The sequence below is a fragment of the Geodermatophilus saharensis genome (assembly GCF_900188205.1).
Lineage (GTDB): Bacteria > Actinomycetota > Actinomycetes > Mycobacteriales > Geodermatophilaceae > Geodermatophilus > Geodermatophilus saharensis.
In genome coordinates this window covers 337,986-563,173 of record NZ_FZOH01000002.1, presented here as the reverse complement: position 1 = coordinate 563,173, position 225,188 = coordinate 337,986, and the positions used below count along the sequence as shown (strand labels likewise).

General features: G+C 75.7%; 221 protein-coding genes, 2 tRNA genes, 1 other RNA gene, 1 pseudogene and 3 riboswitches (2 of these 228 cut by a window edge). Of the genes and pseudogenes, 127 read left to right on the top strand and 98 right to left on the bottom strand.

The features are described from left to right. A protein-coding gene (locus tag CHC04_RS06985; RefSeq protein ID WP_217897209.1) for a CBS domain-containing protein crosses the window boundary here: on the bottom strand, positions 1-486 show its 5' portion. The gene continues 186 nt to the left of window position 1, outside the view; 486 of the gene's 672 nt are visible here — the first part of the coding sequence; it begins with the start codon at positions 484-486; its stop codon lies beyond the left edge, outside the window. 212 nt (positions 487-698) lie between these two features. Here CHC04_RS06985 and CHC04_RS06980 point away from each other — a divergent pair, with 212 nt between their 5' ends. From CHC04_RS06980 to CHC04_RS06970, 3 genes are read left to right on the top strand one after another with little or no spacing between them, the layout of a single operon-like run. Further along, positions 699-1,682, top strand: a complete 984-nt coding sequence (locus CHC04_RS06980) for a universal stress protein (RefSeq protein ID WP_089403124.1) — start codon at positions 699-701, stop codon at positions 1,680-1,682. Positions 1,683-1,692: 10 nt separating this feature from the next. Continuing rightward, positions 1,693-2,799, top strand: a complete 1,107-nt coding sequence (locus CHC04_RS06975; RefSeq protein WP_089403123.1) for a zinc-dependent alcohol dehydrogenase family protein — start codon at positions 1,693-1,695, stop codon at positions 2,797-2,799. After that, positions 2,796-3,092: a hypothetical protein gene (locus CHC04_RS06970; protein WP_089403122.1), complete on the top strand. Its 297-nt coding sequence runs from the start codon at positions 2,796-2,798 to the stop codon at positions 3,090-3,092. Before CHC04_RS06975 ends, CHC04_RS06970 begins: the two co-directional genes overlap by 4 nt. A gap of 54 nt (positions 3,093-3,146) precedes the next feature. On the opposite strand, the gene CHC04_RS06965 is transcribed toward CHC04_RS06970, so the two are convergent. Then, positions 3,147-3,725: an Rv1733c family protein gene (locus CHC04_RS06965; protein WP_089403121.1), complete on the bottom strand. Its 579-nt coding sequence runs from the start codon at positions 3,723-3,725 to the stop codon at positions 3,147-3,149. Continuing rightward, complete coding sequence (locus tag CHC04_RS06960; RefSeq protein WP_089403120.1) at positions 3,722-4,816, bottom strand: Acg family FMN-binding oxidoreductase; 1,095 nt, start codon at positions 4,814-4,816, stop codon at positions 3,722-3,724. Before CHC04_RS06960 ends, CHC04_RS06965 begins: the two co-directional genes overlap by 4 nt. A gap of 211 nt (positions 4,817-5,027) precedes the next feature. Here CHC04_RS06960 and CHC04_RS06955 point away from each other — a divergent pair, with 211 nt between their 5' ends. The 3 genes from CHC04_RS06955 to CHC04_RS06945 all read left to right on the top strand — a co-directional run bounded on the left by CHC04_RS06955 (position 5,028) and on the right by CHC04_RS06945 (position 8,660). Continuing rightward, positions 5,028-6,638 carry a DUF4389 domain-containing protein gene (locus tag CHC04_RS06955; RefSeq protein WP_176449849.1) on the top strand — a complete coding sequence of 537 codons (1,611 nt, stop codon included), beginning with the start codon at positions 5,028-5,030 and terminating at the stop codon, positions 6,636-6,638. Positions 6,639-6,750: 112 nt separating this feature from the next. Then, the gene (locus tag CHC04_RS06950) at positions 6,751-7,767 is read left to right on the top strand and encodes a proline racemase family protein (protein WP_089403119.1); all 1,017 of its coding nucleotides are present in this window, start codon (positions 6,751-6,753) and stop codon (positions 7,765-7,767) included. Continuing rightward, positions 7,764-8,660 (top strand): ornithine cyclodeaminase family protein, encoded by an 897-nt coding sequence (locus tag CHC04_RS06945; RefSeq protein WP_089403118.1) that lies wholly within the window; start codon positions 7,764-7,766, stop codon positions 8,658-8,660. Before CHC04_RS06950 ends, CHC04_RS06945 begins: the two co-directional genes overlap by 4 nt. Positions 8,661-8,676: 16 nt before the next feature. Here the strand turns inward: CHC04_RS06945 and CHC04_RS06940 are convergent, their stop codons facing one another. Next, positions 8,677-10,251 carry an LCP family protein gene (locus CHC04_RS06940; protein WP_089403117.1) on the bottom strand — a complete coding sequence of 525 codons (1,575 nt, stop codon included), beginning with the start codon at positions 10,249-10,251 and terminating at the stop codon, positions 8,677-8,679. 64 nt (positions 10,252-10,315) lie between these two features. On the opposite strand from CHC04_RS06940, the gene CHC04_RS06935 reads away from it, so the two are divergent. Continuing rightward, positions 10,316-10,792: an SAM-dependent methyltransferase gene (locus CHC04_RS06935; RefSeq protein WP_217897208.1), complete on the top strand. Its 477-nt coding sequence runs from the start codon at positions 10,316-10,318 to the stop codon at positions 10,790-10,792. A gap of 30 nt (positions 10,793-10,822) precedes the next feature. Here CHC04_RS06935 and CHC04_RS06930 read toward each other — a convergent pair whose 3' ends face one another. From CHC04_RS06930 to msrA, 4 genes are all read right to left on the bottom strand, one after another. After that, positions 10,823-11,458 carry a response regulator gene (locus tag CHC04_RS06930; RefSeq protein ID WP_217897207.1) on the bottom strand — a complete coding sequence of 212 codons (636 nt, stop codon included), beginning with the start codon at positions 11,456-11,458 and terminating at the stop codon, positions 10,823-10,825. Further along, complete coding sequence (locus CHC04_RS06925) at positions 11,455-13,284, bottom strand: sensor histidine kinase (RefSeq protein WP_089403115.1); 1,830 nt, start codon at positions 13,282-13,284, stop codon at positions 11,455-11,457. Before CHC04_RS06925 ends, CHC04_RS06930 begins: the two co-directional genes overlap by 4 nt. A gap of 9 nt (positions 13,285-13,293) precedes the next feature. Beyond that, positions 13,294-13,674, bottom strand: coding sequence for a hypothetical protein (locus tag CHC04_RS06920; protein WP_089403114.1), 381 nt, complete (start codon positions 13,672-13,674; stop codon positions 13,294-13,296). Between the two features lie 179 nt (positions 13,675-13,853). Further along, complete coding sequence (msrA, locus tag CHC04_RS06915) at positions 13,854-14,369, bottom strand: peptide-methionine (S)-S-oxide reductase MsrA (RefSeq protein ID WP_089403113.1); 516 nt, start codon at positions 14,367-14,369, stop codon at positions 13,854-13,856. A 292-nt stretch (positions 14,370-14,661) separates the two neighbouring features. Between msrA and CHC04_RS06910 the strand changes: the two genes are divergently transcribed. Continuing rightward, positions 14,662-15,435, top strand: a complete 774-nt coding sequence (locus CHC04_RS06910; RefSeq protein ID WP_089403112.1) for a hypothetical protein — start codon at positions 14,662-14,664, stop codon at positions 15,433-15,435. A gap of 640 nt (positions 15,436-16,075) precedes the next feature. Here CHC04_RS06910 and CHC04_RS06905 read toward each other — a convergent pair. Further along, complete coding sequence (locus CHC04_RS06905) at positions 16,076-17,611, bottom strand: M4 family metallopeptidase (protein ID WP_089403111.1); 1,536 nt, start codon at positions 17,609-17,611, stop codon at positions 16,076-16,078. 700 nt (positions 17,612-18,311) lie between these two features. Further along, positions 18,312-18,385 (bottom strand) — tRNA-Ile (locus CHC04_RS06900). 132 nt (positions 18,386-18,517) lie between these two features. On the opposite strand from CHC04_RS06900, the gene CHC04_RS06895 reads away from it, so the two are divergent. From CHC04_RS06895 to CHC04_RS06880, 4 genes are read left to right on the top strand one after another with little or no spacing between them, the layout of a single operon-like run. Continuing rightward, positions 18,518-19,030 (top strand): hypothetical protein, encoded by a 513-nt coding sequence (locus CHC04_RS06895; RefSeq protein ID WP_089403110.1) that lies wholly within the window; start codon positions 18,518-18,520, stop codon positions 19,028-19,030. After that, a complete protein-coding gene (locus CHC04_RS06890; protein WP_089403109.1) occupies positions 19,027-20,436 on the top strand; it encodes a ferredoxin reductase family protein in 1,410 nt (469 codons plus the stop codon). The genes CHC04_RS06895 and CHC04_RS06890 overlap by 4 nt, the downstream gene beginning before the upstream one ends. Next, on the top strand, positions 20,433-20,864 hold the full coding sequence (locus CHC04_RS06885; RefSeq protein ID WP_217897206.1) for an FMN-binding protein: 432 nt from the start codon (positions 20,433-20,435) through the stop codon (positions 20,862-20,864). Before CHC04_RS06890 ends, CHC04_RS06885 begins: the two co-directional genes overlap by 4 nt. Continuing rightward, positions 20,861-21,625, top strand: coding sequence for an FAD:protein FMN transferase (locus tag CHC04_RS06880; RefSeq protein ID WP_217897205.1), 765 nt, complete (start codon positions 20,861-20,863; stop codon positions 21,623-21,625). Before CHC04_RS06885 ends, CHC04_RS06880 begins: the two co-directional genes overlap by 4 nt. 2 nt (positions 21,626-21,627) lie before the next feature. Here CHC04_RS06880 and CHC04_RS06875 read toward each other — a convergent pair whose 3' ends face one another. Beyond that, positions 21,628-22,089: a DUF1707 SHOCT-like domain-containing protein gene (locus CHC04_RS06875; RefSeq protein ID WP_217897204.1), complete on the bottom strand. Its 462-nt coding sequence runs from the start codon at positions 22,087-22,089 to the stop codon at positions 21,628-21,630. Positions 22,090-22,587: 498 nt separating this feature from the next. Between CHC04_RS06875 and CHC04_RS06870 the strand changes: the two genes are divergently transcribed. After that, a complete protein-coding gene (locus tag CHC04_RS06870) occupies positions 22,588-23,751 on the top strand; it encodes a M23 family metallopeptidase (protein WP_245817036.1) in 1,164 nt (387 codons plus the stop codon). Between the two features lie 7 nt (positions 23,752-23,758). Here the strand turns inward: CHC04_RS06870 and CHC04_RS06865 are convergent, their stop codons facing one another. Beyond that, positions 23,759-24,676: a maleylpyruvate isomerase N-terminal domain-containing protein gene (locus CHC04_RS06865; protein ID WP_089403108.1), complete on the bottom strand. Its 918-nt coding sequence runs from the start codon at positions 24,674-24,676 to the stop codon at positions 23,759-23,761. 114 nt (positions 24,677-24,790) lie between these two features. Between CHC04_RS06865 and CHC04_RS06860 the strand changes: the two genes are divergently transcribed. Together CHC04_RS06860 and CHC04_RS06855 are read left to right on the top strand one after the other, a co-directional pair. Further along, a complete protein-coding gene (locus CHC04_RS06860) occupies positions 24,791-25,915 on the top strand; it encodes a GGDEF domain-containing protein (RefSeq protein ID WP_176449848.1) in 1,125 nt (374 codons plus the stop codon). Positions 25,916-26,268: 353 nt separating this feature from the next. Next, complete coding sequence (locus CHC04_RS06855) at positions 26,269-26,769, top strand: DUF3145 domain-containing protein (RefSeq protein ID WP_089403106.1); 501 nt, start codon at positions 26,269-26,271, stop codon at positions 26,767-26,769. Positions 26,770-26,974: 205 nt separating this feature from the next. On the opposite strand, the gene CHC04_RS06850 is transcribed toward CHC04_RS06855, so the two are convergent. The 6 genes from CHC04_RS06850 to CHC04_RS06825 all read right to left on the bottom strand — a co-directional run bounded on the left by CHC04_RS06850 (position 26,975) and on the right by CHC04_RS06825 (position 33,692). Continuing rightward, a complete protein-coding gene (locus CHC04_RS06850; protein WP_089403105.1) occupies positions 26,975-28,387 on the bottom strand; it encodes an acyl-CoA carboxylase subunit beta in 1,413 nt (470 codons plus the stop codon). Between the two features lie 116 nt (positions 28,388-28,503). Further along, positions 28,504-29,742, bottom strand: a complete 1,239-nt coding sequence (locus CHC04_RS06845; RefSeq protein WP_089403104.1) for a beta-ketoacyl-[acyl-carrier-protein] synthase family protein — start codon at positions 29,740-29,742, stop codon at positions 28,504-28,506. A gap of 50 nt (positions 29,743-29,792) precedes the next feature. After that, complete coding sequence (locus CHC04_RS06840) at positions 29,793-30,032, bottom strand: acyl carrier protein (protein WP_089403103.1); 240 nt, start codon at positions 30,030-30,032, stop codon at positions 29,793-29,795. Positions 30,033-30,108: 76 nt separating this feature from the next. Further along, on the bottom strand, positions 30,109-31,074 hold the full coding sequence (locus CHC04_RS06835) for a beta-ketoacyl-ACP synthase III (protein ID WP_217897203.1): 966 nt from the start codon (positions 31,072-31,074) through the stop codon (positions 30,109-30,111). Beyond that, on the bottom strand, positions 31,071-32,273 hold the full coding sequence (locus CHC04_RS06830; RefSeq protein WP_089403102.1) for an acyltransferase domain-containing protein: 1,203 nt from the start codon (positions 32,271-32,273) through the stop codon (positions 31,071-31,073). Before CHC04_RS06830 ends, CHC04_RS06835 begins: the two co-directional genes overlap by 4 nt. A gap of 240 nt (positions 32,274-32,513) precedes the next feature. Beyond that, a complete protein-coding gene (locus tag CHC04_RS06825; protein WP_176449847.1) occupies positions 32,514-33,692 on the bottom strand; it encodes a PucR family transcriptional regulator in 1,179 nt (392 codons plus the stop codon). A gap of 45 nt (positions 33,693-33,737) precedes the next feature. On the opposite strand from CHC04_RS06825, the gene CHC04_RS25200 reads away from it, so the two are divergent. Then, positions 33,738-34,430, top strand: coding sequence for a phosphatase PAP2 family protein (locus CHC04_RS25200; protein WP_281252198.1), 693 nt, complete (start codon positions 33,738-33,740; stop codon positions 34,428-34,430). Then, entirely contained in the window at positions 34,427-34,918 is a 492-nt protein-coding gene (locus tag CHC04_RS06815; protein ID WP_089403101.1) for a pirin family protein, read from the top strand. The genes CHC04_RS25200 and CHC04_RS06815 overlap by 4 nt, the downstream gene beginning before the upstream one ends. Positions 34,919-34,954: 36 nt before the next feature. On the opposite strand, the gene CHC04_RS06810 is transcribed toward CHC04_RS06815, so the two are convergent. After that, positions 34,955-36,256, bottom strand: coding sequence for a right-handed parallel beta-helix repeat-containing protein (locus CHC04_RS06810; protein ID WP_089403100.1), 1,302 nt, complete (start codon positions 36,254-36,256; stop codon positions 34,955-34,957). 246 nt (positions 36,257-36,502) lie between these two features. Between CHC04_RS06810 and CHC04_RS06805 the strand changes: the two genes are divergently transcribed. Further along, a complete protein-coding gene (locus tag CHC04_RS06805; RefSeq protein WP_089403099.1) occupies positions 36,503-37,903 on the top strand; it encodes a GH1 family beta-glucosidase in 1,401 nt (466 codons plus the stop codon). A gap of 7 nt (positions 37,904-37,910) precedes the next feature. Here the strand turns inward: CHC04_RS06805 and CHC04_RS06800 are convergent, their stop codons facing one another. Both CHC04_RS06800 and aceE read right to left on the bottom strand, forming a co-directional pair. Beyond that, complete coding sequence (locus CHC04_RS06800; RefSeq protein WP_245817035.1) at positions 37,911-38,867, bottom strand: FAD-dependent oxidoreductase; 957 nt, start codon at positions 38,865-38,867, stop codon at positions 37,911-37,913. 7 nt (positions 38,868-38,874) lie between these two features. Continuing rightward, positions 38,875-41,673, bottom strand: coding sequence for a pyruvate dehydrogenase (acetyl-transferring), homodimeric type (gene aceE, locus CHC04_RS06795; RefSeq protein ID WP_089403098.1), 2,799 nt, complete (start codon positions 41,671-41,673; stop codon positions 38,875-38,877). Positions 41,674-41,995: 322 nt separating this feature from the next. Between aceE and CHC04_RS06790 the strand changes: the two genes are divergently transcribed. The 4 genes from CHC04_RS06790 (at position 41,996) to CHC04_RS06775 (ending at position 43,652) form a co-directional block, all read left to right on the top strand. Continuing rightward, positions 41,996-42,421, top strand: a complete 426-nt coding sequence (locus tag CHC04_RS06790) for a DUF3052 domain-containing protein (RefSeq protein ID WP_089403097.1) — start codon at positions 41,996-41,998, stop codon at positions 42,419-42,421. Between the two features lie 43 nt (positions 42,422-42,464). Beyond that, positions 42,465-42,926 (top strand): peroxiredoxin, encoded by a 462-nt coding sequence (locus tag CHC04_RS06785; protein WP_089403096.1) that lies wholly within the window; start codon positions 42,465-42,467, stop codon positions 42,924-42,926. Positions 42,927-42,938: 12 nt separating this feature from the next. Further along, positions 42,939-43,010, top strand: a tRNA-Val gene (locus tag CHC04_RS06780). Positions 43,011-43,085: 75 nt separating this feature from the next. After that, positions 43,086-43,652, top strand: a complete 567-nt coding sequence (locus CHC04_RS06775; RefSeq protein WP_089403095.1) for a hypothetical protein — start codon at positions 43,086-43,088, stop codon at positions 43,650-43,652. Between the two features lie 79 nt (positions 43,653-43,731). Here the strand turns inward: CHC04_RS06775 and CHC04_RS06770 are convergent, their stop codons facing one another. Continuing rightward, the gene (locus CHC04_RS06770; RefSeq protein WP_089403094.1) at positions 43,732-44,532 is read right to left on the bottom strand and encodes an esterase/lipase family protein; all 801 of its coding nucleotides are present in this window, start codon (positions 44,530-44,532) and stop codon (positions 43,732-43,734) included. A 226-nt stretch (positions 44,533-44,758) separates the two neighbouring features. On the opposite strand from CHC04_RS06770, the gene CHC04_RS06765 reads away from it, so the two are divergent. Further along, positions 44,759-45,655 carry an alpha/beta fold hydrolase gene (locus CHC04_RS06765; protein ID WP_245817034.1) on the top strand — a complete coding sequence of 299 codons (897 nt, stop codon included), beginning with the start codon at positions 44,759-44,761 and terminating at the stop codon, positions 45,653-45,655. A 58-nt stretch (positions 45,656-45,713) separates the two neighbouring features. Here CHC04_RS06765 and CHC04_RS06760 read toward each other — a convergent pair whose 3' ends face one another. The 8 genes from CHC04_RS06760 to CHC04_RS06720 form a co-directional block, all read right to left on the bottom strand. Beyond that, positions 45,714-47,249 (bottom strand): long-chain-fatty-acid--CoA ligase, encoded by a 1,536-nt coding sequence (locus CHC04_RS06760; protein ID WP_089403093.1) that lies wholly within the window; start codon positions 47,247-47,249, stop codon positions 45,714-45,716. A 58-nt stretch (positions 47,250-47,307) separates the two neighbouring features. Beyond that, a complete protein-coding gene (locus CHC04_RS24500) occupies positions 47,308-50,259 on the bottom strand; it encodes a wax ester/triacylglycerol synthase family O-acyltransferase (protein WP_217897202.1) in 2,952 nt (983 codons plus the stop codon). Continuing rightward, a complete protein-coding gene (locus CHC04_RS06745; protein WP_089403092.1) occupies positions 50,256-52,505 on the bottom strand; it encodes a glycerol-3-phosphate 1-O-acyltransferase in 2,250 nt (749 codons plus the stop codon). Before CHC04_RS06745 ends, CHC04_RS24500 begins: the two co-directional genes overlap by 4 nt. Positions 52,506-52,621: 116 nt before the next feature. Then, positions 52,622-53,629, bottom strand: coding sequence for an NAD-dependent epimerase/dehydratase family protein (locus tag CHC04_RS06740; protein WP_089403091.1), 1,008 nt, complete (start codon positions 53,627-53,629; stop codon positions 52,622-52,624). 39 nt (positions 53,630-53,668) lie between these two features. After that, on the bottom strand, positions 53,669-55,078 hold the full coding sequence (locus CHC04_RS06735; RefSeq protein WP_089403090.1) for a WS/DGAT/MGAT family O-acyltransferase: 1,410 nt from the start codon (positions 55,076-55,078) through the stop codon (positions 53,669-53,671). A gap of 106 nt (positions 55,079-55,184) precedes the next feature. Beyond that, positions 55,185-56,186 carry an alpha/beta fold hydrolase gene (locus CHC04_RS06730; protein WP_089403089.1) on the bottom strand — a complete coding sequence of 334 codons (1,002 nt, stop codon included), beginning with the start codon at positions 56,184-56,186 and terminating at the stop codon, positions 55,185-55,187. Positions 56,187-56,222: 36 nt separating this feature from the next. Continuing rightward, positions 56,223-58,178, bottom strand: a complete 1,956-nt coding sequence (locus tag CHC04_RS06725) for an FUSC family protein (RefSeq protein ID WP_089403088.1) — start codon at positions 58,176-58,178, stop codon at positions 56,223-56,225. Positions 58,179-58,297: 119 nt separating this feature from the next. After that, positions 58,298-58,864: a TetR/AcrR family transcriptional regulator gene (locus CHC04_RS06720; RefSeq protein ID WP_089403087.1), complete on the bottom strand. Its 567-nt coding sequence runs from the start codon at positions 58,862-58,864 to the stop codon at positions 58,298-58,300. A 51-nt stretch (positions 58,865-58,915) separates the two neighbouring features. On the opposite strand from CHC04_RS06720, the gene CHC04_RS06715 reads away from it, so the two are divergent. From CHC04_RS06715 to CHC04_RS06685, 7 genes are read left to right on the top strand one after another with little or no spacing between them, the layout of a single operon-like run. After that, entirely contained in the window at positions 58,916-59,422 is a 507-nt protein-coding gene (locus tag CHC04_RS06715) for a DUF2867 domain-containing protein (RefSeq protein WP_176449846.1), read from the top strand. Positions 59,423-59,427: 5 nt separating this feature from the next. Beyond that, positions 59,428-59,913 (top strand): GNAT family N-acetyltransferase, encoded by a 486-nt coding sequence (locus CHC04_RS06710; RefSeq protein ID WP_089403086.1) that lies wholly within the window; start codon positions 59,428-59,430, stop codon positions 59,911-59,913. Between the two features lie 15 nt (positions 59,914-59,928). Continuing rightward, the gene (locus CHC04_RS06705) at positions 59,929-60,777 is read left to right on the top strand and encodes a Nif3-like dinuclear metal center hexameric protein (protein ID WP_089403085.1); all 849 of its coding nucleotides are present in this window, start codon (positions 59,929-59,931) and stop codon (positions 60,775-60,777) included. A 15-nt stretch (positions 60,778-60,792) separates the two neighbouring features. Further along, a complete protein-coding gene (locus CHC04_RS06700; protein WP_089403084.1) occupies positions 60,793-61,116 on the top strand; it encodes a DUF3311 domain-containing protein in 324 nt (107 codons plus the stop codon). A gap of 3 nt (positions 61,117-61,119) precedes the next feature. Beyond that, positions 61,120-62,757 carry a monocarboxylate uptake permease MctP gene (gene mctP, locus CHC04_RS06695; RefSeq protein ID WP_089403083.1) on the top strand — a complete coding sequence of 546 codons (1,638 nt, stop codon included), beginning with the start codon at positions 61,120-61,122 and terminating at the stop codon, positions 62,755-62,757. 9 nt (positions 62,758-62,766) lie between these two features. Further along, positions 62,767-63,507 carry a zinc ribbon domain-containing protein gene (locus CHC04_RS06690; RefSeq protein ID WP_089403082.1) on the top strand — a complete coding sequence of 247 codons (741 nt, stop codon included), beginning with the start codon at positions 62,767-62,769 and terminating at the stop codon, positions 63,505-63,507. Further along, positions 63,504-64,601 (top strand): bifunctional RNase H/acid phosphatase, encoded by a 1,098-nt coding sequence (locus CHC04_RS06685; RefSeq protein ID WP_089403081.1) that lies wholly within the window; start codon positions 63,504-63,506, stop codon positions 64,599-64,601. The genes CHC04_RS06690 and CHC04_RS06685 overlap by 4 nt, the downstream gene beginning before the upstream one ends. Before the next feature lie 86 nt (positions 64,602-64,687). On the opposite strand, the gene CHC04_RS06680 is transcribed toward CHC04_RS06685, so the two are convergent. The 3 genes from CHC04_RS06680 to CHC04_RS06670 are packed head-to-tail and all read right to left on the bottom strand — an operon-like array spanning position 64,688 to position 67,181. Next, positions 64,688-65,431: an amino acid ABC transporter ATP-binding protein gene (locus CHC04_RS06680; RefSeq protein ID WP_425432450.1), complete on the bottom strand. Its 744-nt coding sequence runs from the start codon at positions 65,429-65,431 to the stop codon at positions 64,688-64,690. Further along, entirely contained in the window at positions 65,428-66,345 is a 918-nt protein-coding gene (locus CHC04_RS06675; protein WP_217897201.1) for an amino acid ABC transporter permease, read from the bottom strand. Before CHC04_RS06675 ends, CHC04_RS06680 begins: the two co-directional genes overlap by 4 nt. Continuing rightward, positions 66,306-67,181: an ABC transporter substrate-binding protein gene (locus tag CHC04_RS06670; protein ID WP_089403080.1), complete on the bottom strand. Its 876-nt coding sequence runs from the start codon at positions 67,179-67,181 to the stop codon at positions 66,306-66,308. Before CHC04_RS06670 ends, CHC04_RS06675 begins: the two co-directional genes overlap by 40 nt. Before the next feature lie 142 nt (positions 67,182-67,323). Here CHC04_RS06670 and CHC04_RS06665 point away from each other — a divergent pair, with 142 nt between their 5' ends. Together CHC04_RS06665 and nadA are read left to right on the top strand one after the other, a co-directional pair. After that, on the top strand, positions 67,324-67,914 hold the full coding sequence (locus CHC04_RS06665) for a dihydrofolate reductase family protein (RefSeq protein ID WP_089403079.1): 591 nt from the start codon (positions 67,324-67,326) through the stop codon (positions 67,912-67,914). Between the two features lie 103 nt (positions 67,915-68,017). After that, complete coding sequence (gene nadA, locus CHC04_RS06660; RefSeq protein ID WP_245817033.1) at positions 68,018-69,049, top strand: quinolinate synthase NadA; 1,032 nt, start codon at positions 68,018-68,020, stop codon at positions 69,047-69,049. A gap of 3 nt (positions 69,050-69,052) precedes the next feature. On the opposite strand, the gene CHC04_RS06655 is transcribed toward nadA, so the two are convergent. After that, complete coding sequence (locus CHC04_RS06655; protein WP_089403078.1) at positions 69,053-69,808, bottom strand: sulfite exporter TauE/SafE family protein; 756 nt, start codon at positions 69,806-69,808, stop codon at positions 69,053-69,055. A 24-nt stretch (positions 69,809-69,832) separates the two neighbouring features. Here CHC04_RS06655 and CHC04_RS23985 point away from each other — a divergent pair, with 24 nt between their 5' ends. The 3 genes from CHC04_RS23985 to CHC04_RS06640 all read left to right on the top strand — a co-directional run bounded on the left by CHC04_RS23985 (position 69,833) and on the right by CHC04_RS06640 (position 71,327). Next, a complete protein-coding gene (locus CHC04_RS23985; RefSeq protein ID WP_089403077.1) occupies positions 69,833-70,192 on the top strand; it encodes a DoxX family protein in 360 nt (119 codons plus the stop codon). Between the two features lie 71 nt (positions 70,193-70,263). Further along, positions 70,264-70,554, top strand: coding sequence for a DUF1203 domain-containing protein (locus CHC04_RS23980; protein ID WP_089403076.1), 291 nt, complete (start codon positions 70,264-70,266; stop codon positions 70,552-70,554). A 50-nt stretch (positions 70,555-70,604) separates the two neighbouring features. Next, entirely contained in the window at positions 70,605-71,327 is a 723-nt protein-coding gene (locus CHC04_RS06640; RefSeq protein WP_089403075.1) for a PIG-L deacetylase family protein, read from the top strand. Between the two features lie 136 nt (positions 71,328-71,463). Here CHC04_RS06640 and CHC04_RS23975 read toward each other — a convergent pair whose 3' ends face one another. Beyond that, the gene (locus CHC04_RS23975; RefSeq protein ID WP_176449845.1) at positions 71,464-72,102 is read right to left on the bottom strand and encodes a VldE C-terminal domain-containing protein; all 639 of its coding nucleotides are present in this window, start codon (positions 72,100-72,102) and stop codon (positions 71,464-71,466) included. Between the two features lie 272 nt (positions 72,103-72,374). Further along, positions 72,375-72,535, bottom strand: a riboswitch (cyclic di-AMP (ydaO/yuaA leader). A 202-nt stretch (positions 72,536-72,737) separates the two neighbouring features. Here CHC04_RS23975 and rnpB point away from each other — a divergent pair. The 3 genes from rnpB to CHC04_RS06615 all read left to right on the top strand — a co-directional run bounded on the left by rnpB (position 72,738) and on the right by CHC04_RS06615 (position 74,720). Next, positions 72,738-73,150, top strand: an RNA gene (gene rnpB, locus CHC04_RS06625) — RNase P RNA component class A. A gap of 255 nt (positions 73,151-73,405) precedes the next feature. Then, entirely contained in the window at positions 73,406-73,840 is a 435-nt protein-coding gene (locus CHC04_RS06620) for an excalibur calcium-binding domain-containing protein (protein ID WP_089403072.1), read from the top strand. A 256-nt stretch (positions 73,841-74,096) separates the two neighbouring features. Beyond that, a complete protein-coding gene (locus tag CHC04_RS06615) occupies positions 74,097-74,720 on the top strand; it encodes a class F sortase (RefSeq protein ID WP_245817032.1) in 624 nt (207 codons plus the stop codon). A 30-nt stretch (positions 74,721-74,750) separates the two neighbouring features. On the opposite strand, the gene CHC04_RS06610 is transcribed toward CHC04_RS06615, so the two are convergent. Beyond that, on the bottom strand, positions 74,751-75,896 hold the full coding sequence (locus CHC04_RS06610) for a PIG-L family deacetylase (protein WP_089403071.1): 1,146 nt from the start codon (positions 75,894-75,896) through the stop codon (positions 74,751-74,753). Between the two features lie 229 nt (positions 75,897-76,125). Here CHC04_RS06610 and CHC04_RS06605 point away from each other — a divergent pair, with 229 nt between their 5' ends. Then, complete coding sequence (locus CHC04_RS06605) at positions 76,126-76,710, top strand: dihydrofolate reductase family protein (RefSeq protein ID WP_089403070.1); 585 nt, start codon at positions 76,126-76,128, stop codon at positions 76,708-76,710. Here the strand turns inward: CHC04_RS06605 and CHC04_RS06600 are convergent. Then, positions 76,686-77,192 (bottom strand): GNAT family N-acetyltransferase, encoded by a 507-nt coding sequence (locus tag CHC04_RS06600; protein ID WP_176449844.1) that lies wholly within the window; start codon positions 77,190-77,192, stop codon positions 76,686-76,688. The genes CHC04_RS06605 and CHC04_RS06600 overlap by 25 nt on opposite strands. Positions 77,193-77,267: 75 nt before the next feature. On the opposite strand from CHC04_RS06600, the gene CHC04_RS06595 reads away from it, so the two are divergent. From CHC04_RS06595 to CHC04_RS06575, 5 genes are all read left to right on the top strand, one after another. Then, positions 77,268-77,912: a CGNR zinc finger domain-containing protein gene (locus CHC04_RS06595; RefSeq protein WP_089403068.1), complete on the top strand. Its 645-nt coding sequence runs from the start codon at positions 77,268-77,270 to the stop codon at positions 77,910-77,912. 124 nt (positions 77,913-78,036) lie between these two features. Then, positions 78,037-80,259, top strand: coding sequence for an RNA polymerase recycling motor ATPase HelR (gene helR, locus CHC04_RS06590; RefSeq protein ID WP_089403067.1), 2,223 nt, complete (start codon positions 78,037-78,039; stop codon positions 80,257-80,259). A gap of 101 nt (positions 80,260-80,360) precedes the next feature. Next, a complete protein-coding gene (locus CHC04_RS06585) occupies positions 80,361-81,821 on the top strand; it encodes a family 14 glycosylhydrolase (protein WP_245817031.1) in 1,461 nt (486 codons plus the stop codon). A gap of 72 nt (positions 81,822-81,893) precedes the next feature. Next, positions 81,894-82,772: an alpha/beta fold hydrolase gene (locus CHC04_RS06580; protein ID WP_089403066.1), complete on the top strand. Its 879-nt coding sequence runs from the start codon at positions 81,894-81,896 to the stop codon at positions 82,770-82,772. 9 nt (positions 82,773-82,781) lie between these two features. Beyond that, positions 82,782-83,414: a hypothetical protein gene (locus tag CHC04_RS06575; RefSeq protein ID WP_089403065.1), complete on the top strand. Its 633-nt coding sequence runs from the start codon at positions 82,782-82,784 to the stop codon at positions 83,412-83,414. Positions 83,415-83,424: 10 nt separating this feature from the next. Here the strand turns inward: CHC04_RS06575 and CHC04_RS06570 are convergent, their stop codons facing one another. Further along, the gene (locus CHC04_RS06570) at positions 83,425-84,822 is read right to left on the bottom strand and encodes an amino acid permease (RefSeq protein ID WP_245817030.1); all 1,398 of its coding nucleotides are present in this window, start codon (positions 84,820-84,822) and stop codon (positions 83,425-83,427) included. Positions 84,823-85,063: 241 nt separating this feature from the next. On the opposite strand from CHC04_RS06570, the gene CHC04_RS06565 reads away from it, so the two are divergent. Then, positions 85,064-86,464, top strand: coding sequence for a nicotinate-nucleotide adenylyltransferase (locus CHC04_RS06565; RefSeq protein ID WP_089403063.1), 1,401 nt, complete (start codon positions 85,064-85,066; stop codon positions 86,462-86,464). 58 nt (positions 86,465-86,522) lie between these two features. Beyond that, positions 86,523-87,743, top strand: a complete 1,221-nt coding sequence (acmB, locus tag CHC04_RS06560; protein ID WP_089403062.1) for a methyl acetate hydrolase AcmB — start codon at positions 86,523-86,525, stop codon at positions 87,741-87,743. A 9-nt stretch (positions 87,744-87,752) separates the two neighbouring features. Here acmB and CHC04_RS06555 read toward each other — a convergent pair whose 3' ends face one another. After that, complete coding sequence (locus CHC04_RS06555) at positions 87,753-88,502, bottom strand: helix-turn-helix domain-containing protein (RefSeq protein ID WP_089403061.1); 750 nt, start codon at positions 88,500-88,502, stop codon at positions 87,753-87,755. Positions 88,503-88,689: 187 nt separating this feature from the next. Here CHC04_RS06555 and CHC04_RS06550 point away from each other — a divergent pair, with 187 nt between their 5' ends. The 4 genes from CHC04_RS06550 (at position 88,690) to CHC04_RS06535 (ending at position 91,800) form a co-directional block, all read left to right on the top strand. After that, on the top strand, positions 88,690-89,526 hold the full coding sequence (locus tag CHC04_RS06550; protein WP_089403060.1) for an alpha/beta hydrolase: 837 nt from the start codon (positions 88,690-88,692) through the stop codon (positions 89,524-89,526). 63 nt (positions 89,527-89,589) lie between these two features. After that, complete coding sequence (locus CHC04_RS06545) at positions 89,590-89,964, top strand: hypothetical protein (protein WP_089403059.1); 375 nt, start codon at positions 89,590-89,592, stop codon at positions 89,962-89,964. Between the two features lie 35 nt (positions 89,965-89,999). Continuing rightward, the gene (locus CHC04_RS06540; RefSeq protein ID WP_089403058.1) at positions 90,000-91,457 is read left to right on the top strand and encodes a protein adenylyltransferase SelO; all 1,458 of its coding nucleotides are present in this window, start codon (positions 90,000-90,002) and stop codon (positions 91,455-91,457) included. A gap of 25 nt (positions 91,458-91,482) precedes the next feature. Next, positions 91,483-91,800 (top strand): TfoX/Sxy family protein, encoded by a 318-nt coding sequence (locus tag CHC04_RS06535; RefSeq protein ID WP_217897200.1) that lies wholly within the window; start codon positions 91,483-91,485, stop codon positions 91,798-91,800. A 16-nt stretch (positions 91,801-91,816) separates the two neighbouring features. Here CHC04_RS06535 and CHC04_RS06530 read toward each other — a convergent pair whose 3' ends face one another. Then, a complete protein-coding gene (locus CHC04_RS06530) occupies positions 91,817-92,167 on the bottom strand; it encodes a hypothetical protein (RefSeq protein WP_141233702.1) in 351 nt (116 codons plus the stop codon). Between CHC04_RS06530 and CHC04_RS23970 the strand changes: the two genes are divergently transcribed. Together CHC04_RS23970 and CHC04_RS23965 are read left to right on the top strand one after the other, a co-directional pair. Next, the gene (locus CHC04_RS23970) at positions 92,166-92,657 is read left to right on the top strand and encodes a hypothetical protein (RefSeq protein WP_176449843.1); all 492 of its coding nucleotides are present in this window, start codon (positions 92,166-92,168) and stop codon (positions 92,655-92,657) included. The genes CHC04_RS06530 and CHC04_RS23970 overlap by 2 nt on opposite strands. Further along, entirely contained in the window at positions 92,654-93,301 is a 648-nt protein-coding gene (locus tag CHC04_RS23965; RefSeq protein ID WP_176449842.1) for an SIMPL domain-containing protein, read from the top strand. The genes CHC04_RS23970 and CHC04_RS23965 overlap by 4 nt, the downstream gene beginning before the upstream one ends. Before the next feature lie 777 nt (positions 93,302-94,078). Here CHC04_RS23965 and CHC04_RS06510 read toward each other — a convergent pair. From CHC04_RS06510 to CHC04_RS06500, 6 genes and pseudogenes are all read right to left on the bottom strand, one after another. Further along, a complete protein-coding gene (locus CHC04_RS06510) occupies positions 94,079-95,293 on the bottom strand; it encodes an HNH endonuclease signature motif containing protein (RefSeq protein WP_245817029.1) in 1,215 nt (404 codons plus the stop codon). Beyond that, the gene (locus tag CHC04_RS24800) at positions 95,221-95,736 is read right to left on the bottom strand and encodes a hypothetical protein (RefSeq protein ID WP_245817028.1); all 516 of its coding nucleotides are present in this window, start codon (positions 95,734-95,736) and stop codon (positions 95,221-95,223) included. Before CHC04_RS24800 ends, CHC04_RS06510 begins: the two co-directional genes overlap by 73 nt. A gap of 63 nt (positions 95,737-95,799) precedes the next feature. Beyond that, positions 95,800-96,066 (bottom strand): DUF1905 domain-containing protein, encoded by a 267-nt coding sequence (locus CHC04_RS24795; RefSeq protein ID WP_245817059.1) that lies wholly within the window; start codon positions 96,064-96,066, stop codon positions 95,800-95,802. 53 nt (positions 96,067-96,119) lie between these two features. Further along, the gene (locus CHC04_RS24790; protein WP_245817063.1) at positions 96,120-96,452 is read right to left on the bottom strand and encodes a hypothetical protein; all 333 of its coding nucleotides are present in this window, start codon (positions 96,450-96,452) and stop codon (positions 96,120-96,122) included. Positions 96,453-96,558: 106 nt separating this feature from the next. Beyond that, positions 96,559-97,092, bottom strand: a pseudogene (locus tag CHC04_RS24785) (EAL domain-containing protein); the annotation flags it as partial. A gap of 197 nt (positions 97,093-97,289) precedes the next feature. Further along, the gene (locus tag CHC04_RS06500; protein ID WP_217897199.1) at positions 97,290-98,147 is read right to left on the bottom strand and encodes an alpha/beta fold hydrolase; all 858 of its coding nucleotides are present in this window, start codon (positions 98,145-98,147) and stop codon (positions 97,290-97,292) included. Between the two features lie 145 nt (positions 98,148-98,292). Here CHC04_RS06500 and CHC04_RS06495 point away from each other — a divergent pair, with 145 nt between their 5' ends. The 9 genes from CHC04_RS06495 (at position 98,293) to CHC04_RS06455 (ending at position 106,161) form a co-directional block, all read left to right on the top strand. Next, positions 98,293-98,958: a prepilin peptidase gene (locus tag CHC04_RS06495; protein ID WP_089403054.1), complete on the top strand. Its 666-nt coding sequence runs from the start codon at positions 98,293-98,295 to the stop codon at positions 98,956-98,958. A gap of 184 nt (positions 98,959-99,142) precedes the next feature. Further along, entirely contained in the window at positions 99,143-99,370 is a 228-nt protein-coding gene (locus CHC04_RS06490; protein WP_089403053.1) for a Flp family type IVb pilin, read from the top strand. 82 nt (positions 99,371-99,452) lie between these two features. Continuing rightward, positions 99,453-99,848: a TadE/TadG family type IV pilus assembly protein gene (locus CHC04_RS06485; protein WP_089403052.1), complete on the top strand. Its 396-nt coding sequence runs from the start codon at positions 99,453-99,455 to the stop codon at positions 99,846-99,848. A 119-nt stretch (positions 99,849-99,967) separates the two neighbouring features. Further along, positions 99,968-100,879 carry a pilus assembly protein TadG-related protein gene (locus CHC04_RS06480; protein ID WP_089403051.1) on the top strand — a complete coding sequence of 304 codons (912 nt, stop codon included), beginning with the start codon at positions 99,968-99,970 and terminating at the stop codon, positions 100,877-100,879. A 12-nt stretch (positions 100,880-100,891) separates the two neighbouring features. Continuing rightward, positions 100,892-101,701, top strand: coding sequence for a Flp pilus assembly protein CpaB (gene cpaB, locus CHC04_RS06475; protein ID WP_089403050.1), 810 nt, complete (start codon positions 100,892-100,894; stop codon positions 101,699-101,701). Further along, on the top strand, positions 101,698-102,888 hold the full coding sequence (locus tag CHC04_RS06470) for a CpaE/TadZ family protein (RefSeq protein ID WP_089403049.1): 1,191 nt from the start codon (positions 101,698-101,700) through the stop codon (positions 102,886-102,888). Before cpaB ends, CHC04_RS06470 begins: the two co-directional genes overlap by 4 nt. Then, positions 102,885-104,321, top strand: a complete 1,437-nt coding sequence (locus CHC04_RS06465) for a TadA family conjugal transfer-associated ATPase (protein ID WP_089403048.1) — start codon at positions 102,885-102,887, stop codon at positions 104,319-104,321. Before CHC04_RS06470 ends, CHC04_RS06465 begins: the two co-directional genes overlap by 4 nt. Next, a complete protein-coding gene (locus CHC04_RS06460) occupies positions 104,321-105,262 on the top strand; it encodes a type II secretion system F family protein (protein WP_089403378.1) in 942 nt (313 codons plus the stop codon). The genes CHC04_RS06465 and CHC04_RS06460 overlap by 1 nt, the downstream gene beginning before the upstream one ends. Beyond that, positions 105,262-106,161 carry a type II secretion system F family protein gene (locus CHC04_RS06455; protein ID WP_089403047.1) on the top strand — a complete coding sequence of 300 codons (900 nt, stop codon included), beginning with the start codon at positions 105,262-105,264 and terminating at the stop codon, positions 106,159-106,161. The genes CHC04_RS06460 and CHC04_RS06455 overlap by 1 nt, the downstream gene beginning before the upstream one ends. A 68-nt stretch (positions 106,162-106,229) precedes the next feature. Here CHC04_RS06455 and CHC04_RS06450 read toward each other — a convergent pair whose 3' ends face one another. Beyond that, positions 106,230-106,592 carry a DUF8129 domain-containing protein gene (locus CHC04_RS06450; protein ID WP_089403046.1) on the bottom strand — a complete coding sequence of 121 codons (363 nt, stop codon included), beginning with the start codon at positions 106,590-106,592 and terminating at the stop codon, positions 106,230-106,232. Between the two features lie 138 nt (positions 106,593-106,730). Here CHC04_RS06450 and CHC04_RS06445 point away from each other — a divergent pair, with 138 nt between their 5' ends. Genes CHC04_RS06445 through CHC04_RS06430 form a run of 4 tightly spaced genes read left to right on the top strand, consistent with a single transcriptional unit; the run spans position 106,731 to position 108,763 of the window. After that, positions 106,731-107,864 carry a baeRF2 domain-containing protein gene (locus CHC04_RS06445; RefSeq protein WP_089403045.1) on the top strand — a complete coding sequence of 378 codons (1,134 nt, stop codon included), beginning with the start codon at positions 106,731-106,733 and terminating at the stop codon, positions 107,862-107,864. Between the two features lie 14 nt (positions 107,865-107,878). After that, complete coding sequence (locus CHC04_RS06440; protein ID WP_089403044.1) at positions 107,879-108,136, top strand: DUF2795 domain-containing protein; 258 nt, start codon at positions 107,879-107,881, stop codon at positions 108,134-108,136. A gap of 10 nt (positions 108,137-108,146) precedes the next feature. Continuing rightward, a complete protein-coding gene (locus CHC04_RS06435) occupies positions 108,147-108,377 on the top strand; it encodes a hypothetical protein (protein WP_089403043.1) in 231 nt (76 codons plus the stop codon). Then, positions 108,374-108,763, top strand: a complete 390-nt coding sequence (locus CHC04_RS06430) for an acyl-CoA thioesterase (protein ID WP_089403042.1) — start codon at positions 108,374-108,376, stop codon at positions 108,761-108,763. Before CHC04_RS06435 ends, CHC04_RS06430 begins: the two co-directional genes overlap by 4 nt. A 15-nt stretch (positions 108,764-108,778) precedes the next feature. Here the strand turns inward: CHC04_RS06430 and CHC04_RS06425 are convergent, their stop codons facing one another. Continuing rightward, complete coding sequence (locus tag CHC04_RS06425; protein WP_089403041.1) at positions 108,779-109,798, bottom strand: LacI family DNA-binding transcriptional regulator; 1,020 nt, start codon at positions 109,796-109,798, stop codon at positions 108,779-108,781. 167 nt (positions 109,799-109,965) lie between these two features. Between CHC04_RS06425 and CHC04_RS06420 the strand changes: the two genes are divergently transcribed. The 4 genes from CHC04_RS06420 to CHC04_RS06405 all read left to right on the top strand — a co-directional run bounded on the left by CHC04_RS06420 (position 109,966) and on the right by CHC04_RS06405 (position 113,536). Then, positions 109,966-111,159 carry an endo-1,4-beta-xylanase gene (locus CHC04_RS06420; RefSeq protein ID WP_089403040.1) on the top strand — a complete coding sequence of 398 codons (1,194 nt, stop codon included), beginning with the start codon at positions 109,966-109,968 and terminating at the stop codon, positions 111,157-111,159. A 125-nt stretch (positions 111,160-111,284) separates the two neighbouring features. Next, positions 111,285-112,022: a polysaccharide deacetylase family protein gene (locus CHC04_RS06415; protein ID WP_089403039.1), complete on the top strand. Its 738-nt coding sequence runs from the start codon at positions 111,285-111,287 to the stop codon at positions 112,020-112,022. Between the two features lie 74 nt (positions 112,023-112,096). Then, positions 112,097-112,522, top strand: a complete 426-nt coding sequence (locus CHC04_RS06410) for a ChaB family protein (protein ID WP_089403038.1) — start codon at positions 112,097-112,099, stop codon at positions 112,520-112,522. Between the two features lie 24 nt (positions 112,523-112,546). Then, complete coding sequence (locus CHC04_RS06405; RefSeq protein ID WP_089403037.1) at positions 112,547-113,536, top strand: SDR family oxidoreductase; 990 nt, start codon at positions 112,547-112,549, stop codon at positions 113,534-113,536. A 1-nt stretch (position 113,537) separates the two neighbouring features. On the opposite strand, the gene CHC04_RS06400 is transcribed toward CHC04_RS06405, so the two are convergent. Together CHC04_RS06400 and CHC04_RS06395 are read right to left on the bottom strand one after the other, a co-directional pair. Further along, positions 113,538-114,827 carry a M24 family metallopeptidase gene (locus CHC04_RS06400; protein ID WP_089403036.1) on the bottom strand — a complete coding sequence of 430 codons (1,290 nt, stop codon included), beginning with the start codon at positions 114,825-114,827 and terminating at the stop codon, positions 113,538-113,540. Positions 114,828-114,886: 59 nt separating this feature from the next. Beyond that, positions 114,887-116,029 (bottom strand): GGDEF domain-containing protein, encoded by a 1,143-nt coding sequence (locus CHC04_RS06395; protein WP_245817026.1) that lies wholly within the window; start codon positions 116,027-116,029, stop codon positions 114,887-114,889. 146 nt (positions 116,030-116,175) lie between these two features. Here CHC04_RS06395 and CHC04_RS06390 point away from each other — a divergent pair, with 146 nt between their 5' ends. Next, the gene (locus CHC04_RS06390) at positions 116,176-116,361 is read left to right on the top strand and encodes a hypothetical protein (RefSeq protein WP_089403035.1); all 186 of its coding nucleotides are present in this window, start codon (positions 116,176-116,178) and stop codon (positions 116,359-116,361) included. Between the two features lie 18 nt (positions 116,362-116,379). Here CHC04_RS06390 and CHC04_RS06385 read toward each other — a convergent pair whose 3' ends face one another. Further along, entirely contained in the window at positions 116,380-117,489 is a 1,110-nt protein-coding gene (locus tag CHC04_RS06385) for a glycosyltransferase (protein WP_089403034.1), read from the bottom strand. Positions 117,490-117,560: 71 nt separating this feature from the next. Here CHC04_RS06385 and CHC04_RS06380 point away from each other — a divergent pair, with 71 nt between their 5' ends. Beyond that, positions 117,561-117,938, top strand: a complete 378-nt coding sequence (locus CHC04_RS06380; RefSeq protein WP_089403033.1) for a DUF2784 domain-containing protein — start codon at positions 117,561-117,563, stop codon at positions 117,936-117,938. Between the two features lie 79 nt (positions 117,939-118,017). On the opposite strand, the gene panB is transcribed toward CHC04_RS06380, so the two are convergent. Both panB and CHC04_RS06370 read right to left on the bottom strand, forming a co-directional pair. Beyond that, positions 118,018-118,848, bottom strand: a complete 831-nt coding sequence (gene panB / locus CHC04_RS06375) for a 3-methyl-2-oxobutanoate hydroxymethyltransferase (RefSeq protein WP_089403032.1) — start codon at positions 118,846-118,848, stop codon at positions 118,018-118,020. Continuing rightward, positions 118,845-120,686: an NAD+ synthase gene (locus tag CHC04_RS06370; protein WP_217897198.1), complete on the bottom strand. Its 1,842-nt coding sequence runs from the start codon at positions 120,684-120,686 to the stop codon at positions 118,845-118,847. The genes panB and CHC04_RS06370 overlap by 4 nt, the downstream gene beginning before the upstream one ends. 105 nt (positions 120,687-120,791) lie before the next feature. On the opposite strand from CHC04_RS06370, the gene CHC04_RS06365 reads away from it, so the two are divergent. Next, positions 120,792-121,220 (top strand): hypothetical protein, encoded by a 429-nt coding sequence (locus CHC04_RS06365; protein WP_089403030.1) that lies wholly within the window; start codon positions 120,792-120,794, stop codon positions 121,218-121,220. Between the two features lie 3 nt (positions 121,221-121,223). Here CHC04_RS06365 and CHC04_RS06360 read toward each other — a convergent pair whose 3' ends face one another. Next, positions 121,224-122,054, bottom strand: a complete 831-nt coding sequence (locus CHC04_RS06360) for a slipin family protein (RefSeq protein ID WP_089403029.1) — start codon at positions 122,052-122,054, stop codon at positions 121,224-121,226. 121 nt (positions 122,055-122,175) lie between these two features. On the opposite strand from CHC04_RS06360, the gene CHC04_RS06355 reads away from it, so the two are divergent. The 3 genes from CHC04_RS06355 to CHC04_RS06345 all read left to right on the top strand — a co-directional run bounded on the left by CHC04_RS06355 (position 122,176) and on the right by CHC04_RS06345 (position 124,829). Then, complete coding sequence (locus CHC04_RS06355) at positions 122,176-122,880, top strand: helix-turn-helix transcriptional regulator (RefSeq protein WP_089403028.1); 705 nt, start codon at positions 122,176-122,178, stop codon at positions 122,878-122,880. A 150-nt stretch (positions 122,881-123,030) separates the two neighbouring features. Next, complete coding sequence (gene folE / locus CHC04_RS06350) at positions 123,031-123,582, top strand: GTP cyclohydrolase I FolE (RefSeq protein WP_089403027.1); 552 nt, start codon at positions 123,031-123,033, stop codon at positions 123,580-123,582. A 14-nt stretch (positions 123,583-123,596) separates the two neighbouring features. Further along, on the top strand, positions 123,597-124,829 hold the full coding sequence (locus CHC04_RS06345; RefSeq protein ID WP_089403026.1) for an NAD(P)/FAD-dependent oxidoreductase: 1,233 nt from the start codon (positions 123,597-123,599) through the stop codon (positions 124,827-124,829). A 25-nt stretch (positions 124,830-124,854) separates the two neighbouring features. Here CHC04_RS06345 and CHC04_RS06340 read toward each other — a convergent pair whose 3' ends face one another. After that, positions 124,855-125,391: a DinB family protein gene (locus tag CHC04_RS06340; protein WP_176449839.1), complete on the bottom strand. Its 537-nt coding sequence runs from the start codon at positions 125,389-125,391 to the stop codon at positions 124,855-124,857. Positions 125,392-125,595: 204 nt separating this feature from the next. Here CHC04_RS06340 and glnA (CHC04_RS06335) point away from each other — a divergent pair, with 204 nt between their 5' ends. From glnA (CHC04_RS06335) to CHC04_RS06320, 4 genes are all read left to right on the top strand, one after another. Then, complete coding sequence (glnA, locus tag CHC04_RS06335; RefSeq protein WP_089403376.1) at positions 125,596-126,936, top strand: type I glutamate--ammonia ligase; 1,341 nt, start codon at positions 125,596-125,598, stop codon at positions 126,934-126,936. 126 nt (positions 126,937-127,062) lie between these two features. Then, entirely contained in the window at positions 127,063-127,797 is a 735-nt protein-coding gene (locus tag CHC04_RS06330) for a type 1 glutamine amidotransferase (RefSeq protein ID WP_089403024.1), read from the top strand. A 4-nt stretch (positions 127,798-127,801) separates the two neighbouring features. Beyond that, entirely contained in the window at positions 127,802-130,894 is a 3,093-nt protein-coding gene (locus tag CHC04_RS06325) for a bifunctional [glutamine synthetase] adenylyltransferase/[glutamine synthetase]-adenylyl-L-tyrosine phosphorylase (protein WP_089403023.1), read from the top strand. Positions 130,895-130,934: 40 nt separating this feature from the next. Next, on the top strand, positions 130,935-131,258 hold the full coding sequence (locus tag CHC04_RS06320) for a CDGSH iron-sulfur domain-containing protein (protein ID WP_176449838.1): 324 nt from the start codon (positions 130,935-130,937) through the stop codon (positions 131,256-131,258). Positions 131,259-131,302: 44 nt separating this feature from the next. Here the strand turns inward: CHC04_RS06320 and CHC04_RS25195 are convergent, their stop codons facing one another. Both CHC04_RS25195 and CHC04_RS06310 read right to left on the bottom strand, forming a co-directional pair. Beyond that, complete coding sequence (locus tag CHC04_RS25195) at positions 131,303-132,862, bottom strand: methyl-accepting chemotaxis protein (protein ID WP_089403022.1); 1,560 nt, start codon at positions 132,860-132,862, stop codon at positions 131,303-131,305. Positions 132,863-132,960: 98 nt separating this feature from the next. After that, positions 132,961-133,971 carry an iron-containing redox enzyme family protein gene (locus CHC04_RS06310; protein WP_089403021.1) on the bottom strand — a complete coding sequence of 337 codons (1,011 nt, stop codon included), beginning with the start codon at positions 133,969-133,971 and terminating at the stop codon, positions 132,961-132,963. A 75-nt stretch (positions 133,972-134,046) separates the two neighbouring features. On the opposite strand from CHC04_RS06310, the gene CHC04_RS06305 reads away from it, so the two are divergent. The 3 genes from CHC04_RS06305 to CHC04_RS06295 all read left to right on the top strand — a co-directional run bounded on the left by CHC04_RS06305 (position 134,047) and on the right by CHC04_RS06295 (position 137,074). Next, positions 134,047-134,892: an SDR family oxidoreductase gene (locus tag CHC04_RS06305; RefSeq protein ID WP_089403020.1), complete on the top strand. Its 846-nt coding sequence runs from the start codon at positions 134,047-134,049 to the stop codon at positions 134,890-134,892. 89 nt (positions 134,893-134,981) lie between these two features. Continuing rightward, entirely contained in the window at positions 134,982-136,487 is a 1,506-nt protein-coding gene (locus tag CHC04_RS06300; protein ID WP_089403019.1) for an MFS transporter, read from the top strand. Between the two features lie 38 nt (positions 136,488-136,525). Continuing rightward, the gene (locus CHC04_RS06295; RefSeq protein ID WP_245817025.1) at positions 136,526-137,074 is read left to right on the top strand and encodes a DUF1353 domain-containing protein; all 549 of its coding nucleotides are present in this window, start codon (positions 136,526-136,528) and stop codon (positions 137,072-137,074) included. Between the two features lie 2 nt (positions 137,075-137,076). Here the strand turns inward: CHC04_RS06295 and yidD are convergent, their stop codons facing one another. Then, positions 137,077-137,472 (bottom strand): membrane protein insertion efficiency factor YidD, encoded by a 396-nt coding sequence (yidD, locus tag CHC04_RS24770; protein ID WP_245817024.1) that lies wholly within the window; start codon positions 137,470-137,472, stop codon positions 137,077-137,079. A gap of 186 nt (positions 137,473-137,658) precedes the next feature. Between yidD and CHC04_RS06285 the strand changes: the two genes are divergently transcribed. The 12 genes from CHC04_RS06285 to CHC04_RS06235 all read left to right on the top strand — a co-directional run bounded on the left by CHC04_RS06285 (position 137,659) and on the right by CHC04_RS06235 (position 147,959). After that, positions 137,659-138,057, top strand: coding sequence for a hypothetical protein (locus CHC04_RS06285; protein ID WP_245817023.1), 399 nt, complete (start codon positions 137,659-137,661; stop codon positions 138,055-138,057). 225 nt (positions 138,058-138,282) lie between these two features. After that, on the top strand, positions 138,283-139,635 hold the full coding sequence (locus CHC04_RS06280) for a dicarboxylate/amino acid:cation symporter (RefSeq protein ID WP_089403018.1): 1,353 nt from the start codon (positions 138,283-138,285) through the stop codon (positions 139,633-139,635). Positions 139,636-139,932: 297 nt separating this feature from the next. Next, a complete protein-coding gene (locus CHC04_RS06275; protein WP_089403017.1) occupies positions 139,933-140,466 on the top strand; it encodes a flavodoxin family protein in 534 nt (177 codons plus the stop codon). A gap of 14 nt (positions 140,467-140,480) precedes the next feature. Next, positions 140,481-141,530, top strand: coding sequence for a hypothetical protein (locus CHC04_RS24495; protein ID WP_217897197.1), 1,050 nt, complete (start codon positions 140,481-140,483; stop codon positions 141,528-141,530). 58 nt (positions 141,531-141,588) lie between these two features. After that, positions 141,589-142,227 (top strand): CPBP family intramembrane glutamic endopeptidase, encoded by a 639-nt coding sequence (locus CHC04_RS06260; RefSeq protein ID WP_141233700.1) that lies wholly within the window; start codon positions 141,589-141,591, stop codon positions 142,225-142,227. Between the two features lie 210 nt (positions 142,228-142,437). Beyond that, a complete protein-coding gene (locus CHC04_RS23455; RefSeq protein WP_141233699.1) occupies positions 142,438-142,848 on the top strand; it encodes a hypothetical protein in 411 nt (136 codons plus the stop codon). A 112-nt stretch (positions 142,849-142,960) separates the two neighbouring features. Next, positions 142,961-143,809, top strand: a complete 849-nt coding sequence (locus CHC04_RS06255) for a hypothetical protein (protein WP_141233698.1) — start codon at positions 142,961-142,963, stop codon at positions 143,807-143,809. 20 nt (positions 143,810-143,829) lie between these two features. Beyond that, positions 143,830-145,266 carry a nitroreductase/quinone reductase family protein gene (locus CHC04_RS06250; protein WP_089403370.1) on the top strand — a complete coding sequence of 479 codons (1,437 nt, stop codon included), beginning with the start codon at positions 143,830-143,832 and terminating at the stop codon, positions 145,264-145,266. A 133-nt stretch (positions 145,267-145,399) separates the two neighbouring features. Beyond that, positions 145,400-146,512: a hypothetical protein gene (locus CHC04_RS06245; RefSeq protein ID WP_089403014.1), complete on the top strand. Its 1,113-nt coding sequence runs from the start codon at positions 145,400-145,402 to the stop codon at positions 146,510-146,512. Further along, complete coding sequence (locus CHC04_RS24490; RefSeq protein WP_217897196.1) at positions 146,509-146,724, top strand: hypothetical protein; 216 nt, start codon at positions 146,509-146,511, stop codon at positions 146,722-146,724. The genes CHC04_RS06245 and CHC04_RS24490 overlap by 4 nt, the downstream gene beginning before the upstream one ends. Positions 146,725-146,760: 36 nt before the next feature. After that, positions 146,761-147,294, top strand: a complete 534-nt coding sequence (locus CHC04_RS24485; protein ID WP_217897195.1) for a hypothetical protein — start codon at positions 146,761-146,763, stop codon at positions 147,292-147,294. Then, a complete protein-coding gene (locus tag CHC04_RS06235) occupies positions 147,291-147,959 on the top strand; it encodes a hypothetical protein (protein ID WP_141233697.1) in 669 nt (222 codons plus the stop codon). The genes CHC04_RS24485 and CHC04_RS06235 overlap by 4 nt, the downstream gene beginning before the upstream one ends. Positions 147,960-148,105: 146 nt before the next feature. Here CHC04_RS06235 and CHC04_RS06230 read toward each other — a convergent pair whose 3' ends face one another. Then, positions 148,106-148,519 carry a nitroreductase family deazaflavin-dependent oxidoreductase gene (locus CHC04_RS06230; protein WP_089403012.1) on the bottom strand — a complete coding sequence of 138 codons (414 nt, stop codon included), beginning with the start codon at positions 148,517-148,519 and terminating at the stop codon, positions 148,106-148,108. Continuing rightward, a complete protein-coding gene (locus CHC04_RS06225) occupies positions 148,516-149,382 on the bottom strand; it encodes a CPBP family intramembrane glutamic endopeptidase (protein WP_089403011.1) in 867 nt (288 codons plus the stop codon). The genes CHC04_RS06230 and CHC04_RS06225 overlap by 4 nt, the downstream gene beginning before the upstream one ends. 207 nt (positions 149,383-149,589) lie before the next feature. Between CHC04_RS06225 and CHC04_RS23955 the strand changes: the two genes are divergently transcribed. From CHC04_RS23955 to CHC04_RS06205, 3 genes are all read left to right on the top strand, one after another. Then, positions 149,590-150,093, top strand: a complete 504-nt coding sequence (locus tag CHC04_RS23955; protein ID WP_176449837.1) for a pyridoxamine 5'-phosphate oxidase family protein — start codon at positions 149,590-149,592, stop codon at positions 150,091-150,093. A gap of 154 nt (positions 150,094-150,247) precedes the next feature. Further along, positions 150,248-151,987 (top strand): GAF domain-containing sensor histidine kinase, encoded by a 1,740-nt coding sequence (locus tag CHC04_RS06215; RefSeq protein ID WP_089403010.1) that lies wholly within the window; start codon positions 150,248-150,250, stop codon positions 151,985-151,987. A 695-nt stretch (positions 151,988-152,682) separates the two neighbouring features. Further along, on the top strand, positions 152,683-153,297 hold the full coding sequence (locus CHC04_RS06205; protein ID WP_089403008.1) for an SDR family NAD(P)-dependent oxidoreductase: 615 nt from the start codon (positions 152,683-152,685) through the stop codon (positions 153,295-153,297). On the opposite strand, the gene glnA (CHC04_RS06200) is transcribed toward CHC04_RS06205, so the two are convergent. Next, complete coding sequence (glnA, locus tag CHC04_RS06200; protein WP_089403007.1) at positions 153,285-154,721, bottom strand: type I glutamate--ammonia ligase; 1,437 nt, start codon at positions 154,719-154,721, stop codon at positions 153,285-153,287. The genes CHC04_RS06205 and glnA (CHC04_RS06200) overlap by 13 nt on opposite strands. A gap of 220 nt (positions 154,722-154,941) precedes the next feature. On the opposite strand from glnA (CHC04_RS06200), the gene CHC04_RS06195 reads away from it, so the two are divergent. Together CHC04_RS06195 and CHC04_RS06190 are read left to right on the top strand one after the other, a co-directional pair. Next, a complete protein-coding gene (locus tag CHC04_RS06195; RefSeq protein ID WP_089403006.1) occupies positions 154,942-155,364 on the top strand; it encodes an RDD family protein in 423 nt (140 codons plus the stop codon). Between the two features lie 10 nt (positions 155,365-155,374). Next, on the top strand, positions 155,375-155,872 hold the full coding sequence (locus CHC04_RS06190) for a GNAT family N-acetyltransferase (RefSeq protein WP_089403005.1): 498 nt from the start codon (positions 155,375-155,377) through the stop codon (positions 155,870-155,872). A gap of 22 nt (positions 155,873-155,894) precedes the next feature. On the opposite strand, the gene CHC04_RS06185 is transcribed toward CHC04_RS06190, so the two are convergent. The 4 genes from CHC04_RS06185 to CHC04_RS06170 all read right to left on the bottom strand — a co-directional run bounded on the left by CHC04_RS06185 (position 155,895) and on the right by CHC04_RS06170 (position 161,330). Continuing rightward, positions 155,895-156,764, bottom strand: coding sequence for a DUF4191 domain-containing protein (locus CHC04_RS06185; protein ID WP_089403004.1), 870 nt, complete (start codon positions 156,762-156,764; stop codon positions 155,895-155,897). A 52-nt stretch (positions 156,765-156,816) separates the two neighbouring features. Continuing rightward, entirely contained in the window at positions 156,817-157,788 is a 972-nt protein-coding gene (lipA, locus tag CHC04_RS06180; protein WP_089403368.1) for a lipoyl synthase, read from the bottom strand. 83 nt (positions 157,789-157,871) lie between these two features. Beyond that, the gene (locus CHC04_RS23950; protein WP_089403003.1) at positions 157,872-159,014 is read right to left on the bottom strand and encodes a hypothetical protein; all 1,143 of its coding nucleotides are present in this window, start codon (positions 159,012-159,014) and stop codon (positions 157,872-157,874) included. A 99-nt stretch (positions 159,015-159,113) separates the two neighbouring features. Beyond that, on the bottom strand, positions 159,114-161,330 hold the full coding sequence (locus tag CHC04_RS06170; RefSeq protein ID WP_245817022.1) for a putative bifunctional diguanylate cyclase/phosphodiesterase: 2,217 nt from the start codon (positions 161,328-161,330) through the stop codon (positions 159,114-159,116). Positions 161,331-161,604: 274 nt separating this feature from the next. On the opposite strand from CHC04_RS06170, the gene leuS reads away from it, so the two are divergent. After that, positions 161,605-164,505, top strand: coding sequence for a leucine--tRNA ligase (leuS, locus tag CHC04_RS06165; protein ID WP_089403002.1), 2,901 nt, complete (start codon positions 161,605-161,607; stop codon positions 164,503-164,505). 66 nt (positions 164,506-164,571) lie between these two features. On the opposite strand, the gene lipB is transcribed toward leuS, so the two are convergent. Genes lipB through CHC04_RS06150 form a run of 3 tightly spaced genes read right to left on the bottom strand, consistent with a single transcriptional unit; the run spans position 164,572 to position 167,217 of the window. Next, on the bottom strand, positions 164,572-165,213 hold the full coding sequence (gene lipB, locus CHC04_RS06160) for a lipoyl(octanoyl) transferase LipB (RefSeq protein WP_089403001.1): 642 nt from the start codon (positions 165,211-165,213) through the stop codon (positions 164,572-164,574). A gap of 22 nt (positions 165,214-165,235) precedes the next feature. After that, the gene (locus CHC04_RS06155; RefSeq protein ID WP_089403000.1) at positions 165,236-165,970 is read right to left on the bottom strand and encodes a Type 1 glutamine amidotransferase-like domain-containing protein; all 735 of its coding nucleotides are present in this window, start codon (positions 165,968-165,970) and stop codon (positions 165,236-165,238) included. Then, on the bottom strand, positions 165,970-167,217 hold the full coding sequence (locus tag CHC04_RS06150) for an NAD(P)/FAD-dependent oxidoreductase (RefSeq protein WP_089402999.1): 1,248 nt from the start codon (positions 167,215-167,217) through the stop codon (positions 165,970-165,972). The genes CHC04_RS06155 and CHC04_RS06150 overlap by 1 nt, the downstream gene beginning before the upstream one ends. A gap of 118 nt (positions 167,218-167,335) precedes the next feature. On the opposite strand from CHC04_RS06150, the gene CHC04_RS06145 reads away from it, so the two are divergent. Beyond that, positions 167,336-169,036: a serine/threonine-protein kinase gene (locus tag CHC04_RS06145; protein WP_245817021.1), complete on the top strand. Its 1,701-nt coding sequence runs from the start codon at positions 167,336-167,338 to the stop codon at positions 169,034-169,036. A 3-nt stretch (positions 169,037-169,039) separates the two neighbouring features. On the opposite strand, the gene CHC04_RS06140 is transcribed toward CHC04_RS06145, so the two are convergent. From CHC04_RS06140 to CHC04_RS06125, 4 genes are all read right to left on the bottom strand, one after another. Further along, positions 169,040-169,951 (bottom strand): TIGR01777 family oxidoreductase, encoded by a 912-nt coding sequence (locus tag CHC04_RS06140; RefSeq protein WP_089402997.1) that lies wholly within the window; start codon positions 169,949-169,951, stop codon positions 169,040-169,042. A 72-nt stretch (positions 169,952-170,023) separates the two neighbouring features. Then, positions 170,024-171,937: a 2-oxoglutarate dehydrogenase, E2 component, dihydrolipoamide succinyltransferase gene (gene sucB / locus CHC04_RS06135; RefSeq protein ID WP_089402996.1), complete on the bottom strand. Its 1,914-nt coding sequence runs from the start codon at positions 171,935-171,937 to the stop codon at positions 170,024-170,026. A 66-nt stretch (positions 171,938-172,003) separates the two neighbouring features. Beyond that, on the bottom strand, positions 172,004-173,383 hold the full coding sequence (gene lpdA, locus CHC04_RS06130) for a dihydrolipoyl dehydrogenase (RefSeq protein ID WP_089402995.1): 1,380 nt from the start codon (positions 173,381-173,383) through the stop codon (positions 172,004-172,006). Between the two features lie 156 nt (positions 173,384-173,539). Next, positions 173,540-175,051, bottom strand: a complete 1,512-nt coding sequence (locus CHC04_RS06125; protein WP_089402994.1) for a leucyl aminopeptidase — start codon at positions 175,049-175,051, stop codon at positions 173,540-173,542. A gap of 81 nt (positions 175,052-175,132) precedes the next feature. Here CHC04_RS06125 and gcvT point away from each other — a divergent pair, with 81 nt between their 5' ends. After that, positions 175,133-176,242: a glycine cleavage system aminomethyltransferase GcvT gene (gene gcvT / locus CHC04_RS06120; protein ID WP_089402993.1), complete on the top strand. Its 1,110-nt coding sequence runs from the start codon at positions 175,133-175,135 to the stop codon at positions 176,240-176,242. A 9-nt stretch (positions 176,243-176,251) separates the two neighbouring features. On the opposite strand, the gene CHC04_RS06115 is transcribed toward gcvT, so the two are convergent. The 4 genes from CHC04_RS06115 to CHC04_RS06100 are packed head-to-tail and all read right to left on the bottom strand — an operon-like array spanning position 176,252 to position 178,699. After that, positions 176,252-177,388: a YihY/virulence factor BrkB family protein gene (locus CHC04_RS06115; protein WP_089402992.1), complete on the bottom strand. Its 1,137-nt coding sequence runs from the start codon at positions 177,386-177,388 to the stop codon at positions 176,252-176,254. A 41-nt stretch (positions 177,389-177,429) separates the two neighbouring features. Beyond that, positions 177,430-177,705 carry a DUF4235 domain-containing protein gene (locus tag CHC04_RS06110; RefSeq protein WP_089402991.1) on the bottom strand — a complete coding sequence of 92 codons (276 nt, stop codon included), beginning with the start codon at positions 177,703-177,705 and terminating at the stop codon, positions 177,430-177,432. Continuing rightward, on the bottom strand, positions 177,702-178,262 hold the full coding sequence (locus CHC04_RS06105) for a DUF3618 domain-containing protein (protein WP_089402990.1): 561 nt from the start codon (positions 178,260-178,262) through the stop codon (positions 177,702-177,704). The genes CHC04_RS06110 and CHC04_RS06105 overlap by 4 nt, the downstream gene beginning before the upstream one ends. Continuing rightward, positions 178,259-178,699: a phage holin family protein gene (locus tag CHC04_RS06100; RefSeq protein WP_089402989.1), complete on the bottom strand. Its 441-nt coding sequence runs from the start codon at positions 178,697-178,699 to the stop codon at positions 178,259-178,261. Before CHC04_RS06100 ends, CHC04_RS06105 begins: the two co-directional genes overlap by 4 nt. A gap of 111 nt (positions 178,700-178,810) precedes the next feature. Here CHC04_RS06100 and CHC04_RS06095 point away from each other — a divergent pair, with 111 nt between their 5' ends. Further along, on the top strand, positions 178,811-179,023 hold the full coding sequence (locus tag CHC04_RS06095; RefSeq protein ID WP_089402988.1) for a hypothetical protein: 213 nt from the start codon (positions 178,811-178,813) through the stop codon (positions 179,021-179,023). 41 nt (positions 179,024-179,064) lie between these two features. Here CHC04_RS06095 and CHC04_RS06090 read toward each other — a convergent pair whose 3' ends face one another. Beyond that, positions 179,065-180,048, bottom strand: a complete 984-nt coding sequence (locus CHC04_RS06090) for an aldo/keto reductase family protein (RefSeq protein WP_089402987.1) — start codon at positions 180,046-180,048, stop codon at positions 179,065-179,067. Positions 180,049-180,091: 43 nt separating this feature from the next. On the opposite strand from CHC04_RS06090, the gene CHC04_RS06085 reads away from it, so the two are divergent. Further along, a complete protein-coding gene (locus CHC04_RS06085) occupies positions 180,092-180,277 on the top strand; it encodes an alpha/beta fold hydrolase (protein WP_089402986.1) in 186 nt (61 codons plus the stop codon). A gap of 3 nt (positions 180,278-180,280) precedes the next feature. Here the strand turns inward: CHC04_RS06085 and CHC04_RS06080 are convergent, their stop codons facing one another. Beyond that, complete coding sequence (locus CHC04_RS06080) at positions 180,281-180,895, bottom strand: DUF3043 domain-containing protein (protein ID WP_089402985.1); 615 nt, start codon at positions 180,893-180,895, stop codon at positions 180,281-180,283. A 141-nt stretch (positions 180,896-181,036) separates the two neighbouring features. Between CHC04_RS06080 and CHC04_RS06075 the strand changes: the two genes are divergently transcribed. After that, a complete protein-coding gene (locus CHC04_RS06075) occupies positions 181,037-181,393 on the top strand; it encodes a HesB/IscA family protein (protein WP_089402984.1) in 357 nt (118 codons plus the stop codon). A 127-nt stretch (positions 181,394-181,520) separates the two neighbouring features. Here the strand turns inward: CHC04_RS06075 and asnB are convergent, their stop codons facing one another. Genes asnB through CHC04_RS06060 form a run of 3 tightly spaced genes read right to left on the bottom strand, consistent with a single transcriptional unit; the run spans position 181,521 to position 184,232 of the window. Next, positions 181,521-183,455 (bottom strand): asparagine synthase (glutamine-hydrolyzing), encoded by a 1,935-nt coding sequence (gene asnB, locus CHC04_RS06070; RefSeq protein ID WP_089402983.1) that lies wholly within the window; start codon positions 183,453-183,455, stop codon positions 181,521-181,523. Positions 183,456-183,502: 47 nt separating this feature from the next. Beyond that, entirely contained in the window at positions 183,503-183,877 is a 375-nt protein-coding gene (locus CHC04_RS06065) for a DUF3817 domain-containing protein (RefSeq protein WP_089402982.1), read from the bottom strand. Then, positions 183,867-184,232 (bottom strand): metalloprotease, encoded by a 366-nt coding sequence (locus tag CHC04_RS06060; protein ID WP_089402981.1) that lies wholly within the window; start codon positions 184,230-184,232, stop codon positions 183,867-183,869. Before CHC04_RS06060 ends, CHC04_RS06065 begins: the two co-directional genes overlap by 11 nt. 277 nt (positions 184,233-184,509) lie before the next feature. Between CHC04_RS06060 and ctaC the strand changes: the two genes are divergently transcribed. After that, positions 184,510-185,382 carry an aa3-type cytochrome oxidase subunit II gene (ctaC, locus tag CHC04_RS06055; protein ID WP_089402980.1) on the top strand — a complete coding sequence of 291 codons (873 nt, stop codon included), beginning with the start codon at positions 184,510-184,512 and terminating at the stop codon, positions 185,380-185,382. 51 nt (positions 185,383-185,433) lie between these two features. After that, the gene (locus CHC04_RS06050; RefSeq protein WP_089402979.1) at positions 185,434-185,838 is read left to right on the top strand and encodes a cytochrome c oxidase subunit 4; all 405 of its coding nucleotides are present in this window, start codon (positions 185,434-185,436) and stop codon (positions 185,836-185,838) included. A gap of 656 nt (positions 185,839-186,494) precedes the next feature. Here the strand turns inward: CHC04_RS06050 and qcrB are convergent. Genes qcrB through ctaE form a run of 4 tightly spaced genes read right to left on the bottom strand, consistent with a single transcriptional unit; the run spans position 186,495 to position 190,831 of the window. Continuing rightward, entirely contained in the window at positions 186,495-188,213 is a 1,719-nt protein-coding gene (qcrB, locus tag CHC04_RS06045; RefSeq protein WP_089402978.1) for a cytochrome bc1 complex cytochrome b subunit, read from the bottom strand. Further along, the gene (qcrA, locus tag CHC04_RS06040) at positions 188,213-189,325 is read right to left on the bottom strand and encodes a cytochrome bc1 complex Rieske iron-sulfur subunit (protein WP_089402977.1); all 1,113 of its coding nucleotides are present in this window, start codon (positions 189,323-189,325) and stop codon (positions 188,213-188,215) included. The genes qcrB and qcrA overlap by 1 nt, the downstream gene beginning before the upstream one ends. Next, on the bottom strand, positions 189,322-190,200 hold the full coding sequence (gene qcrC / locus CHC04_RS25190) for a cytochrome bc1 complex diheme cytochrome c subunit (protein ID WP_089402976.1): 879 nt from the start codon (positions 190,198-190,200) through the stop codon (positions 189,322-189,324). Before qcrC ends, qcrA begins: the two co-directional genes overlap by 4 nt. A 7-nt stretch (positions 190,201-190,207) precedes the next feature. Beyond that, complete coding sequence (ctaE, locus tag CHC04_RS06030) at positions 190,208-190,831, bottom strand: aa3-type cytochrome oxidase subunit III (protein ID WP_342743474.1); 624 nt, start codon at positions 190,829-190,831, stop codon at positions 190,208-190,210. A gap of 133 nt (positions 190,832-190,964) precedes the next feature. Between ctaE and CHC04_RS06025 the strand changes: the two genes are divergently transcribed. Together CHC04_RS06025 and trpD are read left to right on the top strand one after the other, a co-directional pair. Next, positions 190,965-191,390, top strand: a complete 426-nt coding sequence (locus CHC04_RS06025) for a hypothetical protein (RefSeq protein ID WP_089402974.1) — start codon at positions 190,965-190,967, stop codon at positions 191,388-191,390. Continuing rightward, positions 191,387-192,445 (top strand): anthranilate phosphoribosyltransferase, encoded by a 1,059-nt coding sequence (gene trpD, locus CHC04_RS06020; RefSeq protein WP_089402973.1) that lies wholly within the window; start codon positions 191,387-191,389, stop codon positions 192,443-192,445. Before CHC04_RS06025 ends, trpD begins: the two co-directional genes overlap by 4 nt. Before the next feature lie 83 nt (positions 192,446-192,528). On the opposite strand, the gene CHC04_RS06015 is transcribed toward trpD, so the two are convergent. Together CHC04_RS06015 and CHC04_RS06010 are read right to left on the bottom strand one after the other, a co-directional pair. Then, a complete protein-coding gene (locus CHC04_RS06015; RefSeq protein WP_089402972.1) occupies positions 192,529-192,816 on the bottom strand; it encodes an Lrp/AsnC family transcriptional regulator in 288 nt (95 codons plus the stop codon). A 174-nt stretch (positions 192,817-192,990) separates the two neighbouring features. Continuing rightward, positions 192,991-194,880, bottom strand: a complete 1,890-nt coding sequence (locus CHC04_RS06010; protein ID WP_245817020.1) for a DEDD exonuclease domain-containing protein — start codon at positions 194,878-194,880, stop codon at positions 192,991-192,993. 200 nt (positions 194,881-195,080) lie between these two features. On the opposite strand from CHC04_RS06010, the gene CHC04_RS06005 reads away from it, so the two are divergent. From CHC04_RS06005 to CHC04_RS05985, 5 genes are all read left to right on the top strand, one after another. Next, on the top strand, positions 195,081-196,820 hold the full coding sequence (locus CHC04_RS06005) for a D-alanyl-D-alanine carboxypeptidase family protein (protein ID WP_089402971.1): 1,740 nt from the start codon (positions 195,081-195,083) through the stop codon (positions 196,818-196,820). A 106-nt stretch (positions 196,821-196,926) separates the two neighbouring features. Continuing rightward, positions 196,927-197,220 (top strand): hypothetical protein, encoded by a 294-nt coding sequence (locus CHC04_RS06000; protein ID WP_089402970.1) that lies wholly within the window; start codon positions 196,927-196,929, stop codon positions 197,218-197,220. A gap of 159 nt (positions 197,221-197,379) precedes the next feature. Further along, a riboswitch (cyclic di-AMP (ydaO/yuaA leader) is annotated at positions 197,380-197,558 on the top strand. A 16-nt stretch (positions 197,559-197,574) separates the two neighbouring features. Continuing rightward, positions 197,575-198,813, top strand: coding sequence for a C40 family peptidase (locus CHC04_RS25185; RefSeq protein WP_281252193.1), 1,239 nt, complete (start codon positions 197,575-197,577; stop codon positions 198,811-198,813). Positions 198,814-198,981: 168 nt separating this feature from the next. Further along, positions 198,982-200,265, top strand: a complete 1,284-nt coding sequence (locus tag CHC04_RS05990) for a M48 family metalloprotease (protein ID WP_089402969.1) — start codon at positions 198,982-198,984, stop codon at positions 200,263-200,265. Then, complete coding sequence (locus CHC04_RS05985; protein WP_089402968.1) at positions 200,262-201,386, top strand: glycosyltransferase family 4 protein; 1,125 nt, start codon at positions 200,262-200,264, stop codon at positions 201,384-201,386. Before CHC04_RS05990 ends, CHC04_RS05985 begins: the two co-directional genes overlap by 4 nt. Positions 201,387-201,455: 69 nt before the next feature. On the opposite strand, the gene CHC04_RS05980 is transcribed toward CHC04_RS05985, so the two are convergent. Further along, a complete protein-coding gene (locus CHC04_RS05980; RefSeq protein WP_217897194.1) occupies positions 201,456-203,249 on the bottom strand; it encodes an AMP-dependent synthetase/ligase in 1,794 nt (597 codons plus the stop codon). 153 nt (positions 203,250-203,402) lie between these two features. Between CHC04_RS05980 and CHC04_RS05975 the strand changes: the two genes are divergently transcribed. From CHC04_RS05975 to CHC04_RS05960, 4 genes are read left to right on the top strand one after another with little or no spacing between them, the layout of a single operon-like run. Beyond that, positions 203,403-203,834: an SRPBCC family protein gene (locus CHC04_RS05975; protein WP_089402967.1), complete on the top strand. Its 432-nt coding sequence runs from the start codon at positions 203,403-203,405 to the stop codon at positions 203,832-203,834. A 4-nt stretch (positions 203,835-203,838) separates the two neighbouring features. Continuing rightward, on the top strand, positions 203,839-205,050 hold the full coding sequence (locus CHC04_RS05970) for an ArsA family ATPase (protein WP_089402966.1): 1,212 nt from the start codon (positions 203,839-203,841) through the stop codon (positions 205,048-205,050). Beyond that, entirely contained in the window at positions 205,047-205,403 is a 357-nt protein-coding gene (locus tag CHC04_RS05965; RefSeq protein WP_089402965.1) for a hypothetical protein, read from the top strand. Before CHC04_RS05970 ends, CHC04_RS05965 begins: the two co-directional genes overlap by 4 nt. 27 nt (positions 205,404-205,430) lie before the next feature. Next, the gene (locus tag CHC04_RS05960; protein WP_089402964.1) at positions 205,431-206,384 is read left to right on the top strand and encodes an ROK family glucokinase; all 954 of its coding nucleotides are present in this window, start codon (positions 205,431-205,433) and stop codon (positions 206,382-206,384) included. 88 nt (positions 206,385-206,472) lie between these two features. Here CHC04_RS05960 and CHC04_RS05955 read toward each other — a convergent pair whose 3' ends face one another. Then, positions 206,473-207,168: a hypothetical protein gene (locus CHC04_RS05955; protein ID WP_089402963.1), complete on the bottom strand. Its 696-nt coding sequence runs from the start codon at positions 207,166-207,168 to the stop codon at positions 206,473-206,475. A gap of 167 nt (positions 207,169-207,335) precedes the next feature. Here CHC04_RS05955 and CHC04_RS05950 point away from each other — a divergent pair, with 167 nt between their 5' ends. Then, a complete protein-coding gene (locus tag CHC04_RS05950) occupies positions 207,336-208,097 on the top strand; it encodes a lysophospholipid acyltransferase family protein (RefSeq protein WP_245817018.1) in 762 nt (253 codons plus the stop codon). 58 nt (positions 208,098-208,155) lie between these two features. Beyond that, positions 208,156-208,683, top strand: a complete 528-nt coding sequence (locus CHC04_RS05945; protein WP_089402962.1) for a polyadenylate-specific 3'-exoribonuclease AS — start codon at positions 208,156-208,158, stop codon at positions 208,681-208,683. Here CHC04_RS05945 and CHC04_RS05940 read toward each other — a convergent pair. Continuing rightward, positions 208,640-209,044, bottom strand: a complete 405-nt coding sequence (locus CHC04_RS05940; RefSeq protein ID WP_089402961.1) for a PaaI family thioesterase — start codon at positions 209,042-209,044, stop codon at positions 208,640-208,642. The two genes, CHC04_RS05945 and CHC04_RS05940, sit on opposite strands and share 44 nt — an antisense overlap. Before the next feature lie 88 nt (positions 209,045-209,132). Here CHC04_RS05940 and CHC04_RS05935 point away from each other — a divergent pair, with 88 nt between their 5' ends. The 3 genes from CHC04_RS05935 (at position 209,133) to CHC04_RS05925 (ending at position 212,618) form a co-directional block, all read left to right on the top strand. Further along, positions 209,133-210,155: an ATP-dependent 6-phosphofructokinase gene (locus CHC04_RS05935; protein ID WP_089402960.1), complete on the top strand. Its 1,023-nt coding sequence runs from the start codon at positions 209,133-209,135 to the stop codon at positions 210,153-210,155. A 42-nt stretch (positions 210,156-210,197) separates the two neighbouring features. Further along, positions 210,198-211,535 (top strand): class II 3-deoxy-7-phosphoheptulonate synthase, encoded by a 1,338-nt coding sequence (locus CHC04_RS05930; protein ID WP_089402959.1) that lies wholly within the window; start codon positions 210,198-210,200, stop codon positions 211,533-211,535. A 72-nt stretch (positions 211,536-211,607) separates the two neighbouring features. Next, positions 211,608-212,618, top strand: a complete 1,011-nt coding sequence (locus tag CHC04_RS05925; protein WP_089402958.1) for a threonine aldolase family protein — start codon at positions 211,608-211,610, stop codon at positions 212,616-212,618. Positions 212,619-212,742: 124 nt separating this feature from the next. Here the strand turns inward: CHC04_RS05925 and CHC04_RS05920 are convergent, their stop codons facing one another. The 4 genes from CHC04_RS05920 to CHC04_RS05905 all read right to left on the bottom strand — a co-directional run bounded on the left by CHC04_RS05920 (position 212,743) and on the right by CHC04_RS05905 (position 218,587). Beyond that, the gene (locus CHC04_RS05920) at positions 212,743-213,924 is read right to left on the bottom strand and encodes a S8 family peptidase (protein ID WP_089402957.1); all 1,182 of its coding nucleotides are present in this window, start codon (positions 213,922-213,924) and stop codon (positions 212,743-212,745) included. A 239-nt stretch (positions 213,925-214,163) separates the two neighbouring features. Then, entirely contained in the window at positions 214,164-215,039 is an 876-nt protein-coding gene (locus CHC04_RS05915) for a deoxyribonuclease IV (RefSeq protein ID WP_089402956.1), read from the bottom strand. Beyond that, a complete protein-coding gene (gene pknB / locus CHC04_RS05910) occupies positions 215,036-217,021 on the bottom strand; it encodes a Stk1 family PASTA domain-containing Ser/Thr kinase (RefSeq protein WP_089402955.1) in 1,986 nt (661 codons plus the stop codon). The genes CHC04_RS05915 and pknB overlap by 4 nt, the downstream gene beginning before the upstream one ends. Before the next feature lie 108 nt (positions 217,022-217,129). After that, the gene (locus tag CHC04_RS05905; RefSeq protein ID WP_176449836.1) at positions 217,130-218,587 is read right to left on the bottom strand and encodes a glycine hydroxymethyltransferase; all 1,458 of its coding nucleotides are present in this window, start codon (positions 218,585-218,587) and stop codon (positions 217,130-217,132) included. Between the two features lie 26 nt (positions 218,588-218,613). Next, positions 218,614-218,697: riboswitch (ZMP/ZTP riboswitch) on the bottom strand. A gap of 38 nt (positions 218,698-218,735) precedes the next feature. Between CHC04_RS05905 and CHC04_RS05900 the strand changes: the two genes are divergently transcribed. After that, on the top strand, positions 218,736-219,074 hold the full coding sequence (locus CHC04_RS05900; protein ID WP_245817017.1) for an Rv2175c family DNA-binding protein: 339 nt from the start codon (positions 218,736-218,738) through the stop codon (positions 219,072-219,074). Between the two features lie 59 nt (positions 219,075-219,133). Here the strand turns inward: CHC04_RS05900 and CHC04_RS05895 are convergent, their stop codons facing one another. From CHC04_RS05895 to CHC04_RS05885, 3 genes are read right to left on the bottom strand one after another with little or no spacing between them, the layout of a single operon-like run. Further along, positions 219,134-220,057 (bottom strand): phytoene/squalene synthase family protein, encoded by a 924-nt coding sequence (locus CHC04_RS05895; RefSeq protein ID WP_089402954.1) that lies wholly within the window; start codon positions 220,055-220,057, stop codon positions 219,134-219,136. Continuing rightward, a complete protein-coding gene (gene crtI, locus CHC04_RS05890) occupies positions 220,054-221,613 on the bottom strand; it encodes a phytoene desaturase family protein (RefSeq protein ID WP_089402953.1) in 1,560 nt (519 codons plus the stop codon). The genes CHC04_RS05895 and crtI overlap by 4 nt, the downstream gene beginning before the upstream one ends. A 2-nt stretch (positions 221,614-221,615) precedes the next feature. After that, the gene (locus CHC04_RS05885) at positions 221,616-222,752 is read right to left on the bottom strand and encodes a polyprenyl synthetase family protein (RefSeq protein WP_245817016.1); all 1,137 of its coding nucleotides are present in this window, start codon (positions 222,750-222,752) and stop codon (positions 221,616-221,618) included. A gap of 154 nt (positions 222,753-222,906) precedes the next feature. Between CHC04_RS05885 and metF the strand changes: the two genes are divergently transcribed. Continuing rightward, entirely contained in the window at positions 222,907-223,839 is a 933-nt protein-coding gene (gene metF / locus CHC04_RS05880; protein WP_217897193.1) for a methylenetetrahydrofolate reductase [NAD(P)H], read from the top strand. Between the two features lie 10 nt (positions 223,840-223,849). Here metF and CHC04_RS05875 read toward each other — a convergent pair whose 3' ends face one another. Further along, positions 223,850-224,491: a hypothetical protein gene (locus CHC04_RS05875; protein WP_089403360.1), complete on the bottom strand. Its 642-nt coding sequence runs from the start codon at positions 224,489-224,491 to the stop codon at positions 223,850-223,852. An 89-nt stretch (positions 224,492-224,580) separates the two neighbouring features. On the opposite strand from CHC04_RS05875, the gene CHC04_RS05870 reads away from it, so the two are divergent. Together CHC04_RS05870 and CHC04_RS05865 are read left to right on the top strand one after the other, a co-directional pair. After that, positions 224,581-224,841 (top strand): FitA-like ribbon-helix-helix domain-containing protein, encoded by a 261-nt coding sequence (locus CHC04_RS05870; protein ID WP_089402950.1) that lies wholly within the window; start codon positions 224,581-224,583, stop codon positions 224,839-224,841. Next, positions 224,838-225,188, top strand: partial view of a type II toxin-antitoxin system VapC family toxin gene (locus tag CHC04_RS05865; protein ID WP_089402949.1) — the 5' portion only. It continues 39 nt past the right edge of the window; 351 of the gene's 390 nt are visible here — the first part of the coding sequence; the start codon lies at positions 224,838-224,840; its stop codon lies beyond the right edge, outside the window. The genes CHC04_RS05870 and CHC04_RS05865 overlap by 4 nt, the downstream gene beginning before the upstream one ends.

Genomic DNA, 225,188 nt, shown 5'->3' with positions numbered 1-225,188 from the left:
CGCCGCGCCGTCGCGCACGGCGACGTCCCAGACGTCGAGCTCACCGGTGTAGCCCTCCACCAGGCGCAGCAGCTCGCGCCGCACGTCGTCGTCGCTCCGCACCAGCAGCGACAGGAGGTCGCGGCGGCTGACGATGCCGACCAGGCGGCCGCCGTCGGTCACCGGGACGCTGCGCAGACCCTGGTCGACGAAGAGGCGGGCGACGTCGGCGACGTCGGCGGTGACGTCGACCGCGCGCACGTCCCGGGTCATCACCTCGTGCACCAGTGCCGGCGGGGGCTCGACGCCCGGGTCGCCGCCGCGACGCAGGTGCAGCCGGGGGTCCTCCGGGATCCGCGAGCGGAGCAGGTCGGCCTCGGCGACGATGCCCACGAGCCGGTCGTCCGCGTCGACGACCGGGAGGGCGGCGAACCCCCGCGCGGCCATCACCTCGGCGGCGTAGCGCACCGCGGTGTGCGGGCCCACGGTCACCACCTCGCGTGTCATGACGTCCCTCGTCTGCACGGCTCCTCCTCCGGTCGGTACCCCGGACGCTAGGGAGACCGGGGCACGCGTCCCCAGGGTCGGCAGGCGTGGCCGCGGGGGACGGAGGTCCCGCGAGGGGAGGCCCCTGGTCCCCGGTCCGCCGGGTCGGGCGGGGCGCATGGTCGGAGGAGATGCCCGGCACCGGGCGCCCCGACCCGACGTGAGGACTCCCGATGGACACCTCCCCGCAGCAGCAGGCCGGCGACGGCCCGCCCGTCGTCGTCGGCGTCGACGGCTCGCCCGCCGCCCGCGCCGCCCTCGCGGTGGCCCTGGGCGCCGCCGCGGACCGCGCGGCCCGGCTCGTGGTGCTCAGCAGCTACGCCGGTGACCTGTACTGGCTCGGTGGCGCGGGCGGTGTGGCCCCCGTCGTCGAGGACGTCGCCGCGGCCACCCGGCGGCTGGCCGAGGACCTGCTCGCGGCCGTCCGCGCGGAGGGAGCGGGGGCGGCCGGCGTCCCCGTCACCGTCGAGGTCGTGCCGGACCCGCCGGCCGTGGGGCTGGTCGCCCGCTCGGAGGAGGCCCAGCTGGTGGTCGTGGGCAGCCGCGGCCGCGGCGCGGTGCGCAGCGCCCTGCTCGGCTCGGTCGCCCTGCACACGGTCACCCACGCCCGCTGTCCGGTCCTGGTCGTGCACCCGCGCGCGGCCGCGCCGGCCGGCCCACCACGGGTGGTGGTCGGGTTCGACGGCTCACCCGCGTCCCGGGCGGCCCTGTCCGCCGCGGTGGAGGAGGCCGCCCGCACCGGCGCGCAGGTCGACGTCGTGGCCAGCTTCGTGCTCGCCGACACGTGGGTGGACCTGTCCAGCGTCGTGCCGCCGTCCCGCGACGAGGTCCGCGACGACCTGCGCGCGAAGGCGGAGGAGGCCGTGGACGCCGTCCTCGCCGACCGGCCCCCGGACGCCGCCGTGCCCCGGGTCGACGTCGAGGTCGTCGAGGGCGGCGCGTCCGACGTGCTCGTCGCCCGCGCCCGGGACGCCGCGCTGCTCGTGGTCGCCAGCCGCGGGCACGGGGCGGTGCGCGGCCTGCTCGTCGGGTCGGTGGCCCTGCACTGCGTCATGCACGCGGCCTGCCCGGTCCTGGTGGTCCCCGTGGCGCGCCGGGCCGAGCCCGCCCCGGCCGCCGCCTCCGCCGGCGTCGACACCGCACCCGCGCCGGCCTGAGCGGCGGCCCGTGCGCGCGTGGGTGGTGGGCACGCCGGCGCCGGCCGACGCGGAGCCGCTGCGCCGGGTCGAGCGGGCGCTGCCGGAGCCGGGCGCGGGGCAGGTCCGGGTGGCGATCACCTGCTGCGGGGTGTGCCGCACCGACCTGCACCTCGCCGAGGGGGACCTCCCGCCGCGGCGGCCGGGCGTCGTCCCCGGGCACGAGGTGGTCGGCCGGGTCGACGCCGTCGGCCCGGGAACGACCCGCTTCGCCATCGGCGAGCGGGTCGGCGTGCCGTGGCTGGGCCGCACCGACGGCACCTGCCGGTTCTGCCGCCGCGGGGACGAGAACCTCTGCACCGACCCGCGGTTCACCGGCTGGGACCTCGACGGCGGTTACGCCGACGCCTGCCTCGTCGACGAGCGCTTCGCCCACCGGCTGCCCGAGGGTCTCGACGACGAGCAGGCCGCGCCGCTGCTGTGCGCCGGGATCATCGGCTACCGGGCGCTGCGCTGCGCCGAGGTGCCGCCGGGCGGCCGGCTGGGCGTCTACGGCTTCGGCGGCAGCGCGCACCTCACCGCGCAGCTCGCCCTGGCGCAGGGGCTGCGGGTGCACGTGCTCACCCGCGGCGCCGCCAACCGCCGCCTGGCGCAGGAGCTCGGCGCGGACTCGGTCGGCGGGGCCGGCGACGCCCCGCCCGAGCCGCTCGACGGCGCGGTCCTGTTCGCCCCGGCCGGGGAGCTCGTGCCCGGCGCCCTGCGGGCGCTGGACCGGGGCGGCACCCTCGCCGTCGCCGGCATCTGGCTGTCGGACGTACCGCGGCTGTCCTACGCCGACGAGCTGTTCCAGGAGCGGCGGCTGCGCAGCGTCACGGCCAACACCCGCCGCGACGCCGAGGAGTTCCTCGCCCTCGCCGGGCGGCTGGGCGTGCGGGCGACGACCACCGCCTACCCCCTCGACGACGCCCCGCGGGCCCTGGCCGACCTCGCCCACGGCCGCTTCGCCGGTGCCGCCGTCCTGCACGCCCGAGCAGGCCCAAGGTCCCGGCCGCCGGGACCCTCGCCCCCTGCCGCGGGAACGCCCGGGCAGAGAGCGTGGGACCGGACAGCCGCACTCCCCAGGAGGACCCCGACATGACCGTGTCCGACGCCCCCACGCCCGGCGAGCACCCGCGCCGGGAGATGTCCGAGGACGAGAAGCTCATCGCGCAGTGGGAGGCCCGCCACGACGTCGCCGCCCGCGGTCACCGGCTCGACCCGCAGGCCGTCCAGGACTACCTCAGCCACGCCCGCGCCACCGAGCACGGGCGCTCCGCCGGGTCCGGGCACGGCGCCACCCGGGCGGCGGGCGGGTCGGCGGGGCCGGTTCCGCCGGCCGAGCCGGCGCCGGCGCCGCGGAGCTGGTGGCGGAGGCTGCTCGGCCGGTCCTGACCGCCGGCGGAGGGGCCGGGACGCACCGCGTCCCGGCCCCTCCGCCGTGCCGGCTCAGCGCAGCCGGAACCGGGCCGCCCACACCGGCTCGACCTCGGCCCACTCCCGCGCCCAGCGGCGGGACCGCGCGCGGTCGAGCAGCGCACGGACGGCGGCGTGCAGCGTGACGGCGGACGCGGCGAGCAGCAGGGCGGTCACCGTGCCCGCGACGGCGGCCGTCACCCGCACCCCGGTCTCCGAGAGCGGGGCGCCGGTTCGGCGGCCGTCGGCGTCGAGCCAGATCCGCACCGTGTCCCCGGCGCGGGTCCCCGCCGGCACGCGCACCTCGTCCTCGCCCGAGCTGCCGTCGGGGGCGGTCCACGACGCGAGGGCGACCGCCTCCGTCCCGGTCAGCGCCCGCCCGTCCTCCAGCAGCACCGCCGGGACCTCGGAACGCAGCTCCCGCTGGCTGCGCGCCTCGGCCGAGGCGTCGGTGCCCACCGCCGTCCCCACGGCCAGCCCCACCGGCACCGCGAGCACGGCCAGCAGGGTGCACAGCACGAGGCAGAGCAGCTCCACCCGGTCGTCGGGGCGGGCGGCCGGCCCCGTGCCGCGCCGCAGCCGGGCCCGCACCGCGCCGCGGCGACCGGTCACACCCACGTCGTCCCCCCGCGGCCGTCGGGGACGGGCCGGGCGGCGGCGACGGTCCGGTCGCGGGCCGGGCGCCCGGCGGGGGCGGGGCTGTTCTCGACCACCGTCCCGCGGGGACGGCGCGGCGTGGGTGAGGTGGCCGGGGCGTGGCCGATGCGCAGCACCGACTGCGGGTGGGCGTCCCAGGTGAGCGCCGAGCGCAGCTGGGTGCGGGTGACCGGGACCTCGATGGCCTGGGTGAGGGGGCCGGCGACCCAGCCGCGGGTGGTGAGTTCCAGCAGCACCCGCTCGAGGGCCTCTCCGCAGCGCAGCCAGGCCAGTGGGTCGTCGGTGTGGGTGGCCAGCAGCACCAGGGTCTGGGTGGTGTCCGAGGTGGTGTCGGCCGGGAGCTGTCCGGCGCCGGCGGTGTCGAAGTCGCGCACGGGCAGCTGGTCGTGGTGGCGGCCGTCGACGTGCGGAACGGCGCTGGTCGGCACGCCGTCGCCGGTGCCCGGTTCGCGGTTGGTCCAGCGGCGCAGCTCGGCGCGGTAGGCGGGGTCGGCGTTCTGGATGCGGTCGGCCTGCTGGGTGAGGCGGGCGAGCAGGTGGACGTGGTCGTCGCGGATGACCGGCACCAGGACGGTGTCCTCGGCGGCGGCCGCGGCGACCAGGACGCGCAGCACCTCGTCGGGGACCCGGCCGGGGCCGTAGCGGCGGCGGTTGGTGCGGCGCCGGCGGACGGCGGGGGCGAGGGTGGCCAGCGCGGCGTCCGGGAGGCCGTCGACGGGGCGCAGGACGGCCACCAGCTCGGGGTCGGCGGGGTCGGGCAGCCGGTCGACGCGCACGGCGGATCCGGCCGCGGCCAGCGCGACGCGGGCGTTGAGCAGTGCCGCGCCGAGGCTCTGGGTCAGGGCGCGGCCGGCGGGGTCGAGGACGGTCAGCCGCCGGGTGCGGTCGGCGGACAGCTCCAGCCGGTCGGGGTGCAGCCGGATCCGCCAGGGCTGGGTGTTGTGCACCGAGGGCGCCAGCACCGCCGCGTCGGCGGCCGCCTCCAGCGGGGAGGCCGGCGGGATCCGGGTGGGGAGGCCCTCCGAGGAGGTGGTGCGGCGGGTCACGGTGCGACTCCTCCCGGACGGTGTCTCGCCCCAGCGTCGGGCGCGCGGAGGGCTCCGCACCGGGGCCCGCGGTCACCGGGGGCAGCGACCAACGTCCCCCGTGCCGGCCCCTTTGGTCCGTGTCCCCGGCCCGCCGGGGTCGCGAGGCTCGGGTCGGCCGCCTGCACCGGGGAGACGCTCCGGGCCGTCGCGGCGGCCGAGGAGGTGTGCCGTGAGCGAGCACGTGTCTCCGACGGCCCCACCCGGGAGCCGTCCGCCGTACCCGGTCCGCGTCGACGGGCTGCTGGACGCGCGGCTGTCGCGCGGGCTCTGGCTGGTCAAGTGGCTGCTGCTGGTGCCGCACTACGTGGTGCTGACGTTCCTGTGGGTGGCGGTCTGCGTCGTCACCGTCGCCGCGTTCTTCGCGATCCTGGTCACCGGGCGCTACCCGCGCCCGCTGTTCGACTTCACCGTGGGCGTGCTGCGCTGGACGTGGCGCGTGCAGCACTACGGCTACATGGCGCTGGGCACCGACCGGTACCCGCCGTTCACCCTCGCCGACGTGCCCGGCTCCCCGGCGCACCTCGACGTGCCCTACCCGGAGCGGCTCTCCCGCGGGCTGGTGCTGGTCAAGTGGTGGCTGCTGGCGCTGCCGCACTACCTCGTGCTGGCCGTGTTCGTGGGCGGCGGCGTGTGGCTGGGCACCGGGTCCTGGGACGGGGACGGCGTCTGGGACGACAGCTGGGGCTTCGGCGGCCTGGTGGCCCTGCTGGTGTTCGTCGCCGGCGTCGTCCTGCTCGTCCGCGGGCGCTACCCCGTGCCGATCTACGACTTCGTCCTCGGCATGGACCGCTGGGCGTGGCGGGTGACCGCCTACGCGCTGCTGCTGACCGACGCCTACCCGCCGTTCCGGCTGGACCTGGGCGGCACGGACCCCGGGTCGGTGCCCGTGGCGCCCCCGCCCGTCGGTCCGTCCCCGGCCGGCGCCCCGGCGACGCCGGTCGCCTCGCCGCCGGCGTCCGCCGCACCGCTCGCCGCCGCGCCGCCGAGCCGGTGGACCGCGGGACGGGTCACCGCGGTGGTGGTCGGCTCGGTGCTGGTGTTCGCCGCGACCGGCCCGCTGGTCGCCGGCGGCACGCTCCTGTGGGCCGACCGGGCCGAGCGCGACGCCGACGGCGTGCTGCTCGCGCCCGCGGCGTCGGTGGACACCGACCGCAACGCCGTGACGACCGACGGCATGGTGTTCGAGGGCGACGGCCTGGAGTGGGTGGTCGACGAGCTGCTCGGGACGGCGCGCGTGGAGGTCACCCCCGCCGACCCGGGCGACGAGCTGTTCGTCGGGGTGGCCCCGACCGCCGACGTCGAGCGGTACCTGCGCGGCGTGGGGCACGCGACCGTGGAGGACCTGGACACCGGGTGGGGGATCTGGGACGACGACCGGACGTGGGTGACCGACGACGTGGCCGGCGGCGCGCCCGCCGTCCCGCCGACGGAGGCCGGCATCTGGACCGTCGAGGCCAGCGGCACCGGCACCCAGGTGATCGACTGGCGTCCCGACCAGGGCAACTGGACGGTGGTGGTCATGCGGGCCGACGGCGGCGCCGGGGTGGCGGCCGACGTCCGGGCCGGGGCCACGCTGCCCGGGCTCACCTGGTTCTCCGTCGGGCTGCTCGGGGTCGGCGCGGTGCTGCTGCTGGTCGGCGGGCTGCTGATCGGGCTGGCGGTGCACGGGGCGCGGCCGCTGCCGCCGTCCGGCCCGGTCCCCGCGACCGGCCGGCCGGTGGTGCCGAGCCCGCGGGGCACCGAGCCGGACCTGCCGGTGACGGGGCGGTCGGGGACCTGACCGCGCACGACGACGCCCCCGCCGCGACCGCGGCGGGGGCGTCGTCGCGCGTGGCCACCGGCCGGGGGTCGCGGAGGGCGGTCGCGCACCGCCGGCGTGGCAGGGTGCCGGTGTGCTGCCGGCGACGATCGCGACGACGGACTACCACACGGGCGGCGAGCCCTTCCGGATCGTGGTCGACCCGCCCGTGCCCATCCCGGGGACGACGGTGGCCGACCGGCGGGCGCGGGCGATCGGGGACCCCGACGTGCAGGCGCTGCGGGCGGTGCTGTGCTCCGAGCCGCGCGGGCACGCCGACATGTACGGCGGGTTCCTCGTCCCGCCCGACGACGACGGCGCCGACCTCGGCGTGCTGTTCTGGCACAAGGACGGGTTCTCCACCGCCTGCGGCCACGGCACGATCGCGCTCGGCGTGTGGGCGGTCGAGTCCGGCCGGGTGGCGGCACCGGGAACCGGCAGCGTCGACGTCGTGGTGGACGTGCCGTCGGGCCGGGTGACCGCCCGGGTGCACCGCGAGGACGGGCGGGTGGTCGCTGTCGACTTCGTCAACGTGCCCAGCTGGGTGGTCGCCACCGGCGTGCCGGTGACCACCACCCGCGGCGAGGTGACCGTGACGGTGGCCTACGGCGGCGCCACCTACGCGACGCTGCCGGCCGCGCAGCTGCGCCTGTCGGTCACCCCGGAGCACCTCGGTGACCTCATCGCCCTCGGCCGGGAGGTGAAGTGGGCACTGGACGGCTCCGAGCACGCCCGCCACCCCGACGACCCGCGGCAGGACGGCGTCTACGGCACCATCTGGTTCGACGAGCTCGGCGACGCCGACGGCGAGGTGCGGCAGCGCAACGTGGCGGTCTTCGCCGACGGGGAGGTCGACCGCTCCCCGTGCGGCTCGGGCACCTCCGCCCGGCTGGCGGTGCTCGACGCGGAGGGCCGGCTGCGGGCGGGCACCGTGCTCCGGCACGGGTCGATCGTCGGCAGCACGTTCACCGGCGCGGTGCTCGACCGCCTCGACGTCGGCGGGCGCGCCGCCGTCGTCCCCCGGGTCACCGGCACCGCCCACCGCACCGGCGAGCACCTGTTCTCGATCGACCCGCACGACCCGCTGGTCCCCGGGTTCGTGCTGCGGTGAGGGTCCTCGACGCCGACGACGTGGCGGCGCTCGGCCCCGCCGCCGCGGTGCGGGCGGTCACCGACGCGCTGCGCGGCGGGCTCGACCCCGCCGCCGACCCGCCGCGCGTGCCGGTCCCCCTGACCCGCGGCCAGTTCCTGCTCATGCCGTCGGGGGCGGCCGCCGCGGCCGGCGTGAAGGTCGTGACCGTCGCCCCGGGCAACCCCGCCCGCGGGCTGCCCCGCGTCCAGGCCGCCTACCTGCTCTTCGACGCCGACACCCTCGCGCTGCGCGCGGTGCTCGACGGCACCGCGCTGACGACGCTGCGCACCCCGGCGGTGTCGGTGGCCGCCGTCCTGCCGCGGCTGCCCGACCGCCCCCTGCGCGTCGCGGTGGCCGGCGCCGGACCGCAGGCCACCGGCCACGTCGCCACGCTGGCCGCCGTCCGCCCGCTGGGGGAGACCACCCACCTCGTCCGCGACCCGTCCCGCACCCCGCTCGACGCCGTGGCGCTCGGGTCACCGCGGGCCGCGGCGGTCCTCCGCACGGCCGACGTCGTCGTCTGCGCGACCTCGGCGCGGGAGCCGCTGTTCGACCCCGCCCTGCTCCGCGACGACGCCGTCGTGGTCGCCGTCGGCTCCCACGAGCCCGACGCCCGCGAGCTCGACGCCGTGCTGCTCGGCCGCGCCACCGTGGTCGTGGAGGACGTCGCGACCGCGCTGCGCGAGGCCGGCGACGTCGTCCTGGCCGTCGCGGAGGGGGCCCTGGACCCGGCCGCGCTGGTGCCGCTGCGCGACGTCGTGACCGGTGCGGCGGCCGTGCCCGCCGACCGGCCGCTCGTCGTGAAGACCGTCGGCATGTCCTGGCAGGACCTCGTGGTGGCCACGGCGGTCGCCGAGCGACACGGCGTCTGAGCTCGGGCGCCTGAGCTCAGTTGATGCAGCCGGTGTCAGCCGCCGTCCGCGGCTCCTCGGCGGTGCTCTCGCCGGCGGGTTCGGCCGGCTCGGTCGGCTGCCCGATGCCGGTGAAGTCGCTGCCCAGGACCAGCTGAACGGTGCCGCTGTCGGCGTCCTCGCTGACCTCGACGGCGGCCCCGGGGACCTGCGCGGCCAGCGTGGCGGCCGACGCCTCGTCCCCGGCGGCGTGCCGGATCACGGTTCGCTCGTAGTCGCTGCTGTCGGCGTTGCCGGTCTCGGTGACGACGAAGCCGGCGGCCTCGAGGTCGGCGGTGGCCTCGGCGGCCAGGCCGGAGGTGCCCGAGCCGTTGTAGACGGCGACCGACACCTCCGACGGCGCCACGGTGGCCGGCGCCTCCGGTGCGGGGGCCGGCGCCTCGGGTTCCTCGGACAGGGTGGCGAAGAACCGGTGCAGCGTCTCCTCGTCGGCCAGCCGCACGATCGAGCGGCCCTCCTCGTCGCGGTCGTCGGCCTCCACGATCGGCACGGTCTGGAAGTCGATGTCGCCCGGGGTCACCGACTGCAGCTGCTGGGCCAGGTCGAGCAGCCGGAGGTCCTCGTCGACGGTCAGCGACCTCGACGCCGCCTCGACCAGCTGCCGCTGCGTGCCCAGGTCGAGCAGCACGTCCTGGGACAGGACCTTGCGGAGCACGCCGCCGATGAACACCTGCTGGCGCACGATGCGGTCGAGGTCGCCGCGGGGGAGGGCGGTGCTGCCGTCCGGGCGCACGCCGTGCCGCTGGCGGACGAAGGCCAGCGCCTCGGCGCCGGAGATGGTCTGCTCGCCGGCGGGGAACACCGCGCCGGAGTACTCCGAGTCGTCCACGGCGTAGCAGAGGTTGACCGTGACGCCGCCGACGACGCTGGTCAGCTCGAAGAAGCCGAGCAGGTCGACCTCGGCGTAGTGGTCGATCCGCAGGCCGGAGAGCTGGCTGATCGTGCGGATGAGCAGCTGGGCGCCGGCGGCCTCCTTCTCCTCCACCGGCGCGGACTCGTCGACCTCCGCGTAGCCGTGGGCGTAGGCCGAGTTGAGCTTGTCCATCCCGTAGCCCGGGATCTCCACGTAGGAGTCGCGCGGGAAGGAGACGAACGAGGCGCGCGACCCGTCGGCCGGCACGTGCACCAGGATCATCGTGTCGGTGTTGATCCCGGAGTCCACGCCGGCGCTGAGCTCGGCCAGCTGCTCGGGGGTCAGGGCGGCGCGGCTGTCGTTGCCGACCAGCAGCAGGTTCATCGCCTCCGGGGCGTCCGCGGAATCGTCGTTGCCGTCGGCGGGGATGGCGTCGGTGCGGTTGACCGTGGCCTCGGCGACCCGGCCGAGGTACCAGCCCCATCCGCTGCCGGCCAGCAGCAGCGCCGACAGCACGGCGGCGACCGACCGGGCGACCACCACGCCGCGGGCGGTCCGGCGGCGGCCGCCGGTGGGCGGCCGGACGCCGTCGGCGGCGGGCGCACGGTGCGGACGGGACGGGCGGCCGCCGCGCGGGTCGAGCCACGCGGGGAGGGGGCGGTCCGGGGACCCGCCGTGCTCGTCGTGGTCTCGGCTCACGCGATCGAGGTTAGGGGCGGCCGGCGTCCGGAGGGGGCCGCCGCGACGTGGCAGGGTGCTCGCCGTGGACGTCGCACCGATCGGCCGGGTCGCCTCGCCGCGCACCGAGCCGCTGGACGACGACTGGGACTCGGTCACCGCCACGGTCACGCTGGACCCCGCGCGGTTCGGGCCGGACGCCCTCCGCGGACTCGAGGAGTTCTCCCACGTCGAGGTCGTGTACCTCTTCGACCGGGTCGACCCCGGCGCCGTCCAGACGGGTGCCCGCCGGCCCCGCGGCAACCCCGACTGGCCCGAGGTCGGCATCTTCGCCCAGCGCGGGAAGGGCCGCCCCAACCGGATCGGGGTCACCGTGTGCCGGCTGCTCGGCGTCGACGGGCTCACGCTGACCGTGCAGGCCCTCGACGCCGTCGACGGCACGCCCGTGCTCGACGTCAAGCCCTACATGGCCGAGTTCGGCCCCCGCGGCGAGGTGCGCCAGCCGGCCTGGTCGCACGAGCTCATGGCCGGCTACTGGCACGCCCCGGACGCGCGGCCCTGATCCCGGGCGGCGCCGCAGCCGTGGAGACGCTCACCCCGGCCCCACCCCCGCCTGGTGGGCGAGCACCACGGCGGCAGCGCGGTCCCTGGCGCAGAGCTTGGCCAGCACGCTGGAGAGGTTGTTGCGCACGGTCTTGCCCGACAGGCCCAGCCGGCGGGCGGTCGCCTCGGTGTCGAGGCCGTGGGCCAGCGCCTCGAGCACGTCGAACTCCCGGTCGGTCAGCTGGGGGAAGGGCCGTGACCGCGGCACGGCCGAGCGCCGGGCGATCGTGGCCAGCACGGTGTCACTGAGCACCGAGGCGCCCGAGGCCACGGCGGCCACGGCGTCGGCGATCTCGGACGGCGCCGCGGACTTCAGCAGGTAGCCGTGGGCGCCGGCGGCCAGCGCGTCGGCGACCTCGCGGTCACCGTCGAACGAGGTGAGCACCAGCACCCGGGTGTCCGGGCTGACCCGCCGGATGCCCGCGGTGGCGGCGACACCGTCCCCGCCGGGCATGCGCAGCTCGAGGACGGCGACGTCGGGCCGCTCCCGCTCGGCGGCGGCCACGGCCTGCTCGCCGCTGGCGGCCACGGCGACCACGGCGAAGGCAGGGCGGCCGTCGAGCATCGCCCGCAGGCCCTCGCGGAACATGGGGTGGTCGTCGGCGAGCAGCACGCGGGTGGTCACGGCGTCCCCGCCGGGAAGTGGGCCTGCACCTCGGCGCCGCCGTCGGTCCGCGTGCCCACGCGCAGCCGGCCGCCCACGGCCTCCGCGCGGGCGGCCATCGAGGGCAGGCCCACCCCGCCGCCCGGTCGCGGCGGCGCAGTGGCGGGCAGGCCCGTGCCGTCGTCGGCGACCTCGAGCACCAGGGCGCCGTCGCCGGCGGTGAGCCGCACCCGGCAGTGCCGGCCACCGGAGTGGCGGGCGGCGTTGGCCACCGCCTCGGTGGCGGTGCGGTAGACGGCGACCTCGGTCTCCGGGGTCACCGCCGGCAGGTCGGGGCCGGCCTCGACGGTCACCTCGAAGGCACCCGGGCGGGACAGCGCCGCGGCCCGGTCCCGCACGGCGGCGAGCAGGCCGCGGCGCACCAGGTCGTCGGGGCGGAGGTCCTCCAGGATGCCGGTGACCACCCCGCCCGCCCGGCTGGTCTCGTCCTCGACCCTGCTCAGCAGCGCCGCCGCGCCGTCGGTGTCCCCGGCCTCCAGCCGCTCGCGGGCGGCGGCCACCGCCAGCCGCACCCCGGACAGCGAGGGGCTCAGCTCGTCGTGCAGGTCGGCGCGCAGGCGGGCCCGCTCGTCGTCGCGGATGCGGACCAGCCGGCCGTGGGCGCGCTCGAGCTCGGTGGTCAGGCGGGCCGCGGCGACGACGGCGGCCACCGGTGCCAGCAGCTCGTCGAGCGCGGACAGGTCCACCGGGACGCCGTCCGGGTGCGGCACGAGCACCAGCCGGCCGACCACCTGGCCGGCGTGCTCCAGCGGCCGCTCGAGCTCGCGCCCGTCCGGCCGGCCCCAGGTGGCCAACCGCTCCCGCGCGGGACCGACCTGGACGTCGACGGCCGCGCCCTGCAGCTCGAGGGTCGTGCCCACCGTGGCGGCGACGAGCGGGAGGACCTCGTCCGGCGCCGGCGCGGCGGCGAGCCGCGCGGCCAGGTCGCGCAGCCCGGTGGTCGCCCGGTCCGGGGACGGCGGCCGCAGCGCGGAACCCCGCCGGTGCACCCACCCCGCGGCCGCAGCGGCCACCGCGACGGCCAGTGCGGCCGCGCACACGAGCACGGCGGCGGGGGCGTCGGGGTCCGCCACCTCGACGGCGCCGGCGACGGCACCCCCGGTGAACAACGCACCGCCGGCCCCGAGCAGGACCGACCACACGCGGTCCCACCGCGCCTGGCGGGACGCGGTGGGTTCGACCAGCACCGACAGGCCCACGGCGACCGGCAACAGCGCGAAGGTGGCGACGGCGTAGAGGTCCTGCAACCGGCTCGCCTGCGGCCAGGCGCCGCGGACGGCCAGCATCACCGGCCCGGCGAGGAGGTAGGTCGACGCGACGGCGGCGCCGGCCGCGAGGACCAGGCCGATGCGCACCCGCCTGCTGCCGGTCGAGCGCCGCCGGAGCCGGACCAGGGAGACGACGGCGGCGACGCCGATGGGGAGGAACAGCGCCAGGGGCAGGCCGATCGCGAGCGCCCCCAGGGGAGGCCCCCCGTCGGGCCAGAGCACCGCGGCCACGGTCGACCAGAGCAGGACGACCACCTGGTAGCGCAGCACCCGGCGCCACCAGCGGCCCCGGGGACCATCGGGGAACACGACGAGGAGGACGGCCAGCATCACCGGCGGGCCGAGCAGCCACAGGGCGTTGCCGTGGGTCTCGTCCAGCGGCGTCAGCAGGGCCAGCCCCAAGGCCACGGACATCACCGCCAGGGTGAGGGTGACGGGATGCCGTGGCCGGCGGGTCAGCAGCGCGCCGGTCACCGCCCAGATGGCCAGCGCGCCGCCGACGTAGACCAGCAGGTCCATGGCCGGACGCTAGGACCGCGTGTCCCCGCGGCGGAACCCGTTGCGCAGCGCCGTCGCAGCCACCGTGACCAGCAGCGCCGCGGCGACCGGGCCGGCCGGCAGGAACCAGACCTCCTGCGCCACCGACGTCGTGCCGAACCCGTTGGCGCTGTAGTAGGCCGCCCACCACACCGTCACCACCGCGGCGGGCAGTCCGGCGAGCACCGCGGCGGTGCGTGGCCGCGCACGCCAGGTGAGCGCCGCCACGATCGGCGGCAGGCCCAGCACGACCACCGCCGGGAAGGCGCCCACCGCGCCCCAGGCCAGGCAGTTCAGGACGCCGCTGAGCGCAGCCAGACCCCGCAGGGCGGGCGTGCGGTCGGTGACGCTGGTGGTGGTGACGGCCGACATCGGGAGCTCCCTCCTCCGCACGTCCCCCGGCGGGACGTGCCGGACAGAGGCTCCGACGCCCCGTGACCCGGGAGCCAGGGCACCGGTCCCGGGAGGCCGGGAGATCCCTCGGGACCGTCCGGAGACGCGGAACGGCGGGTGCCGGTGGGGCACCCGCCGTTCCGGTGTTCACGGCTGAGCTATCGAGCGGACTGCTCCTGGCGGCGCGGCAGCACCCAGCCCGGCCGCACGAAGTGGCACGTGTAGCCGTACGGGTACTTCTGCAGGTAGTCCTGGTGCTCCTCCTCGGCCTCCCAGAACGGGCCGGCCGCGGTCACCTCGGTGACGACCTTGCCGGGCCACAGGCCCGAGGCGTCGACGTCGGCGATCGTGTCCTCGGCGACGCGCTTCTGCTCGTCGCTGGTGTAGAAGATCGCCGAGCGGTAGCTCCGGCCCACGTCGTTGCCCTGACGGTCGACCGTCGTGGGGTCGTGGATCTGGAAGAAGAACTCCAGCAGCTCGCGGAACGAGATCAGGTCGGGGTCGAAGACGACCTCGACCGCTTCCGCGTGGTCGCCGTGGTTGCGGTAGGTGGCGTTCGGCGTGTCGCCGCCCGAGTACCCGACTCGGGTCGACAGCACCCCCGGGCGCTTGCGCAGCAGGTCCTGCGCTCCCCAGAAGCAGCCGCCGGCCAGGATCGCCGTCTCAGTGGTCATCGTCTGACCTCCCTCTCTAGGACGCCGTCAGAACACCACGGCGCGTGCGGGGATTCCGCCCGGCGTCGCGACGGAGGCCATCTCGGTCTTCTCGCTGCCTGCTGGCCGAGTCACCTCCGCTGAGATCGCACGGTGACGAAGTCGTGTGGCCCTCGGTGGAGCAGGACGTGCTCCACCGGTGACGCTGCCGCGTCCTGCGGCAACCTCGCGAACGCGATCGTGTCGTGGAGCGCCAACCGGATCTGCAGCAGTCCCCCGATCGCCACTACGCTCCCCCCATCCTGGAGGACGGATGAACACCTACGACACGCTGGTGTGGGCGGCGCGAGCAATCGAAGCGGCCACTGATCCGACTGCCGCAGACCTTCCCGAGGCAGACCGCGTGCAGCTGTTGGACTATGCGCGCCGGGCGACTGTCCACGGGTTCGACGTCGCGCTCCGGGATGCCCAGTTCTGGCAGGCCCTGACCTTGCCATCGAGCAAGGCCAAACGCCGACAGCGGCGGGTCGTCAGCAGCCGGCAGCACCGAGCGCTGACCGACATGGTGACCCACGGCCTGTTGCAGGTCCTCGTCCAATGCGGACACCAGCCCCCGCCGGACGCTTCTGAGGTGGTCACCGATGTCCGGCGGTCGTTGGACGCTGCGGCCAATTCTGAGGTCGGCAACACGAGCCAGGCCAAGGAGAACGTCAAGCGACTGCGTGACAGCCTAGCGAGGCTGACGCCGACCGACTCGCCGGATCGGCTGCAACGAGCGCTCAAGCGAAGCTGGAAACCAGTCGTGGCGATCGCTACGGCTGTCGTTGTGCCCTTCGCCGCCATACCTGCGCACCTGGTGGAGAAGGCGGTGGAGAAGCCGGCCGTCGCCGTCATCGCGGACTGGCTCGGCACCGAGAGCGGTGAGGCCGCGGATGACGTGGCCGCGGACGTGGATGACGAAGGAGAGGAGGTGCCGGGTGTCGCTGATGTCCCGCAGGGTCATGTGCCGGACCGCGGCGTCTGGCTTGACGTGGACGCGCTCACGGCATTCCTCGAGGACCAGCAGCCTGACGCCTCCGAGGGTTGATGGTCGCCATGACCGAGTTCGCCTCCCACGTCTCATCCGGCCCCGTTGAGGACCCGGTGTCCGGCGCTCTCCGGGCCAGCGCCTTGACGCCTTCTGCGGTACGGCCCCAGCGCCGAGCCGGACGCTTGTGAGGCAGCGGTCGGACCGGGGATGGGTCGCACGCTCCATAGAGCCCGACACAGCGGGGGATGCGTCGCGGCGGATGTGGGCGACCCCCGCGGGGGTGAGGCGATCCCGGCGGGGGTGGCTCGCCTCGATCAGCGCTGTGTGCGACGGCATGTCCGAGTCCTGACCTGCAGCGAACATCTCGGTGTGGGGTAGGACTCGAACCCACTACCCGGCCATGCGAGGGTCGGGCGCCGGACAGTGTGCGCCGCTGCCCTGGCCACCGATCGTCCTGACCGTCGCAGCTCGTGGGTCGGCACGTCGGCACGTCGGCTCGCAGTCGTCGGACGGAAGGCACACAGGCCTGAGACCTCACGGCGCTGACGATCATGTAGTCCTCTACACGCGCGGTCATCTCACGCTGGCGCGGATCCCAGGCCGAGGTTGCCACGAGCCGCTTGCCGGATTCCTCGCCTCAGGACGACTGCAGTCCCGTTCGGCTTGTACCCAACCGGTCGAGAGAGGGCGGATGAACTCAAGCCATGGGGGTGGCCGCCTGAGGGCGTGGCCTCGGATGAACGCCTACGTCCTCCCACGCTGCGAGCACAGCCTGGTGCTCCGGAGTGGCTTCGCCGAACAGCGAGACGGCACTGCCGACCGTGCAGCCGGCGAAGACGGTGAAGCCCGAAGCTGGGCGCAGACTCGGGTCCTTGAGAGCTTCGAACCAAATGAGGCCAGCACGCTCCCACGCATAGCCACCGAGTGCCATGGCGGTCCGATAGAAGGCGTGAGCCGGAATCCCGGAGTTGATGTGGACCCCCCCATTGTCATCGGGCGTCCGCACCAACTGTTGCAGATGCGCTACCTGCCGATCGGTGCCGAGAACCGGGTCGTTGGCGTACGCGGTTCCCGGTGACTTGAGGGAGCGGAGCGCATCACCGTTCCGGAGAAGTCTGGCGCCAACCAGCCAGTCAGCCTTCTCCGTCGTCTGACTCGCTGCGAACTGAGCGGTCAGGACACCGAAGATGTCGCAGAGGGCCTCGCTCAGGGCGCCGGCCTGATTGGCGAACCGGAGTCCCGCCAAGCCGGAGACCACCGCGTGACACAGTTCGTGCGCTACCACCTCGGGGGAGGCGCTGAACCGGTTGAAGAGTTGGCCATCGCCATCACCGACCACCAACTGAGTCCCGTCCCAGTAGACGTTGTCGTATCTCTCGCCGTAATGGGCGATGGCGGTCATGGGGGAGCCTGTGAACTCCTGCAGGTCGCAGCGGAAGGCCTCCCAGAGGAACCGATGGGTGTTGCCCATGGCGTCGAAGATCTCGTTGATGGTGATGTCGGCGACTGGAGGCTCACCCTCGCTGCGCGCCTGATGCCGACGCAAGCCCGTCCTGCTGTGCTGGGCGTCGTAGACCCGACGCATCAGGCGGGCGTCGGGCGCCCCGGCCCGCGTCTCCGTGCCAGGCGACGACGTCTGGTCCGATGGCGCCTCGGACGGCTGCCCCAACGCCTCGTGCGCAACTCCAGCTTGAGCCCACACGTGCCGCAGAATCTCGGGCGGAACGAAGCCGGTGCCCAGTTGAACGTGCACGAAGGCGGATGCGGACGCCGCCGACGCTCGAACTTCCAGGGTCTTGAGGTTCTCGTCGATCTCCTTCCTGTCGATCTTCGCGATCTCACCGGCCATGCTGATCGCGTTGCGAAGGACGTCGACCTCCGTGCGCAGTATCTGCTGACTGCTCGGGCCGAGGCGGTCGCCCTCTTGCGCGACGAAGGCAAGTGCCTCCAAGGCGGCATAGCCCTTGTAGATCGAGTTGAAGGGGACCACTCGCCGCATCTTCGCGATGGACTCGCTCCGCTGAGTCCAGACAGGAGCGTCGACCTTGGCTCTGGGCCAGGTCCCGGTACGGAGGAAATAGGCCACCGCGGCACTGTTGCGGGTGAGTTCGCCATATATCAGACGAGCAGACGTGCGGCTGCTCTCCTTGGACAGGCGGAAGCTGGTGTAAAGGGCGAACAGACTCGCAACGACTGTTCCCGCGACAGCGAGCACAATGGCACTCGCGGACATCGGCTCACTCCTTGCAGGGACGTCCGGCCATCGTCCGCCTGTCGTGAACCGGTCACTGCCGGTACGAAAGGCTCCTCAGTCGACCTGCAATCGTCGGCGCCCGATTGCACCCGGGTGCCGAAAGCCCTCTCATCGGACTGGCCGACTTCACCGTGGTGGGCCGAACTGAGGCGCGGACTGCAGCGATGGGGGAAGTGTCTGACGGGGACGTCACCGAAGCGTCACCTCCACGTCACGGGCACATCAAGAGGCATCGACGAAGGAGGTCCTCGGTCCCGGTCGACTGGCGACCTGCCAGGGCAGGCTGCCGGGCATGTCGTCGTAGGGACCCTCCTCGACGCCGCGTCCGATCGGTGACGAGCTGCGGGCGATGACCGAGTCGCTGGTCCCGTCGCGGAAGCCGACAGCACACTGCCGCACCGGATCACCACGAGCTCCTGGCCCCGAGGTGTGCCAGGGCATCGCCTATGGTGTCGACCCGCATCGGCTGGTTCACGCGGCCCCGAGTTGGCCTCGAGTCGGGTCGGCTGGCGGAGGTGCGCGAGTGGGCCGGGCCACCGCCGTCACGTCTTGGCTCTCGGCGGTGACCGCCAGCACCGCCCGATACCGCTGCTCGCCACACTCGGTTCCGGCATCGCGCGAGCGTCAAGCCTCAGCCGACGCCCGTTCGTCAAGCATCAGGCGAAACCACAATCGTGCGTGGGGCGGGTGGGGCTCGAACCCACGACCCAGGGATTATGAGTCCCGTGCTCTGACCGGCTGAGCTACCGCCCCGGACGGTGCCGTCCAGCCTGCCAGACGTCCCCCGCGGACTGCCGCGGACGTCGAGCCGTCTCACAGCCCGCGCAGGGCTGTCCGCCAGCGACGGCCGCCACGGTGGTGCTCCCCGGACCGCGAGGAGCACCCGTGAACGACCACCCGTCCCCGACCCCCAGCGGCAACCGCTGGGAGCCGTCGACGATCCCCGCCTGGCACCCCGAGCACGTCCCGGCCGACGCCGCGTCCGGCCCGTCCCGCACCGCGACGGCGGACGCGCCCGCCGTGAGCAGCACCCCGGCCGGCAGCACCCCGACCGGCGGCGCGGGCACCTCCCGGCAGGGGATGCCCTCCCCGCTGAGGAAGCGGGCCGCCGCCGGTGCGGCCGCGGCGGCCCTGCTCGCGATCGGCGGGGCCGGGGGCTTCGCCGTCGGCTCGGCGGCCGCCGGCGACACCGGGGCGTCGGTCGTCCAGCAGGGCGGTGGCACCGCCGACCCGGACGGGGACGGTCTCCCCGGTGGCCGGCCGAACTTCGGTCAGGGCGTCCCGCCCGGCCCCGGCGGCACGCCACCCGGCCTCGACGACGGCACCACCGATGACGGCACCACCGACGAGGGCACCACCGACGGCACCACCGGCGGGACGGGCGGCGACCCCGCATGAGCACCGCCGTCGCGACGCCCTCCCCGGGGACGGTGCTCACCGTCCCCGAGGAGGACCGGCGGGCGCGCACGGACGCCGCCGTCCGCACCGTCGCCACGGTGCTGCTGTGGGCCGGCCTCGCCCTCGTCACCTGGTGGTGGGCCTCCGGCGGCGGCGTCGCCGACCTGACCGCCTGGGACACCGGGCTGACCTCGCTCGGCCGGCTGACCGGCCTGCTGGCCTCCGACCTGCTGCTCGTCCAGGTCCTGCTGATGAGCCGGCTGCCCGTCCTGGAGCGCGCCTTCGGCCAGGACCGGCTCGTGAGACTGCACCGGGTCACCGGCCTCACGTCCTTCGACCTGCTGGTCGGGCACGTCGTGCTCGTCACCTGGGGCTACGCCGCCGGGGAGCTGTCGCGGACGCCGGCCACCCTGTGGGAGCTGACGACGCAGTACCCCGGCATGCTGCTGGCCGTCGCCGGCACCGCCTGCCTCGTGCTGGTCGTCGTCACCAGCGTCCGCGCCGCCCGCCGCCGGCTGCGCTACCAGTCCTGGCACCTGATCCACCTCTACGCCTACCTCGGTGTCGGCCTCGCCCTGCCCCACCAGCTGTGGACCGGCCAGGAGTTCCTGTCCTCCCCGGCGGCCACCGTCTACTGGTGGTCCCTGTGGACGGCCGCCGCCGGGGCGGTCCTGGTCTGGCGGGTCGCGCTGCCGGTGGTGCGCAGCGCCCGGCACGGGCTGCGGGTCACCACGGTCGTGCCCGAGGGCGACGGCGTCGTGTCGGTCTACCTGTCCGGCCGGCACCTCGACCGGCTGCCCGTGGAGGCCGGCCAGTTCCTCACCTGGCGCTTCCTCGCCGGTCCCGGCTGGACGCGCGCCCACCCGTACTCGCTGTCGGCCGCGCCCGACGGCCGCAGCCTGCGCATCACCGTGAAGGACTCCGGGGACGGCAGCGCCGCGGTCGCGCGGTTGCGGCCGGGCACCCGTGCCCTCGTCGAGGGACCCCACGGCCGGCTCAGCGCCCGCGCCCGGACCCGGCGTCGCGTGCTGCTCGTCGGTGCCGGGGTCGGCGTCGCCCCGCTGCGCGCACTGGCCGAGGCGCTGCCCTACGCCCCCGGCGAGGCCGCCCTGCTCTACCGCCACACCGGTCGCCCCCTGTTCGAGCGGGAGCTCGCCGTGCTCGCCCGGGAGCGCGGGCTGCAGGTCCTCCTGCTGCCCGGCCACCGGCGCTCGCCCGACTCCTGGCTCGGCGAGGGCGTGCCGCCCGTCCCGGACGCCGCGGTGCTCGCCGCCTGGGTGCCCGACCTCGCCGACCGCGACGTGTACGTGTGCGGGCCGGAGGGCTGGGCCGCCGGGGTCCGCCGCAGCGCCGAGGCCGCGGGCCTGCCCGCGGGCCGGTGCCACGTCGAGAGCTTCGGGTGGTGAGCGGGGTGCGCCGCATCGTCCTCTGGCTGGCCACGACCGCCACCGGCGTCGTCCTGCTGTTCGGCTACCCGACCTCGACGTCGTCGACGCCGGCCGTCTCCGCCGTGGTCGAGGCCGCGGGGGCCGCGACGGCGACGACGGGTACCGGCGGCACGGTCACCGTCACCGGCCCGGCGGCGGACACCCGCTGGGGGCCGGTGCAGGTGCAGGTGACCGTCACCGACGGGCAGATCACCGACGTCGAGGTCGTCGAGTACCCCACCGGGAACGGCAGGGACCGGGAGATCAACGCGCGGGCCGTGCCCGTGCTCGTGCAGGAGACCCTCGACGCGCAGAGCGCCGACGTCCACGCGGTCAGCGGCGCGACGCTCACCAGTGAGGGCTACGTGGAGTCCCTGCAGGCCGCGCTCGACCGGGCGGGGCTGTGACCGCCGCACCGGTCCGGTACGTCGAGCACGTGATGGGCCTGCCGTTCAGCCTCGCGCTGCGCGGCAGGCACGCCGCCGACGACGTCGGCCGCGCGGCCTGGGCGCGGGCGGTGGCCGTGCTGCGGGAGGCCGACCGGGTCTTCAGCACCCACCGGGCCGACTCGGTGGTCTCCCGTCTCGGCCGCGGCGAGCTGGCGCTCGGCGACTGCCCGCCGGAGGTGGCCGAGGTGCTGGCCGTCGGCGCAGCCGTGCAGCGCGACAGCGGGGGCGCGTTCGCCGTCCGCCGCCCCGGCCCGGACGGCGCCGAGGTGCTCGACCCCAGCGGCGTGGTGAAGGGCTGGGCGGCCGAGCGGGCCGCCGGGGTGCTGCGCGGGCTGCCGGGGACCGACTTCCTCCTCGACGCCGGCGGTGACGTCGTCTGCCGCACGATCGACGGCGGCCGGCCGTGGCGCGTGGGGATCGAGGACCCCCACGACCCCCGGCGCCTCGTGGCGACGGTCCCGGTGACCGCGGGCGCCGTCGCCACCTCCGGGACGGCGCACCGCGGGCAGCACCTCGTGGACGCGCGCACCGGCCGGCCGCCGGTGGGGGTGGCGTCGGTGACCGTGCTGGCCGACTCGCTCGTCGACGCCGACGTCGACGCGACCGCCGCCTACGCGCTGGGCCGCGACGCCGCCCGCTGGCTGGCCGGCCGGGCCGGGCGCACCGGTCTGGTGGTGTGGGCCGACGGCACCGCGGAGACGGTGCCGCCGGCTCCCTGAGCTCAGCCCGCGTCGCGCCAGAACGCCCCGGGGCCGTCCGGGCCGCCGCGGAACCCGTCGGGGCCGTCGAACGCGTCGGCCAGCCCGTGCAGCACCAGCGAGGCCACCAGCAGCACCGTGATCAGGGTGAGCACCGTGACGAGCGCGATCCGCACCGCCGCCGGACGGCCGGTGCGCGCGTCGGTCATCGTGGTGCGCAGCTGTTCCCAGGCCATCAGCCCCAGCGGCCGCCAGCCCGGCGCGCCGTGCCGCGCCGCCGCGGGCGCCGGCGGCAGGTCCGCGGTCAGCGGGGCCAGGTCGCGCAGGTGGACCGCCGCGAACGCCGCCGCCATCCGCTCACCGCCCTCCTCGAGGGTCAGCAGCCCACGCGCGACGGCGTCCTGCAGCGCCTGCACCGTCGCCACCCGGTCGCTGTCGGCCGCCCGCAGCGGCGGTGCCGGTGACGGCGTGCCCGATCCGCTCATCTGTTTCTCCCCTTGCTCGGCGGGTAACGGCGGGCCAGCGTCCCCCGGCATCCTGTGACCGACCTGTGAGCGGCGTCACCGGCGCGACGAGCCGAGGGAGTCACTCCTCCGGAGCGTGTGTCACCCCACACGTCGCGTGAGACGCGCTGGTCACAGGGCCGTCGGCGCAAGCGGGCGCGCCGGGTGGTTGACCGTTTCGTTACCTGGGCCCGGGATCCCGTAGTACGTTCGCCCGCGGTCCTGCCGGGCTCACCGCTCCTCGATCCGCGAGGACGCCGGCCGGATCCCGCCTGACCGCCGGCCACCGCGCCGGGGACCGGGACCTCCCTGGGAGGCCCCGGTCCGGTCGCGCCCACGTCCGCCGGACGTGGGTGAGCCGTGCGTCCACTCCGGACGCCCGGTGGCCCGGGAAGCGGTCCCGAGGAACGGAGATCCGCCGTCTTGGCGACCCTGCACCACCGGACCCGCCCGCGCTCCGCCCGTCGTCTCCGCAGTGCCGTGGCCGCCACCGGCGCCGCCCTGGGCCTCCTGCTCACGGCGTCCGCCCCGGCGCTGGCCGACCCGGCCGACGACGTCGCCGCCGCGGAGGCCGCCGAGCAGGGCCTCGTCGCCGAGGTCGAGCGGGTCAAGGCCCAGGTCGCCGCCGCCGAGGAGCAGCTGCAGCGGATGACCGTCGAGGCCGAGGCCGCGGCCGACGCCGCCCTGGTCGCGCAGGCCGAGCTCGCCGCCGCCCAGCAGCAGGCCGAGCTCGCCGCCGCCGAGCTGCAGGCCGCCCGGGACGCCGTCGCGCAGGCGCAGGACGAGGTCGTCGAGCTCGGCCGCGAGGCCTACATGGGCAGCCAGGGCGAGCTCGCCGGCACCGCCTCGGTGCTGCTCGACAGCCAGGGGCCGCGCGAGGTCCTCGAGCGCGCCGCCACGCTGGACCTGCTCGGCGACCAGCGCGCGGAGACGCTGGAGGAGTTCGAGCTGCTCGAGACGCAGGAGGCCGCGGCCGACGCCGCCGCCCGCGCCGCCGTCGAGGAGCGCGACGCCGCCGCCCGCGCGGCCGCCGAGACCCAGGCCGCGGCCGAGGCCCGCCTGGCGCAGGCCCAGGCCGAGTACGACGGCGTGGCCGCCGAGAAGGCCCGCCTCGACGAGCAGCTGCGCGCCGCCGAGGTCGAGCTGCTGCGGCTGCGCGGGGTCGCCGACGCCGAGGCCGCCTACGCCGCCCAGCAGAGCGCCCAGCAGCAGGCCGCCGTCAACGTGCAGTCCGCCGCCGGCGGGGGCATCGCGCCGGCCACCGGCCGGGTGACGTCCTGCTTCGGCCCGCGCTGGGGGACCATGCACCAGGGCGTGGACATCGCCGCCCCGATCGGCACCCCCGTCTACGCCCCCGAGGGCGGCGTGGTGCTGCAGGCCGGCCCGGCCAGCGGCTTCGGCCAGGCCGTCTACGTCCAGCACGACGACGGCCGCATCACCCTCTACGGCCACGTCGACACCTTCACCGTGTCCGCCGGCCAGGTGGTCAGCGCCGGCCAGCAGATCGCGACCGTGGGCAACAAGGGGCAGTCGACCGGACCGCACCTGCACTTCGAGGTGCACGAGGGCGGCCTGTACGCCAGCCGGGTCAACCCGGTGCCGTGGCTCCAGGCGCACGGCGTCTCGCTGGGCGGCGCCTGCTAGCGGCCCGTCATCCCCGGCGGCCGCGCAGCCGGCCCAGCAGGTCGCCCGCGCCGCCGACGGTGCGGGCGGCCAGCGCCAGGATCGGCCCGCCCGGGATCCCCGGCGCGGCCTCCACGATGGGCGCCAGGCGCATCAGCTCCGGCAGGTCGCGCACCCGCAGCCGCCGGCGGACCAGCGCCGCGGCGGGGTTGACCCGCCCCGACGCGGCCTCCAGGAGCACGTCGGCGGCGGCCTCGACGACGGCGCCCGGCGGGCGGTCGCCGTCGACCCGGCGCACCGTCCAGCCCGGTGGCTCCGCGGCGAACGCCCAGCCGCCCTCGGGGGTGAGCAGGGCCGCGCCGCCGGAGATGCCCGACGCCGCCGCCAGCGCCCCGGTGACCTCCGCCAGGGCGGCCAGCCCCGCCTGCAGCACCGACGGCGGCGGTGGGGGAGCACCCAGCGGCACCAGGTCCAGCCCGTGGACGGCGAGCTCGTAGGCCTGGCCGAGCACCACCGACAGCATCGGCAGCCGGCCCACCGTGGAGACGGCCGGCGCGGTGTCGAGCCCGGCCGGCGCGTCGGTGAGGTAGCGCACCGTCGCCTCGCGGTTGCGGCGCAGCGCCGCCAGCACCTCCTCGCGCGGGGCGTCGCGGTGCGCGGCGGTCACCCGGGCGTTCGTGGCGTCGACGTCCGGCGGGGTGCCGGTGCCGCCGGACCGCGCCGAGGCCCGCAGGTCCTCCAGTGGGGCGTGGTCGGGCCAGGCGCCGAGGTGCACGCAGACCTCGTGCGCCCGCCACCCGGGCAGCCGGGTGGGCCGGTCGAGGTCCACCGCGGCCGCCTGCCCGAGGAAGGTGTCCCAGGCCTCCAGCACCAGCGGACCGACCACCTCCCGTCCGGCACCGGCCAGTCCCTGCTCGTGCTCGCGCTCCGCCGCGTCGCCGTCCACGCAGGCGTCCCTACCCACCCGCCGGCGGTTCCCGGTGCGAGCCGTGCCACCCGGCAGGGGGAGAGGGCCGACGGTCGCGTGCAGATGCGGACGATGCCGTCCGATGACCCCGTCGTGGACGACGCAGCAGCCGGGAGAGGCCCCGGCGCGGGGCCCCTCCGCGCGGCGCTGCGCCGGCTGCCGGGCTGGGTCGGCACCGGGCTCTACCGCCCGCTCGCCGAGGACGAGGAGCGGGCCCGCTACTGGATCCGCCACGTGCGGTCCGGCGTGCTGCTCAGCGAGGTCGCCGGGCTCGCCTCCCTGACGTACACCCTGGTGACGCCCACCGCCGGCCACCGGCACCCGGTGCTGCTCGTGCTGGCCTCGTCGGTGGTCCTCGGGGCGCCGCTGCTGCTCCTGCTCCCGCTGCGCCGCATGTTCCACGACCTGCGGGGCGGGGTGTTCTTCTACGCCTGGAGCGCCGCGGTCACCACCGTCATCACCGTGGCCGCCCGTCTCGACGGCGGCGCCGACAGCCCGCTGTCGGTGCTGTTCTTCCTCAACCTGGTCTTCATGGCGGTGGCCTATCCGCCGGCCGGCGTCGTGCTCACCGGGACGGCGACGGCGATCTGCTACACGCTGCTCGTCGCCGGCCCGCTGGACTCGCGCTCGCTGTTCGTGGCCACCGTCCTGGTGACCGTCACCCTCGTGTGCACCTTCACCTCCGCCAACCACTGGGCCGCCCACGACCGGCAGGTCGTGCTCGTGCGCACGCTGGAGGCGCTGGCCGGCAGCGACCCGCTGACCGGGGTGCCCAACCGCCGGGTCTTCCTCGAGCGCGTCGCCCGGGCCGTCGTCCGCGCCGGGCGGGGCGAGCGGGCGGTGGTCTGCGTCGTCGACCTCGACGGGTTCAAGGGCGTCAACGACCGCGACGGCCACGCCGCGGGGGACGCCGTGCTGCGCCGGGTGGCGTCGGCGCTCGGTGCGGCGGTCCGCGAGACCGACACCGTCGCCCGGATGGGCGGGGACGAGTTCGCCGTCCTCGCCGACTGCCCGGCGCCGGGGGACGACGCCGCGCTGGCCGGGCGGCTGCGGGCCGCCGTCGCCGAGGTGGGTGCCGGGTGCGGCGTGACGGGCAGCGTCGGCTGCGCCGTCGTGCACCCCGACGACGCCGTCGCGGACGTGCTGCACCGCGCCGACGCGGCCATGTACCGCGCCAAGGCGGCCGGCGGGGACCGGGTGCACGACCTCGCACGGTGACCGTCCCGCCCGCGTGGCGGTGACCGACCGTGACAGGCGAGCCCGAGCCGGGGTCACGAGACACGACCGACCGCCACCACGCGTGAGCGGGTCCCCGCGGTACCGTCAGGGCGACCCGGGGGTGGGCGGGCAACCCAGCGACTCCCGTGCTATGGCGCTGACCAGCGCCTACGCGCCGGGAGGGGCGGCCGAGGTCACACCTGCACCAGCCGCCGCATCCGCACTGGCGCTACGGGTGGTCCATCGTGCACACTGTCGGTGGATCCCTGGTCCACCGGAGCTGACCACAGCCTGTCACCGAATCGATCGTCCGTTGGGGAAGACGAGACCGATCGAGTCGATGGAGGTGCCTCGTGCAGCGACGGTCTACCCAGGGTGTCGTCTTCGTGCACTCCTGCCCGAAGGCGCTCTGCCAGCACGTCGAGTGGGCGCTCGAGCGCGTCGTCGGCGCGCCGGTCTCCCTGTCGTGGGCCGAGCAGCCCGCGGCGCACGGTGCCTACCGTGCCGAGGTGGCCTGGACCGGTGCTCCCGGGACGGGCGCCAAGCTGGTCGCCGCGCTGCGCGCGTGGCCGATGCTGCGCTTCGAGGTGACCGAGGAGGCCAGCCACGGCAACGACGGCGAGCGGATGTCCTACGTGCCCGGGCACGGGGTCTACCGGGCACCGACGAGCGCCAACGGCGACCTCGTCGTCACCGAGCAGCAGCTGCGCACCCTCGCGGCCACCGCCACGTCGGTCGAGGCGTTCCGCCACGGGGTCGACCAGCTCCTCGGCGCGGCGTGGGACGCCGACCTGGAGGTCTACCGGTACGCCGGCGACGGCAGCCAGACGACCTGGCTGCACCAGGTCGTCTGAGGTGTCGTCGGAGCGCCTGGCCCCGGTCCCGGTCACGATTGAGGCACACGACGTGAGGCTCCCCGGCCCGCCGTCGTAGGCTCCAGGCCAGGTCGTCCGGACGCCGTCGGGGAAGCGGCGTCCGGACGGCCTCCCGCGAGAGGCCCGCCACCGCTGCAGCGGTGGCGGGCCTCTCCGCGTGCGAGGACCTCCCGCGGGCCGTCGGCTACAGCGGGATGTTGCCGTGCGCCCCGCGGCCGGCCGGGGCGGCGGCCAGCGCCTCCACCAGCCGCCGCCGCGTGCGCGAGGGCTCGACCACCTCGTCGACGACGCCGATGGACAGCGCGCGGTCCACCCCGCCGGCGATCCGCTCGTGCTCCTCGGCCAGCCGGGCGTGCAGCGCCTCCCGCTCGCCCGGCGGCACCGCGGCGAGCTTCTTGCGGTGCAGGATCCCCACGGCGGCCTTGGCGCCCATGACGGCCACCTCCGCGCCCGGCCAGGCGAACACCGCCGTGGCGCCCAGCGAGCGGGCGTTCATGGCGATGTAGGCCCCGCCGTAGGCCTTGCGGGTCACCAGCGTCACCCGCGGCACCACCGCCTCGGCGAAGGCGTGCAGCAGCTTGGCGCCGCGGCGCACCACGCCGTCCCACTCCTGGCCCACGCCGGGCAGGTAGCCGGGGACGTCGACGAGCACCACGAGCGGGACGCCGAACGCGTCGCACATCCGCACGAACCGGGCCGCCTTCTCCGCCGACGCGGAGTCCAGGCAGCCACCCAGCCGCAGCGGGTTGTTGGCGACCACGCCCACCGTGCGCCCGGCCAGCCGGCCCAGCGTGGTGACGACGTTGGGCGCCCACCGCGGGTGCAGCTCCAGCCCCGGCCCGTCGAGCACCGCGGCCACCAACGGCCGGACGTCGTAGGCACGGTTGGCCCGCTCGGGCAGCAGCGCGCGCAGGTCGGTGCCGGGCCCGAGCGCGGCCGGGCCGAACGAGCCCTGCGCGGCCAGCAGGCCGACGGCCTGGCGGGCGGTGTCCAGCGCCGCCGCCTCTGAGTCGGTGACCACGTGGACGACGCCGCTGCGGCGGCCGTGGGTGTCGGGCCCGCCGAGGCTCTCCATGTCGACGTCCTCGCCGGTGACGGACCGGACGACGTCGGGGCCGGTGACGAACACCCGACCGGCCGGGCCCATGACCACCAGGTCGGTGAGCGCCGGGCCGTAGGCGGCACCCCCCGCGGCGGGTCCGAGGACCACCGAGACCTGCGGGACCCGCCCGGAGGCGCGGACCATCGCGGCGAACACCTCGCCGACGGCGTGCAGCGCGGTGACGCCCTCGGCCAGCCGGGCGCCGCCGGAGTGCCAGACTCCCACGACCGGCACCCGCTCCCGCAGCGCGGTGTCGATCGCGTCCACGACGTGCCGGCACCCGTCGGCGCCCATCGCCCCGCCCATGACGGTCGCGTCGGTGCAGAAGGCGATGACCGGGCTGCCCGCCACGGTGCCACGGGCGGCCAGGACGCCGGAGGTGTCGCGCGGGGCGAGCAGGCCCAGGGACCCCTCGTCGAGGAGGCGCAGCAGGCGGTCCTCGGGGTCGCGCGGGTCGGGGCTGGGCAGCGTCGGGACGGCGTGCAGCGTGGTCACCAGGGGTCTCCAGAGGCCGGCGCGGGGCCGGACGACGGACCCCCTGCCCCCCGCCACTCGCAGGCTCGCGGCGGGACCCTGCAGGGGGCCGGGGTGGGAACGGGTGGGGGTACGGCTCAGAGGGTCGTGAAGACCAGCGCCAGGTTGTGCCCGCCGAAGCCGAAGGAGTCGTTCACCGCGGCGGTGAGGGTGGCCTTGCGCGGCTCGCGGCGCACGATGTCGAGCGCCTGGACGGCGGCGTCGTCGTCGGGGTCGTCGAGGTTCGCCGTCGCGGGCACCACCTGGTCGCGCAGCGCCAGGACGGTGAACACCGACTCCAGCGCGCCCGCGGCACCGAGCAGGTGGCCGGTCTGGCTCTTGGTCGCCGACACCAGCGTGTGCTCGCCGACCGCGCTGCGGATCGCGGAGGCCTCGGCGGTGTCGCCGACCGGCGTCGAGGTGGCGTGCGCGTTGACGTGGCCGACGTCGGCGGGGGAGAGGCCGGCGTCGCGCAGGGCGGCACCGATGGCGCGGGCGGCGCCCTCGCCCTCGGGGTGCGGCGCGACGAGGTCGTAGCCGTCGGCGGTGGCGCCGGCCCCGGCGAGCCGGGCGTGCAGCGTGGCCCCGCGGGCGCGGGCGGAGTCGGCGCGCTCGAGCACCAGCGCGGCGGCGCCCTCACCGAGGACGAACCCGTCGCGGCCCTTGTCGAACGGCCGGGAGGCGCGCTCGGGCTCGTCGTTGCGCGTGCTCATGGCGCGCATCGCGGCGAACCCGGCCATGGGCAGCGGGTGCACGACGGCCTCCGCGCCGCCGACCAGCACGACGTCGGCGCGGTCGAGGCGCAGCAGGTCCAGCCCCCAGCGGATCGCCTCGGCGCCGGAGGCGCAGGCGCTGACCGGGGCGTGCACGCCCCCGCGGGCGCCCACGGCCAGGCCCACGGCCGCGGCCGGGCCGTTGGGCATGAGCATCGGGATGGTGAAGGGGGAGACCCGCTTGGGTCCCTTGGCCTCCAGCACGTCGTCCTGGCCGAGCAGGGTCATCGCCCCGCCGATGCCGGTGCCGAAGACGACGGCGATGCGCTCGGGTGCGACGCCGGCGTCGGCGGCGCCGGAGGCGGTCCAGGCCTCCTCGGCGGCGATGACCGCGACCTGCTGGCTGCGGTCGAGCCGGCGCGCGCGGACGCGGTCGATCTGCTCGGCGGGGTCGGTGGCCAGGGTCGCGGCGAGCTGGGCGGGGAACTGCTGCACCCAGTCGTCGGTGAGCCGGCGGACCCCCGACCGTCCGGCCAGCAGCGCGTCCCAGGTGCTGGCGACGTCGCCACCCAGCGGCGTGGTGGCTCCGAGGCCGGTGACGACGACGTCGTCGTGCGAACTCATGACGGGTCCTCTCCTGGGGCGTGCGGGCGCGGACGGCCGGGGGACCGGCGTCAGCCCTGGTTCTTCTGGATGTAGCTGATCGCGTCGCCGACGGTCTTGATGTTGCCGAGCTCGTCGTCGGGGATGGCCACGCCGAACTTGTCCTCGACGGCGGTGGCGATCTCGACCATCGACAGGGAGTCGACGTCGAGGTCCTCGGTGAACGACTTCTCCGGGGTGGCGTCGGCGGGGGTGACCCCGGCGACCTCCTCCAGGATCTCGGCCAGACCTGCCTGGATGTCCTCGCTCACGCGGGGGTCCTCTCTCTCGGTGGGGGCGGGGGGATCCCGCCGTCGGTCCCGGGGGTCCGGGGATCTGTGGGACGGCTCAGGGCAGGGTGAGCACCTGGCCGGCGAAGGTCAGGCCCGCTCCGTACCCCAGGACGAGCGCGAGATCACCGCTCTTCGCCTCGCCGGACTCCAGCAGCGCGGTCAGCGCCAGCGGGATCGACGCCGCCGACGTGTTGCCCGACCGCACGATGTCGCGGGCGACGACGACGTCGGGACCCAGGCCCAGCCGCTTGGTCATCGACTCCACGATGCGCAGGTTGGCCTGGTGCGGGGCGAACACGGCGATGTCCTTGGGGCCCACGCCGGCGGCCTCCATCGCCTGCTCCAGCGTCTCGGTGAGCCGCGTGGTGGCCCAGCGGTAGACCGCCTGACCGGCCATGGTCATCGTGCCGGTCCCGGCCGCGATCTCGATGGCGGAGTACTGGTCGCCGTCGCTGCCCCAGGCGACCGGGCCGATGCCGGGCTCCTCGGCGGCGCCCAGGACGGCCGCCCCGGCGCCGTCGGCGAAGATCACCGCGGTGGAGCGGTCGGTCTTGTCGACGACGTCGGTGAGCCGCTCGACGCCGACGACGAGCGCGTTGCGGGCCGATCCGGTGCGGATGGCCGACGAGGCGACCTCCAGCGCGTAGCAGAAACCGGCGCAGCCGGCGTTGAGGTCGAAGGCGCCGGGGCGCGGGATGCCCAGCCGGTGGGCCACCTGCGGGCCGATGCCGGGGATGGGGTGGGTGAGGCTGGCGCTGGCCAGCACGACCAGGTCGACCTCGTCGGGGTCCAGGCCGCTGGCGGCCAGCGCCTTGCCGCCGGCGGCGACGGACATCTCGACCAGCGTCTCGTCCTCGGCGGCCCAGCGGCGCTCGGCGATGCCGACCCGGGTCCGGATCCACTCGTCGTTGGTGTCCATCACCTGGGCGAGCTCGTCGTTGGTCACCCGCCGCCGCGGGCGGTAGGCCCCGAGTCCCAGGACGCGGGCGCCGGGGGCGCCGGCTGCCAGGCGGATGCTCACGCGGGGACCTCCGGGAAGAGACGGGCGAGGGGGGTGCCGGCGTCGACCAGGTCGCCCTCCTGGACCAGCCACTCGGCGAGGACGCCGTCGTAGCCGGCGGAGACGTTGACCTCCTCGCGCCGGCTGCGGATGCAGCCGAGCGGGGTACCGGCGGCCAGCCGGGTGCCCTCGGCGACGTCGGCGGGGCTGACGGTGCCGCGAACGGGGGCGACGACGACCCGCCAGTCGGGTCGGTGCTCGGCCTCGGGCCGGCCGCGGGCGGCGTCGATGAGAGCGCGGGCGCGGTCGAGGTCGCCGGGGCCGGTCAGCGCCAGCACCTCGACACCGGCGTCCTTCCACTCGCGCTTGGCCAGGCCGGCCAGCGCGCCGGCCGGGGGCAGCTCGATGGCGGCGGTGACGCCGAGGTCGCGCATGGTGGCCAGGCAGGCGTCGAAGCGCACCGGGCTGGTCACCTGGCTGACCAGGCGGGACAGCGCCTCGACCCCGGAGTCGACGGCCGCGCCGTCGGCGTTGGACAGCAGCAGCCGGCTGGGGTCGGCCGGCCGCAGCCCGCCCACCAGCGCCTCGAGCTCCTCGCGGGCGGGGGCCATGTAGGCGGTGTGGAAGGCGCCGGCCACCGACAGCGGCACCACCCGCGCCTTCGCCGGCGGCTCGGCCTTCAGCGCGGCCAGCCCCTGCAGCGGCCCGGCGACGACGACCTGCCCGCCCCCGTTGAGGTTCGCCGCGGCCAGCCCGTGCCGCGCCAGGGCGGCCTCGAGCTCGTCGGGCTCGCCGCCGAGCACGGCGGACATGCCGGTCGGGGTGAGCGCGCAGGCCCGGGCCATCGCCCGGCCGCGGACGGCGGTCAGCGCGATCGCCGCCTCGACCGACAGCACGCCGGCCAGTGCGGCGGCGGTGAGCTCGCCGACGCTGTGCCCGGTGATGACGACGTCGCGGCCGGTGTGCGGCGAGTGCGCGACCGGGCCGGGCAGCCCGCCGAGCTCGCGGGCGACGAACAGGCTCATCGCCACCACGAGCGGCTGCGTGACCGCGGTGTCGCGGATCGCCTCGGCGTCGCCGGCGGTGCCGAGGGTCAGCAGGTCGGCGTCGGCGATCGCGCCGGCCCAGCGGAAGAAGGACTCGGCTCCTGGGAGCTCCAGCCACGGGGTGAGCATCCCGGGCTTCTGGGCACCCTGTCCGGGGGCGAGGACGGCCAGCACCTCCTCACCGTGTCAGACGTCGGGGCCCCCCGCGCGCGCAGCCGCCACGAAAGCGGACCGGAACCCTTTGGAGGGTTCCTACAAGACCGACGGCCCAGATGCCCTCCGGAGGCCGTTTCCGTGGTGGGGACCACACTGCCGCACCCGGGCACTTCCGCGGAAGTGCCCGCCGCCTCCTGGTGCACTTCCGCGGAAGTGCCCGCTGCCTCCGTGTGCACTTCCGCGGAAGTGCACGGCGCCTCACCGCCAGAGGCCGCGGCCGCCGTCGAGGTCGGCGAGGGCGAGGGCGACCTGCAGCGTCCAGGCGCCGCGGGGGTCGGTGACCACCTGGCCGGTCAGCTCCGCGGCTCGCTTGAGCCGGTACCGGACGGTGTTCGGGTGCACGAACAGCGCCCGCGCGCTGGCCTCCAGGTTGCCGCCGCCGGCGAGCACCGCGCGCACCGTCTCGAGCACCTCGCCGCCGGCCTCGCGCAGCGGCAGCACCAGCCGCTCGGTCAGCGCGGCGCGGGCCAGCGGGTCGCCGTCGAGCGCCCGCTCGGGCAGCAGGGCGTCGGCGGCGACCGGCCGCGGGGCGCCGGGCCAGGCGCGGGCGGCCCGCAGCCCGGCGAGCGCGGCGGCGGCCGACCCGCCGGCGGCGCTGAGCCGGTCGACGACGGGGCCGAGCACCACCGGGCCGGGGGCGAACTCCTCGCCCACCCGGCGGGCGGCGGCGGCGACGTCGTCGGCGCCGCCGAGGACGACGACCAGCTGCTCGGCGTGCACCCCGACGAGCACCTCGCAGCCCTGGGAGCGGGCGGCCCGGCGGACGGCGGCGTGCGTGTCGCCGTCGGCCGGCGCGGCGCCGACCAGCACGGTGACCGGCGCGGTCCCCGCCCAGCCCAGCGCCGCGGCCCTGCCCGGCAGCTCCTCGGTGCGCTCGCCGCGGACCAGGGCGTCGACGACGAGCGCCTCCAGCCGGGCGTCCCAGGCGCCGCGGTTCTCGGCGAAGCTGGCGTAGACGTGCGCGGTGGCGAAGGCGACCTCGCGGCTGAACTGCAGCACCGCCACGCGCAGCGCCACGACGTCGCCGGGCTCGGCCACCGACTCGACGTGGTCGTCCATCACCTCGACGGTGAGCTTGACCAGGTCGACGGTCTGCTTGAGCGGCACCGCGCGGACCAGGTCGCGGGGGGCGGCGCCGAACACCTCGCCGGTCAGCCGGGGCGGGCGGCCGGGGTTGCGGCACCACTCCACCAGCGAGGCGATGCCGGCCTGGGCGACGAGCATGACCCACGAGCGCTGGTCGGCGGGCATGGTGCGGAACCAGGGCAGGTCGTCGTCCATCCGGGCGACGGCGCGGGTGGCGATGGCCCCGGAGGCGCGCTCCAGTCGCCGCAGCGTCTCGGCGGACGGTGGGCGGTCGTGTCCCCGGTCGGCCACGGCGGTCAGCGTGTCACGGCCGGTGGTGTCGGGGAGAGTGGGGGAGTGCTGCCGTCCGCCGTCCGCAGGGGCCCCCGCCGGGTCCTGACCGCGATCGGGAGCGGGCTGGCCGTGCTCGGCGTGCTCGGCGCCGGTGTGGTCACCGACTTCCCCCCGCAGGTGCGCCTCGACGACGCGCTCAGCAGCGCACTGTATGCCGGCGACGACCGCTCGCCGCTGGTGGGCGGGCTGCTGGAGGTCCTCACCACCCCGGGCGTGACCTGGTTCCGCGTGCTGGTGTTCCTGCCGGTGCTGGTCTGGCTGGTGGCGCGGCGGGCGTGGCGCACGGTGCTGTGGGTGGTCGTGGCGATCACCGGCGTCGGCCCGCTCACGACGGCGCTCAAGGACCTCGCCGGCCGCGCCCGCCCGGCGTACGAGAACGGCGGCCTGCACCACGAGGGGCTGAGCTACCCCAGCGGGCACTCCTCGGGGATCGCCACGCTGGTCACCGTCGCGCTCGTCCTCGCCTGGCCCGTGCTCACCGCGGGCGGGCGCCGGGCGGCGGTGGCGGCCGGGGTCGCGCTGGCCGTGCTGGTCGGCCTCACCCGCGTGTGGCTGGGCGTGCACTACCCCTCCGACGTCGTCGGCGGGCTGGCCCTCGGCGTGGCGTGGTCGCTGGCCGTGGCGCTGGTGCTCGGCGGACTGCCCGGCCGGGCGGGTGCGCTGCCCGAGCGCGCTGCGGCGGGAACCCGCTCGTGACCGGCCTCGTGGGGGAGACCCTCCTCGAGCCCGGCGACGGCGCGCTCGGCCCGCTGCTGCGGGTCACCCTCGACCGGCTCGAGCCCGGCGCCGGCTACGGCGTGCACGCGCACCGCGGCGTCGACGTCGTGGTGGTCGTGCTCGCCGGGTCGGTCACCCACCGGTGGGGGGACGGCGCGGAGCTGCGCGCCGGGGACGTCGGCGTGCTGCGCGCCGGGCGCGGCCTCGACCACGACGAGGTCGCCGGCCCCGCGGGCGCGCGGGTGCTGCAGAGTCACCTCCGGGCGGCCGACCCGGGCGCGGCGCCGGCCCACGAGGTGCGGCCGGCGCCGCGCGGCTGGGTCGACCTCGGCCGCCCCGACGCCCGGCTGTGGCTGGGAGACCAGGACGACGGCGCGGCGGTGCCCGACGGCGTCGTGCTGCGCCCCGGCGGGGGGACGGTCGTCGTCTGGCAGGTCGACGCCGCCCGTCCCGCCTGGGCGCGCTGACCGGGGCCCTCCCGGAGGAGGACCCCGGTCGGCGGGTCAGGGAGCGCAGAGCTCCGGCGGGACGCTGGCGTTGCAGGTGTTGTCCTCGAACTCGACGTCGCCCACGTCCCCGAGCGGGCCGAAGCCCGTCGCGCTCAGCAGCACGTCGACGGGCACGTTGCCGGTGATCGTGTTCCGGACGACCTCGATGTCGTCGGCGGGGCCGGGGTCGATGCCCAGCGAGTTGTTGAACGGCGGCAGCGTCACGAGGACGACGCCGCCGGCGGGGAACTGCAGCGACGCGGGGTCGACCGACGGGACGTTGTCGTGGATCTGGTTGTCCTCCAGCGACACGGAGTCGGCGTTCACCACGCCGACCCCGGTCCCGGAGACGCGCAGCGACGCCTCGACCTCGCCGACGCCGGCCAGGCAGAACCGGTCGTTGCCGGTCACCTCGTTCGACCACAGCTGCCAGTCCCCGCCCTCGACCTGCCGGGTGGCGTCGGGGATCTCGGTGAGGGCGTCGTCGAAGACGAGGATGCCGACGCAGTTGCCGGACACGTGGTTGTCCCGGATGACGCCGCTGCGGGACTCCCGGGCGAAGACGCCCAGGTTGTAGCCCTGGACGTCGTTGGCCACGACGTCGGCGTAGGACAGGTCGGAGTCGGTGATCCCGATGCCGGCCGTGCCGCTGTTGGGCGACTCGGGCGTGCCGCGGTCGAGCCCCTGGAGGGTGTTCCGGGAGATCCGCGTGTGGGTGGAGTCGGCGGCCAGGATGCCGTAGCGCTCGTGGGCGTTCGCCGCGGTCTGGCGCACCCGGAAGTCGTCGGCGCCCCAGGCGGCGATGCCGTTGGCCGGGTGGTTCCAGGTGGACAGGTCGCGCACCCGGACCTGGCCGTCCGGGTTCAGGAAGAACAGGCCGGAGACGTCGTCGGCCAGCGTGTCGGGGTCCGACTCCGGGTCGGCGCCGTTCTGGGCCTCCCAGCAGGGGGTGGACGCCACGTCCGGCAACTGGTCGGGCGTGGTCCACTCGTCCCAGACGATGCGGGTGCCGTCGTCGCCGCGCCCGGCGCCGATGATCGTGAGGCCCTTGCCGTCGACGCAGACGGCCTCGTGGTACTCGCCCGCCTCGATCCGGATCGTGTCGCCGGACTCTGCCGCGTCGACGGCCGCCTGGATCGACTCGCCCTCGTGGACGACCCAGGTGCCACCACCGCCCGACCCCCCGCCGCCGCCCCCGTCGGCCGCGGCGAGGCCGGCCGGGAGGGCGGTGAAGGCGAGGACGGCCGACGCGGTGATCGTCAGCCCGCGGGTGACTCCCGGTGCCCGCAGGGGCCCGGCTGTGCGCGAGTGCTGCATGTGTCCTCCCGGTGGGGGCGCGCCCGAGTGCCCGGGCGCCCACCGCAACGATGGGGAGGTGGGGCGGATGGGGCCAGCGACACGGCAGCGACGGGGGTGACCTCATACCCGGGTCGGGTGGTATTCCGACCCGGGTCGTGCCCCGCGGACGGCTGCCACTCCCCTCGCCGGGGCACCGGAGGGAGGCGTCCGGCACACTGCCCGCGCCGCATCCTTCCCCCCGTCCTCGCGAGGAGCACCGCTTCCATGACCACCAGTGACGGCCGCGAGGACCTCCTCGCCGGCCTGACCTTCCCGCCCGGGTTCGTCTTCGGCGCCGCCACCGCGGCCTACCAGATCGAGGGCGCGGTGCACGAGGACGGCCGGGGCCCGTCGATCTGGGACACCTTCAGCCACACCCCCGGCCGTGTCGAGCGCGGCGACACCGGCGACGTCGCCTGCGACCACTACCACCGCTACCGCGACGACGTGGCGCTGATGGGCGACCTCGGGCTGTCGGCGTACCGGTTCTCGGTGGCGTGGCCGCGGGTGCTGCCCGAGGGTGCCGGCCGGGTGGAGCAGCGCGGCCTGGACTTCTACCGGCGGCTGGTCGACGAGCTGCTCGGTGCCGGCATCGACCCGTGGCTGACGCTGTACCACTGGGACCTGCCGCAGGCGCTGCAGGACCGCGGCGGCTGGACCGACCGGGACACCGCCGCCCGCTTCGCCGACTACGCCGCCGTCGTCGTCGACGCGCTCGGGGACCGGGTGCGGCACTGGTCGACGCTCAACGAGCCGATGGTCAGCTCCCTGCTCGGCCACATGGCCGGGGTGCACGCCCCCGGCGTGCAGGACCCGGTCGCGGCCTCCCGCGCCGTGCACCACCTGCTGCTCGGCCACGGCCTGGCCGCCGGGCGGCTGCGCGAGGCCGGTGTCGGCTCGCTGGGCATCACGCTCAACTTCACCCCGATGCACCCGGCCACCGACTCGCCCGCCGACCGCGACGCCGCCCGCCGCCTCGACGGCCAGCAGAACCGCATGTTCCTCGAGCCGGTCGTCTCCGGCGCCTACCCCGCCGACGTCGTCGAGGACCTCGCGGCCGCCGGTGCGCCGCTGCCGGTGCAGGACGGCGACCTGCAGGCCATCGCCGCGCCGCTGGACTGGCTGGGGGTCAACTACTACTTCGAGGAGACCGTGCGGGCCGGGGAGCGGCCGGCCGACAAGCCGCCCACGTCGTTCATCGGCGGCGAGCAGGTCGTCGAGCTCGACCCCGAGGGGCCGACGACCACCATGGGCTGGGGCATCAGCCCGGGGGCGTTCACCGACCTGCTGCTGTGGCTCGGGGAGAAGGCGCCGGGCCTGCCGCTGGTGGTCACGGAGAACGGCTCGGCCTGGGACGACGAGGTCGACGCCGAGGGCGCGGTGCGCGACCCGCAGCGGGTCGACTTCCTGCTGCGCCACCTGGCCGCCGTGGGCACGGCGATCGAGCGGGGCGCGCCGGTGCGCGGCTACTTCGCCTGGTCGCTGCTGGACAACTTCGAGTGGGCCCGCGGCTACGGGCAGCGCTTCGGCCTGGTGCACGTCGACTACGACACCCAGCGGCGGACGGTGAAGGACAGCGGCCGCGTCTACGCCGAGGTGCTGCGCCGCCACCGCGACCGCGGCTGACGGGGCCTCAGACCAGCGCGACGACGTCGGCCGCGCAGCCCCAGGAGAGGGTGACGCCCGCGCCGCCGTGGCCGTAGCAGGCCACCACCGGCCGGCCCGCCGGCTCGACCCGCTCGAGCCGCACGGTGGGCCGGCCGGGCCGCAGCCCGGCCGCCCGGGACAGCACCGGCGCGTGGCGCAGCTCGGGCACCAGCGCCCGGGCCCGCGCCAGGACGGCGGCCTCGACGTCGGGGTCGGGGTCGGTGCCGGTGGCGCCCTCGACCGCGGTGCCGCCGCAGACGACGTCGCGCCCGCGGGGCACCACGTAGGTCAGCCCCGCGGGCCCGTCCTCGTCGAGCACCCAGCCGGTCAGGCCGGGGTCGGCCACCCGCACCACCTGCCCCTGCACCGGGACGCCGGTGCCGTCGCCGAGCAGCGGGCCCGAGGCCAGCCCCGCGGCCACCACGACCGCGTCGCCGGGGACGTCCTCGACCCGGGCGACCCGCTCGCGGACGACCTCCACCCCGGCGGAGCGCACGACGTCGGCCAGCCAGGGCAGGTAGCGGCCGGTGTCGACCACCGGCAGCGTGCAGCGGGTGCCGGCGGCGACCCCGGGCGGCAGCTCCGCCGGGGTCGCCGGGCGGACGCCGGGCACGCCCGGTGCCCACCACGGGTCCGGCTCGGGGGTGCGGTGCACCACGGTGCCCGGCCGCAGGGTCACCCCCGTGACGGGGTCGCCGGCGAGCGCGGTGAAGGCGGTCCGGGACACCGCACCCCAGCGCAGCACCGCGTCGGCCGGCGCCGCCCGGTAGGGGAACCACAGCGCCGCGGCCACCGCCGAGGTCGTCGCCTCCGGCGGGTCGGCGGCGTGCAGCCGCACCCGGTGCCCGGTCCGCGCCAGCTCCAGGGCGCAGGTCAGGCCGATCACCCCGCCGCCGACGACGGCGACCCGCAGTCCCGGGCCGCCGCCGCCGACGGTGCTCACGCGGGACTCACGTGGCCGGGCTGGGGTCCGAGCGCTCGTCGGCCGGCGCGGCCTGCACGTCGCGGATCCGGTACCGCTCGACCGCCTCGCGCACCTTCGCCCGGTCGATCTCGCCCCGGTCGGCCAGCGCGCCGAGGGTGCGGACGACGACCGACTCGGCGTCGACGTGGAAGTGCCGCCGCAGCGCCGGGCGGGTGTCGGACAGGCCGAACCCGTCGGTGCCCAGCGTCGCCATCCCGCCGGGGACGTAGGGCGCGATGAGGTCGGGCACCGACCGCATCCAGTCGGAGACCGCGACCACCGGACCGTCGGTGCCCCGCAGCCGCTCGGTCACGTACGGGACCTGCGGCTCCTCCTCCGGGTGCAGGAAGTTGCGCTCGCTGACCTCGTCGGCCTGGCGGCGCAGCTCGGTCCAGGAGGTCACCGACCACACGTCGGCCACCACGCCCCAGTCCTCGCGCAGCAGCTCCTGGGCGCGCAGCGCCCACGGGACCGCCACCCCGCTGGCGAGCACCTGCGCCCGCGGGCCCTCGCCCTGGCCCGGCGCGTACAGGTACATGCCGGCCAGCAGGCCCTGCACGTCGAGGCCCTCGGGCTCGGCGGGCTGGTTGTAGGGCTCGTTGTAGACGGTCAGGTAGTACATGACGTCGGGACTGCGGTGCCCGCCCAGCGGGGCGCCCGGGTCCTCGCCGTACATGCGCACCAGCGCGTCGCGGGTGATGTGCCCGACCTCGTAGGAGAACGCGGGGTCGTAGGACACCACCGCCGGGTTGGTGTGCGCCAGCAGCAGCGAGTGGCCGTCCTCGTGCTGCAGGCCCTCGCCGTTGAGCGTCGTCCGGCCGGCGGTGGCGCCGAGGACGAAGCCGCGGGTCATCTGGTCGGCGGCGGCCCAGAACGAGTCACCGGTCCGCTGGAACCCGAACATCGAGTAGAAGATGTAGATCGGGATCATCGGCTCGCCGTGCGTGGCGTACGACGTGCCGGCGGCGGTGAACGACGCCGTGGACCCGGCCTCGTTGATGCCCTCGTGCAGGATCTGGCCCTGCTCGGACTCGCGGTAGGCCAGCATCAGCTCGCGGTCGACCGAGGTGTAGCGCTGCCCGCCCGGGTTGTAGATCTTCTGCGACGGGAAGAGGGAGTCCATCCCGAAGGTGCGGGCCTCGTCGGGGATGATCGGCACGAAGCGCGGGCCGAGCTCCTTGTCCTTGAGCAGCTCCTTGAGCAGGCGGACGAACGCCATCGTCGTCGCCACCTCCTGCTTGCCCGAGCCGCGCCGCAGGACGTCGAGGGCCTTGTCGTCGGGCGCCTTGAGCGTCTTGAACTCCGCCCGGCGCCGCGGCACCGCACCGCCCAGGGCCCGCCGCCGCTCGAGCATGTACTGCATCTCGTCGGAGTCGGGGTCGGGCTTGTAGTAGGGCGGCAGGGTCTTGTCCAGCGCCTCGTCGGGGATGGGCAGGTAGAGCCGGTCGCGGAAGGCCGCGAGGTCCTCGGCGGTCAGCTTCTTCATCTGGTGGGTGGAGTTGCGGCCCTCGAAGTGGCTGCCCAGCGTCCAGCCCTTGATGGTCTTGGCGAGGATGACCGTCGGCTGGCCCCTGTGCTCCACCGCCGCCTTGAACGCCGCGTAGACCTTGCGGTAGTCGTGCCCGCCGCGGGAGAGGTCCCAGACCTCCTTGTCGCTCATGTTCTCCACGAGCTTGCGCGTGCGCGGGTCACGGCCGAAGAAGTGCTCGCGCACGTAGGCGCCGTCCTCGGCCTTGTAGGTCTGGTAGTCGCCGTCGGGCGTCTGGTTCATGAGGTTGACCAGCGCGCCGTCGCGGTCGGCGGCCAGCAGCGGGTCCCACTCCCGGCCCCAGATCACCTTGATGACGTTCCAGCCGGCGCCGCGGAAGAACGACTCCAGCTCCTGGATGACCTTGCCGTTGCCGCGCACCGGGCCGTCGAGCCGCTGCAGGTTGCAGTTGACGACGAAGGTGAGGTTGTCCAGCTCCTCGCGGGCGGCCAGGCCGATCAGGCCCAGCGACTCCGGCTCGTCCATCTCGCCGTCGCCGAGGAACGCCCAGACGTGCTGGTCGGAGGTGTCCTTGATGCCGCGGCTGTGCAGGTAGCGGTTGAAGCGGGCCTGGTAGATCGCGTTCATGGGACCGAGGCCCATGGAGACGCTGGGGAACTCCCAGAAGTCCGGCATCAGCCGCGGGTGGGGGTAGGACGACAGCCCGCCGCCGGGGTGGCTGACCTCCTGCCGGAACCCGTCGAGCTGGTGCTCGGTCAGCCGGCCCTCGAGGAAGGCGCGGGCGTAGATGCCGGGGGAGGCGTGCCCCTGGAACCAGATCTGGTCGCCGCCGCCGGGGTGGTCCTTGCCGCGGAAGAAGTGGTTGAAGCCGACCTCGTAGAGGGAGGCGGAGGAGGCGTAGGAGGAGATGTGGCCGCCGACGGCGATCCCCGGCCGCTGCGCGCGGTGGACCATGATCGCGGCGTTCCACCGGATGTAGGCGCGGATCCGCCGCTCGGTGTCCTCGTCGCCGGGGAAGTACGGCTCGCGCTCGGGCGGGATCGTGTTGATGTAGTCGGTGCTGCGGAGGGCCGGGACGCCGACCTGCTGCTCACGGCTGCGCTGCAGCATCTTGAGCATGAGGTAGCGGGCGCGCCCGCGGCCTGCGTGCTCGACGACGCTGTCGAGCGACTCCACCCACTCCTGGGTCTCGTCGGGATCGGTGTCGACCAGCTGACTGGGGAGCCCGTCGGTGATGACCGCGCGGGGCTGGCCGGCGTCGCGGGTGGGGTCGCCACCCTGCTGCGGTGAGCTCATGTCCCCATCGTCTCGCGTCCGGCGCCCCGGCGTCACGCGAGGAGGCCGGTCGGGTCCCCGCCGCGCCCCGGACGGGCCCGCGTGGCGTCCCGCGGACGTCTTGCGCCTGACCAGGCATGCCCTACGCTCCTGCCCACGCGGACCGACGCCGTCGGCGCCGCACGTGCGGGTTCGAGGGGGGTGACATGACCAGGCTGCGGGTGCCCTCCCCGCCGGTCGTGTCCGCCGTCGGCCCGTGCCGTCCCCCCGCGCCGGAGAGCCGGCGTCGTGTGCCCGCCGCTCCCCGGCCGGCACCCCACGGAGCTTCGGAGGAACAGCAGGGATGAGCGTCGACTCGGGCAGCGCCAGCATGGCGGCCCGGCTGGGCATCAAGCCGGGCATGGTCGTGCAGGAGCTCGGCTGGGACGAGGACGCCGACGAGGACCTGCGCGACTCCATCGTGGAGGCCTGCGGCAGTGACATGGTCGACGAGGACACCGACGAGGTGGCCGACGTCGTCCTGCTGTGGTGGCGCGAGGACGACGGCGACCTCGTCGACGCGCTGGTCGACGCCATCGCCTCGCTGGCCGACGACGGCGTCGTCTGGCTGCTGGTGCCCAAGTCCGGGCGCCCCGGTCACGTCGAGCCCGGCGACGTCACCGAGGCCGCGCCCACCGCCGGCCTGGCCCAGACCAGCAGCATCTCCGCGGCCAAGGACTGGTCGGGCATCCGGCTGGTCACCCCGAAGACGGCGCGCACCCGCCGATGACCCCGCACGGGACCGTCCGGTCCCGTGCGGCACGATCGGGCGCATGAGCCTCTCCGTCGGCGACGTCGCGCCCGACTTCAGCCTGCCCGACCAGGACCGCCAGGTCGTCTCCCTCGCCGACCTGCGCGACCGGCCGGTGCTGGTCGTCTTCTACCCGTTCGCCTTCTCCGGCATCTGCACCGGCGAGCTGTGCCAGCTGCGCGACGAGATCGCCACCTACACCGATGCCGGCGTGACGGTGCTGGCGATCAGCACCGACCCGGTGTTCAGCCTCAAGGCGTTCAAGGCGCAGGAGGGGCTGGACTTCCCGCTGCTGTCGGACTTCTGGCCGCACGGCGCGACCGCGCAGGCCTACGGCGTGTTCAACGACAAGGCCGGCATGGCGCTGCGCGGCACGTTCCTGGTCGACGCCGAGGGGAAGATCGCCTTCGCCGAGGTCAACTCCCCCGGTGACGCGCGCGAGCAGTCCGGCTGGAGGGACGCCGTCGCAAAGCTCGCCGCCTAGTCTGGGCGAGCGGGGCGCGTAGCTCAGCGGGAGAGCTCTCGCCTTACAAGCGAGCGGTCGCAGGTTCGATCCCTGCCGCGCCCACCTCCGCCGGGAGTGTCCGGCCGAGCCGTCGTCGCGGGGCGCCGGCAGGTGCCCCATCTGCGCCATGGTGGTCCCGTGACGGAGCCGCCGGCCTGGAAGGACCAGTACGCCCGGGAGCTGTTCACCTACGAGCGGCTCATGGCGCGCAGCATCCAGGGCAGTGCCGTGCAGTGGCAGGCCCCGAGCCTCGCGCTCACCGCACAGGCCTTCCTGCTCAGGATCGCCCTGGGCCCCGGCCGCGAGCCGTGGCCGACCACCGTCGTCTGCGTCGTGGGGGTGCTGATCACGGCCATGGCCTGGCAGCTGATGGGGCGCCACCGCTTCTACTCCCACCTGGACCGGGCGGAGATGCTGCGCCTGGAGGACGAGCTCGGCCTGGACCACATCTCCGACCGGGGGCGCCAGGCGGCCCGGCTCGTCCACGTCCGGCCGCCCCGGCTGGGATCGCTGAGCAGCTTCCGGGTCTGGAGGGTGGGCTTCCTGCTCGTCGCGGTCGTCGACGTCCTCGTCGCGGTGAGCGTCTGGTGGCGTCCCCGGTCACTCCTGGAGTGGCGGGTCACCACGGCGACGGTCGCCGTGGGGTTGCTGGCCGCGCTCGTCTGGCTGGGCCGCCGCGTGGTGGGCACCAGGTCCCGGGCCTGACGTCGAGTGGTCAGGCGTCGTGGTCACGGGCGCCCGGAGACCACGGACGACGACCGGTCGGGGGACCGGGCGCCTCCCGTCAGGCAGCGGCGGCCGGGCGGGAGGTGAACTCGGGGACGTCGGGGCGCGGGAACGCGGGCCGCAGTGCCAGCGGGCAGCGGAACGGGCGCCAGGTGCCCTCGGGCTGGGCGAGCCGGTCGGCGACCGCGTAGATGACCGCCGGGTTGTGGCCCATGCCCAGGTGGCTGGCGTGGACGGCGATGTTCTCGGCGTGCGGCGAGAGCCGGTCCAGGCACGCCTGCCAGGCGACGATCCCGTCCTGGTGGGAGTAGATCGACGTCGAGGGCACCTGCAGCGGGGTGGCCTCGGTCTGCAGCGGCAGCGTCCGCCTCTCCACGTGCAGGTGCGAGTAGCGCTCGAAGACCCGGTGGGCGCGGGTCTGGGTGTCGGCCTGCAGCGCGAACGGGCTGCCGAGGGTGATCACCTGGCGTACCGAGTCGGGCGTCTTGCGGGCCAGGTCGCGGGCGTAGATGCCGCCGAGGCTCTGCCCGATGAGGCTGACCGGCCGGCCGTAGCGGTCGCCGAGGTCCTCGATGCGCCGGGCCATGCCCTCGACGCACTCCGCGGTCGGCCCGATGTTGCGGCCCAGGCGCCAGCCGTGCACGCGGTAGCCGAGCCGGCGCAGCACGCGGCGCAGGGTGGTGGTGGACACGTCGTCGGCCATCAGGCCGGGCAGGACGAGCACCGGGTGCCCGTCGCCCACCGGCAGGCGGGGGAGCAGCGGGCGGGCCGCGAGGTAGAGGCCGTAGTCGGCGACCGCGCGGCCCACCTCGGTGAGGTAGAGCGGGAGGCCGGGACCCTCGAACTGCTGTCGTGACACGTCGACCTCCTCGCCGGCAGCCCCGTTGCCGCCGAACGGGGCGGTACCACTCTGGGGCTCCCGTCACACCTGACTGTTCCGGCGCGCGGCAGCAGCAGCGTGATCAGTGTGGCGCACACCACACTGGTCGCAGGGGTCCCACCAGCACGGCGCGCGAGGCTGCCGGGGCCGTGGAACCGTACGGTCGGCGGCGCGCGAGGCGCCGACGACGGCAGGAGGACGGCCAGTGGAGCAGCTCCCCGGGACGAGCAGGACGGTCGACCTCGGCGGTCCGGTGCACGTCGTGGACTACGGCGGTACCGACGGCGGCCCCGCCGTCGTGCTGGTGCACGGGCTGGGCGGCTCCCACGGCAACTGGGACCTGCTCGCGCCGCTGCTGACGCCGTCGGCCCGGGTGTGGGCGCTGGACCTGCCCGGCTTCGGCCGCAGCGAGCCCGGTGACCGCCGCGCGACCGTGCCGGCCAACGTGGCCGTGCTGCGGCGCTTCCTGCGCGAGGTGGTCGGCGAGCCGGCGGTGCTCGTGGGCAACTCGATGGGCGGGATGATCTCGCTGTTCACCGCCGCGTCCGCCCCCGAGGCCGTCCGGGCGCTGGTGCTGCTCGACCCGGCGCTGCCCGGTGGCCGGCGCCGGCTGGACCCGCTGGTGGCGGCCACCTTCGCGCTCTACGCGCTGCCGGGGATCGGCGAGCGGGTGCTGTCCGTGCGGCGGGCCCGCCAGACGCCGCTCACCCGCGTCCGCACGATGCTGCAGCTGGTCGGCGTCGACCCCGACGAGCTGCCCGCCCCCGTGGTCGACCGGGCCGTCGCGCTGCTCGAGCAGCGCGACGACGTCGCCGGCATGGACCGGGCGTTCCTCACCGCGGCCCGGTCGCTGCTGGGCATCCTGCTCCGCCCGCAGCGCTATCGGGACGCGATGGCGCGGGTGGGCGCCCCGGTGCTGCTGGTGCAGGGCGACCAGGACCGGCTGGTGCCGGTGTCGGCCGCGCGCGAGGTCGCCGCCGCCCAGCCCGGCTGGCGGTACGAGGAGCTGGCCGGCGTCGGGCACGTGCCGCAGCTGCAGGTGCCCGAGCGCCTGGCCGACCTCGTGCTGGCGTGGCTGGCGGAGGCCGCCGTCCGCGCCTGAGAGGCACTCCCGGGGGAGGTGCCATTGTCGCGACAACGGCACCTCCCCGGGCCGCAGGTCAGCGGGAGCGCAGCTCGGTCTTGAGCACCTTCCCGCTGGGGCCCTTGGGCAGCTCGTCGATGACGACCACCTGCCGCGGGTACTTGTAGGCCGCCAGCCGTTCCCTGCAGAAGGCGATGACCTCCTCCGGCTCGGCCGACGCCCCGGCCTTCAGGCTCACGAACGCCACGACCTCCTCGCCGAGCCGCTCGTCGGGCCGGCCGATGACGGCGGCCTCGAGCACGGCCGGGTGGGCGTGCAGGACCTCCTCGATCTCGCGCGGGTAGACGTTGAACCCGCCGCGGATGACCAGGTCCTTCTTGCGGTCGACGATGTAGAAGAAGCCGTCGTCGTCCTGGTAGCCGAGGTCGCCGGTGTGGAACCAGCCGCCGCGCATGGCCTCGGCGGTGGCCTCGGGACGGCCGAGGTAGCCCTTCATGATGTTGTGCCCGCGCAGCACGATCTCGCCGACGTGGTCCGGGCCGGTCGGCAGCGGCGCGTCGTCGGGGTCGACGACGCGCACCTCGCAGCCCCACAGGCGCTTGCCGATCGACATGACCCGGCGTTCCTCGGCGCTGCGGTTGAACGTGGCGACCGCGCAGGTCTCCGACAGCCCGTAGCCCTCGAGCACCGTCGCGGCGTAGGCGGCCTCGAAGCCCTTGATGACCTCGCCGGGGATGGAGGCGCCACCGGAGACGCAGATCCGCAGGCTGGACACGTCGCGGCCGGTGAGGTCGGCGTGCATGAGGGCCACGAACATCGTCGGCACGCCGCAGAACACCGTGACCCGGTGCTGCTCCATCGCGTCGAGCACCGCGCCGACCTCGAAGCGGGGCACCAGCACGAGGGTCGCCGCCGAGCGGACGGCGCAGTTCATGACGCTGGACAGGCCGAAGACGTGGAACAGCGGCAGCACCGCCATGGCGACGTCGTCGTCGCGGTAGGCGAAGGTCTCGGCCGCCACCGAGGCGGCCATGTAGGCCTGGAAGTGGGTGAGCTCGGCGCCCTTCGGGCGGCCGGTCGTGCCGCTGGTGTAGATGACCACCGCGGTGTCCTCGGGGGACATCTGCTCGACGTCGGCCGGGTCGGCGCCCTCGCCGTCGGCCACCAGGGTGTCGAAGGGCGTGGTGTCGGCCGGCAGGGAGTCCGCCGGGGCGCCGGGGGAGGCGACGACGTACACGCGGACCTCGCCGGCCTCGGCCGCGCCCTTGACCGCCTCGTCGGCGAACGCGTCGACGGTGATCAGCGCCTTCGCCCCGCTGTCGCTGAGGTGGTAGGCGACCTCCGGCGCCTTGAGCAGCGGGTTGAGCGGCACGAGGGTCAGCCCCGCCTTGAGCGCGCCGAAGTAGGCGAGCACGAACTGCGGCACGTTGGGCAGCTGCAGCGCCACCGAGTCGCCCCGGCGCAGCCCGGCCGCGCGCAGGCCCGCCGCCACCTGCCCCGACAGGACGTCGACCTGCCGGTACGTGAGCCGCAACGGGCCCATCAGCAGCATCGGCTTGTCGGGGTGGGTGAGGGCGGACTCGCGCAGGATGGTGGCGAGGTTGAAGCTCATGGCCGCTCCTGGGCTGTGACGGGAGTTACACCCGGTCCAGTACCGCGACGGGCCGGGCTCAACCCTGTGCCAGCGCCACCACCTCGTCGAGGCCGGCCTGCAGGTCGGCCACCAGCCCGGCGGGATCGGTGACCGCGGCCGCGTCGAGGTTCATCCCGATGCAGCACTGCCCCTCGTGCGACAGCAGGGTGATCATCGCCGCGCACCCGGGCAGCGGGCCGAAGGGGTACATCCGGTCGATGCGCGAGCCGGCGATGTAGACCGGGTGGGTCACCCCCGGCACGTTGGACACCTGGACGTCGTTGGCGCTGGTCAGCTGCCCGGAGACGGCGCCGATCACCGGGGCGGGCAGCCAGCTCAGCGTCGGGGCGAGCAGGTCGTTGAGCACGCTGGAGCTCGCGTCGCCGCGCACCGACATGACGAACTCGCGGATCGCCCGGATGCGGACGGCGGGGTCGGCCTCGTCCAGCGGCGCCGGGAAGCGGGCCCCGGTGAACCGGTTGCCGCCCTCGGGCGCGTCCTGGGCGCGCAGGCTGATCGGGATGCCGACCGCCAGCGTGCCCAGCGGCGCCCCGTGCCGCTGGTGGTAGCGGCGGAACCCGCCGATCACCGCGGCGAGGTAGCCGTCGTTGAGCGAGCCCCCGGCGGCCTTGGCGCCGGCCTTGAGGTCGGCCAGCGGCACCTCGAGCACCTCTAGGTGCCAGCCGCCGCCGCGCGGGGTGAGCAGCGTCGAGCCCGGCCCCGGCGGGGTGAGGGTGCGGCCGGCCGAGCGCGCCGAGCCCAGCGCGGAGCTGACCAGGTCCCACGGCCGCGCGCCGGAGGCCAGCGCGCCGACCCCGCGGCGCAGCACCGCCATCGGCGCCGAGCGGGCGGTGCCGACGAGCTGCTCGGTGAGCAGGCCGGTGCGCGAGACGCCGTCGTCGGGGAGGGGGACCGGCGGCTCGGGGCGGGCCGGGTCGTGCTCGGCGGTGCGGCTGTGCAGCCGGCTCATCAGCTGCACCGCGCCCAGCCCGTCGGTGGTGCTGTGGTGGGTCTTGACCACGTAGCCGGCCCGCCCGTCGGAGAGCCCCTCGACCAGCATCGCCTGCCACAGCGGCCGGTCGCGGTCCAGCGGCGCGGACACGAACTCCCCGACGACGTCGAGCAGCTGCCGCATCGAGCCGGGCTCCTCCAGCCGGACCCGCCGCACGTGCGCGTCGAGGTCGAGCTCGGGCACGGTGACCCAGCGCGGCGTGCCGATGCCCAGCGCCGGCTCCACCACCCGCTGGCGCATCCGCGGCACCATCCGCGAGGCCCACTCGTGGGCGTTGCGCAGCCGCTCCCAGTCGGGGACGGGGTCGAGCAGCTCCAGCAGGGCCACGTTGGCGCGCAGCCGCGGGTCGGCCACCTCCGCGCGCCACATCGCCGTCTCGAGGGGGTTCATCTCCGGGGCGCTGCCCCAGGCCAGCGGCGGTGCGGGCACCGGGCTGGGCTCGCCGGCGGTGGGCTCCTCGCTGACCACCGGGCGCTCACCGCGGCCGCCCCAGTTCGCCAGGGTGCGCAGGTACTGGTCGTGCACCTCGGCGACCCGCTCGTCGAGCTCCTCGACGGTCCAGCCGTCGGTGGGGACCGGTGGCAGCACGCGCACCTGGACGACGCCGGGGTGGATCACCGAGGCGCCCCGCCACATGAGCTCGCCGGTGTTGCGCAGCACGATCGGCACGATCGGGACGCCGGCCTGCATCGCGACGTGGAAGGCGCCCTTCTTGAACGGGCCGAGGGTCGGGGTGGCCGAGCGGGTGCCCTCGGGGGCGACGACCAGCGAGATGCCCTCGCGCAGGCGCTCGACCGCGGGCTCGAGGGCCCTGCGGGCCTGCGCGGGGTCGCCGCGGTCGACGAAGGCGACGTCGGCGAGGCGGAAGGCCAGCCCGAAGCCCGGGGTGCGGGCGAGCTCCTTCTTGGCCACGCCGGTGAAGCCGCCGCGCAGCAGCTTGGCCAGCACCAGGACGTCGAGCTGGCTCTGGTGGTTGAACAGGAACACCGCCGGCCGGGTGGCCAGGTGCTCGGCGCCCTGGACGTCGACCCGGACGCCGGCCAGCGCGCTGCCGAGTTCCCCCGCGAGGGTGATGCCGAGGTCGACCGCCTCGCGGCGGGAGCCGCCGAGCGCGCCCACGGCCACGCCGGTGGCGAAGCCGCCGATCATGCCGCCGAGGCCGGCGACGGTGCGGGCGACGTCGACCGGCGAGGCGCTGCCGCGGCGGCGGAAGCGGGCCACCGGCCAGGAGTAGTGCCGGGCGGCGGCGGCCAGACCGCGGCCGGGGTTGAGCGCGCGGGCCCGCCCGACGGTGCGCAGGAAGGGCACGTCCTCGTCGCCGTTGGAGTAGGCGTAGCTCTGCAGCAGGTCGATGCCGTGCTCCTCGGCGAAGGCGCGCACCGCGGCGGCCTTGCCCTTGCGCCACAGCAGCGGCCCGCCCGGGCGCCCGGTGCACACGCCGTCGACGATCTCGACGGGGGAGACCAGCACGTGCTGCACGCCGAGGGCGCGCGCGGCCGGCTCGACCTGGAAGCGGGTGGCCGAGGAGGCCAGGACGACGGTGTGCCCGGCGTTGAGGTGGGCGGTGACCAGGCGCCAGGCCTCCGGGTACAGCGAGCCGGCGATGCCCTGGACGAACAGCCGCTCGCCGAGCTCGACCAGCTCGTCCTCGCTGCGGCCGGCCCAGGCGCGCATGCCGGTGATCGTGAACCGCTCGAAGTCCTCCTCGGTGGTGACCCCGCGCAGGCCGGACAGCAGCAGCTGGCCCAGCGCGTTCGGCGTCACCTCCAGCGAGCGCAGGTGGTGGCGGGCGAAGGCGGCCAGCGAGTAGCCGTCGATGACGGTGCCGTCGAAGTCGAAGAACGCGCCGACCCGCGGCCCGGGGGGCGCGGCCTCGACGTCGGCGATCAGCTGCTCCTCGGTCCAGACGTTGCTCCGGGCCATCGCCGCGGCGTTCTCGCGCAACCCGCCGGTCGGCGTCTGCTGGTCGGCCGTCACGGCTCCACCCCCACGTTCTCCCGCCGCGCCGCGGCGTCCAACTCGTCGATCACTCCTACTCGGCCGACGACGTCGCGGACTTGAGCGGCCCACTCCTGCCGCCGGCGCGCGAGGTCCTCCCGGCCGGGGTCGACGAGGTCGAGGTTGGCGGCCAGCTGCAGCGCGCTGCCGAACAGCTCGCGCGAGAGCGACTCCGGCCCGTGCAGCCGGCCCTGCAGCAGCATCTGCTGGCCCACTCCGCTGCACTCGGCGAGGAACTCCGCCTGCACCACCGGCGTGCGCGGGTCGCGGGCGGCCAGCCGCTCGGCCACGACCAGCTGCGCGTCGACGAAGGAGCGCAGCACCCGGTGGGCGAACAGCAGCGGCGCCGCGCAGAGCACCGCGCGGCCGTCGGCAGTCTCCCAGTGCGGGTCCAGCCGCTCCAGCTCGCCGGTCAGCCGCTCGCGGTAGGCCTCCCGCTCGGGGAAGAAGAACTCGAACTTCAGCAGGTCGCGCAGCCGGAACGCCTCGTCCCACCGGTCGACCGGGTCGCGCAGCATCACCAGCTCGGCGATGGCCCGGTCGACGACGTGGTGGATGGCGCTGTTGCGGTAGAAGGCGGCGACCAGGTGCTGGCCGCGCTCGATGGCGTAGACCGGCTCCTCGCCGCCCTCGTAGACGGTGACCACGCCCTGCTGGGCGAGGGCGCCGAGCACCCGCTTGACGCCCGAGGGAGTGGCCAGCGCGGCGCCGGAGTGCGGGCGGCCGGTCTCGGTGAGGTAGGCCAGCAGCGGCTCGAGCACCCGCTGCACCTGGCCGAGGGTGAGCGCGCGGTCGCGGACGCCCAGCAGCGCCAGGGTGACCAGCGCCGTCGCCGTGGCCGGGGTGACCGAGTTGATGCCGACGGCGACCTGGAAGGCGACCTTCTGCAGGGTCAGCCGGCGCGCGTCGGGGTCGGCCGGGTCGGCGCCGTTGCGCAGCGCCGCCGCCAGCGACAGCGGCTCGGCGAACCCGACGTGCACCGTGCCCAGCGGGGTGCGCACCTGCTCGCGGATGTAGGAGGCCATCCACGACAGCCCCTCGCCGCGCTTGGCGGCGCCCCCCTGCTCGGCGGCCATCCCGGTGACCTCGCGCAGCTGGTCGTAGGTGATCGACACGGGGACGACGTAGGCGTCCTCGACCCGGCCGCGCTCGACGGCGTCGGCGACGTAGCGCAGCAGCCCGTGCCGGGGCGGGCGCAGCTTGCCGGTGCGGGTGCGCCCGCCCTCCATGTACCACTCGAGGTTGAAGCGCTTGGCCAGCAGGAAGGCGAAGTACTCGCGGACGGCGAGCTTGTAGACCTGGTCGTCGCCGAAGCTGCGCCGGATGAACACCAGCCCGGCGCGCTTGGCGACCGGCCCGACCGGCCAGAACCGCAGGTTGTCCCCGCCGAGCACGTGGTTGCGCGGAAAGTCGTGCGCGGCGAGCACGTCGGCGAGGACCAGCGGGTCGACGTAGGAGCGGTGGCTGGGCAGGAACACCAGCGGGTGGCGCCGGTTGAGCTCGCGCAGGTCGTCGAGGCGGGCGGTGTCGGCCTGCACGTCCCAGGCGCGGGCGTGCACCGGCCGCAGGAAGGCGGTGAACAGCTCGACGGCCATCGGGTCCATCGCCGCCACGAGCCCGCCCAGGTCCTCGACCGCCTCGGCGTAGACCTCCTCCTCGGGCCGCTCGAGGCGCTCGGCCAGGGCGGCCACCTCGCCGCGGAACTCGGGGCTGTACTGGATCGCCTCGGCCACGTGCCGGGGCACCTTGGCCCGGTCGCCGACGACCTGCCGCTCGGCGCGGTCGAGCGCCAGCTCCGCCTGGCGGGCGATGAAGGCGGGCAGCGCGCCGCTGCCGTCCCACCGCCGGGTCAGCTCGGCGACGGTGGCCGGCTCGGCGACGACCACGCGGGCGCGGTCGGGGTCGCGGCGCAGCGCCGCGGCCTGCAGCGCGGCGGGGGGCCGGCGCAGCAGCGAGGGCCGCGCGTCGTGCAGCCGGCCGCGCCGGCTGCGCCCGGGGGCGGAGCCGGCGGGACGGCGCGGGGTCCACGCCACCCGGACCGCGGTGACCACGGTGTCGGTCGAGGCGGCGGCGAGCGCCTCGTGCAGGGCGGCGCCCCGCAGCGGCAGCACGGTCGTCCGGTCGCCGTCGGCGGGCAGCGCCTCGGCCACCAGCCGCCGCTCCACGTCGCTGGTCACGTCGGCCAGGACGATCGTCGGGACGTCGACGTCCACCAGCTGGGTCATGGGCACCTCTCTCCGGGGTTCCTCCCGGCCTGCTCGGGCTGCTGCCGGGTCCCCGGCCGGCGGTTCCGCCGCGGGACGCCGAGCCTGCCGGTCCGGCGTCGCGCGGGGAAGGGCGCTCACCCCGAGCGCAGGGTGGCGCGCAGCGCCTCCAGGCCGGTGTAGCGCGGCTGCCAGCCCAGCTGCTCGCGGGCCTTGGTCGTGTCCATGATGGCCGGGTGGCTGGCCGCCTCGACCCACTCGGCCGCCGGCGGCAGGAACGGCAGCCGCGACACCGCCCGCGCGGCCAGCTGCGCCGGCGCGGCCGGCAGGGGGAGCGGCAGCGCGCCGTACTCGCGGGCGACGTCGGCGGCGGTCAGCACGCCGTCACCGGCGATGTTGTAGGCCCCGGGCGGGCCGGCCGCGACGACGCACTGCAGCAGCGCCTGGCCGACGTCGTCCTCGTGGACGAACTGCAGCGGCAGGGCCGGCACCGCGACCGGCAGCGGCACCGGCAGCCGCCGGGTGCTCTGCTCGGCCAGCCAGCGCCCCAGCGGGGCCAGCGGGCCGGGCAGCAGGTCCTTGGCGCCGACGGTGTGCGGGCCGAGCACCACCGGCGGGCGCAGCAGGTACAGCGCCAGCTCCGGGTGCGCCTGCGCCTCGGCCTGCAGCAGCTGCTCGAGCTCGGCCTTCTCCTGCGCGTAGAACAGCCGCGACGCCGGCCGCACCGGCCACTCCTCGGTCATCCCCACCGGGTTGTCCCGGTGGAAGCCGTAGGCGGCCAGCGAGGAGGCGTAGACGAACCGCCGGGCGCCGGCCGCCGCGGCGGCGCGGAAGGCGTTGAGCGTGCCGTCGACGTTGATGGCCCGGGTCGTCTGGCGGGAGGCGTTGCCGGTGATGAGGAACGCCAGGTGCACGACGACGTCGGCGCCGGCGAACGCCTCGCGCAGTGCCTCGGAGTCGCGGACGTCGCCCTGGCGGTACTCCATCTTCGTCCAGCCGCGGGCGGCCGGGTCGAAGGGACGGCGGGCGATGCCCACGACCCGGCGCACGCGGTCGTCGGCCTGCAGCAGGGGGACCAGCCCCTCGCCGAAGGTGCCGGTGGGGCCGGTGACGGCGACGGTCAGGTCGGTCTGGGGAGCGGTCACGCGGGTTCCGCTACCCGACCCCTCCGGCGGTGAACCCGCTCACCGGGCCGCCGCGGCCGGCTGGTCCTTCGCCAGGGCGACCAGCTCCTCGATGCCGCGGCAGATGCCCTCGGACAGCACGTCGACGTCGGGGAAGGCGTCGAAGTCGGCGTTGATGCCGAAGGTCATCCGGTCCAGGTAGCTGAAGATCCCGATGGAGACGCGGGTGCCGCCGGCGATCGGCACGTAGGGGTGCGACGAGACCATCCGCCGGCCGAGCACGTACAGCGGGACGCGGGGGCCGGGCACGTTGGTGGTGACCGCCTGGCACCAGAACTGCCCGGCCTGCATGGACGCGCGCACGCCGAGGGCGAGCAGCGTGGGCGCTGTGTAGTCGCCCATGGCGATGATCGAGCGGGCGTCGACGGCCTGCATCGTCCGCTTGTACTCGTCCATCTGCCGGCGGACGGCGGCCAGCCGCTCCACCGGGTCGGGCTCGCCGACGGGCAGGTCGACGAAGACCGCCGTCACCTGGTTGTTCAGCGCGCCGCGCTCGTTCTCCCTGCGCACCGAGATCGGCACCATCGTGCGCACGACGGTGTCGGCGCCCAGCGCCCCGCGGCCCTGCAGCAGGTCGCGGAAGCCGCGGGTGATCGCGGTGAGCACGACGTCGTTGACCGTGCCGCCCAGGGCCGTGCGGGCCGCGGCGAGGTCGGCGAACTGGGCGTCGGCCCACGCCCACCGGCGGTGCGGACCGATCGGCCCGGTGAGCGTGCGGGCCAGCGGGGTGAGCGCCTGCCGGGCCAGGGCGGGCAGGCTCGCCGCGGCCGCGCGGGTGCTCCGCACCAGGCTCCTCGCCCCGGAGCCGACCGACTCGGGGCCGGGCAGCGAGGTGAGCTGGCGCAGCGGCACGGTGACCGTCTCGGCGACGGCGCCGGCGGCCATGGCCAGCCCCGAGGGGGTGCGCTGCGGCGTCCAGTCGGCCGGCGCCGGGTGCTCGGCGGCCGGGTCGAGGTCGAACATGACCTGCATGAGGTCGGTGCCGGCGACGCCGTCGACCATGCAGTGGTGGACCTTGGAGATGAGCGCCCAGCGGTCGTCCTCGAGGCCCTCGACCAGCCACACCTCCCACAGCGGCTTGGCCATGTCCAGCCGCTGGCCGAGCACGCGCCCGGCGAGGTTGCGCAGCTGCTCGCGGCCGCCCGGCTTGGGCACGGCGGTGTGCCGCACGTGGTAGAGGATCTGGAAGTGCGGGTCGTCGACCCACAGCGGCCGGCCCAGGTTGAGCGGCACCTCGCGCACCCGCTGCCGGTAGCGCGGGACCAGGGGCAGCTTGCTCAGCAGCAGCCGCACCAGGTCGCCGTAGGACGGCGCCGGGCCCTCGAACACCGACACCGAGCCCACGTGCAGCGGCGCGTTCTCGGTCTCGGCGTAGTAGAAGCCGGCGTCGGTGGCGCTCAGGCGGTCCACGGGTCTCTCCTCGGCTCGACGAGACGGATGCGTCCGGTTCCTGTCCAGCGGACCGGGCCGCGTAACACGGTTGTGCGGTGCCGGACACGCGCGGCACCCCCGGGGTTCAGCCTGCCCTCCGGGCCGCGCCGGAGCCAGCCGCCCCCACCCGGTCGAGGAGGGCGACCAGCGCCGCGTCGACGACGGCCGTGCGGGTGAGGTTGACGCTGTGCCCCGCGCCCGGGACGACGACGAGCTCGGCGCGCTCGCCCAGCAGTTCGGCCAGCCGGCGGCCGTGCGCGGCGGGGGTCAGCCGGTCGTACTCCGCCGCGACGACGGTGACCGGCACGCGGCCGAGCACCGGCAGCGCGGCGGTCTCGTCGTGGTCCAGGAAGGTCCCGTAGAAGGCCATGGTCACCGTCAGCGGCGTCTCCTCGAGCATGTCCTGGACCACCCGCACGGCCTCGGGTGTCGCGTCGTCGCGCCCGAAGAGGTACGTGCGCATGGCTCGGCGGCCGAGCCGGGTGCCGCGGCGGCGGTACCGCTCGAGCAGCGGGGCGAGCAGCCGCAGCCACCACAGGTACAGCGGGAGCAGGTGCAGTCGCCGCATGAGCTTCACGGCCGCGCCGATCAGGCCGTCGGACACCAGCCCGCCGGCGGAGGTGGCCAGCAGGAACGCGCCGACGACGCGGCCGCCGATCTCCTGCGGGCGCTGCCGGGCGTAGGCCATGACCGTCATGCCGCCCATCGAGTGCCCGGCCAGCACCACCGGCCGGCCTGCGGGCACCACGGCGTCGAGGACCTGGCCGAGGTCGCGGGCGGTGCGGTCGATGGTCGCCGTCGTCGGGTCGGCCCAGCTCGACCGGCCGTGGCCGCGGTGGTCCCACAGCACCAGCCGGGCGCGGTCGCGGACGGCCTCGCGCTGCAGCTGCCACTCGCCGAGCCGGGCGGTGAAGCCGTGGCAGAACACCACGGTCAGCGGGGCGTCCTCGGGTCCGTCGAACTCCACGTGCAGGTCGACGCCGTCGTCGGTGCGCACGGTGCGCGAGCCCGGCGGCGGGGGACCGTCGTTGCCGGAGACGACCGGGATGCGGGGGGCGGCGGGCGAGGTCCGGCGGCGGCGGCGCATCCGTCCATGACAGCGCAGGTGTCACCGGGCGGCGACTCAGGTGCCCGGCGCCGCCGCCTCGGTGCGCCGGCCGGGCGCGGCGTCGCGGACCAGCCGGCGGGCGGCGTCGACCTCGCGCGCGACCGGGGCGAGCACGCCGTCGGCGTGAATCTCGGCGTCGTCGGGGGGCCGGTGCGCGCGGACGTCGTCCTCCAGCTCGCGCAGGGCGCGGCGCAGCACCGCCACCTGGCCGGGGTCGGGGGCCGGCCCGCCGGCGTCCGTGGCGATGACCGCCTCGGTGACCGCGTCGGCGGTGCGCTCGAGCTGCACGATGACCGGCCACCACGCCGCGGCGCGGGTGCTGATCGGCGGGGGTTCGGCCAGCCGGCGCTGCAGCTGGGTGGTCAGCTCGGTCATCGCCCGGTAGGCGCGGCGCCGCGCCCGCCGCCGGTCCGCCGGGTCGCCGCCGCCGAAGGCCGCACCCACGAACCCGTCGAGGGCCACCACCGTGGCGCCCATGGCCTCGTCGAGGGGGGCGCGCCAGGTCTGCGGCCAGACGAGGTAGCCGGCGACGAGGACGATCGCACAGCCGATGAGGGTGTCGAGCAGGCGGGCGCCGACCAGGTCCGGGCCGCCGGGCACGGCGAGGTCGAGCAGCAGGATGATCACCGGCGTCTGGAAGACGGAGAACAGGCCGAAGTTCGCGCCGCGGGCCCACGGCAGCAGCGCGGCGGCCACGGCCATGGCCACGACCACCCAGCCGTTGCGCGGCAGGAACGACAGCAGCAGCGAGCCGATGAGGACGCCGATCAGGGTGCCGACGCCGCGCTGCACCGCCCGGGTGAACACCGAGCCGAAGTCGGGCTTGAGCACGATCGCCACGGTGAGCAGCACCCAGTAGGGCCGCTCGATGGGCAGCAGCTGGCGGGCGACCTCGGCGATCGTCATGCACAGCACCAGGCGGACGGCGAAGTCGCGGGTGTCGGGGCTGCCGACGGTGCGGTCGGCGAGGTCGCGCAGCCGCTCCCGCAGTGACGGCCGCGGCGGGGCGACGGCGGCCCCGGCCCGCTCCTCCGGGTCGCCGACCACGGCCCACGCCAGGCGCACCCCGTGCCGCACGGCGCGGCGCGGGGCGGGGCCGTCCTCCAGCGCCGCCGGCCGCTCGGCGGGCAGCTCGCGGCTCCCGGTGACCGCCGAGGCGAGGGCGTGCACCGCGGTGACGTCGTGCGGGTCGGCGGGCACCGCGGTGCGGGCGGAGGCGACCGCGGCCTCGACCAGCGGCGCGGCGGCGTTGAGCACCCCTGCCAGCTCCGAGAGCTCCCGGTTGCGCCCCGAGGAGATGCTGCGGCTGCGGATCACCCGGTCGTAGGCGGCGTTGAGCGCGGCGGTCAGGTCCCGGCGGGCGGTCTCGGTGGCGTCGGTGCCCACGGCGGTGAGCAGCCCGGCGATGCGGGTGAACACGGCGGCCACCGCGGCGCGGTCGGGGTCGCTGGGCTCGGTCGCCGCCTGCCCCAGGACGGTCAGCGTCGCCCACGCCGCGCCGGCGGCGAACCACGCCAGCTCCGCGACCGCGGGCAGCGGCGTCTGCAGCCCGGAGGCGAGGGCGGTGTAGATGAGCAGCTGCAGCGCGCCCAGCGACATCGCCGAGCCGATCGCGCTGATCAGCGCCGCGGCCGCCGCGAGGACGGCCACGACGACCACCGGCACCGGCCCGCCCCCGGCGGCGAGCTGCCCGGCGACCAGCCCGACCGCGCCGAGGCCGACCGCGGCCGCGATGCGCCGCAGCCGGTCGCGCAGCGGCCCGCCCTGCGGGGCGAGGGTGGCGGCCAGCGCGCCGGTGGTGGCGAACACGCCGGCGCCGAGGGCGGACTCCCCGCCGACGGCGAGCGCGACGGCGAGCGGCGCGGGCAGCGTGACGGCGAAGCGGGCGACGTCGCGCCACGGCACGGGTGGGGGAGAGGTGCGGACCAGTTCCTCGAGCCACGCCGGGGCGCGCAGCGACCTCTCCGCCACGGGCCGAGCCTGCCACCCGCCGCGGGGGTCCCGCGGACGACCAGGTGACCTGGTCGTGTCGCGTCCTGGCTCACCGTCGGCGGTGCGCCCGGACGCGCCGCGGTGAGGGAGGACGCGGGTCAGGCGTCGGGCAGCAGGATCGCGAGCAGGACCTGCGCGTGCCCCTCCGACGGCGTCCCCGCGGGCGCCAGCTCCGGCGCGACGGCGCGCACCTGCCACCAGCCGACGTAGGCCGCGTAGGCGAGCGTCGCGCGGCGGCCGGCCTCCTCGGGCGGGACGCCGGCCTCGACGAGCGTGTCGTGCACGTACGCCACGCGGCGCCGGGTCACCGTGGCCAGCACCCGCCGCACCCGCGGGTCGTCGACGTCGCGCAGCAGCGAGACGACGGGGTCGCCGTCGCCGGCGTGGCCCAGGGTGCGCTCGGCGAGGATCCGCAGCCGCTCGCGCGGGCCGGCCAGCCGGTCGAGGTCGGCGATGACGGCGTCGGTGTGCGCCCGCTCCCAGAGCTCGAGGGCGGCGTCGACGAGCGCGTCGCGGCCGGTGAAGTGCCAGTAGAAGCTGCCCTTGGTGGCGCCGAGGCGGGCGGCGATCGGCTCGACCGCGACGGCGGCCAGCCCACCCCGGCCCAGTGCCTCCAGCGCCGCCCGGGACCAGTCCTCGGCCGACAACCGCTCCCGCGCAGGCACGTCCGTACGCTACGGTACGGACGACCATACGGTGGCGTACGGAGGTGGGCCGTGGAGCTCGACGCAGGACTGCCGACCGACGGCCGGCCCCGTGCGGTGCCGGTGCCGCCCGACCTGCTGACCGCCGCCACCCTCGACGGCGCCGACTTCACCGACGCCTTCGCGGTCGCCGTCCCGCCCGGGGCCTCGACCGACGCCCGCGACTGGCTCGCCGCGTTCGGCCCGGCCGCCGTCCCGCCGTGGGTGCGGGCGCTGATGGGCGTGCGCACCGTGCTCGTCCGGCCGTTCCACCTGCGCACCGGGACGGGGCTGTTCCCCGTGCTGTCGGCGTCCGCCGACACGGTGGTGAGCGGCGTCGACGACCGGCACCTGGACTTCCGGCTGGTCCTGCACGTGCGCCCGGCCGCGGCGGGCCACGAGCTGGTGGCGGTCACGGTCGTCCGGCGGCACAACGCCCTCGGACGGGCCTACTTCGGCGTCGTCCGGCCGTTCCACACCCGGGTCGTGCCGGGCATGCTCCGCCGGATGGTGCAGCGGGCGGCACCTCCGGCAGCATGACGGCGATGGACCCCGACGTCCGCGTCGCCGGGCCGGCCGACCTCGAGCGGCTGCCGGCGATCGAGGCCGCGGCCGACGCGCTGTTCGCGTCCGTGGGCATCGCCGGCCTCCCTCCGCCGCAGACCCCCCAGGAGCGGGCGGCGGCCTGGCGGGTGCTGGTCGTGGGCGAGCCGGCGGTCGGCTTCGCCGTCCTGGAGCGGGTGGACGGCGACGTGCACCTCGAGCAGCTGTCGGTGCACCCCTCGGCGGGCCGGCGCGGGCTCGGGACCGCGCTGCTCGACGCCGCCGTGCGGACCGCCCGGGAGGCCGGGGCGGCGCGGGTCACGCTGACCACCTACGCCGACGTGCCGTGGAACGCGCCGTGGTACGCCGCGCGCGGCTTCACCGAGGTCGCCGACCCCGGCCCGGAGCTGGCCGCCCTGGTCGCCCACGAGGCCGCCGCGGGGCTGGCGGTCCCCGGTCGCCGGGTCGTGATGGGCCGCGCCGTCTGACTAGGGTCGGCCGCCGTGACCGCCACCCTGGGCGAGGTCGTCGCCGCGCTGGAGGCGCGTTACGACCCCGCGCTCGCCGAGAGCTGGGACGCCGTCGGGCTGGTGTGCGGCGACCCCGCCGAGCCGGTGGAGCGGGTGCTGGTCGCCGTCGACCCGGTCGCCGCCGTCGTCGACGAGGCCATCGAGGGTGGCGCGCAGCTGCTGGTCACCCACCACCCGCTGTTCCTCACCCCGGTGCACGGCGTCCCCGCCGACGACCCGAAGGGGCGGCTGGTGCACCGGCTGGTGCGCGCCGGCTGCGGGCTGTTCGTCGCGCACACCAACGCCGACCGCGCCGCCGACGTCGGGGTGAACGACGCGCTGGCCGCGGTCCTCGGGCTGACCGGGACCCGACCGCTGGAGCCGGTGGCGCCCGGCTCGCGGCAGGGGCTGGGCCGGGTCGGGCAGCTGCCCGCGCCGACCACGCTGGCCGCCTTCGCCGCGCACGCGGCCGCGGTGCTGCCGGCCACCGAGGGTGGGGTCCGCGCGGCCGGCGACCCCGGCCGGCCGGTGCGCACGGTCGCCGTCTGCGGGGGCAGCGGCGGCTCGCTGCTGCCGGCCGCCGCGGCGGCCGGGGCCGACGTCCTGCTCACCAGCGACCTGCGGCACCACCCGGTGTCGGAGGCGCAGGAGTCGACCGGCCCGGCGGTGTGTGACGTGGCACACTTCGCCTCCGAGTGGCCCTGGGTGCCCGTGGCCGCCGAGGTGCTGACCACGGACCTGTCCGGCAGGGTCGAGGCCGCCGCCTCCCGGCGCCGCACCGACCCGTGGACGGTGCACCGGGGCCGGTCGGCAGGAGGGGACCCGGCCCGCGCGGCCGGCTGAGACGGGGAGGACGCCGTGGCCACCGACCGACGACCGCCGACGGGGGGTGTCGTCCCCCGGCGCAGCGACCGCAGCCCGTGGAACTGGCTGCTGCTGGTGCCGATCGTGGTGCCGCTGATCGTGCCGCTCTACAACCGCGTGGAGCCGACGCTGTTCGGCTGGCCGCTCTTCTACTGGCTGCAGCTGGCCTTCGTCGCCCTCGGCGTGCTGACCACCGTCCTGGTCTACCGGGCCACCCGGCGCAGCCCGGCCGAGCAGGCCGCCGCGCGGGACGCGATCGCCCGGGACACCGCCCGGAAGTCGGCCGCGCGGGACGCCCGCCGCGACGGGGAGCGCTGAGCCGTGGACGGGGTCAACGTCGTCGAGCTGTCGATCGTCATCGTCCTGTTCCTCGTCGTCACGGTCATGGGGTTCGTCGCCGCGCGCTGGCGGCGCGCGGACGACCTCATGCACCTCGACGAGTGGGGACTGGGCGGGCGCAACTTCGGCACCTGGATCACCTGGTTCCTGCTGGGCGGTGACCTCTACACCGCCTACACCTTCGTCGCCGTCCCGGCGCTGATGTTCGGCGCCGGCGCCGCCGGGTTCTTCGCCGTCCCCTACACCGTGGTGATCTACCCGCTGGTGTTCCTGGTGGTCATCCGGCTGTGGTCGGTCAGCCACGTGCGCGGCTTCGTCACCCCGGCGGACTTCGTCCGCTCGCGGTTCGACTCGCCCACGATGGCGCTGCTGGTGGCGCTGACCGGGATCGTCGCGACGATGCCCTACATCGCCCTCCAGCTGGTCGGCATCGAGGCGATCCTCAAGGCGATGGGCGTCGAGGGCGAGCTGCCGCTCATCGTGGCGTTCGTGATCCTCGCGCTCTACACCTACAACTCGGGGCTGCGGGCGCCGGCGCTGATCGCCTTCGTCAAGGACACGCTCATCTACCTGACGATCATCGTCGCGGTGATCGTCATCCCGGTGAAGCTCGGCGGCTGGGACGCGATCTTCGGCGCCGCGGAGGAGAAGTTCTCCGCCGGCACGGGGGCGGGGGTGCTGCTGCCGGCCACCGGCCAGCTGGGCTACGCCACCCTGGCCCTGGGCTCGGCGCTGGCGCTGTTCCTCTACCCGCACTCGATCACCGGGCTGCTGGCGGCCAGCAACCGCGACGTGCTCAAGCGCAACATGAGCGCGCTGCCGGTCTACAGCCTGGCGCTGGGGTTCATCGCGCTGCTGGGCTTCATGGCGATCGCGGCCGGCGTGACGCCCATCGGCGAGGACGGCAACACGATCGTCCCGGTGCTGTTCCAGGAGATGTTCCCGAGCTGGTTCGCCGGCATCGCCTTCGCCGCGATCGGCATCGGCGCGCTGGTGCCGGCGGCGATCATGTCGATCGCCGCGGCCAACCTGTTCACCCGCAACATCTACAAGGAGTTCCTGAAGCGCGACGCCACCCCGCGGCAGGAGGCGCAGGTGGCGAAGGTCGTCTCGCTGGTGGTCAAGCTCGGCGCGGTCGCGGCGATCCTGTTCATCGACCCGCAGTTCTCCATCGACCTGCAGCTGATCGGCGGCGTGATCATCCTGCAGACGCTGCCGTCGGTGGCGCTGGGCCTCTACACCCGGTGGATGCACCGCGGCGGGCTGATCGCCGGCTGGGTGGCCGGGATGACCGCGGGCCTGCTGATGCTCTACAACACCCCGCGGCTGGGCCCGGACGGGACGGTGGTGCGCGAGCACTTCGGCGGGTCGTCGTTCGCGCTGTCGAAGCTGGGCCTCGACGCGGCGTCCTCGGTCTACACCGGCCTGCTCGCGCTGGCCGCCAACCTGCTCGTCGTCGTCCTGGTGACGCTGGCGCTGCGGGCGGCGAAGGTGTCCGACGGCGTCGACGGGACGGCGGACACCGACTACACCGCCGAGCGGGAGGACCCGACCTTCCGCGAGCTGCCCGACCCGCTGGAGTCGGCGCCACCGGGAGGGGAGCGCCCGGCCCGACGGTAGGTTGGTCGGGTGAAGGCCGACCACTTCGAGCAGCAGAAGCTCCTGACGCTGGCCGCCGAGGACGTCGCGCTCACCCAGCTCGCCCACCGCAAGCGGACGCTGCCGGAGGTCGCCGCCGTCGAGGCCGCCGCCGAGTCCGAGCGGGGCTTCGCCGAGGCCGAGGTCCGCGCCGAGACCGAGGTGCGCGACCTCGACCGGGAGCAGAAGCGGCTGGAGGCCGACGTCGAGACCGTCCGGCAGCGGGCGGCGCGCGACCAGGGGCGGATCGACTCCGGCGCCGCGACGGCGAAGGAGATCACCTCGCTGCAGTCGGAGCTGCAGTCGCTGTCCCGGCGGCAGTCCGACCTCGAGGACCAGGTGCTCGAGCTCATGGAGCGCCGGGAGACCGCCGACGCCACGCTCGTCGCCGCCCAGGAGGGCCGCGCCTCGGCCGCCGCCGACCGCGAGCGGGCCGAGCAGCTCCGCGACGACGCCCTGGCCGACATCGCCGACGCCACCGCCCGGCACGAGGCCGCCCGCGCCGAGGTCGCCGCCGGCGTCTCCGAGCAGCTGCTGGCGCTCTACGACCGCATCCGCGCCCAGACCGGCACCACCGGCGCGGCGGTGCTCAAGGCCCGCCAGTGCCAGGGGTGCCGCATCGAGCTCAACGGCCGCGAGCTGGCCGCCGTCCGCAACGCCGACCCGCACGAGGTGGTCCGCTGCGAGAACTGCGGCCGCATCCTGGTGCGCACCGCCGAGTCCGGGCTGTGAGCGGGCGACGTCTCGTCGTCGAGGCCGACGGCGGCTCGCGGGGCAACCCCGGGCCGGCCGGCTACGGCGCGCTGGTCCGCGACGCCGGCACCGGGCGGGTGCTCGCCGAGCGGGCGGCGTCGGTCGGGCGGGCCACCAACAACGTCGCCGAGTACGGCGGGCTCGTGGCCGGGCTGCAGGCCGCACTCGACCTCGACGCCGGTGCCGACGTCGAGGTGCGGATGGACTCCAAGCTCGTCGTCGAGCAGATGTCGGGCCGCTGGAAGATCAAGCACCCGGACATGCAGAAGCTGGCCGTGCAGGCCCGCGCCATCGCCCGGCAGCTGGGCAGCGTGCGCTACACCTGGGTGCCGCGCGCGCAGAACTCCGCCGCCGACGCCCTGGCCAACAGCGCGATGGACGGCCGGCCGGTGCACCGCGACGCCGCCGCCGAGCCGTCGGTGACCGGCGACGACGTGCAGCCCGCCGCCGAGCCGGCGCCCGTGGTCACCACGGTGACGCACCTGCTGCGGCACGGGCAGACCGAGCACACCCCCGAGCGCCGCTACAGCGGCCGCAACGACCTGCCGCTGTCGGCCACCGGGCGGGCGGAGGCCGAGGCGGCCGCCGTCCGCGCGAAGGAGCTCGGCATCGAGGTCGTCGTCGCCTCGCCGCTGCGGCGCACCCGGGAGACCGCCGAGACGGTGGCCGCGGCGCTGGGCCTGCCGGTCGAGTACGACGACGACCTCGTCGAGCTCGACTTCGGCGACCTCGAGGGGCTGACCGCCGCCGAGGCGCGGGCGCGCCACCCGCTGGCGGTCCGCCGGTTCGCCGCCGACGTCACGGTGGCCGCGCCGGGCGGTGAGTCGGTGGCCGACGTGGCGCGGCGGGTGGCCCGGGCGCGGGCGCGGCTGCTCCAGCGGCACGCCGGGCGGACGGTGCTGGTGGTCAGCCACGTGACCCCGATCAAGCTGCTGCTGGCCGCCGGCCTCGACGTCGGCGACGAGGTCGTGCACCGGGTGTTCCTGGAGGCCGCGTCGCTGTCGACGGTGGCGTGGAGCTCCGACGGGCGCACGTCGGTGCGGCTGGTGAACGACACCGCCCACCTGCGCTGACCCGCCCCTCCCGCGTCGAGATCACGTGATCTCGACGTCGCAGGGGCTCCTGGGCGTCGAGATCACGTGATCTCGGCAGAGAGGAGTCACAGCCGGCCGGCGTCGATGACCCGGGCGAGGAACTGCCGGGTCCGCGGGTGCTCCGGGTCGCCGAGCACCTGCCCGGGTGGGCCGGACTCCAGCAGCACGCCGCCGTCGAGGAAGGCCACCGTGTCGGCCACCTGCCGCGCGAAGCCCATCTCGTGGGTGGCCATCACGATCGTCATCCCCTGACCGGCCACCTCCCGCACCAGGGCGAGCACCTCGCCGACCAGCTCGGGGTCCAGCGCACTGGTCACCTCGTCGAGCAGCAGGACCCGCGGGCGGACGGCGAGCGCGCGCACGATCGCCACCCGCTGCTGCTGCCCGCCGGAGAGCCGGTCGGGGTACTCCAGCGCCTTGTCGGCCAGCCCGATGCGCCCGAGCAGGCCCCGCGCCTCCTCGACCGCCTCGGCCCTCGGCCGCCCGTGCACGGCGGTCGGCGCGAGCGTCACGTTGTCGAGCACCGACAGGTGGGGGAACAGGTTGTAGGCCTGGAAGACGACGCCCATCCGCCGGCGCACCCGGTCGGCGTCGACCCGCGGGTCGGTGACGTCCTCGCCGTCGAGCAGCACCTGCCCGTCGTCGACGGTCTCCAGCAGCGAGGCGCAGCGCAGCAGCGTGGACTTGCCCGACCCCGACCCGCCGATCAGCGCCACCACCCGGTGCTCGTCGACGGCGAGGTCGACCCCGCGCAGCACGACGTTCTCCCCGAACGCCTTCATGATGCCCCGCAGCTCGAGCACGCTCACAGCAGCGACCCGCTCTGCTGACGGCGGCGGGCGCGGGCGGTGACGGCGTCGGCCAGCCGCGCCGAGGGGACGGCGAGCAGCACGAACAGCAGCCCGGCGACGACGTAGGGCGTGAAGTTGAAGGTCTGCCCGACCTGGATCTGCGCCGAGCGGACCGCGTCGACCGCGCCGAGCACGGAGATCAGCCCGACGTCCTTCTGCAGCGCGACGAAGTCGTTGAGCAGCGCCGGGGTGACCGTGCGCAGCGCCTGCGGCAGCACGACGATCCGCATCGTCTGCCGGTGGGTGAGGCCGAGGGACCGGGCCGCGGCGCGCTGGCTGGGGTGCACCGACTCGATGCCGGCCCGGAACACCTCGGCGACGTACGCGGAGTAGACGAGCACGATCGCCGCCGTCCCGAGGACGAACGGCGACGTCGGCACACCCTGCAGGCCCAGCGCCGGGAAGCCGAAGCCGACCAGGTACAGCACGATGATCAGCGGCATGCCGCGGAACAGGTCGACGTAGACCGTCGCCAGGATCCGCAGCGGCGCCCAGGCCGGGCCGCGCAGCGTGCGCAGCGCGGCGGTGCCCAGCCCGACGACGAGCACCAGCAGCCCGCCGACGACGAGCACCTGCAGGTTGACCAGCAGCCCGCGGGCGATGTCGGGCAGCGACTCCAGCGCCGCCGACGGCGAGAAGAACGTGGCCTGCACCCGCGGCCAGCCCGGCGAGTTCGTGACCGCGAACCAGGCGACGACGGCGAACAGCAGCGTGGAGGCCAGCGCCACCAGGGTCGAGCGGCGGGCCCGGCGCCGTCGCCAGGCCCGCCGGCCGAGCTCGAGCTCGCTGGGCGGCGGGAGGGCCGGGACCCCGCCGCCGGTGAGGACGGCGCTCAGGACAGGACGGGCGCGTCGGCGACGTCGGAGAGCCACTGCTGCTCGAGGTCGGCGAGCGTGCCGTCCTCGCGCAGCGCGTCGACCGCCTGGGACACGCAGTCGGTCAGCGGGCTGTCCTTGGCCAGCAGCAGGCCGAACTGGTCGCCGCCCTCACCGGAGTCCTCGAGCTGGCCGACGATCACGCCGTTGTCCAGCTCCGCGGAGGTGATGTAGAAGGCGGTCGGCAGGTCGACGACGATCGCGTCGACCTGGCCGTTCTGCAGCGCGAGCTTGGCGTCGTCGTTGGTGTTGAACACGACCGGTTCGGTCTCGGGGGCGATGACCTCGGTGAGGACGTCGAGGCTCGTCGTCGCCACCTGGGCGCCCAGCCGCAGGCCGCGCAGGTCGTCGAGGCTCGTGGCGCCGTCGGCCGCCGAGCCCGCGGTCGTGATGACCGCCTGGCTGACCGTGTAGTAGGGCGAGGAGAAGTCGACGGCCTGCCGCCGCTCCTCGGTGATGGAGAACTGGTTGATGTCGAAGTCGAACGGCCGGGGGCCGGGCTGGATGGCGGCGGTGAAGGGCACGCGGGTCCAGGTGACGTCGTCCTCGGCGTAGCCGAGCTGCTCGGCGACGGCGTAGGCGACGGCGGACTCGAAGCCCTCCCCGTTCTCCGGGGTGTCGTCGACCACCCACGGCTCGTAGGCGGGCTGGTCGGTGGCCACGGTCAGCGTGCCCGGCTCGAGGGTGTCGAGCTCGTCGGGGGTGCAGGCGCCGGTCGCCGCCGACCCGCCGCTGCCGGACGCGGCGTCGGTGGACTCCTCCTGCGGGGCGCACGCCGCCAGCGCCAGCGTGGTGGCGGCGGCCAGGACGAGGGGGAGCGGACGACGGCGCATCGGGGGTCCCTTGACTCGGGGTGGTGTCGGCGCGCAGATCCTAGGGCGCCTCCCTCGCAGGCCGGCCGGGTCCGGTCGTCAACCGGTGAGTTGAGCAGCCCCCGGCGGTCCTCCCTGCACACGCACTGGAGGAGGGATCGCGATGGGCAGGGTGGTCGTGTTCGCGGCGGTGTCGCTGGACGGGTACGTCGGCCGGGACGACGACATGCCCGGGCCGCTGTTCGACTGGTACGGCAACGGCGACGTCGAGGTGACCCTCAGCGACCCGGACCGGCCCTTCCGCGTCACCGGGCCGACGGCGGAGTTCCTGCGCGAGCACGTGTCGGGCACGGCCGCGATGGTGTGCGGGCGGCGGCTGTTCGACCTCACCAACGGGTGGGAGGGCGTGCCACCCGGCGGGGAGCACGTCGTCGTGGTCACCCACCGGCCGGCCGACGACTGGCCGCACCTGGGCACCGCACCGTTCAGCTTCGTGCCCGACGTGCGGGCCGGGATCGAGCGGGCGACGGAGCTCGCCGGGGACCGCGACGTCACGGTGACCGCCGGGGACGTCGGCGGTCAGGCGTTGCGCGCGGGCCTGGTCGACCGGGTGGTGCTCGCCCTCGTCCCGGTCGTCCTGGGGTCGGGCCGGCCCTACTTCGGCACCGGCGGCCCGCCGGAGATCGAGCTCGAGGACCCGGTGGTGGTCCAGGGGTCGCGGGTGACCCACCTGGTCTACGACGTCCGCCGCTGACGGGAAGCCGGCCGGGGCGCCCGGCGTTGCACCCGGCACCCCGCCGTCGCGGCCGGCGACGTCGCAGGGAGCATGAGAGCCCCGTCCCCCCGCGAGGAGCCCCGTGACCGCGACCACCGCGCCCGCCCCCGCCGCCGCCGTCGGCGACGAGCGCACCCTGTCGTCCGCCGAGTACGAGAGCTGGGCCGCCGAGGTCCGGCGGCTGGCCGACGAGCGCGGCGCGGTCGTGCTCGCGCACAACTACCAGGTGCCCGAGATCCAGGACGTCGCCCACTTCACCGGCGACTCGCTCTACCTGTCCCGGGTCGCCGCCCAGACCGACGCCCGCGAGATCGTGTTCTGTGGCGTCCACTTCATGGCCGAGACGGCGAAGATCCTCTCGCCGGACAAGACGGTGCTCCTGCCCGACCACGCCGCCGGGTGCTCGCTGGCCGACTCGATCACCGCCGCGCAGCTGCGCGAGTGGAAGGCCGAGCACCCCGGCGCCGTCGTCGTCAGCTACGTCAACACCACCGCCGCGGTGAAGGCCGAGACCGACATCTGCTGCACCTCGTCCAACGCCGCCGACGTCATCCGGTCGATCCCCGAGGACCGCGAGATCCTCTTCTGCCCCGACCAGTTCCTTGGCGCGCACGTCAAGCGGGTGACCGGCCGGTCGAACATCCACGTGTGGGCGGGGGAGTGCCACGTGCACGCCGGCATCAGCCCGGCCGACGTGCGCGCCCGGGTCGCCGCGCACCCCGACGCGGAGATCCTCGTGCACCCCGAGTGCGGCTGCACCACCTCGGTGCTCGACCTGGTCAGCCACGGCGACCTGCCGGCCGAGCGCACCCGCGTGCTGTCCACCGGCGGGATGGTCGAGGCCGCGGCGCGGACGACGTCGGGCCAGGTCCTGGTGGCCACCGAGGTGGGCATCCTGCACCAGCTGCGCTCGCTGAACTCCGGCACGGCGTTCATCCCGATGAACGACCGCGCCGCCTGCCGCTACATGAAGATGATTACCCCGGAGAAGCTGCTGCACACGCTGCGCACCGGCGAGGGCGCGATCGACGTCGCCCCCGACACCGCCGCCCGCGCCCGCCGCGCCGTCGAGGCGATGATCGCCATCGGCGAGCCCGGCCGCGGCGGCGAGTGACGCTCAGATGCGGGTGAACAGGTAGACCGACACCGCGACACCGAAGACGACGATCAGCACGCGCAGCGGCGTCGCGGGGATGCGCTCGGCGATCCGGGCGCCGGCGAAACCGCCCACCAGGCTGGCCGGGGCGGCGACGGCGACCACCGGCCAGGCGACCGGCCCGAAGAGCCCGAAGACGACGAGGGTCACCGTCGCGGTCACCGCGGACAGCGCCGACTTGAGCGCGTTGGCCAGCTGCAGCCGGTGCAGCGCGGTCCCGAGGACGCCGACGAGGATCACGCCGAGCGCCCCGCCGAAGTAGCCGCCGTAGACGGTGGCGAGGAACAGCGCCACGTACAACCACCACGGGTCGCGCGCGGCGGCGTCGTCGTCGCGGTCGGGCAGCCGGCGGGTGAGCAGCGGCTGCACCGCCAGCAGCAGGCTGGCCAGCAGCACCAGCACCGGGACGACGACGTCGAACGCCTCGCTCGGCGTGGTCAGCAGCAGCACGCTGCCCGCCGCCCCGCCGAGCACCGACACCGCGCCCAGGCGGGCCATCCGCCGGCCCTGGCCGGTGTACTCGCGGCGGAACCCGGCCATCCCGCCGAGGTAGCCCGGCCACTGCGCCACCGAGTTGGTCACGTTGGCCGCGACGGTCGGCAGCCCCAGTGCCACCAGCGTGGGGAACAGGACCAGCGAGCCGCCGCCGGCGATGGAGTTGATCACGCCGGCGCCCAGGGCGACCGCCGCGGCGATGAGGAGGTCGGCGGCGGACACGGAGCCGGAGCCTACGGTGACCGCATGCGACCGCCCGCCCCCGCGACCTGGCTGGCCGCCGCCCTGGGCGGGTCCGGCGTGCTGCACCTCGTGCGGCCGCGGACCTACGAGTGGCTGGTCCCGCCCGAGCTCGGGGACGCCCGCGCCTGGGTGCTCGGCAGCGGCGTCGCCGAGGTGGCCGCCGCGGCGCTGCTCACCGCGCCCCCGACCCGGCGGGCCGGGGGCTGGCTGGCCACCGGGCTGCTGGCGTCCTTCGTGCCCGCGCACCTGCACCACCTGCGGGTGGCCCGCGGCCGGCCGGCGCTGCTGGCGGCCGGGGTGGTGCGGCTGCCGCTGCAGGTGCCGCTGATCGGCGCGGCGCTGCGCGTGGCGCGGGCGCGCTGATCCGCTCCTGTCCGGGACGCGGCGTCCGGTTCCCGCCGGACCACGGACCCGGCGACGACGACGGTGGGGGCGTGACGACCACCACGCGCCCCGCCCCCGTCCTCACCGTGCACGCCCGGCCGTGCGAGGGCTGGGCGGAGGACGCCGGGCTGCCCCCGGAGCTGCGCGAGGGGCCGCGGGTGCTGCGCGGCCACCGCGAGGACGGGTCGCCGGATCACGCGGCCATCCGGGTCGTCCCGGAGGGGGAGGACGTCGAGCCGGCCCTCCAGGAGCTGCTCGCCGACCCGGCGGTGCACGTGGTCCACGTGCGCGCCCTGGCCGAGCAGTGCTCCACCTACCGGGTGCGGGCGGCCGGCCGCTGACACCCGCGCGCGTCGCCCGCGCCACGGGCGGAGCCGGGCAGACTGCCGGGATGGTCGAACCGCTGCCCGAGGACTGGGAACGCGCGCTGGTCGTCGTCGCCCACCCCGACGACGTCGAGTACGGCTGCGCGGCCGCCGTCGCCGCGTGGACCGCCGCCGGGCGCGACGTCCGCTACGTGCTGGCCACCAGCGGGGAGGCCGGCATCGCCGGGCTGCCGCCGGAGGCCGCCGGGCCGCTGCGCGAGCGCGAGCAGCGGGCGGCCGCGGCGGCGGTGGGGGTGTCGGTGGTGGAGTTCCTCGGCCACCCCGACGGCCGGCTCACGGAGGGGCTGGACCTGCGGCGGTCGCTGGCCGCGGCGGTCCGCCGGCACCGCCCGGAGCTGGTGGTCACGATGCACTTCGGGGAGACGTGGACGCCGCCGGGCGTGACACCGGCCTACTGGAACAGCGCCGACCACCGCGCGCTGGGCCGCTCGGCCATCGACGCCGTCGGCGACGCGGCGAACGAGTGGATCTTCCCCGAGCTCGCCGACCCGGAGCCGTGGCGGGGCGTGCGGTGGACCGCCGTCTCCACGCCGGTGGGCGTGACGCACACCGTCGACGTCACCGGCGTCGTCGACCGGGCGGTGGCCTCGCTGGCCGAGCACCGCCGCTACCTGCAGGCGCTGTCGGACGACCCGGTCGAGGAGCAGGCGCGGCGGCAGGTCGAGATGGCGACGCCGGCCGACGACGCCGGGCGCCGGCTGGCCGGGTTCGCGCTCTACGCCGGCTGACCGCCGCCCGGGTCGGGTGGCAGCTGTCCGACGGCACCGTGCGGTGCCCGACCTCGCGCTGCGGGGTGAGGTCGGGCACCGCACGGTGAGGACGAGGACGCGACCCCGGGGGGCACGGGGCCGCGTCCTGCGCCGGTCAGGGGTTGAAGCTGACGTGCACGTGGTCGTAGTGGTTGGCGGTGATCGACCCGCGGTCCTCCATCGCCTGCCAGCCGGAGCCGCCGATGATGAAGATCCGCTGCTTCCAGATGACGTACTCGACGTCGAACTGCTCGGCATTGTCGATCACGTACTGGGCGACGGCGTCACCCTTGGCCGAGTCGGCGTAGACCATGAAGTCCGCGGCGAGCTGCTGGGTGGGCGAGTGGCCGGGCCGGGTGAGGACCGTGGACACCCCGTGGGTCGCGGTGACGTCGGCGACGACCGGGCGGACGTGCGGCGCCCACGCGCTGTATGCGGTCGAGCTGGGGGTCGGCTTGCCGCTCAGGTCGGTCGAGACGGGCAGCGCCACGGACGGCGCCGGTGCCGCGGCCCCGGCGGGCACCGCGGGGGCCGCGGCGGGGGCGGGAGCCGCCTCCGGGGCCGGCGCGGGGGCCTCGGCCTGGGCGGTGGCGGCCGTCCGGTCCCAGCGGTCCCAGCCGCGGTCCCAGTCCCGGCCCCGGTCCCAGTCGTTGGCCTGGGCGACGGACTGCCCGGCGAGGCCGAAGACGACGGCGGCGGCGCCGACGGTCAGGGTCCGGCGGACGCCGGTGCGGCGGTGGGTGTTCGAGGGCATGGTGAAGAGAGCTCCTGACGATGGTCCGCAGGGACGCCGCCGGCACTGGGCGGGTCCCCGTCGCGGATGAGGGGTGACCGAGGGGGACGGGCAGCCGGGCAGAGGCCCCACGTGGAGGCCGTGCCCGGGAGGGCAGGCCGACGCGGTGACCGTCGGGTCCGTGCTCGTCCACGCGGCGACCGGCCGGGGTGCGGGCGGGTCGCGGCGGCGGTGTCTGGAGGGCGAGGCGCGCGAGGGCGTGCGCCACTGCGGCGCACCTCGGTGCAGATCTCCCTTTCTCCCGTGGCCGCCTACCGGGTCAGCTGACGGGTTCGGGCGGGGATGCGCCCTACCCGCCTCCGAGCGGGGCTCGGGAGGCGGGACTCACCCCAGTGGTGCGGTGGGTCCCCGGCTCGGGTCCACGGGCGTGGCCCCGACTCGGCGGCATCCGGCGCGGTTCCCCCGGTCGGGGGACTCGACGACCGGCCGGACGCGGCAAACCGTAGAGGGCTTGTGCACTCGTGCCAACTCCTGGGCGGTGAACTGGAGGAGTTGGCAGGTGACCGACGGCGTGTCGCATTGCGCTCCGCGTGTCGGTGACGACGGCACGTCGCGGACCGCCGTCGGACGGCCCGTAGACTGGCCGGTACGACGGACGAGTCGGCCGGGCGGTCGCGTCGGCGGGGGAGACCCCGTCGCCGAGGAACGTCCGGGCTCCACAGGGCAGGGTGGTCGCTAACGGCGACCCGGGGTGACCCGCGGGACAGTGCCACAGAGAACAGACCGCCGGCGGCCAGCCGCTGGTCAGGGTGAAACGGTGGTGTAAGAGACCACCAGCGCACCGGGTGACCGGTGCGGCTCGGTAAACCCCACCCGGAGCAAGGTCGAGAAGGGACGGCGGCCGGGCGACCGGCCGGTGTCCCGCGCAGGCGTTCGAGGGCTGCCCGCCCGAGGCCTGCGGGTGGACCGCTCGAGCCCGCCGGCAACGGCGGGCCTAGATGGATGACCGCCCATCGGGAGGCCGCGAGGCGCCCGAGGACAGAACCCGGCGTACAGGCCGACTCGTCCGTCGTCCCCGCCTGCCCTCGGCGCGCGGTGGCCGTGAGCTGAGTGCCGAGGGCCTGCTGACGCGCGAGGTGGTTGGCGCGGCTCCACGTCGCGCTGCTCCTGGTTCGCGTGGGACGCGTGTGAGCGGACCTGGCTGGAGTCGCCGAACTCTCGAGACATCACTGGCACATGCGTTTCCAGAACACGCCGTATCGGAACGGCTCCGCCGTGTGAGGGTGGCAACCGCCTCACCCCGCAGACCTCTGGAGTCCCGATCATGCGTCGTAACACCACCACCGCCGCCGCTGGTGTCCTGTTCACCGCGGCCCTGTCCTTCGGTTTCGCCGGCACGGCCCACGCCGCCGATCGAGACTGCCCCGACTTCCCCAGCCAGGCTGCGGCTCAGGCTGCCTACGACGCGGTCCCTGGTGACCCCGAGCGCCTCGATGGCGATGATGACGGCGTGGCATGTGAGGACTACGCGTACGCGCCGGCCTCGTCCACCACGGGCACCCAGGCAGGTAGCACGGGTGGCGCCACGACCGGTGGCGCTCAGGTCGCGACCCGTCCGGCGGGTGCCGTTGCCGCCGGTGACGGCAGCGCCTCCGGCGACGACGCCAGCGCCCTGCCCTACGTCCTGGGCGGCGTCGCGCTGACCGCGGCCGGTGGGGCTGCGTTCGCTGCCCGGCGCAGCTCCCGCGCGACCGTCTGACCTCCGCGACGTGCGGCACCGCGCGCCCGACACCCGCCCCGGCCACACGGTGGCCGGGGCGGGTGGCGCGGTGCGCATCGTCGCGGCGTACCCGCCACCGCCACCGCCACCGACTGCGAGGGCGTCGGGCACCGACGCGGAACTGGCGGCCCTGCTCGCCCGGCCGCCTCGCGTCACCCGCTACGGACGGCCCCGTCGCGGCACCGTCCGCCCGGCCCGGCCCCGCGCGGCGCGAGCGTGGGCGGGTACCTCCGCGGTGCTCGCGGCCGCGGGCATCGCTGCGATCGTCGTCCTGCCCCAGGACGTGGGTGACTCCGTCCGACTCGACGTCCCCCTCGCCGTGGACGCCCCGCCGGTCACCGCGACCGCGACGCCGTCCGCGCCTGCCGCCCAGGCGGTCACTCCTGCGGCCAGCGCGGGGCAGCTGCCGGCCAGCACCCCCAGCCGGGTCCGGATCCCGGCGCTCGGGGTGACGTCCCGGATCATGCAGCTGGGCCTGGAGCGGGACGGATCCATGGAGGTCCCGCCGGGTGCCTATCCGGTCGGTTGGTACGACGGCGGCCCGACACCCGGCCAGCTCGGCCCCGCCGTCCTCGCCGGCCACGTCGACTGGGACGGTGAACCGGGAGCGTTCTACGGGCTGCGGGAGCTGCGCCGCGGGGACACCGTCGTCGTCGACCGCGCGGACGGCACCGTCGTCACCTTCCGGGTCGACCGCGTCGAGGAGCACCCCAAGGACGACTTCCCGACCGACGAGGTGTACGGCGACATCGACCACGCCGGCCTGCGCCTGATCACCTGCGGCGGCACGTTCGACGAGGACACCGGCGACTACCAGGACAACGTCATCGTGTTCGCCAGCCTCGCGGCGGTCGCCTGACGGGGCGCCGCGGTAGGGGGAGGCTCGCCCTCACTCGTCGAACAGCGACGTCCTCAGTTCCGGCTCCGGCAGCACCCGGACGAAGTACTCGACGCCGAACATCTCGCGGAGGATCGACTCGGGGAACATCCCCGGATCGATCGGGTACTGGGTCCGGTGCGCCGCGGTGGCGCGGATCTTGTGACCGACGAAGTCCGAGACGTCGATGCACGTGGTCACCCCGGCGTCGATCAGGTCCCCTGACGGCAGCGCTCTGGTCCTCGCGGGGACCTGCCCGTAGACGGCAGCGGGGTCCGAGGCCAGGAACGCCAGGCTCGTCACGTCGTCGAGGGCGACCACGTGCGCGTTGCGCGGCCGGCCGGTGGCGATGCCCTCCTCGCCGATGAACTCCCCGGGGCCGGACCGGTCCACGACGCGGACCCGGCCGTCGGCGTCCTCCCGGCGGATCTCCACCTGGCCGGACAGCAGGAAGTACATCACCGTCGCCTCCTCGCCCTGCTCGATCAGGTAGGAGCCGGCAGGGAACCACTCGACGGTGACGAAGTCGGCCGCGTACCCGAGCGCCGTCGTCTCGCGCGAGAAGACCGACAGGGCGCGGACGAAGTCCCTCGTGCCCTTGAAGCGGGTGGTCAGTTCGACCACCCACTGGGCGAGGCGGTCGCGCAGCAGCATGCCGCTGCGCGGCAGGTGGCAGTGGAAGAGCCGGAGCGCCGCGGCGGGTCGCAGCTCGCGGCAGGCCGCCGTGACCGCGGCGCCCACGGCCACGTGGTCCGGGTGCCCTGAGAACCCGTCCGGGCCGAAGGTCACGACCACGTCGGGGTCGACGTCGGCGAGCAGGTCCGACGCGAGACCGACCAGGGTGCCGGCGTCGACGTCGGGGAGCCCGCCGTCCGGGAGGTCGAGGCAGCTCGCCCGGGTGAGCCCCAGGACCTCGCCGGCCGCGGCGAGCTCCTCCTCGCGGACGGCCTTCAGGGTGGCCCTGGTCGCCGCACCGGCGTCCCTGATCTGGCCGGCTCCCCCTCTGGTGAGGGAGACCACGTGGACCTCGGCACCGGCGCTCGCGTACTTGGCGAACGTGCCGCCGGCGCAGACGGTCTCGTCGTCGGGGTGGGCGAAGATCCCCAGGAGGCGCGGAGGTCGCTGACCGGGACCCCGTCCCGCGGTGTTGTCCGCCACCGATCACCGTCTGATCTGCTGGTCGTGGGCATGACCGGCACCTGCCGAACGACCGGCAGGGTGAGGCGCACCGTACCTCTCCTCCGCCGACCGGAGGGCCCATCGGGACGCACGGGGAGAAGGCGGTGGGCACTCCCACGAGGCGTGCACCGTGAGCTGCGGGCGATGAGTCGCGCCCGGCTCCCCGGTCTGCACCCCGACCCGATCGCCAGCGCCCGAGGAGAGAACCGTGACCGCCGTCTACACCTTCGACGTCCTCTGCACCCTCGACGGCTTCGGCTCCTACGGCGAGGGCGGCGACTGGGGCGGCTTCTGGGGCAAGCAGGGCCCCGAGTTCCTCGACCACCGCCTCGCCCAGTACCGGCAGGAGCAGCGGCTGGTCCTCGGGGGCAACACCTACCGGGAGTTCGTGGCGCTGCTGGACCCGCTCACCGAGGAGTCGGAGGCGCAGGACCCGCTGAACACCCGGATGCGGACCCTGCCGACGACGGTGGTCTCGGCGACGCTCGAGGGCCCGCTCGACTGGCCGCACGCGACCCTGGTGAGCGGGGACGCCGTCGACGTCGTCGCCCGGCTCAAGGAGGAGTCGGACGTGCCGCTGCGCTCGCACGGCAGCCTGTCGATGAACCGCTCGCTCATGGCAGCCGGGCTGGTCGACCGCGTGCAGGTGACGGTCTTCCCCGTCATCTCCGGTCGCACCGGGACGGACCCGGTCTTCGCCGGCGCGGCCGACTTCGACCTCGAGCTGCTGGAGAGCCGCACGCTCGACGGCCGCACCCTGGAGCTGGTCTACCGGCCCTCGTTGCACGGCTGAGGCCGGGCCACCCAGACCTCGACGTCGGCGTCGTAGTGCCGGGCCTGGTGGTCGAAGCGCATGCCGGCCTTGGCCAGCACCCTGCGGGAGGCGTCGTTGCCCGGGCGGACGACGGCGACGACGCGGTCGAGGTGCAGGTCCTCGAAGCCGTGCCGGAGCGCCTCCCGGGCGATCTCCGTGCCGAGCCCGGAGCCCCAGCAGGACCGGGACAGGTAGTAGCCGACCTCGACCTCGTCGCCGCCCTCGAGCCGCTGCAGCCCGCCGAACCCGCACAGTTCCCCGGTGTCGCGGCGGACCGCCGCCCACATCCCGAAGCCGTGCCGGTGCCAGTGCTCGACGGCGTCGCGCAGCCGGTCGCGCGACTGGTCCGGCGTGCGCGCCACCCCGTCCCAGGTGACCGCGGGGTCACTCCAGACGCCGCGGTGCAGCTCCGGCAGGTCGGCCTCGGTCAGCGGCCGCAGGAGCAGCCGGTCCGTGGTCAAGGACGTCATCGTGGGGCCCTCCCGATTCGTAACGGTCGAAATGTGAAAGGGGCATTACCCTGCTAGCGTCGGGCCATGCAGGCCGGCGAGGTCGCCCTCCGGTTCGTCAACACCGTCGACCTGCGGTGGAGCACGGCCGACGACAGCCTGCGCGACCACGCCGAGCTGCTGGCCTGGGCGGTGCGCGAGCGGGTGGTCGACGAGGAGCTGTCCGCGCGCCTGGCGGACCTGGCGGCCCGCGACCCCCGGCAGGCCGACGCCGCCTTCGGGGCCGCCGTGGCGTTCCGCGAGTGCCTCTACCGGGTCCTGGAGGCGGTGTCGCGGTCCGCCGACCCGGACGGGGCGGACCTCGCGGTGGTCGACGACCGGCTCGCCGCGAGCCGGCCGCGGCTGCGCGCCGGCGCCGTGCCCGGGCGGCTGGTCCTCGACCACGAGCACCTGGGTCCGCCGCTGGAGGCCCTGCTCGGCCCGGTCGCCCGGTCCGCCGTCGAGCTGCTCACCGGGGAGGCGGCGTCGCGGTTGCGCGCCTGCCCGGGCAGTCCCGGCCGGGCCTGCGGCTGGCTGTTCGTGGACGCCACGAAGAACGGCAACCGGCGGTACTGCGTGAGCGGCCTGTGTGCGAACCGGGCCCGGGTGTCGCGGCACCGGGCCCGCCGGCGGCGTCCGGCCGCGGACGGCGGGGACGAGGGAGATCCCGCTCCCCTCACCTCCACGCTATAGCGCACCCCGGGGCTTGCGGCAAGACCCGGGTCGGGGCGCACACTCGCCGGCCGAGGCCCTGACCTGCGAGAACGTCCGCGCGCCGGAGCGGCGGGACGGGTCGGGCCCGGACGGGAGTTCCCACGTGCGTCCCCTGACCACCGCCGCCTTCGACCTGCCCGACCACCTCGCTGCCAAGGCCGACCCGGCGCTGATCGCCGACGACGAGGCCTTCTTCGCCGTCGTCGCCGAGAGCCTCGAGCGCACCGTCGCCGACCTGTCCGCCCGGCTCGACGCCGAGCGCCGCGCACCCGGCGGGCACGGCCAGGCCGCGCTCGACCGGGACCTGGAGGTCCACCGGCTGACCGCCCGCCTGCGCACCCTGCGCCGCTTCGGCCTCGACCTCTGCCTCGGCCGCATCGTCCGGGCCGACGACCCCGAGCCGGTGTACGTCGGACGGCTCGGCCTCACCGACGGCGCCGGTCGCCGCCTGCTGGTCGACTGGCGCTCACCCGCGGCCGAGCCCTTCTTCGGCGCCACCCACGCCCACCCGATGGGGCTGGCCAGCCGCCGCCGCTACCGCTGGACCCGCGGCCGGATCACCGACTACTGGGACGAGGTGTTCACCCCGGACGGGCTGGAGGGGCACGCCGCGCTCGACGACCAGTCCGCGTTCATCGCCAGCCTCGGCGGCACCCGCTCGGCCCGCATGCGCGACGTGCTCGGCACCATCCAGGCCGACCAGGACGCCATCATCCGCGCCGGGTCGGCCGGCGCCCTCGTCGTCGACGGCGGCCCGGGAACGGGCAAGACCGTCGTCGCCCTGCACCGCACCGCCTACCTCCTCTACTCCGATCCGCACCTCGGCGCCCACCGGGGCCGCGTCCTCTTCGTCGGACCGAGCGAGCCCTACCTGGCCTACGTCTCCGACGTCCTGCCGAGCCTGGGGGAGGAGGGCGTGCAGACCTGCACCGTGCCGGACCTGGTCCCCCAGGGAGCCACGGCGGGCCCCGAGACCGATCCGGCGGTGGCCCGCCTCAAGGCCGACGCCCGCATGGTGCGGGCGATCGAGCCGGCGGTGCGGCTCTACGAACAGCCACCGACGGAGGGCACGGAGGTGGCGACGCCCTGGGCCACCGTCCCGCTGGACGCGGACGACTGGGCCGAGGCGTTCGACGCCCGGGATCCCGGTGCGCCGCACAACGAGGCCCGCGACCAGGTCTGGGACGCCCTGCTGCGCATCCTGGTGGACAAGCTCAGGGACGAGCTCGGCCAGGACGGCGACGAGGACGACGACGACGGGGCCGAGGAGGAGTTCGACGCCTACGGCCTCGCTCCGGAGGACGCCGACGCCGGGTACCGCCGGTCCCTGGCCGCGAACCGCGAGCTGGTGCGCGCCTTCGGCCGCGCGTGGCCGCTGCTGGAGCCGACCGACCTCGTCGGGGACCTGTGGTCGGTGCCCGCCTACCTCCGCCGGTGCGCGCCGTGGCTGAGCGCCGACGAGGTCGCGGTGCTGCAGCGCGCGAACCCGTACGCCTGGACGCTGTCCGACCTTCCGCTGCTCGATGCCGCCCGCCAGCGCCTCGGCGATCCTGAGGCCTCCCGGCGCCGCCGGCGACAGGAGGCCGCGGTCGCCGCCGACCGGCTGCGCATGGCCGACGTGATGGCCGACCTGATCGTGACCGACGACTCGGACATGAAGGTGATGTCCATGCTCCGCGGCCAGGACCTGCGGGGCGCCCTGGTCGACGAGGCGGCGCTGCCCGCCGCCGACCCGGACCTGCTGGCCGGACCGTTCGCGCACGTCGTCGTCGACGAGGCGCAGGAGCTGACCGACGCCGAGTGGCAGATGCTGCTGCTCCGCTGCCCGTCCGGCAGCTTCACCGTCGTCGGCGACCGCGCCCAGGCGCGGCACGGCTTCGCCGAGTCGTGGGAGGAGCGGCTGCGGCGGATCGGCCTGGACCGGATCCGCACCGCCCCCCTGACCGTCAACTACCGGACGCCGGTGGAGGTCATGGCCGAGGCCGAGCCGGTCATCCGGGCGGCGCTGCCCGACGCCAACGTGCCCACCTCGGTCCGCAGCACCGGCGTCCCCGTCGTCCACGGTCCCCGCTCCCGGCTGCGCCCGGTCCTCGACGGCTGGCTCGCCGCGCACGCCGAGGGGACCGCCTGCGTCATCGGGGACCCCGCGTTCCGGTCGACGGCCCGCGTCCGGTCGCTGACGCCGGTGCTGGCGAAGGGGCTGGAGTTCGACCTGGTCGTCCTCGTCGACCCCGACGGCCTCGGCGACGGCATCGAGGGGGCGGTCGACCGCTACGTCGCGATGACCCGCGCGACCCAGCAGCTCGTCGTCCTCACCGGCGGCTGAGCGGGGCGCCGGGCGCGTCGGGGCGGGACACGCCGGGGGGACGACTTCGGCCGGAAACCCCCCTGTGACCGAACCGTGACCGGCTGGCAGCATCCCGGGCCGTGAGACGAACCACAGTGATGCTCGCCGCCCTCGGTCTGGTCGTCGCCGGTGCCGGGACCGCGCAGGCCGCGCCCGCGGACGGTCCCGTGCCGCCCGGGCCCGTCGCGCTGGACGACCCGGAGTTCACCGCCAACGTCATGGCACCGCTGAAGGTGGAGACCGACGAGGAGTGGGCGGACTTCGAGGCCGACCTGGAGACCGTCGCCGCCTACGGCGTGGACGCCGTGAGCGTCGACGTCTGGTGGGGCGACGTCGAGGCCGCCGGCGACAACCAGTTCGACTGGGCCTACTACGACCGCATCTTCGACGTCATCACGTCGAAGGGCCTCGACCTCGCCCCGATCCTGTCCTTCCACCAGTGCGGCGGGAACGTCGGCGACGACTACACCAGCCTGCTGCCGTCGTGGCTGTGGCCGAAGTACGAGGGGCGCAGCTACCGGGGCGTCGAGCTCGGCCCCACCGGCCTGCAGCACAGGAGCGAGCAGGGCAACTACAGCCCCGAGACCGTGCAGGGCTGGGCCGACCAGGTCGTGATGAACGAGTACCGGGACTTCACCCGGGCCTTCCAGCAGCGCTACGGCGACCGCTACGCCGACGAGGTCGTGGAGATCAACGTCTCGCTCGGCCCGTCCGGCGAGCTGCGCTACCCCTCCTACAACGGCCACGACGTGGGCACCGGCTACCCGACCCGCGGCGCGCTGCAGTCGTACTCCCCGCTGGCGATCCGCGACTTCCAGAAGTCGATGGTGAAGCAGTACGGGTCGCTGCGGGCGGTCAACCGCGCCTGGGGCACGGACCTGCGGTCGGTGGACCAGATCGCCCCGCCGGCCGACGCCGAGACCTTCTTCACCAGCAAGGCCTACTCCGACACGCAGTACGGCCGTGACTTCGTCGACTGGTACAACGGCTCACTCGTCGACCACGGCGAGCGGGTGCTGACCACGGTCATCCGCACGCTGGGCAACGAGTTCCCGCAGGCCGACATCGGCTACAAGGTCCCGGGCATCCACTGGACGATGACCAACCCGCTGCACCCGCGGGCGACCGAGGTGACCACCGGGCTGATCCAGACCAGCGTCGACGAGAACTCGTGGGCGACCGGCCACGGCTACGCGCGGATCGTCGAGCTGGCCAACCGGTTCGACGGCGGCCCGCGCGAGGTGGTCATGCACTTCACCGCGCTGGAGATGGACGACCAGGACTACCCGCCGCAGTACTCGCTGGCCCAGACCCTGGTCCAGTGGATCGGCGACTACGCGTTCCGTGCCGGCGTCGAGCTCAAGGGCGAGAACGCGCTCAGCGGCGGCGTCACCTGGGACGGCGGCTGGGACAACATCAACGAGGCCTTCGACGGGTGGGGCTACCTCGGCCTCACCGTGCTGCGGATGAACGACGTGGCCGGCGGTACCGGGGCGACCCGGTACGCGCAGTTCATCCAGAAGTACAGCCCCGACCGCTGACGGCGGCGGGGCCGGGGCGTCCGCAGCGCCGTCGCGGACGCCCCGACCCCGCACCCGACCGAGGGGAGCGACGTGACCGACACCGCACACCGGGACGCCCCCGGACCGAGGACCGGGTACGCGCCGGTCAACGGGCTGCGGGTGTACCACGAGGTCCACGGCCCCGACCCGGAGCCGGACGCGAGCCCGGTCCTGCTCCTGCACGGCGCGTACATGACCACCGGCGACCTCGCGCCGCTGGTGTCGGCGCTGGCGGCCACCCGCCGGGTCGTCGTCCCGGACCTGCAGGCCCACGGCCGCACCGCCGACGCCGACCGGCCGATCACCTACGAGGGGCTCGCCGACGACGCCGCGGGCCTGCTGGCGCACCTCGGCATCGAGCGCGCCGACGTCATGGGCTTCAGCATGGGCGGGGCGGCCGCCCTGCAGCTGGCCATCCGCCACCCGGAGGTCGTCCGCACGCTCGCGGTCGTCTCCGCGACGCACGCGAGCGCCGGCATACAGCCGGAACTGCTCGCGATGATCCCGGGCATCACCCCGGAGGTGTTCGCCGGGTCGCCCATGGAGGCCACCTACCGGGCCGTCGCACCCGACCCCGGGCACTTCCCGGTCCTGGTCGAGAAGCTCAAGACCCTCGACGAGACCCCCTTCGACTGGCCCGCCGAGGACGTCGCGCGCATCACCGCCCCGACCCTGGTCGTCGCCGGGGACGCCGACGCGATCCGCGTCGAGCACGTCGTCGAGCTCTTCCGCCTCCTCGGCGGGGGCGCGATGGGTGACCTGTCCGGCCTCCCGCGGGCCCGGCTGGCGATCCTGCCGGGGACCACCCACTTCATGCCCCCGGGCAGCGGCGTGCTGGACCGCCTCGACTGGCTGGTGCCGATGCTCCTCGCGCTGTTCGACGCGCCACAGGAGGGACCCGAGGGGGTCACCCCCGGCCCCGCCGGGTAGCCGGGCGGCGTGGACCTGCTCTCGCTGCCCCGTGCCGTCACCGCCTCCGCGCTCGCGCTGGGGACCGCGCTGCGCGGCGCGCGGGTCTTCCACCCCCGGGGGCAGGCGTTCACCGGCACCGTCGAGACCGACGGCGGCGGCACGTGGGGCGCGCGGCTCCTCGACGACGCAGCCCGCCACGACGTCGTCGTCCGCCTGTCCCGCGGGGCCGGGCTGCCCGAGCCGCTGCCCGACGTCGTCGGCCTCGCCGTCCGCTTCGCCGGGCAGGGGCGGGGCGGCGGCCCGCTCGACGTGCTGGTCAACACCGCCGGTGGCCCGCCGGTGCTGCGCCACCTCTTCCTGCCCGAGCCCCTCGGGCGCACCTTCTCCTCCGTGCTGCCCTACCGCACCGGCAGCGGCCGGCTGGTGCTGCTCGGGGCGCGCGGCGACGGCACCGGCGAGGGCTGGGAGCTGCTCGCCGCCACGCTGGCCGGCGGCTGGACCCGGTGGGGACACCTCACGCTCGGCCCGGCGGTGCCCGGCCCGGCGTCCGAGGAGCTCCGGTTCGCCCCGACGCTGGGCGCCGACGACCTGCAGCCGGTCGCCCTCTTCCGCGCCGTGCGCGACCTGTCCTACCGGGAGAGCCAGGCACTGCGCCGCTGACCGGGCGGCCTCAGGCGTCGGCCGGCCGCCGGTGGTGCGGGCTGCCGGGGTCCAGCAGCGAGTGCCGGCGGCCGTAGGCGAAGTAGATGACGAAGCCGATGACCAGCCAGATCCCGAAGCGCAGCCACGTCTCCCAGTGCAGCTGGGCGATGAGGAACACCGACGCCACCACCCCGAACACCGGCACGAGGGGCATCAGTGGCAGCCGGAACGTGCGCGCGGCGTCGGGCCGGGTGTAGCGGAAGACGATGACGGCCACGCAGACGACGACGAACGCGGACAGGATGCCGATGTTGGTCAGGTCCGCCACGGCACGGATGGGGAAGACGCCGGCGAGCACGGCCGCCGCGACGCCGGCGATCCAGGTCACCCGCTGCGGGGTGCCGCCGCGGTCGACCTTCGCGAACCACCGCGGCAGCAGCCCGTCGCGGCTCATGGAGAACCAGACGCGGGTGACGCCGAGCAGGAACGTCAGCATCACGGTCAGGATCGACAGCACGGCGAAGACGGAGATGATGCTGGCGATCACCGGCAGACCCACGCCCTCGAACGCCGAGGCGAAGCCGGCGGTCGGGTCGATGTCGCGGTAGTCCTGCATCCCGGTGAGCACCAGGGTGGCGGCCACGTAGAGCAGCATCGCGATCACCAGGGACAGGATGATCGCCCTGGGCATGTGCTTCTTGCCGTCCTCGGCCTCCTCGGCGGCGGTGCTCATGGCGTCGTAGCCGAACACCGCGAAGAACACGGTGGCCGCGCCGGTGAGCACCGGCCCGAAGCCCGAGGGCATGAACGGGTCGTAGTTGCCGACGTCGACGTAGAAGACGCCCAGCCCGATGATGAACAGGATCAGCAGGATCTTGATCCCGACGGCGATCAACTCGAACCGGCCGAAGGTCCGCGTGCCGCGGCTGAGGATGAACGTGACGAGCAGGCAGATCAGGACGGCGGGGACGTTGACGACGCCGCCCTCCTCGGCCGACGCGGTGAGCGCCGTCGGCAGGCTGAGCCCGAGGCCGTCGAGCAGCGCGTCGAGGTAGCCGGAGATGCCGATCGCCACGACCGCGACGATGGCGATGTACTCGAGCAGCAGGTCCCAGCCGATGAACCACCCGATGAGCTCGCCGAGGGCCACGTACCCGTAGGTGTAGGCCGACCCGGCCCGCGGGATCATCCCGGCGAACTCGGCGTAGGACAGCGCGGCCGCCGCGGACGCCAGCCCGGCGATCAGGAAGGCGACGAGCACCGCCGGCCCGACGCCGGGGTTGTCGGCGTCGCCGTGGGCCACCAGCCCGGCGAGGGAGAAGATCCCGACGCCGATGATGCCGCCGACGCCGATCGCGGTCAGCTGCCACAGGCCCAGGCTCTTGGCCAGCGCCCCGCCGCCGCCCTCCGCCTCGATCTCCTCCATGCGGTCCACCGGCATGCGCCGCCAGACCGACCGACTCGTGGACTGCCTGGCCGGAGTGCTCATGGGGCTCCTCGTCGTCACCGGGTCCCGGGCGCGCGAGCGTCGCAGGTGGACGCCCAGGCCCCCCACACTCCCGGGCGGCGCGCAAAATGAGGGACCGCGCGGGTCGCCGGCGAGCGGGTGCCGCGCCGCTCACCAGCGACTACGCTCGCCGCCACCCTGGCGAGGACGGAGCCCCGCGATGGACGCCGGCGTGGACACCCTGCAGAAGGCCCTGCGGATCAACCTCGACCCCCGCTGGTACGGCACCATCGCCGAGATCGGCGCCGGCCAAGAGGTCGCCCGGTGGTTCTTCCGGGCCGGCGGCGCGGCCGGCACCGTGGCCAAGACGATGTCGGCCTACGACATGGCGGTCAGCGACGCCGTCTACGGCAAGAGCGACCGCTACGTCTCCAAGGGCCGGCTGCAGGCGATGCTCGACCACGAGTACCAGCTGAACATCGACCGGCTGGGGGACCAGCGCGGCGACGACACCGCCTTCTTCGCCTTCGCCGACACGGTGGTGGCCCGCAGCTACCGCGGCGGGAACGAGTGCCACGGCTGGATGGGGGTGAAGTTCCAGTCCCACCCGCGCGACGAGCCCAGCCAGGTCGTCGTCCACGTGCGGATGCTCGACGACGAGGCCCCGCAGCAGCAGGAGGCGCTGGGCGTGGTGGGGGTGAACCTGCTGCACGCGGCCTTCTTCCAGCACCACGAGCCCGAGAAACTGCTCGCGAGCCTGCTCGACCAGCTCGGCACCGGCCGCATCGAGATCGACATGGTCGAGATGACCGGCATCGAGTTCCGCACGGTCGACAACCGGGTCATGGCGCTCACGCTGGTGCAGCTCGGGCTCAGCGGGGCGGCGATGTTCGGCCCCGACCGGCGGGTCCTGCAGCCCAGCGAGGTGCTGCGCAAGAAGGCGATCCTGGTCGAACGGGGCAGCTTCCGGCCACCCACGGTGGTCAACATCGACATGCTCGAGGCCGCGCGGGCCGAGTTCGAGTGTGACCCCGCCGTCGCCGACCGCGAGGTCCTGATGCTCACCGAGCTGACGATGGCCAACCTGCGCGCCGGCGGGGACGTCGTCGACCGCCGCGACTTCCTCGCCCGCGCCGACCTGCTGGCCGCCTGCGGCATGACCGTGCTCATCTCCGACTACGTGGCCTACCACCGCCTCGCCGCCTACCTCGCCTGGCGCACCGACGGGCGGATCGGCATGGTCATGGGCGTCCCGAGCCTGCTGGACCTCTTCGACGAGTCCAGCCACGCCGACCTGCCCGGCGGCATCCTCGAGAGCTTCGGCCGGCTGTTCAAGAACGACCTGCGGCTGTTCGTGCACCCGATGCTGCGCGACGGCGAGGTGACCACCGTCGACACCGTCTCGGTGGGGGAGCAGCTGCAGCCGCTCTACGACTACCTGGCGCAGCGGGGGAGCTTCGTCCACCTGGACCGCTACGAGCCCGAGCACCTGCCGATCCTGAGCCGGGACGTGCTCAAGCGGATCCCCACCGACGACCGGAGCTGGGAGTCGATGGTCCCGCCGGAGGTCTGCGAGCTGATCAAGCAGCGCGGCTTCTTCGGCTACCGGCGCGACCGCTGACCCCGCACGACCGCCGGCGTCACCGGCGCCGGTGCACCGTCCGAGAAGGAGGACAGCCATGACCCACACGACCGGGGACCAGCGGCTCGACCCGCGCTTCGCCGCCGACGCCGACGGGGTCCTCGACCGCACCGTGCACGCCGAGGCACCCGTCGCCGGGGTGGTGGCCTTCCTCACCGACCGCGACGGCGACGTCTACCAGGGCGTGGCCGGGGAGCGCAGCCTCGGGTCCGGCGTCGCGATGACCCCTGACACCGTCTTCGCGCTCTTCTCCACGACCAAGGCCGTCACCGCGACCGCCGCGCTGCAGCTGGTCGAGGAGGGCCGGTTGGACCTCGACGCGCCGGCGCGCACCTACGCCCCGGCCCTCGGGGAGGTGAAGGTCCTCGACGGGTTCGACGCCGACGGCTCGCCGCGGCTGCGCGACCCCCGGCGCGAGGTGACCACCCGGATGCTGCTGACCCACACCGCCGGGTTCGGCTACGACTTCTTCAACGAGCACTACCGGCGCATGGCCGAGGAGCACGGCCAGCCCAGCGTCATCACCGCGTCCAAGGCGGCGCTGGCCACCCCGCTGCTCGCCGACCCGGGGGAGCGGTGGGAGTACGGCAGCAACATCGACTGGGTGGGACAGGTGGTGGAGGGCATCACCGGGGAGCGCCTCGGGGACGTCTTCGCCTCCCGCGTCTTCGCGCCCCTCGGCATGCACGACACGACCTTCGAGCTCACCGACGACCTGCGCACCCGGCTGGCCGGCATGCACACCCGCGGCGAGGACGGGTCGCTCACCCCGATCGAGTTCGAGCTGCCCTCGTCGCCGGAGGTGCACATGGGCGGCCACGGCCTCTACGGCACGGTCGGGGACTACACGCGGTTCATCCGCATGTGGCTCGACGACGGCCGCGGCGAGAACGGCGTCGTGCTGCAGCCGGAGACGGTGCGGATGGCGGTGCAGAACCACTGCGGCGACCTCAAGGTGACCGCGCTGCCGGGGGTCATCCCGTCGCTGTCCAACGACGCGGAGTTCTTCCCGGGAGTGTCCAAGTCCTGGTCGCTGCCGTTCATGGTCAACGACGAGCCGGCCCCCACCGGCCGGCCCGCCGGCGGGCTCGGCTGGGCGGGACTGGGCAACCTCTACTACTGGATCGACCGGGACAACGGGTACGGCGGCTTCTGGGCCACCCAGGTGCTCCCGTTCGGCGACGCGACGTCCTTCGGCGGCTACCTGGAGTTCGAGACGGCGCTGTACCGGTCGCTGGAGGCGCGCCCGGTGCCGTGACGGGAGCCGTCAGCGGGTGGCGGCCGTCCGCTGCCACTCGCGCGGGCTCGTCCCGTAGGCGGCGCGGAACCGCCGGGCGAAGTGGCTCGGGTCGGCGAACCCGCAGGCGCGGGCGGTGGCGGCGATCGACCGCTGCCGCCCGGCGGGGGAGACGAGCCGGGCCCGCGCGGCCTCCAGCCGCTGGGCGATCACCTCCTGCTCCAGGCTCGCCCCCGCCGCCGCGAACGCCTTGTACAGCTGGCGGACCGAGACGCCGTGCGCCCGGGCGACGGCGGCCGGGGTGAGGCCCGGGTCGGTCAGGTGGCGGGCGACGTGCGCGCGCACCCGGGCCACGAGCGTGTCCGGCCGCACGGGGGGGCCGGACCCGCCCCCGGTCGCCGCGGAGACGAGCAGTGCGCGGACCAGCTCGACGGTGGCCGCTCCCAGGGCCGCCGCGCCCGGGTCGGCCGACAGCCCGGCGGCGTCGTCGGCGATCCGCTGCAGGTGCGCGCGCACCAGCCCGTGCAGGGGGCTGGCCCGCAGCCGGGGTGCCGCGCGGCGGACGACGTCGGCGGGCAGGCCGAGCCGGTCGAGGGGGACCAGCAGCGCGCGGGAGCCGCCGCCGCGGTGCGGGAAGGCCAGCGCGAGCAGCGGCGCCCCGCCCCGGGCCCCCGGCCGCCGGGGGCGCGCCGCGTCGGTGGCCAGCAGCACCGCCGTCCCGTAGGGGAAGGCCCCGTCGGGGGCGGTGCGGGGGAGCGGGGGAGTGTCGATGAGCAGCATCGCGCCGTCCCTGGGCCTCGACCGGCTGACGTCCCCCGCGGACGCCGCCGAGCCTGGCAGAGCCGGGCTCCCACCGGAACCCGCCGCGGTGTGCAGCCAGGAGCCGCAGTCGTGCACGCAGGGCCGCACCGGCGGGCCGGGCCGCTGCCAGGCTCCGGCTGACCGGCCACCACCCGAGGGAGCGACCGTGACCACTCCGACCGCACCGGACACCATCGTCCTGATCCACGGCTTCTGGGTGACCCCGCGCAGCTGGGAGAACTGGAAGGCCCACTACGAGCAGCGCGGGTTCCGCGTGCTCACCCCGGGCTACCCCGGCTTCGAGGTCGAGGTGGAGGCGCTCAACGCCGACCCGACGCCGATCGCCGAGCTCACCCTGCCGGCGATCGTCGAGCACCTGGCCGCCGTCGTCCGCGGGGTGGAGCGGCCACCGGTGCTGATCGGCCACTCCGCCGGCGGCACGCTCACCCAGCTGCTGCTCGACCGCGGTCTGGGCGCCGTGGGGGTGGTGCTCAACTCGGCGCCCACCGAGGGGGTGAGGCTGCTGCCCCTGTCGCAGCTGCGCTCGACCTGGACGGTCTTCAAGAACCCGGCCAACCGGCACCGCGCCGTCGGGCTGACCGAGGAGCAGTGGCACTACGCGTTCACCAACACGTTCGGCGAGGAGGAGTCGCGGGCCCTGTACCGGCGGTACCACGTCCCCGCGTCGGGCCGGATCCTGTGGAACTCGGTGCTGGCGAACCTGATGCCCGGCCCGCAGGACGCGCACGTCGACTACGGCAACGAGGCGCGGCCGCCGCTGCTGTTCGTCTCCGGCGGGGAGGACCACATCATGCCGCCGGCGATCCAGCGCTCGAACGCCGCGCACTACCGCGGCGGCACGGTGACCGAGATCCGCGAGTACCCGGGCTACGCCCACCTGCTGCCCGCGCAGCAGGGGTGGGAGCGGATCGCCGACGAGGTGCTGGACTGGGCGCTGGCGCACGCGACGGGACCGCGGCCGCAGGTGGCCGGCGCGCAGTGACGCGCGGCTGACGCGGCGCCGCACCTGCTGGCGGTCCGGGCCGGGGCAGTCGATCATGCCGGGATGACGGTGATCGCACTGCCGAAGCCGGGCCGGTGGGTGTGGGACGCCCGCGACCGCACGCGCGCCCTGCGCGTCTCCCCGCACCCGGAGCAGGGCCTGCTCAACCTGAGCCTGTGGCGCGACGACGTCTGCGTCGGCACCGTCAAGCTGCGGCCGGACGAGGTGTCCGGGCTGGTGGCGGCGCTGTCGGACGGGCTCGCCCGGCTCGCCGCCCCGCCCGCGCCCCCGGTGCGCGCCGCCGACGTCGTCGCTCTGGAGACCCGGCTGGCCGCCGTCGAGTCCCGCCTGGCCACCGACCGGCTCCCGGTCGGCCGGCTCGTGCGCTCCCTGGCCGGGCAGGCGCAGCACCGGATCTCGGGGCTGCTCCGCGGCTGACGCGCCCGGCCCGCTCCGCTCGTACATTGACGGGGGTGAGTGTCGCCCCCGCCCTGACCGTCGCCCTCGGCGACCGCTTCGCCCGCGAGCTGCCGGAGATGGCGGTCCCCTGGCAGGCGGCGGAGACGCCCGCCCCGCGGCTGCTCGCCCTCGACGAGGAGCTCGCCGCCGAGCTGGGCCTCGACCCCGCCGCGCTGCGCGGCCCCGAGGGCATCGGCCTGCTCACCGGCACCCTCGTCCCCGAGGGCGCCCGCCCGGTGGCGCAGGCCTACTCCGGCCACCAGTTCGGCTACTACAACCCGCGCCTGGGCGACGGGCGGGCGCTGCTGCTCGGGGAGCTCGTCGACACCGCCGGCCGGCTGCGCGACCTGCACCTCAAGGGCTCGGGCCGCACCCCCTTCTCCCGGGGCGGGGACGGGCTGGCCGCCGTCGGGCCGATGCTGCGCGAGCACGTCGTCAGCCGCGCGATGCACGCCCTCGGCATCCCGACCACGCGCTCGCTGGCCGTCGTCGCCACCGGCCGGCCCGTCCGCCGCGAGACGCTGCTGCCCGGCGCCGTCCTGGCCCGGGTCGCCGCCAGCCACCTGCGGGTCGGCAGCTTCCAGTACGCCCGGGCCACCGGGGACGACGGCCTGCTGCGCCGGCTGGCCGACCACGCCGTCGCCCGGCACCACCCCGCCGCCGCGGACGCGGACAACCGGTACCTCGCGCTGTTCGAGGCCGTCGTCGCCGCGCAGGCCTCGCTGGTGGCGCGGTGGATGCTCGTGGGCTTCGTGCACGGCGTCATGAACACCGACAACGTGACGATCTCCGGCGAGACGATCGACTTCGGGCCCTGCGCGTTCATGGAGGGCTACGACGAGGACACCTGGTACAGCTCGGTCGACCAGGGCGGGCGCTACCGCTACGGCAACCAGCCGCTCGTGGCCGAGTGGGACCTCGCCCGGCTGGCCGAGGCGCTGCTGCCGCTGCTGGCCGCCGAGCAGGAGCAGGCGGTCGAGCTCGCCGTCGAGGCGCTGCAGCGGTTCCGGCCGGCCTACGACGCCGCCCTGCTGACCGGCTGGCGGGCCAAGCTCGGCCTGCCCGAGGGGCTCGACGACGACGTCGCCCGCGGCGTGGTCGACGACCTGCTCGCGCTGCTGCGGGCCAACAAGGTGGACCTGACCGGCTTCGCGCGGCGGCTGTCCGCGGCCGCGCGCGGCGACGCCGAGCCCGCCCGCAGCCTGGTGCTCGACCTCGCCGCCGCCGACGGGTGGCTCGCGCGGTGGCGGGCGCTGGGTCCCGACGCCGACGCGATGGACCGGGTCAACCCCGTCTACGTCCCGCGCAACCACCTCGTCGAGGAGGCGCTCGCCGCGGCGACCGCCGGGGACACCGCGCCGTTCGAGCGGCTGGTCGAGGTGGTCAGCCGCCCGTTCGAGGAGCGCCCCGGGCTGGAGCGCTACGCCGAGCCCGGCCCGGCCGGCCCGTACGTCACCTTCTGCGGCACCTGACCGCCCGCGGTCGGGAGCCCGGGCCGTGCCGTACGACGCCGTGACCGCCGAGCGGGTCCGCCGGCTGCTCCCGGGCGCGGTGGAGAAGCGGATGGTCGGCGGCGGCCTGTCGTTCAGCGTCGGCGGTCACCTGGTCTGCGGCGTCACGGCGACCGCACTGGTGGTCCGGGTCGGCGCCGATGCCGTCCCGGCCGCGCTGGAGGAGCCGCACGTCGGGCCGATGGTGCTCGGCGGCCGTCAGGTGCGGGCGTTCGTCCTCGTCGGGCCCGCCGGCCACGCCGACGACGCCGACCTCGGGCGGTGGGTGCGGCGCGGTCTGGCGGTCGCCTCCGGGCTGGGCTGACCCGTCCGAGGAGCGGTCAGCGGTCGTCGAGGGCGGCGCGCACCCAGGCGAGGGCGGCGTCGTGGTCGGCGAAGGTGCGCTGCGGGTAGCCGGGCCCGTGGTCGTCCACCTCGCCGGCCCGGGTGAGCGAGCGGTACCGGCGCTCGTCGAAGACGTCGGCCCACGCGGCGATCGCGGGCACGCGCGCGGGCAGGTCCTCCGCGGCCCAGCGCTCCAGCGCCGCCCGGCCCTCGGCGGTCGGGACGCGGAGCCCGCTGGGGATGTTCCCGATCCGCTTGCCGAGGCGGCCGGGTCCGCGTCGGCTGCGGGCAGCGTCCCCGGGACCTACGCTCGGGCGGCCGGACACCGCCGGAGGGGGCGCAGACATGGACCGCATCCCGGACTCGCTGCCCGTGCTGAGCCGCGGCAGGCACCGCAGCCCCGCGCACGGCGCCTGCTTCCTGGAGTACACCTCGCTGCTGGCCGGCGAGCCGTTCGGCGACGCCCCGCGGTGCGTCGACGGCCAGCTCGCCGCGGTGCTGCGGCACGCCAACGACGTGCTGTCCGCCGCCGACCGGCCGCGCCTGGTCCCGCTGCTCGGCCGGGCGATCGGCCTGGCCGCCGACGACGCCGTCCGGCTGCGACGCGACGTCGCCGGGCGGCTGGCGGCGGCCGTCGGCACCCGGCCGTCCCCGGAGGAGCGGCGGTGGGCGGCGACCGGGGCCGTGGACCGGCTGTTCTGGTCGCTGATGCTCGAGCCCGCGCCGGTGAGCACGTCGGCGGCGTGGGTGGCGCGGCTGCTCGAGCGGCTGGACCTGCTGCACGGCTGCTACGAGGCGGTGCTCGCGCCCCCGGTGGGGGCCGGACCGCGGGGGTGAGCGTTCCGCGCGCCGTCGTCCGCGTGCGGGGGGAGTCGACCGCCGAGCACCCGCCCGACGTCGCGGTGCTGTCGGTGTCGGTGTCGGCGAGCGCGACCTCACCGGACAGCCGCGAGCGAGCGCTCGCGCAGGCCTCGGAGATGACCGCGCGGCTGCGTGCGGCGCTCGAGGGCGCCGGCGGGGTGCGCCGGGTGGTGCTGTCCCGGGTGTCGGTGCACGAGCGGTTCGCCTGGGACCCCGCTGCCGCCCGGCACGAGCCCGCCGGGTGGGAGGCGACCGTGGGCGGGTCGGTCCGTGCCGACGCCGGCGCCGCGGACACCGTGGCCGAGCTGGTCGCCTCCGCCGGGGCGGGGATCGGCGGGGTGGCCTGGGAGCTCGACGACCCCGCCGCCGCCCGCCGGGCAGTGCGCCGCGCCGCCGTCGAGGCCGCCCGCGAGGCCGCCGCCGACCTCGCCGACGCCGCCGGCCGTGGCCTCGGGCCGCTCCTCGAACTGGCCGACGCCGGACTGTCGTCGGCCGCGGCTCCGGAGTCGATGGCGGTCATGGCGCGCGGCTCCCCGGACGGCGGGGCGGGCCTGACCCTCGACCCGCGGGACGTGATCGTGTCCGCCGTCGTCGAGGCGACCTACGCCCTCGACGACTGACCGCCCGCGGCGGGTCGTGCCATGATCGGTCCGGTCGGCGCCGGCCCCCTGTCCGGGGACACCCGCCGGCCCCGACCCGCGGCGCACCCGCGGGGTACCCGCGCCGGCCCGGCGATCCCCCACCGGCACCCCGCGGGGCCCGGCAGGTGCCCGCGCGAGGACGCCGTGACCGCTCCCACCACCCGCCCGCCGTCGCCCTGGCCGGGCTCCCGCCACGAGACCGTGCACCGCTGGCAGCTCGACGACGTCGTCGCGTTGGCCGACGTCGTCGAGCGGCTGCGGGCGCTGGCCGCCGAGCTGCGCGCGGCGCACGCGGCCGGCTGGACGCCGGTGCAACCGATGCGCGACGGCCACCTGCTGGCGACCCGGCCGTCCGCCGCGAACGCGCCCGCGGCACCGTCGCCGTCGCTCCCGGGCCCGGGCGGGCTCCGTCGCTCCCGGGCTGGCGGGTGCGGGTCGTCGACGAGCCCCCGCTCCCCGCGGACACGGTGCTCGACCTCGCGGCCGTGCCGCGGACGCCGGTGCTCGGCTGGGCCGGCGGGGGCCCGCGCCACGTGGCCGGGCCGCCGGTCGAGCCGGCGGTGATGGTCGAGCCGGCGCGCCAGGTGCCGGCCGCCCAGGCCGGGACGCGGAGGTGGGCCCTGGTGGCCGCGCGGGTCGGCCCGGCGCGCGACGTCGTGGCGGAGGGGAGCGCGATGCGGGTGCACGCCGTGACCGACGGCGCGTTGGTACGCACCGTCGAGGCGCTCGCCTTCGGGCACGCCACGGACGGGGCCGTCACGCTGGCTGACGCCGCCGCGGCCTACGAGCGGCTGGCCCGGGCGGCCGAGGCGATGGCCGCGGCGGGCGGGCGGCTGACCGAGTCCGACGACGGTCTGCTGGTCGTCCGCTACGACCGCTGACGCGGCTCTCTCGAGGCCGGTCGAAACGGCGGGGGGTCGTCGTCCGGGTCGGCCGGCTCGTCCGCTCCAGGTGGTTCCGGGTTCGGCGGTGGTGGTCGCAGGCCCGGTGGCCGGGTGGTGCAGGTGGTGCCGGATGGGGTGGTGACGGTGAGTGTTCCGTCGCGGCCATGGTGGAGCGCCAGCCGCGGGCGAAGGTCTTCACCCGGTGGTGGGAGCGGCATAAACAGCACAGGTTGGCGCAGTCGGTGGCCCCGCCGTGCGCGTGCGGGACGACGTGGTCGGCGTCGGCCCAGCCGACCCGCTGGCCGCAGGTGGGGAAGCGGCAGGTGCGGTCGCGGGTGCGCACGATCACCTGCTGCGCCGCCGACGGCGTGTAGCGGTCGACCTCGTCGGGCCGGTCCAGCACCGCGCAGCCGCACTCGCCGCCCGCCGGGTCTACGCCGGTCGGGTCTTCGCCGGGGTGGTCGGGGCAGCCGCGGGCGGCCGGCCGGCGCAGCCGGTCCAGCATCGCGGTCGCCCGCAGGCCGCCGTCGTCGTCGGTCAGCGCCACGGTGACCGACCCGCTCACCGGTGGCTGCACGCCGAGCGCGTCCAACTCGTGCAGCAGGGCGCGCAGGTGGGCGGCGGTGATCGGCAGCCCGTTCACCTCTCCGGCCTCGGTCGAGCGGCCGGCCAGAGCGGCGAGGGTGGTGATGATCTGCATGTGCGCGGTCACGCCCGTGCCGGTCTGCCAGGGCCGCTGCAGCAGGTCGGCGAACACGGCGGTGCGCAGCTGCGCGATCGGACGCGGGTCGCCGTCGGCCTTGAGCATCCGGGCGAGGATGTCGACGACGGCGTGGCAGGCGGCGGCGACGTCGGTGGGCAGGTCGGCGGCGATGGTGCTCATCCCGTCGGTCGGGGAGGGGTACACCCGCACCTCGGCGTGCCGTTCGGCCGACTTGCGCCGCCGGTCGACCACCGCGTCGGCGTCGGCTTCGAGCAGCAGTTCGATCGCCTGCTTCTCGAGCCGCCCGACGGTCAGGGCGGTGGCGTCGGGCAGCACGGCGGCCTCCATGCGGCGGGCGATGGCCGGGTGCGTGTCCTGCAGCACGTCGACCAGTGCCTTGGCGCGGGCCTCGTCCAGTTCCCGGCGGCCAGCGCCGCCCAGGTGGCCGGCAGCCGCTCGCGGTAGGTCCAGGCCCGGGTGGCCAGGTGGTCGGCGGTACCGCGGCCGCAGTTGAGGATCACGGCCAGCTCGGCGGTGCAGAACTCCGACACCCCGGGCAGCTCGGTGTCGGGCTTGCACGACCGCGCACCGGGCGTGCCCGGCGCCGGGTCGCCGTCATCGGGAGAGTCGTCCGCCAGGCCCAGCACCAGCTCGGCCTCGTACGCGGCATCCATCGCCTGGCGGGCCTGCACCCGCTGCAGCTCGGCGGCCTTCTGCTCCCGCGACAACACCCCCACCGGCAGCCGCGGCACCGTCACCGGCCGCGCGAGCAGCCACCCGGCGAGCCCACGCTCCACCGGTGACACGTACTCCGCGACCTGCTGCACGCCCCCGAACCTACGGACGAGGTACAACCGTTCCCGCAGGTCAGGAACTCGGCGGTGGGACGGTCACAGCCGGGTGGGGTCCACCTCGACGTCGACGGTCACGACGTCGCCGTCGTCCTTGCCGCGGCGGACGCGGGCCGGGACGGGCAGCAGCCAGCCGGCCCGCCGGTCGCGCCACACGCTCGTCGACCAGGTCCGCCCGTCGACGGTGGCGGTCACCGGCACGCGGCCGAAGGCGCCGGCGGAGTCAGGAGCGTGCTCGGCCGGCACGGGCGCGAAGACCCAGCTCGCCGCACCGGGCCAGCGCACGAGCGTCACGTCGAAGGGCACGGGCGCAGCCTGCCCGACGGGGACGACGATCCGGTGCCCGCACGATCCGGTGCTCAGTCGAGGAGGAACAGCCCCAGCGCGGCGAGCGGCAGCGTCACGAAGAGGAAGACCCCGACGGGGCCGAGAGCCGAGGGGCCAGCGGGCTGGTCGGCGTCGCGCTCCGGGCCGAGCCCCAGGAAGGCGCGGGCCGTGGAGGTCTCGGGACGCGACAGCAGCGTCCCGCCGGTCACCGTGGAGAGGCCGGCGATCACGAGCAGCGAGATCCCCAGCCGCGACCCGAACCCGCCGCCCGCGACCGCCACCCAGACGCCGGCCGCGGCGCAGCCGAGGGCCACGCCGGCGAGCACGAGGAGCAGGGCCTGCCCGAGCCCCCGGAGGACCACCACGAACCGGACGGTACTCAGGCCAGGGCCGCCGTCCGGTCCGACGAGCCGAGGGGGCACCCCCGGGCAGCAGGGCGACGGAGTCGGTGACCGGCACGGGCCGGGCGAAGACGTGCCCCTGGACGACGTCGCAGTCGAGGTCGGCGAGGATGCGGGCGGTCGCCAGGTCCTCCACGCCCTCGGCCACCACGGTGAGTCCCAGGCCGTGGGCGAGGGCCACGGTGTGCTGCACGGTCAGCGCGGCGGCCGGGTCGGCGCCGAGGTCCTGGGTGAGGGACCGGTCGAGCTCGTCGGCGGGCAGCCGGCGCGGGTAGCCGAGGGAGCTGTGGCCGCTGCCGCAGTCGTCGATCGAGGTGCGCACCCCGAGGTCGCGCAACTGCTGCAGGACCTCGCGGCCGTGCTCGGCGTCGGTCACCAGCGCGTCCTCGACCAGCTCGACGGTCAGCGCGGACGGGGGCAGCCCGTGCCGGGCGAGCGCGGCGGTCACCTCGTCGGGCAGGTCCAGGTCGGTGACGTCGGCGGCGGACAGGTTCACCGACACCGGCACCTCGTGGGTGTGCCACCAGCCCGCCGCCGCGTCCACCTGCGGCTGCAGGTGCACCAGCAGCTGGTCGCTCGCGAGCTCCTCGCGCAACTCCTCCATGGTGGGCAGCCGGTCTCGCGGGCCCCCCGCCGGCGTCCTCGCGAGGCGACGGCGTGGCGGGTGGCCACGGCGAGGTCTCGGGCGGGAGGTCCCCGGCGGGCGGCGCGCCACGTTGCTGCTCACGGGGAGGGGATCGGTCGATCGTGCCCGCCCTCGCGGGGACCCGCACGGCGACCTGCCCCGTCGGGATCGCCCGGTCAGGCCCCCGCGAGGGCGCTGAGCACCTCGCGAGCCCGGGTCCACAGCAGGGCACCGCCCTCGTCGTCGAGCACGGTGCGCCGGGCGCGCGGGAAGCGGGCGGCCAGCGCCGCGCCGAGGTCGGGGGAGTGGACGGGACTGGTGTCGTGCGCGCCGTACCAGAGGTGCACCGGGACGGCGACGTCCTCGGGGTGCACCGGCCAGGGGCCCAGCGCGGTGACCAGGTCGCGTGCGTAGCCGGCCGGGCCCTGCGCGAAGCCGTCGGCCAGCGCCGCGCGGACCGCGGCGCCCAGCCGGGTGCCCTCGTAGCGCGCCCGGTCGACGGGCGCGGCGGTGGAGACGATCACCTGCCACAGCCAGCCGGCGTCCGCGACGCCGGCGACCTCCCGCTCGACGCCGGCCGGGTCGGCGTCGACGCCGTCGAGCAGGCCGGCCACCTCGGGCACCAGCAGGTGCCGCTGGGCCCTCAGGTCGTCCTGCCCGGCGACCACGGCGACGGCGTCGAGGAGCCCCGCGCCGGCCAGTGCCACCGCGAACGGGGCGCCCTGCGAGAAGCCGGCGCCGAGCACCCGGCGCAGGCCCAGGGCGGCGACCAGGTGGCCGACGTCCGCGACCCAGGTGGCGTAGCTCTTGTGCGGGTCGGGCGAGGACCGGCCCAGGCCGGGGCGGTCGAGGGCCAGCAGCCGCAGCCCCAGGGCGTCCAGCAGGTCGGTGCCGAACCCGAGGACACCGCTCATCCCGGCGCCCGGGACGAACAGCACCGGCCGCCCGTCGGGTGGGCCCCACTCCGACCACGCGAGGTCCCGCCGGTCGGGCAGCCGGATCGCGCACGGGGTGCCGGGGACGTGCTCCTCCACGCCGCCGATCGTCGCAGCCCGGGGCGGGCGGGGCGGGTGCGCCTGCCGTGGTGCCCGGGGCGGCGCCCTCGCGGGGCGGCCCGGGCCGCCGCCGCGGCTGTGCCACCGTCCTGCCCGTGCCCGCTCCCCGCTCCCGGCCCGCCCGGTGACCGCCCTCGTGCTGGTCCTCGTGCTGGCCGGCGCGGGGGCCGGCCACCTGGTCGACCGGGCGGCGGCCCGCTTCCCGTGGCCGCGCCCGGCGACGGTGGGGACCGTCCTCGGCGGCCGCGGGGGAGCGGCTCCCCGGGGCGTGCTGGAGGCGGCGACGGCGGCGCTGTTCGGGCTCGCCGCGCTGCGCTTCGGGCCGACGGCGGAGCTGCCCGCCTGGCTGTGGCTGGCGACCGCCGGAGTCCTGCTCGCCGTCGTCGACCTGCGCGAGCGGCTGCTGCCCAACCGCGTGGTGCTGCCCGCACTGGCCGGGGGCGTGCTGCTGCTGTCCCTGGCGGCCCTGACCGGCGGTGCGGGGGACGCGCTGCTGCGCGCCGTGCTGGCGGCGGCGGCCCTGTTCGCGGTGTACCTGGCCATGGCGCTCGTCTCGCCGGGCCTGGGCATGGGCGACGTCAAGCTCGCCGCCCTGCTCGGCCTCTACCTGGGGTGGCTCGGGTGGCCGGCGGTCGTGCTGGGGGCGCTGGCCGGGTTCGTCCTGCAGGCGGTCGTGGCGCTGGCGCTGCTGGCCACCCGGCGGATCGGGCTGCGCGGGGAACTGCCCTTCGGTCCGGCCATGCTCGCCGGGGCCGCACTCGTCGCCGCCGCTCCCGTCCTGCTGTCCTGAGCGCCCGCGGGCGGTGGCGCCGCGTCACCCCACCCCCGACCCGTTGCCCCGGACGGTGGACCGGTGTCGCGCGATCCGGTGGAAGACCCTCAAGCCGGCGATTCCCTGATCCGACACCCCTGACGTCCGCCGCGACGCCGGGTCGACCGACCCCGGCCGGACGGCACCGTCCCAGGGAGTCCCCGTGCTGAACCTGCTCACCAACCCGCTGGCCGCCGTCGTCACGCTCTACTCCTTCGTCGAGGACCGTGTGAAGCGGGAGGAGAAGGGCGCCACCGCCGTCGAGTACGGCCTGCTGGTCGGCCTCATCGCCGTCGCGATCATCGCCACCCTGCTCCTGCTCGGCCCGCAGCTCGACCAGCTCTTCACCAAGGTGCTGGGCGGCCTCCAGAAGGCCAACGGCGCGGGCTGATCCGCACGCACCGGGCTCCGGGCGTCGTGGCGACGAGGGGTCGCCACGACGCCCGGCCGCGTCGTCGAGGGAGGAGGACGGGATGAGGGAACGACTGCGGGCCGAGCGCGGCGCCAGCGTCGTCGAGTTCGCGCTGGTCGTGCCGCTGCTGATCGTCCTGGTCCTCGGGATCATCGAGTTCGGCCACGCCTTCCAGGTGCAGGGGACGCTGTCCGCGGCGGCCCGCGAGGGCGCCCGGGTCATGGCCCTGCAGAGCAACCCGGCCGCCGCCCGCACCGCCGTCCGCGACGCCGCCCCCACCCTCGACCCGGCGATCACGAACGCCCAGATCGTCATCACGCCCGCCGCGTGCCCGACCACTCCGACCACCACGGCCAACGTGCGCGTGACCATCCGCTACCCGATGCCCTTCCTCACCGGCTTCTTCGGCAGCGGCGTCGACCTGACCGGAACGGGGGTCATGCGGTGCAACGGCTGACGAAGGACCTGTCCGCCCCCCGCCACTCGCGGGCTCGCGGCGGGGCCCTGCGGAGGGGCCGTTCCAGCACCTCACCTGCCCTCCGGCGGCGGCTGGCCGGCGAGCACGGCGCGGCCGCGGTGATCCTGTCGGTCCTGCTCGTGCCGCTGCTCGGTTTCACCGCCATCGCCGTCGACGTCGGTGCCCTCTACGCCGACAAGGCGCGGCTGCAGGTGGCCGCCGACGCCGCCGCGCTCGCCGTGGCCCGCGACTGCGCCCGCGGCGCCTGCGGGGACATGCAGGCCACCGCCCAGGAACTGGTCGACGCCAACAGCGTCGCCGACGCCGGCGCCGGGGCGCCCACCGCGGCACCGCCGGTGCTGCAGAGCGCCCCCACCCGCGTCACGGTCACCGGCAGCGCCCCCCGCGAGCACTGGTTCGCTCCGGTCATCGGCCACGACGCCAGTTCGGTGTCGGCGACGGCGACGGTCACCTGGGGCGCGCCCAGCGGCGGGACGGCCGTGCTCCCGCTGATCTTCTCGTGGTGCGAGTGGCAGGCCCAGACCGGCGGCGGCGCGCCCTCGGGCACCACCGAGCGCACCATCGTGCTGCCCAAGAAGTCCGACACCGGCTGCACGGGGCCCTCGCGCATGTTCGTGCCCGGCGGGTTCGGCTGGCTGACCACGGGCGGCGCCACCTGCAAGGCGACCACCCGCATCGACCGGCGCTTCGACTCCGAACCCGGCAACAACCCCTCCCAGGGGTGCTCGGTCGGCGACGTCGCGGCCCTGGTCGGCCGCACGGTGCTCCTCCCGATCTTCGACCAGTACGGCGACACCGGCAGCAACGCCTGGTACGAGGTCTACGGCTACGCCGCCTTCCGGATCACCGGCTACCACTTCGGCGGCCAGTTCGACTCCGGTGCGCCCTGCAGCGGCGAGCAGCGCTGCATCCGCGGCTACTTCACCCGCTTCGTCGACGCCTCCGGCGCCTTCGACACCAGCCCCGACGCCCCCGACCTGGGCGCGGCCATCCTCCGACTCATCCGATAAGGGGCCCCTCACGTGAGACGCCGACTGCTGGCCGCCACCGCGGCGCTGGTCCTCGTGGCCGCCGGCACCGTGGTGCTGCTGGCCTACGTGCGCGGTGCCGACGCCCGCGCGCTCGCCGGGGTGCGCACCGTCCAGGTGCTCGTGGTCGACCAGCCGATCCCCGAGGGCACCCCCGCCGAGGAGGTGGCCGGCCTGGTCCGCACCGAGCTGCTGCCGGTCAAGGCGGCCGTCGACGGACGGGTCACCGAGCTCGGGCAGCTCGCCGGCCAGGTCGCCACCGCCGACCTCGCCCCCGGCGAGCAGCTCCTCGCCGCCCGGTTCGCCGCGCCCGAGGACCTGCAGGCGCCCGGCACCGTGCCGGTCCCCGAGGGCCTGTCGGAGGTGAGCCTGGTGCTCGAGCCGCAGCGCGCGGTCGGCGGCCGGCTGGCCGCCGGCGACGAGATCGGCGTCTACATCTCGATGGAGCTGCAGGGCAACATCGACGCCGACCCCGACGAGGAGCAGATCGGCACCACGCACGCCACCCTGCACGGCGTCCTGGTCACCCAGGTCCAGGGCGCCCCGGCGCCGGCCGCCGACGGCGGGGACGTGGAGACCGCCTCGGCCACCAGCGCCGCCCCGACCGAGAACGTGATGGTCACCGTGGCCCTGCCCGCCCGGGACGCCGAGCGGGTCGTCTTCGGCATGGAGCACGCGACCGTGTGGCTGTCGCTGGAGCGCGAGGGCACCGACACCTCCGGCACCCGCGTCGTCACCCAGGGCAACATCTACGGCGACCTGCTGGCCGCCCTGGGCAGCGTGGCCGCGGAGGCGTCGGAGTGAGCCGCGTCGTCCTCGCCGGAGCCCACGACGACCTCCGCGCCCGCGTCGAGGTCGCCGTCGACGGCGACGTCCAGGTGCTGCCCCCCGGCCGGCTGCCCGCCGACCCGGGCCGGCTGTTCGAGCTGCTCGCCGACGGCGAGCTGCCCGACGTGCTGCTCGTCGGCCCGCTGGCGCCGCTGCAGGAGGTGCTCACGCTGGCCGCGCGGCTGGACGTGCAGTGCCCCGGCACCAGCGTCGTCCTGGTCGCCGAGCCCACGCCGGAGCTGTGGCAGGCGGCGATGCGCGCCGGGATCCGCGACCTGCTGCCCCCGCACGCCGAGCCGGCCGACGTCGCGGCGGCCGTGGAGCGGGCCGGCGCGGCCGCCGCCGACCGGCGTCGCGTGCTGCGCCCCCTGGAGGAGACCGCCCGGTTCACCGGCCGGGTGATCACCGTCGCCTCGCCCAAGGGCGGGGTCGGCAAGACGACGGTTGCCACCAACCTCGCCGTCGGCCTGGCCGCCACCGCTCCGCAGGGGACGGTGCTCGTCGACCTCGACGTGCAGTTCGGCGACGTCGCCTCCGCACTCGGTCTGGTGCCCGAGTACACGCTGCCCGACGCCGTCCACGGCCCCGCCAGCCAGGACACGATGGTCCTCAAGACCTTCCTCACCCAGCACCCCAGCGGGCTGCTCGCCGTCTGCGGCTCGGACTCCCCGGCCGCCGGGGACACCGTGACCGCCGGCGACGTCGCCCGCCTGCTCACCGCCCTGGCCCGCGAGTTCCGCTACGTCGTCGTCGACACCGCCCCGGGGCTGTCGGAGCAGACGCTGGCCGCCATCGACGGCGCCACCGACGTCGTCCTGCTCAGCAGCATGGACGTGCCCGGGGTCCGCGGCCTGCGCAAGGAGGTGCAGGTGCTCGGCGAGCTCGGCATGATCCCGGCCGGCCGGCACGTGGTCATGAACATGGCCGACCCCAAGGGGGGGCTGTCGCAGCGCGACGTCGAGTCCGCGATCGGCACCGGTGTCGACGTCGTCGTCCCGCGGTCGGCGGCCGTCCCGGCCTCCACCAACCAGGGCGTGCCCATCCTCGCCAGCGGCCGCAAGGACCCCGCGGCCAGGGAGCTGCGCGCGCTGGTGTCCCGGTTCTCGGCCACCCCGCTGGTCAAGCCCGGCCGCTACCGCGCCAAGCACCGGGCGGCGTCGTGAACCTCGCCTCCCGCCTGGCCGCCGCCAAGGGGCGCCCGGCCGAGCCCGCGCCCGGCGCCCTGCACGGGCCCGTGCCGGCGGCGCAACCGGTCGTCGCGGCTCCCCGCCCCGTCCCCGCGGCCGTCCCCGCCCCGCCGACCGACGCGCTGACCCGGCTCAAGGACCGGGTCGCCAAGGCGCTGTTCGAGCGGATGGGCTCGCGGCTCAACGACCCGTCGCTGTCGGAGGAGCAGCTGCGCGGGATCGTCCTCGGCGAGCTCGACGTCGTCGTCGACGAGGAGAAGGTGCCGCTGTCGGCCGACGAGCGGGCCCGGCTGACCGCCGAGCTGGCCGACGACGTGCTCGGCTTCGGCCCGCTGCAGCGGCTGCTCGACGACCCGAGCGTCACCGAGATCATGTGCAACGGCCCGGACGCGGTCTACGTCGAGCAGGGCGGCAAGCTGGTCCGCTCCGGCGCGCGCTTCACCTCCGAGGAGCACCTGCGCCGGGTGATCGACCGCATCGTGTCGCGGGTGGGCCGCCGCATCGACGAGTCCTCGCCGATGGTCGACGCCCGCCTCGCCGACGGGTCCCGCGTCAACGCGATCATCCCGCCGCTGGCCTTCTCCGGCTCGACGCTGACCATCCGCAAGTTCGCCAAGGACCCCTTCGGCGTCGAGGACCTCATCGGCTTCGGCACCCTCTCGCCGGAGATGGCCGAGCTGCTGCACGCCTGCGTCGAGGCCCGGCTGAACATCATCGTCTCCGGCGGTACGGGCACCGGGAAGACGACGCTGCTCAACGTCCTGTCCTCGTTCATCCCCGAGGGCGAGCGCATCGTCACCATCGAGGACGCCGTCGAGCTGCAGCTGCAGCAGGCGCACGTCGTCCGCCTGGAGTCCCGCCCGCCCAACATCGAGGGCCGGGGCGCGGTCACCATCCGCGACCTGGTGCGCAACAGCCTGCGGATGCGCCCCGACCGCATCGTGGTCGGGGAGTGCCGCGGCGGGGAGAGCCTCGACATGCTGCAGGCGATGAACACCGGCCACGACGGCTCGCTGTCGACGGTGCACGCCAACTCGCCGCGCGACGCGATCGCCCGCCTGGAGACGCTGGTGCTCATGGCCGGCATGGACCTGCCGCTGCGGGCCATCCGCGAGCAGATCGCCTCCGCCGTCGACGTCGTCGTCCAGCTGACCCGGCTGCGCGACGGCACCCGGCGGGTCACCCACGTGACCGAGGTGCAGGGGATGGAGGGGGAGACCGTCACGCTGCAGGACGCCTTCCTCTTCGACTACTCCGCCGGCGTCGACGCCGGCGGCCGGTTCCTCGGCAAGCCGGTCGCCACCGGCGTGCGGCCGCGCTTCACCGACCGCTTCGAGGAGCTCGGCATCCGGGTCTCCCCGTCGGTGTTCGGCGTGGCCGGGCCGGCGCGGGCGCGGGGGTGGGGCTGATGTCACCGGCGCTGCTGCTGCTCGGGCTGCTGCTGGTCGGTGGCGGGCTGGCGGTCCTGGCCCTCGGCGTGGTGCCGCCCGGCCCGCGCCGCGTCCCGCTGGCCCGGCTGGACCCGTCGATCGCCCCGCCGCCCACCCTGCTGTCCAAGATGACCGCGCAGGCCTCGGGCGGCGTCGAGCAGGTCATCGCCCGGCGCGGCGGCGTGGCGGCCGGCGCGGCGGCCCTCGAGCGGGCCGGCATCGGCATGCCGCTGGCCGAGGTCGTGCTGCTCACCGGCCTGACGACGCTCGTCCTCGGCGCGGGCGGCTGGCTGCTCGGCGGGGTCGTCGCCGGGCTCCTGCTCGCCGTGCTCGCACCGGTGGGCGCGCGGGTGCTGGTCCGGCTGCGGACCGGCCGCCGGCAGGCCCGCTTCGCCGACCAGCTCGACGACGCCCTGCAGCTGATGGCCAGCAGCCTCCGCGCCGGGCACAGCCTGCTGCGCGCGGTCGACGCCGTGGCCGAGCAGGCCCCGGCCCCCATCGGCGAGGAGTTCGCGCGGATCGTGAACGAGACCCGGGTGGGCCGCGACCTCGGCGCCGCCCTCGACGAGGTGGGCGAGCGGGTCGACAGCGACGACTTCCGCTGGATCGCCCAGGCCATCGCCATCCAGCGGGAGGTCGGCGGCAACCTGGCCGAGGTCCTCGACACCGTGGCCACCACGATCCGGGAGCGCAACGCCATCCGCCGTCAGGTGAAGGCGCTGTCGGCGGAGGGGCGGCTGTCGGCGTGGGTGCTCATGGCCCTGCCGGTCGGCATCGTCGCCTTCCTGTCGGTGACCAACCCCGTCTACGTCTCGGCGTTCACCGAGTCCCTGGCCGGCTGGGTCATGGTGGCGGTGTCGGTGGGCCTGCTGGTCGTCGGCGGGCTGTGGCTGCGGAAGACCGTGAGGATCCGGTTCTGATGGGCGCCGTCCCCGCATCCGTCCTCGCCGCGACGCTCGCGGTGGCCGCCGGCGTCCCCCTGCTCGGGTGGGCGCTGGTCGCCCGCCCGCAGGACGCCGCCGCCCGCTCCCGGGCCAACCTCACCCGCGGGCTCGACGTGGCCGGCGCCGGTGCCCGGGCCGCCCGGGGACGTCCGGGGCTGCTCGGGCGCCTCGTCTCCCTGCTCACCCCCGCGGGCACCGTGGTCCGGCTCGACCGGCTGGCCGGCGGCGCGGGGCGGCCCGCCGCCTGGCCGGTGCAGCGGCTGGTCGCCGCCAAGCTGGTGCTGGCCGCCGTCGCGGCCGGCCTCGGGCTGCTGGTCGTCGCCCGCAGCCCCGGGCCGCTGCCGGTGCTCGTGGCGGTCGGCGTGACGGTCGTCGCCTACTTCGTGCCGGAGCTGCTGCTGCACAGCCGCGGCCAGGAGCGCCAGCAGGCGATCGGGCTGGAGCTGGCCGACACCCTCGACCAGATGACCATCGCGGTGGAGGCCGGCCTCGGCTTCGAGGCGGCCATGGCCCGGGCCGGGCGCAACGGGCGCGGGCCGCTGGCCGAGGAGCTGGTGCGCACCCTGCAGGACATCGGAGTGGGGCAACCGCGCCGCGAGGCCTACCTCGCGCTCGCCGAGCGCACCGGGGTGGAGGACCTGCGGCGGTTCATCCGGGCGGTCGTGCAGGCCGACGTGTACGGCGTCTCCATCGCCGACGTGCTGCGCACCCAGGCGGCCGAGATGCGGCTCAAGCGCCGGCAGCGGGCCGAGGAGAAGGCCATGCAGATCCCGGTGAAGGTCATCTTCCCGCTGATGCTGTGCATCCTGCCGGTGCTGTTCATCGTGCTGCTCGGACCGGCCGTCATGGACATCGTCGACGCCTTCAGCGGCTGAGTTCCCCGGGGCCGGTCCGCTCCCGGGGCGGGTCCGTGCACTTCCGCGGAAGTGCACGGACCCGCCGCTCAGGTGCCCTTGCGGTGGGTGCCGCTGGAGCGCGGCTGGGCCGGGTTGGTCGGGTCGCCGTGCGACGGCGCGTTGACCGCCGGTCCGGTGGTCGCCTCGGACACCTTGGAACCGGCCGAGGCGGGCACCGGGTCGTCCGCGGCGGGGGCCGCCGGGTCACCGCCGGAGGGCTGCGCGCCCTCGTGCAGTGACTTCAGCCGGTTCTCCATCGCGATGACCACCTGCAGCCGGTGGGCGTGGGCGCGCTCGTAGTCGAGCAGCGTCTGCAGGCCGGTCGCGTCCAGCGTCCGGATGCGCGAGATCAGTCCCTCCACCGGCAGGTGGTCGTAGTCGGGCAGCGGCAGCTGGTCGTGCTCGGTCATGGCGACCGCCTACCCCTGCCCGCCGGATCCGACACGGTGTGTGGCGGTCGGGTCGGTGGGTAGGCGGCGAGCAGTGCGCGTCCCGCCGAGGACGCCGTCCCGCACCCGACACCAGCACCGAGGAAGTGGTCTGCACCCATGGACGTGTCGTTCCTGGCACCGGTCTTCGAGGCCCCAGGTCCCTTCGCCACCGTCACGGCCGACGTCACCCACGTCACCGAGAACGCCGACGCCGAGCTCGACCTGCGCGTGCGGGCGATCGCCGAGCGGCTCACCGAGCAGGGCGCGCCGGAGGCCGTCGTCGAGGGGGTGCGCAGCCGGCTGCTGGAGGGCAACGACGGCGGCGAGGCCGGCACCGTCCGCGGCCGCGCGGTGATCGTCGCCTCCGACGGCACGGTCGTCTTCGACTCCCAGCTCGGCGACGTGCCGCGTCAGGAGCTGGCCGAGTGGTCGCCGACCCCGGACCTGCTGCCGGTGCTGCGCGCGCTGCCCGGCCGCATCCCGCACGTCGTCGTCCTCACCGACCGCACCGGTGCCGACCTCACGCTCGCCAGCCTCCCCGGCCACGCCGAGGAGGAGGAGACGGTGAAGGGCGACACCTTCCAGATCCGCAAGTTCCAGGGTGGCGGCTGGGCGCACCACCGCTACCAGCACAACGCCGAGAACAAGTGGGTGCACAACGCCGACGACGTCGCCGAGCACATCTCCTCGGTCGTCCGCCGCGTGCACCCCCGCTTCGTCCTGCTCGCCGGCGACATGCGGGCGCGGCAGATCCTCACCGACCGCGCCAGCGGGCTGTGGTCGGACCTCATCGTCTCCATCGACGAGGGCGGCCGGGCCGCCGGCGCCGACCGGGAGCCGGTCGAGCGCAAGGCCGCCGAGCTCGTCGCCGAGCACGAGGCGCGCGACGAGGCCGAGATCGTCGAGAAGATCAGCTCGGCCGGCGCCCACGGCCTGGCCGTGACCGGCACCGCCAACGTCGTCGAGGCGCTGCGCAAGGCGCAGGTGGAGACGCTGGTGCTCGCCGACCCGGCCGACGACGAGAAGCTGCTCGTGGGCGCCACGCCGCTCGAGCTCGGCGTCGACCAGTCCGACATGGACGCCCTCGGCGTCCAGGAGGTCCACTCGGTGCCCGCCGGCAGCGCGCTGCTGGCGGCCGCGGTGGCCAGCACGGCCGGCGTCGTCGTGGTGCCGCGCGCGGCCATGCCCGGTGACATCCCGGTCGCGGCGATCCTCCGCTACACCGACGACTCCACCCCCACCCCGCAGTGACGGAGGCAGCAGCCATGACCGATCCGCACCAGGAGGGCACCCCCGCCGGCACCAGCCCGGCCGACGTCGACCGGCGCGCGGCGATCGCCGAGGCGCTGGGCAAGGAGGTGTGGCCGGCCGACCGGGACGCGCTGGTCGCCAAGGCGCAGGAGTCGAACGCCACCGACCGGGTGCTCGGCGACCTGCGCCGGCTGCCGGCGGGGCAGCAGTTCGAGAACGTGCAGGACGTGGCCCGGGCGCTGGGCATCGGCACCGAGCAGCAGCGGTTCTGAGGAGGACCCGGTGGTCACCCAGAAGGAGCCCAGCCCCGAGGCGCTGGCCAACGTCACCGAGCACAACATCGAGACGCGTGCCGACCTGCTCCCCGAGGAGGCGGCGATGAAGGGCAGCGGCATGGAGGAGGTGGCCGCCGAGGTGATCCTCGCCGAGTCCGAGGAGCGCACCGTGCACCCCGACCCGGACGACGCCCAGGGCGCCCACCGCCGGTCGGCGGAGACGGCGGACCTGCCCTGAGCGGGCCGTACGAGCACCCGGTCCAGCTGCGCTGGTCGGACACCGACCTCTTCGGGCACGTCAACCACGCCCGGGTGCTCGGCCTGCTCGAGGACGCCCGGCTGGCGATGGCCGACCCCACGCCGGGCGCGGGGATCATCCTGGCCCGGCTGGAGGTCGACTACCTGCGGCAGGTGCACTACCGCGCCGGTGAGCACCTGACCGTCGTCAGCTCGGTGACCCGGCTGGGCCGCAGCTCCATCGGCATGCGCCAGGAGCTCGCCCAGGACGGGCAGCCGGCGCTGCGCGCGGAGATGGTGCTGGTCAACTTCGACTACGCCGCCGACGCCTCGGCCCCCATGACCGAGGAGCAGCGGGCGCACTGGTCGCGGTGGCTGGTGGAGTGACCCCCGACGGGGGCGTCAGCCGGGCGGGGGTGCCGTGCTGTCCCGGACCACCAGCCGGGTGGCGAGCTCGATCCGTGGCCCCTCGACCGGCTCACCCTGCACCAGCCGCAGCACGGTGCGGGCGGCGAGCCTGCCCATCTGGGCGAGCGGCTGGTGCACGGTGGTCAGCGGCGGCGAGGACCACTGCGCCTGGGGGAGGTCGTCGAACCCGACGACGCTGAGGTCCTCGGGCACCCGCAGGCCGCGCCTGCGGGCGGCCTCGTAGACGCCGAGCGCCATCTGGTCGTTGGCGGCGAACACCGCCGTGGGCCGGTCGGCGAGACGCAGCAGCCGGTCGGCGCACTCGGACCCGGACCGGTAGCCGAAGTCGCCCTCCAGCACGAGCGCGGGGTCGACGGCGACGCCGGCGGCGCCGAGTCCCGCGCGGTACCCGTCGAGGCGGGCCCGGCTGGACCACAGGGGGGCGGGGCCCCCGACGAACCCGATCCGCCGGTGCCCCAGGCCGGTGAGGTGGTCGGTGGCGCTCAGCCCGCCGGCCCAGTCCGTCGCGCCGATCGTCGGCACGTCGAGGGAGGGGACCCCGGCCGGGTCGACCACCACGGCCGGGACCTGCAGCTCCTGCAACTCCGACCGCAGGGCGGGGTCGAGCTCGCTGGTGACCAGGATGGCGCCGTCGCTGGCGCGTGTTGCGAGGTTCTCCAGCCACACGCGCGTCGCGCTGGCGCGGCGGTGGATGGCGGTGACGACGGTGCCGACGCCCTCGGCGTGGGCGGCGTCCTCGACGCCGCGGATGATCTCGACCGCCCAGGGACTGTCGAGGTCGTTGAAGACGAGGTCGACCAGCCGCGCCCGCTCCCGGGGGCGAGCACCACGGCGCTGGTAACCGTGCTCGCGCAGCAGCTGCTCGATGCGCTCGCGGGTGTGCGGCGCGACGTCGGAGCGCCCGTTGAGGACCCGGGACACGGTCGGCAGGGAGACGCCCGCTTCCGCCGCGATGGCCGCGATCGTGACGGCGCGGCCCTGGCTGTCGGTCACCCGTTCCTCCTCATCGGAGGTCAAGCGTAGGGCCGCCCGCCCGCGGAAAGGTCTTCCCGCACGGATCGAGACCACGGGTTGACGGACAGCAATCGATCTCCGTAACGTGGCTCACGTTCCGGAAAGTCCCGGAAATCCGTTCGCCACCTCTCGGAAGGTCTGTCCGCATGCGTGCACGCACGTCCCGCGCTCTCACCCGGGGCGCCCTGGGGATCGGTCTGCTGCCCGTCCTCCTGTCGGCAACGGTGCTGCCGGCCGCCGCGGCTCCCGCGCCGGAGGCGCCGCCGAGCCACGCCAACGAGGACCAGTCCCACGGCCAGGCCAAGAAGAACGGCCTGCGCACGGTGGCCCCCGACGACCTGGTCATCGGGACGGCGGCGGCCGGCGGTGGGCACCACGTGGACGCCGGCTACCCCGACCCGTTCACCTACGACAAGCAGTACCGGCGTCTCCTCGCGGCGGAGTTCAGCTCCGTCTCGCCCGAGAACCAGATGAAGTGGGACTTCATCCACCCCGAGCCGGGCGTCTACAACTGGGGGCCGGCCGACGCCATCGTCGACTTCGCCGAGGCCAACGGGCAGGTCGTCCGCGGGCACACCCTGCTCTGGCACAGCCAGCTGCCGGCCTGGGTGCACGAGATCGAGGACCCGGAGGAGCTCCGCGCGGTCCTCAAGGAGCACATCCAGACGGTGGTCGGCCGCTACGCGGGCCGCATCCAGCAGTGGGACGTCGCCAACGAGATCTTCGCCGACGAGTGGGACGACGGCGGCGTGCGGCTGCGTGACGGCGAGACCGGCGCGACCGCCAACCCGTTCATCGAGAAGCTGGGCCCGGGCATCATCGCCGACGCCTTCCGCTGGGCCCACGAGGCCGACCCGGAGGCCGAGCTCTTCCTCAACGACTACGCCGTCGAGGACTGGAACACCAAGAGCACCGCCTACTACGACCTGGCCGAGCAGCTGCTCGCCGACGGCGTGCCGCTGGACGGGTTCGCCTTCCAGGCGCACCTGGACCTGCAGTACCCCTTCCCGTCCACGCTGCAGGCCAACATGCAGCGCTTCGACGACCTGGGCCTGGAGACCGCGATCACCGAACTCGACGTCCGGTTCACGCTGCCCGAGGGTGGCGTGCCCACGCAGGAGCAGCTGGAGGAGCAGGCGGACACCTACCAGGGCGTCCTCGAGGCCTGCCTGGCGGTCGAGGAGTGCAACTCGTTCACCATCTGGGGCTTCACCGACAAGTACTCCTGGGTCCCGAGCTTCTCCCCGGGCCAGGGTGCGGCGACGGTGATGTCCGAGGACTACGAGCGCAAGCCGGCCTACTGGGCGCTGCACGAGACCCTGGCGGCGGCGCAGGACTGACCACGGCCCGACCACGCACGACCTGACCGCCGGGCGGTCGCCACGAGGTACGGCGACCGCCCGGCGTCACCGGCCACCGCGGGGCGGCCACCCGGGCCGGCCCGACCACGTTCCAGGGGGAGTCCATGACCACGTCCCGCAGGCGCGCGCTGCGCCTCGTCACCGCACCGCTGGCCCTCGGCGCGCTGCTCCTCGGTGTCGCGCCGGCGCAGGCCGACGGCGCCGGAGCCGGCCCGGGCCAGGGGGGCCCGGCGACCGCCGACATCGTCACGACCACGAAGCTGCAGGGCCGGGTCGCCGCCCTCACGTTCGACGACGGGCCCAACCCGCACGACACCCCGCGGCTGCTCGAGGTGCTGGAGGAGCACGACGTCAAGGCGGTGTTCTGCCTCTGGGGCGACGTCGTCCGTCAGAACCCGGACCTGGTCCGGCAGATCGTGGAGGCAGGGCACACCCTCTGCAACCACACGATGCACCACGAGGACCTCAGCGGCTGGTCGCCGGAGGCCGTCCGCGCCGACCTGGAGGCCACCTCCGCGCTCATCCACGAGATCGTGCCCGGTGCGCCGATCCCGTACTTCCGTGCCCCGTACGGCGCCTGGGGCCGGAGCCCGCAGGTGGCCGCCGACCTGGGCATGCAGCCCCTCGGCTGGACCGTGACGATCGAGGACTGGGAGACCCAGGACGCCGACGTCCTCGCCGAGCGGCTGGAGACCCGGGTGCGGGCCAACCCCGGCGCGGTCGTCCTGCTCCACGACGGGCCGGTCATGGACCGCAGCGGCACCGTCGAGGCCGTGGCCCGGGTGATCCCGGAGCTCGAGGCGGAGGGCTGGCGCTTCCACAAGCCCGACCGCCGCGGCTGACCGGACGAACCGACCCGCGGCGGGGTGGCACCCCGCCGCGGGTCCCGCCGCTGCCCACGGGGTAGTGGACCGCCATGCCCAAGACGACCAAGGGCGGGGACGCCGAGCCCGAGGAGATCCCCAGCACCCTGCAGCGCTCGGACGAGAAGGCACAGCGCACCTGGGCCAAGACCCACGACTCCGCCGTCGAGACCTACGACGGCGACGAGCAGCGGGCCAACCGGGTCGCGTGGGCGGCGGTCAAGCACACCCACGAGAAGGTCGGCGACCACTGGGAACCGAAGGACCACACGGGCCCCAGCGACGCGCAGGCCGAGGGCGGCGCCGACACGAACCGCGAGACCAGGGGCGGCGTCGACGCCAACGCCACCAAGGAGCACCTGATGGACGTCGCGCGGCGGCTCGACGTCCACGGCCGGTCGTCGATGACGAAGGACGAGCTGGTCGACGCCATCCAGAAGGCCAACGACCGGGAGACGCGCAGGGCGCGGGAGAGCTGACCGCCGGCGGGGTACCGGGACGCCATGAGCAGCCTGCGCCCCCTGACCGACCAGGTCGTCGTCGTCCTCGGTGCCTCCAGCGGCATCGGCCGGGCGACGGCGCTGGAGTTCGTCGCCCGCGGGGTCACCCGCATCGTCGTGGCCTCGCGGTCGGTGGAGGCGCTGGCCACGCTCGTCGACGAGCTCCGGGACCACGGCGCGGAGGCCGCCGCGGTGCCCACCGACGTCTCCGACGACGACGCCGTCACCGCGCTCGCCGCGGCCGCGGAGGAGCGCTTCGGCCGGGTGGACACCTGGGTCACCGTCCCGGCGGTCAGCGTCTACGCCACCGTCGCCGACACCACCATGGCCGAGTTCCGCCGGGTCACCGAGGTCAACTACCTCGGTCACGTCGCCGCCGCCAAGGCCGCCGTCCCGCTGCTCGAGCGCGGCGGCGGCGGAGTGCTGGTCGGCATCGGCTCCATCGAGAGCCACCGCGCGCTGCCGCTGCACGCGGCCTACTCGGCCAGCAAGGCGGCGCTGCGGCTGTTCTACGACGCGCTGCGGATGGAGCTCGCCGACGCCGGCTCCCCGGTCTCGGTGAGCACGGTGCTGCCGGCCAGCATCGCGACGCCGTTCTTCGAGCACTCCCGCAGCCGCACCGGGTCGATGCCGAAGCCCCCGCCGCCGGTGTACGCCCCCGAGCTGGTCGCCGAGGCCGTCGTCCGGCTGGCCGAGCACCCGCGCCGGGAGGTGCCCGTCGGCGACGCCGCCTTCGGCTTCCTCACCGGCCAGAAGGTGAGCCCGGCCCTGACCGACGCGCTGCTGTCGGTGGTGGGCCCGCGCGCGCAGTCGAGCGACCGTCCCGACGACGGCACCGACATCCTCGACACCCCGACGCCCGGGCCGGGGCGGGTCCGCGGCGCCCACGCCGACCAGGCGCTGACCACCAGCCCGCTCAGCCGGGCCGCCTGGGCGGTGCCCCGCCCCGGTGACCTGCTCATGCGGGCCCGGCGGCGCCGGCCGTCGAGCTGAGTCAGGACGCGGGCACCGTCCACAGCTCCTGCTGCGGGGAGCCGAGGAACGAGGTCCCGGAGGGGGTGAGGACCACGCCCTCCTCCAGCGCCAGCCGCACGCCCTGCCCGCCCCACTCCGGCACCGTCGCGCGCACCGCCAGCTCGAGCGCGTAGACGGTGCCGGCGTGCAGCACCCGCTCGCCGGCACCGGGGAGCGGGGCCTGGTCGTCCCAGCGGCCGATGACCGGGCCGGCGCCGTGCCCGTGCACGCCGACGGGGTGGGAGTACACCTCCGCGGCCAGCCCCTCGGCGTCGGCGGCGGCGCGGGCGGCGGCGAGGACCTCGTTGCCGGTGCGGCCGGGGACGAGCGCCTCGGCGGTCAGCGCCCGCACCCGGGTGCCGGCGGTCCAGGCCGCCTGCAGCCCGGGCGGGGGAGCGGTCTCGCCGGGGCGCAGCAGGTAGCCGCTGCGCTGCAGGTCGGTGGCCAGCCCGAGGCTGACCAGCCCCGCGTCGCAGGTGACCAGGTCACCGGGCTGCAGGACGGCGTCCTGCGGCACCGCCGGCAGCGGCACGCCGCCGTCGTCGCGCAGCGGCACCCCGGCCCGCTGCGCGGTGACACCGGGGTGGAACCACGGCGGGACGCCGAGGTCGGCCAGCCGCTGGTGCAGCCACCAGGCGAGGTCGGCCGCCGTCGTCACGCCCGGTGTCAGGGCGGCGGGGGACAGCGACTGCCGCAGCACCCGGGCGGTGAGCCGGTTGAGCGCGTCGAGGGCGGCGACCTCCTCCGGCAGCCGGGTCTCCAGCCAGCCGACGGCGAGCTCCTCGGCCGGCACCAGGCGCTGCGCCCACGGGCCCAGGGCGGCGGTGAGCGCCCGGTGCTCGGAGACGGTGAGCCCGTCGGCCGGCGCGCAGGAGGCCGAGACGTCGACGCCGATGCGGCGCGGTGCGGCCTGCTCGACGACCCGCCGCACGGCGTCCCACTGCCCGCCGTCCTCCGGGGACCAGCCGGACAGGAACTGGCCCACCGGGTACCGGGAGACGGCGACCGGCGTGACGCCGTCGTCGCTGCGGTGCAGCAGCAGCACCACCCGCCGCCGGGCCGACAGCCACGCCGCCGGCAGCAGGGTGGCCAGCACGGGGTCCTCGTTGTTCTCCCGGCCGGTGACGATCCACAGGTCGATGCCGGCGCGGTCCATGAGGCCGGGCAGCACGTCGAGCAGCCGCTGGGTCAGCCACCGGTCGCGGACGTCGGCCTGCTGCCGCAGCGGCAGCGGCACCGTCCGCGTCGGGTCCGGGACGACCAGCGTCATGGGGAACAGGGAAGCAGAGAAACGCCGCCGCCACCGGGTGGGACGGGGGACGGCCGGCGTCAGGAGGGCAGCGCCGGTCCCGGGACGGTCGGGGGGTCGAGCAGCTCGCCGGCCGGTGCCGGCCGGGGGCGGGGCGGGGCGGACCCGGCGACCCGGTCGCGGCCGCTCCGCTTGGCCTCGTACATGGCCGCGTCGGCCCGGTCGACCAGCCACCACAGCGCCGCGGCGGGGTCCTCGCCGTCGACCGGCCGGGTCAGCGCGACGCCGATCGAGGCGGTGACGCCGTGGCCCTGCGGGGTGCGGGCGGCCGCCACCGCGTGCCGCAGCCGCTCGGCCAGCCGCCCGGCCTCGGCGGGGTCGCCGACCAGGCCGAGGACCACCAGCTCCTCGCCACCGAGGCGGGCGAGGACGTCGCTGGGCCGGACCGTGGCGGCCAGCGCCCCGGCCACGGCCTGCAGCACGGCGTCGCCGACGGCGTGCCCGTGGACGTCGTTGACCCGCTTGAAGTGGTCGAGGTCGATGACCATGGCCGCCACCCGCAGGCCCTCGCGGCGGGCCTGCCGCCACGTGCGCGGCGCCGCCTCGACGAGGTGGCGGCGGTTGGCCAGGCCGGTGAGCGGGTCGCGCTGCGAGAGCTCCTCGGTGGCGGCCAGCAGCCGCCGCTCGCGGCGCCGCAGCACGCTCACGGTGGCGGCGACGACGTCGAGCATGCCGGCGTGCACCCCGACCTGGACGGCGAGGGCGGCCGTGGAGGGGTAGCTGCCCCACAGGGCGACCAGCACCACCAGCGGGGTGGCCGCCATGTGCACGGCCAGCATCCACGGCCGCAGGAACCAGGCCGCCACCACCGCGGGGAACAGCAGCATCAGCGGCGTCGCGTAGCGCACCGGGTCCTCGACGCACAGCGCGACGACGGCGTAGACGAGGTCGCCGAGCAGCACCAGGCCGAAGGTCTGCCACCGGCCGACGCGGCGGCGCACCACCAGCGGCACCGCGGCCAGCACGCAGGCGAGCATCGTGGCGCCGTAGGTGAGGCGGGTGACGGCGTCGCCGACCACGCCGTCGAGGGCCAGGTTGACCAGTCCGGTGGCGCCGCCGGTGACCAGCAGGGCGGCGAGCAGCAGGGCGGCGGCGCGGCCCTCGGCGCCGTCCCGGCGCGGCGAGGCCGGCGGGACGGCGGGACCAGGACGTCGGGCGGTCACGCGCTGGAGGATGCCGCATGCCCGGCCGGGGCGGTGCCCGCCGGGCACGGGCGCCGTCGCGCTCCGGCGGGGTGGTGCGGCAGGGTGGGGTGCAGGCACCACCGGGGCACCGCTCCGGGACGGCCCGTCGAGGAGGAGGTGCGCCCGTGGCGCAGGGACCGTGGTTCTACTGCCTCAAGCACAACACCGTGGAGGACCGGGACGGGTGCGCCGAGCGGCACCGGCTGGGGCCCTACGCCACCCGGGAGGAGGCCGAGCACGCGTTGCAGTCGGTGGCCGAGCGCAACGAGCGCCTCGACGCCGAGGACCGCGAGTGGCGCGACGGCGACTGACGGGGGGCGAGGCGCCGCTCAGCGGCCGGCGAGTGACAGCAGCGCGGGCACCACGTCGGCCGGCGCGGGCATCGCGGCGATCTCGGCGGCTACCTCCCGCGCGGCGGACGCGAGCGCCGGGTCGGCGGCCAGCCGCTCGAGCTGCGCCGGGGTGACCTCGCCGGGCTCGGTGGCGATGCCCGCGCCGCGGACGGCGACCAGGTCGGCGTTGGTGCGCCGGTCGCCGGCGCCGCGCACGACCAGCTGCGGCACCCCGGTGGCCAGGGCGGTGAGCACGGTGCCGGCGCCGCCGTGGTGCACGACGCCGGCGGCGGCGGGCAGCGCCCGCGGGAACGGCAGCCAGCCCGTCGTGCGGACCTGCGGCGGCAGCCGGCGGCGGGTCACCCACCGGTCGGGCCGGACGAGGACGACGTCGAGGTCGGTGCCCGCGGCCGCGGCGGCGACGTCGGTCATCAGCCGGTCCCGGCCGGGGGAGGCCACGGTGCTGCGGCTGACCAGCACCCGCGGCTGGGCGCCCGGGCGGGTGAACGTCTCGTCGAAGGGCCGCTCGGGCGTCCACGGCACGAAGCGCACCGGCCGTCCCTCCCGCGGGCCGACCAGGCTCGGCGGCGCCGAGGTCAGCACCTCCGCCGGCTCCGGCAGCTCGCCCGGGCCGCGGGTGGCCCGGTAGCCGCCCAGGGCGGCGGTGCGCAGCCGCCGGGCGTCGAAGAGGTTGCCCTCGGCGAGCACCGCCGGGACGCCGAGCCGGCCGGCGACCTCCGCACCGGCCGGTGCCAGCGGTTCGTGCACCACCAGGTCCGGCCGCAGGCGGTCGGCCAGGGCCAGGACGCCGTCGGCCGTGCGCGCGCCGAGTGCGCCGAACAGCAGCCCGACGGCGTCGGTGCCACCCCGGCCGGCCAGCTCGCGGCGCGCCAGCCTCGGGTGGCGCAGCATCAGCCGGCCGAACAGCGGACCCAGCCGCAGCCCGGGCGCGACGTCGGTGGGCGAGAGCTCCGGCGGGCAGGCGGCGACGCCGTCACCGGCGGTGGCGACGGTGACCTCGGCGCCGGCGTCCCGCAGCGCGAGGGCCAGCGGCACCAGCGGCAGCACGTGGCCGGTCAGCGGGGAGGCCACCACCAGGACGCGCACCCTGCCAGGCTGGCCGGAGTCCGGGGGTCGGCACAAGGCACCGGCGCGCCGGGGCGCGGGAGGATGGGACCGTGCTGCTCGCGCACGCGGTCGCGGTCCTGCACGCGGCCGTCGTCCTGGTGGTGCTGACCGGCGCGCTGCTCGCCCTCCGGTGGCCGCGGCTGGTGCTGCTGCACGCGCCGGTGGCCCTCGCCGTCCTGGCGGTGAACCTGGCCGGGGCCCCGTGCCCGCTGACCACGCTGGAGCTCGCGCTGCGCGAGCGCGCCGGGGCGGCGCCCTACGACGACGGCTTCCTCGGCCACCACGTGTTCGGCCCGCTCGGCCTCGACGTCGGCTCGCCCGCCGTCCAGGTCGGCCTGTACACCGCGGCGTTCGGTCTCAACGCCGTCGGCTACGGCCTGCTCGTCGCCCGTGCCCGCCGCCGGCACCCCGCCGCCCGGCCCGAGTGAGCGGTCGGAGCCGCCGTCGCCGGCGTGCCGGCGCGTGTCGGCGACCGCACCTGCCCACTCGGCGCGCGAGCGGCGACCGCTACTCGAAGCCGTGCTCCGGGCCGGGGAAGGCGCCGCCGCGGACGTCGTCGGCGTACTCGCGGGCCGCGCGCAGCAGCTCCCCGCGCAGGTCGGCGTACTTCTTCACGAAGCGCGGCACCCGCCCGCCGTTGAGCCCGGCCATGTCGGGCCAGACCAGCACCTGGGCGTCGCAGTCGGGCCCGGCGCCGATGCCGATCGTCGGGATGGTCAGCTCCTGGGTCACCTTAGCGGCCAGCGGGGCGGGCACCATCTCCAGGACGACGGCGAACGCGCCGGCCTCCTGCACCGCGTGCGCGTCGGCCAGCAGCTGCTCGGCCCCGGCGCCGCGGCCCTGCACCCGGAACCCGCCGAGGGCGTGCTCGCTCTGCGGCGTGAACCCGACGTGGGCCATCACGGGGATGCCGTTCTCGCTGAGCAGCCGGATCTGCGGCGCCACGCGCACCCCGCCCTCGAGCTTGACCGCCTGCGCGCCGCCCTCCTTCATCATCCGGACGGCGGTGGTGAACGCCTGCTGCGGGCCGGCCTCGTAGCTGCCGAAGGGCAGGTCGGTCACCACCAGCACCCGCGTGGTCGAGCGGGTGACGGCCTTCGTCATCAGCAGCAGGTCCTCGACCGTCACCGGCACGGTCGAGGAGTGCCCGAGGACGACGTTGCCCGCCGAGTCCCCGACCAGCAGCACCGGGATGCCGGCCTCCTCGAACACCGCGGCCGCGTAGGTGTCGTAGGCGGTGAGCATCGACCACCTCTCCCCGCGCTCCTTGGCCTGCTGCAGGTGGTGGATGCGCACCCGCGCGGTCGACGTCCCGCCGTAGAGAACCGACTCGGTCATGACTGCGCCGCTCCCTCGCGGACGCTGGGCAGGCTCTCCCGCCAGCGGTTGGTGATGGGCAGCCGCCGGTCGCGGCCGAACGCCTTGAGGCTGATCTTCGTGCCGGGCGCGGACTGCCGGCGCTTGAACTCCGCGACGTCGACCAGCCGCAGCACCCGGGCGACCACCTCGGGGTCGTGGCCGCGCTCGAGCAGCTGGGCCATGCCGAGGTCGCGGTCGACGTAGTCGGCGACGACGGCGTCGAGCTCCTCGTAGGAGGGCAGCGAGTCGCTGTCCTTCTGCCCGGGCGCGAGCTCGGCCGACGGCGGCTTGTCGATGGAGTTCTGCGGGACCGGCTCGGTCTCGCCGCGGTCGCGGGCGTGCGCGTTGCGCCAGCGGGCCAGCTCCCACACCAGCGTCTTGGGCACGTCCTTGATCGGCGCGAACCCGCCGGCGGCGTCGCCGTAGAGGGTCGAGTAGCCGACGGCGACCTCGCTCTTGTTGCCGGTGGTCAGCAGCAGGTGCCCGTGCTGGTTGGACAGGCCCATGAGCAGCGTGCCGCGGATGCGGGCCTGCAGGTTCTCCGCCGCGGTCCCCGACAGGTCCACCGCCGACTCGAACGCGTCGACCATCGGCGCGATCGGCACGGTCGAGAAGTGCAGGCCCAGCCGCCGCGCGCTGTCCTCGGCGTCGGCGAGCGAGTGCTCCGAGGACCACCGCGACGGCAGCGCGACGGCGTGCACCCGGTCGGCGCCGAGGGCGTCGACCGCCAGCGCGGCCACCAGCGCCGAGTCGATGCCGCCGGACAGGCCGAACACGACCGACGGGAAGCCGTTCTTGTCGATGAAGTCCCGCAGGCCCAGCACCAGCGCCCGCCAGACCTCCTCGCAGTCGGTCAGCGGCTCGGCGACCTGCCCGGGCCGCGGCTCGAAGGCCGGCACGGGTTCCTCGGAGACGACGGTGCGGGTGACCGTCATCGGCCCGATCCGGCCCTCCCGCCGCTCCGGCGCCCGGCCGCGGTCGAGGGTGAGGTCGACGCAGAGCAGGTGCTCGACGAACTGCGGCGCGCGCGCCAGCAGCTCGCCGTCGGCGGAGACGACGAGGGAGTCGCCGTCGAAGACCAGCTCGTCCTGCCCGCCCACCAGGTTGCAGTAGACGACCGGCGCGCGGGCCTCGGCCGCGCGGCGCCGCACCAGCGGCAGCCGCAGGTCGTCCTTGGCCCGCTCGTAGGGGGAGGCGTTGGGCGAGACGACGAGGTCGACCCCGGCCTGCCCGACCACGCCGCACGGGCCGCCCTCGACCCACAGGTCCTCGCAGATGGTCAGCGCGACGTCGGCGCCGTGCAGCCGCACCACCGGCAGCTCGGTGCCGGGCACGAAGTAGCGGGCCTCGTCGAAGACCCCGTAGTTGGGCAGGTGCCGCTTGGCGTAGCGGGCGACCACCCGCCCGCCGTGCAGCAGCGCGGCGGCGTTGCGGGGCTGGATGCGGCGGGGGTTGGCGTCGCCGGGCCGCTCGTCGTCGAGGGTCTCCTCGTCGCTCGGCGGGGTGTCGATCGCGGCCGGGCCCTCGGTGTGCGCCAGGTACCCCACGACGACGGCGACCTCGCCGAGGCCCCGCTCGGCGAGCGCGCCGGCGAGGTCGGTGAGCGCGTGCTCGCTGGCGGCGGCGAAGGACTCCCGCAGCACCAGGTCCTCGGCCGGGTAGCCGGTCAGCGTCATCTCGGGGAACACGACCAGGTGCGCGCCGTCGCCGGCGGCCCGCCCCGCCCACTCCACGACGAGCGCGGCGTTGCCGTCGAGGTCGCCCACGCGGGTGTCGACCTGGGCCATCGCAACTCTCAGCTGCACCGCACCGTCCACGCCGGTCATCCTCGTCCTGCAGTCCCGGAGCCGGGCAGCGGGGCGGTGTGACCCACGCCACAGCCGGGGGTGGACCGGGAGCGCCGGGCGGCCCAGCATGCCCCTGTGGCCGAGTGGCTCACCGTCGAGGTGCTCGACGGAGCCGAGCCGGCGTCGTCCTGGCGCCGGGCGTACGAGGACGGCCTGGTCGAGGCCGCGGTCACCCAGGGCGCGCGGTACTGGGAGTGGCACGACACCCGCTGGGGCGTCGTGCTGGAGGTCGCCTTCGACGACGACGACCGGCTCGAGCGCTTCCGCGCGCTGCCCGCCGTCCGTGCCGCGCTCGACGCGGTGCCCGATCCGCTCGCCGGGCTGCTGGTCTACCGCGGGCGCGGCGGCGGGGCCGGCGCCGCCGTCCCGCGCCGGCCCCGGCCGCGCCCGGTCGCCGGTGCCGCCGCCCTGCCCCCGCCGGAGCCCGAGCTGCCCGCCCGCGTCGGCAGCGAGCCCCCCGCCCGCGACGACGACCCGGACGAGGTCGCCTCGGTCCCCGGGTGAGGCTCAGCGGCCGTCGGCGGGCACCGGGGCGTCGTCGGCCGCCGGCCGGGGCGCCGGGACCTCCGCCGGGGCGGCTGCGGGGGTGGCGCGCTCGAGGAAGCGCAGCAGCTCGACCGGGAACGGCAGGACCACCGTCGAGTTCTTCTCCGCAGCCACCTCGACCATGGTCTGGAGCAGGCGCAGCTGCAGCGCGGCCGGCTCGGCCGCCATCACCCCGGCGGCCTCGGCCAGCGTCCGCGAGGCCTGCAGCTCGCCCTCGGCGGTGATCACCCGCGACCGCCGCTCCCGCTCGGCCTCCGCCTGCCGCGACATCGACCGCTTCATCGACTCCGGCAGGGCGACGTCCTTGATGTCGACCCGGTCGACGTGCACGCCCCAGTCGACGGCGGGGGAGTCGAGCATCAGCTCCAGGCCCTGGTTGAGCCGCTCGCGGTTGGAGAGCAGGTCGTCGAGGTCGCTCTTGCCGATGACCGAGCGCAGCGACGCCTGCGCGACCTGGGCGATCGCCGCCTGGTAGTTCTGCACGTCGACGACCACCCGCACCGGGTCGAACACCCGGTAGTAGACGACCGCGTCGACCTTCACCGTCACGTTGTCCCGCGTGATGCCCTCCTGGGCCGGGACGGGCAGCGTGACGACCTGCACGTTGACCTTGTGCAGCCGGTCGGCGACCGGGGCGAGGAGGGTGAGCCCCGGCGGCCGCGGCTCACCCTGCAGCCGTCCGAAGCGGAGCACCACGCCGCGCTCGAACTGGGTCACGACGCGGACGCTGGCACCGGCCAGGAGGAGCAGGCCCGCCAGCACGATCGCCAGGACCACGAGGATCGCGTCCATCTCGTCCTCCGACGTCGTCCCGGTGCCTGCCGTGGACGCCGGTGGCGACGTGCCCAGCGTAGGTCTCCGGGCGGCCACGGGGAACTGTTTGGCGAACCTCCGTTGGTTCTAGAGTGCGCGCGTGGATCCCCGCACGGCCCAGGTCGCCGCCGTCGCCGCCCTGGCCGAGCCCACCCGCCGCCGGCTCTACGACCACGTCGTCCGCCAGCCGGAGCCGGTCGGCCGCGACGAGGTGGCCGGCGCCCTCGACGTCCCCCGGGCGACGGTGGCCTTCCACCTCGACCGGCTCGTGGCCGACGGGCTGCTCGCCGTGCACTACGAGCGGCGCACCGGCCGCAGCGGCCCCGGTGCCGGCCGGCCCGCGAAGCTCTACCGGCGTGCGGAGTGCTCCGTGTCGGTCTCGCTGCCCGAGCGCCGCTACGACCTGGCCGGTGAGCTCCTCGCGGCCGCCCTGACCGAGGCGGAGGAGTCGGGGGAGCGGCCGGCGGCCGTCCTCGACCGCCTCGCCCACGCGCGGGGCCGGGAGTTCGCGGCCGCCGTCGACGGGGCCGGGGGGCGGGAGGCCGTCCTCCGGGTGCTGGAGGAGCACGGCTACGAGCCGCAGCGCGCGGGGGAGTCGGTCACCCTCCGGAACTGTCCGTTCCACACCCTGGCGCGCACCCACACCGAGCTGGTGTGCGGCATGAACCTGCGGCTCCTGGAGGGGGTGCTGGCCGGTGTCGGTGCCGGTGGCCTGACCGCCCGGCTGCGGCCGGGCGCCGGCGCCTGCTGCGTGCAGCTGGACGGCGGCGACCGCGACCCCGGCGGCGGTGCGCGCGACCGTTGACAGGCCGGCGCGCCGGGGTCTCTACTGTCAACCCTCGTTGGTCTTAGAGGAGGTCCCGTGACCACCCAGTCGACCCGATGCGCCACCGACCCGGGGCCCTCGCCCGCGGGCCGTCCCCGGGCCCTCCGTTTCGTACGGGAGGCCGGCGCCGTGGACCGCCCGGCGACCGAGCGCGCGGTCGCCGAGCTGCTGCGGGCGCTCGGCCGGGACCCCGCCGACCCGCACCTGGCCGAGACGCCCCGCCGCGTCGCCGACGCCCTCACCGAGCTGCTCACCGGCCGCCCGTTCGAGCTGACCACCTTCCCCAACGACGAGGGCTACGACGAGCTGGTGATCGCCACGGGCATCCCCGTCCAGTCGCTGTGCGAGCACCACCTGCTGCCGTTCACCGGCGTCGCGTCGATCGGCTACCTCCCCGGTGAGCGGATCCTGGGCCTGTCCAAGCTGGCCCGGGTGCTCGAGTCGTTCGCGCGGGACCTGCAGGTGCAGGAGCGGCTGACCCAGCAGGTCGCCGACTGGCTGTGGGACCACCTCGCCCCGCGGGGCGTCGGGGTGGTCATCGAGGCCGAGCACCAGTGCATGTCGCTGCGCGGCGTGCGCGCCGCCGGCTCCCGCACGATCACCTCCGCCCTGCACGGCCTGCTGCGCGAGGACGCGCGCTCGCGGCAGGAGTTCTTCGCACTGACCGGCACGGCCGCCTGAGAGGAGCCGGACCCGTGGACACCCCGTTCGTCATCGTCGGTGGCGGCCTCGCCGGCGCCAAGGCCGCCGAGACCCTGCGCGCCGAGGGCTTCGCCGGCCCGGTCGTCCTCGTCGCGGCCGAGCCGGAGGTCCCCTACGAGCGACCACCGCTGTCGAAGGGCTACCTCCTGGGCACGGCGGCCCGCGAGGAGGCCGCCGTCCTCGCTCCCGGCTGGTACGAGGCGCACGACGTCGACCTCAGGACCGGGGCGCGCGCCGTCGGTCTCGACCCCGCCGCGCACCGGGTGGAGCTGGGCACCGGCGAGCGGCTCGGGTACTCGCGGCTGCTCCTGGCCACCGGCGCCGCGCCGCGCCGGCTGGCGGTCCCCGGTGCCGACGCCGACGGGGTGCGCCACCTGCGCACCCTGGCCGACGCCGACCGGCTGGTGGCCGACCTCGCCGGCGGCGGCCGGCGCGTCGTCGTGGTCGGTGCCGGGTGGATCGGCCTGGAGGTGGCCGCCGCCGCCCGCGTCCACGGCCACCGGGTGACCGTCGTCGAGCCGCAGCCGACCCCGCTGCACGGCGTCCTGGGGCCGCGGATGGGAGAGGTGTTCGCGCGGCTGCACCGCTCCCACGGCGTCGACCTGCGCACCCGCACCGCCGTCCGGGGCGTCGTCGCGCCCGCCGGCCGCGTCACCGGGGTGGAGCTCGACGGCGGCGAGCAGCTGCCCGCTGACCTCGTCGTCGTCGGCATCGGGGTGGTGCCGGAGACCGGGCCGGCCGTGGACGCGGGGCTCGACGTCGGCGACGGGGTCCGCACCGACGCCGCCCTGCGCACCTCCGCCCCCGACGTGTACGCCGCGGGGGACGTCGCCGCCGCCCACCACCCGCTCTACGGCCGGCCCGTGCGGGTGGAGCACTGGGCCAACGCGCTCAACCAGGGGCCGGCCGCGGCGCGGTCGATGCTCGGCCAGGAGGTCGCCTACGACCGGCTGCCCTACTTCTTCTCCGACCAGTACGAGCTGGGCATGGAGTACTCGGGGCTCGGCCGGCCGGAGCACACCGTCGTCTGCCGCGGGGACCCGGAGCACGGCCCGTTCACCGCCTTCTGGCTCGACGGCGCCGGGCGGGTGACGGCGGGCATGAACGTCGACGTCTGGGACGTCACCGAGGCGGTCCAGGCGCTGGTCCGCTCGGGCCGCCCGGTGGACCCCGCCGCGCTCGCCGACCCGGACACGCCGCTGGAGAGCCTGGTGGCCGCCGGCTGAGGTGCGCCGGCCCGGACGCCCGCGCTCAGCCGCCGACCAGCGCCGCGAGCTGCTCGGCGTGGTCGCGCTGGTGCGCGGGGAGGAAGGTCAGCAGGTCGGCGAGCCTGACCGGGCCGTCGACCTCGTGCACCCCCTCCAGGGCGAGCTGCCCGGGCCGCACCGCCGCGACCGCGCGCAGCAGCCCCTCCTGCGCTCCTGCCAGCTCGGCGACCAGCACCGCCGGCGGGGTGGCGCGGTAGCCGGCGACCCGCTCGGGGGCGTCGGGGACGAAGTCGGGCAGCGCCGGGCGGGTGCCCCGGCCGATCCGCTCGATGCGGTCGGTGAAGACGCGGGCGCTGTCGCGCAGGTGGCCGGCGACCTCATCCGGCGTCCAGTCCAGCTCGCCGGTGTAGGCGGGGAAGTGCCCGAGGTCCACCAGCCGGCGGCGGGCCTCCGGGGCCAGCGGGCGGACGGGGAGCCCGGCGGCGCGGGCCAGCAGGTCGGACACGCGGCGCTGCTGGGCGGCGAGCGCGGCTGCGGCGGTGGCCACCGGGCCGGCGAGGGGCGGGGAGGTCGTCGTCACGGGGGCAGCCTGGCCGGGGCCGGGCCCCGGCCACCAGCGGCCGGACGGCCCCGTTCCGCCGGGATCCTGCCAGCGTCCGGTCGGGTCGGGGGTCACGGCGGTCTCGCCGGGTGCGGCGGGGCGGCGGTGTGCGCGCGGGCCGCAGCGGGCAGGCTGTGCACCGACGTCACACCCCGGACACGAGCGGACCCGATCATGGCGAGCATGGACCGACAGCAGGAGTTCGTCCTGCGCACCCTGGAGGAACGCGACATCCGCTTCGTGCGGCTGTGGTTCACCGACGTCTCGGGCTACCTCAAGGCCGTCGCCGTCGCCCCGGCCGAGATCGAGGCCGCCTTCGCCGAGGGCATCGGCTTCGACGGCTCGGCGATCGAGGGCTTCGCGCGGGTCTACGAGTCCGACATGCTCGCCAAGCCCGACCCGGGCACCTTCCAGGTGATGCCGGCGAGCAAGGGGCAGCCCAGCGACACCGCGCGGATGTTCTGCGACATCACGCTGCCCGACGGCTCGCCGTCCTGGGCCGACCCGCGGCACGTGCTGCGGCGGGCGCTGTCGAAGGCCGCCGAGATGGGCTTCACCTTCTACACCCACCCCGAGGTGGAGTTCTTCCTGATCGAGGACCTGCCCACCGACGGCAGCCCGCCGCAGCCGGCCGACACCGGCGGCTACTTCGACCTGTCCACCCACGACGTGGCGCACGACTTCCGCCGCGAGGCGGTCTTCGCGCTGGAGGCCATGGGCATCTCGGTGGAGTTCAGCCACCACGAGGTCGCGCCCGGCCAGCAGGAGATCGACCTGCGCTACGCCGACGCGCTGTCGATGGCCGACAACGTGATGACGCTGCGGCACGTCGTCCGCGAGGTCGCCCTCGCCCAGGGCGTGCACGCCACGTTCATGCCCAAGCCGTTCACCGAGCTCGCCGGCTCGGCCATGCACACCCACGTGTCGCTGTTCGAGGGCGACCGCAACGCCTTCCACGACGCGGGCGACCCGATCCGGCTGTCGGCGACCGGGCGGCAGTTCATCGCCGGCCTGCTCACCCACGCCCGCGAGTTCACCGCCGTCACCAACCAGACAGTCAACTCCTACCGGCGGCTGCTGGCCGGCACCGAGGCGCCGACGGCGGCCACCTGGGGCCGGGCCAACCGCTCGGCGCTGGTGCGGCTGCCCTCCTACAAGCCGAACAAGGGCCAGTCGGCGCGCGTCGAGGTCCGCTCCCCGGACTCCGCCTGCAACCCCTACCTGACCTTCGCCGTCCTGCTCGCCGCCGGGTTGCGCGGCATCGAGAAGGGCTACGACCTGCCGCCCGAGGCCGAGGACGACGTCTGGTCGCTCACCGACACCGAGCGCCGCGCCGCCGGCTACGAGGACCTGCCGGTCTCCCTGGGGGAGGCGCTGACGGCGATGCAGGGCAGCGAGCTGGTCGCCGAGACCCTCGGCGAGCACGTGTTCGAGTTCTTCCTGCGCAACAAGTGGGAGGAGTTCAACTCCTACCGCCAGAACGTCACCCCCTTCGAGCTCAAGCGCTACCTCCCGGGCCTCTGAGGGCCAATAGCGCGACAAAGGCACCTGCGGGCGGCCCTGAGGGGATGGAACGGCCTCGTCGCAGGGGCCCGTGCCGAGCGGGCGAGGCGCGGGGGGCGACGAGGTCCTTCAACTAATCTCGGGGCCGTGCCGGACCAGCCCGCCCGCCTGCTCGTCGTCGTCCCCAGTGACACCGCCCCGCCCGCACGGCTGGGCGAGTGGCTGCGCGCCGCCGGCCTGGAGCTCGACGAGCGGCACCTCGACGCCGGCGACGAGGTCCCCGCCGACCTCACCGGCCACGACGGGCTGCTCGTGACGGGCGGGCCGCAGTCCAGCGTCGACGACGCCGCCACCGAGCTGGAGCCGGTCCGCGCGCTGCTGGCCAAGGCGCTCGCCGACGACGTCCCGACCCTGGGCGTGTGCCTGGGCTCGCAGCTGCTGGCGCAGGCCGGCGGCGGGCGGGTGCGCGAGGGGGTCGAGGGCCCGGAGGTCGGGGCGCTGCTCGTGGCCAAGCGCGACGCCGCCGCCGGGGACCCGGTCTTCGGCCCCCTCCCGCTCTCACCGGACGTCGTCCAGTTCCACCACGACGAGATCTGCGAGCTGCCCACCGGCGCCACGCTGCTGGCCAGCAGCCCGGTGTACGCCCACCAGGCCTTCCGCGTGGGCCGGCACGTCTACGGGGTGCAGTTCCACATCGAGACGACGCCGGAGATCGTCCGCGAGTGGGCCGAGCGGGACACCGTCGGTGTCGCGGCGAGCCCGTGGGACCGCGAGACGCTGGTCCGGCTGACCGACGCGGTGCACCCGGACCTGGAGGAGATCTGGGCGCCGTTCGCCGCCCGCTTCGCCGACCTGGTGCGCGCCGCCCGCCGCGCGGTGTGACCCGGTGACCACCGCGCGGGAGGTGCCCCGCCCCGCGGTCGTGCGGCTGGTCCGCTTCGGTTTCCTCGACGGCGAGCGGGCGGCGCTGCTGCTGTCCGACCCCGCCCTGGGGCTGTGGGACCTCGACCGCAACGAGCCGGCCGACCCCGAGGCCGGCCCGGTGGTGTCCGCGCTGGCGCGCGCCGGCGACCCCGACCTCGCCGTCCGCTCGCTCACCCGCCTGGTCGAGGCGCTCGACGCCGCCGACCCCACCGGCGGGTCGGCGGCCGCGCTGCTCGCCCGGCTGCGCGGCTCGGCGACGCTGCGCGCCCGGCTGCTGTCGGTCCTGGGCGCCAGCGCCGGCCTGGCCGACCACCTCGCCGCCCACCCCGGCGACTGGACCGTCCTCGACGACGACACCCGCGGCCCGACGCGGCCCACCGCGCTGGCGCTGGAGCGGCAGCTGCTGGTCGCCGTCGGCGCCGACCCCGACGACCCGCCGTGGGGCGTCCGGCTGGGCCGCGCCGCGCCCGACGCCTCGCCGCAGCGGGTCGCCGCGCTCCGGCTGGCCCACCGGCGGGCCGTGCTGAGCCTGGCCGGGCGCGACCTGGGGGAGGGGCTGCCGGCCGAGGACGTCGCCGGCGAGCTCGCCGACATCGCCGCCGCGGTGCTCACCGCCGGGCTGGCCATCGCCGTCGCCGAGCAGCCCGAGAGCGCCGCGGCCTGCCGGCTGGCCGTCATCGGTCTGGGCAAGTGCGGCGGCCGGGAGCTCAACTACGTCAGCGACGTCGACGTCGTCTTCGTGGCCGAGCCGGTCGAGGTCGGGGACGGCGAGCAGGCGGCCGTGCAGAGCGCCACCCGGGTGGCCGCCGCGCTCATGCGGATCTGCGGGCAGGCCGCCTGGGAGGTCGACGCCGCGCTGCGCCCGGAGGGCAAGGCCGGGCCGCTGGTGCGCACGCTGGCCGGCCACGCCGCGTACTACCGGCAGTGGGCCAGCACCTGGGAGTTCCAGGCCCTGCTCAAGATGCGCCCGGTCGCCGGCGACCCCGACCTCGGCCGCGGGTACGTCGACGAGCTGTTCCCGCTGGTCTGGCAGGCCGGTGACCGGCCCGGCTTCGTCGGCGAGATCCAGGCGATGCGCCGCCGGGTCGAGGAGCACGTCCCGCCCGCGCAGGCCGACCGGGAGCTCAAGCTCGGTCGCGGCGGGCTGCGCGACGTGGAGTTCGCCGTGCAGCTGCTGCAGCTGGTGCACGGGCGGGTGGACGTCCGGCTGCACGTCGGCGGCACGCTGCCCGCGCTGGCCGCGCTCCGGTCCGGCGGCTACGTCGGCCGGGACGACGCCGACACCCTCATCGCCTCCTACCGGTTCCTGCGCACGGTGGAGCACCGGCTGCAGCTGCTGCGGCTGCGGCGCACCCACCTGCTGCCCAGCGACGAGCAGCAGCTGCGCTGGCTGGCGCGGTCGCTGGGCTACAAGCCCGACGCCCGCGGCGGCGCCGTCGACGTGCTGCGCGCCGAGCTCGCGCTGCACACCCGCGAGGTGCGCCGGCTGCACGAGAAGCTCTTCTACCGGCCGCTGCTGTCGGCCGTGGCGCGCGTGCCGGCCGAGGCCGCGCAGCTGGGCAGCGAGGCCGCCGGCGACTGGCTGCGGGCGCTGGGCTTCGCCGACCCGCAGGGCGCGCTGCGGCACATGGCGGCGCTCACCGGCGGGGTGTCGCGCTCGGCGTCGATGCAGAAGTACCTGCTCCCGGTCGTGCTGCAGACCCTCGCCGACTGCGCCGACCCCGACGCCGGGCTGCTGGCCTACCGGCAGGTCAGCGAGGCCCTCGGCGGCAACCAGTGGTACCTGCGGCTGCTGCGCGACGAGGGCCAGGTGGCCGAGCGGCTGGCCCGGCTGCTGGGCTCGAGCCAGTACGTGGCCGCGCTGCTCACCCGCACCCCCGAGGCGCTGCGCATCCTCGCCGACGACGCCGAGCTCGAGCCGCGCACCGCCGCCACCCTGGCCGGCGCCTGGCGGGCCGCCGCCGCCCGCTCCGGGGACCCGAAGGCCGCCGTCGGGGTGCTGCGGGCCCAGCGCCGCCAGGAGCTGCTGCGCATCGCCTCGGCCGACCTGCTCGGCCGCCTCGACGTCGTCCGGGTCGGTCAGGCGCTCACCGACGTCGCCGTCGCCACCCTGCAGGCCGGCCTCGACGTCGCCGTGCGGGCGTGGGGCCGGGAGGCCGGCGTGGCCGCCGAGGACGTGCCGGTGGACCTCGCCGTCATCGGGATGGGCCGGCTCGGCGGCGGCGAGATGGGCTACGGCTCCGACGCCGACGTGCTGTTCGTGCACCGGGCGCGGGCCGGCGTCGAGGAGTCCCGGGCCACCCAGGCGGCCAACGCGATCGCGCACACGCTGCGCCGGCTGCTCGCCGAGCCCGCGCCCGACCCGGCCTTCGAGATCGACGCCGACCTGCGCCCGGAGGGCCGGCAGGGCGCGCTGGTGCGCAGCCTCGACGCGTTCCGGGAGTACTACGAGCGCTGGGTGTCGGTGTGGGAGGTGCAGGCGCTGCTGCGGGCGGTGCCGGTGGCCGGCAGCCCGGAGCTCGGGGCCGCCTTCGTCGCGCTGGCCGACCCGCTGCGCTACCCGGCCGACGGCCTCACCGACGCCCAGGTCGCCGAGATCCGCCGCATCAAGGCCCGCGTGGAGCGGGAGCGGTTGCCCCGCGGCGCCGACCCGGCCACGCACACCAAGCTCGGCCGTGGCGGGCTGGCCGACGTCGAGTGGACCGTCCAGCTGCTGCAGCTGCAGCACGCCGGGCGGCTGCCGGAGCTGCGGCTGCCCTCGACGGTCGCGGCGCTGGAGCGGCTGGCCGCCGCCGGGCTGCTGGAGCCGGCGCAGGCCGACGCGCTGCGCGAGGCGTGGGAGGTGGCCGGCCGGGCGCGCAACGCCGTCTTCCTCGTCCGCGGCCGGCCCAGCGACCAGCTGCCCCGGCCCGGGCTGGAGCTGGCCGGGGTGGCGCGGGCCAGCGGCTGCGGCCCCGACGTCGACCCCGGCCGCTTCCTCGACGACTACCGCCGCACCACCCGGCGCGCCCGCGGCGTCGTCGAGCAGGTCTTCTACGGTCAGCCGGCCGGCTGACCCGGGTGCGCCGCCCCCGGCGGCGGGGCACGCTGGGGGAGTGAGCTCAGCCGTGCCCGCCGACGACCCGCCCGCCGACGACGACCTGCCCCGTGCCGACGCCGGGGCCACCATCACGCCCTACCGCGACGGGCCGCTGATCGTGCGCGGGGACTTCCGGCTGGTCGACCAGGACGGCGCCGAGATCGACCCCGGCCGCCGGACGGTGGCGCTGTGCCGGTGCGGCAAGTCCGGCATCAAGCCGTTCTGCGACGGCTCGCACAAGCGCTCGGGCTTCTCCGCGCCCAGCGCGCCGAGCCGGCCGCGCCCGGCGGCGACGATCCTGCGCTCGGCGCAGCGGCCCGGGGGAGCCCCGCAGGAGTGACCGAGGGGGCGCGGGCCGGCCCCCGTGCCCGGCCCGCGCCCGCCTCAGCGGTCGGTCCGGATGGCGCGCGCCATCCGGACCTGCTCCTCCAGCACGTCGGTGATCCGCGCCTGGACGGCGTCGAGGCGGCCGATCACCTCGCTGGTGGCGTGGATGCCCGCGGTGACCTGCTCGCTGCTGGCCTGGATGCCGGCGATCTGGTCCGACACCCGCTGGGTGGCCGCCGCGGTCTCCCGCGCCAGGTCCTTGACCTCGCTGGCCACGACCGCGAAGCCGCGACCGAGCTCCCCGGCGCGGGCGGCCTCGATGGTGGCGTTGAGGGCCAGCAGGTTCGTCTGGTCGGCGATGCCGGAGATGATCCGGATGACCTCGCCGATCGACGTCGACGACTCGGTCAGCGTGGCCACCTCGGTGGTCATCGCCGAGGCCTGCGTCACGGCGCTGTCGGCCACCTCGCCGGCGGCCGCGGCCGCCGAGCGCAGCCGGTCGACGCTGTCGAGCAGCTCGCGGGAGCGCTGCGCGTCGGCCTCGGCGCGGCGCAGCGCGTCCAGCCGCTGGGAGACCAGCCGCTGCACGGTGCGCAGCGCGTCGGCCCGCGACTCCGACAGCTCGATCGTGTCGGTGGTGAAGAAGTCCATGGTGCCGATGACCTCACCGCCGACGGTGATCGGGAAGCAGACGCCCGACCGCACCCCGGCCCGATGGGCGGCCGGGGCCCGCACGCAGTCGGTGACCTCGGCCAGGTCGCGGACGAAGACCAGGTCGCGCTCCCGCCAGGCCCGCCCGGACAGGCCGACGCCCTCGGCGAAGGTGGCCGTCAGGGTGACCCGCCGGAACTCCTCGCCGGCCGTGCCGGACTCGGTGCGGAAGCGCAGCAGCCGCTCCGCGTCGTCGAGCGCCCAGAACGAGCCGTAGTCCCAGCCGAACGCGGCGCGCACGGTCTCCAGCGCCGTCTGGAGGGCGGCGGCCTCGTCGGCGGCCTCGCCCACGGAGGTGACGACGGCGGTGACGGCCGCCCGGTCGTCGACGGTCTCGCGCACCGCCGCCGTCGCCAGCGCGGCGGCGCGCATGTGGTCGAGCAGCCGGTGGATGGCCTCCCACTTCTCGCGGCGGGCACCGAAGAAGGGCAGCCGGCCGCGGTGGTGGTACTCCAGGACGGCCGTGACCCGCCCGCCGTCGACGGCGGGGATGAAGCACCCCTCCCGCGCGCCGGCGGCCCAGGCGTTCTCCCACCGCACGCAACTGCCGCGCCCGGCCGGCGCGCTGTCCATGTGCACCGTCCGGCGCTCCCGCAGCGCCCTGCCGCCCATGCCCGCCGACTCCGTCAGCGGCAGGTCCTGCCGCCAGCCGGCGCGGATGGCCGGCGCCAGGGGGCCGGTCTCGTGGGCGAGGGTGAACGCGCCGCTGCCCGTGGGCGCCCACACGGCGCCGTAGTCCAGGCCGTTGGTCTCGGTGATCGTGCGGACCACCGCGACGTGGGCGTCGAGCTGCGTGCGCACCGACGCGTCGAGGGCGGCGACCACCGCCTCGAGCGTCTCGATGTCACGCGGGGTCGGCGGCGGAGGCGTGCTGCTGACGGGGACGGGGTCGGTGCGCCGCCACATGGGGTCCTCCGCGGTCGGGGGTGCCACGGGCGCTGGCCCGCGGTCCGTGCCCGGGGAGGATCGGCAGCCGGCGCCCGGATGTGCAGTCGGGCTCCGGTTCAGGCGGCGAGGGCCGGCTCTGCGCGCAGCGCCGAGCGGCCGGCCTCCCACGCGCCGAGCAGGTGGCCGGCCGCCAGCCCGTCGAGCGCCAGCGAGCAGGCGGCGCCGAACAGGACGTCGTCGGCGAGCGAGCGGTCCTCGGCGACCAGCGACCCGCACATGTCCACCGCGGCGATCTGCTCGTGGACGGCGTCGGCCTCGACGTGCTCGTCGTAGAAGACGGTGGTGCCCTCGCCGTGGCCGAGGCGGCGCAGGCCCGAGGAGTAGCGGCGGCTGGGCTCGGAGGAGGTCATCTCCACGCAGGCGAGGTGCCCCAGGGCCGCGGCCCGCCAGCGCCGGTGCAGCCCGAACAGCGACATGGTGTTGACCGCGGTGAAGGCGACCGCCGGGGCGGCGTCCCACAGCGCGCCGTAGCCGGCGTCGAGGCCGAGGTCGCGCATCATCCCGGCGAACAGCTCGCTGTGCATGCGCTCGGCCGAGCCGCCGCCGTACTCGTCGGCCTGGATCTCCACCATCGCGGCCTTGGCCCGCCCCGACAGCCGCGGGATGGCGAAGGTGTGCGGATCGGCCTCCTTGAGGTGGTAGACCGACCGCAGGGTCAGGTACTCGCGCCACTGCTCGGGAGTGCCGTGGCGGGCCATGTACCGCGACAGCGACGGGCCGTCGTCGGCGGCGATGAGCGCGGTGAGCTGCTGGTCCACCGGGTCACCGGTGGCCGGCGTCGGGCCGGTGAGGTCGCGGAGCGCGGCCAGGTGCCGGCGCTCGAGGTGCGCGCGCAGCGTCAGCATGTCGGGGTCCCACTCCAGGACGTCGTCGACGCCGTCGAACCCGCGGTAGTGCAGCTCGTAGCAGACCGCCAGGGCCAGCTGCAGGTCCTCGTCGAGCAGCGGCTCGGCCGCCGCCTCCGCGGTGGCGCGCGCCAGCTCGACGGCGGCGGCGGAGACCTCGCCGGCGAGCAGGTCGTCGCGGAGGGCGGTCGTCAGGGGACCCCGTGGCTCGGGCAGGCGCATGGGCACGGCATGCCCACTGGCCGCGACTTCGATGCACCGCGCACTATGGGATGTCGCACCGGGTAGTGGCGGGCCATGGCAGACCTGCGCGATCGCGTCGTCCTCGTCACCGGCGGCAGCGCCGGCATCGGGCGGGCCACCGTGGCCCGGCTGGCCGGCGCGGGCGCCCGGGTGGTCACCTGCGCCCGCGGCGGCGACCGGCTGCAGGAGGCGTGTGGCGCCCTGCCCGGCGTCACCGGGGTGGTCGCCGACGTCGCCGACGCCGGCGACCGGGAGCTGCTGGTGCAGCGGGTGCTCGCCGAGCACGGCCGGCTCGACGCCGTCGTCCTGAACGCGGGGCTGGCCCACGCCGCGCTGGTGGAGGACACCCCGCGCGCGGCGGTCGAGGGCATGGTGGCCACCAACCTCACCGGGGTGGTGGACCTGACCCTGCTGGCGCTGCCGCACCTCCTCGCCGCGGCGGCCCTGCGCGGGCGGGGGGACCTGCTGGTGGTGAGCTCCGTGGCCGGGCTGTCCCAGGTGCCGCCGCTGACGGTCTACTCGGCCACCAAGGCGGGCGTGCAGGGGTTCGTCTCCGGGCTGCGGCGGGAGGTCACCGCCCGCGGCGTGCGGGTGCACTCGGTCATGCCCGGCCCGGTGGCCACCGAGTGGATGGCCCGCGGGCACGGGGCGGCACCGGTCTCCGACGACGACGCCCGCGGCCGGCTGACCCCGGGCATCGCTCCCGGGCGGGTGGCCGACCGCGTCGCCGGCTGCCTGACCTCGTCCCGGTCGCGCTCGGTCGCCGTCCCGCGGGTCATGGGCCTGGCGCGGCTGGGGGAGGTGTTCCCGGTCGACCGGGTGCTCGACGCCGTGCTGTCGCGGCAGGCCGACCGGATCCGGCGGGTCGCCGCGCGGATGGTCGAGCGGCGGACCGGCTGACCGGTGCTCACCCGGTCGGGCAGACCTGAGGTTGGTGGCATCAACCAACGGGGTAGAGGGCGGTCCGGTTCCCGACCCGGAGGTGCTCGATGACGAGTGTGTCCAAGCCGGCGGAGGCGCCCGGCGCCATCCGCAGCCTCATCCCCGCGCGGATCGACCGGTTGCCGTGGTCGCCGTTCCACACGCGGATGGTCGTCGCCCTCGGGGTCGCCTGGATCCTCGACGGCCTGGAGATCACCGTCGCGAGCTCCGTCACCGCCGTGCTCACCGAGCCGGACACGCTGGACTTCACCGCGGCGCAGGCCGGCCTGATCGCCACGGTGTACCTGCTCGGCGAGGTCTTCGGTGCCCTGCTGTTCGGCAACCTCTCCGACCGGCTGGGCCGGCGGAACCTGTTCATGATCACGCTGGCGGTCTACCTCGTCGGCAGCGGCCTGACCGCCCTCACCCTGGGCAACGGCACCGGCTGGGTGTGGTTCCTGTACCTCACCCGGTTCGTCGCCGGCATGGGCATCGGCGGTGAGTACGCGGCGATCAACTCCGCCATCGACGAGCTCATCCCGGCGCGCTACCGCGGCCGGGTCGACATCGCCGTCAACGGCACCTACTGGGGCGGCGCCGTCCTGGGGACGCTGGGCACCTTCGTGTTCCTCAACGTGGTCGACGTCAGCCTGGGCTGGCGGCTGGCCTTCCTGCTCGGCCCGGTGCTCGGCCTGGTGATCCTGGTGGTCCGCCGGCACCTGCCCGAGAGCCCCCGCTGGCAGGTCATGCACGGCCGCGAGCGGGAGGCCGAGGAGTCGATCAGCCTCATCGAGCGGGAGGTCGAGCACGGCGGGACCCGGCTGCCGGAGGTCGACGAGAGCAGGGCCATCGAGCTCACGCCGGCCACCGACATCGGCTACCTCGCGCTGCTGCGGGTGCTCTTCCGCGAGTTTCCCGGCCGCGCGGTCCTCGGCGCCACCCTGATGATCACCCAGTCGTTCCTCTACAACGCGATCTTCTTCACCTACGCGCTGGTGCTGACCGACTTCTTCGACGTCGACAGCGGGTCGGTGCCGCTGTTCTTCATCGCCTTCGCCGTCGGCAACCTGGCCGGCCCGTTCGTGCTCGGCCACCTGTTCGACACCGTCGGCCGCCGCCGGATGATCGCGTTCACCTACGTCCTGTCCGGCGTGCTCCTGGCGATCACCGCCGTGCTGTTCCAGGCCGGGGTGCTCAACGCGATCACCCAGACCATCGCCTGGTCGATCATCTTCTTCTTCGCCTCCGCCGGGGCCAGCTCGGCCTACCTCACCGTCAGCGAGATCTTCCCGCTCGAGGTCCGGGCCAAGGCCATCGCCGTCTTCTTCGCCATCGCCCAGCTCTTCGGCGCCTTCGGCCCGTGGTTCTACGGCAAGCTCATCGGCGAGGGGGAGAGCACCGGGCCGCTGTTCGTCGGCTACCTCATCGGCGCCGGCGTGATGGTCCTCGGTGGCGTCGTGGCCGCCTTCCTCGGTGTGGACGCCGAGGGCAAGTCCCTCGAGGACGTCGCCACGCCGCTGGCCGCCCGCCGTCCCGGCACGCGGGTCGAGGGCGCCGCCCGGCCGCGGTCCTGACCCGGGCGGCGGTCGCCGGCCGGCGGCAGGATCGAGGGGTGCCCTTCGACCCGCCGTCGGCCGTGCTGCGCACCACCGGCGCCGGCGGCTGGACGCTGGTCGAGCCGCTGGCCTACCGGGGCCGGGAGGAGCGGTTCGTCGTCCCGGCCGGCTTCGAGACCGACCTGGCCACCGTGCCGCGGCCGGTGCTGTGGCTGGTGCCCGAGGCCGGGCGCTACACGCTGGCGGCGGTGCTGCACGACTGGCTGTGCACCGTCGGCATCGCCACCGGCGTGGTCACCTCCCGGCAGGCCGACGGCCTCTTCCGCCGGGCGATGCGCGAGGCCGACGTCCCGGTGCTGCTGCGCTGGCTGATGTGGACCGGCGTCCGGTGGGGGGCGCTGGCCGATCCGCAGCGCCGCCGCGGCTGGCTGGCGACGGCGCCCGGCGTCCTCGCCGTGTCGCTGCTGGCCACCCCGCTGGTGCTGCCGTCCGTGGTGGTCGTCCCGGGCCTGCTGGTCTACGCCGCCGCCGAGCGGCTGGTCTCGGGCAGCTCGGGCGTGCGGCCGTGGTCGCGGCGCCGGGGTAGAGGCCGGCGGGCCCGCTGACCTCATCCGCCCCGCGGTGCCGGGACCCGGTCGCTGCCGCCCGCGCCCGGCCGGCAGCGGCGCAGCCGGCGCACGGTGAGCCGCCCGCCGCGCAGGAGGCCGTGGGTGCGCAGCGCCTGCAGGCCGTAGGTGGAGCAGGTGGGGGTGAACCGGCACACCGGCGGGCGGGTGGGGCTGACCCGCTGCCGGTAGCCGACGACGAGCCGGGCCGGCCACCGCGCGGCCCACGGCGTCCCGACCGGAGCCGGCGCGACCAGGGCCGCGGGCAGCGCCGACCACAGCAGGCTGAACAGGCTCAGGGCGTCGCAGCCCTCGTCGCAGCCGTCCCAGGAGGAGCCGCCGGAGCGCCGGGACCGTCGGGAGGCTCGGCGTCGGGTGCAGCCCGGGCGGTTGATCACGGGGCGGCATGGTGCACGGCACCCGTCGCGGGCGGAAGGTCCGCCCGCGCGCGTCGTGCGTGCAACGGTTCGTCCCGCCCGTCCCGTGCGCTCCCTCCCGCCCCACGGGTGCCCGGCTCCGGTGGCGGGACTGCCGAACCTGGGGACACGACCCCAGGCCCGCGGGCCCGTTCCAGGAGGCACCCGATGACCGTGCCGTCGTCCCCCCAGCCGTCGTCCCCCCAGCCGTCGTCCCCTCAGCCGTCGTCCCCGCAGCCGGCACAGCCCGACCACCGGCTGACCGAGCTGCGCGCCGGCATGTCCGTGCTCAGCAGCGCCGCCGCCGACCTCGGCGTCGGCGACCAGCCCCGCGTCCGCGTCCTGCCCGACGGCGGGCTGTGGCTGACCGAGCAGCAGGTGGAGGTCAGCGCCGCCGACGTCTACCAGGCCGCCCGCGGCCTGGTGGCCGCCCAGCTCGACGCGATCGCCCGCGTCACCGGCCGGTCGGTGGAGGACCACGCGCTGGCCTGGCTGGTCACCCTGCAGACCAACGAGGTGATGGTCGGCCTCGGGGACGGGACCGTCGCCGAGGACGACGCCGCCTGACGCGGGACCCGCGGCCGGACACCGCGGCACGCGCCCCGCGCTGACCCGGCGTGAGACCGCCCACAGCCGGGATGCGGCGCGGGGCCGGCCGCATTGACCTCCTCGTGCGGAACGTCTGGGGTCTCACGCGCTGCCGTGAGGTGGACCTGTGCCGGGTGACGAGCGCCGGCTGACCGGTGCCGCCCGCGCGTCGTCATCCCCTCCTCCCTCCCGGAAGGCACGTCCGTGCTCGCACGTCTCCGCCGCGTCCCGTTCGCGGCGCAGGTCCTCCTCGCCCTCGTGGTCGGCGTCGCCCTGGGCCTCGTGGCCCGCGAGATGGGCCCCGTCGCCGACGGCACGCCCAACTGGCTCACCAGCACCCTGCAGACCGTCGGCGGCACCTTCGTCACGCTGCTGAAGGCGCTGGTCCCGCCGCTGATCGTCACCGCGGTCATCGTCAGCATCGCCAACCTCAAGCAGGTGTCCAACGCCGCCCGGCTGGCCGGGCAGACGCTGCTGTGGTTCGCGATCACCGCGCTCATCGCCGTCACCATCGGCATCGGCCTGGGCCTGCTGACCCAGCCCGGCCGCAACAGCTCCGTCGACGCGGCCAGCGCCACCGACCCCGGCACCACCGGCGGCTGGTGGGACTTCCTCACCGGCCTGGTGCCCGGCAACGTCCTCGGCCTGCAGGCCTCCGCCGCCGACGACGGCTCGATCGGGCTGTCGTTCAACGTGCTGCAGCTGATCGTCATCGCGGTCGCCGTCGGTGTCGCCGTCCTCAAGGTCGGCGAGCCGGCCGAGCCGTTCCTGCGGCTGGTCCGCTCCGCCCTGGCGATCGTCCAGAAGATCCTCTGGTGGGTCATCCTGCTGGCCCCGATCGGCACCGTCGGTCTCATCGGCAACGCCGTGGCCAGCTACGGCTGGGAGTCGCTGGGCTCGCTGAGCGTCTTCGCCGGCGCCGTCTACGCCGGTCTGGCGCTGGTGCTCTTCGTCGTCTACCCGGTGCTGCTGCGCCTGCACGGCCTCTCGCCGCTGCGGTGGTTCGCCGGTGCGTGGCCGGCGATCCAGCTGGCCTTCGTCTCCCGGTCCTCGATCGGCACCCTGCCGGTGACCGAGCGGGTCACCGAGCAGAGCCTCGGGGTGCCGCGGTCCTACGCCTCCTTCGCCGTGCCGCTGGGCGCGACGACGAAGATGGACGGCTGCGCGGCGATCTACCCGGCGCTGGCGGCGATCTTCGTGGCCCAGTTCTTCGGCGTCGACCTGTCGGTCACCGACTACCTGCTCATCGCGCTGGTGTCGGTCGTCGGCTCCGCCGCCACCGCCGGGGTCACCGGCGCGGTGGTCATGCTGACGCTGACGCTGTCCACCCTCGGGCTGCCGCTGGCCGGCGTCGGCCTGCTGCTGGCCATCGACCCGATCCTCGACATGGGCCGCACCGCGGTGAACGTGGCCGGCCAGGCGCTGGTGCCCACGATCGTCGCCAAGCGCGAGGGCATCCTCGACGTCGAGCGGTTCCGCTCCGGCCGCGCGGCCGGCCCGCTGCCCGAGCAGACCGGCGGCTTCGACGCCGACCTGCGCGCGCCCGCGGCCGTCTGACCGCAGCACCACCGGCGACGGGCCGGTGACCTCCTCGCGGGGTCACCGGCCCGTCGCCGTGTCGGGGGTCGCGGCCCGCCCGGACGACCCCGGTGAGGAGGCGTCCGCACGTCGGTGGCCGGGGGCCGGACGCGGCCCGACGGCCCGTCCAGCCTGCGATCCCGCGGCCCGCCGGACCTCCTCCGCGCTCCGCGGGACCGTCGGCCCCCGCCGACCGGGTCCTTCGCCGGTGGGGCACCGTGCGGCCGCTGCCTAGCGTCGTACCGGTCAACAGCCGAGGGACGAGGTGGTGAGCGCATGACCCGCGCGATGGTGGTCTACGAGTCCGTGTTCGGTGACGCCCGCACGATCGCCCACGCGATCGCCGAGGGGCTGTCGGCCTCCCTCCCGGCGGACGTCGTCGCGGCCGCCGAGGCCCCGGCGGAGCTCGGCCCCGACGTCGGGCTGCTGGTCGTGGGCGGGCCGAACCACGCCTTCGGGATGCCCCGCCCCTCCACCCGGGAGAGCGCGGTGCAGCAGTACGGCGCCGACATCGCCGACACCGGTCGCGGTCTGCACGAGTGGCTGGAGGCCGTCCGGGCACCGGCCGGGATCGCCGCGGCCGCGTTCGACACCCGGGGCAGCGGCCACCCGGTGCTGACCAGGATGGACCACGCGTCGCGGACGGAGGAGAAACTGCTCGGCAAGCTGGGGGCGCGGGTCGTCACCCCCTCCGAGCACTTCTCCGTCGTCGACACGAAGGGCCCGCTGGTCGCCGGTGAGGAGGAGCGCGCCCGCGCCTGGGGCGCCACCCTCGCCGAGCTGGTGGCGTCCCGGTCCGTGAGCAGCTGAGGCCGGTGGGACCGGTGACCGGTACCCGGGTCGTGGCCGGCCCCGCCGCCGACACCCCGCCCGCCCCGCAGCCGCCGGGCTGGGTGCCGCTGCGGCCGACCGCGGCCGACCTGGCCCGCCAGGTCCGTGACGTCGTCGCCGACCTGCCCCGGTTCGTGCTGGCGCCGCTGCTGCGGCCCTGGCACCGCCGCTGGGGGGCGACCCGCGCGGAGGTCGCCGCGCCGATGCCCGGCGACGACGTGTTCCCGCGGGCGCAGCTGCAGGCCACCCGGGCGATCACCGTCGCCGCGCCGCCGGCGGAGGTGTGGCCCTGGCTGGTGCAGGTCGGCTGCCTGCGCGCCGGCTGGTACGCCGACGACCTGCTCGACGACCTCGCGCACCCCAGCGCCCGGCAGATCGTGCCGGAGCTGCAGGACCTCGAGGTCGGCCGGTGGCTGCCGATGGCACCGCAGCCGACGGAGACGACGGCCTTCGTCGTCGACTCCTTCCAGGCGCCGGAGTGGATGCTGTGGCGGACGCCGTCCAGCACCTGGGCCTGGCGTCTGACGCCGCTGCCCGACGGCCGGACCCGGCTGGTCTCGCGGTTGCGGTTCGCCTACGACTGGCGGCACCCGGCCGGGATCGTGCTCCTGGAGCTGGGCGACTGGCCCATGGTGCGCCGGATGCTGCGTGGCATCCGGGAGCGTGCCGAGGCCGAGCACCGCCGCCGCGTCCCGCTCCCGGTCCGCCCACGGCGGTTGGCCGCGATCAGGGCGGTGCACACCGCGGCCTGGGCGTCGATCGAGTCCTGCGTCGGCTACCTGGTCTGGTCGGGCCTGCGGGGCCGCAGCGACCGGCGGGCGGCCGCCGCCGCCGCGGTCGTCGCCGGCGAGTGCCTGGTCTTCGCCGCCGGCGGTTTCCGCTGCCCGTTGACCGGCCTGGCCGAGCGGGCCGGTGCGACCAGTGGCTCGGTGACCGACATCTACCTGCCGCGGTGGTTCGCGGCGAACCTGCCGGCGATCCACCTGCCGCTGCTGGTGCTCATCGGCTGGCTGCACCGGCGCGCTCTGCACCGCGGACGCTGACCGCGTGGACCTCCCGCCTGGCGGTGGAGGTGGTCCGGCGACTGGGGCCGACCCCCAGGTGACGGCCGACCGTTGCCGTCGGGAGGCGACGCTGGCCGCCCCGGTGGCGGTACCGGTGACGATGGCCGCGGCCTTCGCCGTCCTGCGGCGCCTGCTGCCGCCGAGGCCGGCGTACGTCGTCGGCTTCGCCGTCTACTGGGCCGGCTGGTGCCTCGGCTTCCCGCTGTGGGTGCTCGGGCCGCGGGGCGTCGCACGCGTGCTGCGCGCCGGACGCCGACCGGGCCCGGTCGACGTCGCGATCCTGGCGTTCCCGGTGGCCGGCGCCGTCGGTGCCGCGCTGCTGCCGGACCGCCGTCTGGTCGACGGGCAGGTCGCCGCGGTCATGGCCGGCACCGCCGCGGTCAACGCCGTGGGCGAGGAGGTGCTGTGGCGGGGGCTGTTCCTCGCCGAGTTCCCGGACGACGTCGTGCGCGGCGCGCTGTGGCCGCTGGCCGGGTTCACCGCCTGGCACCTGGCTCCGCAGCTGGTCCTGCCGTCCTCCCGCGGCCGTGCCGGGTTCCTGCTCGGCGCGGCGGTGGTCGGTGCGGCGTCGACCGCCGTCGCCTGGCGCACCGGCGGGCTGCGGTCCGTCCTGCTGCCGCACGTGCTCACCGACGCCTGCGGCGTCCGCGTGGCCCGCTTCTGGCTGGGCCGCTGATTCCGGGCCCGCGCCGACCGGGGACCGTGGCCCGGCACCGCCCCGGCGAACGGAGGGCCGGTCGCACCCGATCCCCCGACGTCCCGGAACGGGCAGGGGCGGAGGTCCTCGGCTGCAGGGACGGACCCTCCGGTTGGCGCGGGACCCGCGCCCCTGCCCGGCCACCGCCTCCGCCCGCGAGCCTGGCGGGGAGTCCTGGAGGTGGTTCGGATGGGCAAGCGGCAGATCGCCCGGCTGTTCGTCGGGAGCCTGCTCGCCGTGGTGGCGGGACTGGCGCTGATGGCGTTGGGCGGCGGACTGGCCATCGCCAACGACGTGCTCGTCACCCGCGGCCCCGACGTGGTGGGAGTGGACGCGGGCGCGGGCGGCTGGGTGCTGATCGCCCTGGCGATCGTCGGCGTCCTGGTGCTGCTGGCGGCCGGGGTGGGGCTGCTGGTCGCCTGGGTGGCGGCACTGGTGGTCACCGCCCGGCTGGAGGACAAGACCTGGTTCCTCGTGCTGCTGGTCACCGGTCTGGTCAGCCTCGGCATCGTCGGGATGGTCCTCTACCTGGTCGCCGGGCCGGACGACCAGCCCGCCCGACCGCCGGCGCAGCCGTGGACGGCCGGAGCCGGCCGGTGACGCGCCGCGCCGGGACGCCGCCACGGCCGGCGCGAGCGCGCTTGCGCCACCCCTCGCGGCGGTCGCGAGGGCACTCGTGGTGACGGCGCCGCTGCGGGCGCCCGGACTCACGGTGAGCGCAGCGGAGGCGACGGTGGAGGCCGGGCAGCCGCTGGAGGTCACCGTCCGGTTCGCCGCCGACCGCCCGACCGAGGTCACCGGCGGGCAGGTGGAGCTGGTACGGCACGGGATGGTGGCCCACGCCGAGCGGGGCTGGATGGGCGCCGGCGCCACGGTGAGCCTCCGCCGCTCCGCCGTCCTCGACCGCGCCGACGTCGACCCGGCCGGGCCGCTGGTCGCCGGGCAGCACCTGGTGCGCTCGGTGACGCTGGCCGTGCCGGCGGGGGAGGCCAGTGTCGACGGCTACCTCGTGCAGCAGGCGTACGCGGTCCGCGCCCGGCTCGACGTGTCCCACGGCCGCGGCGCGGAGGCGGGTACCGCGGTGCGCGTCACCTCGCGCGCCGCGGAACGCAGCTGGGTGGCCGACACGACGGCGGTCGTCGACGACGCCGGCGTGGCCGTCCTCGGCATCGAGGACGTGACCGGCCGGCGGCTGTCCGGCGGCGTCCCGCTGACCGGGACGGTGACCGTGACCCCCTGCCGCACCGGTCGCGCCCGTGGCGTGCGGGTCGAGCTGGTGCTCGCCGAGCAGGTGCCGGCCCGCTCGCCGGAGATGCCGCTGGAGGAGGACCGCGCCGCGACGACCGTGGTCGCCACCGCGGCGGTGGCCGGACCCCTCGACCTGGAACCCGGCGCGGTGCTGCGGCTGCCCTTCACCCTCCGGCCTCCGCTGCCGCTGCCCGCCCCGTCGATCAGCGCGCCGGAGTTCACCCTCCGCTGGCTGCTGCGCGCCGTCGTGGACCGCCCGCGACGGCCCGACCCCACCACCACGCTGGAGCTGTGGGCGGCCACCGCGCCCTGACCGCGGACGGAGGAGACGCGATGCGGGCCGACGAACGGCACGAGACCCGCCCCCGCCTGACGGTGTTCGAGCGGTTCGGCGGTGCCCGGTCGGAGCGGCGGGTCCGGGCCGGCCTCGAGGCCCACCCGGAACGGCGTCCCGGCCGCTGGCCACCTCGGGCCGACCGGCGGGGCCCCCTCACGGTCGCTGCCGACGTGCACGTGGTCACGGTGGGCTGCGGGACGCCGGCCTCGAACGCCTACCTGGTCCGCTCCAGCGGGTCGTGGGTCCTCATCGACGCCGGGTGGGCCGGCGACGCGGGCGAGATCCGGCGGGCGGCCGAGTCACTGTTCGGTCCCGCCGCGCGCCCGACCGCGATCCTGCTCACCCACGTCCACCCCGATCACTCCGGCGCCGCCGGCGACCTCGCCCGCGCCTGGCACGTGCCGGTGTACGTCCACCCGGACGAGCTGCCGATGGCCGCCGGGAAGTACCTCCCCGACTTCGACATGCCACTCGACCACTGGGTCCTCGTGCCGATCATGCACCTGCTGCCGGCCAGGACCCGGTCCCGCATCGAGGCCGCGGGCGACATCACCGACGTCACCCGTCCCCTCGACCCCGACGGCGTCGTGCCCGGGCTGCCCGACTGGGAGTGGACCGCCGCACCCGGGCACACGCCCGGGTCCGTCGCCTACCTGCGCCGTGCCGACGGCGTGCTGGTCTCCGGGGACGCGCTGGTGACCGTGGACCTGAACGCGGCGTCAGGGCTGCTCGGCGGGCGGCACCGGCTGGCCGGACCGCCCTGGTACACGACCTGGGACCGGGAGACGGCCCGGCGGTCCGTGGCGGCGCTGGCCGCGCTGGGACCCCGGACGTTGCTCCCCGGGCACGGGTACCCGCTGGCGGCCGGGACGGCGGAGGCGCTGCGCTCCTTCGACCGCGAGGAGCTCGATCGCCGCCCGCGGCTCGACCGCGTCCTCGTGCCCCTCGGGGCCCCCGGCCCGGAGCGGTACCGGCCACCGCCGCGGCTCTACGCCCGGCTGCAGTGGCTGGGACACGTCCTGACCGCCCTGGGGCTCAGCCCCGGCTACGTGGTAACCCTCGAGGTCCCGGGCCGCCGCAGCGGCGTGATCCGGCGGACCACCCTGGTGCTGGCCCGGTACGAGGGGCAGGGCCACCTGGTCTCGCTGACCGGTGAGTCCGAGTGGGTGCGCAACGTCCGCGCGGCGGGTGGCCGGGTGGTGCTCGCCCGCCACCGGCGGCGTCAGGCGGTGACGCTGGTGGAGGTGCCTCCCGCGGAGCGTGCGCCGGTGATCCGCTCCTACGTGCTGCGAGCGGCTCGCCGGCCCGGTTCGACGGCGGTCGCCCGGGAGGCGCGCGCCTTCTTCGGCGTCGGCCCGGACCTCGCCGCCGAGGAGATCGCCGCCGTGGCCGACCGGTTCCCGGTCTTCGCGGTGCGACCGGACACCGGGTGACGGGTCCGTGGGCGCCGGCGGGGGCGCTGGTGGGCTCGCCCGCGAGGAGTCGTCCGACCCTCGTGGGGATGACCACCAGCCCTGGGCCGGCCGGTCCCCGCCCTGGAGGCTGACCGGGAGGGGTGGTGGAGCGATGACCTCGTCGACGACGTGTCCCCGGCCGGGCTCGCTGCGGGGCGGGCAGCTCGGGCAGCGGCTCCGGTCCGCGATCGGCGACGGCGCCGCGTCGCTGCGCCGCGCGCTGCGCACGTCGGTCGCGCGCGGGACCGCCGCGCTGCGGCATCTCCTGCGCCGTGCGGCAGACCCCGTCGTGGGCAGCGGGTCGGACCCCGTCCCGGCCGAGGGGGTGACCGCCGCCGCCGCGGGCGCCGGGACGACCGGGGCCGCCGACCGGCGCCTCGCGCGGCGCCTGTCGGTCGCCGTCGCCGGGCTGATGGCGGCATCGTCGGTGGCCGGGCTGACCTGGCGGGGGCTGTACCGGGACGCACCGGCCAACGCGGCCACCTTCCGCGCCTACGACCTGGGGTCGTTGACGGTCGCCACCCCGCTGCTGGCAGGAGCCCTGGCCCGCGCCCGACGAGGCTCTCCCCGGGCCGAGCTGCTGTGGGCGGGGATGCTCGCCTCCGTCGTCTACACGTACGCCTACCACGTCTTCGGGGCGGCGTTCAACGCGCTCTTCCTGGTCCACGTGGCGCTGTTCGGGCTGGCGGCCGTGGCGCTGGTGCTGGCGCTGCGGTCCCTCGACGTCGCGGCGATCGCCGACCGGATCCGGCCGCGGACGCCGGTCCGCGCGGTCAGCGCCGTGCTGGGACTGCTGGCTGCCTCGCTCGGGGGGATGTGGACCTGGTTCTCCCTCCGGTTCGCCGTGACCGGCGCCCCGCCGGAGGAGGGGCTCCTGCTCCAGCCTGCCCCGGTCGGCCACCTGGGCTACGCGATGGACCTGACGACGTTGGTGCCGGGCTACGCCACCGCGTCCGTGCTGCTCTGGCGGCGGCGGCCGTGGGGGTACGTGCTCGGGGCCGTGCTGCTCGTCGCCAGCGCCGTCGTCCAGGTGGACTACGTGCTCGCCCTCGCCGCCCAGGCGGCGGCCCGCATCCCCGGCGCCACGGCGTTCGATCCGCAGGAGCCGTTCATCGCCGCAGCCATCACCGGGGCGGCCGCCGTGCTGGTCGCGGGCCTGCGGCCGGACCCGGGCACCCGGGGAGCCGCGCACGCGGGCCCCGCCGCAACGGAGGCACGCCGGTGAGCGCCGGACCGGCGCGACCGGACCCGCTGCTGGACGCGGCGCTGAACCTGGCCCGGTTCCACGGGGAGCACGAGCGCTTCTACGCCTCGGCTCCGCTGGAGACGGCGCTGCGGCTGCAGCGGCACGCCCGTGCCCTGCTGGCGCTCGCGGACCGGTGGACCACCGTCGAGCCCGCGGCCTCCCGGGCCGTGAGCCCCTTCGCGGGAGCCTAGGACCTCGACAGCGAGGCCGCGACCGCACTGGACGGGGTGCTGTTCATGGAGGGCGAGGGCCGTCCGGCCGAGCTCACCGCGATGATCGGCGAGCTGCGCGCCGACGCCGAGACCTTCGCCGGCGGGGGGCGGTGGCTGGCCGACGCGATGGCCGCCTCCTGGCAGACGGCCGCGACCATGCTGCAGTTCGACGAGCTGGCCGACGTGATGGGCGAGCGGCACCGCATCATCAGCAACGACTGGCTGGCCGCGCACGTGCAGACGCTGATCGCCACGCTGCTGGCCCGCGCCGCCGACATGCTCGAGCGCATCGAGCTCACCCCCGCGGCGGTGCGCGCCGACCTGGCCGGGCCCCGGGTCGCTCCCCGCCGGCTGTACGCCACCGCCGAGGTCGTCTCCCGCGCCGCGGACCTGTGCTGCGAGTCCGCCGAGCTGGTGCACGACAACGAGCGCCGCTGGCGGGTCACCCGGGAGCGCACCGAGCAGCTCGTCCGGGCGATGACCGCCGGCGACGCCCCGGCGGCCGCCACCGGTGCCGGCGCGGGGACCACGCCGGTGGAGGACCCGTGAGACCGGCCGCCGTGACCGCGGGAGCGGCGGTCGCCGGCCACGTCGGCCTGCAGTGGCTCGGCCGGACACACGGCGCGACCCGGGAGGAACGCCGACGGCGCCTGCCGGGGGACGACCTGGTCGCCGCGCCGCAGGCGACCACCACGCACGCGATCACCGTCGACGCCCCGCCCGAGCGGGTGTGGCCGTGGCTGGTGCAGATGGGCTGGGGACGCGCGCAGTGGTACACCGCCCGCTGGGTCGACCTGCTGCTGTTCCCGGACAACGGGCCCAGCGCCGACCACCTGGTGGCCGAGTGGCAGGACCTGCGGGTCGGCGACCGCGTCCTCGACGGCTCCCCGGAGAAGCACACCGGGTTCGTCGTGCGGCTGCTCGAGCCGTCCCGGCAGCTGGTGCTGCACTCCCGGGAGCACCTGCCCCCGGGGTGGGCCGAGAGGTACGGCGCCACCATCGACTGGACCTGGGCGTTCGTGCTCGACCGGCTGCCCGGCGACCGGACCCGGTTCCTGCTGCGCAGCCGGCTCCGGTTGCGGCCGTGGTGGGTGGAGGCCCTCTACCTGGCCGTCGTCGTCCCGGCCGACTTCGTCATGGCCCGGCAGATGCTGCGCGGGGTGAGGACGCGGGCGGAGGCGACGACCGCCGGGGACCTGGCCGCGGTCGGCTGACCGGTCACCGGTCCCTGGTCCGCGCTACTCCGCGGGCGGCCCCGGCTCCGCCGGCCGGAAGGCGACGAACGGGTGGCCGCGGACGAACCGCCGCAGGGCGGCGTCGTCGCGCAGGTCGCCCCAGCCCAGGACGCGGCTGAAGAACCTCAGCCGGTGCGGGTGCTCCCGGCGGAACCGGCGGGCGACGTCGACGGCCTCGTCGTCAGAAAGAACCGCTGCCGCGGGGTGAACGTCGCCCCGCCCAGCTGCACCGTCGTCGCGGGGTGTGCCTGCAGGTTGCGGTACCAGTCGGTCTGCGGTCCCCAGGCGGCACAGATGACGGCCTCGCCGGTCGCCTCGTCGTGGCGCAGCACCATCGCCACCGTCTGGTGCGGCCGGCCGGTCCTGCGGCCGAGGTGGGTGAACGCCAGGAACGTGCGGCCCACCGCCGGCCCGGCGTCGTGCTGATAGGCCTTCAGCGGTAGCCGGAACACCGCCCGCGCCAGCCGGCCGGGCCTGCGCCGCAGCCCCAGCAGCGGCCGGTCGCCACCGGCCGGGCGGGACCTGTCCGCCGTGGTCATGCCACACCTCCGTCGGGGTGGGCCGAGGCGCCCGGCACCTGACCAGGCCGTGGTCCGGGCAGCGCCGGCTCGGCGCGGGGCAGGCCGAGGCGGCCCCGCGTGGCGACCGCCAGCACGGCGGCGCCGGCCACGACGGTGCCCAGGACGACCAGGTCCACCGCGAGCGAGTCCGCGGTCAGCACCAGGTCGTCGATCGCGGGGGTGAAGCTGCCGTGCAGCAGCACGCACAGCAGCACGCTGCCGGTCCGGTTGTACAGCCACGTGTAGTAGACGGCGAGGAAGGCCGGGAGCACGAACCCCAGCGGCCCGTACAGCGGCACGTGCCAGACGCCCCAGGCCAGGCCGAGGACGGCGGTCGCGCCCAGCGGGGAGAAGCGTCGCTGCAGCCGGGGCAGGGCGAAGCCGCGCCAGCCGGGCTCCTCCAGACCGCCGCCGACGGTGGCCACGACGGCGAACCCGGCGAGGTAGGCCGGTGTCCGCTGCGCCAGCAGCCCCAGGTCGATCGGGGTGCCGGTGAGCGCCAGCACCGCGTTGACGACCACCAGCAGGGCCACGGGCACGCCGAGGGCGAAGGCCCAGAACCGGGCCGGGACCCGCCAGACGAGCAGCCCGCGCAGCCAGCCGCGCAGATCTCCACCGCTGGACCGGATGACGACCACGGCAGCGGCGAACGGGGCCAGCGCACCCAGGGCCAGCAGCAGGAAGCCGCCGGCGCCGCCGACACCGACCAGGCCGGGCAGCCACAGCAGCCACGCGCCGCCGAAGGCCAGGAGGAAGAACGCGGGCAGCTGGTGGCGGGCCACCCACCCTGCCGCCGGCGAGGCGGTGTCGGGCAGCGTCCGCGCCTGCGGGGAGCCGGTCATGACGCTCAGGGTCCCGGCAGCCGGGACCGGCCTGGAGCGGGAAAGGTCCCCCGGCGACCGGCCGTTGGTCCCGGCCACCGGCCGTCACACGCTCCCGTCAGCGGTGACCGATGCGGCGCCGGAGGGGCCGAAGTGCCCCGGGGTGCCGCGACCGCAGACGGGGAGACTCCCGGTGCGGCGAGCCCGCGACGCCCGCCCCGGGCGGTCGTGGCGGCCACCGGACCCGACGCCGCAGCGGAGGAGGACCGACGGTGCAGCCTGCCGGAGAGGACCCCGAGGACCTGGGAGGTCCTGACCGAGTCCGAGTGCCGGACCCTGCTCGCGGGCGCGGCGGTCGGCCGGCTCGGCTTCACCACCGGCGCGCTGCCGGCGATCACCCCGGTGCCCTTCGCCGTGCGTCACGGCCGGGTCGTGATCCCGGCGCTGCCCGGGAGCCGGGAGGCGTCCGCGTGCCGCCGCGCGGTCGTGGCGTTCGAGGTCGACTCCGTCGACCGGGGCGACGGCAGTGCCTGGGCGGTGACGGTCGTGGGGCACGCCCGGGTCGTGACCGGCAGCGACGAGATCGCCGCGCTCGACGACCTGGGACTGCGGCTCTGGGCCGGTCGGAGCGGCTGCTACATCGTCGTGGAGACCAGCCAGGTGACCGGCTGGCGCGTGCTCTCCCAGGGCCGCAGGACCGACGAGGTCGACCGGGTCCGCGCCGGCGCGTGAGCCGGTGGCCTCCCCGTGGCGGCTGGGGCCGGTGACGGTGTGGAGCTCCGCCGCGTGCGACGCACGGTGGGTTTGCCGTCACCGTTTGCTGCCGTCGACGCCAGGGAAGAACGGATGGCTGCCTCCGGAACCGGATCGTGCCAATCTCGACGGCATGACCGATGAGTCGACGTCGGCCGAGGACACGGAGTCGCGCCACACCGGTGACCCGGCCACGCTGCTGTCGGGGATGCGGCTGACCGAGCTGGTCGGGGAGGTCCAGGAGCGACTGGCGACCGTCGCCCGCAGCCAGCAGCGGGTGCAGCACCTGCTCGACGCCTTCCTCTCGGTCGCGACCGGGCTGGACCTGCGCGGCACCTTGTGCCGCATCGTCGAGTCGGCGACCGAGCTGGTCGACGCCCGCTACGGGGCCCTCGGCGTGCTCGGCCGGCACGGTGGGCTGAGCGACTTCATCACCGTCGGCATCGACGAGGAGCTGCGCGCACGGATGGGGCCCCTGCCGGAGGGCAAGGGCGTGCTCGGGCAGCTGATCAGCCATCCGTACCCGTTGCGCATCGTCGATCTGCGCGAGCACCCCGCGGCGGTGGGGTTCCCGCCGCACCACCCGCCGATGACCACCTTCCTCGGCGTCCCGGTCCTGGTCCGCGGGGAGGTGTTCGGCAACCTGTACATGACCGAGAAGCGCCACGGGGAGTTCACCGCCGAGGACGAGGCGGTGCTCACCGCCCTGGCCGGCGCGGCGGGCATCGCGATCGACAACGCCCGCCTGTACGAGGAGAGCGAGCGCCGACAGCGCTGGCTGGCCGCGATCGCCGACGTCCGCGCCGAGCTGCTCGAGCGTGTCACGGCGGAGTCGCCGGACGGAGCGCTGGACCTCATCGGCGAGCGCGTGCGCACCCTGACCGAGGCCGACGGCGCTTGGCTGCTGATCGGCCCCGACGCGGACGGCACCTACCGGGTGGTCGCGCAGAGCGGCAGCGGGCTCGCCGACATCGCGGGCACCGGCCTGACCCCGGCCGACAGCCCGGTGCTCGAGGCGGTGCAGGCCTCCGCCGGGGAGGTGGTCACCCTGGACATGAGCGGCCTGGCCTACGACGGCCCGAACGCGCACATCGACTGGGGACCGTGCATCGCCGTCCCGCTGTGCGGCAGGCACGCCGACGACGCCGTCCTCATCGCCGCCCGGCGGGCCGGCGCCGAGGAGTTCGACACCGCGACCGCTCCACTGGTGACCGTCTTCGCCGACCAGGCCGCAGCGGCCCTGGACACCGCCGCCCGGCAGCGGCAGGCCCGCCGCCTCGACGTCTACGAGGACCGCGACCGCATCGCCCGGGACCTGCACGACCACGTCATCCAGCGGGTGTTCGCCACTGGGCTGGGGCTGCAGGCGGCGCTGCCCCGGGCCACCGACCCGGCTCTGCGCCGCCGGCTGCTCGACGCCATCCGCTCCCTCGACGGCATCGTCAAGGACATCCGGACCACCGTCTTCGACCTGCACACCTCCGACAGCGAGGGCTCCGACAGCCTGCGGCGGCGGCTGCTCGACGTCGTCACCGAGACCGCCGGTGAGGACCTGACGGCCACCGTGCGGATGTCGGGGGCCGTCGACAGCCTGGTCACCGGCGAGCTCGCCGCCGACCTCGAGGCCGTCGTCCGCGAGGGCGTCAGCAACGCCGCCCGGCACGCCGCCGCGACACACGTCACCGTCACCGTCGACGTCGCCGACGACGTCGTGGTCGAGATCGCCGACGACGGCCGTGGCATCGACGAGCGGGTCGCGAGGTCCGGGCTGCGCAACCTCGAGGCCCGTGCTCACGGCCGCGGCGGCGAGGCGAGCACCGAGCGCCGCCCCGAGGGCGGAACCCGGCTGCGCTGGACAGCGCCGCTGGGATGACCGGCGGTCACCGCGCCGCACCGGACGGCCCGTTCGGCGACCCTGCCCAGCGGGGCGAGCCGTGCGTCGCCGACCGGTGCCCGCACGACGCCGCCGTCCTGCTCGCCGGCGGGCTGGCCGCACTCGGCTCCGCGGCACGCAGCGCGAGAGGCGGATCCCCGTGATCCCGCCGCGGGTGCCGGTCAGCGGAGCGGAGCGGACGGCGGGGCGGCGACCGGCCGCAGGCGGCAGCCGGTCACCGCTCGCCCCGTGCCTCCGGGTGGCTCATCCTCGTGGTGCGGTACCACCGCACCGCCGGTGTGCGACGCCGGCTGCGGGGCCCGGCCGTCGACGGGTCGAGGAGGTGGGTCGGCTGGCCAGGACGTCGTGCCGGGTCCTCGGGCACACCGGGGCCTGGACGTGTCTCGGCGGGGGATGTCTGCGTGTCCGGACGTGCAGGCGCTGTGGCGAGGTCGAGCAGGAGCAGGAGCACGCCTGGGGGGAGTTCGAGTACCTGACCGCCGATCGCTGTGAGCAGGAGCGCCGGTGCCGGCGGTGCGGCCGGGCGGAGGCTCGCGTCCTGCACCGGTGGGGGCCGTGGCAGTACGTCGGCCCGGACAGCTTCCTGCTCAAGCTGCAGCAGGTGCACACCTGCCGCCGCTGCGGCGTGCAGGAGCAGACGGACTTCGAACGAGCCTTCTAGCCGGGAGGGACCCGTGTCCGAGATCGACCCCGACCGCCTCGCGGGACGCACCGCCGCCGGATCCGGCATCGGTCGAGCCACCGCGCTGCGCCTGGCGCGGGAGGGCCCGCACGTCGTGGCCCCGGACATCTCCGAGCAGCGCCTGGAGCCGTTGCTCGAGAGGATCCCCGGGCTGCCGCTGGTCCCCGTCGCCGGCGAGGGGGTGATCGTCGACGTGTCGTCCGGGGCCGGGTCCCGCGCCTCCGCGTCCGGAGTCGCGCACGCCGCCTCGACGGTCGCCGTCGACGGCCTGGCCAGGAGCACCGCGCTCTCCCACCGGGAGCAGGGGATCCGGTGCGACGTCGTCGCCCCCGGACCCGTGGCCACCGCCATCGAGGCGCTCGGGCGCTCGGCGCTCGCCGGCCACGTCGTCGGTCCCGTCGGGCAGGCCACCACCCCGCCGATCGCCCGGCCGGAGGAGCCGGCCGCCGCGATCGCGTGGCCGGCGCCGGGGGAGGCGAGCACCGTCCACGGCGTGATCCCGGCCTGTGACGGGGGCCCCCGCCAGGGACCCGGGGGAGATCCTGGCGGGGGCCGTGTGGACGTGCAGGTCAGGGGCGGTGGCGCCCCCGGGGATCAGATGTCGTAGTACATCGCGAACTCGTGCGGGTGCGGCCGCAGCCGGATCGGGTCGATCTCGTTCTCCCGCTTGTACTCGATCCACGTCTCGATCAGGTCCGGCGTGAACACCCCGCCGTCGACGAGGTACTCGTGGTCGACCTCGAGCCGGTCGAGGACGGCGTCCAGCGACGCGGGCACCTTCTCGATGCCCAGGGCCTCCTCGGGCGGCAGCTCGTAGAGGTCCTTGTCGACCGGCGCCGGCGGCTCGATCTTGTTCTTGATGCCGTCGAGGCCGGCCATGAGCATCGCCGAGAAGGCGAGGTAGGGGTTGGCCGACGGGTCGGGCACCCGGAACTCGATGCGCTTGGCCTTGGGGTTGTCACCCGAGATCGGGATGCGGCAGCAGGCCGAGCGGTTGCGGGCGGAGTAGACGAGGTTGATCGGCGCCTCGTAGCCGGGCACCAGCCGGTGGTAGCTGTTCACCGTCGGGTTGGTGAAGGCCAGCAGCGACGGGGCGTGGGCCAGCAGGCCGCCGATGTAGTGGCGGGCGGTGTCGGACAGCCCCGCGTAGCCGGTCTCGGCGTGGAAGAGCGGCTCGCCGTCCTTCCAGAGGCTCTGGTGGCAGTGCATGCCCGAGCCGTTGTCACCGAACAGCGGCTTGGGCATGAAGGTGACGGTCTTGCCCGCCTGCCAGGCGGTGTTCTTGATGACGTACTTGAACAGCATCAGGCTGTCGGCGGAACGCAGCAGCGTGTCGAACTTGTAGTTGATCTCCGCCTGCCCGGCGGTGCCCACCTCGTGGTGCCCGCGCTCGAGCTCGAGCCCCACGCCGGCCAGGTTGCTCATCATGTCCGCGCGCAGGTCGCTGTAGTGGTCGTAGGGCTCGACCGGGAAGTAACCGCCCTTGGCGCGGGTCTTGTAGCCGAGGTTCGGGCCGACGCCGTTCTCGCCGGTGGGGGAGCCGGAGTTCCAGGAGCCCTCGACCGAGTCGATGTGGTAGTAGCCCTCGTTGATCCCGGTCGAGTGGCGGATCGAGTCGAAGATGTAGAACTCCGCCTCCGGCCCGAAGTAGGCGGTGTCGGCGATCCCGCTGCTGGCCAGGTACGCCTCGGCCTTCTTCGCCACGTTGCGCGGGTCGCGGCTGTAGGCCTCCCGCGTGATCGGGTCGTGGATGAAGAAGTTGACGTTGAGCGTCCGGCTCTTGCGGAACGGGTCGACGAAGGCGCTGTTGGCGTCGGGCAGCAGCAGCATGTCCGACTCGTTGATGGCCTGGAAGCCGCGGATCGAGGACCCGTCGAAGCCGAGACCGTCGGAGAAGGTGTCCTCACCGAACGCCGACGCCGGGATGGTGAAGTGCTGCATGACGCCGGGCAGGTCGCAGAAGCGGACGTCGACGAACTCGACGTCGTTGTCGCGGATGTAGGCGGCGACCTCGTCGGGACTGGTGAACATCGATCCTCCGGGAGTGGGCGGACAGCCGCTGGAACGCTATGGCCGGGCGGTTGCCCGGGGGTGTCCCGACTGTTTCGGGGCGGTAACAACGGCCCCGGCGTGTCGCACGGGCCGTTCTCGGACGGGCCCGGGTGACGAACGGGAACGGCCCTCCTGCAGGGTCCCGTCGCGAGCGCGCGAGGGGCGGGGGGCAGGAGGGTCCTCCAACTAGGCTTGTCGCATGGTCGGGGACGCGCAGCCACCCTCTCAGGAGCGCCGGCGGGGCGCCTCCCTGGGTCTGCCCGGTGACGGTCCGGGCTCGCTCGCCCCCTTCGGCACCCGCGTCCTGGCCTTCCTCGTCGACGCCGTCCTCTCCGCCGTCGTCGCCGGCCTGTTCACCGCGCCCGACCTGCCGGGCAACTGGAGCCTGCTGTCCTTCGCCGTCGTCTACGTGGTGTTCCTCGTGGCGGTGGGGCAGACGCCGGGCATGCGCCTGCTCGGGCTGCGGCTGGCCCACCCGCGGCCGGCGGCCCGTCTGGCGCTGTGGCGCGCCGTCGTGCGCACCGGGCTGCTCATGCTGCTGGTGCCCGCTCTCGTCGTCGACGCCGACGGCCGCGGCCTGCACGACCGGGTCACCGACACCGCCGTCGTCCGGGACCGCTGACGGTCCGCCGGTGATCGTGCGCCGGGAGCGGCCGGCGGACTCCGTCGCCGTGGACGCCGTCCACCGGGCGGCCTTCCCCACCCACGTCGAGGCCCGGCTGGTCGGGGAGCTGCGGCGCGACGCCGGCTTCCTGCCGCACCTGTCGCTGGTCGCCGTCGACGGTGGGGAGGTGATCGGGCACGTGATCGCCACCCGCGGCCGGGTGCAGCCGGCCGGCGCGCCCGCGCTGGGCATCGGGCCGGTCGGCGTGCGGCCCGACCGGCAGCGCGCGGGCGTGGGCACCGTCCTGGTGCACGCCCTGCTCGCCGTCGCCGAGGCGGCCGGTGAGCGCCTGGCCGTCCTGCTGGGGTCCCCGGACTACTACCGGCGGTTCGGCTTCCTGCCCGCCGCCGACCTGGGGATTGGGTCGCCCGACCCCGCCTGGGGCGTGCACTTCCAGGCTCGGGCGTTGGCCGACGCCGCCCCGCGCGGCACCTTCCGCTACGCCGCGCCCTTCGACCGGCTCTGAGGCGCACGGACCCCCAGGGACGCTAGCGGCGGCGGACCTGCCGCTGGCTCACCGACATCTGCCGCCCGCCGGGCAGCGGGCCGCCGGGGACGGGCATCTTCGGACCGCCCAGGGCGGCCATGCGCCGGCCGAGGGTGTTGACCTCGGCGGCGGACAGGTTGCGCGGCAGCTTCATCACGTGGGTGCTGAGCTTGCGCAGCGGGACCTGGCCCTCCTCGTCGCCCACGGTGAGGTCGTAGATCGGGGTGTCGCCGACGACGCGGGCGATCTTCTTCTTCTCCTGCGCGATCAGGCCGCGGACGCGGGCGGGGGAGCCCTCACCGACGAGCACGATCCCGGGCCGGCCGAGCACGCGGTGGACGGTGTCGAGCTGGGCGGTGCCCGCGACGCCGGAGGTGACCCGCCAGTCGCCGCGCATGCCCTCGAGCACCCACGCCGCGGCGCCGGGCTGGCCCTCGACCTGGCGGTAGGCCGAGCCCTGCGCCCGCCGGCCGAAGACGATCATGGCCGCGAGCACGCCGAGGACGATCGCCAGCGGCAGCATCAGGAACGGCGCGCCGAAGAGGACGGCGAGCAGCTCGACGACGCCGGCCACCGCCACGAAGGCGATGAGCATCAGCCAGGGCAGCCGCGGGTCGTTCTTCCGCGTCAGCGAGTAGGCCTGCTTGATCATGCGGAACTGGTTGCCGACCCGCTTCAGCCGGCCGACCTTCGGCTGGCCGTCCTTGCCGAGCTTCGGGGCCTTGCCCTGCCGGCCCTTCTCACTCGCGGCGGTCGCCCCGGCCGCGGTGGCACCCCCGCTCGACCGGCCGCGCCCTGCGGTGCCGGGGCCGGTCGCGGCCTTGCCGCGGCCGGGGGGCGCGGAGGAGTCGGTGGGCTTGCTGCGTGCCATGCCCCCAGGATAGGGGCGCGCGGGCGCCCGTCCGCTCAGATGGTGGTGCCGGTCAGCCCCGAGGAGCGAGACCGCGCGCCTCGATCGCCTGCTGGTAGAGCCGCCCGGCGCGGTAGGAGCTGCGCACCAGCGGACCGGCCAGCACGCCGGGGAAGCCGATCTCCTCGGCCTGCTGCTGGAAGCCGACGAACTCGTCGGGCTTGACCCAGCGGACGACGGGGTGGTGCCGCGGCGAGGGGCGCAGGTACTGGGTGATGGTCAGCAGGTCGCAGCCGGCCTCGTGCAGGGCCCGCATGGTGTCGACCACCTCGTGCGGCTCCTCGCCCATGCCGAGGATGAGGTTGGACTTGGTGACCAGGCCGGCCTCGCGGGCCGCCGTGATGACCGCCAGCGACCGCTCGAAGCGGAAGCCCGGCCGGATCCGCTTGAAGATCCGCGGCACGGTCTCGACGTTGTGGGCGAGCACCTCCGGCCGGGAGGAGAACACCTCGGCCAGCTGGGCCGGGTCGGCGTTGAAGTCGGGGATGAGCAGCTCGACGCCACAGCCGGGGACGGCGGCGTGGATCTGGCGCACCGTCTCGGCGTAGAGCCAGGCGCCGCCGTCGGGCAGGTCGTCGCGGGCGACGCCGGTCACCGTGGCGTAGCGCAGCTGCATGGCGGCGACGCTCTCGGCCACGCGGCGGGGCTCGTCGGCGTCGAAGTCGGCAGGCTTGCCGGTGTCGATCTGGCAGAAGTCGCACCGGCGGGTGCACTGGTCACCGCCGATGAGGAAGGTGGCCTCCCGGTCCTCCCAGCACTCGTAGATGTTGGGGCAGCCGGCCTCCTCGCACACGGTGTGCAGGCCCTCGCGGCGGACCAGCGACTTGAGCTCGGTGTACTCCGGGCCGGTCTTGAGCCGGGTCTTGATCCAGTCGGGCTTGCGCTCGATCGGGACCTGGCTGTTGCGCACCTCCAGGCGCAGCAGCTTGCGACCGGCGGGCTCGACCTTGGCAGGGGAGGACGTGGGGGCCGCCGTCTCGCTCATGACCTGCACGGTACCCCCGGACGCACACCGCCCCCGCTGCCTGCGGGAGGCAGCGGGGGCGGTGGGGGACGTCCCGGCGGGGCTCAGGCCTGCCCGGCCGCGGGGCCCGCGGTCGGACCCTCCTGGGCGTTGCCGCCGCTGGTGAACGGCTCGGGAGCGGTCTGCGTCGGGTCGGTGGCGCCGACGTTGTCGTCGCCGGCCACGTTCTGGGCGTCGCGGATGCCCATGTCGGACTCGGCGGGCGCGGAGTCCCCGGCGACGAACATCGCGTCGGAGACGGTCTTGCCGGACTGGTCGTTGCTCGGGGAACTGGGCACGGGGTCCTCTCGGTAGCTGGGCACGGGCCCGTCACCGGCGGGAGCCGGCGTCCACGGGTCGTCCTTCTTGCGGCGCAGGACCGCGAAGGTGCCCGTACCCAGCGCGAGCGCCAGCAGCACCCACGGCCAGCGCCGGCTCTCCGACGCCCCGGCGCGCTGCGCCTTCGCCCTCCCCCTGGCCGCCTTCTGCTTCGCTTTCGCCTTGACCTTCGCCTTCGCGGCCTTGCGGGTCGTGGTGCGCCTCGCGTCCCGGCCGGCCCGGCCGACGCCGGACACCAGCCCGGCGCGGCGGTGCTCGAGCTCACCGAGCGCGGTGCCGACCCCGGCGACGACGCTCTCCCGGGCGGTCCCGAGCGCGGGGACGACGGTGTCGCGGGCGGCCGCGACCCGGGGCGCGACCTCGGCGGCCAGCGCGGTGCGGGTCGCCTCCTGCACGGCCTCCAGCCGCGGCCCGAGGTCGGCGGCCGTCCGGGCCGCCGCGGTGCCGGCGGCGGCCAGCGCGGCGGTGACCGCGGGGCCGGCGGTCTCGCGGGCGGCCACCACCCGCGGGGTGAGCGCCGCGACGGCGGCGTCGACCCGCTCGCGGGCGACGTCCAGCGCCGGGCCGGCGGCGTCGCGGGCGGCTCCCACGCGCGGGGCGAGGGCCTCACGCGCGGAGGTGACGGCGGGCGCGGCGGCGGCTGCGGCCGCGGCGACCTTCGGGGCGACCGCGACCCGGGCGGCGTCCAGGACCGGGCCGGCCACCTCGAGGGCGGCGTCGACGCGTGGCCACAGGTGCTCCGCGGCGGCCAGGCGGGCCTCGGTGACGGCGGCTCCCAGGTGGGTCAGGCTCTCCTGGAGCTCGGCCCCGATGACCTGGCCGTGGGTCTCGGTCCCGACGACCGGGTCGCGGGACGATGAGCGGAACACGGGATGCACCTCCGGTTGATCGACTCCGGCCATCCTGCCCGCTCGGCCGGATCGGCACATCCCGGGGCGGTGCGCCCGCGCACCGCCGGCCGCGACGCGTCAGGCGGTGCGCACCAGCGGCTGCCGCTCGGCGGCCAGCCAGCGCAGCAGGTCCCCGACCGGCATGGGCCGGGCGACGGCGTAGCCCTGCGCGACGTCGCACCCCAGGGCGGCCAGCCGGGCGGCGGTGACCGCGTCCTCGACGCCCTCGGCGACCAGGCTCAACCCGAGGTCGTGGGCCAGCGCCACGGTGTGCCGCACGATCGCCGCGGCGCGCTCGTCCTCGGCGACGTCGGCGGTGAGGCTGCGGTCGAGCTTGAGCTCGTCGGCCGGCAGGCGGCGCAGGTAGGCCAGTGAGCTGTAGCCGGTGCCGTAGTCGTCGATGGAGGTGCGCACGCCCAGGCGCCGCAGCTCGGCGAGCACGGTGCGGCCGCGCTCGGGGTCGGCCATCAGGGTGTCCTCGACCAGCTCGAGGGTCAGCGCCGCGGCCGGCAGCCCGTGGTGGGCCAGCTGGGCGGCGACCTTCCCCGGCAGGTCGAGGTCGGCCACGTTGGCCGCCGACAGGTTCACCGACACCGGGACGCGGTGCTCGGCCCACCAGCGCGACACCGCGTCGAGCGAGCGCTCGAGGACGGCGTCGGTGAGCGGGCGCAGCAGGCCGGCCTGCTCGGCGGCGGGCAGGACCACGGCTGGCCCCAGCAGCCCGCGGACCGGGTGGTGCCAGCGCAGCAGCGCCTCGACGCCGACCACCCGGCCGTCGTCCATGGCGACCTGCGGCTGCAGGTGGACGTCGAGCTCCCCGGCCACGAGGGCGGTGCGCAGCTCCTCCATCGTGCGCAGCCGCTCGCCGGAGCCGCTGGTGGGGTCGGGGACGTAGACGTGCACGCCGGTCCGCTCGGTCTTGGCCGCGTACATGGCGACGTCGGCGCAGCGCAGCAGCTCCTGGACGTCGTCGGCGGGGACCGGCGCGGTGGAGACGCCGATGCTCACCCCGACGTGCAGCCGGACGCCGTCGACGGTGAACGGCCGGCGCAGCAGGTCGTGGACGGCGCGGGCGCGCTCGGCGGCGGTGGACAGGCCGGCGTCGGGCAGCAGGACGGCGAACTCGTCGCCGCCGAGGCGGGCGAGGAGCTCACCGCGTGCCAGCGCCGGGGCCAGGCGCGGGCCGACCTGGCGCAGCAGCTGGTCGCCGGAGCCGTGCCCGAGGCTGTCGTTGACCTCCTTGAACCCGTCGAGGTCGAGCAGCAGCAGCGCCGCGGGGCGGGCGGTGGTGGCCCCGGCGAGCACGGTGCGGGCGGACTCGAGCAGCGCGCGCCGGTTGGGCAGGCCGGTCAGCTCGTCGGTGCGGGCCTCCTGGCGGACCGCCGCGAACGAGCGGACCTCGCGGAAGGTGACCGCGGTGCGGGCCAGCGCGGCGAGCACGCAGCCGACGGCGAGCCAGCCGGCGCTGCCCGGCAGGTCGTCGCCGTAGCCGGCGGCCAGGACGGCGAGCGCGGCCAGCGTGCCGGCCAGCGGGAGGGCGACCAGGCGCCAGGTGATCCGCACCCCGCCGTCGTCGCCGCGCGGCGCCGGGTCGCCGGTGGTGCGCTGCGCGGCGACCGCGGCGCACAGGACGCCGGCCAGCCACACCAGCTCCAGCGGGCCGCCGTCGGTGTAGCGGCCGGCGACGCTGAGCGCGAACAGGGCGGCGTCGGCCACGGCGAAGAACGCCACGGCCCCGGCGGCCAGCAGCAGCGTGCGGTCGGCGTGCACGCCGAGGATGGCGCACACGCCCGCGACCAGGGCCAGCAGCAGGACGTCGGCGGCCGGCCAGGCCAGCTGCAGCAGCGAGACGTCGCCGTCGGCGCCGAGGAAGGGACCGAGCACGAAGCCGATGCCCACGGCCGTCGTCCCCAGGGCGACGACGACGCCGTCGAGCCACATGCTGGTCAGGAAGCGGGCCACGCGGGCGCGGATGAAGACGAACAGCGCCACGTAGAGGCTGCCGTAGGCGACGGCGACGCTGGAGTCGCCGAGCAGCGACGGCGTGGTGCCGGCCTGCCCGGTCTGCAGGATCCGGACGACGTTGCCGAGCGCCCCGATGACGAGCGTCGTGGCCAGCGCCCGCCAGGCCAGGGCCTCGCGCGGTGCCGTGCGGGCGGTCAGCCAGCACGCGGCGCCGGCGGCCAGCCACGGCACGTGGTAGACGACGACGTCGTAGAGGACGTCCCACACCGCCCCGCCGGGGCGGGGCCCGATGCCGGTGGTGAAGGTGGCCACGCCGAGGACCGCGACCACCAGCAGATGGTCGCGGGGGCCGGCTCCCGGGGACCGGGGGGACACCGCTGCGGCGCGCACGGGTACTGCATCGGCGGGCAGCGCGCCCGGGTGCACCCCGGCGGCCCGGGCCGACCCCTCCGGGTGAGACGGCGCCGCGCGCTAGGCTGGAGGGGTGACCGGCGGGCGCCTGCTTCTCCGGCCGTGCTGACCTGATCGAGCAGTCAGCACGGCGACCCCTCCTGTGTGAGGGGTTTTTTCGTGTCCGCCGACGGATGACCCCGGGAGCACCTCGATGAGCCAGACGGCGAGCCAGACCACGACCGAGCCTGCCGAGGACGGTGTGCCGCCGCACCGCTACACGCCCGCGCTGGCCCAGCGCATCGAGCTGGCGTGGCAGGACCGGTGGGAGCGGGAGGGCACCTTCCACACGCCCAACCCGGTGGGCCGGCTCTCGGAGGGCTTCGAGCGGGTCGCCGGGCGGCCCAAGTCCTTCGTCATGGACATGTTCCCCTACCCCTCGGGCGCCGGCCTGCACGTCGGGCACCCGCTGGGCTACCTGGGCACCGACGTGACCAGCCGGTTCCGCCGCATGGACGGCGACAACGTGCTGCACCCGATGGGCTACGACGCCTTCGGCCTGCCCGCCGAGCAGTACGCCGTCCAGACCGGGCAGCACCCGCGGGTCACCACCGAGGCCAACATCGCGGCGATCCGCGCGCAGCTGCGGCGGCTGGGCTTCGACCACGACGAGCGCCGCACCTTCGCCACGATCGACCCGGGCTACTACCGGTGGACGCAGTGGATCTTCCTGAAGATCTTCGGCTCCTGGTTCGACGAGCAGGCCGGGAGGGCCCGCCCCGTCGAGGAGCTGGTGGCCGAGCTGGACGCCGGCACCCGCGCGCCGGCGCCGGGCACCAATCCCGCGGGGCGGCCGTGGGCGGAGCTGTCGGCCGTGGAGAAGCGGCAGGTCGTCGACGCGCACCGGCTGGCCTACCGGCACGAGGCGCCGGTCAACTGGTGCCCGGGGCTGGGCACGGTGCTGTCCAACGAGGAGGTCACCCCCGACGGCCGCTCCGAGCGCGGCAACTTCCCGGTGTTCCGGCGCCCGCTGACGCAGTGGATGATGCGGATCACCGCCTACGCCGAGCGGCTGCTGGCCGACCTGGACCGGCTGGACTGGTCGGACTCGGTCAAGCAGGTGCAGCGCAACTGGATCGGCCGCTCCACCGGCGCCCGCATCCGCTTCCCGGCCGGTGAGCGCACCATCGAGGTGTTCACCACCCGCCCCGACACGCTGTTCGGCGCCACGTACGTGGTGCTGGCCCCCGAGCACCCGCTGGTCGGGGAGCTGACCGCCGAGGCGTGGCCCGGCGGCACCGACCCGCGCTGGACCGGCGGCGCGGCGACCCCTCGCGAGGCGGTGCAGGCCTACCAGCGGCAGGCCTCGCGCCGGTCGGAGCTGGACCGGCAGAACGAGAGCCGGGAGAAGACCGGCGTGTGGCTGGGCGTCACCGCCGACAACCCGGTCAACGGCCGCGAGCTGCCGGTCTTCATCGCCGACTACGTGCTGACCGGCTACGGCACCGGCGCGATCATGGCGGTGCCGGGCGAGGACACCCGCGACTGGGAGTTCGCCGAGGCCTTCGGCCTGCCGGTGGTGCGCACCGTGCAGCCGCCGGAGGGCTTCGAGGGCGGCGCGTTCACCGGCAGCGGCGCGATGATCAACTCGTCCAACGACGAGATCTCCCTGGACGGGCTGGACAAGGCCACCGCCATCGCGACGATCACCGACTGGCTGGTCCGGCGCGGCGCCGGCGAGGCCACCACCACCTACAAGCTGCGCGACTGGCTGTTCAGCCGGCAGCGCTACTGGGGCGAGCCGTTCCCCATCGTCTACGCCGTCGACGGCGAGGACGCCGGCCTGCCGCGGGCGGTGCCCGAGTCGCTGCTGCCGGTGCTGCTGCCGGAGGTCGACGACTACTCGCCGAAGACCTTCCCCGACGACGACGCCGACTCCGTGCCCGAGCCGCCGCTGTCGCGGGTGACCGAGTGGACGACGGTCGAGCTGGACCTGGGCGACGGCCTGCGGACCTACCGCCGCGAGACGAACACCATGCCCAACTGGGCCGGCTCGTGCTGGTACTACCTGCGCTACCTGGACCCGGGTGACGACACGCAGATGGTCGACCCCGAGCTGGAGCGCTACTGGCTGGGCGCGCAGTCGCCCGGCGACGTCGGCGGTGTCGACCTGTACGTGGGCGGGATGGAGCACGCGGTGCTGCACCTGCTGTACGCGCGCTTCTGGCACAAGGTGCTGCACGACCTGGGCTACGTCTCCAGCGAGGAGCCGTTCCGGCGGCTGGTCAACCAGGGCTACATCTCCGCCTACGCCTACACCGACGCCCGGGGGTTCTACGTGCCCGCCGCCGACGTGGTCGAGGAGGACGGGCGCTTCTTCTACGAGGGCGAGCCGGTCACCCGCGAGTACGGCAAGATCGGCAAGAGCCTGAAGAACATGGTCACGCCCGACGAGATGATCGGGGCCTACGGCGCCGACACGTTCCGGGTGTACGAGATGTCGACCGGCCCGCTGGAGCAGTCGCGGCCGTGGGACACCAAGGCCGTCGTCGGCTCGCAGCGGCTGCTGCAGCGGATCTGGCGGGTCGTCGTCGACGAGGAGACCGGCGCGGTGCGCGCGGGGGACGCGACGCCGTCCGACGACGTGCTGCGCGCGCTGCACCGGGCGATCGCCGGGGTGCGCGACGGCATGGTGACGCTGCGGTTCAACGTGGCCATCGCCCGGATCGCCGAGCTGACCAACGCGCTGACCGCCGCCTACGGGGCGGACTCGCCGGTGCCGCGGGCGGTGGCCGAGCCGCTGGTGCTGCTGGTCGCGCCGCTGGCGCCGCACCTGGCCGAGGAGCTGTGGGCGCGGCTGGGCCACACGGACTCGGTGGCGTGGGCGCCGTTCCCGGTGGCCGACGAGCGGTGGCTGGCCGAGGACACCGTGCAGGTCGCCGTCCAGGTCAACGGGAAGGTGCGGGCGCAGGTGACGGTGCCGGCCGACGCCGACGCCGCGGTGCTGGAGGAGGCGGCGCGGGCCGACGAGCGGGTCGCCGCGCAGCTGGCCGGCAGGACGGTGCGGCGGGTCGTGGCCGTCCCGGGGCGGCTGGTGAACTTCGTCGTCGCCTGAGGAAGGACCCCGTCCCCCTCAGCGCTCGCAGGCTCGCGGCGAGCCTCTGGACGGGGCCGGCGCGGGTCAGACGGCGGGCGTGAGGGTGAGGACGCGGCGCACCGCGGCCTCGGCGGCGTCGATCACCTCGGTGACGGGGACGTCGCGGCCGAGTTCGGCGCTCAGCGAGGTGACCCCGGCGTCGGCGATGCCGCACGGGATCATGTTGGCGAACGCCGACATGTCGGGGTCGCCGTTGAGCGCGAACCCGTGCATGGTCACGCCCCGGGCCACCCGCACCCCGATCGCGGCGATCTTGCGGTCGGGGCCGCGGTCGTCGGCGCGCACCCATACGCCGCTGCGGCCCTCGACCCGCTCGGTGGCCAGCCCGAGGCCGGCGCAGACCTCGATGAGCGCGGCCTCCAGCCGCCGCACGTGCGCCACGACGTCGACCGGGTCGGGCAGCGCGACGATCGGGTAGCCGACGAGCTGACCCGGCCCGTGCCAGGTGATCTTGCCGCCGCGGTCGACGTCGATGACCGGCGTGCCGTCGAAGGGACGCTCGTGGGGCTCGGTGCGGCGGCCGGCGGTGTAGACCGACGGGTGCTCCAGGAGCAGCAGCGTGTCGGGACCCTCGCCGGCGACCCGCGCGGCGTGGATCTCGCGCTGCCGCGCCCAGGCCTCCTCGTAGGGGACGGTGCCGGCCCGGACGACGTGCAACTCGGTCACGGCTCCCAGCCTAGGCCCGCGCTCAGCGGAGCCGCCGGGGCTCGAGGCGGGTCTCCACGGCCGTGCCGTCGGGTCCGCGCTCGACCCGGTAGGCGGCCGCGCCCGGCCGGTCGGCGACGGCCTCGACCAGGTCGGTGCCGCGGTAGACCAGGCCCACGCCGTCGTCGGTGGCGTGCCCGCCCGGCAGCGTCCCGTCGGCCACCAGCCGGTGGTACAGCGGGCGGCGCTGCTCCTCGGAGTCGTAGTGGACGCCGTTGGACGTCGGGATGAGCCCCAGCCCGTTCGTGACCGGCCGCAGGTCGGGGCCGTAGGAGTCGGTGGTGCCCCCGACGTGCCAGCACAGCGACCCGGCCGACACCCCGCCGAGCACCACCCCGGCCCGCCAGCACTCGGCGAGCACCTCGTCGAGGCCGTGCACCCGCCACACCGCCAGCAGGTTGGCCACGCTGCCGCCGCCGACCCAGACGACGTCCTGGGCCAGCAGGTGCGCCCGCACCTCGGCCACCGTGGGCATGGGGAACAGGCTCAGGTGGCTCATCCGGACGGCGCTGCCGGCGAAGGCGCCGTAGACGGCCGCCAGCCGGGCCGGGTCGTCGCCGGTGGCGGTGCCGAGGTAGCACAGCCGCGGGTGCTCCGGCGCGCCGGCCAGCTCGACGGCGAGGTCGAACACCGGCCCCGGCGCCCAGTCGTAGGGGCCGCGCCGGCGGGAGTCGAAGCCGATGCTCGTGGCCAGGACGGTGGGGGCGTCGGCGGGCATCAGGCGGCTCCGGTCGCGAGGGCGGGCCGCAGCGCGCGGAGGACGGCGGCGGCGGTGCGCCGGCCGCTGGCCATGGCGCCCTGGATGGACGGGGTGTCGCGGTGGTCGCCGCACACGTACAGGCCGCCGCCGAGGTCGACCGGCCGGCGGTGCCGCAGCGGGGGCAGCGCGGCCGGCTCCGCTCCGGTCACGGTGACCGTGGTCAGGTGCTCGAGGTCGGCCGCGGCGACGTCGTGCAGCCGGGCGACCTCGTCGCGGACGTCGGCCTCGCGGGTCGGTGCGAGCGAGTTGCTGGCCAGCAGCGCCCGCCCGTCGGGGGAGTAGCCCGGCTGGGCGTCGGTGAGCACCACGCTGTTGACCAGTCGCCCGCCCGGTGTGCCCAGGACGATGAGCGGCTCGGTCCAGGGCGAGGCCGGCAGCACGTGGTAGTGGGTGGTCACCTGCCGTGCTGCGGCGGCCTCGACGGCCGGGACCAGGCCGGCGGCGGTGTCGGGGTCGGTGGCCACCACGACGGCCTCGGCCCGGACCGGTCCGGCCCGGGTGGCGACCTCCGTGCCGCTCACCGCGGTGACAGCGACGCCGGTGTGCACCCGCTCGGCGCCGACCCGGCCGGCCAGCTGCTCGCCGATGGCCTGGATGCCCTGCGCCGGCAGGCCGGTCGCGCCGCGCGCGAAGCTGCGCCACAGCAGGTCCAGGTAGCGGCTCGACGTCTCCAGCCGGTCCTCAAGCAGCACACCGGCGAGGAACGGGCCGAAGAACCGCTCCAGGGCCGCCGTCCCGACCCCGGCCTGTCGCAGGTGCTCGGCCGCCGTGGTCTCCCGTGCGGCGAGCAGCCGGGGGACCGGCCAGTAGCCCGCCCGGGCGGAGAAGGCGGCGATGGCCAGCTTCTCGCGCAGCGACCCGACGGGGGCGCGCAGCGTGTCCGGCAGCGCCGTGGGCACCCGCCGCGGGTCGACCACCCGGTGGGCCCGCCCGCCGGCCCGGACGACCGCGCCGGGCGCGAAGTAGCCCAGGTCGAGCGCGTCCAGGTCGAGGTCGGCGGCGCGGGGGTAGCCGGTGTTGAAGACCTGGAAGCCGCGGTCGACGACGAAACCGTCGACCCGGTCGGTGGCCAGCCGCCCGCCGACGTGACCCGCGGCCTCGAGCACGTGGACGTCGCAGCCGGCGGCGACCAGCCGGGTGGCCACCGACAACCCGGCCAGCCCGGCGCCGACGACCACGACCTCGGCGCGGGGAGGTGGTGGCATGGCCCGAACCTAGGTGCAGCGGGGCCCGCGCACCTGTCCGGGCCGGTGGCTGTGGACGCAGCCGGCGCCTGTGGACAACCGGGGCGGGCCGGCGGCCGGGCGTCCTACCGTCCCGGCCGTGTCCCCGCTGCGCGATGCCGACGACGCCGAGCGTCCCGCCTCCGACCCCGATGCCGGACCCGGGTCCCCGGCTCCGCCGGCGGTGCCCGGGTACCGCCTCGACCGGCTGCTGGGGCGGGGCGGGTCCGGGGAGGTGTGGCGCGCCCACCCCCGCGACGGCGGGCCGCCGGTGGCGGTCAAGGTGCTCGTCGCCGGGGACGCCGAGCGGCAGGCGCGCGAGGCCGCGCTGCTCGGCGCGCTGGACCACCCGCACCTGGTCCGGCTGCACGAGGTGGTGCACCAGCCCCGGCGTGGGGGCCCGCCCCGCGTGGCGCTGGTCCTCGACCTGCTCGAGGGGGGCAGCCTCGCCGCGCTGCTGGCGCGACGCGGCCGGCTGCGTCCCGGTGAGGTCGTCACCGCCCTGGCTCCCGTCGCGGCGGCGCTGGCCCGGGCGCACGAGGAGGGGGTCGTCCACGGCGACCTGTCGCCGGGCAACGTCGTGTTCACCGCCGAGGGCCGCCCCGTCCTCACCGACCTCGGTGTGGCCCGCGTCCTGGGGGAGGAGGCGGCCGGTGAGGTGACGCCGGCCTACGTCGACCCCGCGGTGGCGCGCGGCGGGGCGCCCGGCCCCGCGTCCGACGTCTTCGGGGTGGCCGCGGCGGCCTTCCACGCACTGACCGGGGTCGCTCCGTGGAACGCGGCCACGCCGGCGGACACCCTCACGGTCGCGGCGAGCGGCGACCTGCCCGACCTCGCCGCGCTGGCGCCCGACGCCCCGCCGGCGCTGCTCGAGGTGGTGGCCCGGGGGCTGTCGGAGGACCCGCACGCCCGCGGGTCGGCCGCCGCGTTCGCCCTGGACCTGCGGCACGCCTGCCGTCCCGAGCCCGTGCGGCTGCCGCGGGCCGGCAGCCCCGACACCGACCTCGCGCGCACCGGCCGGGGACCGCGGACGGAGCTGACCCACCAGGTGCCCGGCCGCCACCGCAGGCCGGCCCCGCGGGAGGTCCGGTCGACGGGCCGCGGGCTCCGGTGGCCGGGCCGGTCGGCCGTGCGCCGTGTCGCGGCCGGGGCGGGCACGGCGGCCCTGGTGGTCGTGGCCGTCTGGGGCGGCCTGGTGTGGTCGCGGTCCGGGCCCGGCGCCGCACCGGTCCCCGCGGCCGGGGGGTCGACGCCGCCGGCGAGCCCGTCGACCCCGCCGGAGCCTGGAGCCACCCCGCCGGCCCCGTCCCCGCCGGCCCCGTCCCCGCCGGCCCCGTCCCCGCCGGCCCCGTCCCCGCCGGCCCCGTCCCCGCCGGTCCCCTCTCCGGTACCGACCGCGGAGGAGCCGGACTGGACGGCGGTCCTCACCGCCCTCTACGAGCGGCGCGCCGAGGCGTTCGGCACGGGGGACGCGGACCTGCTGGCGGAGGTCTACACCGCCGACAGCCCGCTGCTCACGGCGGACCGCGCGTACCTGGCGGCGCTGGACGCGGCGGGGGAGGTGCTGCGCGGGTTCCGCCCGACGGTGGCGGAGGTGGCCGTCACGGGCGTGGCCGGTGGCGACGGGACCGTGCGGGTGCAGTTGCTCGACAGCTGGCCGGAGTGCGCCGTCGTCTCGGCAGCGGTCCCGGACGGCCCGGTGCTGCGCACCGAGGCCGGCCGGGCGCCGGCCCGGGTGGAGATGGTGCTGGTCCCCGGCCCGTCGGGGTGGCGGATCGGTTCCGCCGGCCGCCTGTCGTGACGGTCAGCCGCGGCCCAGGGCCTCGCGCAGCGCCGACGGGAGCGTGGCGTGGGTGAACCGGTAGCCGGCCGCCTGCAGGCGGGCAGGCACCGCGCGCTGGCCGGCCAGCACGCTCGAGCGCCCGAACTCCCCGAGCGCGAGGCGCAGGGCCACCGCCGGCACGGGGAGCACGGCGGGACGGGAGACGGCGGCGGCGAGGTCGCGGACGAACTCGCTGTTGGGCACCGGCGCGGGCCCGGTCAGGTTCACCGGTCCGCTGACGTCGCCGGCCGTGAGCAGGAACCGGATGGCGCCGACCTCGTCGGCCAGGCCGATCCACGGCCAGTACTGCCGTCCCGACCCCATCCGGCCGCCGAGGCCGAGGCGGAACACCGTGCCGAGGATCCGCACGAGCATGGCGTCGCGGTCGATCACCAGGCCCGTGCGCAGGGTGGCCACACGGACGCCGGCATCGGCGGCGGGGCGGGTGGCCTGCTCCCACTGCACGCACAGCCGGGCGAGGAAGTCCTCCCCGGGTCCGGCGTCCTCCTCCACGACGCGATCCCCGGTGTCGCCGTAGTAGCCGACCGCCGAGGCCGACAGCAGCACCCGCGGCCGGGAGGGGTCGGCGGCCACCGCCGCGGCCAGCCCCTCGCTCACGGTGGCCGTGCTGTCGATCCTGCTGGTCACCAGGTCGCGCTTGTAGCCGGCCGTGAACGGGCGCGGCCGGATGGGCGTGCCCGCGAGGTTCACCACCGCGTCGACGTCCTGCAGGAGCACCGGGTCGATCCGCCGGTGCTGGGGGTCCCAGCGGTGTTCGTCGGCAGTGCGAGGGGTCCGGCGCACGAGTCGGATGACCTCGTGCCCGTCAGTGCGCAGCGCCGGGACCAGCGCCTGCCCGATGAGGCCCGAGGCCCCGGTGACCGCGATCTTCATGACGCTCCTCGTCCCCCCAGGCACGGATGTGGCCGGGTCCCGGCGCGGACGCCGGGACCCGACCGGGGGACGTCAGGCGAGACCGAGCTCGCCCTCGAACTGACCGGCCTCCAGGCGCTCCTTCACGGTCCCGAGGAACCGCGCCGCGTCGGCGCCGTCGACGATCCGGTGGTCGTAGGTCAGCGCCAGGTAGACCATCGACCGGACGGCGATGACCTCGCCGAGGTCGGGGTCCTGCACCACGACGGGCCGCTTCACCACCGAGCCGGTGCCCAGGATGGCCACCTGCGGCTGGTTGATGATCGGGGTGTCGAACAGGGCGCCGCGGCTGCCGGTGTTGGTCAGCGTGAAGGTGCCCCCGCCGAGCTCGTCCGGCGTGACCTTGTTGATGCGGGTCCGCTCGGCGAGGTCGGCGATCTTGCGGGCGAGACCCCCCAGGCTGAGGTCGCCGGCCCCGTGGATGACCGGCACCAGCAGGCCGCGCTCGGTGTCCACGGCGATGCCGAGGTTCTCGGCGTCGTGGTAGGTGACCGTCCCGGCCTCCAGGTCGACCGAGGAGTTCACCGCCGGGTGGACCTTGAGCGCCTCGACCGCCGCCTTGGCGAAGAACGGCAGGAACGACAGCTTGACGCCCTCACGGGTCTGGAAGTCCCGCTTGGCCCGGTCGCGCAACCGGGCGATCCGGGTGACGTCGACCTCGACGACGGTGGTCAGCTGTGCGCTGATCGCCAGCGACTCGACCATGCGCCGGGCGATGACCCCGCGCAGCCGCGACATCTTCTCGGTGCGGCCGCGCAGCGACGGATCGGGCTGCGCCGCGGGAGAGGGCGCGGCGGGCCGGCCGGCGGCGGGAGCGCTGGGTGCCGGAGCGGCCGGCGCCTCGGCCGGGGCCTCCGCGGGGGCCTTCGCCGACTCGGCCGCGGCGAGGACGTCCTGCTTGCGGATCCGCCCCCCGACACCGGTGCCCTCGATGGCGGTGAGGTCGACACCGTGCTCGGCGGCCAGACGGCGGACCAGCGGCGTCACGTAGGTGCCGCCGCCGTCGGCGGGCGCCGGGGTGGCCGCCGGAGCCGGGGCCTGGCCACCGGAGGGAGCCGGGCGCGGCTGGGTCGGCGGGGTGCTGCGCTGCTCGGCGACCGTCTCGGCGGCGCCGGAGCCGTAGTCGGCACCGGCGGGCACCGACGGCGGGGGCCCGGGGGGAGCGGTGGCCGGCGGCTCCTGGCGCGGTGCCGGCGGCTGCTGCACGGGCGTCTGCTGCTGGGCCTGCTGCGGGGCCGGAGCCTGCTGCTGGGCGGGGGCCTCCTGCGGGGCGGGTGCGCTCGGCGCGGCCCCGCTGCCGATCACCGCGAGCTGAGCGCCGACCTCGACCGTCTCGTCCTCCTGGACGCTGATCGACAGCAGCGTGCCCGACACCGGAGCCGGGATCTCGGTGTCGACCTTGTCGGTGGAGACCTCCAACAGCGGCTCGTCCGCGGTCACCTCCTCGCCGACGGCCTTCAGCCAGCGGGTCACGGTGCCCTCGGTGACGCTCTCGCCGAGCGCCGGCATGGTCACCGGCGTCCCCTCGCCACCACCCTGGCCACCACCCTGGCCACCACCCTGGCCAGAGTCCTGCCCGCCGGACGACGGCGCCGCGGCCGCAGGCGCGTCCGACGGGCCGGGGCCCGCGTCCTCGACCTGCTCGGTCGGGGTCTGCGGGGTGTCGGCGTCGTCGGCGGACGCGGGACCGCTCCCGGCGTCGCCGTCGCCCTCGCCGCCGATGACCGCGAGCTCGGCGCCGACCTCGACCGTCTCGTCCTCGGACACCAGGATCCGGGTGAGCACGCCCGCGGCCGGGGAGGGGATCTCGGTGTCGACCTTGTCGGTGGACACCTCGAGGAGCGGCTCGTCGACCTCGACCTGCTCACCCTCCTGCTTGAGCCAGCGGGTGACCGTGCCCTCGGTGACGCTCTCGCCCAGGGCGGGCATGGTGACGGAGGTCGGCATCGGGAGAGGGCTCCTTCGGGGTCGCGAGGATGGGGGAGACGGCGGTCGGCGACGCGGGGAGCGGCGTCAGCTGTGGGCGTGCAGCGGCTTGCCGGCCAGCGCGAGGTGGGCCTCGCCGATGGCCTCGCTCTGGGTCGGGTGCGGGTGGATCAGGGCGGCCACCTCGTCGGGCAGGGCCTCCCAGTTGAAGATCAGCTGCGCCTCGGCGATCAGCTCGCCGACCCGGCTGCCGACCATGTGCACGCCCACCACGGGGCCGTCCTTCTGGCGGATGAGCTTGACCGCGCCCTGGGTCTTGAGGATCTGGCTGCGGCCGTTGCCGCCGAGGTCGTAGACGAGGGTCTCGACGTCGCCGTACTTCTCGCGGGCCTGCACCTCGGTGAGGCCCACCGAGGCCACCTCGGGCTCGGAGTAGGTCACCCGCGGGACGCCGGCGTAGTCCAGCGGCACGACCGGGAGCCCGGCGAGCCGCTCGGCGACGAGGATGCCCTCGCCGAAGCCGACGTGGGCCAGCTGCAGGGTGGGGATGAGGTCGCCGACGGCGGAGATGGTCGGGACGTTGGTCTGGCAGTACTCGTCGACCAGCACGTAGCCGCGGTCCATCGCGACGCCGGCCTCCTCGTAGCCCAGGCCCTGGCTGACCGGACCGCGGCCGACCGCGACGAGGACGATCTCGGCCTCGAACTCCTTGCCGTTCTGCAGGCTGACCTTGACGCCGTTCTCGGTGTGGGCCACCCCGGACACCAGGTTGCCCAACTCGAAGTTGATCTTGCGGCGGCGGAACGCCCGCTCCAGCAGCTTGGAGGAGCTCTCGTCCTCCAGCGGCACGAGGTGCTTGAGGCCCTCGATGATGGTCACGTCGACGCCGAAGGACTTCCACGCACTGGCGAACTCGCAGCCGATGACACCGCCGCCGAGGATGATCGCCGAAGTCGGGACGCGGTCGAGCGCCAGCGCCTGCTCGCTGTCGATCACGCGGACACCGTCGAGCTCGACGCCGGGGATGCTGCGGGAGTAGGACCCGGTGGCCAGCAGGACGTGCCGGCCCTCGTAGGTCTGCCCGTTCACCGACACGGCGGTGGGGGAGACCAGCCGGCCCTCGCCCTCGACGTAGGTGATGCCGCGGCTCTTGACCAGGCCCTGCAGGCCCTTGTAGAGCCGCGCGATGACGCCGTCCTTGTAGGCGTTGACGCCGTCCATGTCGATGCCGGCCAGCGAGGTCTTGACGCCGAACTGCTCGCCCTCGCGGGCCTGGTCGGCGATCTCACCGCTGTGCAGCAGCGCCTTGGTGGGGATGCAGCCCCGGTGCAGGCAGGTGCCGCCGACCTTGTCCTTCTCGATCAGGACGACCGACAGGCCCAGCTCCGCCGCCCGCAGTGCGGCGGCATAGCCACCCGAGCCACCGCCGAGGATGACCAGGTCGGCGGGGGTGGTGGGTGCGCTCACGACGTGCTCCTCGTTGATCTCGGCCTTCCCCGCCGGTGCGGGCGGGGGGATGGTCCTGGCCCATCCTGCCACTCCGGAGAACTGCAGGCCCGGGGCGCCGACCACCGGCCGGGCGCGGGTCGCGGGCGCGACGCCGGCGGCCCGGCCGGCGGGTGCTCAGCGGGTCAGCAGGTCCTCGATGGTGGCCAGCAGCGTGCGGACCGGGACGCCGGTGCCGCCCTTGGGCGTGTAGCCCCACGGGGACCCGGTGTTGTAGCTCGGGCCGGCGATGTCGATGTGCGCCCAGGGCAGGCCGGCGGGCACGAACTCGGCGAGGAAGTGCGCCCCGACGAGCATCCCGCCCATGCGGTCGGCGTTGGCGTTGACGAAGTCGGCGATCGGGGAGTCGATGCCCCGCCGCAGCTCCTCGGGCATCGGCATCGCCCACATCGGCTCGCCGCTGCGCCGGCTGGCGGCCACGACGGCGTCGCGCAGCTCGTCGCTGCCCATGACGCCGGCGGTGCGGGCCCCGAGGGCGACCAGCTGCGCGCCGGTCAGCGTCGAGGTCTCCAGCAGGACGTCGGGGGAGTCCTCGGCGGCGCGGGCGATGGCGTCGGCGAGGATCACGCGGCCCTCGGCGTCGGTGTTGGTGATCTCGGCCTTCTTGCCGTTGCGGAAGGTGACCACGTCGGCCGGGCGGTAGGCGGTGCCGCTGGGCAGGTTCTCCGCCATCGGCACGGTGGCGGTCAGCTCCACCGGCAGGCCGAGCCGGGCCACCAGGCAGGCGGTGGCGATCACGGCGGCCGCGCCGGCCATGTCGCTGGTCATGTGGTGCATGTTCGCGGCGGGCTTGATCGACAGGCCGCCGCTGTCGAAGGTGATGCCCTTGCCGACCAGGGCCACCTTCTTCTGCGCCTTCCGGGGGCGGTGGGTCAGCCGCAGCAGCCGCGGGCCCCGCGCGGAGCCCCCGCCGACGGCGAGGACGCCGCCGTAGCCGCCGGCGGCCAGCTCGGCCTCGCCGAGCACCTCGACCGACAGGCCCGCGGCCTTGCCGGCCGCCGCGCCGCGGGCGGCGAGCTCGGCCGGGTAGAGGTCGTTGGGCGGGGTGTTGACCAGGTCGCGCACGAGGGCCACCGCGTCGGCGACGGCGCGCACCCGGTTCAGCGGCGCCTTGGCCGCACCGGCGTCCGGCACGACGACGGTGAACTCACGCGGCGGCGTCGGCCGGTCGGCGGGCAGGTCGGAGCGGTAGGCGGTGAACTCGTAGGCGCCCAGCAGCGAGCCCTCGCCGACGGCGTGCAGCCGCTCGGCGTCGGGCGTGCCGCCCACCGCGGCCAGCAGCGTGACCACCGAGGCGCGGCCGGCCAGCGCGCGGCTGGCGGCACCGGCGGCGCGGCGGACCGCCTCGGCGGGGTACCCACCGGCGGCCTCCGGGGTACCGAGGCCGACGGCCGCCACGACGGGGAAGGGGCCCTGGCCGAGGCTGGCGACCCGGGTGACCTCGTCCTCGGCCCCGCGGGCCCCGAGGTCGGCCAGCGCGGGCAGCAGCCGGCCGCCGAGCAGGCGGTCGACGGCCTCGGCGCCGGGGGTGGGCAGCAGGCCGGAGGCGCCCTTGCCGACGCCGACCACGACGGCGTCGGCGGAGGTCTTCTCGAGCGGGCGGTCGGTGGCGGTGATCGTCGGCGGCACCGCTGCATCGTAGGGGGCGCCCTCGACAGGGTCGTGAGGACGGCGAAGGAGTCGGCGGGCGGCCGTCGCTACGGTGCGGGGGTGACCGCGCGGACCTCGCCCCTGCACGACCGGCACGTCGCGGCCGGCGCCAAGCTGGCCGACTTCGGCGGGTGGTCGATGCCCATCGAGTACGCCGGCGGCGGCGTCCTCGCCGAGCACGCCGCCGTGCGCGAGGCGGTGGGCCTGTTCGACGTGTCCCACCTGGGCACCGGCACGGTGCGGGGCCCGGGCGCCGCGGCGCTGGTCGACGCCTGCCTGAGCAACGACCTGTCCCGCATCGGCCCGGGGAAGGCGCAGTACACGCTCTGCTGCGTCCCCGACGGCGAGCCCGACGCGGGCGGCGTCGTCGACGACCTGATCGTCTACCTGCACGGGGACGACGACGTCCTGCTCGTGCCCAACGCGGCCAACGCGCAGGAGGTGCTCGCCCGGCTGGCCGACGCGGCGCCGCCGGGGGTGACGGTGACCGACCGGCACGAGGAGGTCGCCGTCCTGGCCGTGCAGGGGCCGCGCTCGGCCGCCGTCCTGAGCGCCGCCGGGCTGGCCGCCGACCTGTCCTACATGGCCTTCGCCGGCGGGGAGGGGCAGGAGGTCACCGTCTGCCGCACCGGCTACACCGGCGAGCACGGCTACGAGCTGCTCGTCGCCGCCGACCGGGCCGGGGAGCTGTGGGACCGGCTGCTGGCGGCCGGCGCGGGCGAGGGGATCCGCCCGTGCGGCCTCGGCGCCCGCGACACGCTGCGCACCGAGATGGGCTACCCGCTGCACGGCCACGAGCTGTCCCGCTCGATCACCCCCAACCAGGCGCGCAGCGGCTGGGCGGTGGGCTGGCGCAAGCCGGCGTTCTGGGGGCGGGAGGCCCTGCTGGCCGAGAGGGAGGCCGGTCCCGCGCGGCTGCTGTGGGGCCTGCGGGCGCCCGGCCGCGGCATCCCGCGCCCGGGCATGGCGGTCCTCGACGACGGCGGGGCGCGCGTCGGCGAGGTCACCAGCGGCACCTTCTCGCCGACCCTGCGCACCGGCATCGCGCTGGCCCTGCTCGACACCGCCGCGCAGCCGGCCGAGGGGGCCGCCCTCGCCGTCGACGTCCGGGGGCGCCCGCAGCCGGTCGAGGTGGTCAAGCCGCCGTTCGTGCCCTCCCACGTGCGGTAGCACGCCGGCTCAGGCCTTCTGCTTCGACTCCTTCGTCGGCTCGGGCGGGTCGGGCAGCTCGTCGGCCATGGTGGCGTTGCGCTGCCCCATCGGGACCGGCTCGCCCTCGGTGGTGTCCTCGGCGGTCTGGTGCTCGGCCTCGGAGTTGATCTCCGCCCCGAACAGCACCAGATAGCACGTGAGGTACAGCCACAGCATCAGGACGATGACGCCGGCGATGGCGCCGTAGGTCTTGTCGTAGGACCCGAAGGCGTTCACGTAGAAGCTGAACCCGAGGCTGACCAGCGCCCAGATGACCGTGACGACGATGGCGCCGAGGCTGACCCACTTCAGCCGCGGGGCGTCGCGGTCGGGGGCCACGCGGTAGAGCACCGCCAGTGACCCGGCGAAGACGCCGAGCAGCAGCACCCACCGCACGACCTGCGCCAGCACGGTGCCGACGACGCCCAGCGGCAGCGCGTCGAGCAGCGCCGGCACCACCGCGACCAGCGTGAAGGTGATCAGGACGAACAGGATGGCGCCGAGGGTGAGTCCCAGGGCCAGCGCCTTGCGCTTGACGAACGAGCGCGTCTCGACCTCGTCGTAGGCGATGTTCACCGCCGAGATCAGGTTGCCGGTGCCGCCCGAGGCCGACCACAGGGCACCGAGGACGGAGATCGCCAGGGAGAACGACAGCGCGCCGCCGCTGTTCTCCGTGATGGCGGTCAGCTGGTCGCCGATGAGGCTCGCCGCCTCGTCGGGCAGCTGGGCAGAGAGGTCCTCGACCTGCTGCGCCACGGTCTCCGGCGAGGCGACCAGGCCGTAGATGGAGATGGTCGCGATCAGCGCCGGGAAGATCGCCAGGAAGGCGAAGAACGCGACGCCGCCGCCGATGATGGGCATGTTGTCCGCGTTGTGCTCGGCCCACGCCCGCTTGACGATCTGCTTCCAGCCGCGCGCCGGGATCTGCGTCGGCGACTCGGCGTGCACACCGGGCAGCTGAGCGGGGCCGGGACCACCGGGGGGGACCCGGCCCGTGTCGGGCGGGCCCTCACCGCGGGCGGCCCGTTCCTCGGCCTCCCGGGCGGCCGCGCGGCGGGCCGCCTTCTCCTCGACCCGCTGTCGGATCCGGTCGACGGCGCTGTCGCGCTCCCTCGTCCCGGCCATCGTGCGTCCCTCCCGTCGACGTCGCGCGCCCGTGCCGTCCGTCAGTCGCCCGGCCAGGTGCCGGTCAGCTTGGTGAAGGTGCGTGCGCCCAGCCGGTCGATGGTGGCCTTGGTCGCGGCGAAGATGGCGCCCTGGATCGCCGCGGCCAGCACGACCTCGCGCATGCGGTACTCGCTCTGCAGCGCGTCGGGGGCGTCCTCCTCGCCGGAGACCCGCTTCCAGACCTGCTTGAAGACCGCGCCCGAGACGACGCCGGCGAGGATGCCGGCGCCGAGGCCGACCGGGCGGTAGACCAGCTTGGCGCCCTTCCCGCTCACCGGCGCACCTTGCCCTTCGCCGCCCCGCTCTTGGCGATGGCCTTGCCCGTGGCCTTCGCGGTGGTGGCCTTCGCGGTGGTGGCCTTCGTGGCGACGGCCTTCTTCGCGGCGCCCTGCGCGAGGGCCCTGCGCCGGGCGTCCCGGGCGACGGCCCGCTGCGCCCGGGCGGCCTCCCGCGCGGCCTGCGCGCGGGCGCGCCGGGCCTCCGCGCGAGCCTGCGCCAGCGCGGCGCCCGACGCGGTGGAGGCGGCGGCGGCGCGGCGGCGCCTGCGCCGGCGACGCCAGGTCACCAGGCTGACCAGCCCGGCGAGCGCGGCACCGGCGCCGATGACGGCCGGCGGGCTCTCGCGGTAGGTCTCGACTGCGGTGTCCTTGGCGCGCGCCGCCCCCTCCTTGGCCCGCGCGGGGACGTCGAGGCGCTGGCTGAGCTCGTCGACGGTGCGGCCCAGCTGCTCGCGGGTCGCCTCGATCTCGGCCTTGATGGCGTCGGGGTCGGAGGGGCCGGTGGCGGCGGAGTCCGACCCGTCGGGGCGGGAGCTGCCGGACGGGGTGCTCATCGGCGCGCACTCTCCTTGACGGTCGCGATGTCGGCCTTGGTGCTGGCGATGGCCTCGGTGGGCACCGGCGGGGTGCCCTGCTGGACGTCCTTCTTGCCGATCAGCGCGAGCACACCGGCGACGGCGAGCAGCACGACGGCCACGATCAGGGCGGCCAGCCAGGCCGGCAGCACCACGTCGAGGGCGAGGACGGCGGTGGCGACGAGCACGCACAGTCCCAGAAAGCCGAACAGCCCCGCGCCGCCGAAGAGACCGGCGCCGACGCCCAGGCGCTTGGCCTTCTGCGTCATCTCGGCCTGCGCCAGCCGGGCCTCGTCGCGCACGAGGCGCGAGACCTGCTCGGTCAGCTGGCTGATCAGCTGGCCGGTGGAGGCGTCCTCGGTCGTCGGGGGTGGTGGGGTGGCGCGCGAGGCGCCCCCCGTGGTCGGCACGGTCATCGGTCCTCCGGTGGGCACGGGTGGTCGGACCTCCCATGCCCTCGCCGGTCGGTCCCGACACCCGGTGGCCGGTCACACCCCGGACACGGCTGCCCTCACTAGCCTCTCGTCATGACCTGGACCTGGCGGCTCGAGGACCCCGACGGCGCGACCATCGACCCCGCCGCGCTCGGCGTCGAGGTGCCGCGCTCGGACAACCAGGGCGACGCCGAGTCGTGGCTGGGGGAGAACTGGCGCGACCTGCTCGGTCGCGGCGTGGCGGCGGTGTCCCTCTTCGACGGCGACGTGAAGGCCTACGGCCCGATGGGGCTCGCCCCGGCCTGACCCTCGACTCGACGTCGAGGGTCAGGCCGGGGCGGCGGGGATCAGCCGCGGGACGTCTTGGCGGGGTCGCGCTCGACGGCGTCGCCGAGCACCTCGTCGATCCGGGCGAGGACGTCGGCCTCGAGCCGGACGCCGGCGGCCTTCACGTTGTCGTGCACCTGCTCGGGACGGGTCGCGCCGATGATCGCCGCAGCGACGTTCTCGTTCTGCAGCACCCACGCGACGGCGAGCTGCGCCATCGACAGCCCCAGGTCGTCGGCGACCGGACGCAGCTGCTGCACCCGGGTGAGGACGTCGTCGGTCATGAACTGCCGGATGAACCGGCCGGCCTCCGGGTCGGTGGCGCGGCTGCCGGCGGGCGGCTGCTCACCCGGCCGGTACTTGCCGGTGAGGACGCCCTGCGCGAGCGGCGACCACACGATCTGGGAGACGCCCTCGCGCTGCGACGTCGGGACGACCTCCTCCTCGATGACCCGCCACAGCATCGAGTACTGCGGCTGGTTGCTGATCAGCTGGACGCCGAGGTCGCGGGCGAGCGCCGCGCCGGCGGCGATCTCCTCGGCCCGCCACTCCGAGACGCCGATGTAGAGCACCTTGCCCGCCCGCACCAGGTCGGCGAAGGCGGTCATGGTCTCCTCCAGCGGCACCGTCTCGTCGTAGCGGTGCGCCTGGTAGAGGTCGATGTGGTCGGTCTGCAGCCGCCGCAGCGAGGCCTCGCAGCTCTCCTGGATGTGCTTGCGGCCCAGGCCGCGGTCGTTGGGGCCCGGGCCGGTGGGCCAGTAGACCTTGGTGAAGATCTCCAGGCCCTCGCGGCGCTGGCCGGCCAGGGCGCGGCCGAGGACCGCCTCGGCGCGGGTGCCGGCGTAGACGTCGGCGGTGTCGAAGGTCGTGATGCCGGCGTCGAGGGCGGCGCGCACGCAGGCCTGCGCGGCGTCCTCCTTGACCTGGCCCCCGTGGGTGAGCCAGTTGCCGTAGGCGATCTCGGAGATGGTCAGGCCGGAACGGCCGAGGCGTCGGTACTCCACGTGACCCGACGCTAGCCCCGCGGCGCCCCGCCCACCCGCTCAGGTGCCGGCCGCCGTCGTCTGGGGCCGGCCCGACCGGGTCTTCCCGCCCCGTGACGCCGGGCGGCTGGCGCGGCTGCTGGGGACGGGGGTCACCTGGCTCGACGACGCCCTGACGTTCGTGCCGTGGGACCGGCCCGACAGGGTGGCCGCGGCCGTGCGCGACGTCGTGGGCGCCCCGGTGCCCTGACCGTCAGACGTCGGCGCCGAGGGCGACCTCGGGCTTGGGGAACCGCCAGCGGCGGATCATCGTGGCGCGGCTGACGCCGTACCAGACCACGCCCTTGGTCGCCTTCTGGTCGGGGAACCGCTCGGCGACCGCCCGCTTGATCCGCCGGCCCAGGAACACCGAGTCGACGATGATCACCAGGAAGAAGAGGAACCAGAGCAGCACCGTGTAGTTCTGCACCGCCGGGCTGGGGATGAAGTAGCCGACGAGGACGAGCGCGGCGACCGGCAGGAACCAGCTGCCGGCGTTGCGGCGGGCGTCGACGAGGTCGCGGACCAGCCGGCGGACCGGGCCGCGGTCGCGGGCCGGCAGGTAGGAGTCGTCGCCGCGGGCCATGCCGGCGCGGGTGTCGGCCCGGCGCTGCGCCTGCTGCTGGCGCGCGCGTGCGTAGGCCTCCTTGCGCGTGGTGGGCGGAGGCGGCGGCGGGCCGGGACGGCGCCCCTGGGCCTCGGTGCGCTTGGGCGTGGGCCGGCCCTTGCCACTGGACTTCACCAGCTGGACGCCGTCGGCGGCGGTGTCCGGGGCGGTCTGGGTCGCCGTCGTCACGCGGTCCCGGCGCCCGGGCAGGCGGAGCTTCACGACCGTGCAGTCTACGGCGCCCCGTGCAGGGGACTGGCCGGAGCGACCGCGCGCCGTACAGTGGAACAGGCTCCGCCACGGCGGTGTTGGCAGCGGCAGGGAGTGCCGCAACGGACGCCCTCGGATGTGGGAGGACACAACATGACGGTGCAGGACACCGAGACCACCGGCAGCACCGGCGTGCTGCTCAGCGAGCCGGCCGCCTCGAAGGTCAAGGCGCTGCTGGACCAGGAGGGTCGCGACGACCTGCGTCTGCGCATCGCCGTCCAGCCCGGTGGCTGCTCCGGCCTGCGCTACCAGCTCTTCTTCGACGAGCGGTTCCTCGACGGCGACCAGACCTACGAGTTCGGTGGCGTCGAGGTCATCGTCGACCGGATGAGCGGCCCGTACCTGGGCGGCGCGGTGATCGACTTCGTCGACACCATCGAGAAGCAGGGCTTCACGATCGACAACCCGAACGCGCAGGGCTCCTGCGCGTGCGGCGACTCGTTCCACTAGCAGAAGGACCCCGTCGCCCCCCGGGACACGCTCCGCGAGCCCCGGGACCGGCGGCGACGGGGCCGTTCCAGCACGTTCCGCGAAACGGCGCCCGTCCCCTCCGGGGGACGGGCGCCGTTCCGTCTCTCTAGAGCTTGACGGGGTAGACCGTCTCCGGGACGTCGACGACGATCCGGTCCTCGACGAAGATCCCGTGCCAGACCATGAAGACCAGCACCGACCACAGCTGACGGGCGACCCGCTTGCTCGGCACCTCCTCGGTGCGCAGCCGGTCGAGCAGGCCCAGGACGACGTCGCGGTCGAGCCACTGCTGGGTCTGGCTGTCCATCACGATCCCGCGGGCCCACTCGTGCAGCGGCCCGGCGAGGAACTCCGCCGTCGGCACCGGGAAGCCCAGCTTGCGCCGGTTCATGATCCGCGGCGGCACGATCTGCCGCATCGCCTGGCGCAGCGCGTACTTGGTGGCGTCCCCCCGCCGCGGCACCCGCTGCTCGACCGGCAGCGAGCTGGCGATCGCGAACACCTCGGGGTCGAGGAACGGCACCCGCAGCTCCAGCGAGTTGGCCATGGTCATCTTGTCGGCCTTGACCAGGATGTCCCCGCGCAGCCAGGTGAACAGGTCGACGTACTGCATCGCCGTCACGTCGTCGTAGCCGGCCTCGCGGGTGCGCCGGTACAGGTCCTCGGTCACCGCGACGTGCGACAGGTCCGGGTCGCGGCCGGGCAGCAGCGCGGCCAGCTCGTCGTCGCGCATGTTGCGGGCGTTGCCGTAGTACCGCTGCTCGAGCGGGGTCGCCGCGCGCCGCAGCAGGTCCTGCCCGCGCACGCCCTCGGGCAGCAGGTCGGCGATGCGGGCCATCGCCCGGCGGGCGGCCGGGGGCAGCCCCGACGCCCAGGCCAGGCTGATCGGCTCGCGGTAGATGGTGTAGCCGCCGAACAGCTCGTCGGCGCCCTCGCCCGACAGCACCACCTTGACGTGCTTGCGCGCCTCGCGGGCGACGAAGTACAGCGGCACGAGCGCGGGGTCGGCCACGGGGTCGTCGAGGTACCAGACCACCTCGGGGATGGCCGCGGCGAACTCCTCGGCGGTCACCTCCACCGGCACGTGCTTGACGCCGAGGATCGACGCCGACTCCGCGGCGATCTCGATCTCCGACTGCGCCTGCCGCTGGAAGCCGACGGTGAAGGTCATCAGGTCGGGGTTGTAGCGGTGTGCCAGCGCGGCGATCGCCGTGGAGTCGATGCCGCTGGAGAGGAACGACCCGACGGTGACGTCGGCCCGCATGTGCTTGGCCACCGACTCGTCGAGGACGGCGGCGATGCGGTCGTGGAGCTCCTGCTCACCGCCGGCGGGCACCGGCTGCGGCTTCCACGCGGGGTGGAAGTAGCGGGCGGTGGCCAGCTCGCCGTCGACGACGGTGAAGCTGGTGCCGCTCTCGATCCGCCGGATCCCGCGGTGCAGGGTCGCGGGCTCGGGCACGTACTGCAGCGTCAGGTAGTGCTGCAGGGACGCCGGGTCGACGCCGCCGGCCGTCGCGCTGCCGCCGAGCAGCTGCAGCAGCGCCTTCTTCTCCGAGCTGAAGACCAGCCCGCCGTCGGCCAGCCGGGCGGTGAACAGCGGCTTGATGCCGAAGGGGTCGCGGGCGCCGAAGGCGGTGCCGGTGTGGGTGTCCCAGATGACGAAGGAGAACATCCCGCGCAGCCGCCGGACGACGTCCTGGCCCCACAGGTGGTAGCCGGCGACGATCGTCTCGGTGTCGCCGTGGGTGGCCAGCTGCAGGCCGGCCGCCTGCAGCTCCTCGCGCAGCTCGACGTAGTTGTAGATCTCGCCGTTGAACAGGATCCGGTAGCGGTCACCGGCGTAGGGCAGCGGCTGCGGGCTGCCCTCGACGTCGATGATCGACAGCCGGTTGAAGCCCAGGACGACGTTGCCGTCGGACCACACCGCGGTGTCGTCGGGGCCGCGGTGGTGCAGACAGTGCAGTGCCTCGCGGACGTCGTCGACGTGGGTCTCGGTGACCCGGGGCGCGTCGGTGGACAGGTAGGCCAGCAGGCCGCACATGGGCGCAGGTCTCCCGGGGGATCGTGCCCGGCCGGTGCCGGACGGGGTCAGAGGCGCTCGCCGGCGCGGGTCTTGCGGGTGGCGATCCGCTCGGCGACGAAGGACAGGATCGGGACGGTGCCGGCGATCAGCACCAGGGCGGTCCCGCGCAGGGTCCACCGGGCGCGCAGCGCGAGGTCGCAGGCGGTCAGGAAGAAGATCGCGTAGAGCCAGCCGTGGGCGGTCCCGATGACCGCGACCGGTCCGTCGAGGCCGGCGGCGTACTTCAGCGGGACGGCGACCAGGATCAGCGCGACGAGCAGGACACCGACGATCCAGGCCATCACCCGGTACCGGGCCAGGGCCGTGGGGACGTCCCTGCCGACACGGCGGGCCAGGGCCCGGGGGAGCCGGGACGACGCCGCGGTGTGCTCAGCGGCCACCGGGACCCCGCTGGCCCAGCGCCCGCTCGTTGAGCTCGGCGAGGTAGGCGTTGTAGGCGGCCAGCTCGGGGTCACCGGTGGTGTCGATCCGCGGCCGCTGGTAGAGCACCACGGCGTTGCCGGGCTCGTCCTCGTCGGGGTCGCGGCGCAGCTCCTCGCGCACCATGCGCACGTAGAACCACAGGCCCATGAACCCGTAGAGCGGCCACTGCAGCGCGTAGCTCCAGTTGACCGCACCGCCGCCGTTCTCCGCCTTGCCCAGCTGCCAGGCGCCGAGGAAGAAGGTGGCGACGAACAGGGCGGCGACCAGCAGGTGCAGGAGCACCCACTTGGGGGTCAGCAGCCGCGTCCACACGTCCTCGACTCTAACCGCCCCGCCGGGTGCGACGGCGGCTCCGGCCGGACACCGGGGGTGCGCGGGCAGTGCGTCTCGTCACCGCCGTCGTGTGCCGTCACTGCCGCCCCGGCCGACCCGCCGGTCCCGGGTCTCCGGTCGGCGGCTCCCGTGGGCGGTCGGATAGTCTCGGATCCGACTGGCGTCCGGCGCGAAGTCCGAGGTGGGGCACCCACCGGCGCGACGCCGGCAGAGCCGCCCGGGACGCCCGGGCGGAGGAACGAGGAGGCAGCGGGCAGTGGCTCGACGCAGCAGGCTCGCGCGGGTCGCCGCGCTCGGTCTCCTGGGGGTGCTCACCCTCACCGGATGCGACCTCAACAACGAGTTCTGGCGCTTCGGTTTCCCCGAGGGCGTCACCGAGGAAGCCACCCAGATCCGCCAGCTGTGGACCGGCTCGGTGATCGCCGCGCTCATCGTCGGCTTCCTGGTGTGGGGGCTGATCATCTGGTCGGTCGTCTTCCACCGGAAGCGGGGCGACGAGCTGCCGCGGCAGACCGCCTACAACCTGCCGCTGGAGATCGCGTACTCGATCGTCCCGTTCGTCATCATCGCGGTCCTGTTCTTCTTCACCGTCTCGGTGCAGAACGACGTCCAGGAGCGCAGCGACGACCCCGGCACCACGATCGCCGTCAACGCCTTCAAGTGGAACTGGCAGTTCGTCTACCCGGAGACCACCGGTGACGACGGCGAGCCGGTGAACACGGTGGGCTCCACCGACGAGATCCCGATCCTGGTCATGCCGGTCGACCAGGACGTCCGCTTCGAGGTCGCCTCCGCCGACGTCATCCACTCCTTCTGGGTGCCGGAGTTCCTCTTCAAGCTCGACGTCATCCCGGGCAACGAGAACGGCCGGGACAACGTCTTCGAGGTGCGCGCCAACGAGACAGGCGCCTACGTGGGCCGCTGCGCCGAGCTGTGCGGCACCTACCACGCCTACATGAACTTCGAGGTCCGCGTGGTCACCGCCGAGGACTACGACGCCTACCTGGCCGCCCGCGAGTCCGGCCAGACCACCCGCGAGGCCCTGGAGTCCATCGGCCAGGACGGCGAGGCCACCACCACCCGTCCCTTCCGCGTGGGCGACGGGTACTACCAGCAGGCAGCCAACTGACGTGACCGGCGGAACCGACCACCACCCCGACGCTGCGCAGGGAGGACGACCGTGAAGGTCGAGGCGCTCATCTTCAACCTCATCGCGGTCTTCTGCATCGTCACCGCGGCCGTGTACGGCTTCTGGAGCCGTGAGCCGATCGGGACGACGGCGCTGATCCTGTCCGGGGGTCTCACCGGTCTCATCGGTGGCTTCTTCTGGTTCATCTCCCGGCGCATCGACGCCCGGCCCGAGGACCGCAAGGACGCCGAGATCGCCGAGGGCGCCGGCGAGCTCGGCTTCTTCAGCCCGGCCAGCTACTGGCCGTTCGGCATCGCGCTGGGTGCGGCCATCACCGGCTACGGCATGGCGTTCTGGTACTACTGGCTGATCGCCATCGGCGTGGTCACGCTGCTGATCACCATCGGCGGCCTGCTGTTCGAGTACTACGTCGGGCAGAACGCGCAGTCCAGCTGACCCGTCAGACCTCCTCGAGGGCCCTCTCCCGCACCGCGGGAGAGGGCCCTCGTGCGTCTCCGGGGCCTGCTGGCGGCCGGTGGCCGACCTCCACCGCGGCCGTCGAGAGGCTGAGTTCCCCGGGTGGTGAGGTCCCGGGCCCGTCCGGTCGTGCGCTCGTGGGCCCGGCCGCGCGCCGGCAGGGGCAGGCGGCACGGGCGGACCGGAGCGCCCCGTGCGGCCCCTCGGGGAACCGGAGCGGGGCGGGGTGACGGCGGCGAGGTGACGGGGGGTGCACGGAGCCCCGTGGCCGGCTCCGGCACCGGGTGTGGCGGTCACGGGAGACGGCGTCCGAGGGAGCCGGTGAGGGCCGTGGGGCCTCCACCGACGCCTCCCGGCACGGGCGCGGCCGAGGCGACCGGCGACCGGTGCAGGGGAGGGGGACTGGGACCGGTGCGCGGCCGGGCCGGCACACCGGGCGCCTGCCGCGGAGTCTAGTGCAGTCCGGGCGGGTCACCGGCCGGCACACCGGTTGGCCCCGTCCGTGCCCGCGCCGCGGCCCGGCAATGCAGCAGGGCCCCGGTGGAGAGACTCCACCGGGGCCCGGCAATGCAGCAGGGCCCCGGTGGAGAGACTCCACCGGGGCCCTGCTGTCCGCCCTTCTCAGGGCGTCGTGCTCAGTCGCGCGGCTCCTGCGGCCGGCCACCCTCGGACGGGCGGCCACCCTCGGAGGGACGCCCGCCGTCGGACGGGCGGCCGCCCTCGGCGGGGCGACCGCTGGTCGTCAGCTCGCGGTGCGGGTCGGCCGGGGCCAGGCCCCGCTCCTCGCCGCGCTGCTCGAGCTCGACCGCCTGCGGCTCCTCGATGGGGGAGAAGAACCCGCGGATGGCGCGCCGGGCGCCACCGACCTGGTTCATCTTCTTGGGCACCGGAGCGCCGCCGTAGGCCAGCTCGCCGTGGCCGTGCTCGTCGACCGGACCCAGCGGCTGGTGCACCTCGATGAACTCACCGTGCGGCAGCCGGCGGATGACACCGGTCTCGATGCCGTGCTCGAGCACCTCGCGGTCGTGCTGCTGCAGACCCAGGCAGATCCGGTAGGTGATCACGTAGGCGATCGGCGGGAGGATGATCAGGCCGATGCGGCCGATCCAGGTCATCGCGTTGAGGCTGATGTCGAACTTGTCGGCGATGACGTCGTTGGCGCCCGACAGCAGCAGCACCACGTAGAACGAGATGGCCATCAGGCCGAGCGAGGTGCGCACGGGCACGTCGCGCGGGCGCTGCAGCAGGTGGTGCGACGCGGTGTCGCCGGTCAGCTTCCGCTCCAGCATCGGGTAGGCGAGCAGGAGCGTGAAGATGATGCCCGGGAGCACCACGGTCGGCCAGAACAGCGCCGGGATGTTGTAGTTGCCCGGCAGGTAGATGTCCCAGGCCGGGAACAGACGCGTCGACCCGTCGAGGAACATCACGTACCAGTCCGGCTGCGAGGCGGCCGAGACCTGGGCGGGGTTGTACGGACCCCACAGCCACAGCGGGTTGATCTGCACCAGGCCACCGAGGGCGGCGCACACCCCGAAGACGACGAGCAGCAGGCCGGTCGCCTTCCCGGCGAAGGTCGGGAAGAGCCGGTTGCCCACGACGTTGTGCTCCGTGCGGCCCGGGCCGGGGAACTGGGTGTGCTTCTGCTTGACCAGGATCAGCAGGTGCAGCGCGATCAGCCCGAGGATGATCGCCGGGATGATCAGCACGTGGGCGATGTAGAGCCGCCCGACGATCAGGTCACCGACGTAGTCACCGCCGAACACCGCCCAGTGCGCCCATGTGCCGATGACCGGGATCGACAGGATGATCGCCGACATGATCCGCAGGCCGGTGCCCGAGAGCAGGTCGTCGGGCATCGAGTAGCCGGCGAAGCCCTCGAAGATGCCGAGGATCAGCAGCGCGACACCGATGAGCCAGTTGGTCTCGCGCGGCCGGCGGAACGCGCCGGTGAAGAAGATCCGCAGCATGTGGCAGACGATCGACGCCATGAACAGCAGCGCGGCCCAGTGGTGGATCTGCCGGATCAGCAGCCCGCCGCGGACGTCGAAGGAGATGTCGAGCGTCGACGCGTAGGCGATCGACATCTCGACGCCGCGCAGCGGCGCGTACGAGCCGTCGTAGGTGACCTCGGTCATCGAGGCCTGGAAGAAGAACGTCAGGTACGTGCCGGTGAGCAGCAGGATGATGAACGAGTAGAGCGCGATCTCCCCGAGCAGGAACGACCAGTGGTCGGGGAAGACCTTGTTCAGCGTCCTGCGCAGCGGACCGGCGACGATGAGCCGGTCGTCGACCTCGAGAGCGGCCTTGCCCACGAGCGTCTTGGGCGCTCCCGGGGCGGTGGCGGTGCGAGCCATCAGATGCGCTCCCGGTTCCAGTAGGTGGGACCCACGGCCTCAATGTAGTCGCTGCGCGCGACGAAGAACCCCTCGTCGTCGACCGTGATCGGCAGCTGCGGCAGCGAGCGGGTGGCCGGTCCGAACACCGGCTTCGCGCCCTGCGTGACGTCGAACTGCGACTGGTGGCAGGGGCACAGGATGCGGCTGGTCTCCTGCTCGTACAGCGACACCGGGCAGCCGGCGTGCGTGCAGATCTTGGAGTAGGCGACGTAGTCGCCGTAGCCGAAGTCCTCCTGGCCCGCCCGCGGCACCGCGGCTTCCTGCTGGGAGGGGCGCAGCCGGATCAGCATGGTGGCGACGTCGGTCTGCCGGTTGCCGCCGGGGACGGCCGGGAAGACCGTCTCCAGCGAGCCGGGCACCTGGTCACCGGGGCGGATCGGGGTGCCGTCGTCCCGGACCAGCCGCACGCCCTCGGCCCACGAGGTGGTGCCCAGCGGGTTGCCGCGGTTCGGGTTCTTGATGAGGCCGCCGAGCGGGGCGAGCAGCATCAGCCCGAGGCCGCCGCCCATGAACACCAGCGTCCGGGTGATGAGCTTGCGCCGCGCCAGGCCCGAGTTGTGCAGGCCGCCGACCAGGGTGGCGCCGGTGGTCACGCGGTCGAAGTGCGACCCGTCGTGCTTGTCCTGCACCGCCGTCTCGTGGGGCAGCAGCTTCTTGGTGTAGAGCACCAGCCCGACACCGAAGAAGGTGAACGCCAGACCCATGAGCAGGCCCAGCAGCGGCGTGTAGAGGGTGCTGAAGGTGCTGCTGCCGAGCTCCCACTGCCAGTCGGGCAGGAACCAGCCGGCGCCGGCGTACACCACGCAGAAGGCGAACGCCGACAGCCCGGCCAGGGCGAAGGTGAGCCCGACCTGGCGCACCGCGCGCTTCTCGACCGCCGAGCCGGGCTCGGGGCCCGGGTCGACGTGGAGGACCTCGACGTGGTCGTAGCGGGCGCCGAGCCGGTCGAGGTCCTCGCGGGGCATCGCCGCGAGCTGCTCCGGCGTGTAGTCGTCGTCCGGGCCGCCGTAGAGCGGGCCGGGGGTGTCCGACCCGCCGGTGCTGCCGGGCCGGGTGTCGTGCGTGGTCACGCCTTGCTCCCCATCCAGAAGATCCCGAACATCAGCGCGGAGATGCCGACGACCCAGATCACGACGCCCTCGCCCACCGGCCCGATGCGGCCGATGCCGGCACCGCCCGGGTCGGGCATGTCGGTGACGGTCTGGATGTAGTTGATGATCGAGCGCTTGTCCTCGGGGGTGAGCTGGTTGTCCCCGAACACCGGCATGTTCTCCGGGCCGGTCAGCATGGCCGTGTAGATCTCGAGGTCGTTGGCGTCCTCGAGGCTCGGGGCGTACTTGCCCGAGGACAGCGCGCCGCCCTCGCCGACGAAGTTGTGGCAGGAGGCGCAGTTGAGCCGGAACAGCTCACCGCCGGCGGCGAGGTCGCCGTCGCGCAGGTCGCCGGAGGGGAGCGTCGGGCCGCCGCCGTTGGCCTGCACGTAGGCCATCAGCTGGTCGATCTCCTCGTCGGAGAAGACCGCCGGCTTGTCGGGGGCCTGCGCGTCCTGGCGCACCAGCGGCATGCGGCCGGTGTGGACCTGGAAGTACACGGCGGCCTCGCCGACACCGATGAGCGACGGCCCGCGGTTGGGCACGCCCTCGAGGTTCTCGCCGTGGCAGCTGATGCAGCTGCGCTCGTACAGCTCCCGGCCGGCGGCCTCCGCGCTGGACTCGCTGCCCTCGGGTGCGGCCAGCGCGCCGGGGGCGACGACGGAGTACAGGGCGCCGGTGAGGACGAGGCCGGCCATCAGGCCGGCGACGTTGCCCAGCCGCCGCCGCTGCTTGGAGCGGCGGCGGACGCGGGCCGCCGCGGCCGGGGTGCCCTCGGCAGGACGGCGCGACCAGCGGGACCGGCGCGCGCCCTCGACGGGCTGGGTGTCGGAGTGCGGGTTCGGAGTGGACACCGGTTCCCTAGCGGATCAGGTAGATCGTGGCGAAGAGCCCGACCCACACGACGTCGACGAAGTGCCAGTAGTAGGAGACCACGATCGCCGAGGTCGCCTGTGCCGGCGTGAAACGGCCCATGGTGGACCGGATGAGCACGTAGACGAACGCGACCAGGCCGCCGATGACGTGCAGCGCGTGGAAGCCGGTCGTCAGGTAGAAGACCGAGCCGTACGTCGAGCTCGAGATGGACGTCCCGTGCTCGGTGACCAGCACCCGGTACTCGTTGAACTGGGCCAGCACGAAGACCAGGCCCATGACGAAGGTGATCGTGAACCACCGGCGCAGGCCGTAGACGTTGCCGCTCTCCGCCGCGAACACGCCGATCTGGCAGGTGACCGAGGACGCCACCAGGATCAGCGTGAAGAACAGCGCGTAGGGCAGGTTCAGTTCGGTCGGTTCCGGGGGCCAGCCCTCGGTCGCGCGGGCGCGCGCGGTGAAGTACATGGCGAACAGCCCGGCGAAGAACATCAGCTCGCTGGAGAGCCAGATGATCGTGCCGACGCTGACCATGTTCGGTCGGGTCAGGGAGTGCACCCGCGAGGTGTCGAAGGTGCTGCTCGCCACGGGGGCCGTTGTCACGACGTCCATCATGGCATCGGTCGACGACGTGCACCGACCGTGGGTGGCACGGCGTGCCTGCGCCGTGACCAGGCCGAGACCGTCCCCCGGACGGGCGTCGCGTCCCCCGGAGCGGCCCCGGCCGGGCACTAGGCTGCCGGGCGTGATCGACGCGCCGGCCACCGTCCTCGTCTACAGCTCCCGGCCCGAGGTCCGCGAGGCCGTCCGCACCGCGGTGGGCCGCCGCCCGGCGCCCGACGTGGGCCCCCTGCGGTGGATCGAGTGCGCCACCGGGGAGGACGTCGTCGACACCGTCGACGGCGGCGGGGTGGACCTCGTGGTCCTGGACGGCGAGGCGCAGCCGACCGGGGGCCTCGCGCTGTCGCGGCAGCTGGTCGTCGAGGTCGCCGACCGCCCGGCGATCTGCGTGCTCATCGCCCGCCAGCCCGACCGGTGGCTGGCCCACTGGTCGCAGGCCGACGCCACGCTGGCCCTGCCGATCGACCCGCTGACCGCTCCCGAGGTCGTGGCCGGCCTGCTGCGCGAGCGGGCCGCCCGCGGCCCGCAGGCCCGTCCCGCCCGCCGGTGAGCGCCCGCCCCGCCGCCGGACCCACGTGGCCCGGCCTGCTGTCGCGCCTGCTCGCCGGTGAGGACCTCGCCGCCGACGACACCGCCTGGGCGATGCGCGAGGTGATGACCGGCGAGGCCACGCCGGCCCAGATCGCCGCCTTCGCCGTGGCGCTGCGGGCCAAGGGCGAGGCGCCGGCCGAGGTCGCCGGGCTGGCCGCGACGATGCTGGAGCGGGCCACACCGGTCGACCTGCCCGTCGCCACGGTCGACGTCGTCGGGACCGGCGGCGACGGGGCGCACACCGTCAACATCTCCACGATGGCCGCCGTCGTCACCGCGGCCGCCGGCGTCCCGGTGGCCAAGCACGGCAACCGCGCCGCCTCCTCCTCGTCGGGGGCCGCCGACGTGCTCGAGGCGCTGGGGGTGGTCATCGACCTGCCCGCCGCGGCCGTGGCGCACTGCGTCCAGGAGGCCGGCATCGGCTTCTTCTTCGCGCCGGTCTTCCACCCCGGCTACCGGCACACCGCGGCGCCGCGGCGGGAGATGGGCATCGGCACGGTCTTCAACTTCCTCGGCCCGCTGACCAACCCGGCCCGGCCGGTGGCCGCGGCGATCGGCTGCGCCGACCTGCGGATGGCGCCGGTGCTGGCCGAGGTGGTCGCCGCGCGCGGCAGCCGCGCACTGGTGTTCCGCGGCGACGACGGCCTCGACGAGCTCACCACCGCGACGACGTCGCGCGTGTGGGTGGCGCGCGACGGCGCGGTCACCGCCGGGGTGGTCGACCCCGGTGAGCTGGGCATCGCCACCGCCGGCCCCGACGCGCTGCGCGGCGGGACCCCCGCGCGCAACGCCGAGGTCTTCCGGCGGGTGCTCGCCGGGGAGCGGGGGGCGGTGCGCGACGCCGTGCTGCTCAACGCCGCCGCGGCACTGGCCGCCGCCGACGAGCGCGGGGGTGACCTGACCGCCGCGCTGGCCGACGGCACGGCGCGGGCCGCGGCCGCCGTCGACGACGGCCGGGCCGCCGCGCTGCTCGAGCGCTGGGTCGCCGTCAGCCAGGAGGCCGCCGGTCGCTGAGCTCCCGTCGCGAGGTGCCGGGACGGCCACCCCTCCGGGGACCCGCGCCGAGCCCGCGAGGCGGGGAGGAGGGTGGTCCTCCCTCAGGCGCCGGACTCGAGGCCGAGGGAGAAGGCGGCCTCGAGGTCGTGCCGCGAGTAGGCGCGGAAGGCGATGTGCGTCTCGGTCTCCAGCACGCCGGGCACCTTGTTGATCCGCCCGGCGATCACCTCGGCCACCTGGTCGAACTCGCGGACCCGCACGATCGCGACGAGGTCGACCTCCCCGGCGGTCGAGTAGACCTCGCTGACGCCGTCGAGCTCGGCGATCGCGGCCGCCACCTCGGGGATCGCGTCGGTGGCGGCGTCGACCATCACGATGGCGGTGATCACGCCGGCGATGCTAGAAGGACCCCGCTGCCCCCCACCACTCGCTGCGCTCGTGGCGGGCCCCTGCAGGAGGGCCGCGCCAGCACGACACCGGCTCGTGGCGGGCCCCTGCAGGAGGGCCGTTCCAGCACGTCACCGGCTCGTGGCGGGTCCCTGCAGGAGGGCCGTTCCCGCACGTCATCCCGGGCCGCCGGTGGCCGATGCGGCGGCGACGATGCGCTCGGGGCGGGCGCGGGTGCCGAGCTGACGGTCGTCGGCGAAGGGGTCGCGCAGCGCCCGGCCGGCGTCGACCCGCGCGAGGAAGCCGCTGAACCCGCCGGTGCCCGGCGCCGCGCAGGCCAGGGTGCCCTCCACCTCGACCAGCCGGGAGCCGGGCTTCTCCATCCAGCGCAGCACCAGCTCGGTCTCGTCGACCGAGGCGGCCAGCTCACCGTCGGCGCCGGGGACGGTCTCGGCGGTGGCCCGCAGGACGGCCAGGGTGTCGCGCACCGACGTCCCCCGCGGGGCGCAGCCGGCCGACACCAGCCGGCCGCGGCGCACCACCGTCAGGTGCCAGCCGCCGTCGCCGTCGGGCCGGGCCAGGACGAACTCGGGGACGGCGGCCAGCGTCTGCAGCCGCTGCCGGCGGCGGACCGCCCGCACCAGGACCGCCACCCGGTCGCGCAGCACCGCGGCGTCCTCGTAGCGCTCCTCGGCGGCGAGCCGGTCGACGCGGGCGAGCAGCGGCTCGACCAGCGCCCGCGGGTCGCCGGCCACCGCGCCGCGCAGCACCTCGGCGACCTCCGCGTACTCCTCGACCGACTGCGCGCCGGTGCACGGCGCGCCGCAGCGGCCCATCCCCGACAGCGCGCAGGCGCCGGTGCGCACCCGCGGGGACAGGCGGGCGGTGCACTGCCGCAGCGGCAGGGACTCGTGGATGGCCGCCATCGCCATGTCGGCGGCCCGCCGGTCGGCGAAGGGGCCGAGGAAGACGCCGGCCCCGGGCCCCACCCGGCGCACCGCCGACAGCCGGGGGAAGGGCTCCTCGGTGAGCCGCAGCCACAGCGCGCGCTCGGGGAAGCGCGAGCGGCGGTTGTAGCGCGGTTTGTGCTCGGCGATCAGCCGCAGCTCCCGGACGGCGGCCTCGAGGTCGTGCGCGCAGGGGACGGCGTCGACCCGCTGGGCCAGCGCCACCATCTCGGTCATCCGGCTGCGCTGCTCCCCGGAGGTGAAGTAGCTGCGGACCCGGGTGCGCAGGTCGTTGCTCGTGCCCACGTACAGCGGCTCGTCGCGCGGGCCGCGGAAGACGTACACCCCCGGCCCGGAGGGCACCGCGTCGGCCAGGTGCCGCTTGCGGCGCCGCTCCGGGTCGACCTGGCGGGTCAGGCCGGTGAGCTCCTCCAGCGAGGTCACCCCGAGCGGGCCGAGCCGCTCGAACAGGCCGTGCAGGACGTCGACGGTGGCGCGGGCGTCGTCGAGGGCGCGGTGGCACGGCGCGGTGGAGGCGGAGAAGTACGGCGCGAGGGTGGCCAGCTTGCAGTTGGGCACCTCGTCGCGGGAGAGCAGCCGACGGGCGAGGACGGCGGTGTCGACCGAGGTGACCGCGGGCCAGACGGTGCCGGTCTGCTCGCAGGCGGCCCGGAGGAAGCCGAGGTCGAACGGCGCGTTGTGGGCCACCAGGACGGCGCCGCGGGCGAACTCGAGGAAGGCCGGCAGCACCGCCCCGATGCGCGGGGCGGTGGCCACCATCGCCGTCGTGATGCCGGTCAGCACGCTGATGTAGGGCGGCACCTCGCAGCCGGGGTCGACCAGCGTCTGGAACTCCCCGAGCACCTCACCGCCACGCACCTTCACCGCACCGATCTCGGTGATCGCGCAGTCCTTCGGCGACCCCCCGGTGGTCTCGAGGTCGACCACGACGAACGTGACGCCGGCCAGCGGGGTGCCGAGCTCGTCGATGGTGGTCTGCACGGGCGGCAGCGGCTCGTGCGGGGCCGGGCCGGAGCGGGGGAGCGGGCGGTCGCCGTGGGCGGGTGCCTGTGCGTGTCGCGGCGACCGGGACCCGGCGCCGTCGGCGGGGAAGAGCACGGCGGGACGGTAGGCCGGGGGTCGGACAGTCCCGGGGAGGAGGGGGCCGCCGGCGGCCGTTCCCGGGCGACGCGCCGGGCGACGCGCCGGGCGGCCGGACCGGGGGGAGGAGCGGCGCGCGGAACGCTTGCGGGACGACGGCGGCGCGGACGACGATCCCCGGGCGGACCGCACGGTCCGGTCTCGCGGGGGGTGGTGCGGTGCGCCTGTGGTCCCGGTCGCGCACGCTGCGCCGGGCCGCGCCGCTGGCGCTGGTGACCGCGGCGGTGCTGGTGGCGCTGCCGCTCGCCGGGCCGGCCGCGGCGACCCCCAGCGACCAGCCCGGCGGCACCAGCGGCGTCCTCGACAGCGAGGCCCTCGACCGGCTGCAGCAGCGGGCCGCCGAGGTGCAGGCCGACCTGCGGCAGCGGCAGACCGAGGTCGCGGCCGCGCAGCAGGCGCTGGCCGACGCGCAGGCCGACGTCGACGCCGCCCGGGCCGCGGTGACCGCCGCCGAGGAGGAGCTGGCGCGCCACCAGGACGACGTCGCGCGGTACGCCTCGGCGGCCTACCGCGACGGCGGCACGCTCTCTCCGCTGAGCGTCCTGCTCTCCGGCGGCGACCCCGGCGACCTCGCCGCCGCGCTGGGCTACCTGGACGCCGTCGACGACCACGCCGCCGCGGTGGTCACCGCCGCGGAGCGCCAGCGCCGGACCGCCGTCGCCGAGCAGGCCACCGCCGACGCCGCCCTCGCCGAGGCGCAGCAGCGGACCGACGCGCTCGGCGCCCAGGTCCGCGACCTCGAGGCCGCCGCGGACGCGGTCACCGGTGAGCTCGACGCCGCGCTGAGCGACGTCGACCGGCAGCTGTCGGACCTGCAGCAGCAGCAGCTCGACGTGAACCGGCAGACGGCGGCCAACTGGCGCGCCTACCTCGACCAGCTCGCCGCGGCGGGGGTGGCCCCGCCGCCGGCGGCGGACCTGCTCGACCCCGCGGGCGCGCTGCCGCCCGGGCTGGTGCCGGTCGGGTCCGCGGCGGGGGCCGCCCAGCGCGGTGCGGCGCAGTTCCCCCGGGAGCCGACGTCGCTGCTCGTGCTGCCGGCGGAGACGGTCGCCGCCGTGACCGCGGCCATGGACGCCCTGGGGCGGCCCTACGCCCCCGGGACGGCCGGCCCGGACTCGTGGGACTGCGGCTCGCTGGTCTCGACGGTCTACGGCCGGGCCGGCGTTCCCCTGCCCGCCGACCAGGCCGGGCTGTTCGCCGTCACCGTGCCGGTCGACCTCGCCGACGTCCTGCCCGGCGACCTGGTGTTCCTCGGGACGCCGGAGTCCGGTCTCGGTCACGTCGGCATCGCCCTGGACCGCGACACGATGCTGGCCGCCGACGCGCGGGCCGGCGCGGTCGTCGTCCGCCGGCTGCCGGCCGACGAGGTGCTGCACGTCGGGCGGCCGAGCCTCGGCACGCGCCCGGAGGTGCCCGCCCCCGGGCCGTCGGACGGCGCGCTGCGCGTCGAGTGCGGCAACACCGTGTACCCGCCGAGCTCCGTCGAGGGCCGGTCGTGGGGCGGGTACCCCAACGGCCTGATCCCGCCGAGCGCGCTGTGCCCGCTGGGGGTCGGCGGGCACTCCCTGCGCTGCGACGCCGCGGCGGCCTACCGGGCGATGAGCGGGGCGTTCGCGGCGCAGTTCGGCGAGCCGATCTGCATCACCGACTCCTACCGCACCTACGCCGGCCAGGTCCGGCTCTACGGCGAGAAGCCGGCCCTGGCCGCGGTCCCGGGCACCAGCAACCACGGCTGGGGGCTGGCGGTCGACCTGTGCGGGGGCATCCAGACCTTCGGCACCGCGCAGTACGCGTGGATGGTGGCCAACGCCGGCCGGTTCGGCTGGCTGCACCCCACCTGGGCCGACCCCGGCAACGGCCGCGAGGAGCCCTGGCACTGGGAGTACGCGGGCAGCTGACCGGGACTGTCGGTGGCCGTCCCTAGCGTGCGCGACGACCGACAGGCAGACCCGTCCCGGCCGCGACCCGTTCCCCGGGGCGGCCGGGGCACCGGAGGGACAGGCCATGCTCATCGACTGCGACAGCTGCACCGCGCGCGGCACCGGGTGTGCCGACTGCGTCGTCACCGTCCTGCTGGGCGCGCCACCGGCGCGGCGGGCCACTGCGCCGGTGTTCCTGCCGGTCCCGCCCGTCCCCGCCGCCGAGGACGCCGTCGTCGCGCGAGCGGGTGTGGTGGTGGACCTCGACGACGTCGAGCGGCGTGCGGTGCGGGCGCTGGCCGAGGGCGGCCTGGTGCCTCCGCTGCGTCACCGTCCGGCCGGCGGGGGACGTCCCGACGGGCGGCGCCGCACCGGCTGAGCCGCAGGTGGACACCGGGCGGGGTACACACCGGAGTGGCGTCGTGGCTCACTGTGCGTGTTCTCACAAACCGCAGGGGGCCCGTTTGTCACGACCTCACCACGTCCGTAGTGTGGCCGCGGCCGGCCGGGTGGTCGTCACCTCACGTGAGGTGACCTCGGCTGGAGACCGCCGAGTCACCGGACGCCGCCTGCGGGTGCGCGCGAGGTGAGCCGGGGACCCACCGCAGCACTGGGGTGAGTTCTCGCGTGCACCGGTTCACCGGGGCACGCGGATAGGGCACGTCTTCCCAGCCCGAACCCGTCAGCTAACTCGGTAGGCGGTTGCTGAGGAAGAAACGGAGAGCCGCCGCCCGTGGCGACCCCCCGCCCCTCCCTGGGGCATGCCCGCGCACAGTCCACCTCCTCCGCACCCGCGACCGCCCGGATCGCCGGTCCGCACCGCCCCTCCCGCCACCGGCTCCTCGGCCGGGTCGCCCTCGCCGGCACCGCCGCCGCCCTGACCGTGGCCCTGCTGCCCGGCACCGCGGTCGCCGACCCCGAGCGGGCCACCACCTCCGAGCAGGCCGCCCAGCTCGCCGCCGACGCCGGCCGCCGGCTCGAGGCGGTCAGCGAGCGGGTCAACGAGGCCCGCGAGGTGCTCACCCGGCAGCAGGCCGCCGCCGAGGCCGCCGACCGCGCCCTCGCCGACGCGCAGGCGCAGCTGCAGGCCCTCGACGGGCAGATCCGCGAGGTCGCCCGCAGCGCCTACACCAGCAGCAACGACACCTTCGCGCAGCTGGACCTGCTGATGACCAGCGACTCCGCGGAGGAGTTCGTGAGCTCGCTGGCCACCCTCGACCGCATCGCCGGGCACACCACCGACGTCCTCGCCCGGGTCGGCGAGGCCGCCGCCGCCGCGCAGCAGGCCCAGCGCGACGCCGACACCGCCGAGGCCGAGGCCGAGGCGACGCTCGGCGACCTCACCGCCCAGGAGCAGCGGCTCGAGGACGACATCGCCGACTACCGGGCCCAGTTCGACGCCCTCACCGAGGCCGAGCGGCAGGCGGCCCTGGCCGCGCAGGCCGGCGCCGAGGCCGCGGCGGCCGAGGCGGCCGAGGCGGCCGCCTCAGCCGGTGCCCCCGCCGCCGCCGAGGCCCCGGCCGCGCCGGCCGGCGGGGCGCCCGCCGCGGCCGCTCCGGCCGCCGCGGCGCCGGCGGCCGCGGCTCCGGCGCCGTCGGTCTCCGCGGCCGGCGGGGGCAGCGGCGCCGCGCAGACGGCGGTGCAGACGGCGCTCGCGCAGGTCGGCGACCCCTACGTGTGGGGCGCCGGCGGGCCGGACGCGTTCGACTGCTCGGGACTGACCCAGTACGCCTATGCGGCGGCCGGGATCAGCCTCCCGCACTCCAGCAAGATGCAGTCGCAGATGGGCACCGCGGTCTCCCGCTCGGAGCTGCAGCCCGGTGACCTGATCTTCTACTACAGCCCGGTCAGCCACGTCTCGATGTACATCGGCAACGGGCAGATGGTGCACGCCTCCACCTCCGGCGTGCCGGTGAAGGTCGTCTCCGTCGACTCGATGGGCGGCATCACCGCCATGCGCCGCATCGCCTGACGAAGGACCACCTCCCACCTCGCGGTGGGACCCGGCCCCGCTGCAGGGTCCCACCGCGAGCGTGCGAGTGGTGGGGGGCAGGGGTCCTCCGTCCGCACGGGTCGCCGGCCCTCGTCGTCCCCGCAGGGCCCGGACGGGCGGGAGGCCCGCGCGCCTAGGATCGGCGGGGTGAGCTGGGCGGGCGGGTCGGGGACCCGCCGGGCGGCCCTGCTGGTCGCGGCCGTGCTGGGCGCGGCGTTCGTGGTCGTCGTCGCCGTCCGCACCCCCTGGGCGCCGCTGCCCACGCCGCCCGGGGGCGCGACGCCGCTCAGTGCCGACGCCGGCCTGCCGGTCGAGGCGGTGCGCCGGGCCGAGGCGTTCGTCGCCGCCCTCCGCCCCGCCTCGCTCACCGGCCTGGTCCTCGGGCTCGCCGTCTCCGCGGTGCTCGGTCTCACCCCTCTCGGCAGCCGCCTGGTCACGGCCGTGGGCCGCCTCGTCGGCCGCCGGTGGCCTCTCACGGTGCTCCTGGGCGCGGTCGTCCTGGTCGTCGTCGGCCGGCTGGTCACGCTGCCGCTGTCGGCCTACGGGGAGGTCGTGCGGCACCGCTACGGGCTGTCGACCCGGTCGTGGCCGCTGTGGCTGCGCGACGTCGCCCTCTCCACCGCCATCGACGCCGGCCTGACCGCACTCGCCCTGCTCGCCCTGGTGACCCTCGCCCGGCGGGCGCCGCGCACCTGGTGGGCGTGGGCCGCGGCCGGGGCGGCGGGCCTGGTGGTCGCCGGCTCCTTCCTGTACCCGGTGGTCATCGAGCCGGCGTTCAACCGGTTCGAGTCGCTGCCGGCGAGCCAGCTGCGGACCGACCTGCTGGAGCTGGCCGCCGACAGCGGCAACCCGGTCCAGGACGTCCTCGTCGCCGACGCCTCGCGCCGGACGACGTCGCTGAACGCCTACGTCTCCGGCTTCGGCTCCACCCGCCGCGTCGTCGTCTACGACACCCTGCTGGCCGAGGTGCCCGACGAGGAGATCAAGTCCATCGTCGCCCACGAGCTCGGGCACGTGGCCAACGACGACGTCCTCACCGGCACGCTGCTGGGCGCGCTCGGTGCCGCCGCGGCGGTGGCGCTGCTCGGGTGGCTGCTGTCCTGGACGCCACTGCTGCGCCGCGCCGGCGCGGGATCCGCGGCCGACCCGCGCGTGGTGCCGCTGGTGCTGCTGCTGAGCGCCGTCGGGTCGCTGGTGGCCACGCCGGTGCAGAACCTGGTGTCGCGCCACGTGGAGGCCCGCGCCGACCTGTACGCCCTCGACCTCACCGGCGACGCGGAGGCCTTCACCGGGGTGCAGCGGCGGCTGTCGGAGACCAACGTGTCCGACCCCAGCCCGCCGGCGCTGTGGCAGTGGTTCTTCGGCTCCCACCCGACGCCGGCGGAGCGGGTCGCGATGGCGCAGGACTGGCTGCGGCTGGGTGAGCGGTGAGCCGTACGCTCGTCGTCACCAACGACTTCCCGCCGCGGCAGGGCGGCATCCAGACCTTCGTCGCCGCGCTGCTGGAGCGCCGCCCGCCCGACTCCCTCGTGGTGCTCGCCTCCCGCTCGCCGGGCTGGGAGGCGCACGACGCGGGGCTGCCCTACCGGGTGGTCCGCCACCCGACGGGCATGCTCCTGCCCACGCCCGCCACCGCGCGCGCCGCCGCCGGGCTGGTCGCCGAGCACGGCTGCGACACCGCCTTCTTCGGTGCCGCCGCTCCGCTGGGTCTGCTCGCCCCCGGCCTGCGCGCGGCCGGGGTGCGGCACCTGGTGGGCGCCACGCACGGGCACGAGACGGGCTGGGTGGCGCTGCCCGGCGCCCGGCAGCTCCTGCAGCGGATCGCCGGCGGCCTGGACGTGCTGACCTACATCAGCGACTACACGCGCAGCCGCCTGGAGCCGGCCCTCGGCGGGCGCACCCGGCTCGCGCAGCTCTCACCCGGCGTCGACGTCGACCGGTTCGGCCCGGCCGCGGACGGGACCGCGGTGCGCCGCCGGTACGGGCTGGGGGAGGGGCCGGTGGTGGTCTGCGTGTCCCGGCTGGTGCGCCGCAAGGGGCAGGACGTGCTGGTGGCGGGGTGGCCGCGGGTGCTGCGGCGCCACCCGGGCGCCCGGCTGCTGCTGGTCGGCGGGGGACCCGACGAGACGCGGCTGCGCCGGGCGGTGACCGCCCGCGGGCTGCAGGCGTCGGTCGTGTTCACCGGCGCGGTGCCGACGGCGCAGCTGCCCGAGCACTACGCCGCCGGTGACGTGTTCGCGATGCCCTGCCGCACCCGCCGCGGCGGCCTCGACGTCGAGGGGCTGGGGATGGTGTACCTGGAGGCCGCGGCGTGCGGGCTGCCGGTGGTCGCGGGCACCTCCGGCGGGGCGCCGGAGGCGGTCCGCGAGGGCGAGACCGGCACGGTGGTCGGCGACCCGCGCTCGCCGGGGGCGGTGGCCGCCGCGGTCACCGCGCTGCTCGACGACCCCAGCCGGGCCCTGGCGATGGGCGCGGCCGGGCGGGCGTGGGTCGAGCGCCGCTGGTCCTGGACGACGATCGCCGCCGACTTCACCCGTCTGCTGGAGCCCTGAGGCCCGCGGCGGCCCCCGTGCAGGGGCCCGCCGCGAGCTCGCGAGCGGTGGGGGGCAAGGGGTCCTTGATCAGCGGGCGTAGAGGGCCTCGACCTCGGCGTCGAACTCCTTGACGACCACCGAGCGCTTGAGCTTGAGGCTCGGGGTCAGCATCCCGTTCTCCTCGGTGAAGTCCGTGGCCAGCACCCGGTACTTCTTGATGGCCTCGGCCTGCGAGACGGCCCGGTTCGCGTCGGCGACCGCGGCGTCGAGCTCGGCCCGGACATCGGGGTCGTCGACGAGCCGGGCGACCGGGGTGTCGGCCGGCTTGCCCTTGGACTCCAGCCACAGCGGCAGCGCCTCGGCGTCGAGGGTGATCAGTGCGGCGATGAAGGGCCGCTGGTCGCCGACGACGATGCACTGGCTGACCAGCCGGTGGGCGCGCAGCCGGTCCTCGAGGACCGCGGGGGCGACGTTCTTGCCGCCGGCGGTCACCAGGATCTCCTTCTTGCGCCCGGTGATGCGCAGGAACCCGTCGGCGTCGATCTCGCCGATGTCGCCGGTGTGGAACCAGCCCTCGCCGTCGATCGCCTCGGCGGTGGCCTGCTCGTTGCGCCAGTAGCCGCGCATGACCACGCCGCCGCGGATGAGGATCTCGCCGTCGTCGGCGATGCGGAAGGACACGCCCGGCAGCGGGCGCCCCACGGTGCCGATGCGCAGCGCGTCGTCGTGGTTGACCGACGCCGCCGCCGTGGTCTCGGTCAGGCCGTAGCCCTCGTAGACGGTCACGCCGATGCCGCGGAAGAAGTGCCCCAGGCGCTCGCCGAGCGGCGCGCCGCCGGAGATGGCGCCCTGGCAGCGGCCGCCGAGGGCGGCGCGCAGCTTGCCGTAGACGAGCCGGTCGAACAGCGCGTGCTGGATCCGCAGCCCGAGCCCGGCGCCGCCGGTGTCCTGGGCGCGGGACCACTCGACGGCGACCGTGGCCGCACGGTCGAAGATCCTGCCCTTGCCGTCGGCCTCCGCCTTGGCCTTCGCGGAGTTGTAGACCTTCTCGAAGACCCGCGGGACGGCGAGGACGAACGACGGCCGGAAGGCGCCGAGGTCCTCCAGCAGGTTCTTCACGTCCGGCGTGTGGCCGGTGACCGTGCGGGTCTTGACCGCGCCGACCTGCAGGACGCGGGCGAGCACGTGCGCGAGCGGGATGAACAGCAGCACCGAGCCGTCCTTCCCGAGGAACCGCTCGAGCAGGGTGATGCCGTTGTCGATCTCGAACAGGAAGTTGCCGTGGGTGAGCTCGCAGCCCTTGGGGCGGCCGGTGGTGCCCGAGGTGTAGATGAGCGTGGCCAGGCTGTCGGCGTCCAGCGTCGCGCGGCGGGCGGTGAGCTCGCTGTCGGGGACGGCGGCGCCGGCGGCGGTGAGGGTGGCGACGGCGTCGTCCTCGATGACGTAGAGCGGGCCGAGGTCGGGGGCCTGCTCGCGCACCGAGTCGACGGCGGCGGCGTGCTCGGCGCGCTCCACGACCGCTGCCACGGCGCCGGAGTCGGCGAGGATCCAGGCCACCTGGTCGGGGCTGGAGGTCTCGTAGACCGGGACGGTCACCGCCCCCGCCGTCCAGATCGCGAAGTCCAGCAGCGGCCACTCGTAGCGGGTCTTGGCCTGCAGGGCGACCCGGTCGCCGGGCTGCACGCCCGCGGCGACGAGGCCCTTGGCGACGCCGGCGACCTGCTCGCCGAACTCCCGCCAGGTGACGTCCTCCCACCGGCCGTTCCGCTGCACCCGCAGGCCGACGTCGTCGCCGTGCTTCTCGACGTTCTCCGTCAGCATGTCGGTCAGGGCGGCGCCGGGGCCCACCTCGGTCGTCGCCGGGACGCTGTACTCGCGCACGCTCGGTCCTTCCTGCCCGCTCGGCCAGGGCGCCGGTGCCCGCGGTCCGCGGCGGGACACGTCGCGGCGAATCTACCGGCTGGCCCTACCGGTGAGTAGCGGCGTGCCCGACGTCCACCCGGCGGGCGGAACTGCAGCGGCTAGCCTCAGCCCATGGCCGAGCAGTCCACCCAGTCGATCGTCGTCGCCGCCCCGGCGGCCGACGTCATGGCGGTGATCGCCGACTTCGAGGCCTATCCGCGGTGGGTGAGGGCGGCCCGCACCGTCGAGGTGGTCGAGCCCGGTCCCGGCGGACGCGCCCGCCGCGTGCGCTTCGTCATCGACGCCACCGTCCTCACCGACGAGTACGTCCTCGACTACACGTGGGACGACGACCGGCAGGTCTCCTGGAGCCTCGTCCAGAGCAAGATCATGAAGCGGCAGGACGGCTCGTACACGCTGACCGCGACCGACGGCGGGACCGAGGTCACCTACCGGCTCACCGTCGACATGGCGGTGCCGATGATCGGGATGCTCAAGCGGCGGGCGGAGAAGGTCATCCTCGACACCGCGCTCAAGGAGCTCAAGAAGCGCGTCGAGGGCTGAGCGCGTGCAGACCCTCCTGTTCACCGGGCCCGGCGGCGCCGGCACCACGACCGTCGCGGCGGCCGCCGCCGTCCGCGCCGCCCGGACCGGCCGGCGCGTGCTGCTGGTGAGCGCCGAGGAGCCCCCCGCCGGGACCGCCGACGACGGCGTCGAGGTGGTGCGGGCCGACCCGCGGTCCGGGCTGGAGCGGCTGTGGGCCGGGTGGAGCGGGCAGCTGGCCGCCGCCGTCCCCGACCTGGACCTGCCGCCGGCCACCTCGGTCGTGCCGCTGCCCGGCGCCGGGGAGCTCGCGCTGCTGGCCGCCCTCGGCCGCGCCGCCGGCTCGGGGGCCGACCTGGTGGTCCTCGACGCCGGGCCGCCGGCGGCGGCGACCGGGCTGGTCGCGCTGCCCGGCGCGCTGCGCTGGTGGCTGGAGCAGGCGCTGCCCACCCGGCTGCGGATGCTCGGCGCCGTGCGCACCGCCGCCGTCCGCGCCGGCACCGTGCGGCGGGGCGCCGTCGACGTCGCGCTCGACGGCGTCCCCGCGCTGGAGGACCTGCTCGGCCGGCTCGCCCTCGCCGACCCCGGCGCCACCGCCGTCCGGCTGGTCGCGGTGCCCCGGCCCGGCGCCGCTGCCGCGCTGCGCCGGGCGACCACGGCGCTGGCCGTGCACGGGCAGCGGCCGGTGGGCGTGCTCGCCCGGGTGCTCCCCGACCCGCCGGCGGGTGCCGGCGGCTGGTGGGCGGCGCGGGCCGCCGAGCAGGAGGCCGAGCTGGCCGCGCTCGCCGGGGTCGCGCCGCTGGAGACCGTCGCGGAGTCCCCGCGGGCACCGGCCGGCGCCGGGGCGCTGGCCGCGCTGCTGCCCGAGGTGCCGGTCCCGGCCGGTGCGCCGGCGGCCCCGCCGCTGCCGGCACCCGAGCGGGTGGAGGGCGGCTGGCGGCTGGCGCTGCCGCTGCCCTTCGCCGAGCGGGCCGACGTGACGCTGACCCGCTGGGCGGACGACCTGGTGGTGAGCGCCGCCGGCACCCGGCGGTCGCTGCGCCTGGACGCGCTGCTGCGCCGGTGCGTGGTCACCGCGGGCAGTCTCGCCGCCCCGGGTACGCCCGCGGCGCGGCTGGAGGTCGGGTTCGTGGCGGACCCGCAGCTGTGGCCGGCCGACCTGCTGGCGGCGGTCGCGGCGGACACGGGCGGGCACACGGGCGGGGAGACGGGCACGGACACTGGGGGGACGCCGTGAGCGAGACGACCGACTGGGTCGAGCAGGCGCGCCGGCTGGTCGCCGGCCTGGGGCAGGGCGGCCTCGGCGAGGGCGGTCTGGGGCGGGTGTGGGCGGAGGTCCGCGCGGACGGGCACCTCCCCGGCGGGGACTGCCGCTGGTGCCCGGTGTGCCAGTTCGCCGCGGTCGCCCGGCGGCCGGAGGTCACCGAGGCGCTCGCCGACGCGCTGGTCGGCGCCGCCACCGCGCTGCGGGCCCTGGCCGCGGCGGCGGCCGAGTCCGCCGCGCGCGAGGACGCCGCCGCGCCGCAGGAGGCGCCGGAGGAGCCGGTCGCGCCGCCGCCCGCGCCGGTCCAGCACATCGAGATCGGCTGAGCGACGTCGGGCGAGGAGGCGTCCGCGCTGCCGGCGCTGGGCGTCGACGTCGGTGGCACGAAGGTCGCCGGTGGCGTCGTGGCGCCCGACGGCACCGTGCTGGCCACCGCCCGCCGCTCGACGCCGACCGCGTCGGTGGAGGAGACCGAGACGGCGATCGCCGCGGTGGTCGAGGAGCTCGCCCTGTGGCACGGCGGGCAGCTGGCGGCCGTCGGCGTCGGGGCGGCGGGCTGGTTCGACCGCACCGGTGACGTCGTCCTGTTCAGCCCCCACCTGGCCTGGCGGCACTCCTCGCTGCGACGCGACCTCGCTGCCCGCCTGCAGCGGCCGGTGTGGGTGGGCAACGACGCCGACGCCGCGGCCTGGGCCGAGTACCGCTTCGGCGCCGCGCGGGGTGCCGACCTCGCGCTGTGCGTCACCCTCGGCACCGGCATCGGCGGCGGGATCGTCGCCGGCGGCCGGCTGCAGCGCGGCGCGCACGGGGTGGCGGGGGAGTGGGGGCACGTGCGGGTGGTCCCCGACGGGCGGCTGTGCGCCTGCGGCAACCGCGGCTGCTGGGAGCAGTACGCCAGCGGCACCGCGCTGGCCACCACCGCGCGCGAGGTGGCCACCCGCTCGCCGGCCGCGGCGGCACGGCTGCTCGACCGCGTCGACGGCGACGCGTCCCGGCTGACCGGGGAGGTCGTCGCCCGGGCCGCGGCCGACGGGGACCCGGTGGCGCTGGCCCTGGTCAGCGACGTCGGCGAGTGGCTCGGGCAGGGCATCGCCGACCTGGCGGCGGTCCTCGACCCCGACGTCGTCGTCATCGGCGGCGGGGTGAGCGTGCTCGGGGAGATGGTGCTGCGGCCGGCGCGCGAGCGGCTGGAGCGGGTGCTGCCCGGCCGCGGGTTCCGGCCGGTGCCGCGGGTGGTCGCCGCGGCGCTGGGCGCGCAGTCGGGGCTGGTCGGTGCCGCCGACCTCGCCCGCGAGATGGCCGCCTGAGAAGGGCATCGGTTCCGGCTGTCCACGGCCTCGCTGCAGGGGCCCGCCGCGAGCCTGCGAGCGGTGGGGGGCAGGGAGGTCCTCGTCTCTAGACGACCGCGCCGTCGTCGCCGTCGTCGGTGGAGCGCTCGCGCATGCGGGAGAGGAACAGCCCCGCGCTGCCGACCAGCGCGGCCACGCCGAGCACCAGGCCGGTGTCGGTGGTCAGGCCCAGCACCCCGGGCGCCCCGACCAGCACCACCCCGGCCGCGGCCAGCAGCACCGCGTACAGCGTCGAGGGCGAGGGCACCGGGACCGGCGGGGCCGGCGGCGGCTCGTAGTGCTCGTCCTCGAGCTCGTCGGGGTGGGAGGCGTCCTCGGTGGGGGCGGGAACGGGTGCGGGGGCGGCGTCCTCGACGACGGTGCGGCCGTGCTCGGCCTCGTAGGCGGCCACGATCCGCGCCCACTCGGCGTCCTCGTCGAGGTCGCGGCGGGTGGAGCGCCGCTCGGCGGCCGGCCCGCCCGCGGGGGCGTGCTCGTCGGCGTGCCGGTCGACCAGCGAGCGGCCCTCGCGCAGCCGTGCCCGGTCGACGAAGAGCCGGTCGGCCGGCGGGCTGGGGAGGAAGACGGTGCGGGTGTAGGGGCCGACGTCGGTGGCCGGCTCCAGGTAGGCGGCGATGCCGGCCTCGCGCAGCACGTCGAGCAGGTGCTCGCCGACCCGCGGGTCGACGTCGCACAGCGGTGCCCACAGCGGGGCGTCGAGGCCGTTGTCGCGCCGTCCCCGTCCGCGTCGCGGCCCGGTCATCGGGGTACCCCACCGGGGGGCACCCGGGCCGGGACGGGCGGTGCGGCCACGGGGTCCTCCTCGGCGGACGGCGGATGGGGGCCGGCGGACGGGCGACGCGCGCGGCCGGAGGGGCCGATTGTCGCCCGGGCGCGGGGCTCCCTAGTCTGGCAGTTCCACAGGGAGGCGTGTTGTTCTACTGGTTCCTCAAGTTCGTGGCGATCGGGCCGCTCGCGAAGCTGGCCTTCCGGCCGCGCGCCGAGGGCCGCGAGCACGTGCCGGCCCAGGGGGCGGCGATCCTGGCGAGCAACCACCTGGCGGCCTCCGACTGGGTGTTCATGCCGCTGTCCCTGCGCCGCCGGGTGACCTTCCTGGCCAAGGCGGAGTACTTCACCGGCCGCGGCGTGAAGGGCCTGCTGCGGCGGCTCTTCTTCTCCGGCGCCGGCCAGGTGCCCATCGACCGGTCCAGCGCCACCGCCGCCGAGGGCGCGATCCGCACCGGCATCCGCATGCTCGAGCAGGGCCGGCTCCTGGGCATCTACCCCGAGGGCACCCGCTCGCCCGACGGCCGGCTCTACCGCGGCAAGACCGGCGTGGCCCGGATGGCGCTGGAGACCGGCGCCCCGGTGGTGCCGGTGGCGATGACCTACACCCCGCGCCGGATGCCCTTCGGCCGGAAGCTGGTGCGGGTGCACGTCCGCTTCGGTGAGCCGCTGGACTTCTCCCGCTACGAGGGGCTGGCCGGGGACCGCTTCGTCGAGCGGTCGATCACCGACGAGATCATGTACGAGATCATGACGCTGTCGGGCCAGGAGTACGTCGACGTCTACGGCGCCCAGGTGAAGAAGCGGATGGACGCCACCGGCGCCAGCGCCTCCGACGTCGTCAGCCGGCTCGAGCCGCCCGCCGACGAGGCCGGCGACCGCGCACCGGACTCCCTCGCCGGCTGACCACGGTCCGTGCACTTCCGCGGAAGTGCACGGACGCCGCCCCGCCTACGGTGGGCGCGTGCGGCGGTTCTTCTACGACACCGAGTTCATCGAGGACGGGACCACCATCGACCTGGTCTCCATCGGCGTCGTCGACGAGACCGGCCGCGAGTTCTACGCGGTCAGCACGGAGTTCGACGAGCGCCGGGCCATCCCCTGGGTGCGCCGCAACGTGCTCGACCAGCTCCCGCCGCCGGCCGACCGGGCCTGGCGCAGCCGCCGGCGCATCCGCGAAGACCTGCTGGCCTTCCTCACCGGCCCGGGCGAGGAGGTGGAGCTGTGGGCGTGGTTCGCCGCCTACGACCACGTGGCGATGGCCCAGCTGTGGGGCCCGATGACGGCGCTGCCGCGGGCGGTGCCGCGCTTCACCCGGGAGCTGCGGCAGCGCTGGGACGACCTCGGGCAGCCCGAGCTCCCGCCGAAGCCCACCGGGACCCACGACGCGCTCGTCGACGCCCGCTACAACCTCGCCCGCTGGCGGGCGATGGAGGCCGCCCGGGTCGTCAGCCCGCGGGACGGGCGCCGAGCACGGCCTGCGTCTGGGTGATCGAGGCGACCGCCCGGCCGTCGTCGTCGGTGACCTCGGTGAGGACGACGACGGTGGTGCCCCCCACGTGCAGCGGCCGGGCGGTGGCGTGCGCGGTGCCGCCCCGGACGGCGCGCAGCAGCGAGGTGGCCGAGGCCAGCGTCGCCGTCGAGGCGCCCGGCGGCAGGTTCAGGAACGCGCAGACGGCGCCGACCGAGTCCGCCAGGGTCATCAGCGCGCCGCCGTGCAGCACCCCGCCGGCGGTGCAGCGGTGCGGGGCCCAGGGCAGCCGGCCGACCACCTCCCCGGGGGCGGCGGAGTCGAGCTCGACGCCGGTGGCGACGGCGAAGGGCATGGCGGCGAGCAGGTCGGCGGCGTCCACGCGACGATCCTGCCGCCAGGTGATTCCTCGCGCGGTCCGGCTACGGCAGGATCGGCGCTGACCTGCGGTTCGTCCTCTGGGAGGCGTCGTGCGCATCGGGATCCTGACCGGCGGTGGGGACTGCCCGGGCCTCAACGCGGTCATCCGCGCGGTGGTGCGGAAGGCCACCGGGTCCGGTGCCGAGGTCGTCGGCTTCCGGGACGGGTGGCGCGGCGTGCTGGAGGACGACGCCGTGCCGCTGGACCTCACCGCCGTGCGCGGGCTGCTGCCCCGCGGCGGCACCGTGCTCGGCACCTCCCGCACCAACCCCTACGCCCTCGACGGCGGCCCCGAGCGCGTGCTGGCCACCCTCGAGCGGCACCGCATCGACGCGCTGGTGCCGGTCGGGGGCGAGGACACCCTCGGCGTCGCGGCGAAGCTGTCGGAGGGCGGGCTGCGCGTGGTGGGCGTGCCGAAGACCATCGACAACGACCTCGACGGCACCGACTACACCTTCGGCTTCGACACCGCCGTCGGCGTCGCCATGGAGGCCATCGACCGGCTGCACACCACCGGCGACAGCCACCACCGCACGCTGGTGGTGGAGGTGATGGGCCGGCACGCCGGCTGGATCGCGCTGCACGCCGGGATGGCCGGCGGCGCCACCGTGGTGCTGGTGCCCGAGCGGCCCTTCGACGTCGACGCGGTCGTGGCCCACTGCCTGCACCGCTTCGAGTCCGGGTACTCGCCGATCGTCGTCGTCTCGGAGGGGGCGCGGCCGGCCGACGGCGCGCTGGTCACCTCCACCGGGCAGACCGACGCCTTCGGGCACGTGCGGCTGGGCGGGATCGGCGCCGCGCTGGCCGCCGTCCTGGAGGAGCGGACCGGCCGGGAGTCGCGCGCGGTGGTCCTCGGGCACATCCAGCGCGGCGGCACCCCGTCGGCGTTCGACCGGGTGCTGGCCACCCGCTTCGGCCTGGCCGCCGTCGACGCCGTCGACGCGGGGCTGTCCGGGGTGATGGTGGCGCTGCGCGGCACCGACGTGGTGCCGGTGCCGATCAGCGAGGCCACCGCGGCGCTCAAGCTGGTGCCGCTGGAGCGCTACCGGGAGGCGGAGGTCTTCTTCGGCTGACGGCGCTGCGGCCGCCCGGCCGGGCGGCCGTACCCTCGGGGCGTGAACCTGCTCGAGTCCGCGCAGTCGGTCCCCGGTCTGGACCGGTGGCGGGAGCTCCCCGCCGCCCAGCAGCCGACGTGGCCCGACCGCGCCACCCTGGACACCGTGCTCGCCACGCTGTCGACAGTGCCGCCGATCGTGGCGCCCGGCGAGGTCGACGAGCTGCGCGGCCGGCTGGCCGAGGTGGCCCAGGGCCGGGCGTTCCTGCTGCAGGGCGGGGACTGCGCGGAGACCTTCGACCTCAACACCGACGCCCACCTGCAGAGCACCACGCGCACGCTGCTGCAGATGGCCGTCGTCCTCACCTACGGCGCGAGCGTGCCGGTGGTCAAGGTCGGCCGGGTGGCCGGGCAGTACGCCAAGCCGCGCTCGTCGGACACCGACGCGCTCGGCCTGCCCTCCTACCGCGGCGACATGATCAACTCCATCGAGCCGGTGATGGAGAAGCGGGTCCCCGACCCGAACCGGCTGGTGCGCGCCTACGCCAACGCGGCCGCGGCGATGAACATGATCCGCGCCTACGCCCGCGGCGGGCTGGCCGACCTGCACGCCGTCCACGACTGGAACAAGGACTTCGTCGCCAGCTCGCCGGCCGGCGTCCGCTACGAGGTCATCGCCCGCGAGATCGACCGGGCGCTGGCGTTCATGAAGGCCTGCGGGGTCGACGACACCGCGCTGCGCGGCGTGGAGCTCTACAACAGCCACGAGGGGCTCGTCCTCGACTACGAGCGGGCGCTGGTGCGGGTGCACGAGGGCCGCGCCTACGCCTCCTCGGCGCACTTCGTCTGGATCGGTGAGCGCACCCGCCAGCTCGACGGCGCGCACGTGGAGTTCATGTCGCGGATCGCCAACCCGATCGGCGTCAAGATCGGCCCGTCGACGACGCCGGAGCAGGCCACCGAGCTCGTCGAGCGGCTCGACCCCGACGGCGTCCCCGGCCGGCTCACGCTGATCAGCCGCATGGGCAACGGGAAGATCCGCGACGTGCTGCCGGCCATCGTGGAGAAGGTCACCGCCAGCGGCCACCAGGTGGTGTGGCAGTGCGACCCGATGCACGGCAACACCCACGAGTCCTCCACCGGCTACAAGACCCGGCACTTCGACCGGATCGTCGACGAGGTCCTCGGCTTCTTCGACGTCCACCGCGCGCTGGGCACCTGGCCCGGCGGCATCCACGTCGAGCTCACCGGCGAGGACGTCACCGAGTGCCTCGGCGGGGCCATGGAGATCAGCGACGAGGACCTCAACAGCCGGTACGAGACCGCCTGCGACCCGCGGCTGAACACCGGGCAGTCCCTCGAGCTCGCCTTCCTCGTCGCGGAGATGCTGCGTGGATGAAGGACCCCGCTGCCCCCCACCGTTCGCACGCTCACGGCGGGCCCCTGCAGCGGGGCCGGGAAGAGTGACGGGATGACCTCCTTCATCGACCTGCGGTCGGACACCGTCACCCGGCCCACCCCCGGCATGCGCCGGGCCATGGCCGAGGCCGAGGTGGGCGACGACGTCTACGCCGAGGACCCCGCGGTGCGCGCGCTGGAGGAGCGGACGGCGGAGCTGTTCGGCCACGAGGCCGCGCTGTTCGTCCCGTCGGGGACGATGGGCAACCAGATCGGCATGCGGCTGGTCTGCGAGCCCGGCCAGGAGGTGCTCTGCGACGCCGACGCGCACGTGGTCACCTACGAGATGGGCGCCGCGGCGGCGGTCTTCGGCATCTCCACCCGCACCGTCGTCTCCGCCGGCGGGCGGCTCGACGCCGACCAGCTCGTCGCGCAGGTGCGGCCGAGGGACGACTGGCACCTGACGGCGACCGCCGCCGTCGCGGTGGAGAACTCGCACAACCGTGGCGGCGGGCTGGTGCAGCCGCTGGAGGAGCTGCAGCGGCTCTGGGACCGGTCCCGCGAGGGCGGGTTCGCCGTCCACCTCGACGGCGCCCGGGTCTGGAACGCGCACGTGGCCTCCGGCGTGCCGCTGTCCACCTACGGCCGGCTGGCCGACACCGCCTCGGTCTGCTTCTCCAAGGGCCTCGGGACGCCGGTCGGGTCGGTGCTGGTCGCCTCGGCCGAGCGCATCGCCACCGCCCGGCTGTGGCGCAAGCGGCTCGGCGGCGGCATGCGCCAGGTCGGCGTGCTCGCCGCAGCCTGCACGTACGCGCTGGACCACCACCTGCCGCGGCTGGGCGAGGACCACGAGCACGCGCGGCTGCTGGCCAAGCGGCTCGGCGTCGACCCCGCGACGGTGGAGACGAACATGGTCGTGCTCGACGGGGTGAACGCGCCGGTCGTGGCCGAGGCCGCCAAGGCGGAGGGCGTGCTGGTCTCGCGGGTCAGCGCCCGCCGGATCCGGCTGGTCACGCACCTCGACGTCGACCGTGCCGCCGTGGAGCGCGCCGGCGACGTCCTCGCCGCCCTCCTCGACCGCTGACCGGGGCACAGGGAGCTCTCCGCACGTCCCGGCCCCGGGGACGTGCGGAGAGCTTCCTGTGCCGTACACGTGCCGACGGCCGCCGTCCCCCTGGTGGGGACGGCGGCCGCCGTCGTACCGCGGGTCAGTAGGCGCCGAACAGCAGCCGGTTCGGCGTGCCGGCCCGCTCGGCCGTGCGGGAGAGCTTCACGTGGTTCGTCGTGGCCGTGCCGTTCAGCTGGGTGGCCACCGCGGCGGGCGTCGCGGACCGGTTCACCGACAGGTACAGCGCGGCGACCCCGGCCACGTGCGGCGTGGCCATCGACGTCCCGCTGATCGTGTTGGTCGCCGTCGTGCCGGTGTGCCAGGCGCTGGTGATCGCGACGCCGGGGGCGAGCAGGTCGACGCAGGAGCCGTAGTTGCTGAACGACGCCGCCGTGTCGGTGCGGTCGGTCGCCCCCACCGTGAGCGCCGCGGGCACCCGCGCGGGGGAGGAGGTGCAGGCGTCCTGCGCGACGCCGGCGGAGTTGCCGTTGCCCGCCGCGACCGCGTAGGTGACGCCGTCGGCGATCGAGTTGCGCACCGCGGTGTCGATCGCGGTGCTCGCGCCGCCGCCGAGGCTCATGTTGGCCACCGCGGGGGCGCCGGCCTGGTGGTGGGCGGTCACCCAGTCGATGCCCGCGACGACGCCGGAGGTGGTGCCGCTGCCGTCGCAGCCGAGCACCCGGACGCCGACCAGGCTCACGCCCTTGGCCACGCCGTACCGCGTGCCACCGACGGTGCCCGCGACGTGGGTGCCGTGCCCGTTGCAGTCGTCGGCCGACCCGCCGTCGACGGCGTCGTAGCCGGACACCGCCCGGCCGCCGAAGTCGGTGTGCGCGACGTCGATCCCGGTGTCGATGACGTAGGCGGTGACGCCGCTGCCGGTCGCGGTGTAGCCGTAGGTCGTGCTCAGCGGCAGGTCACGCTGGTCGGTGCGGTCCAGGCCCCACGGCGCGTCCGACTGCGTGGCCCCGGTGGTGACCACCTGGTCGCGCTCCACGGAGACCACGCCCGGCAGCTCCGCCAGCCGGCTCGCGGCGGCCTCCGGCAGGGTCACGGCGTAGCCGGTCAGCGCGGCGGTGTAGACGTGGTCGACCCGCCCGCCGAGCCCGCGGGCGCGCTCGGCCGCCTGGGCGGGGAGGGCCGAGCCGTCGACGGTGACGACGTAGGTGGCGCGCGGGCCGCCGTCGGGCGGTGCGGCCGCGGCGGGGCTCGCGGTGACGCCGAGGCCGGCGGTCGCCAGGACGGCGACGATCCCGACGGCCAGGGTGCGACGAGTGGGCAAGGACGGCTCCTCGGTGAGGCTCCCCGCGGCCGGGCGGCCGCGAGGTGTTCCGAGCCAACGCGGTGTCGCACATCACCGCAAGTGATGCGGCGAACCCGCAGCGTGAGCGCGGCGTGTCCTGCTCCCCGGGCGCGCCGCGGCGGTGTCCCCGCCGGTGCCCGTCGAGATCACGGGATCTCGACGCCTCCGGGGCGCCTGGGCGTCGAGATCACGCGATCTCGACGGGAGGAGCGGCGGGCTCAGGCCGCTTCGGGCAGCGGGTGGCCGTCGCGCAGGGCGCGGAGCAGGGCGATGTCGCGGGCGTGGCCGCCGTCGGCGCTGGGGGTCTCGACGACGACCGGCACCCCGGCCAGCGACGGGTGTCCCATGAGCTCGGCGAAGGCGGCCACCCCGATCGAGCCCGCGCCGATCGTGGTGTGCCGGTCGCGCCGGGACCCGCGCTCGTCGAGGGAGTCGTTGGCGTGCACCAGCCCGAGCCGGCCCCGGCCGACGGTGGCCTCGAGCGCGTCGAGGGTGGCCGTCGTCCCGCCGGGGGTGGCCAGGTCGTGCCCGGCCGCCCACGCGTGGCAGGTGTCCAGGCAGACGCCGACGCGCGGGTGCCAGTCGAGCGCGGCGAGGTAGGGCCCGAGGTCCTCGACGGTGGCCGCGAGCGACCGGCCGCCGCCGGCGGTGGGCTCGACCAGCAGCCGCGGGCCGTCGTCGGGGAGGGCGTCGAGCACCGGCAGCAGCCGCTCGTGCAGCTGCCGCAGTGCGGCCTCGTAGCGGTCCTCGTCGACGGCCGACCCCGCGTGGACGACGACGCCGCGCACGCCGAGCTGCACGCCGCGGGCGAGGTCGGCGGCGACGGTCTCGATCGAGCGGTCGACGGTGGCCGGCGTCGGGGAGCCGACGTTGACCAGGAACGGCGTGTGCACGAACGAGGGCACGCCGCGCTCGGCCAGGCCCTCGACGAAGGCGGCGTCCTGTGCGGGGTCGCCGGCGCTGCGCCTCCAGCCGCGCGGGTTGCCGACGAAGACCTGCACGGCCTGCGCGCCGACGTCGTCGGTGTAGCGCAGCCCGCCGGTGGCCAGGCCGCCGGCCACCTGGACGTGCGCGCCGACGGGGGTCGCGCTCACCCGAAGCTGAGCAGCAGGCTGACCTCGCTGCCCTGGTCGACGACGGTGCCCCCGCCCGGGCTCTGCCGGTAGACCCGGTCGCCGGTGATGAAGGTCGACGTGGTCACCTCCAGCCCTGCCGCCTCCAGCGCGGCGACCGCGTCGGAGGCGCGCTGACCGGTGACGTCGGGGACGGTGACCTGCGGCACGCCGATCGACACCTGGATGGTGACCTCGCTGCCGTAGGGCGCCTCCTGCCCCGGCGCCGGGGTCACCGCCATGACCTGGCCGGTGCCGACGTCGGCGCTGCGGCCCTCGGTGCGGGCGACGGTGAAGCCCAGCGACTCCAGGTTGGACTGCGCGGCGTCGGCGGCCTGGCCGATCACGTTCGGCACGTCGACCGGCGCGCGGCCGCGGCTGACGTAGACGGTGACCGGCTGGTCGCGGCGCAGCTCGGTGCCGGGCTCGGGGTCGAAGCCGGTGACCGACCCGACCGGCACCTCGTCGTCGTAGTCGGGCACCTCGGTCGGGACGACGGCGATGCCCTGCAGCGCCCCGCGCACCGCCTCGATCGGCTGGCCGACGAGCTCGGGCGGGACGGTGAAGCGCTCGGGGCCCCGGGACACGACCAGCTCGACGTCGGTGCCGCGGATGGCCTCCCCGCCGTCGGGGTCGGCGGAGATGACCTCGCCCTCGGGCACGGTCTCGCTGAACTGCTCGTCGAGGAACACCGGGTCCAGGCCCGCGCCCTGCAGCAGGTCCTCGGCCGCCGCGCGGTCGGCGCCGACGAGCGAGGGCACCTGCGTCCAGCGGCCCGAGCCCATCCACCAGCCGACCGCGCCCACGGTGACCGCCAGCAGCAGCACGACCGCCAGCGCCAGCCGCGCGCGGCGCCGGCGCAAGTGCGGGGCCAGGCCCGGGCGCACGGCGGGGGCCGGCCGGCGCCCGCCGACGTCGGTGGTCGGGCCGGCGCCCATGCCGGGCAGCATGCTGGTGCGCCCGCCGCGCGCGGGCCGGCCGCTGCCGAGCACCTCGGTGCCCGGGTCGGCGGCGCCCGGCTCGGTCTGCTGGCGGCGGGGGGGCCGGTTGGTCGGTCGGATGGTGGCCGGACCGGCGGAGCTGCGGCCGGTGGGCACCGGCACCCGGGCCAGGCCCAGGTCGGTGCGCACGTCCTCGAGGTCGGCGAGGAACGCCCCGGCGTCCAGCGGCCGGACGGCGGGCTCGCGGCGGGTGGTGCGGGTGACCAGCTCGTCGACCTGCCACGGCACGCCGGGCACCTCCGCCGACGGCACGGGGACGTCGTGGTGCACGTGCTGGTAGGCCACCGCCAGCGGGGTGTCGCCGCCGTAGGGCGGGTGGCCGGTGAGCATCTCGAACAGCACCAGGCCGGCGGCGTAGACGTCGCTGCGGGCGTCGGCGCGGCCGCGCTCGAGCTGCTCGGGGGAGAGGTAGGCGACGGTGCCGATGAGCATCCCGCCGGTGTGGCTGGTCTGGCCGGTGCCGACGACGGCGCGCGCGAGGCCGAAGTCGGCGACCTTGACGGTGCCGTCGTGGCCGATGAGCACGTTCTCCGGCTTGACGTCGCGGTGCACGATGCCGGCGCGGTGGGCGGCGGCCAGCCCGGAGAGCACCGGCTCGAGGACGGCGAACGCCTCGGCGACGGTGAGCCGGCCGCGGGCCTGCAGCAGGTCGCGCAGCGTGCGGCCGCGGACCAGCTCCATGACGAGGAAGACCAGCCCCTGGTCGCTGCCCTGGTCGCTGACCGAGACGACGTTGGGGTGGCTGAGCATCGCCGCGGCGCGCGCCTCGCGGGTGAAGCGGCCCACGAACGTCGGGTCGTGGGCGAGGTGCTCGGCCATGACCTTGACCGCGACGGTGCGGTGCAGCCGCAGGTCGGTGGCGGCGTAGACGGTGGACATGCCGCCGCGCGCCAGCCGCTCCTCGAGGCGGTAGCGCCCCTCGAGGACGCAGCCGACCACGGGGTCGGTCACGGCGGTGTCCACACGCCGAGTCTAGGAGCGACCTCCGCTGGAGCGGTCGGCAGACGCGCAGGGGAGCGGTCGGCCACACCCTCCCGTCACACGGGTCACGGGAGGGTGTGGTCGCCGGGCTCAGGCGAGGTCGAGGCCCGGGTAGAGCGGGTGGGCGGCGACCAGCTCGGCGGCGGCCGCGCGGGTCTTGTCGGCCACCCCGCCGTCGACGGCGTACTTCGCCTTCGAGGGTGACCCGTCCCGCGTCGCCGTCGGGCTGGTGTGGGACAGCACGTCGACGACGAGCTCGGCGGTGCGGTCGAACTCCGCGGCGCCGAAGCCGCGGGTGGTCAGCGCGGGGGTGCCCAGCCGGACGCCGGAGGTGTACCAGGCGCCGTTGGGGTCGGCCGGGATCGCGTTGCGGTTGGTGACGATGCCGGCGTCGAGCAGCGCGGACTCCGCCTGGCGCCCGGTGAGCCCGAAGGTCGAGACGTCGAGCAGCACGAGGTGGTTCTCGGTGCCGCCGGTGACCAGCCGGGCGCCGCGGCGGGACAGTCCCTCGGCCAGGGCGACGGCGTTGTCGACGACGGTCTGTGCGTAGCCGGCGAACTGCGGGCGGCGGGCCTCGGCGAAGGCGACCGCCTTGGCGGCCATGACGTGCGGCAGCGGCCCGCCGAGCACCATCGGGCAGCCGCGGTCGACGGCGTCGGCGTACTCGGGCTGGCAGAGCACGAACCCGCCACGCGGACCGCGCAGCGACTTGTGGCTGGTGCTGGTGACCACGTGGGCGTGCGGCACCGGGTCGAAGTCGCCGGTGAACACCTTCCCGGCGACCAGGCCGGCGAAGTGCGCCATGTCGACGACGAGGGTGGCGCCGACCTCGTCGGCGATCTCGCGCATCTTCGCGAAGTCGACCCGGCGCGGGTAGGCGGAGTAGCCGGCCATGAGGATCAGCGGGCGGAACTCCCGCGCGCGGGCGCGGACGGCGTCGTAGTCGAGCAGCCCGGTCTCCGGGTCGGTGCCGTAGGAGGACTGGGCGAACATCTTGCCGCTGATGTTCGGGCGGAACCCGTGAGTCAGGTGGCCGCCGGCGTCGAGGCTCATGCCGAGCATCCGCTGGTCGCCCAGGGCGTGCCGCAGCGTGGCCCAGTCCTCGTCGGTGAGGTCGTTGACGTGGCGCACGCCGGCGCGCTCGAGCGCGGGGGACTCGATCCGCTGGGCCAGCACCGCCCAGAAGGCGACCAGGTTGGCGTCGATGCCCGAGTGGGGCTGCACGTAGGCGTGCGGGGCGCCGAAGAGCTCGCGGGCGTGCTCGGCGGCCAGCCCCTCGACGGTGTCGACGTTCTGGCAGCCGGCGTAGAAGCGGTGGCCGACGGTGCCCTCGGCGTACTTGTCCGACAGCCAGGTGCCCATGGTCAGCAGCACCGCCGGCGAGGCGTAGTTCTCGCTGGCGATCAGCTTGAGCGAGGCGCGCTGGTCGGCGAGCTCGGCGCCGATCGCGTCGGCGACCCGCGGCTCCACCTCGGCGATGACCGACAGCGCGCTGCGGTAGGCGGTCGAGGCGGCGGTGGCGTCGAAGGCGGGGGTCACGTCGGTCATGCGAGGGCTCCTGCGCGGTCGGTGGTCGGCTCTGCCCAGGCGCCCGGCGGGGGAGTGCGGGCCGCTCCCCGGTGGTGCCCCACCTCGATGCGCCAGTCACGGCCCGCCGCCGATCCTAGCCGCCCGGCCGGCGTCCTAGGCTCGTGGCGTGCAGTCCGACCAGATGCAGACGATGACGCCGGCCGAGGTGGCCGGCGTCCTGGGGGTCTCGCCCAACAAGGTCCGCCAGCTCGTCCGCGAGGGGAAGCTGATGGCCGTGCCCGGCAGCGGCAACAGCCGCATCCCCGCCGACTTCCTCCAGGACGGGGCCGTCCTCAAGCACCTGCCGGGGCTGATCACCGTCCTGCGCGACGGCGGGTTCAGCGACGCCGAGGTGTTCGAGTGGCTCTTCCGCGCCGACGAGTCGCTGCCGGGGACGCCGGTCCAGGCGCTGCGCGACGACCGGCACACCGAGGTCACCCGGCGCGCGCAGGCCCTCGCCTTCTGACCGGCGAGGCACAGGAAGCTCCCCGCACGTCTCGGCGGCGCAGACGTGCGGAGAGCTTCCTATGCCGAGCGGGGGCGGAGGCGGACGGCCTGGGCGCTCGCCAGGCGGCGGGCGAAGATGCCGAGCCGGCGCGGCTTGGACACCGTCACCCGGCGGTCGAGCACCCGGTGGTCGGCGCGCTCGATCTCGGTGAGGATGCCGCCGTAGAGCGCGGTGGCGGCGCGCACGCAGTCGCGGGACTCCGGCGCGAGCATCGGCGTCCCGGGGGCGGCGTCGTCGTAGCGGCGGCGCACGATCGCGACCATCTCCTGCATCAGCGCCCGGAACCGGGCGTCGTACCGCTTGGCCTCGATCTGCTCGCGGGTCACGCCGTGGGCGGCCATGACGTCGGCGGGCAGGTAGACCCGGCCGCGGTCGGCGTCCTCGGCGACGTCGCGCAGGAAGTTGGTCAGCTGGAAGGCCTCGCCCAGCGCGATGGCGTGCGGCGCGGCCTCCTCCTGCGTGACGCCGGGCGCGGTGCCCAGCACGGGGAGCACCTGCAGGCCGATCACCGACGCCGAGCCCCACATGTACCGGTCGAGGGCGTCCATGTCGGCGTAGCCGGTGACGGTGAGGTCGCTGGTCATCGCGGCGAGGAAGTCGACGAGGTGCTCGACCGGGATGGCGTACCGGCGGTAGGTGTGCACGGTGGCCAGCCGCACCGGGTCGTCGGACCAGCCGGCCTCGAGCTCGGCCAGCAGCGCCCGCGACCAGTCGGCGAGGTCGGCCTCGGGGTCGGCGCCGGGGTGGTCGACGAGGTCGTCGGCGGTGCGCGCGGCGGCGTAGAGCGCGTGGATCGCCGGGCGCCGGTCGGCGGTGAGCAGCCGGGTGGCCAGGTGGTAGCTCTTGCCGTGCTCGGCGTTGACCGCCGCGCAGTACCGGTAGGCGGCGTCGAGGCGGGCCTGCCGCTCGGCCTGGGTGAGCGGCCGCCGGGTCGCCGTCACCGGGCCCCCTCCGGGGACACGTCCGGAGAGCCGGCCCGGGCACCTCCGCGGACGTGCCCGGGGCGGCCCGGTGCCGGCCCGGTGATCCGCTCGGCGGCCAGCCGGCCGGAGATGACCACCATGGGCACGCCGACGCCGGGCTGCACCGACGAGCCGGCCAGCACCACGTTCTCCGGCCCGCGGCGGGGCAGCGTGGGCGTCCGGAACGGGCCGGTCTGCCCGAAGGTGTGGGCCAGCGCGAACGGCGTGCCGGCGGCCATGCCCTGCCGGGCCCAGGTCAGCGGGGTGTCCACGTGCTCCACCTCGATCGCGTCGGTCAGTCCGGTCCAGCCGCGGGCCTCCAGCACGCCGAGCACCTCCTCGCGGTAGCGCGGGGTCAGCCCGTCCCAGTCGATGCCGGGGTTGCCGCCCGAGTGCGGGTCGAGGTTCGGCGCGGGCGCGACCACGCTGAGCACCTGCCCGCCGTCGGGGGCGAGCGACCGGTCGGTGACCGACGGCATGCTCACCAGCAGGCTCGGGTCGCTCATCGGCCGGCCGTCACGGGTGAGCTCGTCGAACACCTCCCGCCAGGCCGCCCCGAAGCTGATCGTGTGGTGCGCCTGGCCGGGCAGCTCGCTGCGCACGCCCAGGTGGAGGGTCACGCACGACGGCGAGTAGACCGGCCGGCGGCGGCGGGCGAGGCCGGGCACCAGCCGCTCGGGGGCGTCGGTGGTGACGACGACGGCGTCGGCGGGCAGCCGCTCCCCGCCCTCGAGGCACACGCCGGTCACCCGCCGGCCGCGCAGCTCCAGCTGCTCGACGGTCGCGCCGTGGCGGAAGACGACGCCGGCGTCGGCCGCGGCGGCGGCCATGGCCCGCGGCACCGCGCCGATCCCGCCGACGGGGTGCCAGACGCCGGCGCCGATGTCGAGCTGGGCGATGACCGCGTAGGCGGCGATGGCCCGGAACGGCGAGACCCCGGCGTAGAGCGCCTGGAAGCTGAACAGCCGCCGCAGCCGGTCGTCGTCGAAGAAGCGGGCGACGTGGCTCGACAGCCGGCCGAACCCGCCGCGCCGGGCGAGCGCCCACAGCTCGGGGCCGAGCAGGTCCAGCGGGGTGTCGAGGTTGCGGTCGATGAACGTGGTCAGCTGCAGCCGGTACAGCTCGGCGAGGTCGGCGAGGTAGCGGCGCAGCGCGGCGGCCTCGGCCGGGCCGGCCAGCGCCTCGACCTCCGCGGCGAAGGCGTCGACGTCGGCGTGCACGTCGAGGTGCGAGCCGTCGGCGAACTGCGCCCGGTAGGTGGTCTGCAGGGGGACCAGCGTCAGCCGGTCCTCCAGCCGCTCGCCGACGGCGGCCAGCGTGTCGGCCACCAGCTCCGGCGCGGTGAACACCGACGGCCCGGTGTCGAGGACGTACCCGTCGCGGGCGACGACGCCGGCCCGCCCGCCGGGCCCGCCGGCGCGCTCGACGACGGTGACCTCACGGCCGGCGCCGCGCAGCCGCAGCGCCGTCGCGAGCCCGGCCAGGCCCGCGCCGATCACGACGACCCGGTCGGTCGTCCCGGGGACGGTGCGCACGCTCAGGCGGTCCGGGAGGTCGCGGCCACGGCGAGCGCGTCGAGGGCGGCGCGGGCCTCCGCGGCGATGGGGGCGTCGGCGATCGCGGCGCGGGCGGTGGCGGTGCGCTCGGTGATGCGCTCCTCCACCCGGGCGCGGGCACCGGTGTCCTCGATGAGCCGGCGCAGCGCGTCCAGCGCGGCGTCGTCGCAGTCGGGGTCGCCGAGGCACTCGCGCAGCAGCCGCAGCCCCTGCTCGTCGGCGCGCTCCTCGGCGAGCGCGATGAGCAGCGTCTGCTTGCCCTCGCGCAGGTCGTCGTCGGCGGACTTGCCGGTGACCGCCGGGTCGCCGAAGACGCCGAGGACGTCGTCGCGCAGCTGGAACGCCTCGCCCAGCGGCAGGCCGATCGCGGTGTAGACGTCGGCGGCGCGCGGACCGGCGCCGGCCAGCGCGGCACCGAGCTGCAGCGGGCGCTGCACCGTGTAGCCGGCGCTCTTGTAGCGGGCGACCGTGAGCGCGCCCTGCGGGCCGGGCAGCCCGCCGGCGGCGCGCAGCAGGTCGAGGTACTGCCCGGCGGTGACCTCGGTGCGCATGGTGTCCCAGACCGAGCGGGCGCGGGCCAGCGCCGGCCCGGAGACGCCGGAGCGGCGCAGCAGCTCGTCGGACCAGACCAGCGCGAGGTCGCCGACGAGGATCGCCGCGCCGACGCCGAAGGCGTCGCCGTCACCGGACAGGCCGCCGTCGCCGTGGCGGGTGGCGAAGCCGACGTGCGTGGCGGGGCGGCCGCGGCGGGTCAGCGCGCCGTCCATGACGTCGTCGTGGACCAGCGCGCTGGCGTGCACGAACTCCAGGGCGGCGACGGCGCGCAGCACCGCGGCGTCGTCCTCGGCCGGGCCGGTGACGTCCTCGGCGACCCCGCGCCAGCCCCAGTAGGCGAAGGCCGGGCGCAGCCGCTTGCCGCCGTCGGCCAGGGCGCAGACCTCGTCGACGACCGGGGTGAGCGAGCGGTCCATCCCGGCCAGGGTGGCCCGCTGCTCCTCCAGGAACCCGGTGAGCGCGGCCGAGACCGCGCCCCGGATGCGGTCGAGGTCGGCAGCCGCCAGCGAGGGCGGCAGCGGCCGGACCACGGACCCCCGCTGCTGCGCAGCGCCGCTGATCACCCGGCCAGTATCGCCCCACCGAGTCGCGCGCGTCCTGTTCGGGTCTCCAGCCATGGGGGCCTCCTGCCGTTCGGACCGGTACCGGATCCCTTCCCCCCGGACGGCACGGACGGATGCAGAGCAGCGGCCGGGGACGCCCGTACCCTCGGACCCCGTGACCGCCAGCGTCCGCGAGCTGCTCGCGACCTCACGGCCGACCTGGTCGTTCGAGTTCTTCCCCGCGAAGACGCCCGAGGGCGAGGCCCAGCTGTGGACGGCGCTGCGCCGGCTGGAGTCGCTGCGGCCGTCGTTCGTGTCGGTCACCTACGGCGCCGGCGGCTCGACGCGGGAGGGCACCGTCGCCGTCACCGAGCGGATCGCCGCGGAGACGACGATGACCCCGCTGGCGCACCTGACCGCCGTCGACCACTCGGTCGCCGAGCTGCGGCACGTGGTCAGCCGGCTGGCCGCCGCCGGCGTGCGCAACCTGCTGGCGCTGCGCGGCGACCCGCCCGGCGCCGACCCGCAGGCCGAGTGGGTGCGCCACCCGCAGGGGCTGGAGTACGCCTCGGAGCTGGTGGAGCTCATCCGGTCGATGGGCGACTTCTCCGTCGGCGTGGCGGCCTTCCCCGAGCGGCACCCGCGGTCGCCGGACTTCGACACCGACGTCGAGATGTTCGTGCGCAAGTGCCGCGCCGGCGCGGACTTCGCCATCACCCAGATGTTCTTCCGGGTCGAGGACTACCTGCGGCTGCGCGACCGGGTGGCCGCCCGCGACTGCGACGTCCCGGTGATCGCCGGGGTGATGCCGGTGACCAACGTCCGGCAGATCACCCGGATCGTGCAGCTGTCGGGCCAGGCGTTCCCCGAGGACCTCGCCGCCCGCTTCGCCGAGCTCGACGGCGACCGCCCGGAGGACAAGGCGGCGGTGCGCGCCTTCGGCGTCGAGGTGGCGACGGCGATGTGCCGGCGGCTGCTCGACGAGGGCGTGCCGGGCATCCACTTCATCACCATGAACCGGTCGACGGCGACCCGTGAGGTGTACGCCAACCTCACCGACCGGGGCACCGGCACCTCGGTGCCCTCGACGCTGGCCGCGAGCACCTGAGCACGGTCGCTCAGACGGACACGGGCCGGCCGGGCTCGAGCAGGTCCGCCGTCATCCGCGCCGCGCGCCGCAGAGCCACCCGCTCGGCCGCGTAGCCGCCGACGACGCCGACGACGGGCAGCTGGGCCAGCGCCCGGGCGCCCAGGCGGCCCTTGGGGCGGGCGTCGAGCGCCTCGTCGATGCGGGACAGCAGCCGGGCCGCGCGCCAGATGGTGCGCACCGCCCCGGTGAACCCCGCCCGCTCCTCGCGGGCGCCGAGGGCGGCCTCGGTGTAGGCGCCGCGCACCCGTTCCAGCAGGGGCCGGACCCTCTCCGGCGGCAGGTCGCGGGCGAGCAGCACCCGCGACAGCAGCGCCACCCGCTCGGCCGGGTCGGTCACCCCGTGCTCGCCGGCGACACCCAGCACCACCAGCGACTGCACCGCCGTCCCGACGGTGTTCTGCAGCGGCAGCAGGTCGGCCAGCCGCCCGGCCAGCCGCGGCAGCCCGCCCGCGGCCGCGGCCACCCGCGACGCCCGCTCGGCCCACCAGTCGTCCCGCTCGGCGGGCGGCAGCTCGGGCGGGCGGCCCAGCCGCTGCACCAGGGGCGCGGTGAGCCGGTCGAGCCGGCGCAGGACGTCGACGACGACGGCGTCGCTGAGGGGAGGAGCCATGCGGCGGAGGTACCCGGCGGTGCAGCGCATCCATGCGCGACGGCGCCGGATCAATACACAGTGCATCCCACTCCGGGTAGCGTGCGCCCATGGGGTCGCTGCTGCAGATCAGGGACGTGCCGGACGACGTCCGCCGCGCCCTCAAGGAACGGGCCGCGGCCCGCGGGGAGTCGCTGAACCGCTACCTGCTCGGTCTCCTGGAGCGGGATGCCGCACGGCCCACCGTGCAGGAGGTCCTCGATCGCGCTGCTCGACGAGCCGGCCCGGCCACCGAGTCCGCGCTCGTCGCCGTGCAGGAGGCGCGGGAGGAGCGGGACGACCACCTCGGGAGAGCCGGGCAGGCACGGTGATCGTCGTCGACTGCGCTGCCGTGGTCGACGTCCTCACCGGCGTCGAGGGCAGTGACCGCCTGCGCGCCCGTCTGGCCGTCGAGGACCTCCACGCGCCCGCGCTGCTCGACTACGAGGTCGTCTCCGCGCTCCGGCACCTCGTCCTCCGCGGGAGTCTCAGCGCGTCCCGGGGCGCGGCTGCCCTGGCCGACTTCGAGGACCTGGCGCTGGAGCGGTGGCCGGCGCTCGGAGCGCTCCGCCGCCGTGCGTGGACCCTGCGGGAGAACGTGTCGGCGTACGACGCTGCCTACGTGGCCCTCGCGGAGGCGCTGCAGTGCCCGCTGCTCACCCGCGACGCACGGCTCGCC

What these genes read in the sequence shown, in the direction of transcription:
- CHC04_RS06980 (WP_089403124.1), top strand. Translation starts at nt 699, where the DNA reads ATGGACACCTCCCCGCAGCAGCAGGCCGGCGACGGCCCGCCCGTCGTC.
- CHC04_RS06970 (WP_089403122.1), top strand. Translation starts at nt 2,796, where the DNA reads ATGACCGTGTCCGACGCCCCCACGCCCGGCGAGCACCCGCGCCGGGAG.
- CHC04_RS06925 (WP_089403115.1), bottom strand. Translation starts at nt 13,284, where the DNA reads ATGGACCTGCTGGTCTACGTCGGCGGCGCGCTGGCCATCTGGGCGGTG.
- CHC04_RS06920 (WP_089403114.1), bottom strand. Translation starts at nt 13,674, where the DNA reads ATGTCGGCCGTCACCACCACCAGCGTCACCGACCGCACGCCCGCCCTG.
- msrA (WP_089403113.1), bottom strand. Translation starts at nt 14,369, where the DNA reads ATGACCACTGAGACGGCGATCCTGGCCGGCGGCTGCTTCTGGGGAGCG.
- CHC04_RS06910 (WP_089403112.1), top strand. Translation starts at nt 14,662, where the DNA reads ATGAACACCTACGACACGCTGGTGTGGGCGGCGCGAGCAATCGAAGCG.
- CHC04_RS06905 (WP_089403111.1), bottom strand. Translation starts at nt 17,611, where the DNA reads ATGTCCGCGAGTGCCATTGTGCTCGCTGTCGCGGGAACAGTCGTTGCG.
- CHC04_RS06890 (WP_089403109.1), top strand. Translation starts at nt 19,027, where the DNA reads ATGAGCACCGCCGTCGCGACGCCCTCCCCGGGGACGGTGCTCACCGTC.
- CHC04_RS06875 (WP_217897204.1), bottom strand. Translation starts at nt 22,089, where the DNA reads ATGAGCGGATCGGGCACGCCGTCACCGGCACCGCCGCTGCGGGCGGCC.
- CHC04_RS06845 (WP_089403104.1), bottom strand. Translation starts at nt 29,742, where the DNA reads ATGAGTTCGCACGACGACGTCGTCGTCACCGGCCTCGGAGCCACCACG.
- CHC04_RS06810 (WP_089403100.1), bottom strand. Translation starts at nt 36,256, where the DNA reads ATGCAGCACTCGCGCACAGCCGGGCCCCTGCGGGCACCGGGAGTCACC.
- CHC04_RS06805 (WP_089403099.1), top strand. Translation starts at nt 36,503, where the DNA reads ATGACCACCAGTGACGGCCGCGAGGACCTCCTCGCCGGCCTGACCTTC.
- aceE (WP_089403098.1), bottom strand. Translation starts at nt 41,673, where the DNA reads ATGAGCTCACCGCAGCAGGGTGGCGACCCCACCCGCGACGCCGGCCAG.
- CHC04_RS06790 (WP_089403097.1), top strand. Translation starts at nt 41,996, where the DNA reads ATGAGCGTCGACTCGGGCAGCGCCAGCATGGCGGCCCGGCTGGGCATC.
- CHC04_RS06785 (WP_089403096.1), top strand. Translation starts at nt 42,465, where the DNA reads ATGAGCCTCTCCGTCGGCGACGTCGCGCCCGACTTCAGCCTGCCCGAC.
- CHC04_RS06760 (WP_089403093.1), bottom strand. Translation starts at nt 47,249, where the DNA reads ATGAGCTTCAACCTCGCCACCATCCTGCGCGAGTCCGCCCTCACCCAC.
- CHC04_RS06745 (WP_089403092.1), bottom strand. Translation starts at nt 52,505, where the DNA reads ATGACCCAGCTGGTGGACGTCGACGTCCCGACGATCGTCCTGGCCGAC.
- CHC04_RS06730 (WP_089403089.1), bottom strand. Translation starts at nt 56,186, where the DNA reads ATGCGCCGCCGCCGCCGGACCTCGCCCGCCGCCCCCCGCATCCCGGTC.
- CHC04_RS06710 (WP_089403086.1), top strand. Translation starts at nt 59,428, where the DNA reads ATGGACCCCGACGTCCGCGTCGCCGGGCCGGCCGACCTCGAGCGGCTG.
- CHC04_RS06670 (WP_089403080.1), bottom strand. Translation starts at nt 67,181, where the DNA reads ATGCGCCGTCGTCCGCTCCCCCTCGTCCTGGCCGCCGCCACCACGCTG.
- CHC04_RS06665 (WP_089403079.1), top strand. Translation starts at nt 67,324, where the DNA reads ATGGGCAGGGTGGTCGTGTTCGCGGCGGTGTCGCTGGACGGGTACGTC.
- CHC04_RS23985 (WP_089403077.1), top strand. Translation starts at nt 69,833, where the DNA reads ATGCGACCGCCCGCCCCCGCGACCTGGCTGGCCGCCGCCCTGGGCGGG.
- CHC04_RS06640 (WP_089403075.1), top strand. Translation starts at nt 70,605, where the DNA reads ATGGTCGAACCGCTGCCCGAGGACTGGGAACGCGCGCTGGTCGTCGTC.
- CHC04_RS23975 (WP_176449845.1), bottom strand. Translation starts at nt 72,102, where the DNA reads ATGCCCTCGAACACCCACCGCCGCACCGGCGTCCGCCGGACCCTGACC.
- CHC04_RS06620 (WP_089403072.1), top strand. Translation starts at nt 73,406, where the DNA reads ATGCGTCGTAACACCACCACCGCCGCCGCTGGTGTCCTGTTCACCGCG.
- CHC04_RS06595 (WP_089403068.1), top strand. Translation starts at nt 77,268, where the DNA reads ATGCAGGCCGGCGAGGTCGCCCTCCGGTTCGTCAACACCGTCGACCTG.
- CHC04_RS06570 (WP_245817030.1), bottom strand. Translation starts at nt 84,822, where the DNA reads ATGGAGGAGATCGAGGCGGAGGGCGGCGGCGGGGCGCTGGCCAAGAGC.
- CHC04_RS06565 (WP_089403063.1), top strand. Translation starts at nt 85,064, where the DNA reads ATGGACGCCGGCGTGGACACCCTGCAGAAGGCCCTGCGGATCAACCTC.
- acmB (WP_089403062.1), top strand. Translation starts at nt 86,523, where the DNA reads ATGACCCACACGACCGGGGACCAGCGGCTCGACCCGCGCTTCGCCGCC.
- CHC04_RS06555 (WP_089403061.1), bottom strand. Translation starts at nt 88,502, where the DNA reads ATGCTGCTCATCGACACTCCCCCGCTCCCCCGCACCGCCCCCGACGGG.
- CHC04_RS06545 (WP_089403059.1), top strand. Translation starts at nt 89,590, where the DNA reads ATGACGGTGATCGCACTGCCGAAGCCGGGCCGGTGGGTGTGGGACGCC.
- CHC04_RS23970 (WP_176449843.1), top strand. Translation starts at nt 92,166, where the DNA reads ATGGACCGCATCCCGGACTCGCTGCCCGTGCTGAGCCGCGGCAGGCAC.
- CHC04_RS06530 (WP_141233702.1), bottom strand. Translation starts at nt 92,167, where the DNA reads ATGTCTGCGCCCCCTCCGGCGGTGTCCGGCCGCCCGAGCGTAGGTCCC.
- CHC04_RS06485 (WP_089403052.1), top strand. Translation starts at nt 99,453, where the DNA reads ATGAGGGAACGACTGCGGGCCGAGCGCGGCGCCAGCGTCGTCGAGTTC.
- CHC04_RS06460 (WP_089403378.1), top strand. Translation starts at nt 104,321, where the DNA reads ATGTCACCGGCGCTGCTGCTGCTCGGGCTGCTGCTGGTCGGTGGCGGG.
- CHC04_RS06455 (WP_089403047.1), top strand. Translation starts at nt 105,262, where the DNA reads ATGGGCGCCGTCCCCGCATCCGTCCTCGCCGCGACGCTCGCGGTGGCC.
- CHC04_RS06450 (WP_089403046.1), bottom strand. Translation starts at nt 106,592, where the DNA reads ATGACCGAGCACGACCAGCTGCCGCTGCCCGACTACGACCACCTGCCG.
- CHC04_RS06445 (WP_089403045.1), top strand. Translation starts at nt 106,731, where the DNA reads ATGGACGTGTCGTTCCTGGCACCGGTCTTCGAGGCCCCAGGTCCCTTC.
- CHC04_RS06440 (WP_089403044.1), top strand. Translation starts at nt 107,879, where the DNA reads ATGACCGATCCGCACCAGGAGGGCACCCCCGCCGGCACCAGCCCGGCC.
- CHC04_RS06420 (WP_089403040.1), top strand. Translation starts at nt 109,966, where the DNA reads ATGCGTGCACGCACGTCCCGCGCTCTCACCCGGGGCGCCCTGGGGATC.
- CHC04_RS06415 (WP_089403039.1), top strand. Translation starts at nt 111,285, where the DNA reads ATGACCACGTCCCGCAGGCGCGCGCTGCGCCTCGTCACCGCACCGCTG.
- CHC04_RS06410 (WP_089403038.1), top strand. Translation starts at nt 112,097, where the DNA reads ATGCCCAAGACGACCAAGGGCGGGGACGCCGAGCCCGAGGAGATCCCC.
- CHC04_RS06405 (WP_089403037.1), top strand. Translation starts at nt 112,547, where the DNA reads ATGAGCAGCCTGCGCCCCCTGACCGACCAGGTCGTCGTCGTCCTCGGT.
- CHC04_RS06400 (WP_089403036.1), bottom strand. Translation starts at nt 114,827, where the DNA reads ATGACGCTGGTCGTCCCGGACCCGACGCGGACGGTGCCGCTGCCGCTG.
- panB (WP_089403032.1), bottom strand. Translation starts at nt 118,848, where the DNA reads ATGACCGAGTCGGTTCTCTACGGCGGGACGTCGACCGCGCGGGTGCGC.
- CHC04_RS06360 (WP_089403029.1), bottom strand. Translation starts at nt 122,054, where the DNA reads ATGGACGCGATCCTCGTGGTCCTGGCGATCGTGCTGGCGGGCCTGCTC.
- glnA (WP_089403376.1), top strand. Translation starts at nt 125,596, where the DNA reads ATGGACCGACAGCAGGAGTTCGTCCTGCGCACCCTGGAGGAACGCGAC.
- CHC04_RS25195 (WP_089403022.1), bottom strand. Translation starts at nt 132,862, where the DNA reads ATGTGGCGGCGCACCGACCCCGTCCCCGTCAGCAGCACGCCTCCGCCG.
- CHC04_RS06310 (WP_089403021.1), bottom strand. Translation starts at nt 133,971, where the DNA reads ATGCGCCTGCCCGAGCCACGGGGTCCCCTGACGACCGCCCTCCGCGAC.
- CHC04_RS06305 (WP_089403020.1), top strand. Translation starts at nt 134,047, where the DNA reads ATGGCAGACCTGCGCGATCGCGTCGTCCTCGTCACCGGCGGCAGCGCC.
- CHC04_RS06300 (WP_089403019.1), top strand. Translation starts at nt 134,982, where the DNA reads ATGACGAGTGTGTCCAAGCCGGCGGAGGCGCCCGGCGCCATCCGCAGC.
- CHC04_RS06285 (WP_245817023.1), top strand. Translation starts at nt 137,659, where the DNA reads ATGACCGTGCCGTCGTCCCCCCAGCCGTCGTCCCCCCAGCCGTCGTCC.
- CHC04_RS06275 (WP_089403017.1), top strand. Translation starts at nt 139,933, where the DNA reads ATGACCCGCGCGATGGTGGTCTACGAGTCCGTGTTCGGTGACGCCCGC.
- CHC04_RS23455 (WP_141233699.1), top strand. Translation starts at nt 142,438, where the DNA reads ATGGGCAAGCGGCAGATCGCCCGGCTGTTCGTCGGGAGCCTGCTCGCC.
- CHC04_RS06250 (WP_089403370.1), top strand. Translation starts at nt 143,830, where the DNA reads ATGCGGGCCGACGAACGGCACGAGACCCGCCCCCGCCTGACGGTGTTC.
- CHC04_RS06245 (WP_089403014.1), top strand. Translation starts at nt 145,400, where the DNA reads ATGACCTCGTCGACGACGTGTCCCCGGCCGGGCTCGCTGCGGGGCGGG.
- CHC04_RS06230 (WP_089403012.1), bottom strand. Translation starts at nt 148,519, where the DNA reads ATGACCACGGCGGACAGGTCCCGCCCGGCCGGTGGCGACCGGCCGCTG.
- CHC04_RS06225 (WP_089403011.1), bottom strand. Translation starts at nt 149,382, where the DNA reads ATGACCGGCTCCCCGCAGGCGCGGACGCTGCCCGACACCGCCTCGCCG.
- CHC04_RS06215 (WP_089403010.1), top strand. Translation starts at nt 150,248, where the DNA reads ATGACCGATGAGTCGACGTCGGCCGAGGACACGGAGTCGCGCCACACC.
- glnA (WP_089403007.1), bottom strand. Translation starts at nt 154,721, where the DNA reads ATGTTCACCAGTCCCGACGAGGTCGCCGCCTACATCCGCGACAACGAC.
- CHC04_RS06195 (WP_089403006.1), top strand. Translation starts at nt 154,942, where the DNA reads ATGGTCGGGGACGCGCAGCCACCCTCTCAGGAGCGCCGGCGGGGCGCC.
- CHC04_RS06185 (WP_089403004.1), bottom strand. Translation starts at nt 156,764, where the DNA reads ATGGCACGCAGCAAGCCCACCGACTCCTCCGCGCCCCCCGGCCGCGGC.
- lipA (WP_089403368.1), bottom strand. Translation starts at nt 157,788, where the DNA reads ATGAGCGAGACGGCGGCCCCCACGTCCTCCCCTGCCAAGGTCGAGCCC.
- leuS (WP_089403002.1), top strand. Translation starts at nt 161,605, where the DNA reads ATGAGCCAGACGGCGAGCCAGACCACGACCGAGCCTGCCGAGGACGGT.
- CHC04_RS06155 (WP_089403000.1), bottom strand. Translation starts at nt 165,970, where the DNA reads ATGCCCGCCGACGCCCCCACCGTCCTGGCCACGAGCATCGGCTTCGAC.
- CHC04_RS06150 (WP_089402999.1), bottom strand. Translation starts at nt 167,217, where the DNA reads ATGCCACCACCTCCCCGCGCCGAGGTCGTGGTCGTCGGCGCCGGGCTG.
- CHC04_RS06140 (WP_089402997.1), bottom strand. Translation starts at nt 169,951, where the DNA reads ATGAAGATCGCGGTCACCGGGGCCTCGGGCCTCATCGGGCAGGCGCTG.
- sucB (WP_089402996.1), bottom strand. Translation starts at nt 171,937, where the DNA reads ATGCCGACCTCCGTCACCATGCCCGCCCTGGGCGAGAGCGTCACCGAG.
- CHC04_RS06115 (WP_089402992.1), bottom strand. Translation starts at nt 177,388, where the DNA reads ATGGCCGGGACGAGGGAGCGCGACAGCGCCGTCGACCGGATCCGACAG.
- CHC04_RS06105 (WP_089402990.1), bottom strand. Translation starts at nt 178,262, where the DNA reads ATGAGCACCCCGTCCGGCAGCTCCCGCCCCGACGGGTCGGACTCCGCC.
- CHC04_RS06100 (WP_089402989.1), bottom strand. Translation starts at nt 178,699, where the DNA reads ATGACCGTGCCGACCACGGGGGGCGCCTCGCGCGCCACCCCACCACCC.
- CHC04_RS06095 (WP_089402988.1), top strand. Translation starts at nt 178,811, where the DNA reads ATGACCTGGACCTGGCGGCTCGAGGACCCCGACGGCGCGACCATCGAC.
- CHC04_RS06075 (WP_089402984.1), top strand. Translation starts at nt 181,037, where the DNA reads ATGACGGTGCAGGACACCGAGACCACCGGCAGCACCGGCGTGCTGCTC.
- asnB (WP_089402983.1), bottom strand. Translation starts at nt 183,455, where the DNA reads ATGTGCGGCCTGCTGGCCTACCTGTCCACCGACGCGCCCCGGGTCACC.
- qcrB (WP_089402978.1), bottom strand. Translation starts at nt 188,213, where the DNA reads ATGGCTCGCACCGCCACCGCCCCGGGAGCGCCCAAGACGCTCGTGGGC.
- ctaE (WP_342743474.1), bottom strand. Translation starts at nt 190,831, where the DNA reads ATGGACGTCGTGACAACGGCCCCCGTGGCGAGCAGCACCTTCGACACC.
- CHC04_RS06000 (WP_089402970.1), top strand. Translation starts at nt 196,927, where the DNA reads ATGCTCATCGACTGCGACAGCTGCACCGCGCGCGGCACCGGGTGTGCC.
- CHC04_RS05975 (WP_089402967.1), top strand. Translation starts at nt 203,403, where the DNA reads ATGGCCGAGCAGTCCACCCAGTCGATCGTCGTCGCCGCCCCGGCGGCC.
- CHC04_RS05955 (WP_089402963.1), bottom strand. Translation starts at nt 207,168, where the DNA reads ATGACCGGGCCGCGACGCGGACGGGGACGGCGCGACAACGGCCTCGAC.
- CHC04_RS05925 (WP_089402958.1), top strand. Translation starts at nt 211,608, where the DNA reads ATGACCTCCTTCATCGACCTGCGGTCGGACACCGTCACCCGGCCCACC.
- CHC04_RS05905 (WP_176449836.1), bottom strand. Translation starts at nt 218,587, where the DNA reads ATGACCGACGTGACCCCCGCCTTCGACGCCACCGCCGCCTCGACCGCC.
- CHC04_RS05875 (WP_089403360.1), bottom strand. Translation starts at nt 224,491, where the DNA reads ATGGCTCCTCCCCTCAGCGACGCCGTCGTCGTCGACGTCCTGCGCCGG.
- CHC04_RS05870 (WP_089402950.1), top strand. Translation starts at nt 224,581, where the DNA reads ATGGGGTCGCTGCTGCAGATCAGGGACGTGCCGGACGACGTCCGCCGC.